General features: G+C 53.2%; 210 protein-coding genes, 3 tRNA genes, 2 rRNA genes, 4 pseudogenes, 3 riboswitches and 1 other annotated feature (2 of these 223 cut by a window edge). Of the genes and pseudogenes, 73 read left to right on the top strand and 146 right to left on the bottom strand.

Annotation, left to right across the window (positions count from 1 at the left end; translation table 11 throughout):
* Both KB235_RS13315 and KB235_RS13320 read right to left on the bottom strand, forming a co-directional pair.
* On the bottom strand, positions 1 to 89 hold the beginning of the coding sequence (locus tag KB235_RS13315) for a PstS family phosphate ABC transporter substrate-binding protein (protein ID WP_246514234.1). 1,009 nt of this gene lie to the left of the window's left edge; 89 of the gene's 1,098 nt are visible here — the first part of the coding sequence; its start codon is at positions 87 to 89; its stop codon lies off the left edge, out of view.
* Positions 90 to 204: 115 nt separating this feature from the next.
* Positions 205 to 1,071, bottom strand: a complete 867-nt coding sequence (locus KB235_RS13320) for a nucleotidyltransferase-like protein (protein ID WP_211779879.1) — start codon at positions 1,069 to 1,071, stop codon at positions 205 to 207.
* Positions 1,072 to 1,241: 170 nt separating this feature from the next.
* On the opposite strand from KB235_RS13320, the gene KB235_RS13325 reads away from it, so the two are divergent.
* Positions 1,242 to 1,601 (top strand): YgzB family protein, encoded by a 360-nt coding sequence (locus KB235_RS13325; protein ID WP_211779880.1) that lies wholly within the window; start codon positions 1,242 to 1,244, stop codon positions 1,599 to 1,601.
* A gap of 29 nt (positions 1,602 to 1,630) precedes the next feature.
* On the opposite strand, the gene perR is transcribed toward KB235_RS13325, so the two are convergent.
* Positions 1,631 to 2,062, bottom strand: coding sequence for a peroxide-responsive transcriptional repressor PerR (gene perR, locus KB235_RS13330; protein ID WP_167331253.1), 432 nt, complete (start codon positions 2,060 to 2,062; stop codon positions 1,631 to 1,633).
* A 192-nt stretch (positions 2,063 to 2,254) separates the two neighbouring features.
* Here perR and KB235_RS13335 point away from each other — a divergent pair, with 192 nt between their 5' ends.
* Positions 2,255 to 3,553, top strand: coding sequence for a glutamate-1-semialdehyde 2,1-aminomutase (locus KB235_RS13335; protein WP_211779881.1), 1,299 nt, complete (start codon positions 2,255 to 2,257; stop codon positions 3,551 to 3,553).
* 32 nt (positions 3,554 to 3,585) lie between these two features.
* Here KB235_RS13335 and KB235_RS13340 read toward each other — a convergent pair whose 3' ends face one another.
* The gene (locus KB235_RS13340; protein WP_211779882.1) at positions 3,586 to 5,223 is read right to left on the bottom strand and encodes an ABC transporter substrate-binding protein; all 1,638 of its coding nucleotides are present in this window, start codon (positions 5,221 to 5,223) and stop codon (positions 3,586 to 3,588) included.
* Positions 5,224 to 5,405: 182 nt separating this feature from the next.
* Here KB235_RS13340 and KB235_RS13345 point away from each other — a divergent pair, with 182 nt between their 5' ends.
* The gene (locus KB235_RS13345; RefSeq protein ID WP_246514236.1) at positions 5,406 to 6,548 is read left to right on the top strand and encodes an MFS transporter; all 1,143 of its coding nucleotides are present in this window, start codon (positions 5,406 to 5,408) and stop codon (positions 6,546 to 6,548) included.
* Between the two features lie 53 nt (positions 6,549 to 6,601).
* Positions 6,602 to 7,018, top strand: a complete 417-nt coding sequence (locus tag KB235_RS13350) for a thiol-disulfide oxidoreductase DCC family protein (protein WP_211779883.1) — start codon at positions 6,602 to 6,604, stop codon at positions 7,016 to 7,018.
* A gap of 15 nt (positions 7,019 to 7,033) precedes the next feature.
* On the opposite strand, the gene KB235_RS13355 is transcribed toward KB235_RS13350, so the two are convergent.
* From KB235_RS13355 to mutY, 5 genes are all read right to left on the bottom strand, one after another.
* A complete protein-coding gene (locus tag KB235_RS13355) occupies positions 7,034 to 8,182 on the bottom strand; it encodes a DUF3238 domain-containing protein (RefSeq protein WP_211779884.1) in 1,149 nt (382 codons plus the stop codon).
* A gap of 90 nt (positions 8,183 to 8,272) precedes the next feature.
* Positions 8,273 to 10,021, bottom strand: a complete 1,749-nt coding sequence (locus tag KB235_RS13360) for an ABC transporter ATP-binding protein (RefSeq protein WP_211779885.1) — start codon at positions 10,019 to 10,021, stop codon at positions 8,273 to 8,275.
* A 36-nt stretch (positions 10,022 to 10,057) separates the two neighbouring features.
* Positions 10,058 to 10,600 (bottom strand): nucleoside tri-diphosphate phosphatase, encoded by a 543-nt coding sequence (ntdP, locus tag KB235_RS13365; protein WP_034805392.1) that lies wholly within the window; start codon positions 10,598 to 10,600, stop codon positions 10,058 to 10,060.
* 89 nt (positions 10,601 to 10,689) lie between these two features.
* A complete protein-coding gene (locus KB235_RS13370) occupies positions 10,690 to 11,115 on the bottom strand; it encodes a hypothetical protein (protein ID WP_034815702.1) in 426 nt (141 codons plus the stop codon).
* Positions 11,084 to 12,136: an A/G-specific adenine glycosylase gene (gene mutY / locus KB235_RS13375; RefSeq protein ID WP_034815704.1), complete on the bottom strand. Its 1,053-nt coding sequence runs from the start codon at positions 12,134 to 12,136 to the stop codon at positions 11,084 to 11,086. The genes KB235_RS13370 and mutY overlap by 32 nt, the downstream gene beginning before the upstream one ends.
* Positions 12,137 to 12,220: 84 nt before the next feature.
* On the opposite strand from mutY, the gene KB235_RS13380 reads away from it, so the two are divergent.
* Positions 12,221 to 13,201, top strand: a complete 981-nt coding sequence (locus KB235_RS13380; RefSeq protein WP_034815708.1) for a metal-dependent hydrolase — start codon at positions 12,221 to 12,223, stop codon at positions 13,199 to 13,201.
* A 29-nt stretch (positions 13,202 to 13,230) separates the two neighbouring features.
* Here the strand turns inward: KB235_RS13380 and KB235_RS13385 are convergent, their stop codons facing one another.
* Positions 13,231 to 13,764 (bottom strand): YceI family protein, encoded by a 534-nt coding sequence (locus KB235_RS13385; RefSeq protein WP_034815710.1) that lies wholly within the window; start codon positions 13,762 to 13,764, stop codon positions 13,231 to 13,233.
* 158 nt (positions 13,765 to 13,922) lie between these two features.
* Here KB235_RS13385 and exaC point away from each other — a divergent pair.
* The 3 genes and pseudogenes from exaC to KB235_RS13400 all read left to right on the top strand — a co-directional run bounded on the left by exaC (position 13,923) and on the right by KB235_RS13400 (position 16,689).
* A pseudogene (exaC, locus tag KB235_RS13390) lies at positions 13,923 to 15,443 on the top strand (acetaldehyde dehydrogenase ExaC).
* 1 nt (position 15,444) lies between these two features.
* On the top strand, positions 15,445 to 15,804 hold the full coding sequence (locus KB235_RS13395) for a DUF779 domain-containing protein (protein WP_211779886.1): 360 nt from the start codon (positions 15,445 to 15,447) through the stop codon (positions 15,802 to 15,804).
* A 153-nt stretch (positions 15,805 to 15,957) separates the two neighbouring features.
* Entirely contained in the window at positions 15,958 to 16,689 is a 732-nt protein-coding gene (locus tag KB235_RS13400; RefSeq protein WP_211779887.1) for a nuclease-related domain-containing protein, read from the top strand.
* 57 nt (positions 16,690 to 16,746) lie between these two features.
* On the opposite strand, the gene KB235_RS13405 is transcribed toward KB235_RS13400, so the two are convergent.
* From KB235_RS13405 to KB235_RS13460, 12 genes are all read right to left on the bottom strand, one after another.
* Positions 16,747 to 17,817: an ABC transporter substrate-binding protein gene (locus KB235_RS13405; protein WP_034805370.1), complete on the bottom strand. Its 1,071-nt coding sequence runs from the start codon at positions 17,815 to 17,817 to the stop codon at positions 16,747 to 16,749.
* Positions 17,814 to 18,608, bottom strand: coding sequence for an ABC transporter permease (locus KB235_RS13410; protein ID WP_034815714.1), 795 nt, complete (start codon positions 18,606 to 18,608; stop codon positions 17,814 to 17,816). Before KB235_RS13410 ends, KB235_RS13405 begins: the two co-directional genes overlap by 4 nt.
* Positions 18,605 to 19,426: an ABC transporter permease gene (locus tag KB235_RS13415; RefSeq protein ID WP_211779888.1), complete on the bottom strand. Its 822-nt coding sequence runs from the start codon at positions 19,424 to 19,426 to the stop codon at positions 18,605 to 18,607. Before KB235_RS13415 ends, KB235_RS13410 begins: the two co-directional genes overlap by 4 nt.
* A complete protein-coding gene (locus KB235_RS13420) occupies positions 19,413 to 20,519 on the bottom strand; it encodes an ABC transporter ATP-binding protein (protein ID WP_034815719.1) in 1,107 nt (368 codons plus the stop codon). Before KB235_RS13420 ends, KB235_RS13415 begins: the two co-directional genes overlap by 14 nt.
* 16 nt (positions 20,520 to 20,535) lie before the next feature.
* On the bottom strand, positions 20,536 to 21,075 hold the full coding sequence (locus KB235_RS13425) for a helix-turn-helix domain-containing protein (protein WP_034805364.1): 540 nt from the start codon (positions 21,073 to 21,075) through the stop codon (positions 20,536 to 20,538).
* A 260-nt stretch (positions 21,076 to 21,335) separates the two neighbouring features.
* On the bottom strand, positions 21,336 to 21,506 hold the full coding sequence (locus KB235_RS13430; RefSeq protein WP_211779889.1) for a YfhJ family protein: 171 nt from the start codon (positions 21,504 to 21,506) through the stop codon (positions 21,336 to 21,338).
* Positions 21,503 to 21,817, bottom strand: a complete 315-nt coding sequence (locus KB235_RS13435) for a YfhH family protein (protein WP_034805360.1) — start codon at positions 21,815 to 21,817, stop codon at positions 21,503 to 21,505. Before KB235_RS13435 ends, KB235_RS13430 begins: the two co-directional genes overlap by 4 nt.
* A gap of 69 nt (positions 21,818 to 21,886) precedes the next feature.
* Positions 21,887 to 23,062 carry an RtcB family protein gene (locus KB235_RS13440; protein WP_034815723.1) on the bottom strand — a complete coding sequence of 392 codons (1,176 nt, stop codon included), beginning with the start codon at positions 23,060 to 23,062 and terminating at the stop codon, positions 21,887 to 21,889.
* A 9-nt stretch (positions 23,063 to 23,071) separates the two neighbouring features.
* Complete coding sequence (locus KB235_RS13445; RefSeq protein ID WP_211779890.1) at positions 23,072 to 25,117, bottom strand: ABC transporter ATP-binding protein; 2,046 nt, start codon at positions 25,115 to 25,117, stop codon at positions 23,072 to 23,074.
* 22 nt (positions 25,118 to 25,139) lie between these two features.
* Positions 25,140 to 26,864 carry an ABC transporter ATP-binding protein gene (locus tag KB235_RS13450; RefSeq protein ID WP_211779891.1) on the bottom strand — a complete coding sequence of 575 codons (1,725 nt, stop codon included), beginning with the start codon at positions 26,862 to 26,864 and terminating at the stop codon, positions 25,140 to 25,142.
* Positions 26,865 to 27,178: 314 nt separating this feature from the next.
* Positions 27,179 to 28,816 (bottom strand): L-lactate permease, encoded by a 1,638-nt coding sequence (locus KB235_RS13455; protein WP_211779892.1) that lies wholly within the window; start codon positions 28,814 to 28,816, stop codon positions 27,179 to 27,181.
* A gap of 49 nt (positions 28,817 to 28,865) precedes the next feature.
* Complete coding sequence (locus KB235_RS13460; protein WP_211779893.1) at positions 28,866 to 29,678, bottom strand: RecX family transcriptional regulator; 813 nt, start codon at positions 29,676 to 29,678, stop codon at positions 28,866 to 28,868.
* Between the two features lie 158 nt (positions 29,679 to 29,836).
* On the opposite strand from KB235_RS13460, the gene KB235_RS13465 reads away from it, so the two are divergent.
* From KB235_RS13465 to KB235_RS13495, 7 genes are all read left to right on the top strand, one after another.
* Complete coding sequence (locus KB235_RS13465; protein WP_034805353.1) at positions 29,837 to 30,745, top strand: TIGR01777 family oxidoreductase; 909 nt, start codon at positions 29,837 to 29,839, stop codon at positions 30,743 to 30,745.
* A 16-nt stretch (positions 30,746 to 30,761) separates the two neighbouring features.
* Positions 30,762 to 31,916 (top strand): amidohydrolase, encoded by a 1,155-nt coding sequence (locus tag KB235_RS13470; protein WP_211779894.1) that lies wholly within the window; start codon positions 30,762 to 30,764, stop codon positions 31,914 to 31,916.
* Between the two features lie 234 nt (positions 31,917 to 32,150).
* Positions 32,151 to 33,041 carry an RNA-guided endonuclease TnpB family protein gene (locus KB235_RS13475; RefSeq protein WP_211779895.1) on the top strand — a complete coding sequence of 297 codons (891 nt, stop codon included), beginning with the start codon at positions 32,151 to 32,153 and terminating at the stop codon, positions 33,039 to 33,041.
* A 358-nt stretch (positions 33,042 to 33,399) separates the two neighbouring features.
* Entirely contained in the window at positions 33,400 to 33,966 is a 567-nt protein-coding gene (locus KB235_RS13480; RefSeq protein ID WP_034815731.1) for a GNAT family N-acetyltransferase, read from the top strand.
* A 168-nt stretch (positions 33,967 to 34,134) separates the two neighbouring features.
* Positions 34,135 to 34,824 carry a response regulator transcription factor gene (locus KB235_RS13485; RefSeq protein WP_211779896.1) on the top strand — a complete coding sequence of 230 codons (690 nt, stop codon included), beginning with the start codon at positions 34,135 to 34,137 and terminating at the stop codon, positions 34,822 to 34,824.
* Positions 34,821 to 36,212 carry a sensor histidine kinase gene (locus KB235_RS13490; protein WP_211779897.1) on the top strand — a complete coding sequence of 464 codons (1,392 nt, stop codon included), beginning with the start codon at positions 34,821 to 34,823 and terminating at the stop codon, positions 36,210 to 36,212. Before KB235_RS13485 ends, KB235_RS13490 begins: the two co-directional genes overlap by 4 nt.
* A 243-nt stretch (positions 36,213 to 36,455) precedes the next feature.
* On the top strand, positions 36,456 to 36,713 hold the full coding sequence (locus KB235_RS13495) for a transposase (RefSeq protein WP_034805347.1): 258 nt from the start codon (positions 36,456 to 36,458) through the stop codon (positions 36,711 to 36,713).
* On the opposite strand, the gene KB235_RS13500 is transcribed toward KB235_RS13495, so the two are convergent.
* The 3 genes from KB235_RS13500 to KB235_RS13510 form a co-directional block, all read right to left on the bottom strand.
* Complete coding sequence (locus KB235_RS13500) at positions 36,710 to 37,282, bottom strand: hypothetical protein (protein ID WP_211779898.1); 573 nt, start codon at positions 37,280 to 37,282, stop codon at positions 36,710 to 36,712. The two genes, KB235_RS13495 and KB235_RS13500, sit on opposite strands and share 4 nt — an antisense overlap.
* 4 nt (positions 37,283 to 37,286) lie before the next feature.
* A complete protein-coding gene (locus KB235_RS13505; RefSeq protein WP_156028785.1) occupies positions 37,287 to 37,457 on the bottom strand; it encodes a hypothetical protein in 171 nt (56 codons plus the stop codon).
* A gap of 243 nt (positions 37,458 to 37,700) precedes the next feature.
* The gene (locus tag KB235_RS13510) at positions 37,701 to 37,988 is read right to left on the bottom strand and encodes a hypothetical protein (protein WP_034805344.1); all 288 of its coding nucleotides are present in this window, start codon (positions 37,986 to 37,988) and stop codon (positions 37,701 to 37,703) included.
* A gap of 122 nt (positions 37,989 to 38,110) precedes the next feature.
* Here KB235_RS13510 and KB235_RS13515 point away from each other — a divergent pair, with 122 nt between their 5' ends.
* Complete coding sequence (locus KB235_RS13515) at positions 38,111 to 38,311, top strand: hypothetical protein (RefSeq protein ID WP_034815739.1); 201 nt, start codon at positions 38,111 to 38,113, stop codon at positions 38,309 to 38,311.
* A 30-nt stretch (positions 38,312 to 38,341) separates the two neighbouring features.
* Here the strand turns inward: KB235_RS13515 and cdd are convergent, their stop codons facing one another.
* Genes cdd through KB235_RS13530 form a run of 3 tightly spaced genes read right to left on the bottom strand, consistent with a single transcriptional unit; the run spans position 38,342 to position 40,421 of the window.
* A complete protein-coding gene (gene cdd, locus KB235_RS13520) occupies positions 38,342 to 38,833 on the bottom strand; it encodes a cytidine deaminase (protein WP_338032648.1) in 492 nt (163 codons plus the stop codon).
* A gap of 7 nt (positions 38,834 to 38,840) precedes the next feature.
* The gene (gene rlmD / locus KB235_RS13525; protein WP_211779900.1) at positions 38,841 to 40,217 is read right to left on the bottom strand and encodes a 23S rRNA (uracil(1939)-C(5))-methyltransferase RlmD; all 1,377 of its coding nucleotides are present in this window, start codon (positions 40,215 to 40,217) and stop codon (positions 38,841 to 38,843) included.
* A gap of 6 nt (positions 40,218 to 40,223) precedes the next feature.
* Positions 40,224 to 40,421, bottom strand: a complete 198-nt coding sequence (locus KB235_RS13530; protein ID WP_024371614.1) for a hypothetical protein — start codon at positions 40,419 to 40,421, stop codon at positions 40,224 to 40,226.
* 85 nt (positions 40,422 to 40,506) lie between these two features.
* Between KB235_RS13530 and yfkAB the strand changes: the two genes are divergently transcribed.
* The 3 genes from yfkAB to KB235_RS13545 are packed head-to-tail and all read left to right on the top strand — an operon-like array spanning position 40,507 to position 43,044.
* Positions 40,507 to 41,613 carry a radical SAM/CxCxxxxC motif protein YfkAB gene (gene yfkAB, locus KB235_RS13535; RefSeq protein ID WP_034805338.1) on the top strand — a complete coding sequence of 369 codons (1,107 nt, stop codon included), beginning with the start codon at positions 40,507 to 40,509 and terminating at the stop codon, positions 41,611 to 41,613.
* A gap of 52 nt (positions 41,614 to 41,665) precedes the next feature.
* The gene (locus KB235_RS13540; protein ID WP_034805335.1) at positions 41,666 to 41,860 is read left to right on the top strand and encodes a hypothetical protein; all 195 of its coding nucleotides are present in this window, start codon (positions 41,666 to 41,668) and stop codon (positions 41,858 to 41,860) included.
* A gap of 41 nt (positions 41,861 to 41,901) precedes the next feature.
* A complete protein-coding gene (locus KB235_RS13545) occupies positions 41,902 to 43,044 on the top strand; it encodes an MFS transporter (protein WP_034815747.1) in 1,143 nt (380 codons plus the stop codon).
* Between the two features lie 38 nt (positions 43,045 to 43,082).
* On the opposite strand, the gene KB235_RS13550 is transcribed toward KB235_RS13545, so the two are convergent.
* Complete coding sequence (locus KB235_RS13550) at positions 43,083 to 43,385, bottom strand: hypothetical protein (protein WP_034805333.1); 303 nt, start codon at positions 43,383 to 43,385, stop codon at positions 43,083 to 43,085.
* 132 nt (positions 43,386 to 43,517) lie between these two features.
* On the bottom strand, positions 43,518 to 44,453 hold the full coding sequence (locus KB235_RS13555) for a DMT family transporter (RefSeq protein ID WP_034805332.1): 936 nt from the start codon (positions 44,451 to 44,453) through the stop codon (positions 43,518 to 43,520).
* Between the two features lie 198 nt (positions 44,454 to 44,651).
* Between KB235_RS13555 and KB235_RS13560 the strand changes: the two genes are divergently transcribed.
* The 5 genes from KB235_RS13560 to KB235_RS13580 all read left to right on the top strand — a co-directional run bounded on the left by KB235_RS13560 (position 44,652) and on the right by KB235_RS13580 (position 50,948).
* Positions 44,652 to 46,559, top strand: a complete 1,908-nt coding sequence (locus KB235_RS13560; RefSeq protein WP_211779901.1) for a heavy metal translocating P-type ATPase — start codon at positions 44,652 to 44,654, stop codon at positions 46,557 to 46,559.
* Positions 46,560 to 46,676: 117 nt separating this feature from the next.
* The gene (locus KB235_RS13565) at positions 46,677 to 47,603 is read left to right on the top strand and encodes a carbohydrate kinase family protein (RefSeq protein ID WP_034805330.1); all 927 of its coding nucleotides are present in this window, start codon (positions 46,677 to 46,679) and stop codon (positions 47,601 to 47,603) included.
* A gap of 66 nt (positions 47,604 to 47,669) precedes the next feature.
* The gene (locus KB235_RS13570) at positions 47,670 to 48,104 is read left to right on the top strand and encodes an NUDIX domain-containing protein (RefSeq protein WP_034815823.1); all 435 of its coding nucleotides are present in this window, start codon (positions 47,670 to 47,672) and stop codon (positions 48,102 to 48,104) included.
* 67 nt (positions 48,105 to 48,171) lie between these two features.
* Positions 48,172 to 49,119 carry a YihY/virulence factor BrkB family protein gene (locus KB235_RS13575; RefSeq protein ID WP_211779902.1) on the top strand — a complete coding sequence of 316 codons (948 nt, stop codon included), beginning with the start codon at positions 48,172 to 48,174 and terminating at the stop codon, positions 49,117 to 49,119.
* Between the two features lie 179 nt (positions 49,120 to 49,298).
* Positions 49,299 to 50,948 carry an IS1182 family transposase gene (locus tag KB235_RS13580; protein ID WP_211779903.1) on the top strand — a complete coding sequence of 550 codons (1,650 nt, stop codon included), beginning with the start codon at positions 49,299 to 49,301 and terminating at the stop codon, positions 50,946 to 50,948.
* A 23-nt stretch (positions 50,949 to 50,971) separates the two neighbouring features.
* On the opposite strand, the gene KB235_RS13585 is transcribed toward KB235_RS13580, so the two are convergent.
* Positions 50,972 to 51,523 carry a beta-class carbonic anhydrase gene (locus tag KB235_RS13585; protein WP_211779904.1) on the bottom strand — a complete coding sequence of 184 codons (552 nt, stop codon included), beginning with the start codon at positions 51,521 to 51,523 and terminating at the stop codon, positions 50,972 to 50,974.
* Positions 51,524 to 51,541: 18 nt separating this feature from the next.
* Positions 51,542 to 52,441 (bottom strand): 1,4-dihydroxy-2-naphthoate polyprenyltransferase, encoded by a 900-nt coding sequence (locus KB235_RS13590; protein ID WP_211779905.1) that lies wholly within the window; start codon positions 52,439 to 52,441, stop codon positions 51,542 to 51,544.
* Between the two features lie 148 nt (positions 52,442 to 52,589).
* Between KB235_RS13590 and KB235_RS13595 the strand changes: the two genes are divergently transcribed.
* Genes KB235_RS13595 through menC form a run of 6 tightly spaced genes read left to right on the top strand, consistent with a single transcriptional unit; the run spans position 52,590 to position 59,688 of the window.
* Positions 52,590 to 53,975 carry an isochorismate synthase gene (locus KB235_RS13595; protein WP_034815762.1) on the top strand — a complete coding sequence of 462 codons (1,386 nt, stop codon included), beginning with the start codon at positions 52,590 to 52,592 and terminating at the stop codon, positions 53,973 to 53,975.
* Positions 53,972 to 55,621, top strand: a complete 1,650-nt coding sequence (menD, locus tag KB235_RS13600; protein ID WP_211779906.1) for a 2-succinyl-5-enolpyruvyl-6-hydroxy-3-cyclohexene-1-carboxylic-acid synthase — start codon at positions 53,972 to 53,974, stop codon at positions 55,619 to 55,621. Before KB235_RS13595 ends, menD begins: the two co-directional genes overlap by 4 nt.
* On the top strand, positions 55,618 to 56,439 hold the full coding sequence (locus KB235_RS13605) for an alpha/beta fold hydrolase (protein ID WP_235193359.1): 822 nt from the start codon (positions 55,618 to 55,620) through the stop codon (positions 56,437 to 56,439). Before menD ends, KB235_RS13605 begins: the two co-directional genes overlap by 4 nt.
* Positions 56,399 to 57,223 (top strand): 1,4-dihydroxy-2-naphthoyl-CoA synthase, encoded by an 825-nt coding sequence (menB, locus tag KB235_RS13610; protein ID WP_034803849.1) that lies wholly within the window; start codon positions 56,399 to 56,401, stop codon positions 57,221 to 57,223. Before KB235_RS13605 ends, menB begins: the two co-directional genes overlap by 41 nt.
* Positions 57,224 to 57,272: 49 nt before the next feature.
* The gene (gene menE / locus KB235_RS13615) at positions 57,273 to 58,637 is read left to right on the top strand and encodes an o-succinylbenzoate--CoA ligase (protein ID WP_211779907.1); all 1,365 of its coding nucleotides are present in this window, start codon (positions 57,273 to 57,275) and stop codon (positions 58,635 to 58,637) included.
* On the top strand, positions 58,621 to 59,688 hold the full coding sequence (menC, locus tag KB235_RS13620; protein ID WP_034815768.1) for an o-succinylbenzoate synthase: 1,068 nt from the start codon (positions 58,621 to 58,623) through the stop codon (positions 59,686 to 59,688). The genes menE and menC overlap by 17 nt, the downstream gene beginning before the upstream one ends.
* Before the next feature lie 282 nt (positions 59,689 to 59,970).
* Here the strand turns inward: menC and map are convergent, their stop codons facing one another.
* The 5 genes from map to KB235_RS13645 form a co-directional block, all read right to left on the bottom strand.
* Entirely contained in the window at positions 59,971 to 60,720 is a 750-nt protein-coding gene (map, locus tag KB235_RS13625) for a type I methionyl aminopeptidase (protein ID WP_211779908.1), read from the bottom strand.
* Between the two features lie 14 nt (positions 60,721 to 60,734).
* Entirely contained in the window at positions 60,735 to 61,916 is a 1,182-nt protein-coding gene (locus KB235_RS13630) for an EAL-associated domain-containing protein (RefSeq protein ID WP_211779909.1), read from the bottom strand.
* 48 nt (positions 61,917 to 61,964) lie between these two features.
* Positions 61,965 to 62,216 carry a hypothetical protein gene (locus tag KB235_RS13635; RefSeq protein WP_034803864.1) on the bottom strand — a complete coding sequence of 84 codons (252 nt, stop codon included), beginning with the start codon at positions 62,214 to 62,216 and terminating at the stop codon, positions 61,965 to 61,967.
* Positions 62,217 to 62,317: 101 nt separating this feature from the next.
* Entirely contained in the window at positions 62,318 to 63,844 is a 1,527-nt protein-coding gene (gene cshA / locus KB235_RS13640; RefSeq protein ID WP_152545845.1) for a degradosome RNA helicase CshA, read from the bottom strand.
* 163 nt (positions 63,845 to 64,007) lie between these two features.
* The gene (locus tag KB235_RS13645) at positions 64,008 to 64,859 is read right to left on the bottom strand and encodes a CvfB family protein (RefSeq protein ID WP_034803867.1); all 852 of its coding nucleotides are present in this window, start codon (positions 64,857 to 64,859) and stop codon (positions 64,008 to 64,010) included.
* A 288-nt stretch (positions 64,860 to 65,147) separates the two neighbouring features.
* Between KB235_RS13645 and KB235_RS13650 the strand changes: the two genes are divergently transcribed.
* The 5 genes from KB235_RS13650 (at position 65,148) to KB235_RS13670 (ending at position 68,683) form a co-directional block, all read left to right on the top strand.
* Positions 65,148 to 65,297: a hypothetical protein gene (locus KB235_RS13650; protein ID WP_167331252.1), complete on the top strand. Its 150-nt coding sequence runs from the start codon at positions 65,148 to 65,150 to the stop codon at positions 65,295 to 65,297.
* Between the two features lie 126 nt (positions 65,298 to 65,423).
* The gene (locus KB235_RS13655; protein ID WP_211779910.1) at positions 65,424 to 65,666 is read left to right on the top strand and encodes a hypothetical protein; all 243 of its coding nucleotides are present in this window, start codon (positions 65,424 to 65,426) and stop codon (positions 65,664 to 65,666) included.
* A gap of 86 nt (positions 65,667 to 65,752) precedes the next feature.
* Complete coding sequence (locus KB235_RS13660; RefSeq protein ID WP_211779911.1) at positions 65,753 to 66,013, top strand: hypothetical protein; 261 nt, start codon at positions 65,753 to 65,755, stop codon at positions 66,011 to 66,013.
* Between the two features lie 82 nt (positions 66,014 to 66,095).
* The gene (locus KB235_RS13665) at positions 66,096 to 66,797 is read left to right on the top strand and encodes a lysophospholipid acyltransferase family protein (RefSeq protein ID WP_211779912.1); all 702 of its coding nucleotides are present in this window, start codon (positions 66,096 to 66,098) and stop codon (positions 66,795 to 66,797) included.
* Positions 66,794 to 68,683 carry an ABC-F family ATP-binding cassette domain-containing protein gene (locus KB235_RS13670; RefSeq protein WP_211779913.1) on the top strand — a complete coding sequence of 630 codons (1,890 nt, stop codon included), beginning with the start codon at positions 66,794 to 66,796 and terminating at the stop codon, positions 68,681 to 68,683. Before KB235_RS13665 ends, KB235_RS13670 begins: the two co-directional genes overlap by 4 nt.
* A gap of 9 nt (positions 68,684 to 68,692) precedes the next feature.
* Here KB235_RS13670 and KB235_RS13675 read toward each other — a convergent pair whose 3' ends face one another.
* From KB235_RS13675 to KB235_RS13700, 6 genes are all read right to left on the bottom strand, one after another.
* Complete coding sequence (locus KB235_RS13675) at positions 68,693 to 69,235, bottom strand: GNAT family N-acetyltransferase (protein WP_034803906.1); 543 nt, start codon at positions 69,233 to 69,235, stop codon at positions 68,693 to 68,695.
* Between the two features lie 8 nt (positions 69,236 to 69,243).
* Positions 69,244 to 69,876, bottom strand: coding sequence for a response regulator (locus tag KB235_RS13680; protein ID WP_024371642.1), 633 nt, complete (start codon positions 69,874 to 69,876; stop codon positions 69,244 to 69,246).
* Positions 69,873 to 70,901 carry a sensor histidine kinase gene (locus tag KB235_RS13685; protein WP_024371643.1) on the bottom strand — a complete coding sequence of 343 codons (1,029 nt, stop codon included), beginning with the start codon at positions 70,899 to 70,901 and terminating at the stop codon, positions 69,873 to 69,875. Before KB235_RS13685 ends, KB235_RS13680 begins: the two co-directional genes overlap by 4 nt.
* Positions 70,898 to 71,590, bottom strand: coding sequence for a cell wall-active antibiotics response protein LiaF (liaF, locus tag KB235_RS13690; RefSeq protein WP_211779914.1), 693 nt, complete (start codon positions 71,588 to 71,590; stop codon positions 70,898 to 70,900). Before liaF ends, KB235_RS13685 begins: the two co-directional genes overlap by 4 nt.
* An 84-nt stretch (positions 71,591 to 71,674) precedes the next feature.
* Positions 71,675 to 72,319: a PspA/IM30 family protein gene (locus KB235_RS13695; protein WP_034803884.1), complete on the bottom strand. Its 645-nt coding sequence runs from the start codon at positions 72,317 to 72,319 to the stop codon at positions 71,675 to 71,677.
* 22 nt (positions 72,320 to 72,341) lie between these two features.
* Positions 72,342 to 72,725, bottom strand: a complete 384-nt coding sequence (locus tag KB235_RS13700) for a lmo0954 family membrane protein (protein ID WP_211779915.1) — start codon at positions 72,723 to 72,725, stop codon at positions 72,342 to 72,344.
* A 244-nt stretch (positions 72,726 to 72,969) separates the two neighbouring features.
* On the opposite strand from KB235_RS13700, the gene rsgA reads away from it, so the two are divergent.
* The gene (gene rsgA, locus KB235_RS13705) at positions 72,970 to 73,944 is read left to right on the top strand and encodes a ribosome small subunit-dependent GTPase A (RefSeq protein ID WP_211779916.1); all 975 of its coding nucleotides are present in this window, start codon (positions 72,970 to 72,972) and stop codon (positions 73,942 to 73,944) included.
* Positions 73,945 to 74,152: 208 nt separating this feature from the next.
* Complete coding sequence (locus KB235_RS13710) at positions 74,153 to 75,379, top strand: NAD(P)-dependent malic enzyme (protein ID WP_211779917.1); 1,227 nt, start codon at positions 74,153 to 74,155, stop codon at positions 75,377 to 75,379.
* Positions 75,380 to 75,418: 39 nt separating this feature from the next.
* On the opposite strand, the gene pflA is transcribed toward KB235_RS13710, so the two are convergent.
* Both pflA and pflB read right to left on the bottom strand, forming a co-directional pair.
* A complete protein-coding gene (pflA, locus tag KB235_RS13715; protein WP_211779918.1) occupies positions 75,419 to 76,135 on the bottom strand; it encodes a pyruvate formate-lyase-activating protein in 717 nt (238 codons plus the stop codon).
* Between the two features lie 56 nt (positions 76,136 to 76,191).
* Positions 76,192 to 78,438, bottom strand: coding sequence for a formate C-acetyltransferase (gene pflB, locus KB235_RS13720; RefSeq protein ID WP_034803894.1), 2,247 nt, complete (start codon positions 78,436 to 78,438; stop codon positions 76,192 to 76,194).
* Positions 78,439 to 78,799: 361 nt separating this feature from the next.
* On the opposite strand from pflB, the gene KB235_RS13725 reads away from it, so the two are divergent.
* The 3 genes from KB235_RS13725 to KB235_RS13735 are packed head-to-tail and all read left to right on the top strand — an operon-like array spanning position 78,800 to position 81,081.
* The gene (locus KB235_RS13725) at positions 78,800 to 79,222 is read left to right on the top strand and encodes a hypothetical protein (RefSeq protein WP_034803896.1); all 423 of its coding nucleotides are present in this window, start codon (positions 78,800 to 78,802) and stop codon (positions 79,220 to 79,222) included.
* A 54-nt stretch (positions 79,223 to 79,276) separates the two neighbouring features.
* Positions 79,277 to 80,443 (top strand): DEAD/DEAH box helicase, encoded by a 1,167-nt coding sequence (locus KB235_RS13730; protein WP_211779919.1) that lies wholly within the window; start codon positions 79,277 to 79,279, stop codon positions 80,441 to 80,443.
* Entirely contained in the window at positions 80,440 to 81,081 is a 642-nt protein-coding gene (locus KB235_RS13735) for a hypothetical protein (RefSeq protein ID WP_034808408.1), read from the top strand. Before KB235_RS13730 ends, KB235_RS13735 begins: the two co-directional genes overlap by 4 nt.
* Here the strand turns inward: KB235_RS13735 and KB235_RS13740 are convergent.
* From KB235_RS13740 to KB235_RS13755, 4 genes and pseudogenes are all read right to left on the bottom strand, one after another.
* A complete protein-coding gene (locus KB235_RS13740) occupies positions 81,073 to 81,657 on the bottom strand; it encodes a hypothetical protein (RefSeq protein WP_211779920.1) in 585 nt (194 codons plus the stop codon). The genes KB235_RS13735 and KB235_RS13740 overlap by 9 nt on opposite strands.
* Positions 81,654 to 82,334 (bottom strand): annotated as a pseudogene (locus tag KB235_RS13745) (ABC transporter ATP-binding protein). The gene KB235_RS13740 and the pseudogene KB235_RS13745 overlap by 4 nt, the downstream one beginning before the upstream one ends.
* Positions 82,312 to 82,704 (bottom strand): GntR family transcriptional regulator, encoded by a 393-nt coding sequence (locus KB235_RS13750; RefSeq protein ID WP_211779921.1) that lies wholly within the window; start codon positions 82,702 to 82,704, stop codon positions 82,312 to 82,314. Before KB235_RS13750 ends, KB235_RS13745 begins: the two are co-directional and overlap by 23 nt.
* Positions 82,705 to 82,838: 134 nt before the next feature.
* Complete coding sequence (locus KB235_RS13755) at positions 82,839 to 83,444, bottom strand: kinase (RefSeq protein WP_034808397.1); 606 nt, start codon at positions 83,442 to 83,444, stop codon at positions 82,839 to 82,841.
* Positions 83,445 to 83,599: 155 nt separating this feature from the next.
* Here KB235_RS13755 and KB235_RS15865 point away from each other — a divergent pair.
* Together KB235_RS15865 and tnpB (KB235_RS13760) are read left to right on the top strand one after the other, a co-directional pair.
* Positions 83,600 to 83,686 (top strand): annotated as a pseudogene (locus KB235_RS15865) (IS200/IS605 family transposase); the annotation flags it as partial.
* A complete protein-coding gene (gene tnpB, locus KB235_RS13760; protein WP_211780980.1) occupies positions 83,673 to 84,764 on the top strand; it encodes an IS200/IS605 family element RNA-guided endonuclease TnpB in 1,092 nt (363 codons plus the stop codon). The pseudogene KB235_RS15865 and the gene tnpB (KB235_RS13760), both read left to right, overlap by 14 nt.
* Positions 84,765 to 84,922: 158 nt before the next feature.
* Here tnpB (KB235_RS13760) and KB235_RS13765 read toward each other — a convergent pair whose 3' ends face one another.
* The 20 genes and pseudogenes from KB235_RS13765 to KB235_RS13855 all read right to left on the bottom strand — a co-directional run bounded on the left by KB235_RS13765 (position 84,923) and on the right by KB235_RS13855 (position 104,527).
* Complete coding sequence (locus KB235_RS13765) at positions 84,923 to 86,572, bottom strand: b(o/a)3-type cytochrome-c oxidase subunit 1 (RefSeq protein WP_211780981.1); 1,650 nt, start codon at positions 86,570 to 86,572, stop codon at positions 84,923 to 84,925.
* 37 nt (positions 86,573 to 86,609) lie between these two features.
* Positions 86,610 to 87,080, bottom strand: a complete 471-nt coding sequence (locus KB235_RS13770) for a cytochrome c oxidase subunit II (RefSeq protein WP_034808393.1) — start codon at positions 87,078 to 87,080, stop codon at positions 86,610 to 86,612.
* 21 nt (positions 87,081 to 87,101) lie between these two features.
* A complete protein-coding gene (locus tag KB235_RS13775; RefSeq protein ID WP_152545902.1) occupies positions 87,102 to 87,221 on the bottom strand; it encodes a cytochrome c oxidase subunit 2A in 120 nt (39 codons plus the stop codon).
* Positions 87,222 to 87,399: 178 nt separating this feature from the next.
* Positions 87,400 to 88,110: a Crp/Fnr family transcriptional regulator gene (locus KB235_RS13780; RefSeq protein ID WP_034815825.1), complete on the bottom strand. Its 711-nt coding sequence runs from the start codon at positions 88,108 to 88,110 to the stop codon at positions 87,400 to 87,402.
* 169 nt (positions 88,111 to 88,279) lie between these two features.
* Positions 88,280 to 89,665, bottom strand: a complete 1,386-nt coding sequence (locus tag KB235_RS13785; RefSeq protein WP_211779922.1) for an aldehyde dehydrogenase — start codon at positions 89,663 to 89,665, stop codon at positions 88,280 to 88,282.
* A gap of 102 nt (positions 89,666 to 89,767) precedes the next feature.
* Positions 89,768 to 90,934: an MFS transporter gene (locus KB235_RS13790; RefSeq protein ID WP_211779923.1), complete on the bottom strand. Its 1,167-nt coding sequence runs from the start codon at positions 90,932 to 90,934 to the stop codon at positions 89,768 to 89,770.
* A 134-nt stretch (positions 90,935 to 91,068) separates the two neighbouring features.
* Positions 91,069 to 91,782, bottom strand: coding sequence for a purine-nucleoside phosphorylase (gene deoD, locus KB235_RS13795; RefSeq protein ID WP_034815803.1), 714 nt, complete (start codon positions 91,780 to 91,782; stop codon positions 91,069 to 91,071).
* Positions 91,783 to 91,797: 15 nt separating this feature from the next.
* Positions 91,798 to 92,505, bottom strand: coding sequence for a response regulator transcription factor (locus KB235_RS13800; protein ID WP_211779924.1), 708 nt, complete (start codon positions 92,503 to 92,505; stop codon positions 91,798 to 91,800).
* Positions 92,502 to 94,259 (bottom strand): sensor histidine kinase, encoded by a 1,758-nt coding sequence (locus tag KB235_RS13805; RefSeq protein ID WP_211779925.1) that lies wholly within the window; start codon positions 94,257 to 94,259, stop codon positions 92,502 to 92,504. The genes KB235_RS13800 and KB235_RS13805 overlap by 4 nt, the downstream gene beginning before the upstream one ends.
* Positions 94,260 to 94,356: 97 nt before the next feature.
* Positions 94,357 to 94,938 carry an ankyrin repeat domain-containing protein gene (locus KB235_RS13810; RefSeq protein ID WP_211779926.1) on the bottom strand — a complete coding sequence of 194 codons (582 nt, stop codon included), beginning with the start codon at positions 94,936 to 94,938 and terminating at the stop codon, positions 94,357 to 94,359.
* Positions 94,901 to 95,326: a M48 family metallopeptidase gene (locus tag KB235_RS13815; protein ID WP_338032662.1), complete on the bottom strand. Its 426-nt coding sequence runs from the start codon at positions 95,324 to 95,326 to the stop codon at positions 94,901 to 94,903. The genes KB235_RS13810 and KB235_RS13815 overlap by 38 nt, the downstream gene beginning before the upstream one ends.
* 126 nt (positions 95,327 to 95,452) lie before the next feature.
* Positions 95,453 to 96,544, bottom strand: a complete 1,092-nt coding sequence (gene tnpB, locus KB235_RS13820) for an IS200/IS605 family element RNA-guided endonuclease TnpB (RefSeq protein ID WP_211780982.1) — start codon at positions 96,542 to 96,544, stop codon at positions 95,453 to 95,455.
* Positions 96,531 to 96,617: pseudogene (locus KB235_RS15870) on the bottom strand (IS200/IS605 family transposase); the annotation flags it as partial. The gene tnpB (KB235_RS13820) and the pseudogene KB235_RS15870, both read right to left, overlap by 14 nt.
* A 134-nt stretch (positions 96,618 to 96,751) precedes the next feature.
* Positions 96,752 to 96,979 (bottom strand): hypothetical protein, encoded by a 228-nt coding sequence (locus tag KB235_RS13825; protein ID WP_211779928.1) that lies wholly within the window; start codon positions 96,977 to 96,979, stop codon positions 96,752 to 96,754.
* A 94-nt stretch (positions 96,980 to 97,073) separates the two neighbouring features.
* Positions 97,074 to 98,174, bottom strand: coding sequence for a PQQ-dependent sugar dehydrogenase (locus KB235_RS13830; protein ID WP_034815811.1), 1,101 nt, complete (start codon positions 98,172 to 98,174; stop codon positions 97,074 to 97,076).
* A gap of 36 nt (positions 98,175 to 98,210) precedes the next feature.
* A complete protein-coding gene (locus KB235_RS13835; RefSeq protein WP_211779929.1) occupies positions 98,211 to 99,671 on the bottom strand; it encodes an MDR family MFS transporter in 1,461 nt (486 codons plus the stop codon).
* 174 nt (positions 99,672 to 99,845) lie between these two features.
* Entirely contained in the window at positions 99,846 to 101,141 is a 1,296-nt protein-coding gene (locus KB235_RS13840; protein WP_051622701.1) for an ABC transporter substrate-binding protein, read from the bottom strand.
* 181 nt (positions 101,142 to 101,322) lie between these two features.
* Positions 101,323 to 102,303, bottom strand: a complete 981-nt coding sequence (gene asnA, locus KB235_RS13845; RefSeq protein WP_034815813.1) for an aspartate--ammonia ligase — start codon at positions 102,301 to 102,303, stop codon at positions 101,323 to 101,325.
* A gap of 67 nt (positions 102,304 to 102,370) precedes the next feature.
* Positions 102,371 to 102,612 (bottom strand) — a binding site (T-box leader).
* Between the two features lie 107 nt (positions 102,613 to 102,719).
* Entirely contained in the window at positions 102,720 to 103,625 is a 906-nt protein-coding gene (locus KB235_RS13850; protein ID WP_235193458.1) for a carbohydrate ABC transporter permease, read from the bottom strand.
* On the bottom strand, positions 103,622 to 104,527 hold the full coding sequence (locus KB235_RS13855; protein WP_211779930.1) for a carbohydrate ABC transporter permease: 906 nt from the start codon (positions 104,525 to 104,527) through the stop codon (positions 103,622 to 103,624). Before KB235_RS13855 ends, KB235_RS13850 begins: the two co-directional genes overlap by 4 nt.
* Before the next feature lie 244 nt (positions 104,528 to 104,771).
* Between KB235_RS13855 and KB235_RS13860 the strand changes: the two genes are divergently transcribed.
* From KB235_RS13860 to KB235_RS13870, 3 genes are all read left to right on the top strand, one after another.
* Positions 104,772 to 106,457, top strand: a complete 1,686-nt coding sequence (locus tag KB235_RS13860) for a formate--tetrahydrofolate ligase (RefSeq protein ID WP_211779931.1) — start codon at positions 104,772 to 104,774, stop codon at positions 106,455 to 106,457.
* Between the two features lie 19 nt (positions 106,458 to 106,476).
* Positions 106,477 to 107,406, top strand: coding sequence for an alpha/beta fold hydrolase (locus KB235_RS13865; RefSeq protein ID WP_246514240.1), 930 nt, complete (start codon positions 106,477 to 106,479; stop codon positions 107,404 to 107,406).
* Between the two features lie 167 nt (positions 107,407 to 107,573).
* Positions 107,574 to 110,135 (top strand): SH3 domain-containing protein, encoded by a 2,562-nt coding sequence (locus KB235_RS13870; RefSeq protein ID WP_211779933.1) that lies wholly within the window; start codon positions 107,574 to 107,576, stop codon positions 110,133 to 110,135.
* A 41-nt stretch (positions 110,136 to 110,176) separates the two neighbouring features.
* Here KB235_RS13870 and KB235_RS13875 read toward each other — a convergent pair whose 3' ends face one another.
* From KB235_RS13875 to KB235_RS13885, 3 genes are read right to left on the bottom strand one after another with little or no spacing between them, the layout of a single operon-like run.
* On the bottom strand, positions 110,177 to 110,590 hold the full coding sequence (locus KB235_RS13875; protein WP_034808598.1) for a hypothetical protein: 414 nt from the start codon (positions 110,588 to 110,590) through the stop codon (positions 110,177 to 110,179).
* The gene (locus KB235_RS13880) at positions 110,587 to 111,141 is read right to left on the bottom strand and encodes a hypothetical protein (RefSeq protein ID WP_034808600.1); all 555 of its coding nucleotides are present in this window, start codon (positions 111,139 to 111,141) and stop codon (positions 110,587 to 110,589) included. Before KB235_RS13880 ends, KB235_RS13875 begins: the two co-directional genes overlap by 4 nt.
* Before the next feature lie 2 nt (positions 111,142 to 111,143).
* Positions 111,144 to 111,503 carry a hypothetical protein gene (locus tag KB235_RS13885; RefSeq protein WP_034815819.1) on the bottom strand — a complete coding sequence of 120 codons (360 nt, stop codon included), beginning with the start codon at positions 111,501 to 111,503 and terminating at the stop codon, positions 111,144 to 111,146.
* Between the two features lie 129 nt (positions 111,504 to 111,632).
* On the opposite strand from KB235_RS13885, the gene KB235_RS13890 reads away from it, so the two are divergent.
* From KB235_RS13890 to KB235_RS13905, 4 genes are all read left to right on the top strand, one after another.
* Positions 111,633 to 111,706, top strand: a tRNA-Gly gene (locus KB235_RS13890).
* An 18-nt stretch (positions 111,707 to 111,724) separates the two neighbouring features.
* Positions 111,725 to 111,798: transfer RNA gene (locus KB235_RS13895), tRNA-Gly, on the top strand.
* A 165-nt stretch (positions 111,799 to 111,963) separates the two neighbouring features.
* The gene (locus KB235_RS13900; protein WP_034808606.1) at positions 111,964 to 112,764 is read left to right on the top strand and encodes an MBL fold metallo-hydrolase; all 801 of its coding nucleotides are present in this window, start codon (positions 111,964 to 111,966) and stop codon (positions 112,762 to 112,764) included.
* Between the two features lie 389 nt (positions 112,765 to 113,153).
* Positions 113,154 to 113,360, top strand: a complete 207-nt coding sequence (locus tag KB235_RS13905) for a DUF3006 domain-containing protein (RefSeq protein ID WP_016508383.1) — start codon at positions 113,154 to 113,156, stop codon at positions 113,358 to 113,360.
* 39 nt (positions 113,361 to 113,399) lie between these two features.
* Here the strand turns inward: KB235_RS13905 and KB235_RS13910 are convergent, their stop codons facing one another.
* Positions 113,400 to 113,918, bottom strand: coding sequence for a TlpA family protein disulfide reductase (locus tag KB235_RS13910; protein ID WP_235193460.1), 519 nt, complete (start codon positions 113,916 to 113,918; stop codon positions 113,400 to 113,402).
* Positions 113,919 to 114,026: 108 nt separating this feature from the next.
* Here KB235_RS13910 and KB235_RS13915 point away from each other — a divergent pair, with 108 nt between their 5' ends.
* Positions 114,027 to 114,884 (top strand): aldose 1-epimerase family protein, encoded by an 858-nt coding sequence (locus KB235_RS13915; protein ID WP_211779934.1) that lies wholly within the window; start codon positions 114,027 to 114,029, stop codon positions 114,882 to 114,884.
* 33 nt (positions 114,885 to 114,917) lie between these two features.
* Here KB235_RS13915 and KB235_RS13920 read toward each other — a convergent pair whose 3' ends face one another.
* The 3 genes from KB235_RS13920 to KB235_RS13930 all read right to left on the bottom strand — a co-directional run bounded on the left by KB235_RS13920 (position 114,918) and on the right by KB235_RS13930 (position 117,174).
* Positions 114,918 to 115,136 (bottom strand): PspC domain-containing protein, encoded by a 219-nt coding sequence (locus KB235_RS13920; protein WP_034806882.1) that lies wholly within the window; start codon positions 115,134 to 115,136, stop codon positions 114,918 to 114,920.
* An 18-nt stretch (positions 115,137 to 115,154) separates the two neighbouring features.
* Positions 115,155 to 115,859, bottom strand: coding sequence for an SDR family oxidoreductase (locus KB235_RS13925; protein WP_034806883.1), 705 nt, complete (start codon positions 115,857 to 115,859; stop codon positions 115,155 to 115,157).
* Between the two features lie 79 nt (positions 115,860 to 115,938).
* Positions 115,939 to 117,174, bottom strand: a complete 1,236-nt coding sequence (locus KB235_RS13930; RefSeq protein ID WP_211779935.1) for an LCP family protein — start codon at positions 117,172 to 117,174, stop codon at positions 115,939 to 115,941.
* Positions 117,175 to 117,368: 194 nt separating this feature from the next.
* On the opposite strand from KB235_RS13930, the gene KB235_RS13935 reads away from it, so the two are divergent.
* The gene (locus KB235_RS13935; protein ID WP_211779936.1) at positions 117,369 to 118,283 is read left to right on the top strand and encodes a hypothetical protein; all 915 of its coding nucleotides are present in this window, start codon (positions 117,369 to 117,371) and stop codon (positions 118,281 to 118,283) included.
* Positions 118,284 to 118,480: 197 nt separating this feature from the next.
* Here KB235_RS13935 and KB235_RS13940 read toward each other — a convergent pair whose 3' ends face one another.
* A complete protein-coding gene (locus KB235_RS13940) occupies positions 118,481 to 118,702 on the bottom strand; it encodes a hypothetical protein (RefSeq protein WP_246514243.1) in 222 nt (73 codons plus the stop codon).
* Positions 118,703 to 119,203: 501 nt separating this feature from the next.
* Here KB235_RS13940 and KB235_RS13945 point away from each other — a divergent pair.
* Complete coding sequence (locus KB235_RS13945; RefSeq protein ID WP_211779937.1) at positions 119,204 to 119,875, top strand: hypothetical protein; 672 nt, start codon at positions 119,204 to 119,206, stop codon at positions 119,873 to 119,875.
* A gap of 60 nt (positions 119,876 to 119,935) precedes the next feature.
* Here KB235_RS13945 and KB235_RS13950 read toward each other — a convergent pair whose 3' ends face one another.
* Positions 119,936 to 120,307: a hypothetical protein gene (locus KB235_RS13950; RefSeq protein ID WP_034806892.1), complete on the bottom strand. Its 372-nt coding sequence runs from the start codon at positions 120,305 to 120,307 to the stop codon at positions 119,936 to 119,938.
* A gap of 103 nt (positions 120,308 to 120,410) precedes the next feature.
* Here KB235_RS13950 and KB235_RS13955 point away from each other — a divergent pair, with 103 nt between their 5' ends.
* Positions 120,411 to 120,824 (top strand): VOC family protein, encoded by a 414-nt coding sequence (locus KB235_RS13955; protein ID WP_034814411.1) that lies wholly within the window; start codon positions 120,411 to 120,413, stop codon positions 120,822 to 120,824.
* A 9-nt stretch (positions 120,825 to 120,833) separates the two neighbouring features.
* On the opposite strand, the gene KB235_RS13960 is transcribed toward KB235_RS13955, so the two are convergent.
* Positions 120,834 to 121,883, bottom strand: a complete 1,050-nt coding sequence (locus tag KB235_RS13960; protein WP_034806896.1) for an NAD(P)/FAD-dependent oxidoreductase — start codon at positions 121,881 to 121,883, stop codon at positions 120,834 to 120,836.
* A 191-nt stretch (positions 121,884 to 122,074) separates the two neighbouring features.
* Here KB235_RS13960 and KB235_RS13965 point away from each other — a divergent pair, with 191 nt between their 5' ends.
* Positions 122,075 to 122,911 carry an ABC transporter ATP-binding protein gene (locus tag KB235_RS13965; RefSeq protein ID WP_034806898.1) on the top strand — a complete coding sequence of 279 codons (837 nt, stop codon included), beginning with the start codon at positions 122,075 to 122,077 and terminating at the stop codon, positions 122,909 to 122,911.
* A 136-nt stretch (positions 122,912 to 123,047) separates the two neighbouring features.
* Complete coding sequence (locus KB235_RS13970; RefSeq protein WP_034806900.1) at positions 123,048 to 123,602, top strand: methyltransferase family protein; 555 nt, start codon at positions 123,048 to 123,050, stop codon at positions 123,600 to 123,602.
* Between the two features lie 40 nt (positions 123,603 to 123,642).
* On the opposite strand, the gene KB235_RS13975 is transcribed toward KB235_RS13970, so the two are convergent.
* Positions 123,643 to 124,452, bottom strand: a complete 810-nt coding sequence (locus KB235_RS13975) for a DUF368 domain-containing protein (RefSeq protein WP_211779938.1) — start codon at positions 124,450 to 124,452, stop codon at positions 123,643 to 123,645.
* Between the two features lie 108 nt (positions 124,453 to 124,560).
* Positions 124,561 to 125,115, bottom strand: coding sequence for a GNAT family N-acetyltransferase (locus tag KB235_RS13980; protein ID WP_034814403.1), 555 nt, complete (start codon positions 125,113 to 125,115; stop codon positions 124,561 to 124,563).
* Between the two features lie 98 nt (positions 125,116 to 125,213).
* Between KB235_RS13980 and KB235_RS13985 the strand changes: the two genes are divergently transcribed.
* Positions 125,214 to 125,963 (top strand): sugar nucleotide-binding protein, encoded by a 750-nt coding sequence (locus KB235_RS13985; protein WP_211779939.1) that lies wholly within the window; start codon positions 125,214 to 125,216, stop codon positions 125,961 to 125,963.
* A 25-nt stretch (positions 125,964 to 125,988) separates the two neighbouring features.
* On the opposite strand, the gene KB235_RS13990 is transcribed toward KB235_RS13985, so the two are convergent.
* A complete protein-coding gene (locus tag KB235_RS13990; RefSeq protein WP_211779940.1) occupies positions 125,989 to 127,233 on the bottom strand; it encodes a cytochrome P450 in 1,245 nt (414 codons plus the stop codon).
* An 83-nt stretch (positions 127,234 to 127,316) separates the two neighbouring features.
* Here KB235_RS13990 and KB235_RS13995 point away from each other — a divergent pair, with 83 nt between their 5' ends.
* Positions 127,317 to 127,676, top strand: coding sequence for a potassium channel family protein (locus KB235_RS13995; RefSeq protein ID WP_211779941.1), 360 nt, complete (start codon positions 127,317 to 127,319; stop codon positions 127,674 to 127,676).
* A gap of 19 nt (positions 127,677 to 127,695) precedes the next feature.
* Here the strand turns inward: KB235_RS13995 and KB235_RS14000 are convergent, their stop codons facing one another.
* Together KB235_RS14000 and yidD are read right to left on the bottom strand one after the other, a co-directional pair.
* Complete coding sequence (locus KB235_RS14000) at positions 127,696 to 129,054, bottom strand: alanine/glycine:cation symporter family protein (RefSeq protein WP_211779942.1); 1,359 nt, start codon at positions 129,052 to 129,054, stop codon at positions 127,696 to 127,698.
* A 130-nt stretch (positions 129,055 to 129,184) separates the two neighbouring features.
* Positions 129,185 to 129,454, bottom strand: coding sequence for a membrane protein insertion efficiency factor YidD (gene yidD / locus KB235_RS14005; protein ID WP_034814433.1), 270 nt, complete (start codon positions 129,452 to 129,454; stop codon positions 129,185 to 129,187).
* Between the two features lie 206 nt (positions 129,455 to 129,660).
* Here yidD and KB235_RS14010 point away from each other — a divergent pair, with 206 nt between their 5' ends.
* Entirely contained in the window at positions 129,661 to 130,443 is a 783-nt protein-coding gene (locus KB235_RS14010) for a pyrroline-5-carboxylate reductase family protein (RefSeq protein WP_211779943.1), read from the top strand.
* A 42-nt stretch (positions 130,444 to 130,485) separates the two neighbouring features.
* Here KB235_RS14010 and KB235_RS14015 read toward each other — a convergent pair whose 3' ends face one another.
* The 6 genes from KB235_RS14015 to KB235_RS14040 form a co-directional block, all read right to left on the bottom strand.
* A complete protein-coding gene (locus KB235_RS14015) occupies positions 130,486 to 131,190 on the bottom strand; it encodes a DUF554 domain-containing protein (protein ID WP_034806915.1) in 705 nt (234 codons plus the stop codon).
* 158 nt (positions 131,191 to 131,348) lie between these two features.
* Positions 131,349 to 131,421 (bottom strand) — tRNA-Val (locus KB235_RS14020).
* A gap of 86 nt (positions 131,422 to 131,507) precedes the next feature.
* Positions 131,508 to 132,065 (bottom strand): GNAT family N-acetyltransferase, encoded by a 558-nt coding sequence (locus KB235_RS14025; RefSeq protein WP_034806917.1) that lies wholly within the window; start codon positions 132,063 to 132,065, stop codon positions 131,508 to 131,510.
* A 67-nt stretch (positions 132,066 to 132,132) separates the two neighbouring features.
* Positions 132,133 to 132,447 carry a DMT family transporter gene (locus tag KB235_RS14030; protein ID WP_024371711.1) on the bottom strand — a complete coding sequence of 105 codons (315 nt, stop codon included), beginning with the start codon at positions 132,445 to 132,447 and terminating at the stop codon, positions 132,133 to 132,135.
* A complete protein-coding gene (locus KB235_RS14035) occupies positions 132,444 to 132,794 on the bottom strand; it encodes a DMT family transporter (RefSeq protein ID WP_081825844.1) in 351 nt (116 codons plus the stop codon). Before KB235_RS14035 ends, KB235_RS14030 begins: the two co-directional genes overlap by 4 nt.
* A complete protein-coding gene (locus KB235_RS14040) occupies positions 132,785 to 133,363 on the bottom strand; it encodes a TetR/AcrR family transcriptional regulator (protein WP_211779944.1) in 579 nt (192 codons plus the stop codon). The genes KB235_RS14035 and KB235_RS14040 overlap by 10 nt, the downstream gene beginning before the upstream one ends.
* A gap of 127 nt (positions 133,364 to 133,490) precedes the next feature.
* Between KB235_RS14040 and KB235_RS14045 the strand changes: the two genes are divergently transcribed.
* Positions 133,491 to 134,261: an alpha/beta hydrolase gene (locus KB235_RS14045; protein WP_051690223.1), complete on the top strand. Its 771-nt coding sequence runs from the start codon at positions 133,491 to 133,493 to the stop codon at positions 134,259 to 134,261.
* Between the two features lie 29 nt (positions 134,262 to 134,290).
* Here KB235_RS14045 and KB235_RS14050 read toward each other — a convergent pair whose 3' ends face one another.
* On the bottom strand, positions 134,291 to 134,596 hold the full coding sequence (locus KB235_RS14050) for a hypothetical protein (RefSeq protein WP_211779945.1): 306 nt from the start codon (positions 134,594 to 134,596) through the stop codon (positions 134,291 to 134,293).
* Between the two features lie 105 nt (positions 134,597 to 134,701).
* Positions 134,702 to 135,940, bottom strand: coding sequence for an aminopeptidase (locus KB235_RS14055; protein WP_211779946.1), 1,239 nt, complete (start codon positions 135,938 to 135,940; stop codon positions 134,702 to 134,704).
* A gap of 114 nt (positions 135,941 to 136,054) precedes the next feature.
* Between KB235_RS14055 and KB235_RS14060 the strand changes: the two genes are divergently transcribed.
* The 3 genes from KB235_RS14060 (at position 136,055) to KB235_RS14070 (ending at position 140,116) form a co-directional block, all read left to right on the top strand.
* Positions 136,055 to 136,462, top strand: a complete 408-nt coding sequence (locus KB235_RS14060; RefSeq protein WP_211779947.1) for a YkvA family protein — start codon at positions 136,055 to 136,057, stop codon at positions 136,460 to 136,462.
* An 86-nt stretch (positions 136,463 to 136,548) separates the two neighbouring features.
* Positions 136,549 to 137,415, top strand: coding sequence for a YitT family protein (locus KB235_RS14065; RefSeq protein ID WP_051690222.1), 867 nt, complete (start codon positions 136,549 to 136,551; stop codon positions 137,413 to 137,415).
* Between the two features lie 97 nt (positions 137,416 to 137,512).
* Positions 137,513 to 140,116 carry a putative bifunctional diguanylate cyclase/phosphodiesterase gene (locus KB235_RS14070; protein ID WP_211779948.1) on the top strand — a complete coding sequence of 868 codons (2,604 nt, stop codon included), beginning with the start codon at positions 137,513 to 137,515 and terminating at the stop codon, positions 140,114 to 140,116.
* A gap of 40 nt (positions 140,117 to 140,156) precedes the next feature.
* On the opposite strand, the gene KB235_RS14075 is transcribed toward KB235_RS14070, so the two are convergent.
* Positions 140,157 to 142,226 (bottom strand): alpha-amylase family protein, encoded by a 2,070-nt coding sequence (locus KB235_RS14075; RefSeq protein ID WP_246514245.1) that lies wholly within the window; start codon positions 142,224 to 142,226, stop codon positions 140,157 to 140,159.
* A gap of 171 nt (positions 142,227 to 142,397) precedes the next feature.
* On the opposite strand from KB235_RS14075, the gene KB235_RS14080 reads away from it, so the two are divergent.
* Positions 142,398 to 143,018: a hypothetical protein gene (locus tag KB235_RS14080; RefSeq protein ID WP_034807553.1), complete on the top strand. Its 621-nt coding sequence runs from the start codon at positions 142,398 to 142,400 to the stop codon at positions 143,016 to 143,018.
* A gap of 14 nt (positions 143,019 to 143,032) precedes the next feature.
* On the opposite strand, the gene KB235_RS14085 is transcribed toward KB235_RS14080, so the two are convergent.
* Both KB235_RS14085 and KB235_RS14090 read right to left on the bottom strand, forming a co-directional pair.
* Positions 143,033 to 145,090, bottom strand: a complete 2,058-nt coding sequence (locus KB235_RS14085) for a heavy metal translocating P-type ATPase (protein WP_211779949.1) — start codon at positions 145,088 to 145,090, stop codon at positions 143,033 to 143,035.
* Between the two features lie 518 nt (positions 145,091 to 145,608).
* Positions 145,609 to 145,977 (bottom strand): ArsR/SmtB family transcription factor, encoded by a 369-nt coding sequence (locus KB235_RS14090; protein ID WP_211779950.1) that lies wholly within the window; start codon positions 145,975 to 145,977, stop codon positions 145,609 to 145,611.
* A gap of 147 nt (positions 145,978 to 146,124) precedes the next feature.
* Between KB235_RS14090 and yhfH the strand changes: the two genes are divergently transcribed.
* Entirely contained in the window at positions 146,125 to 146,283 is a 159-nt protein-coding gene (gene yhfH / locus KB235_RS14095; RefSeq protein ID WP_081825919.1) for a protein YhfH, read from the top strand.
* Positions 146,284 to 146,320: 37 nt separating this feature from the next.
* Here the strand turns inward: yhfH and KB235_RS14100 are convergent, their stop codons facing one another.
* From KB235_RS14100 to KB235_RS14110, 3 genes are all read right to left on the bottom strand, one after another.
* A complete protein-coding gene (locus KB235_RS14100) occupies positions 146,321 to 146,665 on the bottom strand; it encodes a fluoride efflux transporter FluC (RefSeq protein ID WP_338032649.1) in 345 nt (114 codons plus the stop codon).
* Positions 146,662 to 147,069 (bottom strand): fluoride efflux transporter CrcB, encoded by a 408-nt coding sequence (gene crcB, locus KB235_RS14105; protein ID WP_034809934.1) that lies wholly within the window; start codon positions 147,067 to 147,069, stop codon positions 146,662 to 146,664. The genes KB235_RS14100 and crcB overlap by 4 nt, the downstream gene beginning before the upstream one ends.
* An 84-nt stretch (positions 147,070 to 147,153) precedes the next feature.
* Positions 147,154 to 148,356, bottom strand: coding sequence for an ornithine--oxo-acid transaminase (locus KB235_RS14110; RefSeq protein WP_034814389.1), 1,203 nt, complete (start codon positions 148,354 to 148,356; stop codon positions 147,154 to 147,156).
* A gap of 159 nt (positions 148,357 to 148,515) precedes the next feature.
* Here KB235_RS14110 and KB235_RS14115 point away from each other — a divergent pair, with 159 nt between their 5' ends.
* Positions 148,516 to 150,570, top strand: a complete 2,055-nt coding sequence (locus KB235_RS14115) for a putative bifunctional diguanylate cyclase/phosphodiesterase (RefSeq protein WP_246514247.1) — start codon at positions 148,516 to 148,518, stop codon at positions 150,568 to 150,570.
* A 253-nt stretch (positions 150,571 to 150,823) separates the two neighbouring features.
* Here KB235_RS14115 and KB235_RS14120 read toward each other — a convergent pair whose 3' ends face one another.
* A complete protein-coding gene (locus KB235_RS14120; protein WP_034809938.1) occupies positions 150,824 to 152,227 on the bottom strand; it encodes a basic amino acid/polyamine antiporter in 1,404 nt (467 codons plus the stop codon).
* A gap of 227 nt (positions 152,228 to 152,454) precedes the next feature.
* On the opposite strand from KB235_RS14120, the gene KB235_RS14125 reads away from it, so the two are divergent.
* Positions 152,455 to 154,083 carry a peptide ABC transporter substrate-binding protein gene (locus KB235_RS14125; RefSeq protein WP_034814385.1) on the top strand — a complete coding sequence of 543 codons (1,629 nt, stop codon included), beginning with the start codon at positions 152,455 to 152,457 and terminating at the stop codon, positions 154,081 to 154,083.
* Between the two features lie 94 nt (positions 154,084 to 154,177).
* Here KB235_RS14125 and KB235_RS14130 read toward each other — a convergent pair whose 3' ends face one another.
* The 3 genes from KB235_RS14130 to ade form a co-directional block, all read right to left on the bottom strand.
* A complete protein-coding gene (locus KB235_RS14130) occupies positions 154,178 to 155,770 on the bottom strand; it encodes a Na+/H+ antiporter NhaC family protein (RefSeq protein ID WP_034814383.1) in 1,593 nt (530 codons plus the stop codon).
* Positions 155,771 to 155,883: 113 nt separating this feature from the next.
* Positions 155,884 to 156,060: riboswitch (Lysine riboswitch) on the bottom strand.
* A gap of 65 nt (positions 156,061 to 156,125) precedes the next feature.
* Positions 156,126 to 156,404: a hypothetical protein gene (locus KB235_RS14135; protein WP_034809944.1), complete on the bottom strand. Its 279-nt coding sequence runs from the start codon at positions 156,402 to 156,404 to the stop codon at positions 156,126 to 156,128.
* 117 nt (positions 156,405 to 156,521) lie between these two features.
* Positions 156,522 to 158,231, bottom strand: coding sequence for an adenine deaminase (gene ade / locus KB235_RS14140; RefSeq protein ID WP_034814382.1), 1,710 nt, complete (start codon positions 158,229 to 158,231; stop codon positions 156,522 to 156,524).
* Positions 158,232 to 158,351: 120 nt separating this feature from the next.
* Between ade and KB235_RS14145 the strand changes: the two genes are divergently transcribed.
* A complete protein-coding gene (locus KB235_RS14145) occupies positions 158,352 to 158,888 on the top strand; it encodes a gamma carbonic anhydrase family protein (RefSeq protein WP_034814380.1) in 537 nt (178 codons plus the stop codon).
* A 402-nt stretch (positions 158,889 to 159,290) separates the two neighbouring features.
* On the opposite strand, the gene KB235_RS14150 is transcribed toward KB235_RS14145, so the two are convergent.
* Positions 159,291 to 159,842 carry a nitroreductase family protein gene (locus tag KB235_RS14150; RefSeq protein ID WP_246514249.1) on the bottom strand — a complete coding sequence of 184 codons (552 nt, stop codon included), beginning with the start codon at positions 159,840 to 159,842 and terminating at the stop codon, positions 159,291 to 159,293.
* Between the two features lie 182 nt (positions 159,843 to 160,024).
* Between KB235_RS14150 and KB235_RS14155 the strand changes: the two genes are divergently transcribed.
* Positions 160,025 to 160,639 (top strand): hypothetical protein, encoded by a 615-nt coding sequence (locus KB235_RS14155; protein WP_211779952.1) that lies wholly within the window; start codon positions 160,025 to 160,027, stop codon positions 160,637 to 160,639.
* A gap of 67 nt (positions 160,640 to 160,706) precedes the next feature.
* On the opposite strand, the gene lysA is transcribed toward KB235_RS14155, so the two are convergent.
* The 10 genes from lysA to KB235_RS14205 all read right to left on the bottom strand — a co-directional run bounded on the left by lysA (position 160,707) and on the right by KB235_RS14205 (position 170,530).
* Positions 160,707 to 161,999 carry a diaminopimelate decarboxylase gene (gene lysA, locus KB235_RS14160; RefSeq protein ID WP_246514251.1) on the bottom strand — a complete coding sequence of 431 codons (1,293 nt, stop codon included), beginning with the start codon at positions 161,997 to 161,999 and terminating at the stop codon, positions 160,707 to 160,709.
* On the bottom strand, positions 161,969 to 163,057 hold the full coding sequence (gene alr, locus KB235_RS14165) for an alanine racemase (RefSeq protein WP_211779953.1): 1,089 nt from the start codon (positions 163,055 to 163,057) through the stop codon (positions 161,969 to 161,971). The genes lysA and alr overlap by 31 nt, the downstream gene beginning before the upstream one ends.
* A gap of 12 nt (positions 163,058 to 163,069) precedes the next feature.
* The gene (locus KB235_RS14170) at positions 163,070 to 163,996 is read right to left on the bottom strand and encodes a branched-chain amino acid transaminase (RefSeq protein ID WP_034809956.1); all 927 of its coding nucleotides are present in this window, start codon (positions 163,994 to 163,996) and stop codon (positions 163,070 to 163,072) included.
* A 46-nt stretch (positions 163,997 to 164,042) separates the two neighbouring features.
* Complete coding sequence (gene dapD / locus KB235_RS14175) at positions 164,043 to 164,750, bottom strand: 2,3,4,5-tetrahydropyridine-2,6-dicarboxylate N-acetyltransferase (RefSeq protein WP_211779954.1); 708 nt, start codon at positions 164,748 to 164,750, stop codon at positions 164,043 to 164,045.
* A complete protein-coding gene (gene dapB / locus KB235_RS14180) occupies positions 164,728 to 165,477 on the bottom strand; it encodes a 4-hydroxy-tetrahydrodipicolinate reductase (protein ID WP_034809959.1) in 750 nt (249 codons plus the stop codon). The genes dapD and dapB overlap by 23 nt, the downstream gene beginning before the upstream one ends.
* Positions 165,474 to 166,355: a 4-hydroxy-tetrahydrodipicolinate synthase gene (gene dapA / locus KB235_RS14185; RefSeq protein ID WP_211779955.1), complete on the bottom strand. Its 882-nt coding sequence runs from the start codon at positions 166,353 to 166,355 to the stop codon at positions 165,474 to 165,476. The genes dapB and dapA overlap by 4 nt, the downstream gene beginning before the upstream one ends.
* 12 nt (positions 166,356 to 166,367) lie before the next feature.
* The gene (locus KB235_RS14190; RefSeq protein WP_211779956.1) at positions 166,368 to 167,363 is read right to left on the bottom strand and encodes an aspartate-semialdehyde dehydrogenase; all 996 of its coding nucleotides are present in this window, start codon (positions 167,361 to 167,363) and stop codon (positions 166,368 to 166,370) included.
* Positions 167,364 to 167,375: 12 nt separating this feature from the next.
* Entirely contained in the window at positions 167,376 to 168,575 is a 1,200-nt protein-coding gene (locus tag KB235_RS14195) for an aspartate kinase (RefSeq protein WP_034814424.1), read from the bottom strand.
* Positions 168,576 to 168,689: 114 nt separating this feature from the next.
* Positions 168,690 to 168,870: riboswitch (Lysine riboswitch) on the bottom strand.
* 77 nt (positions 168,871 to 168,947) lie between these two features.
* Complete coding sequence (locus KB235_RS14200) at positions 168,948 to 169,376, bottom strand: GNAT family N-acetyltransferase (protein ID WP_211779957.1); 429 nt, start codon at positions 169,374 to 169,376, stop codon at positions 168,948 to 168,950.
* The gene (locus tag KB235_RS14205; protein WP_211779958.1) at positions 169,370 to 170,530 is read right to left on the bottom strand and encodes an alanine--tRNA ligase-related protein; all 1,161 of its coding nucleotides are present in this window, start codon (positions 170,528 to 170,530) and stop codon (positions 169,370 to 169,372) included. The genes KB235_RS14200 and KB235_RS14205 overlap by 7 nt, the downstream gene beginning before the upstream one ends.
* Before the next feature lie 93 nt (positions 170,531 to 170,623).
* Between KB235_RS14205 and KB235_RS14210 the strand changes: the two genes are divergently transcribed.
* Entirely contained in the window at positions 170,624 to 171,352 is a 729-nt protein-coding gene (locus tag KB235_RS14210; RefSeq protein ID WP_211779959.1) for a GntR family transcriptional regulator, read from the top strand.
* A 32-nt stretch (positions 171,353 to 171,384) separates the two neighbouring features.
* Here KB235_RS14210 and KB235_RS14215 read toward each other — a convergent pair whose 3' ends face one another.
* The 4 genes from KB235_RS14215 to KB235_RS14230 form a co-directional block, all read right to left on the bottom strand.
* Entirely contained in the window at positions 171,385 to 172,488 is a 1,104-nt protein-coding gene (locus KB235_RS14215) for an LCP family protein (RefSeq protein WP_034814358.1), read from the bottom strand.
* 143 nt (positions 172,489 to 172,631) lie between these two features.
* Positions 172,632 to 173,396, bottom strand: coding sequence for a glucosamine-6-phosphate deaminase (gene nagB, locus KB235_RS14220; RefSeq protein ID WP_034808995.1), 765 nt, complete (start codon positions 173,394 to 173,396; stop codon positions 172,632 to 172,634).
* Positions 173,393 to 174,541 (bottom strand): N-acetylglucosamine-6-phosphate deacetylase, encoded by a 1,149-nt coding sequence (gene nagA / locus KB235_RS14225; RefSeq protein ID WP_034814356.1) that lies wholly within the window; start codon positions 174,539 to 174,541, stop codon positions 173,393 to 173,395. The genes nagB and nagA overlap by 4 nt, the downstream gene beginning before the upstream one ends.
* Positions 174,542 to 174,956: 415 nt before the next feature.
* A complete protein-coding gene (locus KB235_RS14230; RefSeq protein WP_034809000.1) occupies positions 174,957 to 176,324 on the bottom strand; it encodes an MATE family efflux transporter in 1,368 nt (455 codons plus the stop codon).
* Between the two features lie 38 nt (positions 176,325 to 176,362).
* Here KB235_RS14230 and KB235_RS14235 point away from each other — a divergent pair, with 38 nt between their 5' ends.
* Positions 176,363 to 177,136: a CHAD domain-containing protein gene (locus KB235_RS14235; RefSeq protein WP_034814354.1), complete on the top strand. Its 774-nt coding sequence runs from the start codon at positions 176,363 to 176,365 to the stop codon at positions 177,134 to 177,136.
* Here KB235_RS14235 and glsA read toward each other — a convergent pair.
* Together glsA and KB235_RS14245 are read right to left on the bottom strand one after the other, a co-directional pair.
* On the bottom strand, positions 177,133 to 178,074 hold the full coding sequence (glsA, locus tag KB235_RS14240) for a glutaminase A (RefSeq protein WP_211779960.1): 942 nt from the start codon (positions 178,072 to 178,074) through the stop codon (positions 177,133 to 177,135). The genes KB235_RS14235 and glsA overlap by 4 nt on opposite strands.
* A gap of 59 nt (positions 178,075 to 178,133) precedes the next feature.
* Positions 178,134 to 178,298 carry a hypothetical protein gene (locus KB235_RS14245; protein WP_211779961.1) on the bottom strand — a complete coding sequence of 55 codons (165 nt, stop codon included), beginning with the start codon at positions 178,296 to 178,298 and terminating at the stop codon, positions 178,134 to 178,136.
* Positions 178,299 to 178,365: 67 nt separating this feature from the next.
* Between KB235_RS14245 and hemG the strand changes: the two genes are divergently transcribed.
* The 3 genes from hemG to KB235_RS14260 all read left to right on the top strand — a co-directional run bounded on the left by hemG (position 178,366) and on the right by KB235_RS14260 (position 181,245).
* Positions 178,366 to 179,775 (top strand): protoporphyrinogen oxidase, encoded by a 1,410-nt coding sequence (gene hemG / locus KB235_RS14250; RefSeq protein ID WP_338032650.1) that lies wholly within the window; start codon positions 178,366 to 178,368, stop codon positions 179,773 to 179,775.
* Complete coding sequence (locus KB235_RS14255; protein WP_211779963.1) at positions 179,772 to 180,839, top strand: TIGR04053 family radical SAM/SPASM domain-containing protein; 1,068 nt, start codon at positions 179,772 to 179,774, stop codon at positions 180,837 to 180,839. The genes hemG and KB235_RS14255 overlap by 4 nt, the downstream gene beginning before the upstream one ends.
* 88 nt (positions 180,840 to 180,927) lie before the next feature.
* Positions 180,928 to 181,245: a hypothetical protein gene (locus tag KB235_RS14260; protein ID WP_034809007.1), complete on the top strand. Its 318-nt coding sequence runs from the start codon at positions 180,928 to 180,930 to the stop codon at positions 181,243 to 181,245.
* 35 nt (positions 181,246 to 181,280) lie between these two features.
* Here the strand turns inward: KB235_RS14260 and clpB are convergent, their stop codons facing one another.
* From clpB to KB235_RS14395, 27 genes are all read right to left on the bottom strand, one after another.
* Positions 181,281 to 183,872: an ATP-dependent chaperone ClpB gene (gene clpB, locus KB235_RS14265; protein WP_211779964.1), complete on the bottom strand. Its 2,592-nt coding sequence runs from the start codon at positions 183,870 to 183,872 to the stop codon at positions 181,281 to 181,283.
* An 18-nt stretch (positions 183,873 to 183,890) separates the two neighbouring features.
* Positions 183,891 to 184,757 (bottom strand): DnaJ C-terminal domain-containing protein, encoded by an 867-nt coding sequence (locus tag KB235_RS14270; RefSeq protein ID WP_211779965.1) that lies wholly within the window; start codon positions 184,755 to 184,757, stop codon positions 183,891 to 183,893.
* 138 nt (positions 184,758 to 184,895) lie between these two features.
* A complete protein-coding gene (locus KB235_RS14275; protein WP_211779966.1) occupies positions 184,896 to 186,074 on the bottom strand; it encodes a CamS family sex pheromone protein in 1,179 nt (392 codons plus the stop codon).
* A 139-nt stretch (positions 186,075 to 186,213) separates the two neighbouring features.
* Positions 186,214 to 188,127, bottom strand: coding sequence for an LPXTG cell wall anchor domain-containing protein (locus KB235_RS14280; protein WP_211779967.1), 1,914 nt, complete (start codon positions 188,125 to 188,127; stop codon positions 186,214 to 186,216).
* Positions 188,128 to 188,387: 260 nt separating this feature from the next.
* On the bottom strand, positions 188,388 to 190,382 hold the full coding sequence (ligA, locus tag KB235_RS14285) for an NAD-dependent DNA ligase LigA (RefSeq protein ID WP_211779968.1): 1,995 nt from the start codon (positions 190,380 to 190,382) through the stop codon (positions 188,388 to 188,390).
* A gap of 9 nt (positions 190,383 to 190,391) precedes the next feature.
* Entirely contained in the window at positions 190,392 to 192,608 is a 2,217-nt protein-coding gene (pcrA, locus tag KB235_RS14290) for a DNA helicase PcrA (RefSeq protein ID WP_034814344.1), read from the bottom strand.
* A 39-nt stretch (positions 192,609 to 192,647) separates the two neighbouring features.
* Complete coding sequence (gene pcrB / locus KB235_RS14295) at positions 192,648 to 193,328, bottom strand: heptaprenylglyceryl phosphate synthase (RefSeq protein WP_034809018.1); 681 nt, start codon at positions 193,326 to 193,328, stop codon at positions 192,648 to 192,650.
* Positions 193,329 to 193,420: 92 nt separating this feature from the next.
* The gene (locus tag KB235_RS14300; protein WP_034814342.1) at positions 193,421 to 193,660 is read right to left on the bottom strand and encodes a hypothetical protein; all 240 of its coding nucleotides are present in this window, start codon (positions 193,658 to 193,660) and stop codon (positions 193,421 to 193,423) included.
* Between the two features lie 12 nt (positions 193,661 to 193,672).
* A complete protein-coding gene (locus tag KB235_RS14305; RefSeq protein ID WP_211779969.1) occupies positions 193,673 to 195,055 on the bottom strand; it encodes a TrkH family potassium uptake protein in 1,383 nt (460 codons plus the stop codon).
* Positions 195,056 to 195,090: 35 nt separating this feature from the next.
* Positions 195,091 to 195,399 carry a YerC/YecD family TrpR-related protein gene (locus tag KB235_RS14310; protein WP_024371764.1) on the bottom strand — a complete coding sequence of 103 codons (309 nt, stop codon included), beginning with the start codon at positions 195,397 to 195,399 and terminating at the stop codon, positions 195,091 to 195,093.
* Between the two features lie 68 nt (positions 195,400 to 195,467).
* Positions 195,468 to 197,210: an adenine deaminase C-terminal domain-containing protein gene (locus KB235_RS14315; RefSeq protein ID WP_211779970.1), complete on the bottom strand. Its 1,743-nt coding sequence runs from the start codon at positions 197,208 to 197,210 to the stop codon at positions 195,468 to 195,470.
* A gap of 174 nt (positions 197,211 to 197,384) precedes the next feature.
* Entirely contained in the window at positions 197,385 to 199,661 is a 2,277-nt protein-coding gene (locus KB235_RS14320) for a putative bifunctional diguanylate cyclase/phosphodiesterase (protein WP_246514253.1), read from the bottom strand.
* 99 nt (positions 199,662 to 199,760) lie between these two features.
* Entirely contained in the window at positions 199,761 to 201,014 is a 1,254-nt protein-coding gene (purD, locus tag KB235_RS14325; protein ID WP_034814337.1) for a phosphoribosylamine--glycine ligase, read from the bottom strand.
* Between the two features lie 13 nt (positions 201,015 to 201,027).
* The gene (gene purH, locus KB235_RS14330) at positions 201,028 to 202,548 is read right to left on the bottom strand and encodes a bifunctional phosphoribosylaminoimidazolecarboxamide formyltransferase/IMP cyclohydrolase (protein WP_211779972.1); all 1,521 of its coding nucleotides are present in this window, start codon (positions 202,546 to 202,548) and stop codon (positions 201,028 to 201,030) included.
* Positions 202,545 to 203,123, bottom strand: coding sequence for a phosphoribosylglycinamide formyltransferase (purN, locus tag KB235_RS14335; RefSeq protein WP_211779973.1), 579 nt, complete (start codon positions 203,121 to 203,123; stop codon positions 202,545 to 202,547). The genes purH and purN overlap by 4 nt, the downstream gene beginning before the upstream one ends.
* Positions 203,120 to 204,154 (bottom strand): phosphoribosylformylglycinamidine cyclo-ligase, encoded by a 1,035-nt coding sequence (gene purM, locus KB235_RS14340; protein WP_211779974.1) that lies wholly within the window; start codon positions 204,152 to 204,154, stop codon positions 203,120 to 203,122. Before purM ends, purN begins: the two co-directional genes overlap by 4 nt.
* Before the next feature lie 12 nt (positions 204,155 to 204,166).
* Positions 204,167 to 205,576 (bottom strand): amidophosphoribosyltransferase, encoded by a 1,410-nt coding sequence (purF, locus tag KB235_RS14345; protein WP_034809034.1) that lies wholly within the window; start codon positions 205,574 to 205,576, stop codon positions 204,167 to 204,169.
* Positions 205,552 to 207,771, bottom strand: coding sequence for a phosphoribosylformylglycinamidine synthase subunit PurL (gene purL, locus KB235_RS14350; protein WP_211779975.1), 2,220 nt, complete (start codon positions 207,769 to 207,771; stop codon positions 205,552 to 205,554). Before purL ends, purF begins: the two co-directional genes overlap by 25 nt.
* Positions 207,755 to 208,435, bottom strand: a complete 681-nt coding sequence (gene purQ / locus KB235_RS14355; RefSeq protein WP_034809039.1) for a phosphoribosylformylglycinamidine synthase subunit PurQ — start codon at positions 208,433 to 208,435, stop codon at positions 207,755 to 207,757. The genes purL and purQ overlap by 17 nt, the downstream gene beginning before the upstream one ends.
* A complete protein-coding gene (purS, locus tag KB235_RS14360; protein ID WP_034809041.1) occupies positions 208,432 to 208,674 on the bottom strand; it encodes a phosphoribosylformylglycinamidine synthase subunit PurS in 243 nt (80 codons plus the stop codon). Before purS ends, purQ begins: the two co-directional genes overlap by 4 nt.
* On the bottom strand, positions 208,671 to 209,375 hold the full coding sequence (purC, locus tag KB235_RS14365) for a phosphoribosylaminoimidazolesuccinocarboxamide synthase (protein ID WP_211779976.1): 705 nt from the start codon (positions 209,373 to 209,375) through the stop codon (positions 208,671 to 208,673). The genes purS and purC overlap by 4 nt, the downstream gene beginning before the upstream one ends.
* A gap of 49 nt (positions 209,376 to 209,424) precedes the next feature.
* The gene (purB, locus tag KB235_RS14370; protein WP_034809043.1) at positions 209,425 to 210,717 is read right to left on the bottom strand and encodes an adenylosuccinate lyase; all 1,293 of its coding nucleotides are present in this window, start codon (positions 210,715 to 210,717) and stop codon (positions 209,425 to 209,427) included.
* On the bottom strand, positions 210,714 to 211,808 hold the full coding sequence (gene purK / locus KB235_RS14375) for a 5-(carboxyamino)imidazole ribonucleotide synthase (RefSeq protein WP_211779977.1): 1,095 nt from the start codon (positions 211,806 to 211,808) through the stop codon (positions 210,714 to 210,716). The genes purB and purK overlap by 4 nt, the downstream gene beginning before the upstream one ends.
* Entirely contained in the window at positions 211,808 to 212,272 is a 465-nt protein-coding gene (gene purE / locus KB235_RS14380; protein WP_211780987.1) for a 5-(carboxyamino)imidazole ribonucleotide mutase, read from the bottom strand. Before purE ends, purK begins: the two co-directional genes overlap by 1 nt.
* Before the next feature lie 91 nt (positions 212,273 to 212,363).
* Positions 212,364 to 212,465, bottom strand: a riboswitch (purine riboswitch).
* Between the two features lie 140 nt (positions 212,466 to 212,605).
* Positions 212,606 to 212,797: an NETI motif-containing protein gene (locus KB235_RS14385; RefSeq protein ID WP_034809046.1), complete on the bottom strand. Its 192-nt coding sequence runs from the start codon at positions 212,795 to 212,797 to the stop codon at positions 212,606 to 212,608.
* Between the two features lie 78 nt (positions 212,798 to 212,875).
* Positions 212,876 to 212,991: ribosomal RNA gene (gene rrf, locus KB235_RS14390) — 5S ribosomal RNA — on the bottom strand.
* 53 nt (positions 212,992 to 213,044) lie between these two features.
* A 23S ribosomal RNA gene (locus KB235_RS14395) occupies positions 213,045 to 215,000 on the bottom strand; it runs 958 nt beyond the window's last position.

Consider the following 215,000-nt stretch of genomic DNA (forward strand, 5'->3'; position numbering starts at 1 on the left):
TCATATAGCGCAATGATCACAATCGCCAGTGCGGCGACAAACCAAAGCGTCCATATGATTGGACGCCCTCCCGCAATCGGGTCTCCCATAGTAAATATCGCGACCACGAAAGTTAAAAAAACAGTCGCAACGATGATGGATACACTACTTAATAGAAACTTTATCACTTTCATCAATCATACAATCCCCATTCTCATTCTATTCTTAAGAAATTTCATACGCGATTGCTTCAACCCCGACGCCCTTCGTCGGACGCGCAACTGCCCGGACATAGCCTTTCCGGACAAGGAAACTAATGATGCTCCCTAAATCGACACGTAACTCTTGCAAGTCCGGGTGTTCCATTAGTTCTGAGAACGACCATGGTTCTTCTTGTTGTTGCATGGTTTGAAGCAACAACAGTGTTCCCGGCAACACTTTCGATTGAATCAAGTGCTCCATCCCAATGATAACGAGATGAATGCGCTGTTCGAGCTCTTCGCCCCCGCTCACAAGCTCTTCGTGTAGCTTATACACTTCTAAATCTAATTTCCGGACTTGTTTCCATAAGATGATTTCCGGATGAATGCCGGCCTCTAAAATCGACAACCGCGCCAAGTGCGTCAAGGCATGATGGATTTGCGTGAATGCGTCTTGATATTCTCCTTGTAAAAACAAACTGCGGCCGTCTTCGAACCGTCTGAGCAGTTTCGCGAACGCAAGCGAAAGTTGGAGACGTTGTTCTTCATTTGAGAAGTTGCGCAATCGCTGCCGAAGTTCTAGTAAGAATTCATTTCTCTCAAATAACACCATACCGTCCTCTATCCAATGAATGGCACGTCGATTTTCATTCAAGACAATCCAGCGATCCATCATCGAATCGCTCACAACGTGAAGGACAATTTTTTCTTGCCCGATTTGATAGTGTTTCACCGTCCAAAACGGATCGTCTTTCGCCTCGATAACAATCAACAGCCGATCCGATTGATCAGTCAACGGATCTCTCGGTCGCTTTTTCTTCACCTCGATAATCCCGAGCGTTGTTTTCAAGGCTGCATATTCTGAATAAATCGTTCGTGTGGCGTATTCCATCGTCACCTTGACCCCTTCTTTCTCATTGTGAACACTTCGTCCACACAAGTATCTACTCTGCTACGAAATTGATTCGCCTTGTTTATAAAATTCTCCTGCCATTGAACGCACGAACTTCTCACCGCTCGATAGATAAGATATAGTAAAGGCAGACATGGAGGGATTGTGGAATGAAAAAACGGGGGAATAAAATCAACCGAGCTCGGAACGTCGCGCTATTGCTCATCTTCGGCGGAATCGGTGTCATGTACCTCGGGTTGCTCGCGAAGAACATCACGTGGCTGATGATTATTTTCATGTTACTCGGTTTCTTGATGGTGTTATCGAGTTCTGCCCTTTACTTCATCATCGGAATGGCATCGACGAAAGCAATCATCGTCACGTGCCCGAATTGTGAGAGAGAGACAAAGATGCTCGGCCGCGTCGATTTATGTATGCATTGCGACGAGCCATTGACGATTGATCGCTCATTAGAAGGAAAAGAGTTTGACGAAAAGTATAACAAACGCCAATCCGAGCAACACGATTAAAAAACACATCCGCGTGTCGGATGTGTTTTTTAATGTGTATGCGTTTGTTCAGCCTGGCACGTCGGACATGTCCCGTACACTTCAAGACGGTGACGATCGACTTTGAAGCCGGTCAACTGAGAAGCGACCGCTTCAATCTCATCGAGTACCGGGTAGTTGAAGTCGACGACTTTTCCGCACGTATCACAGATAATGTGATAGTGACGCGAAGTGACGAAATCAAATCGGCTCGAGGCATCTCCATAGTTCATTTCTTGAACGAGTCCAATCTCTTTGAAGACGCGCAAGTTATTATATACCGTGGCGACACTCATGTTCGGAAAACGTCCCGATAGCGCCTTGTAAATATCATCCGCCGTCGGATGACTGTGCTCCGTGACGAGGTACTCCAAAATGGCCTGGCGCTGAGGCGTCATTCTGACTCCATGTTCTCGGAGCGACTGAACAGCATGGTCAAGCATCTCGCTTCCCACGTCAATCCCTCATTTCTTCTATTAGAATTCATGCGAAATGTTAGTTAGAATTAACCTATTTCTTACATAGTAATCTTTATAAATAGTGTACTGATTTCTAAAGCAGTCGTCAAACGTCGAGCTTAAGCGGTTGACGGCTATGATACAATAAGTGCGAATTTGTAAAAGGAGGCAATACATATGTCAACATCATCTACCCGGAAACAGTCAGACGTCTTGTACGAAGAGGCACAGACCCACATCGTCGGTGGCGTCAACAGTCCTTCACGCTCGTTTAAGGCCGTTGGCGGCGGCGCTCCCGTCTATATGGAGCGCGGGGAAGGGGCATATTTTTATGATGTGGATGGCAATCGCTATATCGACTATTTAGCGGCTTACGGTCCAATCATCACCGGTCACGCCCACCCGCACATTCATCGCGCCTTGATGGAGGCGTCGTCAAAAGGACTGCTTTACGGGACACCCCACGCCCTTGAAGTCGATTTTGCGAAGAAATTGAAAGATGCCATCCCATCGATGGATAAAGTCCGGTTCACCAACTCCGGGACGGAAGCCGTCATGACGACGATCCGGGTTTCCCGTGCCTACACCGGACGCGAACTCGTCGTCAAGTTCAGCGGTTGCTACCATGGCCACTCAGACTTGATGCTCATCGCCGCAGGAAGCGGTCCGGCGACACTCGGCTCACCAGATTCTGCCGGTGTCACACGTGCGACCGCCAAAGAAGTCATCACCGTCCCGTTCAATGACGTCGAGGCGTTCCGTAACATGATGAACGAATGGGGCGAACAAGTCGCTTGCGTCCTCGTCGAGCCAATCGTCGGGAACTTCGGCATCGTAGAACCAAAACCAGGTTTCCTCCAAGCCGTCAACGACATCACCCATGAACATGGCGCCCTCGTCATCTATGATGAGGTCATCACGGCGTTCCGCTTCACTTACGGTAGCGCGCAACAAGTGTACGGCATTGAGCCAGACATGACGGCACTCGGAAAAGTGATCGGTGGCGGATTGCCAATTGGTGCTTACGGCGGGAAAGCTGAAATCATGGAGACCGTCGCGCCGCTCGGCCCTGCGTACCAAGCCGGGACGATGGCCGGAAACCCTGCTTCGATGGCGACCGGGATCGCCTGCCTTGAAGTGTTGGAACAGCCGGGCGTCTATGAGAAACTCGACGCCCTCGGCGCCCGGCTCGAGGCCGGAATTCGCGAGGCGGCAAACACACACGGTGTGACGATCACCCTCAACCGCTTGAAAGGGGCGCTCACGGTCTACTTCACAGACGAAATCGTCACCGACTATGACGGTGCCGAAAAGTCGGACGGCGAAGTGTTCGGCCGTTTCTTCAAGCTCATGCTCGAGAATGGCGTCAACCTGGCCCCTTCGAAATACGAGGCCTGGTTCTTGACGACAGAACATACGGAACAAGATATCGACGAGACGATCGCCGCGGTCAACCGCGCGTTCGCCGAACTATAAAGAAACGGAGATGCCGCGGCATCTCCGTTTCTTTATAGCGATGGTCGAATCCAAAGCTGCTCGTAGCGCGGATGACCATAGATGTCGATCGGCACATCGCCGAGAAAACTCGGGAATCGCCGTTCGCGGGCCACATGATAGAGCGGGACGACGTACGCTTGCTCGGTCACGTAACGTTCGACTTCACGATGAAGGTGCGGCCACACGTCCAAATCGACTTGATGATATCGGTCCATCATCGTCCGAAGCGTCGCGTCTTCACCGAGCAACTTCCCGACAAGCGATAACTCGCTCGTCATGAACGCCAGAAACGCCAAGTCGCGGTCTTCATTCATCATCTCGCCACAAAGGATGATGTCGGCGCGCCGGAGCGTCTCTTCCTCTAACAAGACGGACAACGTATACACTTCTGTCTCCACGGTGAAACCCGCAAACGTCAATTGTTGTGCAATCAAGTTGGCGTCTTCCGTCGCCGTCGCGTAAGGCAAATGCAAGAGACGGATCGGACGCACATCGATGCGGTCTTCCGCTTCTCGCTTCACTTCTTGACTCGCTTCTAGGAAAAAGCCATGGGCGACTTGATGCCGCTCTCCGCCTAATGCGACGAGTGCCGTTTTATCGATGGTACGGAGAATCGCTCGCCTAACGTCCGGGGCGTCCTTCAACCAAGAATGCCTCGTGTTGAAGACGGCGTAACGCGCCCCAGCTTCGGCGACCCATTTCACGAGGCGATGGTCGTCACGCATGCTCCATTCGGCGTGGTCCGCCTCCGAGAACGTCACGAACTCGACGACATCCAACGACGGCCGCGGACGCAAGCCCCGTTCGAACGCTTGGAAACGCGTGACGTCTTCGGACACACGTTCGAGTTTGAACGGCCCTGTCCCGACCGTCCCCTCAAACCCTTTATACGAAATCGAGGCGGGCGTCTGCGCTAAGAGCCGCTCGATGTAACCACCGTGCGCAGATGTATAGATGTCGACGATAAAAGGAGCCGGTGAATCGACTCGCTCGATTGGCGCGAACAGCCACCGTTGTTTCCCGTATCGCAACAATCGGTTGAGCAAGTAGACAATCTCATTCGCCGAGAGCGACATCCCGTTATGGAACAGTACCCCTTTTCGGATATATAAGCGAAAACCGAAACGTGTTGCTTCTATATGATGGGCGAGCGATGGTCGGATGACATTCCCGTCCCATTCGAACAACCGGTCGAACAGGTGGCGGGCGAGCGACGCCTCCATCGCGATGTGGATATCGAGCGGGTCGAGCGAGGCGAGCGCTCTCGTTCGCGGGAAGATGAAACGATCCTCTTCCGTCTGTTCGAAGCCGAATCGCCCCCAGATGTGAGCCTGGATTTTCTCTCGCAACAGCGGCGGCCATTCCCATTCTAGCCATTTTGCCGCCTCGGCCATCGTGATGCGGGCGAACGTCGTATCTACCCAAGTCGTCAACACCTGATTAAACGACGGCGCGAACTGAATGACGGACTCGTGCCCCCTGCCCCGGCCCGGGCGATACTCGACCCATCCGGACTGCGCCCATACATTCACGTCTCGCTTGATTTGTTTTTCACTATACCCCGTGGCGTTGACCGCTTCGCGTAACGTCACGTCCTCTCGGTCCCGCTCGATGGCATAGCGATAGATGGAAACAAGCTTCGGATTCATCGGACTCCCCCTTAAAAGTGGACATCCCCACTTTATTTGTCTCTTTTTTCCAAGTGTAGTCCACGTTTAAAGTAGGTGCAAGGAGGTGCTCACATGAAATTTAAAGATTTCCTACGAACGTCCGACTCCGGCTCGTCTGTGGCTTTTTCATTCGTATCGTCGGTTCGGCAATCTTCCCATTCATGGCTTTATACTTTTCAGCAGAACTCGGCAAAATCACCGCCGGGATCATCATGACATCTTTTGTCATCGTCGGGTACGTCACCGGCTTGTTCGGTGGGTACTTCTCGGACCGGTTCAATCGAAAACACGTCTTGCAAATCGGGCAAGTCGTTCAAATTTTATGCTTTATCGGCATGACGGTCGCGATTCACCCTTCGAACAACTGGGCACTCGCCGTCGCCGTCCTTTACTTCGGTCATGCGATTTCAAACGGATTGAACTATCCGGCGCTCGAGGCGATCGTTATCGACTCGATGGAAGAATCAAATCGAAAAGCGATTTACGTGTATGACTACTGGCTTGTCAACTTGGCCATCGCAGGCGGGGTCATGCTCGGCGGGTTGTTCTATCGCGATCATCGCTTCGCCTTATTCGTCGGGATGACGCTCGTCTTACTCATCACGACACTCGTCCTACAGCGGTATCTCGTCGATTCGTATGCCGGTAACCGCGCCACACCGGCGAACCCGATCATCGGGGTCATCACGAACTACCGGATCGCCCTCGCCGACCGGCGTTGGATGCTGTTTGTCCTCGGCAGCATGCTCGTCTTCTCGACCGAGTTCCATATGGCGAACTATATAGGTGTTCACCTAGCCGAGACGTTTCAAGAACGAACGATTGTCGGTGTCCCATTTGACGGGGTGCGGATGATGGCGTTCATGCAACTCGAGAACACGCTCCTCGTCGTCGCAATCACGTTCGCCGTCACCGCCTTCGTCAAACGTTTCCGCGAGAAACACGTGTTCTTTATCGGTCTCGCGTTATACGTCACCGCATTCGCGACCATCACGTCGATGAACTCATTCTTCGTCTTGGCCGTCCTCGCCGTCGTCTTCACGCTCGGCGAGTTGCTCTATTCTCCGATTCGACAAGTGAAGCAAGTCGATTTGCTCGACCCGGAACGGCGCGCTTCGTACTTGGCTTTCGGCGGATTGACGTTCCACGGGGCAAAACTCGTGGCCGCTGCTGGCATCGTCGTCGGTGCGTTCATCGGTCCCGTCTTCATGAGCGGCTACATCTTCGCTTTCGGCGCGCTTGGAGGATATTTGTATTACTTGTCTCTCTACAAGATGGAGGCGACCCGACAACTGGCGGCATGACGTTTAATCTTTCGCTTGAGCGGTAACTACGAAGAGTGAAGGAGGCGATGTTCATGCCAGCGATTGTATTGTTTGATGGAGACTGTAACTTCTGCGACGCAAGCGTCCAATTCATTCTGAACCGTGACTCAAAAGGTCACTTCCACTTTGCATCTCTTCAAGGCGAAGCCGGAAAAGCGTTACGGACCCGGCACCGGATTCCAGAAGCCATCGATAGTATCGTGCTTTTGAAAGATGGTGTCCCTTATCTCAAGTCAGATGCGGCCATCCGGATTGCAGAAGGGTTGGACGGGGGATGGCGTTGGCTCGGGCTCATCCGTATCGTACCGAGACCGATTCGTGATTTCGGGTACGACGTCATTGCCAAAAATCGTTACAAGTGGTTCGGAACGAAAGAGACGTGTAAACTTCCGACACCAGAAGAACGGAGTCGGTTTATCGATCAACAGACAAACCCGCCAACCTTATGAAGGTGGCGGGTGTTCTTATTGCATGCACGTAAGATACGTCCAGTGACAGTACGGTAAAGGTTGAGCCATGAAGCTGACCCCTAAGTCGTCGGCACGGTGAATGGTCATCCATGGCGCATCGCCCATGCGAAGATAAACCTCATGATGCGGAGACTGCGTATGTTCGCCTGACAACTTGAACGTCGGTCGATTTTTTAGATGGGCGACAATCGTATATTTAATATCAGGCGCAATCACGAGTGGGTTGCCGACCGAATGCTGAAGACGATACGTCACTTCACCAGGCTCGATGGAGACATCTTCTAGATAGACTTGATCGACTGAAGCCACGTCTTCTCCCGTCAGTTTATGATGTTTCGTATAGCCTCTTGTCACGTTCGCATCTTTCTTAATCGAGACAAGTGGCACGTCGTTTAACTGTTCGACCATGACTTCGGTCCGCGTTCGATAATCTTCAGCGTAGACGTTATACGAGCGACCATCCCCTTCAAAGTAAGGGTGGGGAGAGAACACGTTCGGGTTCTTTAAAATTGGCGGCTTGATAAAGGGCTGGACACGTAACTGGACGTCGCTCACTTCTGTGATTTCCGGAGTCGACGGACTGACCATAAAGTACATGACGTACAATTCGCTGTCCCGTCTCGTCGAAAGGGTATGTTCTTTCGCGAGCGTCATCGCTTTTCCGACTAAATCAATCAAATGCGCACCAGGTTTGCCGGTATGTTTCATCGGTCGCAATGCCCGTACTTCGTAAAATGTTGGCTCCTGTAACGGTGTGTCATCGATATATCCAGATCCACTCACTTCTGCGACACGGCGACCTTGCCGATAAATCGCATACGACTCCACGTCTGAAATCGGATCCCACTGTAAATATGTGCCCGTGTCGGTTACGACAGCAGCGGTCATATGCCGATTCCAATACACGTCGTCTGTCGGGTTGACAGCGGCCGTATAGACACTCGCCTCTTCCCCTGACGCAAACGTTAACTGATAGGCCACTTGTTCGCCGACTTTTGTTTCAAGGTCCACATAATGGTGCTCGGTTCCCCGGTAGACGTCCGTGCCGTTTCGAACGACATGCACTTCCCCTTCGAGTGACCACGTTAATTCAATCCCTTCATTGAGCGGCCGAACTTGAATCAAACCTTCCCCATTCATCATTGAATCGTCCCCCTTTTTCATGTCGTTATCTCATTCCCGTCTAGCGAATTCTAAAAACAAAAAAAGACTTCGAGTTGAGAACTCGAAGCCTTATTCGACGACAGCTAAGTCTTGAATCATATACAGGTCGTAGTAGGCACCCCGTCGACGCATCAATTCTTCATGCGTTCCGGTCTCCATGATTCGTCCATTGTCGACGACGACGATCTTGTCGGCGTCCGTGATCGTAGACAGGCGGTGCGCGACGATTAACGTCGTCCGTCCTCTCGTCAGGCGCGCGAGCGAGTCTTGAATCATCGCCTCACTCTCGAGGTCGAGTGCACTCGTCGCTTCATCGAGGATGATGATCGGCGGGTGTTTCAAGAAGACGCGGGCGATGGCAAGGCGTTGCTTTTGACCGCCTGACAGTTTCACGCCTTTCTCCCCGACTGGTGTATCATACCCGTTCGGCAAGTTCGAGATGAACTCGTGCGCGTTCGCTGCTTTCGCGGCGGCGATGACGTCCTCGTCTGACGCTTCCGGATTCCCCATCCGGATGTTCATCGCGACCGACTCGCTAAAGAGCACAGAGTCTTGCATGACCATACCGATTTGATCGCGGAGCGCGCGCAGTTTGAAGTCCCGCACGTCGACACCGTCGATTTTGATGCTCCCATCCGTGACGTCATAGAAGCGCGGGATCAAACTGACGAGCGTCGACTTCCCACCGCCGGACATACCGACGAAGGCGACCCGTTCCCCTTCCCGAATCGATAGGCTCACGTCATGAAGGGCACGTGTGCCTTCCTTCTCATAGGCGAACCCGACACGGTCGAGCTCGATTTTACCGGCCGTCTGGACCGGCACGAATGCGCCTCTTTTCTCTTCGATGTCATACGGTTCATCGAGGAACTCGAACACCCGGTCCATCGACGCGACCGACTGCGTGAGCGTCGTCGCCGAGTTGACGAGTCGGCCGAGCGGTGCATACAACCGATCGATATATGCGATGAACGCGACGAGCGTCCCGAGTGAGACTTGATCTTGCAAGACGAGCCATGACGCCGTCGTGAAAATCAAAATCGGGGCGATGTCCGTAATCGTCGAGACGACGACATACGTCTTCGCGTTCCAACCCGTGTGTCGAAGCGCCGCTTTCAAGAAGCCACCGTTCTGTTGTTCGAACGCCTTGTTCTCATACGGTTCGAGGGCGAAGCTGCGGATGACGGCCATGCCGTTCACCCGTTCCGTCAAATGACCTTGCAAATCGGCGAGTGCGGCCGAACGTTCACGTGTCAAACGACGCAGGCGACCGTAAAAATAACGGACAGCAATCGCATAGAACGGGAGCGGCAAAATCGCGATGAGCGTCAGTTGTGGGTCGATCGTATACATGATGGCGATGGCGATTAAAATCGTGACCATATCGAGCCAAATGTTCATGAGGCCGGTGATGACGAAGTCTTTCGTCTGCTCGACGTCGTTGATGATGCGGGAGATGATTTGCCCGGTCTTGTTGTTCGAATAATAACGGAGCGATAACTTCTGCACGTGGTCGAACAAACGGTTCCGGACATCGAATAAGATCCGCGTTGCCGCCCATTGTGCCAAATATTGACGTAAATATTCAATCGGCGGTTTCAAGACGAGAAAGATGAAGAAGACGATGCTGAACAGCCAGACGAGCTCGGTGTAATCGGCCGCCGGGTCTGGGTCTGTCAAATAGTTGTCAATGACATATCGATAAAGTAACGGCAATCCGAGCGGAATCGAAAATTTCAAGATTCCGACGAAGATGGTGAGCGCAATCTGTTTCTTATACGGTTTAACAAATTGCAAATAACGTTTAATACTGCCCATAGTTCCTCCTTCAAGAAAAAAAGCGGAGATGAACAATCATCTCCGGTAACGTGCTTCGTATTCGCGATACCATTCATCGACGAATGTTGGGTTGAACGGCCCTTTCCGTCCTCGAATCCAGTTGATAAGTTCTTGAACGTTCTGTTTCAAGATTCGATCAATCGCTTTCGGATAATTCATCTCGCGACGATGCCGCTCGTATTCATCCTCATCTAAAATCGTGTACGACATATCTGGGAACACCTTGATGTCCAAATCGTAGTCGATGTACTTGATGGCGCGTTCGTTGCCATCAAACGTCGTCGGCGAACCTAGATTACAGTAATAGTAAATCCCATCTTCGCGAATCATACAGATGACATTGAACCAAAACTCAGATGAAAAGTAGCAAATTGCCGGCTCTCGCGTTCTCCATTGCCGGCCGTCTGACTCGCTGACCATGATACGGTCATTGAATCCGATCATATCCGTTTTTGACGACTGAAGGACGAGCGTTTCTTCCCAAACGCGATGCAAAGTTCCGTTGTGCTTGTAGCTCTGTATCTCGATCTTGCTACCTGCTTTGGGAAATAAGCTCATAAGCTCCTCCTTTCCGCTATGATGCTATACAATTCTCATATTTAATTATAGCGACTTTCAGAACCAATGAAAAAGGAAATCTCTTATTTTCAGGAATTTAGTATGTTTTGGAAAGCAGTAGCGCGTGACTTGAACATCGAGCGCAGCACGAAACGTTCGACGAGCACGTTCGGAAGATAACTGTCGAACGTGACTTCATCGATCATGACCGCCCGCCCCTCACGTGTCTCGACGCGATGGACGTGGCAAAATCGTTTGAACGGAAACGGTAGCTTCACGCCTTGATCACAAAAGGCACGGTCTCCAGCCAACGTGATGACGCTATTCCAAGGCAAAGAGACCGGACCGATTCCGATGCGGAGTTGGACGACGTTCCCTTCAACCGAGGCCCCGTCCCCTACGAGCGTCACTTTCGGGAATGACGTCAGTTTTGATAAGAGCGATGCGTCTTGCAGCAACGCCCATAGTTGCTCCGATGACGTCTCAAACGTCGTCGTTACGTCGAACTGTCTCATCGTCTACACCTGCCATCTGTTCTAATTTTTGTTGCGCGACCGACACCGTCAACTTGGCCCGCTCTTCCCCGTCGAGCCAGACCCAATCCCCTTCCGGTAGCGTCTCGACGACGTACAAATCTAAATACCAAACGATGTGCGAGAAAACATGCTTCACTTGTCCCACATAGGTTCCGTTTACCTGTTCCCCTGTTCCACGTTCTGTAAGCGGGTATTGCCACATTCCGGCGAGCAGACCCGCGTCCGGTCGTTTGACATAAGCTGTCTTCCCGTCGCGGCGGCAATAGAGTGCGTCATACATCTCAATTCGGGACGCCCCTTTTTTCGTTTTGACAGGGAGTTCCTCTTGCACGTTATGGGTGTAAGCATAGCAGTGCTCTTGGACGGGGCAAAGCGAACACATCGGGTTTTTCGGCGTGCATACCGTCGCCCCGAGTTCCATAACGCCTTCATTAAAATCAGAGGCATGGCTCGGGTCCATCAAGCGCCGGACGACTCGTTCGAACAGCTTTCGCGTCTTCGGGAGGGCGATGTCGTCATAAATACCGAACTGCCGCGACATGACGCGCATGACGTTGCCATCAACGGCCGGTTCCGGTTGATTGTAGGCGATTGAGAGTACGGCCCCTGTCGTATACGGTCCGACCCCTTTTAGCTTTTCGAACCGCTCTTTCTCTTCCGGGACAATCCCGTCATAAACGGCGACGACTTCGCGGACCGCTTGATGAAGGTTGCGAACACGTGAGTAATACCCGAGCCCTTCCCAATACTTGACAACATCTTCTGGTTCGGCCTCAGCGAGCGACTCCATCGTCGGGAATCGCTCCATGAATCGATTGAAATAGGGGATGACCGTATCGACACGCGTCTGCTGTAGCATGACTTCGCTGACCCAGACACGATATGGATTTTTATTGTGGCGCCAAGGTAAATCGCGTTTTTCTCGATTGAACCACGTCACTAAATTTTCATTGAATTCAGGAATAGTATAATTTGTGAACAATTTATCAAGATCAAGCATTTCGTTTCCCCTCGTTTTAGAAATATTGTATGATATATGAGATCAGTTAACGACGTGTTTATTTGATGGAGGTGCTGAAGCACATTGGATACAGCTACTCACATTGGGATGGGACTTGGTTTAAGTGCCATGGCGACACTCAGCCCGGAAGTGTCAGGCGACGCACAGCTTTTCCTCGCCATGACCGCCACGGCGCTTGTCGGCTCGCACGCTCCGGATTTTGATACGGTCTTCAAATTAAAAGGCAATAGCACGTATTTACGCCAGCATCGCGGTCGTTCACACGGAATCACCGCACTCCTTGCTTGGCCGATCATCGTCAGCGCAGTCATCGGGACCGTGCTTGGCGTCAACCCCGCTTCGCTCTGGGTCATGGCCCAAATCGCCGTGTTGCTCCATGTTACCGTCGATTTGTTTAACGCCTATGGGACGCAGGCGCTACAACCGTTTTCGAAAAAATGGATCGGTTGGGGCGTCATCGGAACGTTCGATCCGTACTTGTTCTCCGCCTATTACGGAGCATATGTATTATGGCTCATCACAGGGGCGACTGTCCCGATTTTTGCATTGCTCATTGCGCTCGTCGTCAGTTATTATGCGATTCAGTTCAAGTTGCGTAACCGCGCGCTCGCCACGGTCGCGCGTCACTTCGCCGGTGCCCATGAGCTCTTCATCTCCCCAGGAATCGGTTGGGATGATTGGCACGTCGCGGTCCGTTTCCGTGATGGTCTCGGTGCCGTCAAAGTGAAAAAAGGGGAAGTCATTGAATGCGGCCGGTTCCGTGACAAACCGATGCCAGGTGAGGACGACCTTCATTTCGTCGAGGCACGAAAAAATGCCGACTTGCAAGCGTTCCTGGCGTTCTCGAAGATTCACACGTACACGGTCACACGCCACAACGGCATGATCGAGTACCGGTTCACGAACTTGCGCTACTTTTCAAAAGACATCTATCCGTTCGTCGCCGTCGTCATCGTCGACGAAGGATCGAACGAAGTGTTGTCTTCGTTCACCGGCTGGGTGTTCAGTGAAGAGAGCTTGCAGAAAAAATTGGCTTATGAATAAGAAAAGTCGCTCCGCGGAGCGACTTTTTATTATGCCTCCGATTCCGTGAACTGGAGCTCGAAATCGAATTTGACTTTCTTATCGACGAGGACGCCGCCCGCTTCGAGCGCTTGGTTCCACGTCAAACCGTAGTCTTCACGGTTGATCGACCCATCACCGGTGAAGGCATGCTTCATGTTGCCCCAAGGATCTTTGGCGCTTCCTTCATACTCGACTTCAAACGTCTCTTCACGCGTCGTCCCGCGAATCGTCAAGTTGCCTGTCAACTCGAATTCGCTGCCGCCTTTTGAGCGGAACGACGTCGACTCGAACACGATGTCCTCGTGTTGCTCCACGTCAAAGAAATCACCGGACCGCAAGTGGTTGTCGCGATCACCATTGTTCGTGTCAATCGATGCCGCTTTAATCGTCACCTTCACACTCGCGTTCGCGAGATCATCCGGTTGCCCGTTCGCCTCGACGTTGAAATCTTTAAATTCGCCTTTCACTTTCGAGATCATCATATGTTTGACGGTAAAGTTGATGGTGCTATGGGCTGGGTCGACTTGATACGTTTTTGCCATAAGTACGTCCACTCCTTCGGATTATGAATTCATTCTAATATGGTTTTTACCACAAATCTTGACTTCAAAACATTTTTTCGCAAATGTGACAAATTATTGTCGAAAAATTTTGACTTTTATCACAACTACCCGTTAGGATGGAAAAGGGAGGAACGACCATGATTTATGAAGTCCCAAACTCGACAGGCACGAAAGTACACTTTAAAGACCGCTATGAGAATTACATCAATGGCAAGTGGACAGCGCCTGCCGGGGGAGAATATTTTGAGAACACCTCTCCGGTCAACGGTAAAGTTTTATGTGAAGTCGCCCGCTCGACAAAGGAAGATGTCGAACTCGCGCTAGACGCGGCTCACGCCGCAAAAGAAGATTGGGGCAAGACGTCGGTGACGGAACGTGCCGTCATCTTGAATAAGATTGCCGATCGTATGGAAGAAAACCTTGAGATGCTCGCTTACGCCGAGACATGGGAGAACGGGAAAGCCGTCCGCGAGACGCTGAATGCCGATCTTCCGCTCGCCATCGATCATTTCTGATACTTTGCCGGGGTCATCCGCTCCCAAGAAGGTGGCATCAGCGAACTCTACAACGACACGGTCGCCTATCACTTCCAAGAGCCGCTCGGTGTCGTCGCGCAAATCATTCCTTGGAACTTCCCAATCTTGATGGCCGTCTGGAAAGCCGCGCCGGCCCTCGCCGCCGGGAACTGTATCGTCTTGAAACCAGCGGAACAGACACCTGCGTCAATCATGGTGCTCATGGAATTGATTGAAGATTTACTTCCGCCGGGCGTCTTAAATATCGTCAACGGGTTCGGGCTAGAGGCCGGGAAACCGCTCGCCTCGAGCGACCGCGTCGATAAAGTCGCATTCACAGGTGAGACGACGACAGGTCGCCTCATCATGCAATACGCGTCACAAAATATCATCCCGGTGACGCTCGAACTCGGCGGCAAATCACCGAACATCTTCTTCGCCGATATTATGGACGCAGATGACGACTTCTTTGATAAAGCGATTGAAGGACTCGTCATGTTCGCGTTGAACCAAGGCGAAGTGTGCACGTGTCCGTCACGCGCGCTCATCCATGAGTCGATTTATGAGCCATTCATGGAACGCGTCCTTGAACGTGTCAAAGACATCAAGCTCGGCAACCCGCTCGACCCTGACGTTATGATGGGTGCCCAAGCCTCAAATGAGCAGCTCGAGAAAATCTTGTCGTACCTCGAGATCGGTAAATCAGAAGGTGCCGAGTGCCTCATCGGCGGCGAGCGCAACGTGATGGATGGTGAGCTCGCGGACGGCTTCTACGTCCAACCGACGATTTTCAAAGGCCATAACAAGATGCGTATTTTCCAAGAAGAAATCTTTGGACCGGTCCTCTCGGTGACGACGTTTAAAGACGACGCCGAAGCAATTGCCATCGCCAATGACACGCTCTACGGCCTTGGTGCCGGTGTATGGACGCGCGACATGAACCGGGCTTACCGTTTCGGGCGTGAGATTCAAGCCGGTCGCGTCTGGATCAACTGTTATCATCAATACCCGGCGCACGCGGCGTTCGGCGGCTATAAGATGTCAGGGATCGGCCGTGAAAACCATAAGATGATGCTCAGCCATTATCAACGGACGAAAAACATGCTCGTCAGTTACAGCGAACAAAAACTCGGGTTTTTCTAAGATGGTGAACCGCGTCGAGGCCACCCCCGCCACGCACGCGCTTCTCGATCGACTGAAACAAAAGCATGGACCACTCCTGTTTCACCAGTCTGGCGGATGTTGTGACGGAAGTTCACCGATGTGCTTTCCCCAAGGTGAATTTCTCGTCGGTGATCACGACGTCTTACTTGGCGAAATCGGGGGGTGTCCGTTCTATATCCACGAGAAGCAATATGATTATTGGAAGCATACGCAACTGATCATCGACGTCGTCGATGGCAGAGGCGGCATGTTCTCCGTCGAAGGCGTCGAAGGGAAGCGGTTTTTAAGCCGTTCGCGTGTCTTCACAGACGAGGAGCGGGCCGAGCTGCAACAGTTGTGAACATCCTTTTACACCAGCCATTTTAACAGATGGCTGGTTTTTTCATTTTTTCTTTTTCACTTTTAAAATTCTGATTTCCACTCCATCTTAAAAACAGCTCTCTCATTTCTCGCCATCTTGTATAGTGAACATAGACAAGAAGGGAGCATGACGATGAGCCAATTATTGAACGACATTCTCGGAAGTATATTCATCTCGTTACTCAGTTTCGCCGCCCCACTTTTTTTGATTTGTGGGACGATCGTGTATTCGAAAGTAAAGCGGTATAAGCAAAGTCAATATTATACACAGACCGGCCATCGCTACATGAAGGTCGTACAAGATATCGGGTTGTATGGCGAATATCGGTGCGTCGCTGAAATCGAGGCACGTCGGCTCGCCCCGCTCATCTTGACGAACCTATACTTACCTCATCCAACAAAGCGAGACCGCACGACAGAAATCGATGTAATGTTCATCGACGAAAGTGGAATCCACGTCATCGAGTCTAAAAATTATAGTGGTTGGATTTTCGGACGGGAGCAGGACAGGCAATGGACACAAACGTTATCCAATCGGAAGAAGTTCAAGTTCTACAATCCAATCAAACAAAACGAGCTCCACGTGCGGGCAGTCGAGCAAGCGCTCCAACTCGACCGGAGCTACTTACATTCTTGGATTGTGTTCAGTGACCGGTCGACGTTGAAACATATTGAATCGTCGACCGTGCCTGTGTTGAATCGTAAAACATGGGCGAAGCAGATAACGACCTCGCTTGAACCTCGCTTGACAGCTGCCGAACGAATCGAGTTTTACGAACGACTCCTGCCTTATATGAACGCCAGTACCGAAGTCCAAGCAGCACATATCGACGCCATCCAACAGCACAAGTCGCCGGTCGGTTAACGTTACCATGATCAAACCTCATGAAAAAGTCCCGCTCACCTTCGAGCGGGACTTCTGTTATTTACTCTGCATTTTGAAGCGCAAATACAACTCGTTGTAATACGCGTTCATGCGCTTGCCTAAATTCTCATACACCTCAAGCTCGTCCGTCACTTCTTTATCGGGATAGAACCGTTCATCCGTGACGACTTCTTCATCGAGGAACTCGAGCGCGGCCTCGTTCGGTGTCGAATAGCCGACATAGTCCGTGTTGCGTGCCGCAATCTCGGCGTCGAGCATGAAATCGATGAACTGATGGGCCCCTTCGACGTTACGGGACGTGCTCGGGATGACCAAATTGTCGAACCAAAGATTCGTCCCTTCTTCCGGGATGACGTACGTCAACTCTTCGTTCTCGTACATGATTTCTGAGGCGTCACCGGACCAGACGACGGCCGCGGCTGCTTCCCGGTTCGCCATGAGCATCTTAATCTCATCGCCGACGATCGCTTTAATGTTCGGCCACAGCGTCTCGAGCTTTTTCTCCGCCTCGAGCAGTTCCGCTTCGTCAGTCGTATTGAGCGAGTAACCGAGCGAGTTCAGACCGAAGCCCATCACTTCCCGTGTTCCGTCCGCGAGCAAGATGTCGTTTTCAAGCGGCATCTCCCATAAATCGTTCCACGACGTGATCTCTCCGTCGACAAGTTCTGGATTATAGACAATCCCGACCGTTCCCCAGAAGTAAGGGACCGAGTATTTATTGCCGGGGTCAAACGACTTATCGAGGAAGCGCGGGTCGATGTTGTCGAAATTCTCAAGCTTGGTATAGTCGATTGGGACGAGTAAATCCTCTTCAATCATTTTGCTGATAGCGTAGTCGGACGGGACAGCGATGTCGTAGGCCGTCCCACCTTGCTGGATTTTCGTGAGCATCGCCTCGTTCGAATCAAACGTCTGATAGATGACCTTCAACCCGGTCTCTTCCTCGAACTCATCAATCAAGTCCTCATCGATATAGTCGCCCCAGTTGTAGACGACGAGCGTATTGTCCCCGCCGAACCCTTGCGCCATATTGATTTGATAAATCCAAAGCAAGATGCCGAAGCTGACGACGAGCGGCGCCGTCAACATGATGACTAACTTTTTCATCGTCTGACCTCCTTCGCCGTGCGTCGCGCGAGTACATAGTACCCGAGGACGAGCATGAGCGTGAACAAGAACAGTAGCGTCGACAAGGCGTTAATCTCAAGCGAGATCCCTTGACGTGCCCGTGAATACACTTCGACCGCGAGCGTCGAGAACCCGTTCCCCGTGACGAAGAACGTGACGGCGAAGTCATCGAGCGAATACGTGAGTGCCGTGAAGAACCCGGCGAAGATGCCCGGTGTGATGTACGGCAAGATGACTTTCGTGAGCACGTCCCATGTGCTCGCCCCTAAATCGCGCGACGCATCGATTAACGTCGGGCTCATCTCTTGTAGCTTCGGCAAGACGAGGATGACGACAATCGGGACCGAAAACGCGATATGGGCCAACAGCACCGAGTAGAACCCGAGCTGAATACCGAGCATCGTGAACAAGATGAGAAACGACGCCCCGATAATGACGTCCGGGCTGACAATCAGCACGTTGTTGAGTGACAAGAGCGACGTCTTCGTGAACTTCTGCTTGGCCGTATAGATGGCGAGCGCACCGATGACTCCGAGCACGGTCGAAATCGTCGCCGAGAGCAGCGCGATGACGATTGTATTTAAGACGATGACGAGGAGACGTGTATCGGTGAAGAGCGCCTCGTACCATTCGAGGGTGAACCCTTCAAAGCTGCTCATCGTCCCACCGCTATTGAACGAGTAAACGACCAAATAGAGAATCGGCGCGTAAAGAATGAAGAACACCGCCATCAAATACAAGTTCGCTAATTTGAATTTTCGTTGTTTCATCGGCGCACCGCCCCTTTCGCACCCCAGTCACGCGTGATGACCATGACGAGCACCATCGCCAAAATCAAGAACACGGCAATCGTCGAGCCCATGCCCCAGTTTTGCGTGACGAGGAATTGTTGTTCAATCGCCGTACCGAGCGTGATGACACGGTTCCCGGCGATGAGACGTGTAATCATGAAGAGTGAGAGTGCCGGGATGAAGACGATTTGAATCCCGGACTTGACGCCGTCGAGCGTGAGCGGGAAGATGACCCGTCGGAACGTCGTCCAATTCGAGGCCCCGAGGTCACGCGACGCATAGACGAGTGACGGCGGCAACTTCTCGATGGCGTTATAAATCGGCAAAATCATGAACGGGATAAAGATATACACCGACACGAACACGAAACTGAAATCCGTGAACAAAATCTGCCGTGACCCGATACCAATCGCATCTAAAAACTGGTTCGTGATACCGTACGTCCCGAAAATCCCGAGAAACGCGTAGGCTTTGAGCAACAAGTTGATCCATGACGGCAAGATGATGAGGAGGAGCCACAACTGTTTGTGCTTCGTCTTCGTCAACAAGTACGCCGTCGGATAGCCGATGAGAAGCGAGAAGAATGTGATTAAGAACGCGTACCAGAACGACGACAGCGTCATCGTCAAATACGTCGACGTGAAGAACGTCCGATAGTTCTCTAAACTCAAGTTCCCTTCAATATCAAAGAAGGAATAGTAGAGAACGAGGAAGAGCGGTGCGATGACGAACAGGGCAATCCACACCCAATACGTCGTCATATAGACCGTCTTCGCCGTTTGACTAGTTCGATTCATGGCCGACCTCCTCATACGATTCGAGGCGGCGGTCGAACTCTTCTTCCGTTTCTCCTAGGCGCATGACATGAATCGCTTCCTCGTCGAACGTGAGCCCAATCTTGGATCCGACGACTGATTTTTTCGTCGAATGGACGAGCCACTCGTTCCCTTCCTCGTCATAACAGCAAATCTCATAATGGACGCCGCGGAACAGCTGGGAATCGACATCGACGACAAGTTTTGCCGACTCGACCGACGTCATCTCCAAATCCTCTGGACGAATGATGACTTCGACGTTCTCATTGCGGTCGAATCCTCGGTCGACACAGTCGAACGTCTTCCCAGCGAACGAGACGATGTTGTCTTCCGGCATGACGCCCGGCACGATATTCGATTCGCCGATAAAGTCGGCGACGAAACGGTTGATCGGTTCGTCGTAAATGTCGGTCGGCGTCCCACTTTGGACGATGCGCCCGTTGTTCATGACGAAGATCTCATCCGACATGGCGAGCGCTTCTTCTTGGTCGTGTGTGACGAAGATGAACGTGATACCGAGGCGCTGTTGCAATTCGCGGAGCTCATACTGCATCTCGGTCCGGAGCTTCAAGTCGAGCGCCGAGAGCGGTTCATCGAGCAAAATGACTTCCGGCTCGTTGACGATGGCGCGCGCGATGGCAACACGTTGGCGCTGCCCGCCCGACATCTCATCGATTTCACGCGATTCGTATCCGACCAAGTTGACGAACTTGAGCGCTTGCTCGACTTTCGTCTTGATGTCGGCCTCTTTCATCTTCTTGATGCGTAGACCGAACGCGACGTTCTCGAACACGTTCAAATGAGGGAAGAGTGCATAGTCTTGGAACACCGTGTTCACTTGACGTTTATTCGCCGGCACGTCATTGATTCGTTTCCCATCAAAGTGAATGTCTCCATTGGAAGCCTCGATAAACCCCGCGATGAGCCGAAGAATCGTCGTCTTCCCGCATCCCGATGGTCCGAGTAGCGTGTAGAACTTCCCTCGCTCAATCTCAAAACTGATGTTCTCTAAGACGACGGTATCGTCGTAGCGTTTCGACACGTTATCAAAACGGATAATTGTCTGTTCGTTCATCTCATTTCCTCCCTGTTCATAAATATGAATGTGTCGCGACAACGAGACATTCGGTCACGTCCTCGTAATCGTTGACGAGTTGGTGCGAGTCCGACGCGACATAGTAAAGTGTTTCACCCGCTTTGGCAAAATACGTATGGTTCCCAAGCTTCAAAGCGACGCGTCCCGATAACACATAAACGAACGTCTCCGAGCGCGAAGGCTCGTAACGCTTGAACTCACCGTGTCGGGCGAACGTCAGTAAAATGGGCTCCATCTCTTTCTCATTCGATTCCGGGATCAGCCACTCGGTCCGGTATTTTCGTTCCTCGTCGGCATAGACGGTCCGGTCGTCCTCAGTGTAAACGACTTTTTGAAAAATCTCTTCATCGAAAAACTCTTTCGGTGAACAACCTAGCACTTCCAATAAGTCAAAGAGTGTCTCAAGCGAGGGCGAACTCAAGTCCCGCTCAATTTGCGAGATGTACCCTTTGCTCAAATCGGTGCGTTCCGCCAACTCTTCTTGCGTCAATCCGTTTTTAACGCGGAGGCGCTTCAATTTTTGACCGACTTCCAAGTCGCGTTCCTCCTTTCGACTTTGCGGTAAGTTTAGTGAAAGATGATTCCAACTAAAGAAAGTTTATAAATACTTAACTATCAAGCAAACAAATAGCGCCTTTTATTATAACCAACTGTAACACGTTTGCAAGTAAAAAATCACGCCAATTTGGCGTGATTTTAGTGAAGATCTCGTTTTGACATCAAGTGTTTGAACTTCTCGTTTTTCGTTTGGAATAGATGTAGTTGCGGGCCATACGCATCAATCTGTTGGACGACTTACTGAAACGATTTCGCCTCCCCCGGATACGGTTCTCCGGCTCGGGCAAGCGTCGTTTCAAAATCCTCCCACAGCACTTCGACCCACGTCAGCGCTTCGAGCTCGCTCAACACATCGTTTTTCGCCTTCAAGATTTCGGCCAACCGTTCATATTGCTCGGACCGGTTCATGCCTTCACCTCCGACAGTTCAGAGAGCGGAATCGCACGCTCCATCATTTCGCCTTCGAACGTCCCCCACCCCATGACGCCGTTGACGAACTTCAAGCGGAACGGACGTTCATTGTAGTTGACGATATACGTCTCTCCCGGTTTGAACGACGACGGGTCAATCAAATAGCTCTCGGCGATGGCGATGCGGCGCAAGACGACTTCAATCTCACTTACCATCCCCATCTGCTCCGCTTTCCGCTTCCGTTCGTGGAGCGCTTGAATCTCTTGCTCCAATTCGTATTTCGATAAGTCACTCAATCGTTTTTCCATTTCGTTCACCTCACTTGTAGCGTATCAGATTTTCGATAGAAAAGAAAAAGGCGAAACTGAACAGATCGTTCAGTTCGCCTTGAAGTTGTAGAGCGGTTTAATGACTTGGTCGATGGTGACGGCCGGTTCGATATAGCGAACGATTTCCTTCATCGATTTATAAACGAACGGTGACTCGTCAATCGTTGACGGCCGGACCGACGTCGACCAGACGCCGGACATCGCTCGTTTGAACTCATTGAAGTCGACACGCTTCCGCGCAGCCGAGCGTGACATGATGCGTCCGGCTCCGTGCGGTCCGGAGAAGTTCCAGTCGGGATTCCCTTTCCCGGTACAGATGAGCGAGCCATCCCGCATGTTCATCGGGATGATGACCCGTTCCCCGTCTTTCGCCGAAATCGCCCCTTTTCGAAGGATCCGATCGTCATGGTCGATATAGTTATGCACCGTGTCGAATTGGTCAAGGACGCTCCAGTTCATCGCCTCGACGATGACATCGGTCATGGCAAGGCGGTTCATCGCGGCATACTGTTGCGCGATCCGCACGTCGTGCATATAATCTTGCATCGCGTCACCTTCGACGTAGGCGAGGTCGCGGAATTGTTTCCGCGTCTCACGCTCTGTCTCGAGATACGTTGAAATTTCATGCTCACGTCCGGTAGCTTTCAACTGTTCAATCGCTTCCATCACATCCGTCGTCTTCATCATGTGTTCGATTGCGCGACTTTGATAATGATCGGCAATTTGTACACCGAGATGGCGTGACCCCGAATGGATGACGAGATATGTCCGCCCGTTGTTCTCATTTACTTCAATAAAGTGATTGCCCGACCCGAGCGTCCCGACCGAGCGTAAGGCACGGTCGAGTTTGAACGGGGCCCGGACGTCTTCTAACGGAAGCTTCGCGGCATAAGCATGGGCTTCTTCCCGAATGTTCATCCCGCTCGGCACCGCTTGACGAATGACGTCATCGAGTTTTTGAAAATCGATTCGTTTCGCCTTGATCTCGGTACAGAGCATGCCGCATCCGAGGTCGACGCCGACCAAATTCGGCACAATCTTATCGTGAATCGTCATCGTCGTGCCGACGACCGAACCTTTACCGGCGTGCATGTCCGGCATGATGCGAATCGTCGCGCCTTCTGTGAACGGTTGATCGACGAGCGTCTGCAGTTGCGCACGCGTCATATCATCCATACGTTCATTGAATACTTTGGCGCGGTTGTGCTTTCCGATAATCTCCATATTGCCTCCTTAACTGATGGCTTGTTGTTTACTTTGTAGCTCATGCATGCGGGCGTAGACACCGCCGTCTGCGATGAGCGATTGATGGTTCCCGCGTTCGATGATGTGACCATGGTCGAGGACGAGGATTTGGTCGGCTTCTCGAATCGTCGACAGGCGGTGGGCGATGACAAACGTCGTCCGCCCTTTCGTCAGCGTCTTAAGCGCCTCTTGGATGAGCGCCTCTGTCTCTGAATCGACACTCGCTGTCGCCTCGTCTAGGACGAGGATGGCCGGGTCGAAGACGAGCGCGCGCGCGAAGCTGATCAGTTGTCGTTCACCGCTCGAAAGCGATGCGCCACGTTCGATGACCGGTTCCTCTAGTCCGTTCGGCAACTGCTTGACGAAGCGGTCGGCTCCGACCGCCGTGAGCGCCCGCCAGACGCGCTCATCGGAAATCGTCTCGTCGCCGAGCGTCACGTTCGTCTTAATCGACCCCGTGAACAGGAACGGGTCCTGGAGGACGATGCCGAGATGGTCACGGACCGCTTGTGTCGGCAGTTTTGTCACGTCCATCCCATCGATGTTGAGCGCCCCATGTGACGGATCATAGAAGCGCATGAGCAGGTTCATGATCGAGCTCTTGCCACTTCCGGTATGCCCGACGAGCGCCACCGTTTCTCCAGGTGCGGCGTGGATGTCGATGTGTTGGAGCACCGGTTTTCCGGCCTCATAACTGAACGAAACGTCATCGAAGACGACTTCGCCTTTAAAGCGTGGGATGCGTTCTGACGACACGTCTTCCCCTTTCTCATCGAGCAACTGGAACATCCGGTCTGCCGAGACGAGCGCCTGCTGGAGTGGCGACAGTTGGTTCATGATTTGCGTCACCGGTTCGAAAATCCGTGAGACGTAATCGATATACGCGTACAGAATCCCGAGCGTGAGCACGCTGCCCGTACCGAGCGTCTGCGCCCCAACGACCCAGATGAGCAAGGCAAGCGCCATATTGCGGAAAAAGTTGACCAAGTTGTGCGACATGAGCGCGTCGAGCTTGAGCAACTTCCGACGCGTCTGGAAATTGTCACTGTTCTTCTCGTTGAACTCGTCATAGACGAGGTCTTCTTTCACATACGATTGAATGATTGGCATCGTTTGAATGCTTTCATTCAATTGGGCGTTCATATCGGCGACGAGTGCCCGCACCCGGAAGTTGTTCCGTGTCGACAGACGTTGGAACAACTTGATCCAGACGATGACGACCGGGATGATGATGAGCGAGACGAGACCGAGTCGGACGTCTAAGAAGAACATGGCGATCAAGACACCAATCATCATGACGACGCTTTGGAATACACGGGCAAGGACGCCTAAATAAAGGTCGCGAATCGTCTCGGTGTCGTTCGTGACCCGGCTGACGATTTTCCCGATTGGTGTCTGGTCAAAGTAACGCACAGGAATCGTCTGTAAGTGCCGCATGACATCGAGCCGCATCGTCTTGACGATTTGGTGGGCCGAACGTTGGAGGAGCATCTGTTGTCCCCAGTTCAACCCTGCCGCAATCAAAAGCAAGATGACATAAAGTCCGGATAAGAAGAGGACGGCCCGGAGATCTGTCTCATAAAATTGGAACACGTCCGTCGATGAGAGCGGCACGATGTTTTCGTAAGTGGCGGCCTCATCGCTTCGCGTGATGGTGAGGACGTCGTTCTCTACTTCGCGGACGCCCCCGCTCATGACGGCATCCGGCACGAGATAGTAGCCATCTGTCGTCTGGACGATCGAGACCGGCCGGACGACCGTCTCCCCATCGAGTCTTGATTCTTTCTCGTAGACGTTCCCGGCAAACGAGACGCTACCCCCTGATTCGACTTGTACCCAATCGCGCTCGATGGCGACGATATGGTCGTCAATGATGATTTTTGCGATATACGGACCGGCAAGTTCTGCGCCGACCGCTAAAAAGAGTAACAACAGACCTAGGAAAATCGAACGCTTCACTTGTTTGGCATAGCCGACGAGTGAGCGAATCGTCTTTTTCCTGCGAACTGGATCTAATTCGTGTTGATCGATCATGAGAGATTCCCCCTTTCCCGGATTACTCCGTCTCCCCTTGTCGAACGTATTGTTCATAATACCAACCGTGTCGTTCCATCAGTTGGTCGTGCGTACCGCGTTCCGTGACGCGGCCGTCTTGTAAGACGAGAATCTGGTCGGCATGGGCCACGGCCGATAGGCGGTGGGCGACGATGAACGTCGTCTGTTCCGACCGGCTCGTCCGGACCGAGTCGATGATTCGTGATTCCGTTTTCGCATCGACTGCAGAGAGCGAGTCGTCGAGTAATAGAATCTCAGGGTCTTTGAGCAAGGCTCGGGCAATCGAGAGACGTTGTTTCTGTCCACCCGACAGCATGACCCCTTGCTCACCGACGACCGTATCGAGTCCGTTCTCTAAATGATTGATATCGGTATCGAACGCCGCAAGGCGAATGGCCGTTTGAAGGTCGTCCTCGGTCGCATCGGCCGCCCCGAACAAGATGTTGTCGCGGACCGTCTTCGAGAACAGCAAGTGTTCTTGCGACACGTAGCCGCTCCAGCCTCGGACTTGTTCGAGCTTGATGTCTGAGATGGGGATGCCGTTGACGAGCAGTGCGTCATCAATCGGGTATTCCCGGAGCAGTTGACGCAAGAGCGTCGTCTTCCCTGCCCCCGTCGGTCCGACAATCCCAATCGTCTCTCCGCGTGACACGTGGAGCACGATGTCTTCAAGCGACGCACGGTTTGACCCCGGGTACGTGAACGTGAGCGATTTGAACGTGATCTTCTCAGGAACGGCGACATCCGTCGTCCCCGTCGACTCGACGTCTGGCCGTTCGTTCATCGTCGCTTCAATCCGCTCTAAGCTCGCCGTTCCGCGTTGAACGACGTTAATCAATTCTCCGAACGCATACATCGGCCAGATGAGCATCCCGAGATAAATGTTGAACGAGACGAGTTGACCGAGCGTGATGTCGTTCGTGAAGACGAGATACGTCCCGAACGACAGGCCAATCAAGTAGCTCAGTCCGACGAGTAGTTTGATGACCGGCTCGAACAAGACGTCGATTTTGGCGACGTGCATATTTTTCGCCATGACGTCGTCGGTGATCGTGTCGAACTTCTTCGTATCCGCCTCTTCTTGGACGAATGAGCGGACGACACGAAGCCCTGAAATCGATTCGACGACTTGGTCGTTCATGACCCCGAACGAATCTTGCGCCGCCGTGAAGCGTGCATGGATTTGGCGCCCGAGCTTGTTCATCGACCAGGCGAGAATCGGCATCGGCAACAGTGCCGCGAGCGTCAGTTTCCAATCGATGAACACGCCCATGATGGTGAGCGCGATGAGCGTCATGTTGAACGAATCGACGAGCGTCATGACGCCGAACCCGGCCGTTCGTTCGACCGCTTTCAAATCGTTCGTCGCGAGCGCCATCAAGTCACCCGTGCGATGCTGCTGATAAAATCGCGGCGTCTGCCGAAGCAAATGCCCGAAGAAGCGGCCCCGCAATTTTTTCTCTAGCAGGAAGGCCGTCCCGAACAAGCGGGCGATCCACAAGTACGACATGACGTACGACAAGACCATGATCCCGAGGAGCGACCCGACGATGAGGATGAGCCGCTCTGTCGTCAAACTCCCTTCCCGAATCGCATCGATCGCCTGACCGATAATCCACGGTGGCAACATGTCGACGACCCCGGTGATAATCAACAAGATAATGGCGAAAATATACGTCCGCTTTTGTCTTTTAATAAACCAATCCAATTGTTTAATCAGTTTCATGACTGATTCCCCCTTTCGTCCTTTCCGCGCACGCAAAAAAGCGCACGTCACCTGATTGTGCAACCAATCGGATGAAGTACGCTTCTGAGTCTTCAGTCTTTTGCATGGTCAGGGAAAGGACACTACCCCTATCCAGCTGCCAAATTATGCAGTCAAATACGAGTAGCCATATGATGTTGTGTGTGTGCGTTGTAGTGTTGGGATGTACTTCATCATGCTGGCTCCTCTCTGTTCCTAGTTTGAAAATCTACTAAAACCTTAGCAGACTGTTCAGAAAATTGTCAATATTATTGCCGTAAATAATTTGTAACTTTTTACAAGAAGAATGCAGCGAGCATCAAACCGACAAGACCGGTCGCTGTCACGTAATAAATCATTGGCATGAGCGTATAGCGGATAATCGTTCCTTCTTTTCCGAGGAGCCCTGCCACCGAGGCGACTGCGACGACGTTCAAGACGCAAATCATGTTACCGGCGTTCGCCCCCGCCATCTGCATCGACAAGGCAAGTGTCTCGTTGACTCCAACCGACTCGGCGACATTCGTCGTTAAACTCGAGAACATCATGTTCGAGAACGTAGCCGACCCGGATACGAACGACCCGAGTGCCCCAATCCACGGCGCGACGAGCGGCCAGACGCCACCGAACGTGTCGGCCGCAGCCGTTGCGAGTTCGACCGGCATTGAAGCGAGACCTGCCCCACCGTTTTCCGAATGAATGAAAATCCGAACCATCGGTACTGAAGCAGCAAGCGTGATCGCCGTCCCGACGACACCGAGCGTCGTCGCTTTAAACACCGAGGTCACTTGCGACCAACTCATGTTATGGAGGAAGAACGTCGCAATCATCGTCAAGATGAACATGAAGCCTGGTGAATAGAACGGTTCCCACGATGTCGAGATGCCTTCGATACTCAAAATGTTCGGCAAATCGATGCGGACGCTACGCGTCAGTTCGTTCAAGAACGGCACGGTCCGCGTCAACACGAGGAAAATCGTTAAAATCAAGTAAGGCGCCCACGCTTTCCATTGCGGAAGCTCGCGTTTGCCTTTGCCGACGGACGGCTTCTCGAGCGGTTGATCGATTTCATCGGCATAACCGTCGAACGTCCATAACCGTTTCGGCATGAGGATGCCTTTGCGTGCCATCGTGACGAGAATGATGAGACCCGTCAGTGCACCAAGCATACCCCCGAACTCGAATCCGAGGATGAGTGTCCAGATGTAGGCCGGGATGCTATAGACGAGCGCCGCGACGATCGCGATCGGGAATACTTCGAGCGCCGGCTTAATCGATTTTTCTTTACTGAAGAATCGCGTCAGCATCAAGATTAAAATGAATGGGATAAAAAGACCAACGAACATATCGATGAGCACCGTCTGCAAGACGACGGTTGTCAAAAACTCAATCGTCTCGGGTTGGTTGACGTCAAGTGACAGCCCGTTCCCAATCCCGATTAAGGCCGGTGTCCCGACCGCACCGAACGTGACGGCCGAAACGTCAGCCGACAAGGCAATGACGACGGCCGCAATCGGCGAAAAACCTAACGCGATCAGAAGCGGAGCCGCAACCGTGGCCGGTGTACCGAAACCAGATGCGCCTTCGATGAATGAGACGAACAACCAACCGACGATGAGCACTTGAATCCGGGGATCGGGCGTAATGTTGATGAAGCCGGAACGGATCGCGTTCATACCGCCGCCCTCTTTCATCGTATTCATCATTCCAATCGCACCGTAGACAATCCAGACTGTCGTAACGGCGATGACAAGTCCTTGTAGCGTCGCCGCCATGATCCGCGTCGCGTCGAGCTGCCAAACGAAGAACGCAAGTCCAGCCGTCAAGACGAGAGATAGTGGCATCGCAACCGACGCCGGTAAACGCATAATGACCAATAAGATGAGCACTGCCACAATCGGCATCAGTGCTGTAATCCATTCAAAAATCGTCAATGTAGACCCACCTTTTCAGATTTTTCCCCTACCGTAAACGCATCTCCCATTATGACTCTTGTTCAGCGAGCCTCTCTAACGCCCTCTCGATCACCTCATACGGAAAACCTTTGCGACGAAGCTGCATCTTCATCCGTTGTTTCCGCTCATATGGGGCGTACCCGCTAAACTTTCGATTCAGTTTCTCAGCCTGTGTCAGACAAGCTGAAAGTTCAACGTCCTCATCCTCGTTCTCCCAAAACGTGAGAATCGCCTCTGAAATGATATCAAACGAAAATCCCCTTTGCATCAGGGTTTGTTGAATTCTTTGTTGCACTTCTGTGGCGGAACGGCGATTTGTTTCCATTTGTTTCCGATTTACGAACTTTCCGGCCTTTTCAAGCTGGTCTTCGTGCGAGATGGCGGCGATGACGTCTTCGATAAGATCCGGAGCGATTTGAAGCTGAGCGAGTTCTCGTTTGATTTTGACGGGTCCGCTCGGGCTCGTATTGAACTTTGTCTGGGTGTAAGCTTTGGCGAACTCGGCATCGTTCAAGTAACGCTGTTCGATCAAACGGTCCGTAACGCGTTTAATGACCGGTTCGCTTACTTCTTTCTTCATCAAATAGTCATGCACCTCTGAAACGGCACGCATTCGGTACGACAAATAGTTGACGGCCGCTTTGTAAGCCTTTTGCTCCTCTTCGGCTTCGAGTACGTCACGGACGAAGTCATCTTCAAGCTCCATCCCTCTCGTCAATCCATATTTAATGAACACATCGACATCGATCGCAAAGGCAAACTCTTCTTTGCCGTCTTTCTCGACGAAGACGTTCAACCGGTCTTTGTTTTTCTGTTGCGTCGTAAACTTGGCGATTTTCACAAAAACCCTCCTTTTCCTAGTTCTAACATATCACGTTCCCCGCTTAAGGAGGATTTTTGATAAGTTAGAAGAAAGGGTATTCACAATACGAACGACCCACTTTCTTTATGGAACTCATACCCGTTTTGAAATCGCTTCAATATACTGGAGGGAGACTCATGAAAATTGCAATTACCGGTGGGACCGGATTGATCGGTCGTCCGCTCGTCCGCGCCCTTGCTGAGGCCGGCCATCAAGTCGTCGTCCTAACACGCAATCCGCGGCCGCGGCAAGGAGGCATCTCCTTCGTGGAATGGATGACACCGGACAGCCAGCCGGAAACAGCGCTCCAAGACGTCGACGCCTTCATCCATTTGGCCGGCGCCTCGATCAACGACGGGCGTTGGACCCATAAACAAAAACAAGCCATCCTACAAAGTCGACTCGACGGAACGAAAGAGCTTGTGCGCATCATTAAAAATATGAAGCAAAAACCGAGTGTCGTCATCAGCGGCTCGGCCATCGGAATATATGGTGAAGACCGCTCGATCACGTACTCCGAGTCCACACCGCTCCCGGAACGGACAAACTTCTTAGGGAACGTATGCGTGCTTTGGGAAAAAGAAGCCGCCCCAATCGAAGAGATGGGAATCCGGCTCGCATTTATGCGGACAGGTGTCGTCCTATCAAATGACGGCGGCGCGTTCCCGCTCATGAAGTTACCGTACACGTTTGGCGTCGGCGGAAAAATCGGTTCCGGAAAACAGTGGGTCCCGTGGGTTCACCTCGACGACCTCGTTCGTCTATTTGTCCATGTCATCGAGACCCCGGCCATCGCCGGTCCCGTCAACGGAACAGCCCCGACGCCAGTCACGATGGATGAGTTCGGACGAACCATCGCCCGCGTCATGCATCGTCCGCACTGGATTCCCGCACCGGCACCGCTCATGAAACTCGCGCTCGGTGAGAAAAGCGTCATCGTCTTAGAAGGCGCGAAAGTCGTCCCGACGAAAGCGCTCAACCATGGGTTCAAGTTCCGTTATGAGACATTGGAGCCCGCACTGAAACAACTGCTACATTTAACTTGAGGAGGATATACAATACGTGAGTAACTTATTGATTCGTAACGCCCATATTTACCCGATCACCGCTCCCCACTTCTACGGGGACTTGCGCGTCAAAGACGGCAAGATTGTCGAAATGGCCGATCTTCTCGACCCGCTCGAAGATGAGACGGTCATCGAGGCCGAGGGAAACTTCTTATTCCCCGGTTTTATCGATGCCCATACGCACCTCGGACTCTATGACGAAGGAACCGGCTCGGTCGGGAACGATGCGAACGAGACGGTCGAAGCGATGACGCCGCATGCCCGGGCCATCGACGGTGTCTATCCGCTCGACGAAGGGTTTGAAGAAGCACTTCGGGCCGGTGTCACGGCCGTCCAAGTCATGCCCGGTAGCATGAACGTCATCGGCGGCGTGACAAGCGTCATCAAAACACACGGTCGCTTCATCGAAGATATGATTCTCAGGCGGTATGCCGGGCTCAAGATGGCGCTCGGCGAAAACCCGAAGCGCATCCACAGCATGGGCAAGACAGGTGATTTGACGAGGATGGGGATTATGGGGCTTCTGCGCGAGGCGTTCCGGACCGTCGACTCGACGAAGACGATTGGCACGTTCGGCAGCCAGATGATCCAGCTCGCCCTTGACCGAAAGATGCCGGTTCGAGTCCACGCCCATCGCGCCGATGATATTTTATCGGTCGTCCGTTTCGCCGAAGAGTTCGACCTCGACTACCGCATCGAACATTGCACGGAAGGTCATCTCGTCGCCGAAAAGTTGCGTGAGCTTGGGGTGAAGCACGTCACCGTGGGGCCGACGTTCACGCGCAAATCAAAAATCGAGCTTCAAAACAAGACGTGGGAGACGTACCGGATCCTACACGAGCACGGCATGGTCGTCTCGATCACGACCGACCACCCGTATACACCGGTCCAATACTTGAACCTTTGTGCCGGACTCGCCGCACGTGAAGGGCTGCCGGTCGATGTCGCGCTACGCGCCATCACGATTCACCCGGCCGAATCGCTCGGTGTCGACGACCGAATCGGCTCGCTCGAAGTCGGGAAAGATGCCGACCTTGTGCTCTGGAGCCACTTCCCGCTCGACTACATGTCGAAGCCGATTATGACGATTGTGAACGGTCAAATTGTGTATGCGACAGAACGCGCGAAAACGCATCATGAGATGGACTAATTTTCATCTTTAAGCAGCAAGGATACCCCTACTTCAATCATGTCCCGGGCACAGCCCGACGATTAGTGGGGGAGGAATTTCCATCATTTTCGGTATGGGACACAATAATGCTAAACATGTGCATGATAACCGCTTATAAACTCCTACCTTGCCTCCTCCCTTCTATTAGTTAAGTCAATTCATTTTCCGCTAAAAAAACGGGTATCGTTTATGTAGCGAAAGGTGGTGAATACCATGTCTACAATCACAGCAAAAATACAAATCTACAGCCCAGCCTCTCAAGCCGCTACTCTGAGGGCGACGATGGACGCGTACCGATCGGCCTGTGACTGGCTGTCGGGACACGTCTTCGAGACGAGGGACCTGAACCCGGTGAGCCTCAACGACTCGCACTATGCCGAGATCAGGAGACGCTTCGGCCTGAAGAGCCAGATGGCCCAGTCGGTCATGAAGACGGTGGTCGCCCGGTACAAGTCGGCGAGGTCGAACGGGCACGCATGGTCCCGTATCGAGTTCAAGCGTCCCGAGTACGACCTCGTCTGGAACCGGGACTACTCGCTCACCCGGGACTGGTTCAGCGTGAACACGCTGGACGGCCGGATCAAGCTGGACTATGCGCGCAAGGGCATGAGGCGGTACTTCAACGGGACGTGGCGGTTCGGCACGGCCAAACTGGTGCACAAACACGAGAAATGGTTCCTGCACATCCCCGTGACGAAGGCGTTCCCTGAACTCGCCGACGCCCGTGTCACCAACGTCGTCGGCGTGGACCTCGGCATCAACTTCCTGGCGGTCACGTACGATAGCCAGGGCGAGACCGCCTTCTACGACGGAAGAACGGTGAAGCACAAGCGAGGCACGTCCAAAGCCACCCGCAAACAGCTGCAACGACGGCAGACCCCATCGGCCCGCAAGCGGCTGAGACAGCTCGGCTCGAGAGAAAACCGTTATGCGACCGATATGAACCATCAAGTCACGAAGGCACTCGTCGACCGGCATCCGAGGGGCACGCTGTTCGTGTTGGAGGACCTGACCGGCATCCGTGCCGCCACAGAGAAGGTACGCGCGAGAAACCTGCATCGGAAAGGCATCGACCACATCGGTGCAGGTGCCACGGGAGCATGACTCCCGTGGCAGGGGCGAGGTCAACCGTCCCGATGTTCCGCCATACGAAGGTAGGAGGCGCACGAGCGCCGTCCGCACTACCGGGCAGGAACGAGCGTAACCGCACCCTACGAGGGTAGGGGCGCCGTCGAGTCCTCGATGGACGCAAGCCCGCACTTCAGACGGACCGTCAGTTCGTTAAGTGGTGGGTTGTTGACAAGCGTTTTTACGCATAATTTACTTGCTTTTTTAAAAAATCTATATAAAATTATCTTGTAACTTCAAAAAAGCAACCAAGGCGGTTCGAACAGCGAAGCCAGAAGTATGCTTTCGTTACGACTATTCTTCAGCGGTCTGAAATAGGAGGAGGAATGTAAAGGTGCTCAAATTTCGTGAGCTCACCGACTGCGCGGAGTTGTTCGAACTGATGCAACACCCAGATGTCTTTCCGTATGTCCGTCAAAAGACGGTCCACTTTGACGAGTTTTTATTTAGCACGAAGCAAGTAATCGAGCTAGAAGAGCAAGGGAACATCATCTCACGCACCATCACGAACGAGTTCGGGACCCCGATTGGGACAATCAGCTTGTTCGATGTGGAATCCGGCTACGGGTTCCTCGGTACGTGGCTTGGCAAACCGTATCACGGGAAAGGTTACAATCAAGTCGCGAAAGAAGCGTTCTTCTCAGAATTGTTCTTCGAGCTTGATATTGAAAGTGTGTTTTTAAAAATCCGAAAATCGAATGAACGCTCGATCGCCGCGGCCGAAAAGTTGCCGTACGCGTTTTGCGCCAATGAGATTCGTTCGGAGCTGCTTGCTGAAATCAATCAAGGGGACGTCGAGTACGTACTATATGAAGTGTCAAAGTCGAGCTTCCAGCTTTACTTGCACTCGCTCCATGCCCCAGAATTCGAGATTGCCTACGAGGCGCAACTCGAAGCTTAAGCCAATTCTGACAAAGAATTGGCTTTTTTGTGGCGTTTTTGTGTGGATTGCATGAGGACAACTTTACGGCGATGAATATTTCTGTTCTAATTCGAAGAGATAGGTATGATAGAAGTATGAGGGATTTCTCACACGCCCCGTTAACTGTTTTGTAAAGGAGAATGGACCATGTCAGAACCAACGTTTCGAATTTTAGTGACTGATGATGAAGAACAAATGCGGGATTTGCTCGTCTCGAACTTAGAGAAGGAAGGATACAAGACCGTCACGGCGACGAACGGGCTCGAAGCGATCGAGCTGTTGAAAGCACAGTCGTTCCACCTCGTCTTACTCGATGTGATGATGCCTGAACTTGACGGGCTAACGGCGTGCATGCGTATCCGTGAGTTCTCGAACGTGCCGATCATCATGCTCACGGCCCGTTCCGAGGAACTCGACCGCATTCACGGATTGAAGATTGGGGCAGACGACTACATCACAAAGCCGTTCAGCCCACGGGAACTGCTCGCCCGGATTGAAGCGACGCTTCGCCGGACACACAACTTCTCAAAAGAACAAGAAGCGACGTTCGATGTCGGCGTGTTATCGATTGATATCGAAGGACGTGCGGTCAGCGTGAAAGGAAAGACCGTCAACTTGACCCGTAAAGAGTTCGACCTCCTCTACTTGTTCATCACGAACGAAGAGAAAGTCTTCTCTCGCGAACAGCTGCTCGACCAAATTTGGGGAACCGAGTATCACGGGAACCTTCGCACGGTCGACACACACATTAAAACGCTCCGCCTGAAGCTCGGCGAAGCCGGCGGCTACATTCAAACGGTCTGGGGGATCGGCTATAAGTTCGAGGCGAACGTATGAAGCAATACACGATCCGGAAGCGGATTTGGATCACCATTTGGACGGCCAGCCTCTTCTCCGCGTTCGTGTTCATCATCATGACGTTTTACTTGTACGACAAGTTCTACATCCAGACGCAAGAAGAACTACTCATCAACCGCGGAGAGAAGCTCGTCACCATCTACAAGGCAGACGGGTTCTCTGACGCGTTCTCTGACAGCATGACCTACACGAACGAATTGACGGAGACGAAAGTGTTCTTATCTTCCGTCAAAGAGGACGGGCTCGGCTCAGGCAAGACGTTTTTGCGCGAACAAGACCTAGCCCGACTCCAGGACGGCTACGCCATCTCGGTCACACGCAAGCATCCGACCGAGGACGTCGATATCCTCATGTCGGCCTTCCCGCTCATTCGTAACGGAGAGCTCGACAACGCGCTCATCCTTTATATGGAGCTGAGTAAAATCAGTGAGCCGTTCCAACCGATTCGGCTCATGATTACGTTTTTACTCCTCCTCATGGTCGTCAATCTGCTCATCTTCGGGACGCAAATCATCGACACCATCATTCAACCACTCATCCAGATGAAACGCGCCTCACAAGTATATGCCAAAGGCGACTTTTCGCACCGCATCCCCATCTACTATGATGACGAGATCGGTGAACTGGCCGAGACGCTCAACCGGATGGCCGAATCGCTCGGGCTCGTCGAAGAGCAGCGAAAAGAGTTTTTGGCGAACGTCAGCCATGAGCTCCGGACCCCGCTGTCTTACATCCGCGGTTACACGGAGATGCTTCAAGACCCATCGCTCGATGAGAAGACGAAAGCACAATATTACGACATCATCGAGAACGAGACGGAACGCTTGCAACGGCTCGTCAACGATTTACTCGACCTCGCCCAACTTGAACGCGACTCGTACCCGATGACGAAAGAGCCGGTCGTCTACTCGCAAGTGCTTGAAGACGTATTGTATCGCTTCGAACCGATTGCACAGGCGAAAGGCGTCGCCATCGAGACGGATCTCGACTTTGACCTCATCATCCTCGGAGACCACGATCGCCTCGAACAAGTCGTCGGGAACTTGCTCGATAATGCGCTACGGTATACGGAGGCCGGCAAAGCCATCCATGTGAAGACGTTTTCTGAGGAAGGATATGCCATCACCGAGATTCGTGATGAAGGCCGCGGCATCCCGCGGGAAGATCTCGACAAGTTGACGGAACGATTCTATCGCGTCAACAAGTCCCGGACCCGCGAAGACGGTGGCACCGGTCTCGGACTCGCCATCGCCAAACACATCATGGAACGTCACGGAGGCTCGATCCATTTCGCTTCCGAAGTCGGTCAAGGCACGACGGTCACACTTGGCCTGCCACTGCTACCGGATGACGAATTCGACATATAAAAAGGCAGCTGCGGCTGACTATCGGACTGTAGACAAAACATTGTCTGCAGTTTTTTTATTTGTCCGACCGGGCACAGCTCGCTTTTCTGGGGGCAAGCAGGGAGCCGCATCGCTTAATGCTGCTGGGTCTCCCTTTGCTTGCTATTCCCCTAGAAGTCTCGCCGTGCCCTTGGTCGGTCCACGCATCCATCCCTCTTTTCGTACCCTCGTCCCTTTTTTATAATGAGAGGTAGAGAACCCGTCATGGGGGCGAATCGGACGATCAGGAAATCAACAGAATCGGAAACCAATCGAACACGATTGGAGATGGTCACGCCAGACGAGCGCGTGTTCGCGGACGCAAAAGAGAAGCATGACATGCGTTGGACCCGTTACCGGGGACTTGAAAAAGTTTCAATGCAGACGATGCTTACCTTTGCTGCCCTCAATCTCAAGAAGATGGCGGGCAGAGCGCCCTCATTTGTGTGGCCGTCAACAGTGGTTGAGGTCTTTTTACTTTAATTACCGAAAGCTGTTGCACATGATCCGACCACTGATGATACCCCGAAAAGGTCTAATAAAGCCTCTCTCGTATCTGGACCAGCATCTTTGGCAGCTAGTCGGACGGCTTGATTGAGTGATGCTGTCTTACTTAGCTTATCCTCTCGCGACATTTGGTAATACGGTTTGACGGCTTTTACGAACTTAGTTGCTCCTCCGACCGATTTAAGTGCAGATTTGATTTTAAGGATTTTAGCGGGTGTGAAGTTAAGCACGAGTGCAGTGCCCACTGCTCCTACACAACCAGCAATCGACGAGACACTTGCTGCCCGGAACACAACTGATTCTCCATTCTCATTTAATTCAAGATGGAAGCTGACTTCGCTCTCGAGATGAGCCTTAATAGCATCTTCACCCTGCAAGATTATCTCATCAGGCATGTTCTCGATTGCAGTCAATAATTCAATTAATTCCAAATCCTCCTCACTTAATTCTTCCTCAGCACTAGCTACACCCATTGGGATGAAAGCTACTGAAAACAGGAGTACTATCGACATTACAAGAGATAAAAGTTTTGACTTTTTGGGCATGATCTCAGTCCTCCTTAGTAGTTTTGACTGCAAACTTAAGTCCAACAACAGCTATAAATACTGCAATGGTGACTATAGTCTTTGTTGTATTGGTCATTCCATCGACAAAGAAATACATAAATGTTACTGCGGCGAGCAACAAAATGTAAATCCACTCTTTAGCTGAATTCTTCATATGTCCAACCTCCTAACAGTTGCCAAATTAACATACTCAATCATGGAACGAAACCCCTGGAAAAATCGTTAAAGGGAAAAGACATGCGTCTTAAATTGGAACTAGGGAAATATATATTTTACGGCGGTTATGAAAAAAGTAGACTTATGAAAGGTAGAGAACCAGTCAACGAAAAAGTCACGTTTCAGTTCGCCTGAAACGTGACTTTGTCTTCAATCTGAAAGGCAGCCGCGGCTGCCTTTTTTATATGTCTTGGCCTTTGAACGTTTCTTCCGATTCGTTCATGAGCCGCTCACGCTCGGCGTGGGTCTGCGGGAAGCCGTTCGCTTGCCATTCGGCCCGGTGGTTCGAGTCGAGCTGGGTGAGTCCCGCCTCGGCCTCGTCCTTATCCGAATCGACACTCTCCATCCGGTCCATCTTGCTCCACGTGTCATCCTCGCGGTCTTGCGTCAGCAGTGCCGCCACTTTCGGCGCCACGAGCGCGGCCCCGGCGACGCCGAGGACGATACCCATTAACACTTTTTTATCCATGCTACCCCTCCTTAGTCACTATGTACGGATAATTCCACCATTGTTTTAAATCGAAACCATTTCGTGAAGCGTTTACACGAAATCGGAAAGTGGAATAACAGAGAGACAAGGAGGCGAAACGAATGAAAAAAGAAAACCAGCCATCTAAGCGTCGCTTCGACAATCCGGACGCCGTCGATACAGACAAGGACAGCATCTTCGACGAGGAAGGGATGGAGACGGTCGACCCGATTCCAGTCGAAGAATTGAATCAAGAAGTGAAAGACGAGAAGCGTAAGCGCCACTCAAAAGACGACTCGGTTAGCGAGAAAAAATATAACTAACGTAAAAGGATGCGGCTCGGCCGCATCCTTTTACGTTAAATCTTTCGGCGAGAAGCCGTATGGAAGCATCTCTTCTTTCGTCATCACTTTCGTGTCTCCCGCCATATTCGCCAAAATCAACGTGAAGTCGTCACTCGCGAACTCGGCGATGACTTGACGGCAAGCACCGCACGGCGAGATCGGCCCGTCTGTGTCACCGACGACGACGACCGTCTCAATCGTCTTGCTGCCTTCTGACACGGCCTTAAAGATGGCCGTCCGTTCAGCACACATCGACAAACCGTATGAGGCGTTCTCGACGTTACAACCGGAAATCTCTTTCCCCGTCTCATCGATGACGACGGCGCCGACATTGAATTTTGAATAAGGCGTATATGCGCGCGTACGGGCCGCGATCGCCTTTTGGACAAGTTCGTTCACTCGGTCTTGTGGAATCATTGGATGTTCCTCCGCTTCGTTTTCTAAAGGAAGTCTGACATCTGAACTATACAATGAAAACGCTTTCTCATCAAGCGTTTTCATCGACTTGTCAATATTTCTTCTTTTTCTTTTTCTCGAAGACGACGACCGACTCGACGTGCGCCGTCTGCGGGAACATATCGTACGGCTGAACGTAATTCACTTTGTATCCGGCTTTCATGAGTTGGTCCGCGTCACGGGCGAGCGTCTGTGGGTTACATGACACATAGACGAGTCGTTGTGCTTTCGAAGAGATGATCGCGTTCAACAATTGATGGTCGACTCCGGTGCGCGGTGGGTCGACGACGATGACGTCAGGGATCCATCCGTCCTTCACCCAACGCGGAATCCAGTGCTCGGCCCGACCTTCGACATACGTCGCATGGTTGAACCCGTTCTCGCGCATATGGGCATTGGCGTCTTCGACGGCCTCCGGTACGACTTCCATCCCGCGAATCTCTTTGGCGTGCGGCGCGAGCCACAGCCCAATCGACCCGACGCCGGCATACGCGTCGATGACACGTTCTTCGCCCGTCAAAGCGGCCGCCTCGACGACTTCACGATACATGACCTCGGTCTGGGCCGGGTTCAGTTGGAAGAACGCGCGTGGCGACAAGTGGTAATGGACGTCGTCGAGCTGTTCGTCCATCTTCTCTTGGCCGGCGATGTGAATCGTACGATAGCCGAAGATGACGCCCGAACGGTTCGAGTTGATGTTCAAATGGAACGAGACGACGTTCGGCAACCCCATGATGCGATCGCTAAGTTCGTCTAGGTCCGGTACATCTTCGTGCCCGACGACGAGGACGACTTGGACGTCGTTCGTCTTATAGCCCGAGCGGACGACGACAGTCCGGGCAAAGCCAGTATCACGACGCGCGTCGTACACCGGGATGTCGAGCTCGTTCAAGATCCGGACGATGGCGTTGTTAATATTCGTCGTGTCGCGCTGTTGAACCATACAATGTTCAATCGGGACGAGCGTATTCGAGTTCGGTTTATACAGCCCCGACACGATTTCACCACGACGGACACTGAGCGGGAACTGAGATTTGTTTCGGTAATACCAAGGATCTTTCATCCCTTTTGTCGGGCGGATGTCCGATTTGTCGACGTTCAGTTTCGTCTTTTGACGGAACGCGTTGCGAACGATTTCTTCCTTATACTCCATTTGAAGGCGTAGGCTCATATGTTGAATCTGACAGCCCCCACACTCGTCATAGATTGGGCACGGCGGTTTGACACGGTCTTTTGACGCATTGTCGCGCTTGACGACACGGGCCTCGGCATAGTTTCGTTCGACGCGTGTAATCTCGACTTTCGCCTCTTCACCCGGCAACAAGTTCGGAATAAAGACGACCATCCGATTGATGGTCGCAATCCCCTCCCCGTTAATTCCGAGACGTTCGGCGGTGACGCTCTTGTAATCTCCTACGATCAGTTTCAATGTGTTTCATCCTTTCGATCCTTGTTCTAAATCTTTGGCGTAACGTACGACTTTCGCACGTAAGGAATCAATGTCAGCTAACAGGCGATGCAAATCCTCTGGCGTCGTGTGCTCGTCCAACGTATTGACTGACAGACAGAGCAATTCCGTTCTCGATTTCAACACATTCATTTTTCCTGCCGTATCGGTTCGTGATTTACCCATCTCATGATCGCTCCTTTGGTTCGTGACAAAGAGTTGTTATTATAGCATACTATTTCGTGTGACTAGATGAAAAGGTGGAATCAACATGCAAAACATCTCGACAACGTTTGATCCGTGGGAAGCGTATCTCGATCAAACCGAGTTCGGTCGTCTCGTCCTTTCGAACGTGGAAGTGACGACGACCAAACTATGCAACATGCGCTGCGAACACTGTGCCGTCGGCTATATGCTCGACCAGACCGAAACTCCTGAAGTGCCCCTCGAACTGCTCATCTCGCGTCTCGACGAGATTGAACATTTGCGTGCGTTCTCGATTACGGGCGGCGAGCCGATGCTATCAATGAAATCGGTCCGCAACTACGTCGTGCCGCTGCTCAAATATGCCAAGGAACGCGGGGCTAGGACGCAAATCAATTCGAACTTGACGTTGCCGTTGTCTCGCTATCATCTTATTACCCCGTACCTCGACGTTTTGCACATTTCGCATAACTGGGGGACGGATGCCGACTTTTTAGAAGGCGGATTCGCGATGATGGATCGGAAGCCGAGCAAGGCCGCGCGGTTGAAGATGCTCCAGACGATGAAAGACAACGCCCGTGCCCTCACATCAGAAGGCATTATCGTATCGGCCGAGACGATGCTCAACAAACGGACGATTCCTCATCTGAAGGCAATCCATGAGGAAATCGTCTCGCTCGGCTGTCAGCGCATGGAGGTACACCCGATGTACCCCGCCGACTTTGCGAGCGCGCTCGAATCGGCCTCACTCCCGGACATTCGCCAAGCCATCCACGACCTGCTCGACGTGCGGGATGAAAACGTTTGGATGCTGTTCGGTACGTTGCCTTTCTATGCGTGTTCCGACTTACCGGAAGACCGCGCCTTGTTGAAGCGGCTGCATGAAGCGAAAAACGTCACAGTCCGAAACGACCCAGACGGCCGTTCTCGTTTGAACACGAACATCTTTGACGGTGAGATTATCGTCACTGATTTCGGCGATGAACTCGGGTCGCTCGGGACGTTGTATGACACATCATTCCAAGAGGCGTATGAGACGTGGACGAACAGTGCCTTGAACGCGACGTTGTCTTGTCATTGTCCGGCCGTGAAATGTCTCGGTCCGAACGCGCTCGTCAAGCAAGCGTACTATCCAGAAATTGACTTCCAAAAACGTGTCGCCGACCCGTTTTAATTCCTTCGCATCGGGAAATATTTAGTATCTAAACTGAATCGAGGTGTATGAGATGACTGCCATCTATGTATTCATGATCACCGTCATGGCCATCATCATTTTCGGTGGTGTGCTTAGCATCTTATTGACAGCCGCATTCGTTTCAGACAAAGTAGACCGTGATGAAGTTTTCAGTCAAGGCAGTTGGGACGATGAGCTCTTACATTTGAACCATCTCACTCAACCGATTGACGAAACAAAAAGCTGAGAACCTTCTCAGCTTTTTACTATGTAATGACGAGGTGAACTATGCAACGGTTTCGTTTTTCGATTTTATTGCTTATCGTATTTATTTCCGGGTTGATTCAAGGGGCGCTCATCCCGCTGTTATCGACGCTCATCGAGCGCGACGGGACCCCTGCATGGTTGAATGGCCTGAACGCCACGATGCTCTATCTCGGTGTCATCGTCTCGGCGCCATTGCTCGAACGGTTCGTCCGCAAGTACGGATTTCGACCGACCATCGTCTTAGGCATCGTCTTGACGGCGCTCGCGACGTTCTTCTTACCACTTTGGCCAACGCTCCTTGCCTGGGCCGTCATGCGTTTCGTCATCGGTTTTGGTGACTCCGCACTCCATTACGGCTCGCAAGTATGGGTAACGTCCGTGAGCGAAAAACGAAGCCTCGGTCGAGCGATGGCGTACTACGGCATGTCGTTCAGTCTCGGCTTTGCCGTCGGTCCACTCATCGCACCGCTCGTCGACCTGCATTTCTGGTTGCCGTTCCTCGTCTTGATTTTCTTCTGTCTCGCCTCACTCGTCCTCATCTTTAAAGTCGAGAACGAATTTCCTGAAGCGGAGAAAGTGAAAACAGACTCGACCGGGCGGATTCGGCTTGTGTTGATTGGTGCCGGCTATACGCTGCTCCCTGCCTTTACATACGGGTTTCTCGAGGCGAGCTTGAATGCGAACTTGCCAATCTTCACGGTCCGAAACGACATCGGGCTCGCTCAGACGAGTACGCTGATCACGACGTTCATCGTCGCTTCCATCCTCGTCCAACTCCCGCTCGGTCGTCTTGCCGATCACTTCGGGAAGAAACGCATCTTACAAATCGTGTTGACGCTCGGTACGGTATTGTTTGCGCTCGCGAACTTAGCCGTCGACCATTATGTGTGGCTACTCGTCTTGTTCGCCTTGGCCGGGGCCGGTCTCGGATCGACTTATTCCCTCGGCCTCGCCCATATGACCGAAGTGTTGCCACGCTCGCTGTTACCGACCGGCAACATGCTCTATAGCATCGCGTTCAGCGTCGGTTCGATTAGTGGTCCGATGATTGGTGCGTTTTGGATCAGTTTGCCAAAAGACGTATATTTTCTCATGTATACACTCATCCTCGGGATTCTCGCCGTCAGCCTGTTCACGGCCAAAGCCAAACCGATTGATATGTAAAAAGGGATGGAGCTCGCCGGAGCCCCATCCCTTTTCGTTTATTCTCTCGCCGGACCGACGCGGACGTCATTTCGCTCGAACGCCTGAATGAACACTTCATCGAGCGCGTACGGTTCTGTCTCAAGTGTGGCCAACACGTCCGACTTGAGCGTCACCTCGATGACCCGGTCGTTAATTTGCCATTTCGTCTGAATGTCGTCGCCTTGTCGCACGGCACGCGCATCCACTTGGTCATGGTGCTCTTTTAACCCCCGACTCACGCACTTCATCACGTACTTGACGTACTCATCACGCGGTTGCCGCGAGACGAGTATATTGCGGACAATCTGGTTTCTCGTCACGTTCTTTCCTCCTTCCTTTATGACACGTTGTACGCAAGTCTTTACGACGAAGACCGACTGTGAACTGAAATAATTCAGAATTTTTAATATATTTTCCCATGAGAACACAATTCCGTCAACCGCGCCTCAATCTCATTTGCGCACAGACTGTTTACGACCTTGGAAGTAAGTCGATAAATAAATCCCCGCGACGACGAACAACAGCCCGACGAGTGCATTCCACGGAATCGTCTCTCCGAGTAAAACACCCGATAAGATGACCCCAAATAAGGGAACAAAGAACATATAGAGTGACACGCGGCTGACCGGATTATATTTCATCAGCGTGTTCCATAAGGTGAACCCGACCGCAGATAACAGTGCCAAGTATAAGAGGAATAACAGCGTTTTCCCGGTGTATGGCAAGAACACACCAACTGGGTCCAGTACCAGGCCAACGGTGAGCAGGCCGAGCGATCCGAACACCATCGCCCAAGCCGTCATCGGCGCGACGTCGTGGCTACGGGAGTAATCTTTTGCGATCAAGTTGCCGAACGCCCCCGAGACCATCGCCAAAATGAGCAACACTTCCCCGACCCCAAACCCGATCTCCGAACTCGCGGACGGCCAGTTGGCGATGACGATGCCGGAAAAGCCGAGTGTGAGGGCGATTCCTTTCAACCGATTCAACCGGTCGTCCTCATACCGAAAATGCGCAAGCGCCATTTGGAAGAAGGACGTCGAACCCGCGATAATCGAACCTTGCACGCCCGTCGACAGCGACAGTCCGACGTAGAAAAATAAATATTGTAAAAATGTCAGAAACGCACCGAGGTGCGCATACGCCTTCACGCGTTCGACCGTCAAATGAATCGGTCGCTTGAAGACGGTACGGCTAATCAATAAAAGTAAGACACCCGCAAGCAAAAACCGTTCTCCAGCAAAAATGAGTTGCTGACCATATTCGTCCGGACTGATTTCAAGCGCTTCATAGCTTAGTTTGATAAACGGGAACGCACTCCCCCATAAGAACGTGTTCAATAAAGCGAACAACGTGACGGTCCAAGGCCGTTGAAACAAGTTGGGCATGTCACCAAATCTCCTTAATCTTTTAGTTTGTGAGTTGTTCTCTTCCATGATAAAATAACCTTACATGATAATCATTATAAATAAGGGTAATCGATTAAAATCAATAAAAACCCTCATTTTAAGGGTTTGGATAATGATAATCATCCTCATTCATTATCATTTAAGTGATATACATTATCAATTAGAAAGAGGTGCTTCATGAACACATCAACCGCTACACACGAAAAAAGCCACGTCTTCAAACGGGCAAGTTGGTTCGAGCATATCGAGCTCATCATGGCGCTCTTCAGCGGTGTATTGATTGTACTCGCTTATCTCGCTGAAAAACAAGTTGGAACGCCGTGGATTTATGTCACTTTGTATTTGTCTGCCTTCTTGATTGGGGGGTACGCCAAGGCGAAAGAAGGATTGACCGACACGTGGGAGACGCGGTCGCTGAACGTCGAGCTGTTGATGATCATCGCGGCGATCGGCGCCGCCTCGATTGGCTATTGGATGGAAGGTGCCATCCTCATTTTCATTTTCGCCTTATCGGGTGCCCTCGAGACGTATACGATGAACAAGAACGAGCGTGCCCTCGAGTCGCTCATGGAACTGCAACCTGAACAAGCGACCCGATTTAACGACGAGGGCGGGTTAGACGTCGTGCATATCGACGAACTGTCGGTCGGGGACCGGATTTACGTCCGCCCTGGGGAACGAATCCCGGTCGACGGACGCATCTTGAGCGGTAGCGCATCGATCGAGGAAGCTGCGATCACAGGTGAATCGATTCCAGTCGAGCGCAACGTCGGTGACGACGTGTTCGGTTCGAGTGTGAACTTGAACGGCGTTTTGACGCTCGAAGTCACAAAACTCGCCACGGAGACGTTGTTCCAAAAGATCATTCAAATGGTCCAACAAGCGCAGGAAGAGAAGTCCCCGTCCGCTCAATTCATCGACCGCTACGAAGGACGTTACGTCCAAGTCGTCTTATTATCGGTTGCGGCCATCATCTTGCTCGGTCCCGTCTTCACGCCTTGGTCGCTCGAGACGAGCATATATCGTGGCATGATTTTGCTCGTCGTCGCCTCCCCTTGTGCGCTCGTCGCAGCGATCACGCCAGCCGCTTTGGCCGCCATCGCCTCGTCCGCCAAACACGGCATCTTGTTTAAAGGCGGCGTCCATATCGAGAACATGGGGCGGCTCAAAGCGATCGCGTTCGACAAAACAGGAACACTTACGATCGGAAAACCCGAAGTCCAGCACGTTCTGCTTCACCCGGACGTCACACAACATGACGTCTTCCGGATCGTCAGTTTGATTGAAGAGCATTCGATGCACCCGCTCGCCGAAGCGCTCGTTGCCTACACGGGAAAACATACCGGCACGATGGAACAGTTCAAAGACGTCACCGGTTCAGGCATCGAGGCGATGATTGACGGCGTCACGTACCGGGTCGGCAAACAAAAATTCGCGGACGCGAGCGGCGACTTTTTCCTTGATCAAGTCGAACGATTGAAAGAAGCCGGCCATACGCTCGTCTTCATCAGTGACGAAACCCGAACCCTCGGGGCTTTCGCCTTGCGTGACACGCTACGTCCAGAAGCGAAGCAAGCGATCGAGCGCTTGAACCGTCTCGGTATCGCCACGATCATGATCACCGGCGACAATGAGGCGACCGGGCGGGCCATCGCGACAGAAGCTGGTTTGACCCGTTATATCGCCGAGTGCCTGCCGGATGAGAAGGTCGAACAAATCAAGTTGTTGAAGGCGGAGTATGGGTCGATCGGCATGATCGGTGACGGCATTAACGACGCCCCCGCTCTCGCCACAGCCGACGTCGGCATCGCGATGGGCGAAGGGACAGACGCCGCTCTTGAGACGGCTGATGTCGTCCTCATGAAAAACGACCTCGTCCGCCTCAGTTCAGCCATCGAGCAGTCGCGCAAACTGAATCGAATCGTCCTTCAAAACGTGATCTTCGCTCTCGGCGTCATCCTCGTCTTGATTGCGACGAACATCTTTGAACTGCTCGTCATGCCGTTCGCCGTCGTCGGACACGAAGGGTCGACCATCCTCGTCATATTGAACGGTCTCCGTCTGCTCAGCTCATCGTGGGACTGACAAATTTCGACACGTCACGAAACCGTCATTGAAAGCAAATGCCGATTTCGCTATAATGGAAACAATGTGTCTAACAGACCGAAACAATAGGTAGATTGACTAAAGGTGGTACAAGGTATGAATACGATTGCAGTAATCGGCAAAGTGTTTGTCGACATAAAAGGAACGTCGTTCGCCCCGCTCCATAAAGATGCGAAAAACGTCGGAGATATCGCCTTTTCAAACGGTGGCACCGGACGCAACGTCGCTCAGAACTTAGGTGTGCTCGGTAACGATGTTCGGTTCGTCTCGACCGTGACGAACGATCAAATCGGAATCGGTGTCCTCGAAGAACTCCGCAGTTTGAACGTCAATGTCGAACACGTCGACTTGCTCGAAGACAACGGTATGGGTATGTGGCTCGCGGTCATGGACAATAACGGTGACCTCCAGACGTCAATCTCTAAACAACCTGATGAGGCGATGTTGGAACAATGCATCCTCCGTCGCATCGATACCGTGTTCGCCGAGAGCGCGGCTGTCGCCATCGACCTCGACTTATCGGTCAACGTCTTGAACGAGACGATTGAATTGTGCCGCGAGATGAAGCTCCCGCTATACGGTGTATGCGGCCATCTCTCGGTCATCGAACGCAACCGTCACTTGCTCCAAGGGTTCACGGGCTTCATCTGTAGCCGCGAAGAAGCCGAGATTCTCTCGGATATGTCCATCGTCACGGTTGACGATGCCCTTCGCGTCGCCGAGGTGCTCGCCATGAAAGGCGCGCCGCTCACGATTGTCACGATGAGCGAGCTCGGCGCCGTCTACGTCGACCTTCGTACGAACGAACAAGGTCACGTGCCGACGACGAAAGTGAAAGTTGCCGACTCCACAGGCGCCGGGGATTCCTTCTTCTCTGCCGTTATTTCCGAGCTCATGAAAGAGCATTCGATTGAAGATGCACTTCGTCTCGGCATGCGTGTCGCCGGGAAAGTCATCGGCTCTCATGACAACGGACTGACGCCTGAGATGTATGCTTCACTTGAACAACCAACACGTGACTGAGCTAACGCATCGACCGCCGTGTCGATGCGTTTTGTTCTCGGTTTTAAGAAAGGAATGATTGAATTCATGAGAACGAAACAACGGAGCGCCATCATTCTCGTCAATGAACAAGATGAGATTGCCCTCATTCGTCGCGAAAAAGCTGACGTCCTTTATTATGTCTTCCCGGGCGGAGGTGTCGAATTTGGCCATACGACCGAAGAAACGGCGATACGCGAAGCGCACGAGGAACTCGGCGTACACGTCGAACTTGAAGGCGTCGCCGCCCATGTCGCATTCAACGGTGAATTGAACCCCTACTACTGGGCCCGCGTCACCGGTGGCGAATTCGGGACCGGGACGGGCGAAGAGTTTCAAGCCGAACAGACGGAAGGATCCTACACACCGATGTGGATCAAACGGAGTGCACTCAGCCACCTTCCCGTCCGTCCGCCCTCGCTCGCAGAATTGCTTAGTCAGTCTTCAGAGCGCTTTTACGACAAAACATTGGCCGAAGATTGAATTTATAGTGTAACCTCCTCACAAATCGGGAAGATAGTTTCTAACGATAACGTTCAGGAGGCATGTTATGGACACGAAAGAAGTGAAAGAAAAAAAGAATTGGCTCGCGTTCGGAAAAGAATTATTGCGCCGATTTAAAGATCATAACGTCCAAGACTTTGGTGCGACGCTCGCTTTTTTTTGGTTTTTATCTATTTTCCCAGGAATCATCTTCATTCTGGCGCTGCTGTCGTTCTTTGACATCACACAGGCGTCATTCCAAGAGCAGTTGAACAACTTGGCCCCAGGCGCGGCCGCGACCGTATTCCTATCGGGCATCTTTGAAGCGCTCGGGGAACCGCGTGGCGGACTGCTCTCCATCGGTGCGATTTTAGCGATTTGGTCGGCCTCGAAAGGGGTCGAGCGGCTCATCAACATGGCGATTCACGCCTACGGGGAAGACAACGAACGAAATTTCTTTGTCAGTAAAGGCATCGCCCTCGGATTGACGTTCTTACTCGGTGTTGGCGTATTGCTCCTCATCGTCTCGAACGTGTTCGGGTCGCAGATCATCTCGTTCCTTATGGAATTCCTTCCGATTTCCGGGGCCGAGGTCATCTTAATCAATATTTTTCGTTACGCGCTGACGACGGTCATCTTGATTTTGACGCTGTCGATTTTCTATAAAATCGCACCCCAGCAACACGTCTTTTGGAAGAGCACGATTCCAGGCGCCATTTTCGGGGTCATCACGTGGCAACTCGTCTCGCTCGGGTTTAGTCTATACGTGTCGAACTTCGGAAACTACGATTCGACGTACGGTTCGCTCGGCGGAATTATCGTGACACTATTATGGCTTCAATTGACCGGTATGATCATCTTGATCGGCTCCGAGATCAACGCCACGTGGATGCGATTCTTCAAGTCCCCAAGCGAACAAGAATATGAACGTGATTTCAAGAAGAACAAGAAAGCGAAGAAAAAAGGCGAAACAGAAGACGATTATAAAGATATCCCAATCAATACGTACGGATAAGAAAGAGGCTGGGACATAACTCAGTAGATTTATAACAAAGAGGCCCCCGGGAGCGACTTGTTCGCTCACGGGGGCCTCTTGTCATTTTTATGGGTTCGTGCACACATTTTGGACTAAACAGATAGGGGCGACCTCTGATAAAGTTAAAGTGACCAAACCATAACTTTGGAGGTGCCCCCATGTACAAAGAGTATACCATGAACCAATTGGTTTTGCCCCTAGATTTAGAAGTCCGTCTCCAGGAAAACGATATCGCCTTCGCCGTCCACGACCTCGTCGAACAGATCCCCGACGAGGCCTTCGAGCCGTTCTGGCGAACGACGGGCTGCCCGGCCTATCATCCGCGCATGATGATGAAGATCGTCCTTTGCGCCTACACGCAGTCCGCTTTCTCGGGCCGAAAGATCGAAGGGCTACTCAAGGACAGCCTTCGGATGATGTGGCTCGCCCAGGGCCACGAGCCGAGTTATCGGACGATCAACCGTTTCCGCGTCCACCCGGCCGTCGCCCCGATCCTGAAGGCCGCGTTCGTCGCCTTCAGATGCCATCTCGTCGAGACCGGCGAGATCGACGAGGAGGCGATCTTCATCGACGGCACGAAGATCGAGGCGAACGCCAACCGTTATACGTTCGTCTGGCGGAGGGCGGTCGAGCGATACAGCGCCGCGCTCGTCGAGAAGTCGAACCAACTGTACGACGAACTGATGTCCGACCAGGTCATCCCCGAAATCGAACGGGAGAGCCCGGACGCGCTCTCGGTCCAAGAACTCGAACAGGTCGCCGCACGACTCGAAGAAAAGATCGAGGCCATCGACGAGGAGATCGCCTCGACGACCGACGTCGCCGAACGGAAACGATTGCGTGCGGAACGGAAGGTGCCCCGTCGTCTCCACAAACAGGCCGCCGATTTCGCCGCCCGGAAACGCCGATACGAGGAGCACATGGCCATCTTCGGCACACGGAACAGTTACTCGAAGACCGACAGGGACGCGACGTTCATGCGGATGAAAGAAGATCACATGAAGAACGGCCAACTGAAGCCCGGCTACAACGTCCAGATCGCAACCGAAGGTCAGTACACGCTCGCCTATGACGTCTATCCGAACCCGACCGACATGAAGACGTTGATCCCGTTCCTCGACGAGGTCGAAACGTTCCTCGACCTGCCCGCCCATATCGTCGCCGACGCGGGATACGGGAGCCAGCCGAACTACACAGACATCCTCGAGCGCCGGGGGCGCCTGCCCTTGATCCCGCACACGATGTACCGGAAGGAACAGAAGAAGAAATGGCGCGAGGACCCGTTCAACACCGCGAACTGGGCGTACGATGGCGAGACCGACACGTTCACGTGCCCGGACGGGAGACGGCTCCCGTTCAGCCATGAGTCCCAAAGGACCGACCGGGACGGCTTCCCCCGCGACTTCCGTGTGTACGAGTGCGAGAGCTGCGACGGCTGCCCGTTCCGAGAGTTGTGCACGAAGGCCGAACCGGGGAGACACCGCCAGGTCAGCGTGAACGGGGCCTGGGAAGAACAAAAGCATATGATGAGAACGCTGCTTTCGGATGAGAAAACCGGTGCCCTCTACGCCCGACGCAAGACGGACGTGGAACCAGTTTTTGGATATCTGAAGGCCAATTTGGGTTTCACCCGCTTCTCCGTCAGGGGAAAACAGCGCGTGAAACGCGAGCTCGGCTTCGCCCTCATGGCGGCGAACCTACGGAAGTTCATCGCCAAAGGCATCGGGGGAAGTGCAAAGAAGGGGTCCGGCCACCGAAAATCGGTGACCGGACCCCTCTTTTTCTTAAAAAGCTCTAAAGCCGGCTAGTTATGTCCCAGCCTCTTTCTTATTCACACCTCGACGACGTCGAGTCGCCCCGTTCCCGGGTCGATGACAAATCCATGGACGTTCGTTTCCGGTGGCAAGAGCGGATGATTCTTAATCAAGCTGACCGAGTTCATGACGTTCGCCTCGACCGAATCGAATCCGTGCAACCACTTCTCCAAATCCATCCCGGACGCTTTGAGTGTTTGAAGCGTCTGAGGGTCAATCCCCCGCCGCTCCATCTCAGCAATGACCGCATTCGGGTCGATCGCGGCCATCCCACAATCATAGTGCCCGATCACGATAACCTCTTCGGCACCGAGCGCGTACAAGGCGACGAGAATCGAGCGCATGACCGAACCGAACGGATGCGACAAGACGGCCCCTGCGTTCTTGATAATCTTCGCATCCCCGTTCTTTAGTCCGAGCGCCTGTGGCAACAATGCCGTCAGCCGAGTGTCCATACACGTCAAAATAACGATTTTTTTATCCGGAAATTTATCGGATACGAACGGCTCATACTTCTTTTCTGTCACGAACTGTTTATTGAACGCTAACATGTCTTTTACGACTGTCATCTTCCCCACTCCTTTTCGTTATGCGATGATTCTAGCGACCAATAACCCGATGACCATCCACGCCCCAAACAGCGTGTTCACTTTCGCGGTCATCGCCATCGCCGGCATGAGCTCGATCGGTTCACGTTCCACCCAGAAACGTTTCACCGCCCGAATCATGAGCGGAACGGTGAGTAACGATAAGAGCACCCACGGCGTAACGCCGTACACGACGACACCGACCATGATGCCGACGAGTGCCGTCATGAAGAATCCAGCCAACACGAGCACCGCCCGACGGTGGCCGACGAGACACGCGATCGTCTTGCGCCCATTTTCTTTATCATTGTCCAAATCTCGGATGTTGTTGGCGAGTAAAATCGCCCCGATCAACAGCGCCATCGGGAACGAGACGATGAGTAGCTCGGTCGTCACCGCCCCGACTTGGATATACCCGGAAATCCCGATGATGACGTATCCCATGAACAGGCCGGCGACAAGCTCGCCGAACGGTGTATACGCAATCGGGAACGGACCGCCCGTGTACAAATAGCCGACGACCATCGACAAGGCGCCAATCCATAGTAAGTGCCAGCTCGTGGACGCGGCGATATACAGACCGAGTGTGGCCGCGACTCCGTACATCCCGAGTGCAATCCAAAGCACTTGATTCGGCGCGAAGCCGTCACGGACGATTGAGCCGCCGATGCCAATCGACCCTTCATGGTCCAGACCACGTTTATAGTCATAGTATTCGTTAAATAAGTTCGTTGCGATTTGAATCAAGACCGACGCGATGAGCATTGCTAAAAACAATCCCCATTTTAACTCGACTTGACCGACGACGATAAACGTCCCGAGCAACACCGGAATAAAGCTTGCCGTCAACGTATGCGGCCGAATCATGCGCCAGTATGCGCCTTTTTCTCTCTGTTTCATCTCTTCCCCTCCCTTCGTTAGTTTACGTCTACGTAAAAAAATCTGTCAATGCCCGCCGTTTCCTCGAGCATTTGACAGGCGGGTCAGCAGCCAAGTCATGATACACTAAAAGATGAGAATTCTATCGGATTGAGGAGGCTTTTCGTTCATGCCAGATACTCAAACACATATTAAACAACGAATCGAACAGGCCCATAAACGTGCCCGCGCTTGGCAACGTCCTGTCCTTGCGTCTTACACGTGGGAAATCCCTTCGTTCGATGCGTTTCATATCATTCAAAACACGGAAACGTCCCATTATTATTTCACTTCCGCTGACCGTTCCCTCGAGATGCTCGGCTGTGCCGACGCCCTCGTTCTAACAGCGTCAGGTGCGGAGCGCTTTCAGCGACTACAGTACGACTGGAGCTTGCATCGCCGAGACGTCGACGCGATTTTATACGCGTTCTCGGGCTTTTCATTCGATACGTTCGTTCGGCCTCAAAAGAACATGTGGGAAGCGTTTGGGGAAGCTTCTCTCGTCGTGCCGAAATTTTTATATCGCCGGCTCGGCGATACGCACACGCTGACCGTGTCGACGCTCGTATCGGCAAAACAATCGGTCGAACAGTACTTGATTCAATTGGCAGACCAGTTGGCCCAGTTTAGCTCGCTCCAGACGCCAGACAGCCCGTCCCCTACGTATACGCAAGTGAAGAATGGGGTCGATCATTTTAAGTCGAGCTTCCAACAAGCCAAACAAGCGATCAAGGAAGAAAAAGTTGAAAAGATTGTCATCGCCCGAGAAGAGATTTACCAGACGTCCGATGAAGCGTTTCCGTTTGCCGAGACGTTACGTCATCTCGAAGCGCAACAGCTCGGAAGCTACATCTTCTTATATCAACCGAAACGAGAAATGGGCTTCTTCGGCGCTACGCCAGAGCGATTAGTGAAAAAAGAGGGACCGTATATCGAGACGGCCGCCATCGCCGGGACGACGAAACGTCCACTCTCAGAAGACGAAGCCGAGGCGGCGAAAGCGCACTTGCTTCACGATCAGAAAAACCTTGAAGAGCATGATATCGTCGTCAAATCGATTAAACACGCACTCGCACCTTATTCGGCGACCATTAAAGCGCCTGAGTCACCTCGCATATTACAGACCCGCTCCGTCTACCACCTGCATACGCCGATTCAAGCGACACTCGATACGAACGCCTCGCTCTTATCGATTATCGAGTCGCTCCATCCGACGCCTGCCCTTGGCGGATACCCGAAACGGACATCCGTCAGGCTGCTTCGTGACATCGAGCGATTCGACCGCGGTTGGTACGGATCCCCGTTCGGATGGCTCAGTACCGAGGGCGAAGGCGAGTTTGTCGTTTCTATTCGTTCGGCGCTCGTCCATCACCAATTTGTCGCGATGTATGCAGGCTGTGGAATCGTCCAAGAGTCTGAGCTCGAATCAGAATTAGCAGAGACCGAGATGAAACTGAGCCCAATCAAAGAAGCGCTCGGATTAAATCGCGTCACACCAGGAGGCAGTCCATCATGAACGACACGTTAACGGGATGGGTCGCCCATATGGTGAACCGGCTCGTCGAACAAGGCGTCACGGACGTCGTCATCAGTCCCGGCTCTCGTTCGACGCCGCTCGCCATGGCCGCCTATCTCCATCCAGAAATCCGGCATCACATCGTCGTGGACGAACGTTCGGCCGCCTACTTCGCGCTCGGTTTGACCCGCTCGGGTGAAACGATTCGACCGGTCGCACTCGTCTGCACGAGCGGAACGGCCGCGACGAACTATTTCTCCGCCGTCGCCGAGGCGATGATTGCGCAATTGCCGCTCGTCGTCTTGACGACCGATCGACCGCACGAGTTGCGAAACGTCGGTGCACCGCAAGCCATCGATCAAGTTCGTCTCTACGGGGAACACGTCAAAGCGAGTGTCGACTTGCCGGTACCAGACGATGCCGCGCTTTCCTACATGGGTCAGACGATGAGCCGGCTCGTCCGGCTCGCCACCGCGGCGCCGCTCGGACCGGTTCACGTGAACGTCCCGTTCCGTGAACCGCTCGTACCGGACATCGACCAGTTGAAGGCGCGCTTTTGTTCGACACGTTCACCGAGCGAGCCGACTTACGTCCGTCCGACACCCCAAGATATATCACGGTTCATTGAATACGCCCACGTCGAACGGCTCGCCTTCGTCGTCGGACCTGGTACACCTGACGGCTGGTTAGCAGCCATTCACGAGACGGCATCCGTCCATCGTATTCCGATTTTCGCAGATCCGCTCAGTGGAATGCGACGCTTCGAGAACGTATGTGTCAACTATGATACGTGGCTCGCGAGCGAGCATCGGGATAAATGGCTTCCCGATACGACCATCCGTTTCGGGGCCGCCCCGGTATCGAAGCGATTGAATCAATGGCTCGGAAGCACGACACAAGTCGTCATCGAACAACTCGGCTCGTTCCGCGACCCTTCTAGTATGGCGACCGTCGTCTACGGGGATGCTCGGGACTATTTGCGGGAAATCGACAGCACGTATGACGAGGTGTACCATGCGCGCCTCGAGTCGTTCGAACGGGTGACAGAGGCCGCGAAAGGTGGGCTGACAGGAGAGAGCGCATTGACACGCCACCTGCTCCAAACATCAATCGAGCGCTTATTCGTCAGCAACAGCATGCCGATTCGTGATGTCGACACGACGCTAAGCGCCGGTCGACGCATCAACGTCCTCGCCAATCGCGGTGCGAATGGGATTGACGGGATTTTATCGAGTGCACTCGGCGCTTGCTATGACACGGAACACGCCGCCCTGCTCGTCGGCGACTTGGCGTTTTATCACGACAGTAACGCGTTACAGTTGTTGAAGACGCACCCGGGGACGTTCTCGGTCGTCGTTGTCAACAACAATGGCGGCGGCATCTTCTCGTTCTTGCCACAAGCATCCATCGAGCCGCAACTATTCGAAGACTTGTTCGGCACCCCGCTCGAGTTGAATATCCATGGATTCGCCGACACGTACGGACTGAGCTATCGTCTCGTCGAAGAGCCAGAAGCCGTGCAAGAAGCCATCGAAGCGGGGGTCCAATTGATCGAGTTCCCGTCTGACCGGGCCGCGAACGTCACCGCCCATCGCGAATGGACAGCTTTACTCTGCGACCGGTTGACGTTGGAGAACGGGACGTGATTCGTCGAATCCGAGATGTCGATTATGAACTGTTCGACCACGGGAGCGGACGGCCCGTGCTCCTCTTGCATGGGTTTACCGGGCGAGGGGATTGGTTCGACCGCTTCCCCGACCTGTCTGTACGCCTCGTCTCCCCGTCGCTCCTCGGACACGGCGGGACGAGCCATCGCGATGTCAATCGGATGCGGATGAGTCAGCAAGTCCGGGACTTGTCTAACCTGCTCGACCTCGACGATCGACCGTGGACGGTCATCGGCTACTCACTCGGTGGTCGAATCGGTATGACGTTAGCCGCATGTGACGACCGGGTCGAGCATTTCATCGGGATTAGCACGACCCCGGGACTCGAATCCGCAATCGAACGGCGTGAGCGTAGAGCACAAGACGCAGAGCTCGCCGCTTTCCTCGAGCAACGTGGCATCGAGGCGTTCGTCGACCGGTGGGAACGGCTCCCGCTTTGGCATCAGACCGACGAGATGCGCGCGACGCTTCGTCTGGAGCGGCTCGCCCAACGTCCCGAGGCGCTAGCGGATAGCCTCCGTGCCATCGGGAGCGGCAGCATGCCATCTATCTGGCCGATGCTCGACCGTTTGCCGCGTACCGATTTGATTGTCGGAGGACGCGACGTCAAATTCAAAGATATCGCGAGACGGATGCAAGCACGACAACCACATATTCAACTATACGAAATTCCTGACGCCGGCCATGCTCCACATATCGAGAATGCCCAACAATTTGGTACAATGATAGAGAAATTGATTTTAGGGGGAAATGAGAATGGAATCAGTAGCAAACTGGACATCGGTCCGAACGTATGAAGATATTAAATACGAGAAATGGAACGGGATCGCCAAAATCACGATCAACCGCCCGGAAGTGCGGAACGCTTTCCGTCCACTAACGGTAAACGAATTGATTGACGCGTTCGCCCGCGCCCGTGACGACAAGGAAGTCGGCGTCATCATCTTGACAGGCGAAGGCGAAAAAGCATTCTGTTCAGGCGGCGACCAAAAGGTTCGTGGCCACGGTGGATACGTCGGTGACGATGAAATCCCACGTTTGAACGTCCTCGACCTTCAACGCTTGATTCGCGTCATCCCGAAACCGGTCATCGCGATGGTCGCCGGTTTCGCCATCGGCGGCGGACACGTCTTGCACGTCGTCTGTGACTTGACGATTGCCGCGGATAACGCACGTTTCGGTCAAACCGGACCAAAAGTCGGTTCGTTCGACGCTGGATACGGCTCAGGCTATTTGGCGCGCATCATCGGCCATAAGAAAGCCCGTGAGATTTGGTACTTGTGCCGTCAGTACGACGCACAAGAAGCACTCGACATGGGACTCGTCAACACGGTCGTCCCACTCGAGCAACTTGAAGCCGAAACGATTCAATGGTGCCAAGAGATTTTGCAACACTCACCGACTGCACTCCGTTTCTTGAAAGCCGCGATGAACGCGGACACGGACGGCCTCGCAGGTCTTCAACAGCTCGCAGGGGATGCGACGCTCCTTTATTACACGACAGACGAAGCAAAAGAAGGACGCGACGCGTTCAAAGAAAAACGCGACCCGGACTTCGGTCAGTTCCCGCGTTTCCCTTAATCTGTACGAGAGTAGCGACTTCGCTACTCTTTTTTTGGAGGTATGCCTGATGAATGCACTGAACCATCCGACTGATCACATCGCCCTCGTCACGGCCGGACGCCGTTTGACATGGGGCACGTTGTGGAACGAGAGCGCACGCCTCGCGCACTATGTGAAACGGAACGCACCCGATGCCCGTCATATCGGACTGTATGCTGCCAATAGCGCCGAGTACGTCATCGCTGTCCATGCCGTTCTCTTACTCGGGAAAGTGCTCGTCCCACTGAACACACGGTTGACGAAAAGTGAGATCAAGATGCAACTCGAGACGGCGGATGTCGATCTTTTGCTCGTCGACGAAACGTGCGACGTCCCGGTTCCCCAGCTGACGCTCACGATGCGCGACGACGAACCGATCTCTGACTTCCACGCGTGGAAACAAGACGAGGTCATGTCGCTCATGTTCACGTCCGGGACGACCGGACGCGCGAAAGCGGTCAAGCAGACGTACGGCAACCATGTCGCAAGCGCCGTGGCCGCTCGAGAGCACCTCGGCTATGGCACACGCGACCGCATGCTCATCGTCACCCCGCTGTTTCATATGAGCGGGCTCGCCCAAGTGTATCGGGCCGCCTGTTTCGGTTCGACATTATACGTGGAACCGAAGTTCGACGCCGCCCGTACGCTCGACTTGATTACACGCGAACACATCACCCACGTTTCACTCGTCGCCGTCATGCTCGACCGGTTGCTCGCAATCGGACTACAGCGCCAAGCCCTGCGCGTCGTACTCGTCGGGGGTGGCCCAGTACCGAAGCCGCTCCTCGAGGAAGCCGAGCGCCGTCACATCCCGGTCGCCCAAACGTACGGCATGACCGAGACGTGCTCCCAAGTGGCGACGTTACTCCCGTCGGAAGCACTCGACCATCTCGGTTCTAGCGGTCGAGCCATCTTGCCGACACGAGTCCGCATTAATCCAGATGGCGAGATTGAAGTGAGCGGTCCGACCGTGACACCCGGCTACTACAAGCAACCAGAAGCCGACGCGTGGACGACAGACGGGTTTTGGCGGACCGGAGACTTGGGTACAATCCAAGACGGCTATTTGTACGTCCACGACCGAAGAAGCGACTTAATCATCTCAGGGGGCGAGAACGTCTACCCGGCCGAGATCGAGAGCGTGCTCCGGCGTTGCCCTGGCATTGAAGACGCCGGGGTCACCGGACGCCTTGATGCGACATGGGGAACCGTCCCTGTCGCGTATATCGTCGGGTCGTATGACCCGCTCGAACTGGAACGCTTGCTGACGGAACACTTAGCCAGCTATAAACATCCGAAAGCGTTCTATTCCGTCCGTGAACTCCCACGCAACGCAAACGGGAAATTGATGCGCCATCGCCTAAAGGAGACCGCTTATGATTCGACACGCTGAATTATATATCGTCCCATTGACGTTCAAACATCCGATCGTGACCGCCCACTCCGTCCTCTCGACCCGACGGACGATCATTCTCCGGCTCGAGACGACGGACGGCCTCATCGGATACGGGGAAGGGGTTGCTTTTGAGACGCCCTGGTATACGGCAGAGACGGTTCGCTCGACAATCGATGTCTCGACGCTCATCACCAACCTGTTAGCGGGGCAGTCCGTGTCACCCCACTCGTTTCCGGCGCTCGTCCGATCCATCATTGGCCATCCGATGGCCAAGGCGATGTGGGAGAGTGCCTGTTGGGAGATTGAAGCAGCCCGGCAACAGAAGACACTCAAACAACTGCTCGATGCGGGTGACACGGTCGACTGCGGACGAACGATTGGGATCGGTCTTCTGGCCCAGACGCTGAAATCGATTGAAGGGGCACTCGAGTCGGGTTTCGACCGCATCAAGCTGAAGGCAGCACCGGAAGAGTTGTTGTACTCGTTGAACGAGATTCGTGCCGTCTTCCCCGATGCCCCCCTCATGATCGATTTGAACGGGAGCGGGGTCGAACAGCCGCTCTCGTGGTTCGAACAGTTGGATGCGCATCGCCTCTTGATGATTGAACAGCCGTACCCGAGCACATATTGGGCTGCGTCTACCGATTTACAAGTCCGGCTCGAGACACCGATTTGTCTCGACGAGTCCATCACATGCCGGCAAGACGTCGAGACGATGACCAGACTCGGTGCCGGCCGCATCGTCAACATTAAACCGGCCCGCGTCGGCGGCTTGACCGAGGCGCTCGCCATCCGTGAAACGAACGTACCGTATTGGGTCGGCGGCATGTATGAGTCCGCAATCGGTCGTTACCATACGCTCTTGTTCGCTTCCTTGAGCGGTGCCGCTTACCCAGCCGACATGGCGGGAACGAGCGCCTATTTCGAGACCGATTTGCTCGACACACCGCTCGAGGTTAACGGCGGACAGCTCATCATCCCGGACGACCCGCGACCTGATTGGGCAAAGATCCGGCGCTTAGCCGAAGAGACGATTCAGCTGAAATAAAAAGGCAGATGACGGGCGTCATCTGCCTCAGGCTGTTGACGAACCCATTCGCAAAAAGCGGCTCGGTTCGTCTTTTTTGTGTTCAAGGAGATCGAGTCCCCCAGAAAAACACAAACGGCCACCCGACGGCGACCGTTGGTGTTGCTCGTCCGACGGAGACCCAGCAGCGACGCGAGTCGCGATGCGGCTCCGGGATTGCCTGCGGAAAGCGTGGGCGCCGGAAGGACGAGCGATTCAATTGATGTTAGTCAACAAGCTGAGGCAGTCAACGGAACGAACCCGTCAACGGAACGAACCCGTCAACACTTCAAAGCCGTCCTCGGTGACGACGACCGTATGTTCAAATTGCGATACGAGACTATTGTTTGGCGTGAAGAGCGACCAACCGTCCTCTTCCGACTGATAGACGACTTCGTCTTTCGTCGAGATGAACGTCTCGATAGCAATGACTTGGCCGACTTTCAAGATGTCGTTCTCTTCCCGGTTGTAGTAGTTCGAAATCGACTCCGGCTCCCCATGGAGTGTACGCCCCAACCCGTGTCCGGCCAAGTTGCGGATTACCGTGAAGCCGTTCTTTCTTGCATCGGCGTAAATCGCCTTTCCGATTTGGTTCACTTTCGTCCCGGCTTTCACTTTGCTGAGCCCAGCTTCAAGCGATGTGAGCGACACTTCGACGAGCCGTTCGTGCTGTGATGATTTTGGCGTACCGGCGATGACCGTCCGCCCGGTGTCCGCGTAATAACCGTCCTTCACAGCCGAAACATCGATGTTGACGAGGTCCCCGTCTTGAATGACAAGTTCGCCTGGGATGCCATGTGCGGCAATCTCGTTGACCGAGATGCACGTATAGCCCGGAAACTCGTACATCGTGATCGGCGCCGATGCCGCTCCTTCTGCTTCGAGAATTCGTTGTCCGATCTCATCCAGCTGTTTCGTCGTCATTCCCGGTGTGACGGCTTTCGCCATCTCATCCCGGGCCAAGGCGACGATGCGTCCAATTTCACGTAACGCGTCGTAATCATAATCAAGCATCATATATCCCTCTTTCAGTCTAATAATCGATTTTGGTATAAGTATTCCTCCGACAAGTCGGCGAATAAGAACATGCCATCTGGCAACGGATAGCTAAACGTCCGCGTCACTTCATTCGAGCTGAAGTCTCGATAGTCATCGGATAAATAACCGCGCCCGCGAACACGCATCGCCGCCATCGTCTGAATGAAATACGGACGAAAGCTCCAGTTGTAACCCCGATACGTATTGTCGACTCTCCATTCGGCATCCGCCTGATAAACGTTCGCACTCGTCTGGAAACCGGTACGGTCGGTCAAATAATACCGCACGAACTTCCCTTCGAGCTTCGTCGCGATATGAAGTAGCCACTCATCCTTCTTGTCACGGGACCACTTTCCGGCCGCGAGCTCTTGGATTTGACGGTGTAACTCAAATTCGAGTTCATAGAGGCGCTGCAACCGTTCTTGGTCGTGAAGAAAGAATGACGGTACTTCTTGCGCGAGGACGTTCATCCCTTTCATCTCCAGAACAGGCGACGTCGCTCGCTGGCCAAGCAGTCCGCCCATGTAAAAACGCCCACCGTGTTGCCACGCGTAACGCAACTGCCCGACGTGATCGATTGATTTATAGAGGAGCGGAGCCCCGAGCTTTGAAGCGATATACTCCATCGTTTGCAACATGTGCGGGTACGTCACCGGCAACGTCTTCTTCTCGACCATCGTCGCTAAGTCCACGAGTAATAGCTCCGGCGCGATGGCCATGATGTCCTCGATGCTCGTCGACTCAGCGAAATCGAGCGCGATTTTCACCCCGTATGAACGATAATACTGGACGACGCGCGACAGTCTCGATACGTCGACGAGATCGGTCCCTTGAATCGTCACGTAAATGCGATGGAGCGGGAAGTTCAGTTCGTGAAGCGGCGCAAGGAACGCTTCGCCCCCTGCTTCAAGAATCCATTCGGCCCGGCATCGAAACGTGACGAACTGTTTCGCATCTCGCAGCGACTCCGCAGCCAAACGTTCCATCCGTTTTGCGATGTCGAGCTGATACTCGACCGGCACGTCGTCATCATAAAAGAACGATGTGAGCGAGTCACCCCTGAACTGGCCATGCACCATATAGCCTTCGACTTGAAACGTAGCCGCCCCAAGAATCGGCTCATACGTCACCTCGACTTCGTCTGGATTCATCATCACATCCACTGCATCCACTCGTCATCACCTCATTCATTTAATCAAAAATAAGAAAGCGAGCCGGTTTCAGCTCGCTCGTGTATGCACATACATATAGGCACCGAAACAAGCAATGAAATACACGATACTCATTACCCCATAGCCGATTCCCATTTTCCCACCGACACCGATGGCCATGACGAGCCAAATCATCGCGCCAAATAGTAACGTCGCTACGGGGATATAGCGAAAATTCGGCCGGTCCGTCTTTGATACGATTGGCTTTAACGCCAATACACATACCAACAGTATGACGAAACCGAAACTAAGTTCTACCATCCGTTGACACCTCATCCTTCCATCTCTACTCGTTTAGTGTAGCATGACCGCAATAAAAAAACCGCAAATCCACTTAAGGAAATGCGGTTTTGATTTATCGATTAGTCACGTGGACGGCGTGGGCCACGGTCGTCTGAACGACGGCGATCGTCCGAACGACGACGGTCGTCTCCACCACTACGTTTGCCACGGTATCCACCGCCGCCACCGCTACGGCCGCCACGGTCTCCGCCGCCACGACGTTCGCCGCCGCCACTACGGTTTCCACGGTATCCACCGCGGTCGTTGCGTCCACCTTGACGCTTCACGCGAATTGGGTCTGCGTATGAGATTTCAACTGGTGTTGAATCCGGCTCTTTCGTCAATCCACGAAGGGCTGCCGCAAGAATTTCAACTGCTTCATACTCTTCAAGAAGCTCTGTCGCAAGTTGCGTGTAAGCTTTGAAATCGCCCGCTTGAACGCGTTCGATCAACTCTTCAGCTGCTTGCTTTTGGTTGCCTTCAAGTACTTCCGCGATTGTCGGTACGTGACGACGGTTCATCTTCTTGTTCGTCACACGCTCGATTGCTTTCACTTGGCCGAACTCACGTGGCGTGATGAACGTAAGAGCAGTACCTGTTTTACCAGCACGGCCTGTACGTCCGATCCGGTGCACGTAGCTTTCCGGGTCTTGTGGCACATCGAAGTTGTACACGTGTGTGACACCTGAGATGTCGAGACCACGTGCTGCAACGTCTGTTGCGACTAAGATGTCAATCGTGCCGTTTTTGAAACGACGAATGACTTGGTCGCGTTTTGATTGCGTCAAGTCACCGTGAAGACCATCAGCCGTGTAACCACGCTTGATAAGGGCTTCTGTCACTTCGTCAACGCGTTTCTTCGTACGAGCGAAGATGATGCTGAGTTCTGGTGAGTCGATGTCAATCAAACGGCAAAGCGTATCGAATTTCTGGCCTTCGCGCAATTCGAGGAATTGTTGGTTGATGTTCTCAACTGTCATTTCCTTCGCTTTTACTTTGATGATTGTCGGCGACTTCATGAAGCGTTCAGCAATCTTCTTGATCTGTGGTGGCATCGTCGCTGAGAAGAGAAGCGTCTGACGCTCAGCTGGAAGACCAGCCAAAATCGTCTCGATATCTTCTACGAAGCCCATGTTGAGCATTTCATCCGCCTCGTCCAAGATGACCGTTTGGATCTCGTCGAGTTTGATCGTCTTGCGTTTCATGTGGTCCATGAGACGTCCTGGTGTCGCAACGACGATTTGTGGGTTCTTTTTCAAGCCGCGGATTTGACGGTCGATTTGTTGACCACCGTAAACAGGGAGTGCGTATACACGTTTCGCTTCCCCGATTTTGTTTAATTCTTCTGCAACTTGAATCGCAAGTTCACGTGTCGGTGCAAGAACGAGTGCTTGGACTTGACGCGCCTTTGAATCGATTCGCTCAATTGTCGGAATACCGAAAGCTGCTGTTTTCCCTGTACCTGTTTGTGCTTGTCCTAATACGTCCACTCCAGTGAGTGCGACAGGAATTGTTTCAGCTTGGATCGGTGTCGCTTCTTCGAAGCCCATTTTGAGTACACCTTTTACTAATGCTTCACTTAACTGTAAATCTTGAAATTTTGTCAAATTATATTCTCCTTTGTTCATACAAAAAACGTCTGAGAGTTCGTTCAACAGACGTTCTTTCAATGTTTCCTCTTAGTCAACTTTACTAACTATAACGTATTCGTTTCTAAAATGAAAGAAATACATTCTAAAACTTTTCACGACCGCGTCAACATGAGTAATCTTATTTCAATTTGTAGCCGTTGTCGAGCTTTTCAACTCGCTTTTCTTTTAACAGTTTGCCGAGCGCGCGTTTGAACGCTGCTTTGCTCATCCCGAACTCACGGTCGATGATGTCAGGTGCCGTCTTATCGCCATAAGGCATTTGGCCACCTCGTTCTTCAATATAAGAGAGAACGTTTCCTGCATCCCCTTCAATCGCTTCATACGCACGCGGCTTCATCGAGACGAGCACCGTACCGTCTTGTTTCACTTTCGTCACGCGGACCGTCAACTGCTCACCGAGGCGTGGCCAACGTGTCATTTCTGCTTCATGTAAGAAACCGAGCGACTCGTTCTCGACCCAAACGTTGACCCCGACGTCTCGCTTGTTCAACACGATTGCCGATACGTCCTGATTGCCCCACTCTTCTTTTGCGGGACGGGCCAATAAATTCAAGTAAGCGTAAGGAGCCGGGTCGCCCAAGAGGCGCCCTTTTTGGTCGTACTTGAGACGGACACATAGCTTGTCGCCTTCTTTTGGCCAGTACGACCGATTTTCCGGAAGGTCGTCTTGTGAGACGAGCACGTCTTTTTGAATCCCGATATTGACGAACACACCCGTATTGTAACGGACGCCCGTCACTTCGAACCATTCATACTCGTCAAACGTCACGTTCGGGATCGTCATCGTTGAAGCGAGACGCCCTTCTGAATCGTGATAGAGGAAGACACGTACGGTCTGTCCGACCGTGACTTCTTCTGTTTGCTCTTTTCGATGAAGTAGTACCTCTTCGCGACCGTTTCCGATGAACACACCGAAATCAGCGGAACGTTCTGCGACCAAGTCCACGACTTCTCCTGCGCGTAATGCCATAACATCCACATCCTTTTTTCTTCTATTACTGTCAGTATACCTACCTACACACGTTCCTAATCATATCACGTTCGTTTTTCTTACCTCAACCGAATGTGACCAAATTGTGAACACAAACCCTCATATGAAAAGAAAAAAAGACCGGCTTATGCCGATAATGTTCAAATGATTGTGACAATTTTGTGAACGGCATATTTCCATCTAGTATCCACATTTTGAAAACGTTATTATTAAGAGGAGTGTTGTTTAACAATTAGGTTTCAGCCATGGCCGAACGGGGGATATAAAATGTTTGATGTTCAATCTCGCTCATTTGCGAAACGCTTTATGAAGGGGCTATTGATTACGTTCTTCGCCCTTCTCGCTTCACTTAGCTTCATTTTCTCAAACGGTGTCGACACGAACGTGTCTTCATCGGTCACAATGGTTCAAGAGTGAAACGCCTCTCTATTCGGGAAGGCGTTTTTTTCTTTTGTTCGACAGAAAAAGGAATTTATCTGGCGATTGTCGAACGAATTTAACGTTCGGCACTTTTTGAATCTTGTCGGAAAGGAAGAGTCACTCATGCTATTTTACTTTCTCGCCACGATTGTTTCGGTCGTCGGTTTATCCGTCTCGTTCCAAACCGGTTTTTTCAAGGACCCGATCGGCACGTTCTTATTCGCAGCGCTGCTCGCGATGGGGTTATCCTCGTTCAAGCAGTTGATTGCGCAAACGAACAACCTGCTCAAAGAACGGCGTGACCAAAAGCGAATCAATCGAATCGTCGCCCGGATGCACTCTAGCTCGCGCAAACGCTCTACATAACACTCGTCTTCGACGGTCAGTTTTGTTATTCTAATGAAGATAGTAGATCGCATAACGGATTTGAACCGTAGGAGGCACACACACGTATGAATGAAATCCCCTTATCGAACGAATGGATCTTACGCTATTCACCGGTCATGGAGCTATGGCTGAAAGAAGACGGAATCTTGCTCGTCGACGATGACAACCGGATTCGGCTCACGCTTGAAATCGGGAACGATCAAGCGATGCAAATCAAAAGCATCGAGCAAGACGGTGCTTACTTCGTCGTCGACCCGGTGAATAAACGAATTACGTTCGAACTCGAGGAAGAAGAAGAGGAAAGCGATTCTCGCTTCTGGGAATAAGGTTTCATGCCGTAGAGTCGGATTCTCCATTCGAGAAGAAGACTCTTTCTTATTGCGCGCTACGTGGAAAGGAGACAACTGTATGATTCGCACCGCTATTTGGTTTTTCTCATTTTTTGCCGTACTTCCAGTGACATTGCCGTTTTTAAAGAAGGCAAGCACGCTCGAGGTACCGGCCCGCTATCGCTACGTGCAAGACATCGCTTATAAATGGGCCACCTTTTTATTAAAGGTTGCCGGGGCGAACGTTCGTGTGAAGGGACTCGAAAACATCCCGAACGAACCGGTCGTCTACGTCGCGAACCACCAAGGAAACTTCGACGTCCCGATTATGATCACGGCGACGAAACACCCGAAAGCGTTCATTTCAAAAATCGAAGTTCAAAAATTCCCAATTATCCCGCGTTGGATGGAGCTGATGGGTTGTATCTTTATCGACCGGAGTGACCGCCGGCAATCCATCAAGGCGATTCGCTCTGGCGTCGAGACGATTAAGTCCGGACAGTCCATCATCATCTTCCCAGAAGGCACACGCTCGAAAGGCGGACCGATGAAAGAATTCAAAGCCGGCAGTCTGACACTTGCCACTTCGAGCGGTGCCAAAATCGTCCCGGTCGCGATTCAAGGTAGCCACCATCTACTCGAGACGAAAAACCGTATCACGCCCGGCACGGTTGACGTGACGTTCCTTCCGGCCATCGATCCGGCCGATATCCCGAATAAGGAAGTCGCCGCCACGGTCGAAGCCGCGATTCGTCAAATCGTAGAAGGAGATGTGTCATGAGTTTACTCACCATCGAAGGGATCCATAAAGAGTTTGCCGATAAAGTCCTATTCGACGACGTAACGATGACGATTCACCCAGGGAATCGGATTGGCATCATCGGCGTCAACGGCTCTGGAAAATCCACCTTTATGAAAATCATTGCCGGGGTGGAGACGGCCGACCGCGGCACGATGCAACACCCGAACGACTACCGAATCCGTTATTTGACACAGACGGTCGAATTCGCACCTGACCAAACCATTTTAGATGCGCTGTTCACGAGCGAGACTCCGTCCGTCCTGGCGTTAAAAGCATATGAACAGGCGCGGCAACAACTCGAAGCCGATCCGGCGAGCGAGCAGCGGCTCGAGCGGTTCATGAAAGCCCAACAAGCTGTCGATGCCGCTGACGCGTGGGAAACCGAGGCGAAATTAAAATCGATTTTAAACCGGCTCGGACTTCCGGACGTGACGGCTGACGTCAGTTCTCTGTCGGGTGGTCAACAAAAGCGGGTCGCCCTCGCTGCGGCGCTGCTCGACGAAGCGGACTTGCTCTTACTCGACGAGCCGACGAACGAACTCGACGCCGATACGATCGCTTGGCTCGAGACGGTGCTCGCGGACTATCGTGGTGCCATCCTACTCATCACGCACGACCGCTACTTCTTAAATCGTGTCACGAACCACATTTTGGAGATTGCGGACGGGACGAGCTATTTCTATGACGGGAACTATGAGCTGTTTCTCGAGAAACGGGCCGAACGAAAAGCGCGGACGCAATCGATGGAACAAAAACGTCAGAACATCCTGCGACGTGAACTCGCTTGGCTCCGACGTGGCGCCAAAGCACGGACGACGAAACAAAAGGCCCGGATTCAACGCGTCGAAGACTTGAAGCATCAGGAGTCGCTCGCCGAAGACGAGGTACTCGAGGTATCCGTCGGATCGCGCCGTCTCGGGAAAAAGGTGATTGAAGTCGAACACCTGTCGTTCCAATATGACGACACGCCCATCATCCGTGAGTTCAACTGGTTGTTCGGTCGCCGTGAACGGTACGGCATCGTCGGCCCGAACGGAAGTGGTAAGACGACGCTCATGAACCTCCTCGCCAAGCGGCTCGAGCCGACGTCCGGCACGGTCGTGCATGGCGAGACGGTCCATCTCGGCTATTACGGGCAACAAGTCGAATTCGAGGACTTGTCACGCCGTGTCATCGATGAAATCGAACGCATCGCGCAAGTGATTCACACCCCGGACGGTGAATCGATTACGGCGAGCCAAATGCTCGAGCGGTTCTTATTCACGCCGGATGCGCAATATAAACCGATCGCGAAGCTGTCCGGTGGCGAGAAACGACGTCTCGTCCTTCTCCGCATTTTGATGGACGAGCCGAACGTCTTGTTCTTGGACGAACCGACGAACGACCTCGATACCGAGACGTTATCCGTTCTCGAGGACTATTTGGAATCTTTCCCCGGAACCGTCATCGCCGTCAGCCACGACCGCTATTTCTTAGATCGAATCGCCGGCCAACTGATCGCGTTCGAAGACGGCTCAATCAACGTCTATCATGCCGAATATAGCGACTATTTAGCCTCGCTCGTCGAGACGAAGGTGCAGGCGAAAAAGGAACCGAAAGAGAAGAAAGAACGCGTCAAGACGGACGTCGTCAAATTCACGTTCAAAGAACAGAAGGAATGGGAAACGATTGAGGACGACATCGCCTCACTCGAGTCTGCCATCGAGACAGCTGAGGCACGCTTGGCCGATGCCGGGAGCGACATCGGAAAAGTGAATGAGATTTATGCCGAAATCTCGACGTTGAAAGAAGCGCTCGATTCGAAGATGGAACGATGGGAATACCTATCAGAAATTGACGAACAAATAGAGGCCCAGAAACGCTAAAAGGCAGGATCATTCGTGATCCTGCCTTTCGTGTATGTAGCTATACATATAAACGTCATGTGCCCTGCCATCTTGGCGCATGTAGTGTCGGAGCGTGCCTTCGCGTATGAACCCGTTCCGCTCAAGCATGTGTTGTGAGGCGACGTTCTCTGTATAGACGACTGCCCCGATTCGATCAAACGCTGCCACGCGGCTTGAATAGTCGAGCGTCGTTTGCAACGCCTCGGACGCATAGCCGTTACGCCAATAGTCCGGGTGAATCTCATATCCGACCTCGGCGCGGCGGTGGCGTGGAACGAGATTATGAAAGCCGATGGTCCCAATCAACGTCAAGTCGTCTTTGCGAACGATTCCCCAACGGATGACCGTCCCCGCCCGCATCCCCTCGACCATGTTCGTCACCATTTGAACCGTCTCATCCACTGTGGCGTGCGGCTCCATGCCGTAATGCTTCAATACGGTCGCGTTCGAAAAGATTGGGAACAGCCGACCTGCATCGACCACCTCGAGCGGCCGCAACGTCAGCCGTTCCGTTTCTAACGTCGGAATCACGACACCGCTCATTTGCTCACCAAGTTGTGCTGGAACGCATAGACGACGGCTTGGGTCCGGTCATATACGTCGAGCTTCGTCAAAATGTTCGACACGTGTGTCTTCACCGTCTTGAGCGAAATGTACAATTCATCGGCGATGACTTGATTTGCTTTCCCTTCAGCCATCAGTTGTAAAATCTCACGTTCCCGTGCCGTCAGACTCTCATGAAGCGTCGTTTCTGGATGACGGAGACGCTCGAGCATCTTACCGGTCACTTGCGCGGCCATGACGGGATTCCCCGCCGCTGTCTGGCGAATCGCGTCGGCAATCTCGTTGGCGTTCGCCGTCTTCAAGACGTAACTCATCGCCCCCGCCTCGATGACCGGGTACACTTTTTCATCGTCTAAGAAACTCGTGACGACTAAAATCTTCGCTTCTTTCCAACTCGCTTTGATGCGTTTCGTCGACTCGACCCCGTCGACCGGCTCCATGACGAGGTCCATCAAGACGACATCCGGTTTCTCCGCGATCGCGAGCTCCGCGCCCGTCGCCCCGTCGGAGGCCTCGCCGACGACTTCGATGTCCGGTTGCGTCGACAAGAAAGCCGACACCCCGGCCCGGACCATCTCGTGGTCATCAATTAATACGACTCGAATCATTCCAATCCCTCCACTTGTTGTTTCACGCGCACTTCAATTTGAGTACCGGCACCAGGCACACTGACGAGACGTAACGTCCCACCGACCTCGGCCGTTCTCTCTCTTATCGATTGTAAGCCATATGAGGCGACTTGTGTATCATCGACATTAAACCCGATGCCGTCATCATTGATTTTCAAGATGACCGTCTGTTGGACGGTCCGCATCTCAATCTCGAGCCGCTTCGCCTTGGCGTGACGGAGGGTGTTGCTAATCGCTTCTTGGACGATGCGAAACAGTTCGTTCTCCGTGTGACGGGACAAATGAACTTCTTCGAGCCGCCAGACGAGTTCCGTCGATTGTTTACGAGACAACTCTTCTAACAACCGTTCAATCCCGGTCTTCAGCGTCATCCCTTCGAGCTCGACCGGACGCAGTTGCAAAAGAAGCGAACGCATCTCGGCTTGGGCGGTTTGGGCCATGACCTCGACTTGTGCAATCTGTTTGGCGGCGACGTCCGGTTTGACGTCAATCGTCTGCTTCGCTGCAGTCGTCATCATCGAGATGGCGTACAACTGTTGACTGACCGAATCGTGCAACTCGCGGGCGACACGGCGACGCTCTTCGACGACCGCTTCACTCCGCGCCTCCTCGACGCTGACAGGACGATCCCCGACGCGTTTGGCGACTTCGACCATTTCGGTCCGTTGTTTGCTGATGCGGACGATTCGTTCTAACGTGTCACGATATGGGGACAGCGGACGAAACGTAATTTCTTTTTGGTTCTCTAGTTTCCATAAAGCGTTCGCGACTTCCCGAAAATCGCGGCGTAAGTAAAAGTAGGACCCGACCCCGAACACACTGCCAATCAAAACGGCGATGACGAGGATGGACACACCGAAAGGCAACCCTTCTTCACGCGTGAACAAATCTCGGAGTGAAGTCGAGTCACCTATTAAAAAGGCTAATGTGACGAACAGCGCCGTCAACAAGCTACTAAATAGTTGATGCCAGACGACCGTCCTTGGGTAAGAATCTTTTTTCATACCGTCATCACCTCGACACTTCCGCTCATGAGCACGATATGAATCCGGACTTTGCGCGTCGCCGTCGGATAGTCGTCCGACGCCGTATAGAAACGGCGATTGAACACCGGCGAATAGTTCGATTCATCGACTTGAATCTTACCAAATCCAATCGAGGCATCAATCGAATAATCGTACCCTGCCGGAATCAAGATCCGGACGTCACCAGCGAGTCCGTTCAACAGTAAGAACGTCTCTCCTTCCGGGATGATGGCGCGAGACAAGTCCATTTCGACGTCACGCAGCAAGAAGAACTCGTTCGTGTCTTTCAACACGTAATGTCCCGACTCTTTTGTGCCGAACGAAAACGCCTGTTCTTGCCGGAGGTGTGTGCGGAATCGATTCGATTCGATTGGACGATTTTTATAAAGACGATATCCGAACATGAGTAAGAGTCCTGACAAGACAAATCCGAAAGCGGCCGATGAGAAGATGAGTCCGACGAGCATGATGCCACCGATGCCATAAAAGACATAGCTGACCGGCTGGTTGCCTTTCCGGCTAAAGCGACGTCCGATGTAAAGCAAAAGTAACGGTAAAATCATGCTGAACAAGACGCTATTGCCGCCTGTGACGATGTCGATGAATAGACCGATGGCAAATAAGATAATCATAAATCCGATAATTTGGCGTGTGTTCCAACGTTCCACCCGGCTTCCTCCTCTCCCGATATGTAATATGAAGCAAAGAAGCGATGGCCCGAATCCATCTCGGACCATCGCTGAACCGTCGCGTCAGTCTTGTTTGAAACGACGCTCAAGTTCTTTCAGTTTTGCTTCAAAGTCATCTTCGTCTGCCGAATCGATTGATTCTTCTGGAGTTGACTCTTTCTTCTCTTCCTCTTCTGTGAACGGATGCGATTTCGACGTGTCTGCCCCGAAAATTTGGTCGAGTGCCCCTTTCAACAAGTCCATGTTTTGACGCATCGCGAACTCGTAACGTTTGTTTTGCATCTCATCGAGTTTCAAACGCATCTCGAGGGCACGACGCTCGAGGGCATCGAGTTCACGCGTTCCTTCATCGATCAACCCTTCGAAGTAGCGGTATTGTTCCCCGTAATGCTTCGACTCGAGGGCGGCCCGTTCGGCAAGCTTCTCTTCACCCGCTTTTTTCGCCAATTCCGTCTGCTCGTATCGCTTATCGGCCATCTGTTTGGCGTCATCACGTTTTGTCGCCAATTCATCAAGCAACGTTTTTTGACGCTCGACGAGGCGTTCGACCGACAACGCTTCTTTTTCAGCGCCACGGATGTGACGGTTCAACTCGGCTTCACCGCTCGAGCGCGGCGCCTCTTTATCTTGATACTTCTTCATTTCTTTCGATAACTCTTTCGTCAACTCATTAGCTAAATCACGAAACTGGTCAAATGGTGTCTTCATCATCGTATCCTCCTTGTGAATCTTAGCGACGGTTTACAAACTTCTGCCAGACTTGGTCAAACGATTGAAAGCTACTTCCGCTCGCACGCGACCCGTCCGCGTTAAAAATCTCGACATCCCGCTTTTGGTTGGCATACATCATATACCCTTTAAACAGGACCCATGCTACCAAAATTCCGATTAACGCCCAAATATTCGACAATACCGCGAGTATCCCGACTACGGCGAGTGCGCCGTAACCGATTTTCGCGCCGACATGTGTCACAGCCATGAATCTGACTCCAGCCCACAGTGCTAAGAGCGCCCCCAAACCAAATAAGATCATATTTGGTAAAAAGCCGATTAGAACGAGAACTAAAGAGATCGCGGCCACGATGAACAGCACTTGCTTCACCTGGCGATTCATCTGTCATCCCTCCTCGTTAAGTACACTCTTATCATAATACGTTATTTTTCGGGATGCGACGAGCGGAAGGCCTGTTTTCCCTCGGTCTGAAGACTGAGATGTTAGCGTTCTCAATCGATGTGGTATACTACTGCTATCGAACAACGAAAGGATGATGTTTTATGAGCACCGTAATCCATGCAGTACCGACCTTGTCAGCCAATCGGAGGGCGACTGTCCTCCACTACTAAAGGGAGGATTCTATTTGAATCAAACAACAAGCACAACGGGACGTGTCACGGCACAGTTCCAACATATGTACACCGTCACGACAGAGAACGAAACCTACACGTGTAGCGTCTCCGGAAAATTTCGGCATGAGGCCGAGAGCGAGCGCCACTATCCCGTCATCGGCGACTATGTCGAGTTCACCGTTCGCGAGCATGGTCAAGGCTTGATTCGACGTCTCCTTGAACGACGCACTGTCCTTTCACGGGCAGCGGCCGGCAACGAGACGCGCGAACAGCTAATCTGCGCGAACGTCGATTTCATTTTAATCACGATGGCGTGCGGCCACGATTTCAACCTGCGCCGCCTCGAGCGTTATTCGCTCGCCGCATGGGAGACCGGCGCCACACCGCTCATCGTCTTGACGAAATCGGACCAAGTCGACAGCGCAGATGCCCTCGTCGACGAGCTCACGTTGACGGTTCCTGGGGTCGACGTCTTTCCTGTCAGTGCAGTCACTGGGGACGGCGTGGAAGCGTTGCGAGCCGCACTGCCGGGCGGAAGCACCATCGTCCTCGTCGGCTCGTCCGGTGTCGGGAAATCGACGCTGACGAACGCGCTCGCCGGGACGACCGTCGCCGAGACACAGGCCGTCCGCGAGAGCGATGAACGCGGCAAGCATACGACGACGCATCGCGAACTGTTCCAGATTGACGATTTGTTCGTCATCGACACGCCCGGGATGCGCGAGTTCGGACTTTGGGACGGGGCCGACCACCTTGACGATACGTTCCGCGATATCGAGACGCTCGCCGAGGCGTGTCGGTTCCGCGACTGTTCGCACGGCAACGAACCGGGCTGCGCCGTCCGAGCCGCCATCACATCCGGAACGCTCGATGCGAAACGGTATCAAAGCTTCGTCAAACTCGAGCGCGAACTCCGCTACGCCGAGAAACGACAAGCGGAAGCAGCTCGCATCGCCGAGAAGAAGAAACGAAAGACGAAAGCATAACGAATCGGGAGACACGGAAATAGCCGTGTCTCCTTCTTTTTACGGCTTCGATTAGTACCATATCCTAACACGAGTCCGATATTTATGAACATACGTTCAGAAATTGTTCCATTGAATGTGCACAAACCCCTCGAAAGAAAGCGGTTACTTCGTTACAATATACACGAATCGCCATAGACAAAATCGTTTTAGCCATAGGGAGAGAGACATGAAAACATTGAATGAACGCGCACTCGAGATGCATGCTTTCCATCACGGAAAATTGGAAACGACACCGAAAGTCGACGTCGACACGAAAGAGGCGCTCAGCCTTGCCTATTCACCGGGTGTAGCCGAGCCGTGCCGACGCATCGCTGACGATAAAGAATTATCTTATGACTATACACTCCGGGCCAATACGGTCGCCGTCGTCTCAGATGGCAGCGCCGTCCTCGGTCTCGGGAATATCGGACCTGAGGCCGCCCTCCCGGTCATGGAAGGGAAGGCCGTCTTGTTCAAAAGCTTCGCCGGGGTCGATGCATTCCCCATCTGCCTAGACACGCATGACGTCGACGAGATCGTTCGGACGGTCGAACTGCTCGCACCGACGTTCGGCGCGGTCAACTTAGAAGACATCAAAGCACCCGAGTGTTTTGAAATCGAGGCTCGGTTGAAACAATCGCTTCCGATTCCCGTCTTCCATGACGACCAACACGGCACGGCCATCGTCGTCTTGGCCGGTCTCGTCAACGCGCTACGCCTTGTTGATAAGACGATGCCGGAACTCCGCGTCGTCATGAACGGGGCCGGTGCAGCCGGCATCGCCATCGCCAAATTATTGAAGCGTTTCGGTGTCGAGGACCTCGTCATCTGCGACACGAAAGGCGCGATTTACGAAGGACGCGTCGAAGGGATGAACCCGTTCAAAGACCAAATCGCCAACGCGACGAACCGGAAGCAACACGAAGGATCGCTCGCCGACGTGCTCGAAGGGGCCGACGTCTTTATCGGCGTCTCGGCGGCCGGGGCTGTCACGGAAGACATGGTCCGTTCGATGGCCGTCGACCCAATCATCTTCGCCCTAGCGAACCCGATTCCAGAGATTATGCCGGAACTCGCGACAAACGCAGGCGCCCGCGTCGTGGCGACCGGCCGTTCGGACTTCGCCAACCAAGTGAACAACGTCCTCGCCTTCCCAGGCATTTTCCGCGGCGCGCTTGACGTTCGCGCGACCGAAATCAATGAGGAAATGAAGGAAGCCGCCGTCCATGCGATTGCCGACCTAGTGACCGAGGAAGATTTGACGAACGGGGTCGTCATCCCGAGTCCGTTCGATGAACGCGTCGCACCGGCCGTAGCCGTCGCGGTCGCTACCGCGGCCGTCGAGACCGGCGTCGCCAAACGCCCGCTCGATGAGACCGCCATCCGTCTACACGTGAATCAAAAGCATCTATAAGAAAACTGCGCAGACCATGATGACGGTCTGCGCAGTTTTTTAAACGGTTCCTTGTAAGATCCCTTCCGCCCATTCGACTTGTTCCGTCGTCGGGGGTTTAATCCCTTTGAGCGGATAGTCGAGACCGAGCGCCTCCCATTTGTAGACGCCCATCTCATGGTACGGTAAGATTTCGACTTTCTCGACGTGATCGAGTTTTTGAATGAACGCTGCCGTGCGGCGGAGCGCATCTTCATCGAGTGTCCATTCCGGGACGAGGACATGGCGAATCCACATGTTCGTTCCGCGCTCGGATAAGTGCTCTGCGAGCGCGAGCGTGTTGACGTTGCTCCGTCCTGTCAGTTTCTTACACATGTCATCGTCGATATGTTTAATATCAAGCAAGACGAGATCGGTATGGTCCAAAATCGCGTCCAAGTTAGGGGGACGGAGTGCACCTGACGTGTCGAGTGTCGTATGGAGCCCGTGTTTCTTCGCCTCACGCAACAGCGCCTCTAAAAACTCTGGCTGCGCAAGCGGGTCGCCCCCAGAAATCGTGATGCCGCCTTTTGACGCTTCCATGAACGGACGATAGCTGAGCGCTTCTTGAATGACGTCCTCGGCCGAACGGTGATTGTTCTTTTTAAAATCCCACGTGTCAGCGTTATGGCAATAGAGGCAACGCAACGCACAACCTTGTAAAAAGACGATAAAACGAATTCCCGGGCCGTCAACGGTTCCAAACGATTCGACCGAGTGTACATATCCCATTGTCATCGAAATGACCTCCTAACGAATGAGCGGCCCTCGAGTGAAGGCCGCCAAGCCTTTGTTTACAGTGAACCGTGGAACGTCCGGTTGATGACGTCGATCTGTTGCTCGCGTGTCAACTTGATGAAGTTGACCGCGTAACCTGAGACACGGATCGTGAGCTGTGGATATTCTTCCGGATGCTCCATCGCATCGAGCAACGTCTCACGGTTGAAGACGTTGACGTTCAAGTGATGGCCTTTATGTGCCCCGCCCATATAACCGTCAAGGAGTGCCGCCAAGTTGAGTTCACGTGCCACTTCTTCTTTACCGAGCGCTTTCGGGACGATCGAGAACGTGTAGGAGATACCGTCTTGCGCGTGTTCGAACGGGAGTTTCGCGACTGATGAGAGCGACGCGGCTGCCCCTTTCGTATCCCGGCCGTGCATCGGGTTCGCACCTGGTGCGAACGGTTCGCCGGCGCGACGTCCGTCTGGTGTGTTCCCTGTCTTCTTGCCGTAGACGACGTTTGATGTGATCGTCAAGACCGACTGCGTATGGAGCGCATCACGGTACGTTTTATGCTTGCGTACTTTTTCCATGAACGATTCAACGAGTTCGACGGCGATCGCATCGACACGGTCGTCGTTGTTGCCGAATTTAGGGAAGTCGCCTTCTGTCTCGAAGTCGACGGCGATGCCTTGTTCGTTTCGGACCGGTTTCACGGTCGCATATTTGATGGCTGACAGGCTGTCGGCTGTGACCGAGAGGCCGGCGATGCCGCATGCCATCGTCCGTAAAATCTCAGGGTCGTGGAGCGCCATCTCGATACGTTCGTACGCGTATTTGTCGTGCATGAAATGGATGACGTTGAGCGTGTTGACATATAGTTCAGCGAGCCAATCGAGCGTCCGGTCGAAGTCAGCGTACACTTTTTCGTACGTGAGGACGTCTTCCGTGTTCATCTCCCAAGCCGGTGCGATCTGGTCGCCGCTCTTCTCATCGCGTCCCCCGTTCATGCTATAGAGGAGTGCTTTCGCCATGTTGGCGCGAGCGCCGAAGAACTGCATCTGTTTCCCGATTTTCATCGGCGACACACAGCAGGCGATGCCATAATCGTCACCGAACGTCGGAAGCATGAGATCATCGTTTTCATATTGGATGGCCGACGTCTCAATCGACATCTTCGCGCAGTATTGCTTGAACCCTTCTGGCAATCTCGTTGACCAGAGCACCGTCAAGTTCGGCTCAGGAGCCGGGCCGAGGTTTGAGAGCGAATGGAGGAAGCGGAACGAGCTCTTCGTCACGTTCGAGCGACCGTCTTCACTCATGCCACCGATTGACTCGGTCACCCATGTCGGGTCACCGGAGAACAGTTCGTTATAGTCTGGTGTCCGTAAAAACTTGACGATTCGAAGCTTCATAATGAAGTGATCAACGATTTCTTGGACATCCGACTCCGTCAAACGACCAGCTTCGATGTCACGCTCTGCATAGACGTCGAGGAACGTCGAAACGCGTCCGAGTGACATGGCGGCCCCGTTTTGTTCTTTGACGGCTGCGAGATAAGCAAGGTACACCCATTGATACGCCTCTTGTGTATTTTCCGCCGGACGGCCGAGGTCAAACCCGTACGCCGTACCGAGCTGTTTCAATTCTTGGAGCGCCCGGAGCTGTTCCGACATTTCTTCGCGTGTCCGAATATCGGCTTCAGACAAGAAGCCACCACGCTTCGCCAAATCTTTCTTCCGTTCAGCCATCAAGAAGTCGACACCATAAAGAGCGACGCGACGATAGTCTCCGATAATGCGTCCGCGTCCATACGCGTCAGGAAGACCGGTGATGATCCCCGATTTTCGAGCTGCACGCATTTCAGGCGTATACGCATCGAAAACGCCTTGGTTGTGCGTTTTCCGAATGTCCGAATAAATTTTGGTGATCTGCGGATCCGGCTCGAATCCGTACGATTCGAGTGCCGCATCGACCATCCGAATCCCGCCGTTCGGGTGGATTGAGCGTTTGAACGGCTCATCCGTCTGAACGCCGACGACTTTCTCTAACGCTTTGTCTAAGTATCCTGGTCCGTGCGAGATGATGGTCGATGGCGTATGTTGATCAACATCCCAAACCCCGCCACGTTCTCGCTCTTGTTTCGTCAATTCCATCACATGTGCCCAAAGACGATCCGTCGCCTCTGTCGGGCCCGCCAAGAAACGGTCGTCTCCCGTATACTCGTGCCGGTTCAATCGAATAAACTCCCCGACGTTCACTTCCGTCGTCCATTGACCAGGAACAAATCCTGACCACGCTGATTTGATTTCGGTTGCCATGGTTGGTCACTCCTCATAGGTTGAGATAACTGCCTGCTTTCTATAATATGAGTGTACGTGAAAAAGTGAACAAGATGTATTACGAACTTGTGAATGTTGTAACAATCTAATGAACGTTGATACGCCTCGCTGTTTGTAAGCGCTTCACCATCTGTTATACTAGGCCATCACTCAAATTTGAAACAGATGATGCCTATGGTTGCAAGTCTTCGGCGTCATCTGTACTCCTCTTTGCTTTCTGTGACGAAGTATACAGATTTAGGTGTGATGTCCCTCACACTTCAGGGATAGAACTTGAATTTTTGACGCATTTCAGACACAATGAAGGCAGAACATTGTAGAAGAGGAAGGGGTTCTTCCCATGACGTATGAACCATTGACACCTGAGCACGACTTGAAAGTCGGTGATCGAATTTCACTTAAAGTCGATTCAGCCGGAGAATCGCGTGACGGATTCATTACAGAATTTGAAGATGCAGGATTTTGGATTCGCTTCGATGATGACATCGAAAACGAAGATTTCATCGATTATCGAGACAGCTTACTCGTCGCGCTCGTCTCACGACCGATTGATGTCGTCGCGACGCATCCCGAGTTAAAACCGTATGAGCAGTTGGTGACGGAGTTACAGTACCGCGTCTACCAAGGGTTCACGCTCGAAGGCATCGAACGGACAGCCGACGGAATCGATGTGCACATTTCGCTCATCGAAGACGGCCAAACGTATACCCAGACACTGCGCTCGTCATTTGACGGCGACACCGAACATGTTCGTTATATTTGAGACAGGGAGCGCTTATGCTTCCTTTGTTTTTGCCCAACGATAAGGAGAACTGATATGAACTTTACAAAACCATTTATTAATGAAGCCTGGGAGCGCCTCGGCTTCACTGAACCAATGCCGGTCCAAGCAGAAGCGTTCCCGCTCTTGCTTGACGGCAAAGACGTGACCATCGAGGCGCCGACCGGCACCGGGAAGACGCTCGCCTATTTGTTACCGGCAATCGAGAAAATCGACCCGACGAACGAACGCATCCAAGTCGTCATCGTCGCCCCGACACGAGAACTCGTCATGCAGATTCAAAACGTCGCCCAACGCTTCACAGAGAAAGGTGATGTCCGCATCGCCTCGTTCATCGGTGGTGTTGAACTGAAACGCCAAATCGATCGTCTGAAGAAAAAGCCGCATTTGATCGTCGGGACACCGGGACGTCTCGTCGAATTGATTGAAAAGAAGAAATTAAAATTGCATGAGACGCATACGGTCATTCTCGATGAAGCGGATCAAATCATCGACAGCGGGTTGACCGAGACCGCGGAGCGGATTATCAAGCATACGGCAGCAAATCGCCAAATCGCGCTCGTGTCAGCGACGTTGACGGATTCGTTAAACGCCTGGGCCGCACCGTTCTTGAATGAACCGGCTCACATTAAAATCGAGCGGGCCGTGAATAACCAAGTGACGTTCGGCTACATGTTGACGACACGCCGCTACAAGCCGGAGCTACTCCGCCGTCTGTCTCACGTCGACGGTGTCAAAGCGCTCGCCTTCATCAACAACCGCTCGTTCTTGCCGCCTTTAAAAGGAGAGCTCGAGAAGATGAACGTGAACTATCGCATGCTCGACAGCTTAAAAGGCAAACGGGAACGCGTCGAGACGCTCCGTGAATTCCGCAAAGGCGAGTACCCACTCCTCATCACGACGGGCCTTGCCGCTCGCGGCCTCGACATCGAAGAAGTGACGCACGTCGTCCATTTCGACTTGCCCGAATCGATTGACGACTTCATTCACCGCTCGGGCCGGACGGCTCGTGGAAACGCGGCCGGGACTGTGCTCTCCCTCGTGACCGATGAGGACTTGAAGCACTTGAAGGCGTTCGCCCGTCAACTCGGCGTCGAATTGAAGGAGCTCGAGATTTACCGCGGTGACGTCATCGAGAAACGCATCGAAGACAAACCGAAAGTCATCAAGCGCCCTGCGAACAAGCGAGGACCACGTCGATGAAAAAAGACCGGAAAGTGATTCCATTCCCATTGCTTGTGGAAGAGTCCGAATTGCTGGCCGAGCTGAAGAAATTATATGAGCAAGCGGCACTCGCACGGAGCACGCAATGGACAAACTATATTCAAGAAATCGCCTCGGAAGGCACATGGCATTTGAAAGACGCCGAACTGTTCCGCGACCTATTCATCGATTGGGCCGTCTTCTTTGAGACGGACGAGGATGGGATGACGCCGCACGGTCGCTATTTAGCGGACCATAAGGCGGACATGTCCCCGGCCCTGTATCACGCGCTCCGCGGACTCGCCGTCCCGCGCTGTTCAGTCTTTGAAGTGACCGAGGACGGTCTTCGCGACTGGGAGACGAAGGAGACGTATCGCGTCAACCTCCCTGAAAAACGTGAAGTCGGTGACATCATGCTCGGGAAACTGCTCGACATTCGCGGCAGCTGGCGTTTCGGATCGGCGTTTCTCGCCCTCCCGGCGAAGATGGCCGGCAACGTATCGGATTTATACATCGACTTCACGGACGAGGTCGGCCCAGGTGCGTTCCTCGACCAGTTCCCCGAATTTTGTGCGGAGCTGATCGATTTGTTGCTCGATTTAGAAGAAGGGGTCATCATCCCGAAACCATCAAAATAACCGAGAGGCGGCCGCCTCTCGGTTATTTGTTATTCTACGTAGAATTGTGTGCTCGGAAGCAACGCTTTCGCTTCGTCGTTCGCAGCCGTCATACGCCACGATTTGATCGAACGCGCCGCGCACCGGAATCATCTGTGAACTGAACCAACTCGTGAACGCAACGTATTGAAGCTTCAGCGCAATCCATTGAATCGAGAACAATCCGAGCACCATCAAGATCATTGTCGCCAGCTTCGCAGCGAAGACGAACATCCGCTGTTGTGGTAGCATCAGCAACCGAATCATGAACGTACCACGGCCTTGGAAGTCACGATACCAAATCCAAAAGCTATACAAGAGCATCGCCGCGACGGCAAATCCAATCGACAAGATGAACGGAGTGCCCCCGATGTAGTTCCCGAACGTCAACACGTAATCCGGCGTCCCGGTACGGCGAATCTCTTCATACAGCGCTGTCTCGCTCCATAAGAAATAGCCGAGCCATGCGAACTGTGTGACGACGAGCAGTGAAATCAAGATGAGGTATGGTTTCGTCACCCGTTCGACTTCCCATCCGATTAGTTTCAATAGGTTCATGCCCCGTACTCCTCTCTCATGACATCGACGATCGATTTCCCATGTATGAAGCGGACGTCCTCGACATCGAACTCGCGGACGATTCGTCCCCGGTTCAACATAACGGCCTTGTCGACCAAATATTCGATATCGTCAATCTCGTGCGTCGTAATCAGCACGCCGCGGTCTTCCATCACATCACTCGAGAATAACGCGACGATTTGTTCTTTCGAGAACACGTCGATGCCCTAGAACGGTTCATCGAGCAATAAGTAGTCCGGATCTTGCGCGATGCCGAGCGCCAAATTCACTTTCGCGAGCGTCCCTTTCGACAGCTCGTTCAACTTGTCTTCCGGGAACAGCTTGAACTCGTCGACGAGACGGGCGAACAGTTTCGAATCGAACTTCGGATAAAAGTCGCGCATGAACGCCTCACACTGTTCAATCGTGAAGTGAGTCGGGAACGTCGAATGGTCCGGAACGAACGCGACGCGATTCAAATCGAGCGGCTTCCCATCGATTAACACTGTACCGCGGTCGAACGGAGTGAGCCCCATGATGCCTTTTAAAATCGTCGATTTCCCAGTCCCGTTCAATCCGATGAGGCACGTGATTTCCCCTTTTTGTGCCGTGAACGACACGTCTTCGAGCACTTGCTTTTTACGGTATCGCTTCTTAACTCCCAGTACTTCGATCATCGAGATTCCCCTCCCCATATTGCCGTTTGATTTTATCAACAAGCTCATCCATCGTGACGTCGAGCTCTTGAATCGATTCGACGAAGACGGCGACCGCCTCGTCGACGAGCTCCGTGCGGATTCGTTTCAGAACATGTTCATCGGTCGTGACGCGGCTCGGCCGGTTCCGTTCGGTCGTAATCAATTGTTGTTCCTCCATCTCTTTGAACGCCTTTTGGACGGTGTTCGGATTGATTTTCAGTTCGGTCGCGAGTTCGCGACGCGACGGCATTTCTTCGCCCGCCTGTAATTCTCCGAGCGCCATCTCCTTTTTGAAGTAATCGACGACTTGGATATAGACGGGGGCTCTCGTGTTGAATTGAATGATCATAGGCCACCTCTCTAAGTGTATGATGCGACTAATACACTATCTGACTGTATTATTACCGTAATACACTTGACTGTCAACAACTTATTTGTAAAAACCATCCAAAACAAAAACGCATCCACTTGAATATGGATGCGTCAACCCGCTTGAACGATGTGGTCGGCCTTGCCTTTCGGGTTGACCGTCTCAAGATAATGCGCTTCTCCTGGCCAGTAACGTCGCGTATACTTGTCGAGCCGCTCTGCCAAGTCACCGATGTATGTATCGCGATGCAATACCCGCTCATAGCGGACCTCTTGAGGGCAATCGAGGTAGACGACGTAATCAAAATAATTCCGCCATTCGTCACGCAGCAAAAAGATGCCTTCGATGAGGACAAGTCCGTTCGGTGTAATTTCTACCGTTCGGTCGATGACCTCATCTCGGTCGCGCTCATAATAAGGCAATGTCAACTTCGCTTGCCCTTCCTGTAGCGGCTTGAACAACGTCTCCACGAGCAAGTCGACGTCCCATTGGCGCGCATAATATTCCATCGCCTCCGATTCACCAGTCCCATAACGCTTGAACCGTTCGACGATAAAGTCATCGATATGAAAGACCATCACATCGTTCGCAAGGTCGCGCAACTGCTCGACCATCGTCGTCTTCCCAGATCCGCTCAGCCCATCGATGGCGACGATGAACGGCCGGTCCGACGCATGTTTGACGTATTCACGACGAAGCATCTCCTTCAGCGTCTCCATCCTTTCATCTCCTTTAACTAAATCAGGCGAGAATTCTCCCTCCTCTAAGCGTCCGGGGCGAAGCCCAGCGTAGGTGGGAGATGAATCGCCCGTGCTAGCAAGATTATATGTGCTTGGTATAATGGATGTAACCAACCAAAAGGACTGAACTATCAATGAAAATGGATACGAACAAACATTCAGTCTTTCTTCTGAACTACCATCTCGACAAGGAGAGGCGTGATCACTTTGCTGAAGGCGTATAAGTTTCGATTGTATCCAACGACACCACAACAAGAATCCTTCATGAAGACGTTCGGTTGCGTCCGTTTCGTCTACAATAAGATGCTCGAGGAACGGATCCGGCTGTATGAAGAGTCGAGGCTGAACCCTGACACGAAGCAGAAGCTCCCGACCCCGGCGAAGTACAAGCCCGAATTCCCTTTCTTGCAAGAAGTCGATAGCCTGTCACTGGCGAACGCCCAGATGGACTTGAACAAGGCATACGCCAACTTCTTCCGTGACAAAACTGTGGGGTTCCCGAAATTCAAGTCGAAGCACGGCGACCGTGCCTCCTACACGACCAACAATCAGAACGGGAGCGTCCGGATCGAGGGCGGGAAGGTGAGACTCCCTAAGATCGGCTTCGTGAAGTTCAAACAACATCGTCCTTTCGAGGGGATCATCAAGTCCGCGACAATCTCGATGACGAAGACGGGCAAGTTCTTCGTCTCCATCCTTGTCAATCAGGATGACGAGCAATGGATCCCGGTTAAGAACAAGATCGGCATCGACCTCGGGCTGGAACACTTCGCCATCATGACAGACGATGACATGGTCTCCGAGAAGATCGACAACCCTCGTTTTCTCCGTAAATCTGAAAAGAAGGTCAAGAAGGCGCAGCGCGCTCTGTCTCGTAAGAAAATAGGAAGCAAGAACCGGGAGAAAGCCAAACTGATTCTCGCCAAGAAACATGAGAAAATCGCAAATCAACGTAAAGACTTCCTTCATAAGCTGTCGAAGCGAATCGTTGACGAGAACCAAGTCATCGTCGTGGAGACATTGAAATCGAAGAACATGATGAAGAACCACAGGGTCGCCAAATCGATCGCAGATGTCAGTTGGTACGAGTTCGTCCGACAACTCGAATACAAATCAAACTTCTACGGACGGACGCTCATCAAGGCCGACCAATGGTACGCATCGACACAAATCTGTTCTTCCTGCGGCGAAAAAGGCGAGAAGAAAACAGTGGATGTCCGCGAATGGACGTGTACCTGTGGCGCTCACCATGATCGAGACATCAATGCGAGCATCAATCTTCTGATGTTGGCAAACTAAAACGAATTCTTTCAGGGTGGGAACCACCCGACGAGCTTGGTCAATAATCGTAGCTAGTAAAAGTACGATCTTCCCAAGAAGCTCCCACTTCAATTTGCGAAGCAAATAAGTGGTGAGTAGTTCACCGAAAAAAGTCAGCCGCTTGGGCTGACTTCAGTTTACCAGAGCACCCACCCGCGCGCTCCCGGAGGTGCACTTTCAATCAAGTGCCAAATCGGGATCGTGTACGCGAACGCGATTAAAACGAACGTGACGGTGATCCACAGTTTCCAGTTCTCGAAGAAGCGAGGTGTCTCCATCGCGGCTTCTTCGGTCTCCGCGAGCGGGAATTCTTCCTCTCCTTTCGGGGCGAGGAACGACAAGTTGAACATCGAGTAGACGAAGATGAGAACAGAAATTAAGAGGATTGTCCCACCAATCGCCATGGCGATATGGTACGGGATCCATTCCCGCGTGAGCGCGTCCGAAAAGTAAGTCGCCGGACCGGTCCGTCGCGGGTTGCCTTGGAGTCCCGAGATGTGCATCGCGTATGACATGATCGACATCCCGAACGCCCACGTAGCCGTTTGCAGCAGCCCGAGGCGATTCATCGCCTTCGTGAGTGTGCGGCCGCGAAGGACTGGGACGAGCCAATACGCCGTCCCGAAGAACGTCAAGGCGACAGCCGTTCCGACTGTGATATGGAAGTGACCGGTGACCCAAAGCGTGTTGTGCACCATCGCGTTCAATTGATGCGACGCGTTGATGATCCCGCCTGCACCGGCCGGAATGAAGAACAACATCCCGACGAACGGCGCGAGGAAGCGGACGTCACTGTACGGCATCTTCTTCACCCAACCGAACAGTCCGCGGGCACCGAGGGCGCGCCCTCGAAGTTCAAACGTCGCAAACAGCGAGAACGCCGTCATAAACGACGGGATGACAACGAGGAACGTCAAGATGACTTGGACGAACTTCCAGAACGGATCGATGCCAGGTTCTGTCAACTGATGGTGAAAACCGACCGGGAACGAGAACAACAAGAATAACAGGAACGCCATCCGAGCGAGAGCATCCGAGAAGATTTTTCCCCCGATGACTTTTGGCACGACCGTATACCAGACGATATAAGCCGGCATGAGCCAGAAATAGACGAGCGGGTGACCGAAGTACCAGAACAGCGTCCGCGACAACTCGATTCCGACCGTGTCTTTCCATCCGAGCGAAAGCGGCAGCAGCTGGAACAAAATCGTCCCGGCGACACCGAGCGTGGCGATGACCCAGAGGAGCATCGTCATGATACTCATGAACGCCGGAAGTGGCGGGTGAATCCCCGGGTTCCCCCGCTTGTAGTCCGCGTACATCCGGAACATCGCGAACGCCGAGAGCCACGTCCCGACGACGAACAAGACGAGACCGATATAAAACACCGGATCGGCCATGAGCGGCGCGTAGAACGTATAGAGCACCGTCGCCTTATTCGCGAGCACCATAATCGTGACGAGCACCGCACCGGCGATAATCATCCAAAAACCGAGCCAGGCGAGGCGTGTCGGGAATGCTTCGAATCGCCCGAACGACTTGGCGAGGAGCGCGTAAAGAAGGCCGATGATGAACATCGTTGTGAAGACGAGGCCGAGCATGATGCCATGTGCGGTCAACAGTTGATAATAGCCGAAGACTTCCGGAATGACACCGGTCCGAATCAATGTCTGCATGAGTCCCGCCAAGCCACCGATCAAGACGGCAAGGACCGAGATGACGACGTGGGCATAGGCGAGGCGCGCTTCTTTGACACCGATACTCGGTACAGGCACGCCCCGCTCCATTTCCCATTGTTTCAATTTTGAAGCGACATCGTTCACGTTAATCCACCACCTTTATTTTTGTCGCCATCATGTGATGGCCTGTCCCGCAATACTCGTTACAGAGGATTAAAAATTCTCCGGCTTCTTTAAACGTATACGTGAGCGAGTTGATATGACCCGGTACGACCATCATGTTGACCGGTGTCCCGACGAGCTGAAAGCCGTGGACGACGTCAGGTGACGTGACGAGGAACGTCACTTTCGCCCCTTTCGGAATCTCGACGTTGCCCGGTGTGAAGGTGAACGCTTGGGCGACCATGACGAGCTCGTATTCGTTGTCCCCGATTTTGTGTAACCCCGGGTTATCGAACGGCGCCGTCTGATGGACGGTGGCCGGGTCGATCAAGTCGGCGTCAGAAGCCGGCTGGTTGCCGGATGCAAACGCGGATATGCCAAGGACGGTCAAAAAGACGCCCAATAAAATGATGCCGAAACCTAACCAATATTTTTCAAGTTTATGAATGTGCAACGTACGTCACTCCTTTCTGCGTTATCGTGTGAGGAATAAATAAAAGACCGACGACCACATGACGATGATGACGCCAGCGACGATCATGACCGATGTGAACGTGCCTCTCAAGTCTGGTTCTTTCCCACCGTTCTTATCCAAGTGAAGGACCCCTTTCCGTTATGATTTCCACTTTCATTGTATGAAATCGAGTTACCGTTAATATGTGACTTTTATCACTCGAAAAGTGACAATCACATCATTTTTGCGTAGTTTTCACACACAAAATTCACAAATACAAAAATAAAAACCGTCTCACGAGGAGACGGCTGTTGAATCGTTATAACCGGCAAATCCCAGCCGGACACCCTTCGCAATGACAGAGTTCTTTTAAGAAATCGAAATCATGGATTGCAATTGCGTTGGACGACGTCGTCAAGATCCCGTCCTTACGCCACTGGCTCATGAGACGATTGACCGTCTCACGCGGTGCACCGATCAGTTGACCGAGCTCCCCGTCCGACGGATGTCTCGGGATGACGACGGTCCCGTCTTCTTCCACCCCATGCATCGCCGCCATGCGGAGCAACGTCGAGGCGAGCGCTCCGGGTTTCCCGTAAAGAAGCAAGTCGCGCACTTTCATCTCGGAGTGCTTGCGCATCATCGACGTCCAGCGAATGATTTCCCCTGCGAACCGGATATCCTGTTGCATGAGCGTCTCGAGCTCTTGCTTCGAGATGGTACCGATGACACTCTCTTCTGTCGTTTCGATACTGTATGAGCTCGGGTACGATTCCACGATGTCGAACTCACCGAAAAAGTCACCTGATCCAAATAAAAACATGACGAGCGGATTCCCTTTTTTCGTGATTTTTGTAAACTTGACCGCTCCACTTTTTATATAAAAGAATTTGTCACACTTCTCGCCTTCCCAACAGACGATACTCGCCTTCGGATAGGTATGCGTCGCCATCATCTCGAGCAACAACTGTTTCGTCTCGCTCGAGAAGATGAAACTATTCGGTTGCGTCGTTCCACATTTCGTAGACATCATGCCCTGCTCCCTTCATCATTCGTTATGAATGTCTCGTACGTTCATGGTATGGGTTTATTATACAGGAGAACGGGCGGTTTCATCACAAAAGTATGTGACATTTCAAACAATCTTCGTTTTTGTGCACAAAAAAGACTGTAGCTATAAAGGCCACAGTCCAACAAATTCAACGGTAGACGAGACGAATCAATTTCTCGGCCGACTTAAAGTTCGGATAACGAAGCGGTAAATCGAACTTCGTCGTGTTTCGTAAAATCGACTTCGCATGACTGAACGTCTCGAAGCTGTAACGTCCGTGATATGAGCCGATGCCGCTGTCCCCGACTCCGCCAAACGGTAAGTTCGGGTTCGTCAAATGCATGAGGACGTCGTTGACACACCCTCCGCCGAAGGCCAGGTGTTTGAACGTCTTCTGTTCGACCGCTTTCGATTCGGTGAACAAATAGAGGGCGAGTGGGTGCGGACGCGCGTCCACGAATTCAATCGCCTCATCCAAATCACGATACGTCAAGACCGGCAAGATTGGACCGAAAATCTCGTCTTTCATGACGTTCGCATCCGGCTCGATGTCCGTCATGACGGTCGGGGCAATCTTCAACAAGTCCCGATCGGTCTCCCCGCCAAAGTAAATGTCGCCTTCCTCTAGATAACGGCTAATCCGGTCGAAGTGGCTCGTATTGACGATGCGCGTGAATCGTTTCGTCCCGACGCCGTTGCCGAACATCGCGAACGCCTCGCGCTTAATCGCCTCTAAAAATTCGTCTCGCCGCGATTCGTGGACGAGGACGTAGTCCGGTGCGACACATGTCTGACCGGCGTTCATCCATTTGCCCCAGGCGATTCGTTTCGCCGCGATATCAATGACCGCATCCTCATGCACGATGGCGGGCGATTTGCCACCGAGTTCAAGCGTGACTGGCGTCAAATGTTTCGCCGCCGCATCCATGACGACTTTCCCGACCGCAGTCGAACCGGTGAAGAAGATGTGGTCCCACTTCTCGGCGAGGAGCGCCGAAGCGACGTCTTTATCCCCTTCGACACTGACGACATAACGGTCAGTGAACGCACGTTCGAGCACGGTCGTGATCATGCGCGCCACGTTCGGCGTGAGTTCGGACGGTTTGACGACGGCCGTATTCCCGGCTGCGATGGCTCCAATGAGTGGGGCGATCGCGAGTTGGAACGGATAATTCCAAGGGGCGATGATGAGGACCGTCCCGTACGGTTCATACATAATCTCACTTTTCGTCCCGAGATGGATTGCCGCTCCGCTCACGCGTTTCGGACGCATCCAGCGCTTCAATTCACGTGTCGTTCGATTGATTTCATCATAGATGAAGCCGATCTCGGTCGTGAACGCATCGAGTTCAGACTTGTTCAAATCTGTCTGGAGCGCCTCGATGATTTCTGGTTCGTGATGTTTGATGGCTTCTTTCAAAAACGTCAACATACTGAGTCGAAACGCGAGCGACTTGGTCGCTTGTGTCTTATAGAAACGGCGTTGCTTCTGAATCAGTTTCTCGACTGACAATTGTTCGATCGGTGCGAGCATGAAGGTTCCTCCCTTGATGGATAGCGCTACAACCATCTTATCATTTCAACCTCGGCCTCGACCATTTTGAACCTTCTCGCTCGTAACGAAGAGATGACGCGCTCACTCCGACTTCGTCGTCCAGACGCGTCGCCGCACTTGTTCGAATAAACCGAAGACGGCGGCCGCCCCGAGCAAGACGACACCCGTGACCGTGAACTTATGTTGTAACGCAATCGTGAGCCAGCCGAGCACGGCGGAGCCGACGACCGTACCGAGTGAGAAGAAGGCGTAAAAGTAACCGTACGACTTGCCTCGATTCGTCCGTGTCGTCGCTCGAATCAATAACGTATTGATGGCCGGGAATAAGATGGCAAAACCAAGGCCGTAGAAGGCGAGCACCGCATAGAGCGCCATCACACTCGTGGCGTTCCCGATGAGCACTTGACTGACACCAAGAATGCCGATGCCGAGCGCGGCGAGTCTCGTCGGTTCGAGACGGTCGAACAGCCGGTTCGTCGGCAAGACGAAGACGAGGACCGCCACGACACCGAACGTACTGAGTAGCGTCCCACTCAACCGGGAGTCGTACCCGAGCGCTTCGACGTAAAGCGGCAACAGATAGGCGAGCGCCCCTTGCGAAAACATGAGCAAGAACGCACCGACGTATGCCTTGAAGACGTCCCGCTGTAGCCCTTGGGACGCCATCGTTGGTTCAGCATCCACCAGACGTTCCGTCAAACGGGACGACCGCATGACGAACAACGTCAAGAGGGTGACGCCAATCCCATAGAGCGCTACGAACGAAAACACGACCGGGACCGACGTCCGGCTCGCCAGGATCCCGCTAAACGCCGGACCGAGGATTGCGGCGAGTCCGACGAAACTCCCGGTGAGGGCGACCTTCTTTCCTTGTCGGTTCGCAGCAGTCAGGTTGGCCGACAAGGTGAATGCCGCCGGCACGATGAGGCCGGCCACGAATCCGTGGATGACACGGACGACAAGCAACGTCGTCGGGTGATCGACAAGCTGGTACGCGAATAAGCTCGCACTCGACAAGAGGAGACCGGCGAGCAAGATGCGATACGGACCGACCTTATCCGTCCATACGCCAGACAAGACATTGCCGAACGTGTTCGCTAACGAGTAGATGGCAATCGCGACGCCGGCGATGAACGGCGTCGCCCCGACTGAGACAGCGAACGTGCTCATGACGGGGAGCTGGGCGAATAAATCAAAGAAGGCAAAAAAGACGATACTGTAGATGACAAACGCTGACGTCTTGTTCAATCGTTTCAACTCCTCGGCCTAGTCAAATCAGACTAAGTTTTCAGCTCCAGTCTAGCTTGCCATCTATATTTTGTATAGACGACTGAGCACACCGACACAAAAATGCCCTACAAACGAATTTGTAGGGCACCCGATTAATTTGTCACTTCGACGGCCGTGTCGAGGGCGACACGAATCATTTCGTCAAACGTCGATTGACGCTCTTCTGACGTCGTCTCTTCGCCAGTCAACAAGTGGTCTGAGATCGTGAGAATCGTCAACGCGTTGACTTTATGTTTGGCTGCGAGCGTATAGAGGCCTGCCGCTTCCATCTCAATCGCGAGGCAACCGAAGTCGGCCCACTTTTTGAAGTGGTGGAAGTCATCTTGATAGAATTGATCGGCTGTGAAGATTTGACCGACTTTGACTGGGATTCCGGCTTTCTCCGCGTTTACATATGCACGATGTAGGAGGTCGAACGTCGCAGTCGGTGCATAATCCATGCCGTTGAAGCGGACACGGTTTTGTGCCATCTCACTTGACGCACTCATGGCGATGACGACGTCGCGGACTTTGACGTCTTCTTGAATCCCGCCAGCCGTCCCGACACGAATCAAGTTTTTCGCACCATATGACATGATCAACTCGTTCACGTAAATCGACATCGATGGAACGCCCATCCCCGTTCCTTGTACCGAGATGCGTTTGCCTTTATACGTCCCTGTGAAGCCGTACATGCCACGGACTTCGTTGTACAATTCGACGTCCTCAAGAAACGTCTCGGCGATATATTTCGCACGAAGCGGATCTCCTGGAAGTAGTACCGTTTCTGCAATTTGTCCTTCTTTTGCTCCAATGTGTACACTCATGATTCATGTCCTCCTTTAAAGTTGTCGTTGATAATGTTCCCGATATTCATTCGGTGTAACACCAACTTGTTTCTTGAAGACTTTCCGGAAATACTTATCGTCCGAAAAACCTACCGCTTGGGCGACCTCGTAAATACGTTGTCTACTCGTCTCAAGGAGACGTTTGGCCTCGAGCATGCGAATCGAAAGCAAGTACTCGGATAAGTTGACGCCATAGTGTTGCTTGAACCGCCGCGATATGTATTCACGGCTCAAAAAAAAGCGCTCACTCATCCCTTGCAGACTCAGTTCTTCCGCATAATGCCGTTCGATGAACGCCCCGATTTGGACGATCGGGTCTTCTGACGATGGACGGATGTCGACAAGCGCCCGTTCGAGCGTGTCGTTCAAGACGTCCGGGTCAATCGGTTTGAGTAAATAGTCGAAACTGCCGAGTTGAATCGCGCGCCGCATATACGAATACTCGTCATACCCGGTCAAGACGATCAACTTTGCCGATTCGGCTTCTTGATGGAGCCACTCCATCAACTCGATTCCGTTACATCCCGGCATTTGAATGTCCGATAAGACGAGGGCGGGACGTTCTGTAGCGATCAACGCCTTCGCTTCGTTCCCGTTGCTCGCCTCAATCACGGTCGTGACACCGAGACGCTCCCATTCCCCGAGTAATTTGACAGCCTCCCGTACCGGTGACTCATCATCGACAATCAACACTTTCGTCATGACGCATCCGCCTCCTTCACCGCTGGAAAACGCATGACGATGCGAAAACCGCCTGTCTCTGGTGTAGCCAACATAAATTCAGCCTCCCGTTTATAGTTTAACATGAGACGATCGCGAATGTTCTTTAAACCGGTACCTTCCGCGCCGTAGCGCAATTCGGTCGTCTGTTCCATACGTTCTTGTAACGCTTCAAGTTGATTATTCGGGATTTTTTGTCCGCTGTTCTCACAATGGACGACGAGCTCAGGCCCAATCTGTCGGATGCGCAGTGAAAACCGGTTTGCCGTCGAGGACCCGTCACGTTCGAATCCGTGTTTGAAAAAGTTTTCGGCAAGCGGTTGTAAAATCATCTTCGGCACGACGAGCGTCTGCAGCTCCTCGGGGACGTCAATCTCGATACAGAACTGATCAGGGAAACGGACGTGTTGAAGCCGGACGTACGACTGTAAATGGTCGACTTCACGCCTTAACGTGACCATCGATTCGTCCGGATGCATCGTATACCGCATCATCGACGACAGTTGCGTGATAAGACGATACACTGTCTTGCCATCCCCCTTCAAAGCGATCGTGCCAATCGATTGGAGCGCGTTGAACAAAAAGTGCGGGTTCGTCTGCGCTTGAAGTGCCCGAAGCTCATTCGTCCGATTCTCGAGCGCGAGCCGATATTCTCGTTGAATCAAATCATCGATTCGCTCAATCATCAACTTGAATTGTCGCCCTAATACCCCGAACTCGTCATTTCCGAGGGAATCGAACGAGACGGTCATGTCCCCTTGCTCGATTCGTCGTATGTTCGACGTCAATGTCCGAATCGGTGTCGTCAACCGCATCGATGCATACGTCGCACCGATGAGGGCTAGAACGAGCGAGGCAATTCCGACGATGAAGATGATGAATGACGTTCGTGAAGCCGGCTCGGTGAGGAGACGGTCGGGAATGGACTTGCCAACATAAAACGCCTGATTTTCGAACTCAAACGATTTGATGATGCGATGATGTTTGCCGTCGCGTGATACGGACATCGGGGCAAGTGTCTCTGGAATCGGCTCGGTGCCAAGATGAGCGAACACTTGATCACCTGCCCCGACGAACCAAAGGCTCTCATCCGGGCTGTTTTGTAAAGAAGCGAGCTGACCGACGAAGACGTCTTCCGAGATATCAATTGATAAGACGGCGAGCGGTGTATCGGTCTCGATTTTATCGAGTCGAAAATGGAGTGTGACGACTTCTTGCTCCGAGAGGATCGGGCCAAAGTCATGGTACGGGACGAGCGGATGCGACGCTTCGAGCAAGACACGACTCTCTTTGTTTTCAAGCAGTTGTTGTTGAATCGGGCTCGGTTGTTTCTTCGAACGCGGTGACACCTTCATCTTATACGCTGCGAACGAGTCCATATCCTCGAGTATAAGCAGTTGGATTTGTGCGACGTCTTCCCGTGACAAGTACATCCCGAGTAGCGCCCGCCTTACTTCGAGTTCGGTCTGTTCGAGGGAGAGACCCGGACCATACTCTAAAATATCGAGCACGTCCCGATTCGCATAGAGGCTCGTCGGGAGACGGCTCAAATCGGATACGTAGCGTTCAAACTGCAACGTGCCACGTTCGAGCGACCATTCGGTCAACTGCAGGCCGCGTTCACGCTCACGGTCCTTCACGTACCAATAGGAAATAATCGTCGCCAAAATGACCGGAACGAGAATCGTCAGCGCGATCATTCCCGTCAGTTTCGTTCGAATGCTGTTCACCGTCATCCCTCCTCCTCCGATTATATCACGGCCGATGCAAACGCTTGCAAAGAAGCAAAAAAAAGATTCGTTCCGTAGACTTTCTACAGAACGAACCTCTACATCACTCGTACGAGCGCAATAATTCCACTAAATCGAAAGGATGTCCTTCCGCAACTGCCAAATCACGTGGCGTCATGCCGTCCATGTTCTCAATCGACGCATCGGCCCCGTTCTCAAGCAATAGCTCGACCGTCGCGTAGTCGACTTCTTCGTTATAGAACAAGTTATGGAGCGGCGTGTCGCCATATCCGTCTTGCGCGTTGACATCGGCACCGCCTAAAATCTCGGCTTCAATCTCGTCATAGCTCGCATTGTCATAGGCAAGCTGTGAAAGTGGATCTTCCATCGTCATATCGGTGAATCCTTCACTAAATGGTGTCGAGGCAAGACTCGCGAACCCGTCACTCATGACGAGCCACGCGATGATGGCCCCGTTCAACACGACCGTCATGGCGATCGTCCCAATGATTGACGCTTTGACATATCCGGCCGTCTTGAATACCGGTACATTCACTTCGCCAGCTGCCGTGGCAATGGCGGCGATTCGTTTCGGTAGCGTCGGATGTGTCGAAATGAGTTCACTGTATTTGGCGATAAAGCCGTTCTCACGGCTCGCCTCTTGTAAATAGTCGAACTCGTTCACTTCCTTGGCGAGCGTGCCACCAACTGCAAGGACGGTAAGCGCCTGCTTCGTCTTGAATATAATGGGCCGCCATCCGGTCGCACGTATATTCGCAAGCCCGCGAGTAGGCCGACCCGAGGAACGGGACGATATTCCCGAGCAAGACGAGCCATTGTTTTTGCACATGGTTACGGCGAATATGCGCTAGTTCATGCGCAATAATGAACTCGACTTCTTTCACTTGACCGTTCCGTGACAACTCAACGATGTCTGAGTATAAAATAATCATATTCTTTTGGAAGAACCGTGTCGCGAACGCGTTCAAGATGCCCCCGGCTTGCAAGATATAGACGTCCGGTAACATCCGGATGCCCATCCCTTGTCCGACGCGTTGATATATCTCATACAGATCCGTGAACTACTCACCACTTATTTGCTTCGCAAATTGAAGTGGGAGCTTCTTGGGAAGATCGTACTTTTACTAGCTACGATTATTGACCAAGCTCGTCGGGCAAGTCCCTGCCCTGAAGGTATTTCAGTCTGCCAACATCAACAGGTTGATGCTCGCATTGATGTCGCGGTCATGATGAGCGCCACACGTACACGTCCATTCACGGACATCCACTGTTTTCTTCTCGCCTTTTGATCCACAGGAAGAGCAGATTTGCGTCGATGCAAACCATTGATCTGCCTTGATGAGCGTCCGTCCGTAGAACTTACACTTGTATTCTAGCTGTCGAACAAACTCGTACCAACTGACATCTGCGATCGATTTGGCGATCCTGTGGTTCTTCATCATATTTTGCGACTTCAGCGTCTCCACGACGATGACTTGATTCTCGTCAACGATTTGTTTCGACAGTTTATGAAGGAAGTCTTTGCGTTGGTTTGCGATTTTCTCGTGTTTCTTGGCGAGGATCAGCTTGGCCTTCTCTCTGTTCTTGCTTCCGATCTTCTTTCGTGACAGAGCGCGCTGCGCCTTCTTGACCTTCTCTTCTGACTTGCGAAGGAAACGAGGATTGTCAATCTTCTCAGAAACCATCTCGTCATTTGTCATGATGGCGAAGTGCTCAAGACCAAGATCGATCCCAATCTTGTTCTTGGCAGGAACCCATTTTTCCTCGCCTTGATTGACAAGGATGGAGACGAAGAACTTGCCCGTCTTCGTCATCGAGACCGTCGCAGACTTGATGATCCCCTCGAAAGGACGATGTTGTTTGAACCGCACGAACCCCACCTTAGGGAGTCTCACCTTCCCGTCCTCGATCCGGACGCTCCCGTTCTGATTGTTGGTCGTGTAGGAGGCGCGGTCGCCGTGCTTCGATTTGAACTTCGGGAACCCGACAGACTTGTCGCGGAAGAAGTTGGCATACGCCTTGTTCAAGTCCATCTGGGCGTTCGCCAGGGATAGACTGTCGACCTCTTTCAAGAAAGGGAACTCGGGCTTGTACTTCGCCGGGGTCGGGAGCTTCTGCTTCGCGTCAGGGTTCAGCCTCGACTCTTCATATAACCGGATCCGTTCCTCGAGCATCTTGTTGTAGACGAAACGGACGCAACCGAACGTCTTCATGAAGTGTTCTTGTTGTGGTGTCGTTGGATACAATCGAAACTTATACGCCTTCAGCAAAGTGATCACGCCTCTCCTTGTCGAGATGGTAGTTCAGAAGAAAGACTGAATGTTTGTTCGTATCCATTTTCATTGATAGTTCAGTCCTTTTGGTTGGTTACATCCATTATACCAAGCACATATAATCTTGCTAGCACGGGCGATTCATCTCCCACCTACGCTGGGCTTCGCCCCGGACGCTTAGAGGAGGGAGAATTCTCGCCTGATTTAGTTAAATTGATGTTCCGTCACTTTGACCCCGTTCGTTCGAATATAGCCGATTTGAATCCAGTGGGCGAACATCGATAATGACACGATGAAGCCGATGATGACTAAAAAGATGCCGAGTGAGGCAATCGTTAAGACGATGGCTAAAAGAATTGTCATAACGCTCGCCGCGACGAGCAAGCCGAAATACAAGTTTTCATGCTTATGAATAAGTTTTGTTTGATTCACGTAATATTCCCCTTCATTTTCCAATTAACAACCTGATTATAGCGACTTACTTTCAAAAAGCAACAAAAAATAGAAACTGACAAAGTGTCAGTTTCTATCGAATCGTCACGCGATACAATTGATCGTCGTCGGCACCCGGATTGCCGCGTCCGTCCGTATTGTTCGTGATGTAATACAGCACGTCCCCTTCGAGCCAGACGTCACGTATCCTGCCTTTATCCTCGATGATCGAGAGCACGTCACGCGTCTCGCGATCGAGGGCGACGAGACGATTCCCGCGCAACGTTGCCATATAGACGTATTCCTCATCCGCGACGATTCCGGACGGGGCCCACGAGGTCGAACCGACTTCGAACCATGGCGTCTCGAGCCCGTCCGCGGTCTCATCCGCCTCAATCAACGGCCATCCATAATTTTTTCCTTGCTCGATGCGATTGACTTCATCGTGACCGGATGCCCCGTGCTCACTCGCATAGAGGACATCGTCAACACTCGCCAACCCTTGCGGATTACGGTGACCTGAAGAATAGATCCAGTCAGTCGGTTCCCCTTCACCGGACAGCGGAATTCGAAGAATCTTCCCAGCGAGCGACGTCTCATCTTGGGCGAGATCAGGGACAAGCGCATCGCCGTTCGTCACCCAAAGCGCCTCACCGTCCAAAAGCAATCGGCCGCCGTTATGGAACTGCGCACCCGGGATGTCTTCGAGGATGACGTCCGTCTCGACGAAGCGATCCTCTTCCCATGTCAGTTCGACGACACGATTTTGGACGTTGCCTGGTGTGCCGTACGTGTGGTAAGCGTACAGTTGGCGCGAGGTGTCGAAGTCCGAAGCGAGGGCGAGGCCAAGTAGCCCTCCTTCGCCAATCTCGAGCACCGCTTCAGTCAACTCGACGGTTTGCCGGTCCACGTTCCCTTCCTCATCGATGACGGCGATCGTACCACCGCGTTCTGAGACGAGCCAGCCGTCTTCGATCCTTGCAATGGACCACGGCGCTTCGAGTTGGCTTGCGACAGCTTCACTCGTTCCGACCGACAAGCCTTCACCCTCGTCAGTCGTTTGTTCGTTTTCAGTCTCGTCCGTTTGTTCAGGCGCCTGTTCAATCGGTGTTTCGTCTTGCGCTCCATCCTCTGCCGGTTCGGTTGCACATCCGGCGACGAAGATGAGGCCTAACATGAGAATCCATCGTTTCACGATAATCGCCTCCCTTGTCTCCATCATAACGCGATTTTAGTTGTCGCGTGAAGGCTCGGGTGGGTGCACCGGCAAACGAAGCGCGATGAGAAGCGCGATGAACGCGGCAAGCGCGGCCCCGGCAAAGACGGTGTTCAAGCCATCTGCAATCAACTGCTCACCTTGCAGACGGACACCCGTCTCAAGCGCCGTGCTCGCGGCCCGGTTAAAGAACGATTCGAGCGAGACGCCACGTAGCGCCTCTTCCGTCCGAAACCCGCTCAAGACGATGAAGTTAAAGACGGCCCCGAACACGGCGACGCCAAGCGTTTGACCGACCGTGCTCAAAAATGAGTTCGCGGCGGTCGCCGTTCCACGCTCCCGATATGAGACGACCGTCTGCAAGACGACGATAAACATCGGTTGCGATAATCCGAAACCGACGCCAATTAAGGCGACGGCGAGATAGACGAACACGTCGGGACTCGCTTGCGTGAGGCTCGTCAGAAGAATCGTACCGAAAAGCAACAGGCTCATCCCCGATACGGCGCGGCGTCTCGGGGAAGCCGCACCGAGCGTCCGGCCGCCGATAATCGAGGTGACCGTCCACGACACGGAGAGCGGCATGAGCATGAACCCTGCCTCTGTCGCCGTCTTCCCGAGGACCGCCTGTGCCCAAATTGGAATATATGCCGACATCGACACGAGCACCCACGCCGCAAAGAAGACGGCCCCGTTAATCGACGCGATTACCGGATGCTTTAACAGCGCGAACGGGAATAGCGGTGTTTTGGCACGACGTTCGGACACGTAAAAGCTGGCGAGCAACAACAGACTCGCCACCCCACTGATGACGACCGGAGACGTCCAAACGTTCGTCTCGCTGAACGTGATGAGGGCATACAGGAATGCTGACGTCCCTCCCGCAAACAACAGGGCACCTTTGACATCAATCCGCTCCGTCGTCTCGCTCACATTTTCTTTATAGAAGGCGACAATCATCAAGAACGAGAAGAGCGCAAACGGAACGTTCAGTAAAAAGACGTAACGCCAAGACAATGTCTCGACCAAAAAACCACCAATTACAGGACCCAACACACCGGAGACCCCCCAGACGGCACTCAAGATTCCTTGAATCTTCCCGCGCTCCTCGTATTTATACAAGTCCCCGATAATCGTCATCGAGATCGGCAGCACCGCACCGGCGCCAAGCCCTTGTAGCGCCCTGAAAATGATCAGTTGTTCCATCGACCCGGCAAGCCCACAGAGAAGCGAGGCGACCGTGAACAACCCGATTCCGAATAAGAGTACGCGTTTACGTCCGAACAAGTCAGCCACTTTCCCGTAAATCGGGGTCGAGACCGCCGTGAACAACAAATACGAGGCGAACACCCAACTGACGAGCGCGGCGCCGTTCAACTCGCTCGCGATGACCGGTGTCGCGACGGACACGACCGTCCCTTCAATCGCGGCTAAAAAGGTCGCAAGCAGTAAGGCGACCGTGACATTCTTTCTCATCCCATTCATCTCCCCAACAAAATAGTGGCGTCGGTCAGTCCCGAACGCCACCTCAACTGTCTATTATTTTGTCTGAGCGACGCTTGTTTGACAAGAGAGAATACTTAAGCAAGAGAATGATTTCAGTTTATCCAAACAAAACAGGCGCGAAGGGGTCATTTCGCGCCCGTGTCTTCATTTCGTCTTATCGAGCCAGACTTTCGTGAAGTCTTGCAACATCTCGTCTCCGGTCTTTTGACCGCCGACGTACGCCTGCATCAACGCACCGTACTCATTGACGGCACCGTCTGGATATTTGAACCAGTTCCACGAGATGGTCTTGCCTTCGTTCGAGTAGGCGAGAATATCATCGGCGAGCGGGCCGAGGTCGTTCGCTTCAATTGACTTAAACGCCGGGATGAATTTGAACTTGTTGACCATATAGTCTTGTCCCGTCTCAGATGTCGCCATCCACTCGAGGAAATCCTTCGCTTCTTCTTTATATTGTGAGTTCTTGTTGACGACCCAGTTGTTCGGGACGCCGACCGGCAGACGGTCCATCTTCTCTTTGTCATCATTGATTGGAATCGGCACGAAGCCCATCTCGATGTCCGGATTCACGTCGAGAATCATCTGTTGGGCCCAGTTCCCTTGCTGGAGCATCGCCGTCTCGCCTTGAGCGAACTGCGTGACTTGCGTGTTGTAATCTGTCGTGAGCGGGTTCTTGTTCCCGTATTTGATTGTGAGGTCGAACAGTTTCAAGAACTGTTGGAACTGCTCGTTGTCTTCGAATTTCGCTTTATTGTCGTTCAACGCCTGAATAAAGGCATCTGGGTCGTCTTGCTGCGCCACCGGGATATTCAATAGATGGATACCGAGAATCCAAAACTCAGCGTACCCGACCGAAAATGGCGTGATGCCCGCTTGATCGAGTTTTTCCGCCGCCTCCGTCAACTCGGACAACGTCTTCGGCAATTCGTTGATTCCGGCCTTTTTGAACAGCTCTTTGTTATAGATGAAGCCATATCCTTCTAGGTTCATCGGCATGCCATACAACTTGCCGTCCATCGTCATCGGCTCTTTGGCGACGTCGCTCAAGTCGCCGACCCACTTCTCATCCGAGAGGTCTTCGAGTTTGTCTTGCCACGTCTTCGCTTCTGTGAAACCGCCGTTGTTGAAAATGTCCGGCTCATTGCCCGAAGCAAATTGTGATTTCAACGCCGCACCGTAATCGGCACCGCCTCCGACCGTTTGCACCGTCACTTTGACGCCTGTTTCTTCTTCGTATTCTTTCGCCATCGCCTCGAGGTCTTTCGCGATTTCAGCTTTGAATTGGAACACGTTCAACGTCACTTCTTTTTTCTCGCCTTCGTTCGCGTTCGCATCGTTCGACCCTTCGTTCTCAGTGAGCGAACCGCCTCCACACGCTGCAAGCGTCATCACCATGCCCGCCGTCATGACGGCCGTGGACAGTCTCCATGTTCGTTTCATCCTGATTCCTCCTTTGACAGTTGATGGGTTCACGCAATCCCATCGGTACATCCTTAATGTAAATGAAAACGCTTCCATTATGTAGGTGTAAAAATTGACGTGTAGGGTGGAAAATGTTGCACAGAAAACCAGGACTTCCATAAATGAAAGTCCTGGTGACGAGTTTCTTCTATATTATTAATTACAGCAAGCTGATGCCGGCTTCCTCACATGCGGCCACGACTTCACTCGGCCAAACCGATGATTGGACTTCACCGATGTGACGGGCCCGGAGGAGATACATCGCGACACGCGACTGTCCGATTCCGCCGCCGATTGTAAGTGGCAGACGTCCTTCAAGAACAGCCTGGTGGAATGGGTACTTCCGCTTCTCTTCAGCGCCTGCGATTTCAAGTTGCTTCGCAAGGGCCGCTTCATCGACACGAATACCCATCGACGACAATTCAAACGCAGACTCGAGTTCAGGGTGCCAGACGAGGATGTCGCCGTTGAGCGACCAGTCGTCATAGTCTGCCGCTCGACCGTCATGCTTCTCACCTGAAAGGAGGGCGCCTCCGATTTGTGAGATGAACACTGCACCGTATTCTTTACAAATCGCGCTTTCCCGATCTTTTGATGAGAGCGTCGGATAGGCGTCTTCGAGTTCTTGGCTCGTGATGAAATGGATCGCCTCAGGAAGAATCGCTTTGATGTCATACTTCGCCTCGACCGTCTTTTCCGTCTCTAGAAGAGCCGCATAAATCGATTCGACCGTCGCCTTCAAGTAATCCGTCGTCCGCTCTTCACGGGTGATGACGCGTTCCCAGTCCCACTGATCAACATATAGCGAGTGCGTCGCATCGAGTTCCTCGTCGCGACGAATCGCACGCATCTGTGTGTAGAGCCCTTCCCCGGCAGCGAACCCGTAACGCCCGAGCGCCTCGCGTTTCCATTTTGCGAGTGACTGGACGATCTCGAGCTCATGTCCCGGGTACTGTGTGTCGAATTGGATGATGCGTTCCACACCGTTCAAATGATCGTTCACACCGCTCGCCGACGTGACGAACAACGGGGCTTGGACTTGCGTGAGACCGAGCGCCGTGCTGAACTTCTCTTCGAACGTTGCCTTTACCGTCGTGATCGCCTGTTGCTTTTCCTTCATCATGCTTGTTGCTGTTGTCATTTTGTCTTCCTCCAATTGTGGGATATTTAGGACGGAGCAATAGAAAAAAGCCCTCCAATCCCATGGACTATGGGACGGAAGGCTTCAAGCTCCGCGGTGCCACCCAAATTAGTAGACGAATCTACTCACTTTTTCGAGACGAACATCTCGTAGTTCCGATAACGGGGAACGGTCCGGCTACGTCTACTTGCAAAGCGTTCGGGTAGCGACTCCAGGAGGTTCTTCGACAGAGATTTCAGACCGGGCTCTCACCGCCCCCGGCTCGCTTTGCTTACGTCTTCTGTGTACTCGTCCTTTCAATGTCGTTCACAATTGAATTGACCCTATTATTATCAATATTCAGACGAATGTCAACAGTCTTTTTCAAAAAAAATTCTCCCCCGTGTAGCGGACGGGGGGAAATCCCTTGGGAAGGGTTATTTGATCGAGCCGCTCGTAATCCCTTTGATAATATGCTTTTGCATACCGAAGAAAAAGACGAGAAGCGGAACGATCCCAAGGACTAATCCAGCGAGTGCCAAATCCCATTGTTTCGTATATTGTCCGAAGAAATAGAACGTCGCGAGCGGAATCGTGCGCAGCTCGATGTCTCGGAGGACAAGTGAAGGTAAGAGAAAATCGTTCCAAATCCATAGGCTATTCAAGATGACGATCGTCACCGTGATCGGTTTTAATAGCGGGAAGACGATGCGCCAAAACACACCCCACGTCGAGCAGCCGTCGATAATCGCGGCTTCTTCAATTTCCTCGGGAATCGATTTCATAAAGCCGTGATATAAGAATACCGAAATGCCGGAACCAAAGCCGAGATACATAATCATCAAGCCCCAATGGCTGTTCAACAACCCGAGAATGCTCGACACCTTGACGAGCGGAATCATGATTGACTGGAACGGGATGACCATCGCTGCGACGAACAAGAAGAAGATGACCGTCGAAATCCAATGTTTCGTCCGCACGAGCTTCCACGCCGCCATCGACGTGAAGATGACGATGAAGAGATTCGCCCCCGCCGTGATGAAGAGCGAGTTAAAGAAGACGCGCCCATAGTTCATGGCTTCCCACGCTTCTGTATAGTTCGATCCGAGCCAAACGTTCGGCAATGCCGACGTATTTGTATAAATCTCCGCAATCGATTTGAATGAATTGACGATCACATAATAGAACGGCACGAGATAAAGCAGACCGAGTAAGATGGCAACCAGTTCAACTAGACCGAGACTCGCCGTATAGCCTCCGGTACGGAGCGGTTTTTGGGGCAACAGCCGCCTCGGGGTTTGATCAAGTTTTGACTCCATCTGTTCAATTTTTTCCGTCGTCATGCTTCCACCTCCCGCTTCTTCGTCAAGTAGACTTGGGTGACCGTAATCGCTGCGACGACAAGGAAGAAGATGACCGCCTTGGCCGACCCGAGTCCGTAATTATTGTTCACGAACGATTCCGTGTAAATGTTCAAAGCGAGCATCTCGGTCGATTTGAACGGTCCGCCGTTCGTGAGCGACAAGTTCGTATCGAACACTTTGAACGACCAGGAAATCGTCAAGAACAAACAAATCGTGATGGACGGCATAATCATCGGCAGGGTGATATGACGTAACATCTTCAACCGATTGGCCCCATCGATTTTGGCTGCTTCGAGAAGGTCCGTCGGCACGTTTTGGAGTGCCGCGATGTAGATGACCATGACATAGCCGCCGCCTTGCCAAATCGCGACGATGACGATTCCCCAAAACGCCGTCTGGGCATCCCCCAACCACGGCAGTTCGAACAAGCGCCACCCGGTGAGTGAGCCAATCGACTCAAACCCTTTAACGTAGATGAACTGCCAGATGAACCCGAGGATGAGTCCGCCAATCAAGTTCGGCATGAAAAAGACCGTCCGCAGCAGATTGCGCGTCTTTATGTTCAACGTCAGCAACAATGCGAGCGAAAACCCGACGACGTTCGTCAATAAAACGGCGACGAGTGTATATTTCGTTGTGATCCAAAACGACGCCCGAAACTGTTCATCTTCAAACAATAGACGCTCATAGTTGTCGAGTCCGATGAAGTTCAACTGTCCGGTCACCCCGTTCCAATCCGTGAAACTGTAATAGATTCCGTTAAAGAACGGGATGAGAACGATGGCCACGAACGCCAAAAATGCTGGGCCGACGAAGCCGATAAAACTGACCAACTTCTTCCAATTTCGTCTTCGCTTCGTTCGTTTCGTTTTATCTGTCATGTTGATCGCCTCCACTATCAATTTACATGGATACCAACGTTATGAAAACGGATACATTTGACGGAATGGGTGGAATATATTGAACTTACCGGATGAATTTCAAGCAGCGATACTGTATGATATACACAATGACAATACGAACGAGACCGTTCAAATAAGCGAAACAGATTCATTTACGGATCGATTCACGAATGAAACGATTACTTTATTAACAAAACGTTCGAAAGTGGAGGGAATTTTGTATATGACGACCATCAAGCCATTGACCGACCTGACGATTGCCCAACAAGCCGAGATGCTCCCAATCAAACAGATTGCAGAAAAGCTGGGATTGAAAGAAGACGACCTCGATTTGTATGGCAAATACAAAGCAAAATTATCGTTCGATTTGCTCGACGACGTGAAGACGCGGACGGATGGGAAACTCGTTCTCGTCACGGCGATTAACCCAACACCAGCCGGCGAAGGGAAATCGACCGTCACCGTCGGACTCGGACAAGCGCTCAATCGTCTTGATAAGCAAGCAATCGTCTGTCTCAGGGAGCCCTCGCTCGGCCCGACGATGGGCTTAAAGGGCGGTGCGGCCGGCGGTGGCTTCAGCCAAGTATTGCCGATGGAAGATATCAACCTTCACTTCACTGGTGACATGCACGCCATCACGGCGGCACATAATACGATTAGCGCGATGCTCGATAATCACTTACATCAAGGGAACGACCTCGGGATCGACGTCCGAAATATCGTCTGGAAACGCGTCCTCGATTTGAATGACCGAGCACTTCGTAACGTGACAATCGGACTCGGTGGTTCCGCTCACGGCGTCCCGCGGGAAGACGGGTTCGATATCACTGTCGCCTCAGAAATCATGGCAATCCTTTGCCTTGCCGACTCGCTCAGCGACTTAGAAGCTCGCATCAAGCGCATCGTCGTCGCCTACGACCGTGACAACGAACCGGTCACGGCCGAACAACTCGGCGCTGCCGGTGCGGCGACGCTGCTTTTAAAAGAGGCGTTTAAACCGAACTTGGTCCAGACGCTCGAACAGACGCCGGCCCTCGTGCACGGTGGACCGTTCGCGAACATCGCCCACGGATGTAACTCCCTCATCGCCACGAAGACCGCATTAAAGCTTGGGGAGTACGTCGTCACGGAGGCGGGATTCGGGGCTGACCTCGGTGCCGAAAAGTTTTGCCACATCAAATCACGCATCGGCGAATTGAGCCCGGATGCCGTCGTCCTCGTGGCGACCGTCCGCGCACTCAAGATGCATGGCGGGGTCGCGAAAGACGCGCTTCACGTCGAACATGTCGAAGCTGTCAAACGTGGGCTGCAGCTACTCGCGAAACATGTCGAGACGATGGCGAAACTCGGCCTCCCGGTCGTCGTCGCCCTTAACCGCTTCAACTCCGATACGGAAGAAGAGCTCGCAGCGGTCCTCGACTGGTGCCGCTCGCAACAAATCCGCGTCGCGCTCAGTGAAGTGTGGGCACACGGTGGACAAGGCGGTGAAGCACTCGCCGAGGCCGTCATTGCAGCGGTCGAGTCGAACGAGGCGGCCCTGACTCCGCTCTATGAGCTGACCGCATCAATCGAAGACAAAATCACGACCATCGCTCGGGAAGTGTACGGTGCATCGGACGTGACGTTCACGGCGAAGGCCCGTAAACAGATGGCCCACATCCAAGCGAACGGATGGGCCGATTTACCAATCTGTATGGCGAAGACGCCGTTCTCGCTCTCGGACGACCCGACAAAAGTCGGCTATCAAGCAGGCTTCACTGTCACCGTCCGTGAATTGAAACCGTCCGTCGGCGCCGGCTTCCTCGTCGCGTTGACAGGTAACGTCTTGACGATGCCAGGGCTCCCAAAACAACCGGCCGCACTCAACATGGGAATCGATGCGACCGGTAACGCGATCGGACTATTTTGAATACTTCGGAGGGATGAGCTTGAACGTTACAGTGCATACGTATGCAGACGGATATCGGACGAACATCTTTACTGTGAGAGCGACGAACGCCGTCGCCGACTGCTTTTTGTTCCACGGCATGTTAGAACATCATGAACGCTATCACGAATTCGCTAGCCACTTGGCGGAAAATGGTTTTAATGTATATGTTTGTGATTTACGTGGTGCAGGTGCGCTCGCGAAAGAACAAGGGAGCTACGCGCATTTGCTTCCAAATGAAGGGTTTCAGCAGATGGTCACGGATGCGATGCACGTCATCGAACAGTACGGGAACGGCCTGCCGATTTTCGTGCTCGGACATAGCTTCGGGTCCCTCTTGTCGCGGCGGCTCGGCCAGGTGATGGGCCATCGACTCGCAGGCGTGGTCGCCATCTCCCCTCCGCCTGGGTCCGGGGTCATCGGTCGAATCGGCCGGTTCGCCATCGATGCGGCCATCCGTCGAAAAGGGAGCGATTATCCGTCGCGCCTGTTCGAGCGTCTACTGTTCGGTCGCTATAATCTGAAGTTCTTACCCGCAAAAACGGAAAGCGATTGGATCTCAAGTGACCCGGAAGAAGTGACGTCGTACCGGAACGACCCGCACTGCGGCGGACTGCCGACACTCGGGTACTTATATGAGGTGGCAAGCGCCTCGCTCGACGTCACCTCGCTCCCACGAATCCACGAACATCCGAAGACGCTACCGCTCCTGTTCGTCGTTGGGGCGGACGATCCGGTCGTCCATGACGGGGAAGGCTTGAAAGGAATGGTAAGGAACTATCAGATAGCCGACATCGAAGTGACCGTCCTATCTTATGACGGGGCGCGCCACGAAGTGTTACGAGAGACGAACCGGACCGAGGTATGGAACGATATCACGGCTTGGCTACTACAGACGACTTCTATCCCACTTGAAAAAACCTCCATTTAATAGGAGGTTTTTTCTTTTTGTAAAATTCATACATACGTATTCTAAATCATTTACCTTTTTTGAAATTTTTCATCTTCTTTCCATTTTTTCTGTACGCTATACTTAGACCGCACACTAAAAAACTACCAGTTATGTATAGATTCACATGGATTGAAAGGGGTAACACATTGAAACCAACGATGACAAGACTCAGCGTGGCCGTCCTCGTCTCGAGCACTGTGCTCAGCACGATCGGCCCGATGCAGTCATACGCAGCAACATACGAAGGCACGGTAAACACCTCTATTTTGAATGTACGGTCTTCGACGTCGACCACTTCAACAATCGTCGGCAAGTTGACGCAAGGAACGACGGTCCATGTCTATTCGACGAGCAACAATTGGGCCGAAATCGATTTCCAAGGCCAAAAACGGTACGTGTCGTCTTCTTACTTGACGCTCAAGCCGACCGTTGCGAAAACGAGTACGACCCAAACGTATACAGCCAACGAGAACGTCAACATGCGCTCGGCAATGACGACGACCGCTCCAATCGTCACGACGATTCCAAAAGGCGCGACCGTCACCTACGTGTCGACACATGGCGCGACGGGCTCATGGTTCAAAGTGACATACGGCGGGAAAACAGGTTACGTGGCACAACGTTACTTCACACTCTCAGGAGGTGGAACGGTGACTCCTCAAGCAAACGCCACGCATACGACTGTCAACAACACGTCGATGCATAGTTCGATGATATCAACGGCACCTGTTCTGGTCACGATTCCAAAAGGCGCAAGCGTGACACACGTCTCGACGCACGGGGCGACCGGATCTTGGGCGAAAGTGACGTACGCAGGGAAAACCGGCTATGTGGCCATGCGCAACCTGCAAGCCATCGTCACGTCAGCACCAACGACGCTCTACGTTAAGACGGCGACGAGCGTGTTCAGCTCGACATCGACGACAGGGCAATCTCTCGGTACGTTAGCAGTCGGATCGAGTGTACGACTTGTCTCGACACACGGAGCGACCGGGTCTTGGGCAAAAGTGACGGCCGGGGCATTGACAGGCTATGTCCCGATGCGTAACTTGTCTGAAACGGTAGTCGCCGCACCGGTGACACCTTACTACGCGCAACGGGCCGCGACGATGTATTCGTCTATGTCAACATCACGGACCGTTGTTCAATCGATTCCAGTAGGCGCGAAAGTCGATCACCTTTCTACTCATGGGGCGACAGGGTCATGGTATATGATTCGTTACGCCAATAAAACAGGATACGTGGCGGCTCGTGATTTTTCACTAACTGCCCCGTCCACTTCAACCGAACAATACGGACCAGAGCGTGAAGTCCAAGTCGTCTCAAACAATACACCTTTAAACGTACGTCCGACCCCATCGACTAACAACACAGCCATCGGAACGCTCGCACACGGAACGATCGTCAACGTGAAGCCTGTCTTGAATACAGAATGGGGAATCTTGACGAGCGGTAGTTTTGTCGGAGGCTACATTCATTTAAGCTATACAGCACCCGTCTCGACGACACCGCCAACTACCGGCATTCAACGGGTCGTATCTCATACGCCTTATCCAATCTCTGTGCGTGCCATGGCGGAACGTCAAGTCGCTCAGTTTGGTCAAACAGATGCGCACCGTAGCGCCCCAGCTTATTTACCGCGTGCCTGGGTAAGTGTGAGCGGAAATACCGGTACCATCGTAAATAATCAACTTCGCGTCATCTCTGGAGTGGGGACGGCACTTAAAATGTCGGCCTCTTCTACTGCAGTCACAATCGCGACGATACCTAACGGGACGAACATCGAGTATGTGGATCGGCAAGTTGTCGGCACAGCTGTTTGGTATCGCGTCAAATATGGCTCTATGACTGGTTTTGTTACACCAAGTTCGGTCGTTGGTGCAGCTAACATCCTTAGTCAACCGAGTTTGACATCACACGCATACGGTCAAATTAATCCTGGCGAGACTGTTACCATCACTGGTCAGACAGGCACTTACTATACGGTTTCCTACCGCCGCCCTGCAGGACATAATATCCGAATATTTGATAATGTGTGGCGTCGAGCCTCTGTGACAGATCTCGAACCGTTTGTAAACCCGAATAACTTCGACCAAAATTCCCAAGCGTTCTATCAGTTCCTTGATTTATCAAAGAGCGCCGGGACGACTGCAGCGACATTAAATAGAGTGCTCACAAATAGCGGCACACTAACGAACCAAGGGCAAGCATTCATTAACGCTGCAAATCAATATAGCATTAACGAAATTTATTTACTGGCACACGCCGTCCATGAGACAGGTCACGGAAAATCCTTACTCGCTCAAGGGGTGCCGGTCGATAAAGATGGGAACGCCTTAATCAACTCAAGCGGGACTCGAATCCACCCAGATCGCGAAGTCGCTGCAACCGTCTACAATATGTACGGAATCCAAGCCGTAGATAGCAGTCCGCTCGCCACAGGAGCTAAATTCGCCTTCGATCAGAAATGGTTCACTCCTGAAGCCGCCATCGTCGGTGGAGCTTATTGGATTGGCGCGAGTTATATCAATCACCCGACGCATAAACAAAATACGCTTTATAAAATGCGCTTCAATCCTGCCAACCCGGGCGTGCACCAATATGCGACCGATATCGGTTGGGCGACAAAACAGACGACGCGCATTTATCAGACGTACCAAACACTTGACTCTTATACACTTCACTTCGACGTACCAAAGTTCCAATAACAAACAAGAGACACGAGCCAAACTTGGCATCGTGTCTCTTTTCATGTCCATTCAATCGAATCGATGATCGCTTCAATCTCTAATTTTTCATCCGTCCGTTTATCGGCGACGTACGTCAAGAACAAGAGACGTTTTCCGTCGGTGAGCGACCAGACGTCGAGATGCATCCCGTCCTCAATCCCACTCGCATAAGCGGTCGTCATGCCTGCCGACTGATCGGTCACACTCGGCGCGACTTTCACATCAATCGGAAATTCTCCTAAGAACGTGTTCAGCTCTTGGAGCGCCGCATCCTCCGGGCGCTGTTCAGCCTCCGCCTCATAGATGGACATCTGTAACGTCCCTTGCGCGTCAGGCTCAACCGAGTAAAAACTGACGTGATCTTCTTCTTCGTTATATTCAAAGTGTTCTGGATACGCCAAACGAATCCAGCCATCGATTTCATATTCTTTCATGCAGTCTTCTCCTTCGTCTTTTTAAATGCTAAGCCGGTCACCATCTTGGCTTGGAGCGCATATTTTAATCGCTCCGTCACGTACAGGCGTTGGCTGTTTACGTCTTGGGCAATCATATGCCCAAATAAATTCATGCGAACGGTTTGATGCGAGAGAAAATAAAGGCGTTCGGAACTAAGGGGACGGTATTCTCCAGAGTCCTCCAAATGCTCGATTTCAAAACGTCTCAACACGTTGAGGGCACAATATTCGTCGGATCGCCCCGTCGTCGTATGCAACTCGACACGGACGAGCTGGACGTCATATGGACATAGGTTCATAAAGATTGGCGCGATTCGTTCATGAATCAAGAGTACGCCCATATCGCTCTCAATCAAATCAGGCAGCGTCCCTTTGTCTTGCGAGATGCTCAAGACGACGTATGGACGTTCTGTCGGTGCGAGCAATTCCCCTTTAAAGAAGCGGAATCGTTGTATGCCGGTCAATACACGGGCCCGCCAAGCATTTCCGCGCGCCTCCGCTTCAATCCGATACAGCCTCTCTCCACTCACGACTACTCCCCCTTCAATTGTTTGAGCGCCTCGACGAATCGGTCCCACTCCTGATTGTCACAGACGACCTTACTTTCAATTCCCCATTCTTCCTCAATCTTCAAACGTACCTCGTTCGACTCGACGTGACGTTGAAGCGAGGCAGCGCCAAACCGAATCGAGGTCGGTTCAATCGTGAGTTGCTCGAACGGCCGGCTGACCCACTTGACACGCTCCGTCCGTAAAATGACCGACCAGTCCCGGTCGTGCCGAAACGAAAACGTCCAATCTCGGAGGTTGATCGTCCGCTCGGTTTCTTTCGCTTGTTTCATCATCCGAAACCCTTCGCTCATCAACTGCAAATACGACTTCCGTTCGCTCATGACCGCTCACTCCCCTCTTCTATTATCTTAGCAAGATAACGTACCGCGCCACAACCAATGTTTTTTCAAAAAAAGGTTTGCAAACTCAAATTCCTATGCTATTATATTTATCGTAACGTTAAACGTTTCGCGGGTGTAGTTTAATGGTAAAACCTCAGCCTTCCAAGCTGATGACGAGAGTTCGATTCTCTTCACCCGCTCCATTTTAATTAAATCAATTTGCGGGTGTAGTTTAATGGTAAAACCTCAGCCTTCCAAGCTGATGACGAGAGTTCGATTCTCTTCACCCGCTCCAACTATCGACATATACGCGAGAATCGACTCGCACACATAACCCGCATGGTGCACATCATGCAACGAGCAGGAAGTCTTCGGACTTCCTGCTTTTTGTTTACCACGATAACGCATACGTCGCTTGAATTCGGGAAAAGGTAGATAGATTCAAGAGGAGGGATGCGCCGTGATTCAAGTTCGCTTACAATCGTTCACCGTATATGAAAGTGCGCTCATGCGTACGACATCGACATTGATTCATACGGAGGAAAGCCTCATTTTAGTTGACCCGAACTGGCTACCGGAAGAAGTCGCCATGATTCGCCGAGACATCGAGCTGACTCGCGACGGGAAAAAGCTATACGTCATCTATACGCACCATCATTACGACCATTTGATTGGTGCCTATGCATTTCCGGATGCAACCGTCATCGCCTCACGGGCGTTCGTCGAGACGAACTCGGACGAACAGCTTCAAGAAATCCAATCGTTTTATGAACAAAACTATATCGACCGACCGATTCAAAAGCCAAACGTCGACCTCATCATCGCCGAAGACGGTACGCTCGAGCTCGGTGCGACGCCAATCACGTTCTATTTGACGCCAGGTCACGACTCGACGCATCTGTCGCTCGTCGTCGAACCGCTGAAACTTCTCATCTGTGGAGACTACGGATCGAATATCGAGCCGCCGTTTATCGAACACGACGCCGAAGCGTACGTCAATTCGTTGCAGACGTTACAGACCGCCGTGTACGAGCATGAAATCCGCTGGCTCGTCCCGGGCCATGGCGACGTCTGCGACGACCGAAGCAAGATGATTGAACGACTGAGCGCTGCCGAGGAATATATTTTAGCGTTGCCCGAAGAGCGCGTATGGTCCCCACTTTGGCCAAGACACGCCTTCTTCGATCGTGTCCACGAACGGAACCGTAAACATGTCGAACAAAAGATGCAAGAACGCGAAGCCCGCCGACAAGATTATTAACAAAAAAATCGCAACGTCTCCCCAAGACGTTGCGATCCCCCCTATGTAGAACTATTTCTTTGTGACGCGTTCTGAACGGACCGTGAACATACGGTCAATCCCAAAAACCGTCGCGCCTGCGAGTGCAAGCATCCCTATCATGGCTGTTGAAAACATTGACCATACCCCCATTGTTCACAAATTCGTCATAATCACCCCGTGGTTTTATTATAGAAGAAACTTTTCTAAAAAGAAAGCGTTTTCTTCAAACTTTCTTCACATTTCCCTGAATTCGTCCATTCTACGCTTTTGTGCAGACCGATGCAAATATGTGTAGGTTTTGTGGAATGTGGGAATACACTCTATAAGAATAAAAGAGACAGAAAGCTGTTCGTTGAGGAGGAAGAGGCATGATCAAGTATGGCACGTTGGTGCGAGTCGAAGGGAAATATGCCGTGTTACGTTGGAATAACGGCTCGAGCTTTATCCCTAGACGATTCTTGCCATCAGAAGCACGAGTTGGCGATACCATCATCCGAGACAATCACCACTATTATCTCGAAGAAGACATGACACCGAATTTTGACGCATTGATTAAACAACATTATAAAAAGTAACAAAAGCAGACCGGCCCGTCCCAGTCTGCTTTTGTCTGTTCAGTTCGTCTGGTCGTGCAACCAATCGAAGTCGACGGGACCGACTTGTTTCGCCGTCACGACACCGTCCGGGCCAATCACATACGTCGTCGGGAGCGCGACGACGCGATACGTCTTCTCGACAGTACCCGCTTCATCCAACAGGACCGGGAAACTGACGGGCACTTCTTTTAGAAACGCTTCAACGTCGGCTTGGCCGCGTCGTTCGTTTTTTGTGACGTTGATTCCGAGGACCGGGATCCCGGTCTCTTCACCGAACGTAATGAGTTCCGGCAGTTCCTCACGACACGGCGGGCACCACGTCGCCCAAAAGTTTAAGACGACCTGCTCGCCGACATAGTCAGAGAGCGAGACGGTTGCCCCGTCGACCGTGCCGAGCGTAAAGTCAGGCGCGCGTTGGCCAATCTCGAGCCCCCCTAGAACAGACGTGTCACCGTTGATGCTCATCGGTTCGGGCTGTTGACTCGCCTGATATTCGCCATACCCTTTATACGCCAGGCCGCCTATTAGCGCCAGCATAATCAGTCCTATGAATAGTTTATGAATTCTCATCATTTACCCCTTGTCGTCTTTGCGATGCATTCTCTACACTTAACTTATCATATCCATACAAAAGGAGCACACCACATGATATCTCTCCAAAATAAAAACGTACGCGTCACGCTGAAAGCACACGGCGCCGAGATGACGAGCTGGCAAGTAGACGGGACCGAACTTCTCTGGCAAGGCGACCCGACCTACTGGGGACGCCAAGCCCCAATCCTCTTCCCGTTCGTCGGCCGCTTGCTTGACGACTGCTACCGCTACGACGGATCGACTTACACGATGAGTCAACACGGGTTCGCGCGCGATGCACACTTCGATTTGATTGATTCATCTGATACGCACGCCCTCTTTGAACTACGAGACTCTGCCGAGACGCGGAACCATTATCCGTTCACCTTCACGCTTCAAATCGCATACCGTTTGATTGGTCAAGAGCTCTCCATCACCTATCGCGTTCATAACCCCGGCGACGCCATTCTCCCGTTTAGCATCGGCGGTCATCCCGCGTTCAACATCCCGTTCGCGGGTGGAACGTTCGAAGATTATACGATCGATTTCGGGACGTCGCGGACGCTCGACCGTCTCCTGCTCGAAGGGCCGTATTTGACCGGGGCATATCAACCGCTCGGGGATCGGCGCTACATTCCCCTCAACCACCAATTGTTCGACCAGGACGCCTTGATTTTCGAGAATGTCGATTATGCGGCACTACGTCACGAGCCTTCAGGCAGCGCCATCGTCATGGAATGCCCGGCGTTCACCCATTTCGGCATTTGGTCGCCACCGAAGTCAGATGCGCCATTCGTCTGCCTTGAGCCTTGGTTCGGGCACGCTGACTATACCGGTCACCGGAAAGACATCCGTCAGAAAGAGGACATGCAGCTCTTGCCTCCACGTGAGACGTTCGAGGGCACTTACACGCTCTATCTCGAGACATGAAAACAGGCTGACCGCGACGGGTCAGCCTGTTGGTTAATAACGGCTCTCTTGCTCCGCCTCATACTCTGAAGGCGGTTTTTTCATGACGATGGCCAAGACGATATAGATGAGGATCCCCGGTCCGCCGAACAGCGCCAGCGCAACGAAGATGATACGCATGAGTGTCACATCGACACCGAGATATTTCCCTAAGCCGGAACAGACCCCGGCAATCATTTGATCAGACGGGTCTTTATATAGTTTACGTTCCATCAAATCACATTCCTCCCTTTATCGTTGTGGCCGACGAAGCGTCGTCCGTCCTGCCGTCGCAGCCTCGCCGCGACTATCAAAGTCAAGCGCCTCATTGATTGGGGTACTGCCGGACATGATTTCAATTCGGCGGCCATACAAACCGCGATTGTCGAGCGAGGCAGCAATCACTGTGGCGACATCCGTCTCAGAAATCGTCGCACCGTTCGGGTCGTTCAAGTCTTCAGACGCTTCAATCGAGCCTTTACCGGCTCCATCGACAATGGTCACTGGGCAAATGATCGTATAGTTTAAACCGCTATGTTCGATATACTCATCGGCTGCGTTGTTGGCTGACAAAAAGTTAAACAATTCTTTCGGGGCGGCGTCCGGTTGATCGGCACCGTATGCGCTGAGCAAGACGACGTGACGGACACGCTCTTTCTTCGCTGCGTCGATCGCTTTCATGGCGACGCTTCGATCGAGCAGTTCGATTTCCTTACTCGACCCGTCGGCACCAGCCGTCGCGGCGATGATGACCGCGTCTTGTCCGGACGTCGCTTCGTGAATCTTCTTGTCGAGTTCTTTCTCGACATCGACAGTCAGCACGCGCGCACCCATCTTCTCGTACTCTGCTTGCAGTTCAGGATAACGAATTAAAGCGGTCACTTGGTGAGTTTTCGCCAAACTTTTCAAGACGCGTTTTCCGATCTTGCCGGTTGCTCCAATGACTAAGACTTTCATTCAAATTTCCCTCCTCAAAAGAGTAGTTCATTTGATTAAAATTCCTCTTTCGCCATGGAATCAAACCCGTTTCGCAAAATTATCTGACAGTTCCCCATAACGTTAAGTCGAGCGCGTCCCGAATCGCTTGTACACTGGCCTCGTTCGGCTGATAGTAGTAGACGTTATTGATATAGGCATCCTGCCCTTCGACTTGCATCTTGTTGACGTCCGGACGAAGGAGCATCGTCAAGCCGACGGATGCCATCTGGAGCGGGTTCATCTCGAGCCCCATCTCGTCTTTCATAAAGCGGTACGTCGCAGGAATCTTCGTCCATCCCGATGGACTCGCCAGCTTGTCGGCCACGGCCGTCATCACTTCCGTTTGGCGACTCGACCTCGCCCCGTCCGTATCGGATTTCCGGTGGCGTGCATAGGCGAGAGCCATGTCGCCATCCATCGAGTAGGAGACGCCTTCCGTGTACTCATACGTTTGGTTAAACCCTTTCTCGCTGAACGAATGGGTCGCCGTCACATTGACGCCACCGACCGTGTCAATCAACTCCATGAACGTCTCGAACGTGATGACGATTTGCCCGTCGACGGACGCCTCGGTCAACCCTTCGACCGCTCCGAGCGTACACGTCGCGCCACCATAGGCGAAGGCATGGGTAATCTTATCCCCTTCACGGTCCGGTTCACACGGGATTACCGTATACGTATCGCGTGGAATCGAGACGTTTTGCACCGTCCGCGAACGGGGGACGAATTCAATCAGTTGAAGCGAATCCGTCCGAGAACCCGAGAGCGATTCACCGACCCGGGCGTCGCTCCCCATGACGAGGAACGTGAACGGATTCGTCGCCATATAGCCGACAATTACCGTAACGAGCAATAAGAGAAGAGCCGCCTTCCCTTTCCAACCGCGGCGCTTCCGCTTTTCTTTCGGTGGCTGTTCCCGCGGCGGCGGTGTGTCCCGTCTCGGTTCACGGCGTTTCGCTTCAGCCGAGTGCGCTTTTTGGTCCCGGGCTCCCCGTTTGCGTTTCGAGCCTTTCCCGAGAGGCAACCGCCATTTCGGTTTCGGCGTCCGCACCGTCTTCTTTCGATCACGCCCTTGTTGATTTTTGCCTTGCTGGCTCTGATTCGGCGAGTGTCGTTCGTCTTGTGTCAAGAACGGATGCTCTGACTCCTCGGTTCGGTTTTCCGACTCTACGGGCGAATCTTCGCCTTGGTCATGACTGTCATTATCTTTATGTTGTCGCTCAGCTTCAGCCTGTTCAAGCTCAAGCTCTCGCTTCCGTCGTTCGACGCGAGACAAACGTTGCTCTTCATTCATAGTGGATACCTCTACCTTTAGATTTTCTTCTATTATTGCGGACAAATCCGCTTCTGACAACGGGTGTCGGAAAAATCCGTCTTAAGCATGAGGCCGGAGGATTGTTTCAAATGAAAACCGGGAAAGGAATATTAATTGGTGTCTGCCCATTTCAGGCAGACGGTTCGACGTCCTCTTGAAAGGAGGGAGAGCAAATGCGCATCGGGAAGCTTCGAATGTTGTTAGAGCAGTACGGTGAGGCCACGTTGCGAGACATCATCGTTGAGATGTATCGCCATACCCCAAAGCACGTGATTGAAGAGAAAGATGTTGACTTCATGCTCAGTCAATTCACACGCTATAAAGAGCAAAAGTCATCTGAGGAGCGTCATTCGCTCTCACAAACCATTATTCTCGCCGAACGTTTTGTCGAGCTCGCTTACGATCATTTATATGTGCTGCCGAATCAAGTCATGACCGAGCGTGATCAAAAGAACTGGTACATTCACGCGAAGAAAATCATTCGGGATTTGACATACTATGCCGAAGAAGACGCCGATGCCCGGACGATGTACGAAGAAATGTTCTTCCTCCTCTCGTCTTCCGCGGGTGAAGAGCCACTGTTCACGACGAGCGACCCGTTCCGTCTCCTGAAACTCTCCCAAACCGACATGTTGACCCAACTCATTTACTACTACCGCCTTGATGCACCGAATGCCGAAGTGTGGATTGATCGATCGCTTTACACCGCACTCCACGTTGCGAAAGACGTCGATTCGTCCCGCGTCGATTTGCTGTCGACGCTACTCGCCCATCCGTTCACCTCTACAGAATGGTCGACGTTCCACCACCGCGTCGTCACCCTTTGCGACCGTATGTTGGCGAAAGCGGCTGACGACGAACACGCACTTGAAGACTATCAAGCCCTGAAAATGCTCGAGCTCGAGCTGCTCGTCGAGCGCGGTCACTTGTCGGAAGCAGAGCAAAAACTATTCGCCGAATATATCCCCTTCTTTTCACATCGTTCCGAACCGTTCAAAGTGTATATCGACTTGCTTGAAAGTCGCGGTCATCTCGATGAGACGAAGCGATTGCGGCGACTCGCCAAAGAGAAACGAATCCCGTTTTAGGGGTTCTTTTTTCATGCAACAAAAAAGGGGGCCGTCGACGTGAATCGACGGACCCGAATAACATGATATGAACGAGGGGTGTTCATCTGAAAAGGAGGAACGAAGTTGGTGCAGAACCTCTTTCCTACGTCTTTAGTATAAAAGAAAAATGGAAACGCTTACGCTCCACATATTGCATTTTTGTGAACGTTTTCACGTTATTCGATCGCGTTGATGATCCCGAGCCCGATGACGGACAGTAAGATGATCAAGATGAAGAGAAACACCATCTCATTCGGCGAGCGAAACCCCTCGTATAGTTCGACGTCGTTCTCGATAATGACGTTCTCATGAACGACGACCGGTTCTGTTTCCGCAGATGACGCGAGTGGCGCGAACACCAAGCTAACTATGACGAAATAAGCAAATACGTATCTCATTGCACACCTCTTCACGGATTCATATCCATAGTATAGCACGCCTCATAGCGAGAACGATGTAGATGGTTCTAAAGACAAATCTCACAGTTTCTTATGTTACCCATCATTTTACAATCGTGACGCTTGAAACAAAAAGTCAATTCATCCCCCATTCGGTCCTTTTGACTCATATCGATGTAGTGAAAATGAATCACCTACGTGTCTTCCCACGTTCAATTATTCATTATTTTTACATTATTACTTTTATATGATAGCGCTTACAATTTAAGTGTACTATACATCGAACAAGAAAGTAGGAGAGCACTTGAATTCGGAAATCATGTATTGTGAGTGGCCTAACTTATCGGCAAGGACTCGGTTTAGCGTCAAGGCGATGTACGCTCCCGGTCACGGTCCCGACTTTTTCAGCACCCCACCCCAGCATCACGTCTACGTCGCGTTAGACGGGAAACGCCGATTGCGGCACTAGCGACCGAGCGCCTCGATGACGGCACAGACCGTGTGATCCGCATCCGCCACGAAGCGTATCGAAATCGGTCCGTCTTTCAAGGGTTGTTGAGTCGCCTCCTTAATCAACTGAGTAAAGAAACCACGCACGAGACGATGGTCTTATTGCAAGTCGTCCAAGACGAAGATCAAGATAAGCTAAACTTGTTCACTTCACATGGATTCGAGGCTTATCATACATCATTTAACTACGTTCTCCCGCTCATCCCATATGAAAAAGCCTCGTTCAGCGATTGGAAATTGTCAGTCGTTGACCCGAGTAACTATGCGACGTGGTTACGTCATCGAAACGAGCACGCGCTCGTCCTGTCAGATGTCTTTCCGTTGACAGAAGAGCGGTTGCGACGTTTTCTCGCACGAAACCACTATTGCTACACGCTACATCGAGCGGGCAAAGCCGTCGGAATCTTCCGAGCCCATTACAACCAAGACTATGTCAAGATTCATGAGATTCATCTCTTTGGGTCGGACGAGGTCGCACAAGATGCCATTCCGTTCCTGCAACGGGTATTTTGTCACCAGTTAAAACCTTCGATGCGTCTCCGTTTGACCGTCACATCGCTTCAACCCGAGTTACACTATGCTATCCTCAAACAGGAGATGGCGTCCAGGCAGTCGGCCTTTTATACGATGACGAACATCCTCCCTGCGCGCGCGACTCGATAAAATAAAAAAATGCCGGCCTCCGTTCTTTTCAATCGAAAAGAAACTGTTGACGGGCATTTTTCATTCCGCGGCAGTCGTCGATTCCATGGCCAACGGCGGCATCTCTTCAAACAAAGCGGTCCTCTGGCCGACGTCACGAGGGTCGAGCGCCTCGATGCGGTCGAATTGAATCTCCCGCTCGGCGACACTGAACCAATACGTGATGTGCGGCTCATCCGTGAAACGGAGGGCGTAGTTCGATCCGTTCAAATGAAAATCCACTTCCGTCGAAAGAATTTCGGCCGGGCCAATCTTTTTATGAGTCGTCAGTCGTTCGAGCACGACCTGTTCTTCATTAATGCGGTAATCGACGAATGTTGCAAGTGAGAGTCCAAACATAAATGATACTAGCGCGAATGCACTAATCAAGCCAAGGGTGATTTTCCCGTTCATTTCGCCGTCCCTCCCTCTTTTAGTATATCGGATTATCCGAAAACGTTGTGAAGTGACAATTTGTTCAACTTTCGGCACACTAGACGGAGAAGGAGGAATAACTATGCAAATTGACCACACCGGGATTGCCGTCCGTGATTTAGACGAGGCGATCACGTTTTACACGACCGTCCTCCAAGGCGAGCTCGTTGACCGCTATACGAATACGGCCGTCGGCGTCGAGACGGAGATTGCCGTGATTCACGTCGGGGAAGATGTGATCGAGTTATTGTTGCCAACGAGTCCGACGAGTCCGATTGCCCGCTTTATGAAGGCACGGGGGAAAGGCGTTCACCATATCGCTTATCGAGTCGACGACTTGGAGCAATCGATCGACGCGCTCAAACGAGACGGCATCACGTTTCTAGAGGACACGTTACGGACGACAGCAAAAGGTCGGCGCCTCATTTATATGGACCCGCGCCATTCAGGCGGTATCATCGTCGAACTATGCGACTATCCAAAAATCAAGCAGTGAGGGATTCCCTCACTGCTTGATGATTGTTTGTTCGATGATGGCCCGATTCTTCGCCTTTAAACGCTCGTTATGGGAAGACACCATCGCCGCTTTCGTCGCTTCGGGATCAATGAACGTCTTCGCGCTGTTAACGGCGTTCGCCGCGTCTTGGAATGCTCCGGCGATCAAATGAACCTTTCCGTCATGCGTCAAAATATCTCCTGCCGCATACAGCCCTGGTACAGACGATTCGCTCCGCGCGTTGCCTGACACGTAGAAGCCATCCTTCATGTCGACATGAAGCTCGCTGTCCCCTAACAACGTCGCATCCTGTTCATAGCCGTGGTTGATCACGACTTCGTCCACTTCCACGTGTTCTTTATCCCCAGTGACGCAGTTCAGGAGCTCCACCGCATGAATCATCTGCCCGTCCCGTGAGATCAAGTCGTTGATGCGAGTCGACAGACGACAGTCGACGCGCCCGCAGCGCAACTTCTCCACTTGCGACTCATGTCCCTTCAACGCCTCTTTCCGATACGTCAAAATGACGCGTTCAGCGATCGGCTCCAGCTCATTCGCCCAATCGATGGCGCTGTTCCCACCCCCAGAGATGAGAACGGTCTTTCCTTTGAAACGCATGAGCGATTTCACTGTGTAATGAAGGTTTGACACTTCGAAGCGCTCGGCCCCACTGATTTCAATCTTTTGTGGCTGGAGGATCCCGCTTCCGGTTGCGACGATGACCGTCTTCGAGACGTGACGGCCATGCGTGCCGTCTAGAATGAAGTGACCGTCATGGTCTTTCGTCATCGCCTCTACTTTTTCTCCTAAGACGACGGTCGGATCGAACGTGAGCCCTTGCTCGACGAGCTGGTCAATCAACTTCGCCCCAGTCGTCGGTGTCACACCCCCAACATCCCAAATCATCTTTTCCGGATAGACATGAATCTTGCCCCCGAGGTGTGGTTGAAATTCAATCAGCTTCGTCTTCATCCCACGAAGGCCACTGTAAAACGCGGCGTATAGTCCCGCTGGCCCACCACCGATAATCGTCACATCGAATACGTCTTGTCCCTTCATCCCACTCAACCATCCTTCCACCTGTCCACGCTGTCATTGATTATCATTCTCATTCACTATACCGCGTATCGTACGGAAGCACAATCCGTTTTCTCTCTAAATGAAGATTGACATAAACTGAAGCGCTTGCTATAGTGAGTACGACATTGAGAATTATTATCACATTTGACGCCCCCGAGAGGAGAATTTGCATGTCACGCATACATACAACAGACATCGAGGTCGGTTACGGCGACAAGACAATCGTCAAACAGCTCAGTTTAACGATTCCAGACCGTCAAATCACGACGATTATCGGACCGAACGGTTGCGGTAAGTCGACGTTGTTGAAGGCGATGACGCGAATCCTCTCTCCTTCGAACGGGTCGGTCCATTTAGACGGCGCCGATATCGCCAAGTGCAAGACGAAAGAGATCGCCAAAAAGATGGCAATCTTGCCGCAGACCCCCGAAGGTGCAAGCGGGTTGACGGTCGGTGAACTCGTCGCGTATGGCCGCTTCCCGTACCAGTCCGGATTCGGCCGATTGACGAAACGCGACCACGAAGTCATCGATTGGGCGCTCGACGTCACCGGTACGCTCGACTATAAAGACCGGAGCGTCGACGCCTTATCTGGCGGCCAACGCCAGCGGGTATGGATTGCGATGGCGCTCGCGCAGGAGACGGATTTGATTTTCTTGGACGAACCGACGACGTATCTCGACTTGGCCCATCAACTTGAAGTGCTCGAACTGCTCGAGACGTTGAACCGCGAGCAAGGCCGTACGATTGTCATGGTCCTCCACGATTTGAATCAAGCCGCTCGGTTCGCTGACCATATCGTGGCGATGAAAGATGGCGAAGTGCTCGCGACGGGTTCTGCCGAGGAAGTCATCTGTCCGCTCGTCTTGCGCCAAGTGTTCCACATCGATGCCATCATCGGTCGCGACCCACGTACGGAGAAGCCGATGTGCCTGACGTACCATTTAATCAAAGAAGAAGCTCCTGTCGAGACTGCGGCACCACGTCCCGACTTGCTTCACGCTTGATTCCCTGCCTGTCCTCAGGCAGGGTCTTTTTGATCGGGTAGCGAACAAGTCGAAGAGAGCATACCCAACCCGCCCTTACGGTTTTTGGACAAACAGCCACGGGTATGAGTGAGAAGAGAGTGAAGGAGGAGTTGCTATGGATTGGCTCGACGGAATATTCGTCGTCACCTCGATAGCCTGGCTTTATGAGCTATGGCGTTACCGCAATCGTGACGACACGAAGGATGGACGGAGCGAACATATGAGTTTTTACGTCGTCTCGGCCGTCATGGTGATCGTGTTCGCAAGTTCGCTCGGTTACTCGATCTTGACGGATGCCCGTCAAAGCGTCCCTTTGCGCTTAATCGGACTTGCATGTTACATAGCTGGTGTCGGCCTCCGGTATTGGGGGATCACCCATTTACGACATCAGTTCACGCGCCATGTCGTCGTCCGGCCCACGGATGAGATTGTCAGCACAGGCCCGTACCGGTTTTTGCGGCATCCGCTCTATACAGGACTATTGTTCATCACGTTCGGGTTCGCGCTTACCTTCAGTTTCGTCTGGTTCGCAGTACTCGGAACGATTGCGATGGGAGCAGCGCTATTATGGCGCATTCATATCGAAGAGAAGATGTTGACCGCACATTTCGGCGATGCTTACGCCGTATGGTCGAAGTCCCGGAAACGTCTGCTTCCGTTCATCTATTAAAAAGACGCGGCCTCGCCATAGCGAGAGCCGCGTCTTCTGTTCATACTGAAAATTTCCCGAGCAATCGGACAACCATGAAACCGGCCAAAAACGAGACGATGCTTAATCCCCACATGACAGTCGTCTCCGGAAGACCTGGGAAGACGACGGCGAGCGATCCGATGACGAGCCCGAGAATAACGGAGAACGTCATACCCGGGTAGTTCGCGAGCAGATGACGGATGACTTTACTGCTGACGAGGAAGCCGACGGCGACACCGAGCCCGACAATTCCGATGACGATCACGTTCAAGTTCGACAAGGCGCTGATGACCGTCGGATAGACCCCAATCAACAACAAGACGAACGAACCACTAATACCAGGCAAGAGCATCGCCATACTGCCAAGCCAGCCCGAGAAGAAGAGGAGCAGCGCCGTCCCCATCGTTACGTCAGTGATGACCGCCGTATCCGCCGGTTTGATGACAGCCATACTCGCGACGAGAATCGTTCCGACAATCATCGCGACGATATGCACCGGTCGCATCTTCGCCCGTGACTTGAATTCAAACAACAAGAGCGGGATAATCCCTAAAATCAACCCGATGAAGAAGAACTGGGTCGGGGCATGATAGTTCAACAATAAAAACTCGATGACACGGCTCAACCCTAAAATCGCGCCACCCATCCCAATGGCGAGCGGAATTAAGAAACCGATATGTTTTTTCCAGTGCCGGCTAAACACCCCGCTAATCGCCTCAATCAACCGGTCGTAAATTCCTAAAATGACCGCAATCGTCCCGCCGCTGACGCCAGGAATCAAATCACTCGTCCCCATCGCCATGCCGCGTAATATATTTCTCCATTCCATAAAGTATAGGCTCCTTTATCCGCAAGTTCGTTTCAAGCATTTAGTATAGCGGACGGCGTCGACAAATGCATCGGTTTCAAGACTGAAAAAACGGACTTTCGTCCGTCTTCATAAATCGAGCACCATATAATCGAACCGTCCGCCTGAAATCTCAATCTCTTTTTGTTTATAAAAACCGAGTCGTTCATAAAGGCGCGCTGCCGCAGGATTGGTCTGGTCGACGTTCAACGTGACGACCGGGATGTGTTTTGAACGGGCGTGCTGAGTGACGGAGTTGATCAGCTTTGTCCCGATTCCACGTCCCCCGAACTGTGAATCGACCGCGACCGAGTCGATGTAAAACACGTCGCCTTCTGTCTCGACGTCGAGTTCCCCTGTTTCGCCAGCTTCCATCAGCCACTGTCGAATCGGTTCGTCTAATTTCCGTGCATCCATTCCTGCATACGCGATGATAATGCCCGCGATGGTCCCTTCACTCTCCGCGACCCAAATATTTTCATAGCTCAGACGGTTCGCGGGTCGGCCAATCCACATCGCGAGCCGCTCGAGTACTTGTTCTTTCTGCTTCGTTCCGGTCAACGAATAGGCGATGTCATGGATGGCCGCATAGACGAGCGGGGCCACGTTCGTCGCATCTGCCGGTTTAGCTTGTCGAATGTTCATATTATCTCCTCCACATACCACTTTATCATACAGTGAAAAAGAGTGGGTTTGTCAACGAGCGAACTGTGGGATGATACAAACAGAAGGGAGGAAGATCTATGAAAGCAATCATCACAGGAATGAACGGGACGGTCGCACCTGTCGTCGCCACGACACTCGAACGACACGGGATTGAACCGATTGCGTGGGACCGTTCAAAAGTCTCCATCGAAAAAGAATCAGATATGCGCGCCTTTATCGAATCGGTCCGGCCTGACTATTTTCTTCACATCGGGATGGGACCCGTCGAATCAGCGGCGAATCTCGCCCGACTGTGCGGGGAATACGATATCCCATTTTTGTTCACGAGCACCGTCTCCGTCTTCTCGGACAACGTGACAGGACCCATCACACCTGACACCCGGCCCGACGCCGAAGATGAATACGGATCGTATAAACGGGCGTGCGAGCAAGCGATCGCCCGAGCCAACCCTGGTGCTCAAATCGTTCGGCTCGGATGGCAAATCGGGGACCGCCCCGGCTCGAACAACATGATGGATTTTTTCGAGAAGGAAATGGAACAAAAAGGCGTCATCGTCGCCAGTACGCACTGGTATCCGTCTTGCTCGTTTTTACAAGATACGGCCGACGCGCTGTTCGACATCATGACGAAACGAGGTCCCGGCATGTATCAATTGAACGGGAACACGAGCCACTCGCTCTATGATATCGCCTCCGCTCTCGCTGAACGACATGACAGGCCATGGCGCATCGAACGCGCGGATGAACCGAAGCGTGATAATCGCATGGTCGACACCAATTGCCGCATCGCACCAATTACAAATCGCTTGGCGCTTCACACAAAATGAACCACCCATCCCGGGTGGTTCATTTTCATGCGCGTCGTTCGATGTCGGTCAAGACGAGCCTGCTCTTCGGAAGACTCGGCAAGTCGACAAGACTGTAACTGAAGTCTTGCGGCGGGACGTCATAGCGATAGCGGTTCAAGAATACGTCAATCGTCTCTTTCATAATGGCGATGGTGACGTGCTCTCCGGCACAGCGATGTCCGAAATCGACGTCTCCCCCACCTTGTGGGATGAACGTGAACGGACTCTCTGTCCAATCGGCGAACCGTTCTGGATTGAATTGGCCCGGTTCGTCCCAATGCGTCGGATCATGATTCGTCCCGTACAAGTCGAGTAAGACGAGCGTCCCTGCTTCGAATCTGTACCCTTCCCACTCGAAATCATGCTTGACCCGGGCTGCCGTCACCGGGAAGAACGGATAAAAGCGGCGAACTTCCTGAACGAACGCCGTCGCGTCGACTGTCCCGTTTGCCAGTTTCGTTCGCGCTTCATCAAATTGATGCAAGGCGAGCACCGTGAAGAGGACATAGATCGACACTGCGACGGTCGGTCGCAAAATATTGATCACTTCGACAGCCACGACGTCTGCCGGTAACAGTTCACCGGATTCGTCACGATGCCAAGCGAACTCATACAAAGCTGTCTTCTCGTTCGGCAACAAGCGCTTCGTCCTTACCTCCTCGACCATCGAGCTGATCCATGCCTCAGCCGAAGCTCGTGCTTTACGGCCAAGGATGTGCTTCGGTCCGAGTGCTGTGCCCGATTCGAACAAGAGACGCATCTCGTCGGTACGCTTGTCGACCTCTGACTCGGCGAGTGGTACACCGGCCCATTCGCAGACGGCGCGCATGAGCACGCGTTGCGCCGTCCCATAAAGGACAGTCTCCCCATCGGCTTGATCGAGTTCCTTTTCCCATTCACGCCCGACGAGTCGCGTCAGGCGATCAATGTTTTCTGGAAACATGAGCGACATGAACATCCGTTTCCGATACGTATGGGCAGAACCGTCTAATGTCTGTACGCCGCTCTCACCGAACAGCGTCTTCAAGAGCCGTTTCGGGGCCGCATCTTGCCGGACGAAACGGTCGGCATCGTAAAATAGAGCCGCTCCTTCCTCTCCGCCGAGACAAATCGCACGTTCCCCTAACAGCCTCGTCTCAAAGATATTCGATTGAAAGCTCGTCCGTCGATTCGGGACAAACTGATATCCCTCCCTTAAAAAATCGAGGCTGTGATCGAGACCTTGTTCTTTCGGTATCGGTTTTGTCATTTCCTTCACCCTTTCTTCGCTAGACTATAGAGGATGTTCCCTCCTCTGTCACGAACAAACCTAATACAGAAAGGAGTGGGGATATGCTTTCGTTTTTCTTGACGTTTCGCCGCATGTTCCGAGGAATTTGGCGCGGGCTGAAAGAGCCTGAATTCCAGGTGTTGTTCAGTCTCGCCTTCCTCACCATTTTGTCCGGCACGTTATTTTACGCCCGCTACGAAGAGTTACGATGGCTTGATTCGCTCTACTTCAGCATCATCACGCTGACGACGATTGGCTATGGTGATTTCGTCCCGTCGACAGACCTCGGGAAAGCGTTCACGATTGGTTACGTCATTACGGGTACCGGCATCATGGTCGGGTTCGTCACCCAAGTGTTCAACCATTTACAACAAGCCCGACTCGAAGAAGTGAAAAAGAAAAGAACGCCACCTCCGGAATAAGCGAGGTGGCGTTTTGGCGTCATGACGCCTTTCGATTACGGTTCTCGAGCGCGAGTTGCTGGTTGAAACGCTTCGTCTCAGCGATGACGACCCCTGACAAGAACAAGAGGCCAATCAAGTTCGGAATGGCCATCAAGCCGTTGAACACGTCCGAGAGCGCCCATACCAAGTTTAAGTTCGTCGTCATCGCGCCAAGTCCTGCGACGAGGACAAAGGCGATGCGATACGGAATAATCGACTTTTGTCCAAACAAGTAGTGAATCGAGCGTTCCCCATAATACGACCACCCGAGTACGGTCGAATACGCGAACATAACGAGCCCAATCGTGACGACGTAACGGCCGAACGGCCCGAGGAACTGTTCAAACGTGGCCGCCGTCAAATCGACGCCTTCAAGCCCTGAACCGATCTGTCCGCCCATGACGAGGGTGATCCCCGTGATTGAACAGACGATGAGCGTGTCGAGGAAGACTTGCGTCATCGAGACGAGCGCTTGTCTGCCCGGCATATCTGTTTTCGCAGCGGCTGCCGCGATCGGAGCCGAACCGAGACCGGCTTCGTTCGAGAACACGCCGCGGGCGACACCGTAACGGATTGCCGCACCGATGGCCCCACCACCGATTGCTTCGGCACTGAACGTGCTGCTGAAGATGAGCGCAATCGCATCCGGGATGAGCGTGTAGTTCATGACCATGATGATGAGCCCACTACCGAGATAGAAGATGATCATGATCGGAACGAAATAACTGACGACGCGTCCAATCGATTTGACGCCGCCAAGGATGACGGCACCCATGAACACCATCACCAAAATACCGGACACGTAGAGCGGAACGTCAAACGTCGACTTGAGCGCGAGCGCAACCGAGTTCGTCTGGACCCCGTTCCCAATCCCAAACGCGGCAAGCGAGGCGAACGCCGCGAACAACACGGCGAGCCAGCGCTGCTTTAAACCGCGCTCCAAATAATACATCGGCCCACCAGCCATCTGTCCCCGCTCATCCGTCACTCGATATTTGACGGCGAGTACGGCTTCGGCATACTTTGTTGCCATCCCAAAGAACCCGGACAGCCACATCCAGACAATCGCGCCCGGTCCCCCGAGCACGACAGCCGTGGCGACACCGACGATATTCCCCGTACCGACGGTCGCCGCGAGGGCAGTCATGAGTGCTTGGAAGTGACTAATGTCCCCTCGTGACGTCTTGTCTTGGTTTTTCGAGAAGGCGAGCTTTAATGCGTAAGGCAGTTTTGTGATTTGAAGGCCACCTAACCGTACTGTCAAATAAACGCCTGTCCCCACAAGCAAAATCAACAGCGGTGGTCCCCACACCAAGTCTGAAATCGTACCGATCAGTTCACTGAACGATTGACTCATGCTGAAATCCCCTTTCCCCTTATGTAATTGTACTTTTCTATTTTTTCAGAATACTTGGAACATTGTCAAAAATATTGTACTAAAACAAAAGTCCGTTCGTGAATCTGTACCTAAAACAGCGAGACGTCGATTAGACATCTCGCTGTGACGGTGGCTTCTCTCGTTGTAATGGCGCGCTCCAGTCAAACTCGTCCGGCACATAGTCGAGTCCGCCTGAATGGAACGGTTGGCAACGCAACAAACGTCGCGCGGTCAAATAGCCGCCCTTGACCGCCCCGTGCTTTTCAATCGCTTCAATCCCATAATGAGAGCATGTCGGATAAAATCGGCACGTCGGTGGTTTCAATGGAGAGATGACACGTTGATACCCTTTTATGCCACGCACAAGAATTCGTTTCATAAAAATCGCCTCGTTCGAATAGATTACTGCCATCATATCTCGTCGAATGAATTCTGTCACTTTCACTGTCCGATGTTGGATGTGAAGAAGCGGTTACATTATTTCCTTTCTTTTACAATTCGAGCATAGAAGGGGATATTCGGCTTAACATTTGTTATGATAAGCACCATGCACAAGACCGAATCTAACAGAAGAGGTGACGAAATATGAAATTATTAATGGTAGGAGCCGGTTCGATGAGCGAGGCGCTCGTCCGCGGTTGGATTGACGCCGGTCTTTCGCCGGAGACGATCACGATGACGAATCGAAGTGACCGGGCTCGATTGGACCAACTGCACAACGAACTCGGCGTCCGAATCGTGGACGAAGAAGACGTGAACGCATACGATATCGTCGTACTCGCGATGCAACCAGATGGCGTGCTTCCATATGTACGTTCGAAGACGTGGACGAAGCCGCTCCTCATCTCTGTCGCGGCTCATATCGAGCCGGCAGAACTCGAGGCCGCTTCAGGACTTCCAGCTGTCTGTGCGATGCCGAACACCCCAGTCGCCTTCCGTGACGGGATGACGGGCCTTTGGTTCGGACCAGAGACAGACGAGTCTGTTCGCGCGACAGCTACCGCACTATTTGAACGCGTCGGCCGAACCGCCGTGACGGACGCGAAAACGATGTCCGCCTTCATGGCTGCCGCCGGCTGCAGCCCAGCGTTCTTCTATGAAATCGTCGGATCGATGACACCGGTCTTGACCGATGCCGGATTTGACGAGGCGACAGCCCGACAAATCGTCGCCCAAGCGATGAAAGGATCGGCCGAACTCCTGTTGCACGAGACGCGTCCGACTGACGCCTTAATCTCGGACGTGGCCGCGCCAGGAGGCCCGACCGACCGCGGTGTCGGCGTCTTGCGCGATCGTGACTTATCCGACGTCATGTACGCTGCGCTCCGCGAAAGCGCGAAAGAAGACGTCGAACAACACCAATCATGACAAAAGGTCCGAAACGGTTGTATCACCGTTTCGGACCTTTTCTTATGAGAGCATATGTAAGATGGAAACGATGAGTGCCACGACCAATATACCCGGTAGGAGGTTGGCGACCCGGATGCGCGTGATACCCGCCAAGTTCAAGCCGATGGCCACAATCATGACTCCTCCAGTGGCCGTCATCTCAAGAATAAAGCTATCCATGAGCGATTCGGGCACAACTTTCATAATTTGAATCGCCAACAAGGCGATCGCACCTTGATACAGCAAGACCGGGACGGCCGAAAACATGACCCCGATCCCGAGCGAGGAAGCGAGGACGAGCGCGGTAAACCCGTCAATCAACCCTTTCGTATACAACACGTCGTGGTCGCCACGTAAGCCGCTGTCGAGCGCCCCGATGACAGCCATCGCCCCAATGACAAAAATGAGCGTCGCCGTGATAAAACCTTCGGCAATGCTCGACTTACTCTTTCCACCGATGCGCCGTTCCAATTGGTAGCCGACCTCATTCAATTTCTCGTCGAGTTTCCACCATTCCCCTAGCGCCGCCCCGGCGACAAGACTACCGATCACAATCAAGAAATTCTCGCTTTTTAGACCCATCTGCACACCGAGCACGACGACCGCAAGCCCGATTGCCGCCGTGACCGTCTCTTTCATCCGCTCGGGGATTCGATGGAACAAAAGGCCGAGCAACGTCCCGACGACGATGAGCGCCGCGTTGACGATGGTCCCTAACAACACCATCTCGTATCCCCCGTTTCTATATGTATTGAAAGCAATATACCAATCCGTTCCATTGGATGTCAATTGAAAAAAGAACAAAAAAAGAGCCACTTCTCGCAAGAAGTGGCTTCGCGGAAACCCATGTTCCGGTGGGTTTCGCATCGGGTTTGGCACCCAAGTGATTCTGACTGGGCTCGAACCAGCGACCTCTACCCTGTCAAGGTAGCGCTCTCCCAGCTGAGCTACAGAATCAGGTCGTGTCCTCTCTTAAGGACACTATTAATATATCAAGAAACTAATGCCTTGGCAACCGTTTTTTAAAAGTTTTTTTTATTTTTTTAACGCGACATTTCCTGACGTTGAATGTGACGGCAAAGCCGTTCTAAATCACCAGCATATACCGATACGAGCATTCCCTCGTATTCCGTATCTCGATCCCAATGAAGTCCGTTCGCTTTCGCTACACGTTGTGATGGCACATTGTCCGGATGGATGAGCGAGATAATGTCTTTCTCCCCTTCCTCGAACGCATATTGCATGAGCCGAGCCGCCGCCTCGCGACCGTAACCCATATGCCAATGCTTCGGTGCGAGCCAATAGCCGACCTCAAGTTCGATTTTGCCGTCAAGCTCGTGTAACAACGTCCCGGCATGGCCAATCGGTTCGTCGCTCTCGAACGTCATCAATTTGAGTAACCCGGTCTGTCGTCCTGTCTTGTAGCGCGAAAGCTGTCGCTCGAACCATTCAATCGTCTGCTCATCCGTGAACGGTTTTCCGTCCGGGCTGATGAACCGCATCACCCGCGGGTCTTGTAGCAGCGATTTGACGAAATAAAAATCGGCAATCGTATATGGTTCAAGCCGTAAGCGCTCAGAGTGTAACTCGACATGCTTCATCGTTCCCGCCCCTTTCATTCACAGTCTTTACTCATTAATTCCCGTTATGAGGCAGGTTGAATCCTAGTTAAGCGATGACTTTCAATCCGACGACACTCCCGATGATGAGCGTCAAAAAGAAGATACGCCAGCGGTCGGTCGATTCATTCAAGTAAAGCATGCCGAGAATGACGCCTCCGGCCGCCCCAATCCCGACCCAAATCGAGTAGGCAAGTCCAAGCGGCAACGTCTCGAGCGAGCGGGATAACAAATAAAAACTGAGCGCGAACGTCACGATCGACAAGATTGACCATTTCAAAATTTGATAGCCTTTTGACTTCCCCATGAAAAAGACGGCAATCATCTCGGCCAGTCCCGCCCCAATTAAAAATGCCCAACTCATGCTGTCTCTCCTCCTGTCACTTGTTTCAACCCGATCACACCGATTAACAGTGTGCCGATAAAGACGAGCTTCATGCCGGTGAGCACCTCGTCAAACAAAATATTCCCGACGATGACCGTCCCGACAGCGCCGATCCCGGTAAAGACGGCATAGCCCGTCCCGGCCGGCAAGACGCGGAACGACAACGCCAATAAACCGAAGCTGACGATTAGCAAGACGATTGTAACCAAGGTCGGGCCGAGCACAGTGAACCCGTTCGATAGTTTCATCGTAGTCGCCCACACGATTTCGAGCAGACCGGCGAGGACGAGCCACATCCATGCAAGTTGATCACGTTTCATGTCCATCCAATTCCTTTCTTAAAGATTTTGAAGGCAGCGCGTTGACGCTCGGAACGGTTCGTCTCGAACGTAAAGAGCGAGATGAGCGCGCCATCCAAAAAGCAATAGTAAGCGTCATACACATCGTCAAGCGACTGCTCGGGCAACGCACCCTGCTCCATCGCCAGACGGAACTGTTCTTTCTCAAACGCCTGCAGTTCAGTCTCCACGTCTCCGAGCGTTGACTCGATAAACGGTCTCAGTTCTGGTGGTGGGACGAGTAGCATCCGCTTCGTCAACATCCATGTCTCTTCTTCCCCAAAGAAACGGATCAGCGCTTGCACAATCGTCTCGATCCGTTCGAGCGGCGGGGCGTCGTAAGATTCGTCCCGTGCTGCTTTCCAAACGTCATCGTACCGTGCTGCCATCGCTTCGACGACTTGCTTGAACAATTGCTCTTTTCCGTCAATATGGGCATAGAGTGACGCTTTTTTAATTCCCACGTCCTCGGCGAGTGCGGCGAGCGAGAGCCCCTCGTATCCCTCTAACGCAAAACGGCGCGTCGCCGCTTGCTCAATTCGTTGTTTCGTATTCATGTCTATTCGGCCTCCTAACTGCTCCCTCCACTCTACCTAACGAACGGTAGGTAGTCAAGTGCGAGGATTGAACTTCCGTCTAAACAACGTCACAATCAATTTAGATAAGTGGAAAGGAAGCGTGTATATGATTGAACAGTTCAGCTTTAACTTGCCGAGCGACCGAACCGGTCAAAAACGACTTGTATCCGTCTTTCGTCCTGATTTCGTGTCGAACGACGTCCTGTTGCCCGTCCTCTATATGCATGACGGACAAAACGTCTTCCACCATGATACGAGAGCGAGCTGGGGCATCGATCGATTCATCGAGACGTCCCGATTGCCGCTCATGGTCGTCGCCATCGCCAGCCCGCCGGATTGGCTCGACCGTTATGACGACTACTCTTTTTTTGAAGACGAGATGCTGGTTCGGCGCATCGGACCGGAGCTCGCGAAGACGAGGCCGACGCTCGGCGGAAAGGGGCGACGCTATACCGACTGGCTCATGAACGAGTTGAAACCATGGATTGATGCGCGCTATGCGACAGACGTGGACGATGTCGGCGTGATGGGCAGCTCGATGGGCGGCGTCATTTCACTCTATATGATGGCGACGTATCCTTCGATTCGCCGTGTCGGTTCGTTATCGACGGCGGCCTGGTCGAACCTGGACCCGCTCATCCGTGAACTGAAACAAGCGAATCTGTCGGCACGGCTTTACATGGATCTCGGGACGGACGAGACGAGCGGCCCGTTCACGCCCGAAGACTATTTGTATACGAACGCTAAATTGGTCGAAACGATCGCGAGAACCGGGATCATGTTCCGTTATGAAGTCGAACCAGAGGGCATCCATCACGAGTCGGCGTGGCGCCGGCGCTTACCGAACGCGCTCGCCTATTTGTACGACCATGACTAAAAAGGGAGGCAGCTTCTGCTGTCTCCCTTTTATCCACCCCCGTGATGTTCAGCCAAATAGAACGGCCCGACTTTCCGGACGAAATAGCTCTCGAGCCGACCTTGTGTCGCGCGCTCGACTGGCGGATTTGTCAGTGTATAAATTTTCCCGTTCCGCTCTTCGAAATCTTTTTGCTCTAGTTCGTTACGGGCATCATACTCTGTAATCGGCGATGTGAGTGCCGCAATGGGATGACCCATCAGACAGACATACGTCCGGAGGGCCGCTTGCGGCGTCGCGTGCAATGCAAGCAAGACGAGACAAGTCACGCCGATCGAGAGCAATCCTTTTTTCACGCTCATTTCCCCTTTACACATTCGTTCCTGAATCATTCGAGCCCCTATGCCTTTTCCCTTCACACCAAAAGAGACGAACCCGCATCGGATTCGTCTCTCCCTTTCTTAGATGACCCAGTTGCCGGCACGCATGATGGCTTCACGTGAGCCGTCTTCGCGCTCCCCGTCGATATCCATCTCGGCCGACCCGATCATGAAGTCGACGTGTGTCATCGAATCGTTCGCCCCGTTCTCGGCGAGTTCTTCCGCTGACATCGACGGTCCGCCTTCAAGGCACGTCGAGTAGGCACGTCCGAGCGCCAAGTGGCATGAGGCGTTCTCATCGAACAACGTGTTGTAGAAGAGGAGGCCTGAGTTCGAGATTGGCGAATCGTCTGGAACGAGCGCGACTTCACCGATTCGGCGCGCCCCTTCGTCGAGGTTGAGTAACTCATCGAGTGCAGCCTGTCCCTGTTTCGCTTCCGCTCTCACGACTTTCCCACCTTCGAACCAAAGCGTGAACTCGTCAATCAAGTTTCCGCTATAGCTGAGCGGTTTCGTGCTCGACACGTGTCCTTCGACCGCGTCTTTATCGGCAAGCGTGAACACTTCTTCGGTCGGCATGTTGGCGATGAAGTCGACGCCGTCCGTATTCGGTCCGCCGCCGCCAAGGAAGACGTGCTTCTTCGGAAGGCCGATCGTCAATTCCGTACCCGGCGCCTTATAATGCAGTTTCGCGTATTTCTTTTCCGTCAATAGCTTCGCACGGGTCCGGAGCGCTTGATCGTGTTCGTCCCACGCAGCGACGACGTCTGTTTCGTCCATGCGTGTCGCCGCGAAGATGGCACGCCAAAGTGCTGCGACCGCATCCTCACGGTCTGGGAACACTTTTTTCGCCCACGCGTCAGAAGCGCCGGCAATAATCGACCAGCTGACGTTATCGCTCATGACGTACTTCCGCCACTTCGCGAGTGCGACGCCGGCGGCACGGTTCGAATCCGCGATTCGAGACGAGTCGACACCGTTTAACGCATCGGGATCATCACTGACAATCGACAAGAACGCTGTCTTCTCTTCTGCAAGTTGCTCAAAACGAGCTTTCAACCATTCTGGGAATTCTTTAAATGAGTCTTGTGGCGCGTTGAAGTAACGAATCTTCGTCGACTCCTCGTCGCTCCAGTTAACGAAAACTTGTTTGGCTCCAGCAGCGTATGCTGCTTTGACGACTTGACGGACGAGTGGTGCTTGGCTGATATCGGCACGGATTTCAAGCTGTTGGCCCGGTTGGATATTGACACCTTTTTTTACGGCGAGTTCCGCATAACGGGCAAACTCCGCTTCGGTCGGGATTGTATAAGTAGACATATGTACAGTTCCTCCTTTTTTCGTTCTCTCTTATTTTCTTAAATTTTCGGAAAAGTTGCAACCAAATCGCAAAAACGGGCATATTAGTAGATGTAGAAAGAAGGAGGAATTCATATGCCAGATTGGAAAACAACGTATGCACACTTTCTAGACACAGCGAAGACGGCGTACACAGCCAACGAACAGCGCGGAGATTTGCTCGTCCAAGGTGAACTCGCCCTCGCCAAAGTGACCGTCGACGTCGCTTCCTATGACATTTCGAACATCGAGCGTGAAGAAGAACTGACGCTATATTTCCAGATGAAACAGTTGCTCAATATATTGCGGGCAATCTATAACGATCAGTTCGATATGCAACCGGAAAAAGAAGACGCACTCGTCGCGGCCGTTCTCTATTTCGTCTCGCCGTTCGACGCCATCCCGGACGACGCACCGCTCGGTTTGTTCGACGATGCCCAAGTGATTGACTTCGTCCATGAACAACTCGCTAGCGATATCGACCGCTTTCATCACGAGATGTAAATCAGACTCTTGAAATTCAGCGTCGGTCGAAGTACGCTTGCTTGAGAACTTTATCAAAGGGGGCGTATGGCGCCTAGCCAACTTCTATGTATGCAAAATCAAGAAAACGAATCGCCGTCGAAACGGTCCTGTTCATTATCGCCGGGACGATTCTACAATCCATCTTCGTCGGTTTGCTCCTGAAGCCAAACGAAATCGGCTCGGGGGGAATCGTCGGAATCACACTCATTGTCAACGAACTATTCGGCACGCCGATCGGGCTAACACAACTGTTGTTGAATATCCCGCTCTTCATCGTCGGAATCAAGTTTCTAGGAAAGCGATTTATTTTCATGACGGGAATCGTCGTCGTGTTGTCCTCGATTTTAATTGATGCGCTGCCGGTGCTCATTCCGCCGACCCCGCTCGATGACCCACTCGTCGCTTCCGTCTTTAGTGGTATCGTTTCTGGCCTTGGGTTGGCGCTACTCTTATTCGCAGGCGCCTCGACAGGTGGACTCGACATTCTCGGAAAAGTCATCTATACGACGAATCGGAATCTCTCGCTCCCTAAAATCTTTTTGACGCAAGACATCATCGTGTACGTGCTCGTCTTCATTACGTTCGACATCAAGGCCGTCATGTATGCGCTCGTGCTCAGTTTCGTACGGTCGCGGACGCTATTGACGATTCACCGTTTCTTCTCGGCCCAAAAACAGTGCTTTATCATCTGTAAGAAGTCTGATGAAATCAACTTGGTGATCAAGCAGAACTTGAAGCGCGGTGTCACGATTATGGATGCGATTGGTGGATATTCGAACGACTCGAAGAAGATGCTTTACGTCGTCGTCCAGAACAACGAGATTCCAAAATTGCGCCAAATCGTGTCGGATATCGACTCGGAAGCGTTTATCACGGTGTCAGAAATCGATTCGGTCGTCGGTAACTTCAAAGAACATTCCTATACCCTTTAATCGACAACGCTTCGTTGTCGATTTTTTAGTGTAACAAACGTTGATTCGGTCCGATAATACGAGTGAGCCTAATAGAATATAGAAGGAGGTGCATGAGTTGTCTAGCCACTCCTTGCGCCAATCAGTTCCCGCCCTGCTCGTCGGGACGTTTTTTCTTGGACTGTTATTGATTGTTTTCAGTCCTTACGCGCTGCGCGAGACGAGCCTGTTCGCGTACTTGATCGTCGTCACGTGTATCGCGACTTTGTTTAGCGGTTACGCTGCCGTGACCCATCGTGGCATGCGACGTTATATCCACACCTTGATTACGGCCGGAAACGTCTGCTTCATCACGTACGTGACCACCTTGCGTTATGAGGTACCTGTTTCGAGCGACTTGATGTTGTTTAGTCAAAACTTTTTTTATTTGATTATGGCACTCATCGTCATCACGCAGTCGATTGAGATTCGTACGTTGAAACTCCGCACGTTCGATGTATTCGCCTTGTTCAGTTTTCTGTTCGTCGGCGCACTCCATCTCTACTTTTATGTTTCACAGGGAGACGTGTATCGCGACTATTTGAACGGATTTGAAGAACAGATGGTGCTCGTCAGCCTTTATATGGTGCTCGCCTTCCTGTATTTGAATCGCATCGTCACATCGGGCCAATCGTTTCGAATCCTGCTTCTCATCGGAATCCTCGGCTTCACGGTCGCCTCGATCGTCAATCAAGTCGTCGCCTTTGGTGGGATTGGACATGACCTCGTCCATGTCCTGCAAGTGAGCAGCATCTTCCTCATCTCGCTCAGCTTTTTGTTTGATGAGACAGACGAGGATGTCCTCATTCATGACTCGGTGTTCGATTACATCATCTACAGCACGGTCGTGATGTTGTTCATGCTCGCATCCGATCGTCTGCTCGGTACGTCCGTCCTCGATTCGATGATTGCGAACGCCGTATTGCTGCTTCTCATCCGGCAGTTCGTCGTCGCGAAACAAAACGCGTTGATTAGCCATCGCCTACATACCGTCAACACCGACCTCGAGACCGCCGTGACGACGAAAGCGCATCAACTCGAAATCCGCGAACAACAGTATCGCTCGCTGTTCGCCTATCACGCCGAACCGATTTTCTTATTCGACTTAGACGGAGAGGTGCTGTCGGTCAACGAAGCCGGTAGTTCCGTTCTCGGTCACACTGCCGAAACGCTAATCGGGACGAATATTCTCGACGTGATTGAGCCGAAGGACCGTGGCGCTTACGCGACCGCCCTTCACGACTTGACGTCCGGGCGTCCGGAGACGCTCGAGGTCAACATCGTGACCGATGATGGCACGAAGCGGGTCTGGCAACTGATGAACATCCCGATGATTATCAACGGTGACGTCGAAGGAATCTATGCCATCGTCAAAGACATCACACAAATGATCGTCCAGCAGGAACAAATCTTATATCAAGCGAACCACGACAGCTTGACCGGATTGCACAACCGCTACGCCCTCCAAGAGCAGATTGAACAGCTCATCGAGGATGGGCGACCGTTCACATTGATGTTCTCTGACTTGGACGGTTTTAAAGAAATCAACGACCAATTCGGACATCACATGGGCGACCAGTTGTTACAACATATCGGCAAACGGCTCCGTCTCGCCTTGTTGCCGAACGAATATGCCGGCCGTCTCGGTGGAGATGAATTCATCGTCGTTGCCGAACACGATGATAATGAGATGTTGATCGAACGGCTTCGTCGGCTCGTCTACAGCCCCCCTTACTATTTGGGCGGGACGCTCGTCGAGATTCACGCCTCCATCGGGATCGTCCGTTACCCTGAACACGGGGCGACGCTGAAACACTTGCTGTCGAATGCCGATTTGGCGATGTACAAAGCAAAAGAGAAGGGACGGGATGAGACCGTCTTGTTTGCGCCAGAGCTACGCGAAGACAAAGAAGAACGCAAGCTGTTGATGGAAGGGCTCGACACCGCGCTCGAAAAAGGCGAAATCTCGCTTTATCTTCAGCCACAGGTCGATGCTTCATCGAAGCGAATCATCGGTGCCGAGGCGCTCATGCGCTGGCAACGTGACGGCGTCTTCATCCCGCCGAGCGAGTTCATCCCGATCGCGGAAGAGACGGGACACATCCAAGACCTCGGTCGATGGATGATTCACGAGACGTTCCAACTCATGTACGCGTTCGAACAAGGCGACATCGATTTGCCGAAGCTCTCGGTCAACTTGTCCGTGCGCCAACTATTCGATGAGCATTTGATTGACTATTTGACGACGCTCTTCAACCGTTTCCCGATTGAGCCGGGCCGCTTAAATTTCGAATTGACGGAGACAGTCGCGGCGCATCACTCCGAACGCGTCTTGAATCGTATCCTCGAATTGAAGGCGCTCGGGATCAAACTGTCCATCGACGACTTCGGTACCGGGTATAGCTCACTCGCCTACCTCGTCCGCTATCCGATTGACGAACTCAAGATTCCACGTGAGTTCACGATGCAACTCGAAGAGAATCGAGAGTATCAGACCGTCACCGCGACGATCGTCGCGATGGCGAGACAACTCGGGATGGCTCTCGTCGCCGAAGGGGTCGAAACCGAATATCAAGAGACGTTTTTGCGTCGCATCGGCTGCGACTCGATGCAAGGTTACCGCTACGCGAAACCGATGCCACTTGACGAGTTCGTCATCTTTTACATGAAACAACGACAATAACAAACGCCTCGGACCTGTTCTCGGTCCGAGGCGTTTTACGTTACTTCATCTCATACACTTTCACTTCACCCGGTTTCAAATCGACCCACAGGTCCCAGTTGTCATCGAAACTGTGCTCGGCATACGGCCATGAGTTCGGCGAATATACCATCTCAGCGAAGCGGCTCGCGTTCCAGTTCCGGCGACGCACACCGTCAAGGGCGACCTTGCCCTGTAACGGTTGATGCATACTTGTATTGGCGACGACGAGGAGCGTCTCGTTCGTGTCTGGACGCAACCAAGCCAGACCGATAAACGGCGCATCCATCTGCCCCATCGTCAGCGGCTCAAAGTGGCTCGGGTTGACGAGGACATCGAGCCAACGCCGACGGATGCCAGCCACTTGATGCATCAGTTCAATCATCTCGTCCCGTTCCGGATGATCCCAATGGAACTGATAGGCGTCAAAAAAGGCGAGCTTCCCGAAGTACGGGTCGGTCGGGAAGAGTTGATACGCTTCTTCCGGTCGACAGTCGAGGCCGGTGTTCATCGGTTGCGTCTCATACAGTTCGAGCCCCGAGTTCGTCATCGGTACCCCGTTCGGCATGAACCCGTTCAACACGGTGAGCAATCGGCTCGCTTGACGGCCGCCGTCACGGGTCGCGATGCGGCGTGTGTCCGCGGTCTCACCGGCGGCGAACACCGGGAGCGGCAAGAAACGCGAGTCATAAAAGAATTGGTGCGTGTCGTGCGTATCAAAGCGCGGCTCTTTATAGAACCCGTATCCGATAATCATGTTATAACCGGCGTCACGCGCCGCCCAAGCCCCCACTTCAATCAACTCTTCGGCGATGAAGCTGAAGTTCGAATCGAGCGCACGTGGCTCTGTCAAGATTCGTTGCGCCAAATCGACCGGTAACGCGTGCCCCATGTCGATGCGCGCACCGTCGATTCCATACTCCCGCTGATAATGCGGGATGATATCCGTCAGCATCGCCCAAAGTGGCTCATTGATTTGCTCGCCCCGGAACTGGTTCGACTTGATCGAATCAAACAAGATGTACGGCGCCAAGTTCGCGTCGTTCACGTACGGACCGGCAGCTGTCGGATGGTCGAGGAACAAGCGGAAGTACGTGACGTCAGACCATGGCGGCTGCGGGTCGTTGATGCAGTCCGAGAACGCCGGGGCGGTCGTCAATCCGAATTCCCGTTCGATGACGGCGAGCAAATTCTCTTCCGGATGATCGAGTAAATAGCGTTTCACCTGCTCCCACTTCGCCGCATCGACCAAGTTTGGCGCCATCGAGAAGCGACGCAAATGTTGCCATACATCTTGCGAGCCGTAAATCATCGGCAAGAACGCGTATTCCGGCTTCACGTTCTCACCGATTCCCGGTACGTGCGGCGGATGATAATGGTCGAGCTCGGCGACCGGAATCCAATAGAACCATTCCGGGTTCTTTAGAATCAATCGGTTATCGCGCGCGCACGTGCGGGGAATGACATCGATGACGACACGGATGCCGACCATGTGACACGCTTCGACGAACGCCGCAAACTCTTCTTCGACGGTCAAGCCGTCCCCGGTGAGCGTCTCTTTCAATTCCTCGTCAATCGCAAAAAAGTCTTGGACGGCGTACGGTGAACCGAACTCGCCCTTTTTATTCTTGTGGCTGTGTTGCGAGATTGGCAACAAGAACAACGTGTCAATGCCCATATAGAGGAGATGCGGCAACAAGGCGAGCGTCTTCACGAACGTCCCCGTATCCTTCATTCCTTGTGAATTGTTCATCTCGACATAGCCCGACCCGTCATGGTCCCAAGACGTCGACGTCCGCACTTGCATCGAGTAGACCGAAGCCCGCTTGATCCAGTCGCCGCCTGTCTCTAGATAAGCGTCCGCCTCGGCGACAGATTCGGTATAGTCACGGCCGTCGACTGCATGCGGAAGAATGCCTTTCTCGATTGTCTCGATTAAGAAATCGTATGGGTTGACCCGTTCGACACCATCACGGACCGGCTCCGACAAAAAGCGCATTCGATTCCACAAAGACGGGATTTCATAGTGTAAATCGGTCCGTTTGTCTTTTAACACTTGGTGTAACTTTTTTAACGACGAGTTCTCTGGCATAGTTATTCTCCTTATGATTGAAATCGTACCCTATCCCAATTGTAAACGATAACAAGGTACAACATCCTATGTATTTAAACGTTTACCCGTTTTTTTCTTTTCCAAAAAAAATAATTTATGCCGAACGCTTAAAATTGTTGTACGATTGTCATCAGAAGGGAGGGAAGCACCATGTCTCAGCGGAAATGGTTGGCGTTATTCGGTGCATTGGCAATCTTGCTTGTCCTCGTCATCGCCAGCTTCATCGTCCAGTTGCGCAATACGAACGAGCGAATCGAGGCCATCCACGGGCCTCGACTCGATTCCTATCAAGCCATCGAAGAAATCATGTATTACAACATCGAACGGGCCAACGCGATTCGTGGGCTTCTCGCCTATGACGACCGACGCTTCCTCGAAGCGTACTACAGCATGTCCCAACGCGCGAAAGAGTTGAAGGCCTCCATCGCAGGCGACCCAGAAACACCGAGTTCCCTTCTCGATTTATTGTATCGGGACGGCATTTGGGAACAAGAGGCGGACCGTGTGCTCGTCATCTATGAGACCGGCGACCTTGCGGAAGCGACCGCCGTCGCCGAGACGATGACCGATCAACGCCAGACGATTTTAGAGGACTTGCGTTCGTTGAAGAAGATGCAGTATAACGACATTCGTAAGCAGTTGACAGCGACTCAGCGTGAAATCGACATCGCGACTCAAGCACTCATCTCGGTTGCCATCCTGCTCATCGCCATCCTCGTCATTCTCATCTTTTTGATGGCCAAGACGAAAAAGCGGATCGATCGAGACTGATCGGTCCGCTCGCCTCAACCTCGGTTGGGGTCTTTTTTTGTACTTCGAATCAAACGTGTCGCATTCGCAATCGCAATCAAAGCGACTCCTACGTCCGCGAAGACCGCTTCCCACATGGAGGCGATTCCCCAAACGCCTAGGATAAGAAAGAGTGCTTTCATGAAGAAAGCGAAGACGATATTTTGCCAAACGATTTGTTTCGTACGTCTCCCTAGCTCGATTGCCGTGAGGAGGTCGTGCGGTTCGTCATTCATCAACACGACGTCGGCAGCCCCGACCGCTGCGTCGCTCCCAATTCCTCCCATGACGAGACCAACGTCCGCTCGAGCCAGTGCCGCGGCATCGTTCATGCCGTCCCCGACAAACGCAACCTTCCCGTCTTTTACGAGTCGTTCGACCGCTTCAACTTTTTCATGGGGCAAGAGCTCGCTCGTCACTTCATCGAGGCCAAGTTCCGCACCGACCGCCTCGGCGACGACGGCCCGGTCACCGGTCAACATGACCGTCCGGTATCCGCCACGTTTCAAGGCAAGAATCGTCTCGCGTGCATCTCGTTTGAGTGCATCCATCAGTTCAATCCGTCCTAACCATTCGTCATTTTTGACGATGTGCACGTGCGTTCCGACCCGAGCCCCCTGGACACGATGGCCTAACTTCTCCATGTAGCGGGCACTGCCGACGTAGATGCGGTCTTCCCCGTCCACCGCCATCAGGCCATAACCCGGCTCTTCATGGACATCGGCAAAAGAAGTCCCTTCCCCAGCAAGTTCGACGATGGCCGTTGCGAGCGGGTGTGTCGAAGCACGCTCGACACGCGCGGCAATCTGAACGAGTTCGTCCGTCGACAGCTGTCCGTTCGTCTCGATGGACGTGACGTTAAACTGCCCCGTCGTGAGCGTTCCCGTCTTATCGAATACAATCGTATCCACTTCAGCGAGCGCGTCTAAGTACTGGCCCCCTTTTACCAAGATGCCTCGTCTCGACCCAGCCCCGATGCCGCCGAAATATCCGAGCGGAATCGAGATGACGAGCGCACACGGGCAACTGATGACAAGGAAAATCAACGCGCGATATACCCATTCCTCTAATGTTCCGCCAAAGAGCGGCGGGACGAACGCGACGATGGCGGCCAGACCGACGACGACGGGTGTATAGATTTTTGCGAGACGGGTGATCATTTGTTCGGTCTTCGCCTTCTTCGCGCTCGCCTCTTCGACGAGAGCGATCATCTTTTGAAGGGTTGATTCCGTCGACCGACGTTCGACGATGACTTCCAACCGTCCATCCAAATTCAACATGCCGGCGAGAACGGGCTCACCCGCCTCCACCGATTTCGGAAGCGACTCACCGGTGAGAGAGGCCGTGTTGAGCGAACTTGCGCCCGTGGCGACGCGCCCGTCCATCGGGACGAGCTCGCCCGGTAAGACGACGAGCCTCGATCCAATCGCCACTTCTTCTGGCCGGCGTATAGCTTCTTGATCGGCTTCAAGCACCCGCGCCATCGTCGGTTTCATCGTCAACAACGACTGGATGGAACGACGGGAAGCTCGGACGGCCCGACCTTGAACGTATTCTCCGAGCTGATAGAACAGCATGACGGCTACCGCTTCCGGATACTCGTTGATCGCAAAGGCGCCGAACGTCGCAATCGTCATTAAAAACTTCTCGTCGAACCACTCTCGATGCCAGGTGTTTCGAATCGCAGCGTACACAACGTCATATCCGACGATCACATACGCTATGGCATAAAAGAAGAGTGAGTCAGACCAGATCCCGACACCAAACAAGGCGAGCGCCGTCCCAAAGCGCCACAAAAGATGATTGACGTGATCGTCCGTTGCTTCCTTTCGAGCAAAGTGGGCCCCTGGTTCAATCTGTGCCATCTCTTGTTCAATCGATTGCAGTTCCGCGTCATGGTCATTCGGTTCATTCCATTCGATTATCATGCGACTCGCCGCAAAATCGATTTGACACGATGCCACACTCGATCGGCCTTCGACACGTCGTTCGATTTTAGCCGCGCAGTTTGTACACGTTACACCTTCGATCGGCAAGATATCTCGATTCGCCATCTCGCATTCCTCCTGTTACATTCAAACATTCATTTGAATATGGCATAACGCTGTTACTCGACGCCCGCAACCAAAAAAAACTTCCGCCATGGAGCGGAAGTTCCAGATTGTAGAAAAAGTCACGTTTCAGGCGAATTGAAACGTGACTTTTTCGTTTTCGGGCCTTGAGGCGTTCTGCCCGAGACCCTGTTCAGGCGTGCTGGGCTTTCTTCCATGCCAAGCCTGCCATCTTCTTGAGATTGAGGGCGGCAAAGGGTAGCATCGCCTCCATGACGGGTTCTCTACCTCTCATTATAAAAAAGGGCGAGGATACGAAATGAGGGATGGATGCGTGGACCGACCAAGGGCACGGCGAGACTTCTAGGGGAATAGCAAGCAAAGGGAGACCCAGCAGCGTTAAGCGATGCGGCTCCCTGCTTGCCCCCAGAAAAGCGAGCTGTGCCCGGTCGGACAAATAAAAAAACTGCAGACAATGTTTTGTCTACAGCCTGAAACTTCCGCAATGGAGCGGAAGTTCGTTAAGGTTCAGTCGGATGCCGTTCAGCGCTGTGCGCCATCGCAATCTCGACAAGTGAGCGGACATGGTCGTCATCGAGCGAATAATAGACGACTTTTCCGTCTTTCCGATACTTGACGAGCCCTTGGTCGAGGAGCGTCCGCAAGTGATGGGACGCCGTCGCGTTCGAATGCCCGATCACGGCCGCCACGTCACACACGCATAACTCCTGTTCGAGCGTCAACACATACAACACCTTCATTCGTGTCGAATCGGCAAACGCCTTAAATAATCGACTAACGCGTGTCGCATCAAATTGGTCAAGTTGCGTTTGCAGTTCGGCTACTTGTTCCTGTTGAATCGCAATCGTCTCGCATTGGGGTGCCTTCATCGATGTCACCTCGTTTCTCGTTACCTATAGTTTAGCAAATCGAGTTCACAAAATCTGTTATATATTATTATTGACTTAATAACACCTGTTATAATACAATCAAAACAACCAAATACGAATCCACGACCTTGAAGGAGGCATTTCATCATGAACGAATGGGCAAGCCGTCTCGAATCATCGGTTGAATTTTATCGGAAGTTACCGGACAAGACATGTCAAGAGTGTGGGCAACATATGGACGAACAGTGTGAGTCTTATGAGAGCACATGCTCCTCATGTGCTGAAAAGCTTCAACTCGCAGAATAAACAATCCCCTCGGAATCGGTTCCGAGGGGATTGTGCGTTACCCGAGATGATAGCCGGCGTAAGCGGCAAGAATCCCGAGGATGTATGTGGCGAATAAATACAGGCCGAACTGAACCCAGTCTTTCGTCACGAAGCGCATCACTTCGAGCTTGAACGTCGAGAACGTCGTGAACGAACCGAGAAAGCCGACCCCGACTCCAAGCAGCACTGTCTCGTTCATCGACGCGTTGAACAGATAACCAAGAAAGAACGAACCGGCCACGTTAACGAACAACGTCGCCCAAGGGAAAACCGAGGCCGTCCATCGCTTCACAAGTTGACCGATGCCAAACCGGGCCATCGCCCCAAAGAACGCACCGACCATGACAGCCATAATCGTCATGACGCTCCCCCCTTACGATGTTCAAACCGACGAAAACGTCGGTTGCCCAACCTATAGCCTAACCATGAGCTCAACAAGCCGAGGACGACACTGAGCGTGACGTAAACCATCGCACCGACGAGGTTTCTCGCCTCAATCATGACGATCGTCTCGACACTGAACGTCGAAAACGTTGTAAACGACCCGATGAATCCCGTCCCGAGCGCCGTCACGACCATCGGTGACAAGCGTCCTGTCCGAAACAAGAAGTGCGTGAGCCAACCGAGCACAAAACTTCCAATCAAATTGACCGCGAGCGTCTCAAACGGAAACGACCCGCCATAAACGTTATGCACGCCAACGCCAATCTCATAGCGAAGCAACGCCCCGAGCGCACCGGCCAGTCCAACGTATACATACAGCATCGCTGTTCCTCCCTAATGAAAACACCTGCCGTTATTTGCGGCAGGTGTCTGATTGCTTCTTAAATTATAACAAAATGGGCCTTCTTATGAAATAGCCGCTGGAGCGAATACGGCCGAAATGGCCTCGAACGCTTCGTCGAGCTCTTCCTTCGTGATCACGAGCGGAGGCGCGAGGCGAATGACCGTCTCGTGTGTCTCTTTACATAACAGCCCACGCTCTTTCAGTGCCTCACAGTACGGACGGGCCGCCTCGGTCAATTCGATCCCGATAAACAGTCCGCGTCCGCGCACTTCTTTAATCAACGGGTTGTCGATTGACTTCAAGCGGTCCATGAAGTACGTGCCGAGTTCGAGCGAACGCTCTGGAAGTTTCTCTTCTTCGAGCACTTCAAGCGAGGCAATCGAGACGGCCGCTGCGAGTGGGTTTCCACCGAACGTCGAACCGTGTGACCCTGGGCTGAACACGCTGAGCACATCTTCATTGGCCGCGACACACGAAACCGGGAATACGCCGCCTCCTAACGCTTTTCCAAGGATGAACATATCTGGCTCGACACCTTCCCACTCGATGGCGAACCATTTTCCAGAACGACCGAGGCCAGATTGAATCTCATCGGCGACGAACAAGACGTTCTGCTCACGGCACAGCTCGCTCGCACGCTTCAAATAGCCTTCCGGCGGGATGATGATACCGGCTTCTCCTTGAATCGGTTCGACGATGAACGCCGCTGTGTTTTCCGTCAACGCCGCTTCAAACGCTTCGATGTCACCGTATGGGACGACTTTGAATCCTGGCAAGAGCGGGCCGAACCCACGCTGATATTCGGCCTCTGTCGACATCGATACAGCCGCCATCGTCCGTCCGTGGAAGTTTCCGGAGCAGACGATAATCTCTGCCTGTCCTGGAATCTGTTTCACTTCATACGCCCAGCGCCGCGCCGCTTTGACGGCTGTCTCGACCGCCTCAGCGCCCGTGTTCATCGGTAACACCATCTGTTTATTTGTAAGCGTTACCACTTTTTCGTAAAAACGGCCGAGTTGGTCATTGTAAAACGCCCGTGACGTCAACGTGATTTTGTCTGCTTGATCTTTAAGTGCTTGAATGATTTTCGGATGACAATGCCCCTGGTTGACAGCCGAATAAGCGCTCAACATATCCATGTAACGGTTCCCCTCTGGATCCGTCACCCAAATCCCTTTCGCCTCCGAGATGACGATTGGGAGCGGATGATAGTTGTGCGCCCCGAACTTCTCTGTCAATTCAATCACATCTTGTGTCTTTGACATTTGATTTCCCCCTTGTTCTAAAAAGTCGTTCTTACTCTTTCAGTATATGATGACCGTCTTTCTTTTGACAACGGCGAACTTGCCCATTCCTCGGGTTGGGAAAATAAGGTACACTGAACGTAGACTATGATTCATTTGATGAGGATGGGAGGAATTCGTGTGACTTCTTTACGTGACTTGCCGATTGATGCGTTCATCGATGCGCTGTCAATCCCGTGCTGTTATATCGATCTCGGCGGCGACGTCCTACTTTGGAACGAACATGCGACAGCGCTGTTCGGATGGGAACGGGACGAGGTGCTCCACCAAGCGTTGCCTGTCGTCGAACAGTTAGACAGTGCGCTCGAAACGTGGGCACCCCTGCTCCTCCAATATCCGTTCTCGACGACGGCGATGACGCCGTTTCAACATAAAGACGGGTCACTCGTCTATGCGACCGTTTATTTGCAATCATTCGCCATCGCCGGCTATACCGGCTACTTCCTTGCCTTTTTACCGAAAAGGTTCGGTCCGCTCATCAGTACCGAACAGTTCAACTTGTTGCATCACTTCCAAGCGATGATTGAACAGACGACATATTACTTATCCGCCGATGCCGACGGGAGAATCACGGCTGTCAATCCGATGCTCTGTGAATTGATCGGTGAATCGGAGCATCGCTTCATCGGCCTAGACTGGTTCGATCTCGTGCATCCAATGCATGAGAAAGCGCCCATCGCCGATACGGTGCGCGCAGCCCTTTCCTCTGACCGGATTTGGCACGGGGAGATGCCGATTCAATCGAAACGGCATACGACGAACGTCTGTTGGCTCAATTTGACCGTCGTCCCGATTTTAAGTGAACAGGGCGAGGTGCTCCAATATACGGCGTTCGGCTTCGACGTCTCCGACAAGAAACGGCTCGAACGTGAAGTCGAGTATTTGGCGTATCATAACGACTTGACCGGCCTACTGAACAAGAAAGGCTGGTTGCGCGAATATCGCGACATTCTTCAGCTCGCTGATCAATCCGAAGGAATCGTTCATATCGCCCTGTTCGATATTGATCGCTTTAAAATCATCAATGAATCGTTCGGCTCTCGCGTCGGTAACGAACTGTTGCTTCAAATCAAAGAGCGTGCCTCTCGTCACCTCCCGGACACGAGCGTCATGTTCCATCCGTCTGGCGGCTTGTTCGGCGTCTTGTTCTTGGAGCAATCGAAAGAGGATGTATTCCGGTTGTTGCGTCAGTTGCAATATGAGCTACAACGCCCGTTCCGCATCTATCATCATTCGATCATGCTGTCGATTTCAATCGGTTGTGTGTTCTACCCGTCCGCGACGAACTCACTCGAAGAGTTGTACGCCCGGGCGGAAAGCGCCTTGTTCAAAGGCAAGCGAATCGGGGTCGGAACGATCCAATTCGTCACGAAAGACATGGACGACGCGTTCTCACGTCAAATCCATATTGAAAAAGCACTCTATCAAGCGCTTGAAGAAAAACATTTCTATCTAGAGTATCAACCGAAGTATGAGTTGAAGACGGATCGACTCATCGGATTCGAGGCGTTGCTGCGCTGGCATCACGACGAGCTCGGCCAAATCCCGCCGTCCGAGTTCATCCCGCTCGCCGAAGAGATGGCGCTCATCGTTCCGATTAACAACTGGGTCATCTTAGAAGCGGCGAAACAGTTGAAGGTGTGGCAACCGCTCGTCGACCATTCGTTGTCGATGGCCGTCAACATCTCGCCGAACCAATTCCGAAGCGAGAGCTTCATCAATACACTTCGAAACATTAAACAACAGCTGCATTTGAATCCGACGGACATGATTCTCGAAATCACGGAAAGTCTTGTCATGCAGCAGACCGAGGAGATCATCGCCCGGATGAATCAAATCAAACGTCTCGACTACCGCTTGTCAATCGATGACTTCGGTACCGGCTTCTCTTCGCTCCAATACTTGAAGTCGTTCCCAGTCGACGAGCTGAAAATCGACAAAGTCTTTTTAGACGATTGGCTCGCTTCAAAATCACACTTACTCGATGTCATCGTCCACCTCGGTAAGAGCTTGAACCTTCATGTCGTTGCAGAAGGCGTCGAGGATGAAGAGATGCTCGACCATTTGCGAACGACCGACTGCGACTCGTTCCAGGGGTTCTTATACGCCAAACCGATGCCGCCTGAGCGCATCATCGAGCTATTGACTAATCAGAAGCACAATAAAAATCACTGACCGGCTAGGAAGGCTCTGAAAAAAATCAAATGATTTTGAACAGCGGATCCCTTCAACCGCCCTGTTCGGCACGCCACAATCCTTCTGGCGGGCCTTCGGACGGCGCTGCAGACGGCCCTATGACCTGTTGATTCCAGCCGATAAGGAAAAAGGCGATTGTCCCGACACAAGTCGGTTCAATCGCCTTTTTCCTTTTTCACGTCCGGATAGAGCGGGGGTATTTTATATCCTCGCGCCGGTCAGTGCTTTTTCTTTATAGCGCAATCGTCGCCGTCAACAGCCCATACACGCCATATGTGGCGGCGAGGAGAATCAGGACGGCAATCGCATATTGCATCCGGCTGAGAAACGGACGTCCCTGCTCCCGTTCCGCCACCATGAACACGAAAATCCCTGGTGCGTATAAAATCATCGCGATGAGGACATACTCGATGCCAGACGCATAGAGCAACCAAGCGGCGTACAGCGAGGCGATGCCTGACACGACGAGCATGCGCCGCGCGTGCATACGCCGTGCTTCTTTCCATCCAAATAGCGCCGAGAACAAGTAAGGGACGAGCGCCGCGATTCCGGCGATGCTCGACAGTACCAAATACGTCTGTTCGGAGAAAAGCGCGATGACCGTCACGATTTGAGTGAACAGTTGCGTGATGAACAGCGCGTTCACAGGCGTCTCATTTCGATTCAATCGATTGAACACGCGCGGGAACACCCCGTCCCGGCTCGCCACATAAGAGATTTCGGTCGCTAAAATCGTCCAACCGAGTAGGGCACCCCCAAGTGAAACGAGTAGGCCGATGTTGATGAACGTCGCGCCAATCGGACCGACGACCGCCTCGAGCACGTACGCCATCGACGGTTCCGGGAGCGCCGCTAGCTGTTCTTGCGTCATCACCCCGAATGAGAAAATCGAAATCATCATATAGATGAGAAGCGTCCCGACGAGTCCGATGACCGTCGCCCGTCCGACATCGCGCTTATGGCGCGCACGAGACGAGAGGACGACCGCCCCTTCAATCCCGACGAACGCCCAAAGTGTGACGAGCATCGTTGATTTGACTTGAGGAAACACGTGCGACCAGCTGAAGCCATCGCTTCCCCAAAAATCGATTTGGAACGTCTCAATCCGAAACGCGAACAAAATCAAGATGATGAAGAGGAAGAGCGGCACGAGCTTGGCGATCGTCGTGACGATATTCAGGAGCGCGGCCTCGCGCATCCCCCTCCGAATCAACCAAAACAATCCCCAGATGAGGAGTGCGCTCATCAGCAACCGAAACGTTCGATGCTCAGCCGAAAAGATGGGGAAGAAGTAGCTGAGCGTGCTGAAGATGAGGGTGATGTTCGCGACCGTGCCGATCCAGGCCGACATCCAGTAGCCCCAACCGCTGTTAAATCCGATGAAGCGACCGAAGCCCTCCTTCGCATACGCATAAATCCCACCGTCGAGTTCCGGACGCAGATTCGCTAAAAATTGAAAGACGAACGCCAGCATGATCATGCCGAGCCCGGTAATCGACCACCCAATCAAGACGGATCCGACCCCTGCCCCTTGCGCCATCGCACCTGGTAAATTAAACGCCCCGCCGCCAATCATCGTACCAACGACCATTGCTGCGAGACCAAAAAAGCCGATTCCGGCTGTCTGTGACTTCATTCAAAAACGACCTCCACTTGCTTTGACGTCTGACGAATAACTATACATGCATAGCGTATAATCATCCGACGATTTTTCCATTCTACTGAATAAAAGGGTCGTTTGATAGGTATTTCACTAATGTTTATATTTTCGAATAATTAAGAAAAATAAATTGCGTATTCATAATAATTGTAGTTTAATAAACACTATATTCGAAACAATCAGAATTTTCGGGAGGAATCACAATGCGCAACAAGAAATGGTTAGCTTTATCGGGAGTCGCATTACTCGCCACAGCAGCTTGCGGAGGCGGCGAAGAATCATCAAGCTCTTCTGAAGGTTCTTCATCAGGCGACGCGAAAAAAGAAATCACACTCGTTTCGGCGACGGACTTGCCACAGCTTGACCCGACGCTGACGACGGATTCAACGTCAATCATCGTTACGAACAACGTCTTCGAGGGACTGTATCGACTCGATGAGAACAACCAACCGACACCAGGGATCGCAGAAGATGTCGACGTGTCAGAGGACGGCCTTACATACACATTCAAATTACGTGACGCCAACTGGTCTGACGGCTCACCAATTACGGCCGACGATTTCGTCTACTCATGGAAACGCGCCTTGAACCCTGAGACGGGTGCCGAGTACGCCTACATCTTGCAAGACTTGAAAAACGCCAACAGCATCCTCGCAGGAGAAGCCGACGTCGACGACCTCGGCGTCAAAGCACTCGACGAGAAGACGCTCGAAGTCACACTCGAAGCACCGGCTCCATACTTCCTCGGGTTGACTGGCTTCCCGACGTATATGCCACAAAAACAAGAATTCGTCGAAGAACAAGGCGAAGCGTTCGCGACTTCTGTCGACAAGACACTCTATAACGGTCCTTACGTGCTCGAGAGCTGGCAAGATAATACGGGCTGGGTATATAAGAAAAACCCGGACTATTGGGATGCAGACAACGTGAAGATGGAGACGATCAACGTCAAAGTCGTGAAAGATGTCTCGACAGGCGTCAACTTGTTCGAATCAGAGGAGGCGGACTATACGCTCCTCTCATCTGAATTCGTACCGCAATTCCAAGACAGCGACGAGTTCAAGACGCGTGCTGACGCACGCATCAACTTCTTGCGCTTCAACCAAAAGAACGAGGCGCTCCAAAACGTCAACATCCGCGAGGCGCTCGCAAAAGGGTTCGACAAACAAGGCGTCACCGACGTCATCTTGACGGACGGTTCACAGCCAGCGAACTTCATCGTCGCGAAAGACTTCACGTACACGTCTGACGGTGCCGACTTCCGCGAGAAGTATCCGGACCTCCTCAGCTACAACGTCGACGAGGCGAAAGCAGCATGGGAGAAAGGCTTGGCTGAACTCGGTGTCGAGACAATCGAACTTGAGTTCCTCTCACGTGACGAAGAAGCGTTCAAGAAAGTGAACGAGTTCATCAAAGGTGAGCTCGAGAAGAACTTGCCAGGACTTACACTCAACATTAAGCAACAACCGTTCAAAAACTTCCTCGAACTTGAAGGCGCGGGCGACTATGACGTTTCTGCTGCCGGCTGGGGCCCTGACTATCAAGATCCGATGACGTATCTCGACATGTGGGTCACCGACGGTCCGTTCAACCGGATGGCCTACTCGAACGAAGAGTACGACAAGCTCGTTCAAGAAGCGAAGAAAGAAGCCGATGAGATGAAGCGTTGGGAGACGATGCAAGAAGCGGAACGCGTCTTGCTTGAAGAAGACTTCGCCATCGCACCGATTTACCAAAAAGGTGAGGCGTACCTCGAGCGTACGAACATCGAGAACATGTACCGTCACCCGTTCGGAGCTGATGCTAGCTTCAAATGGTTGGACGTCAACTAATCGACAACCCTTTCCGCGCACGCGGAAAGGGTTTTTTGAATGCGGAGAAAAAAAAGCAGGCATGCCCCGAGATGGGACATGCCTGCTTTGACGATTACGCTTCGCGCTCGGCCCGGATTTCTGCCGGGACACGTCCGCGTTTCGAGATGATTTGAGCGACGACGAGCATGACGACGAACGCCGCGAATGCTACGAAGAAACCGATCCACATCGATGTCGTGATCCCGAGTACCAAGTACCCGATCGCAGAGACACCAGCCGCAATCGATGCGTACGGGAGCTGCGTCAACACGTGATCGATATGGTGCGAACCGGCACCCGTCGAACTGAGAATCGTTGTGTCCGAGATCGGTGAACAGTGGTCACCGAACACGGCACCTGCCAAGACGGCTGCGAGCGTCGGGAGCAAGAGCTCCGGTTCGACCGCCATGATCAAGTCCGCCCCGATCGGGAGCATGAGACCGAACGTCCCCCAGCTCGTCCCGGTCGAGAACGCCATGAGTCCGGCGATCGCGAACAAGATGAGCGGCAAGTACGAGGCTGCGATGCGATCCGTGACGAAGCTCGCCAAGTAGTCCCCTGTTCTCATGTCACCGATGACCGCGATGATTGTCCAAGCGAACAAGAGGATGAGGACTGCCGGCCACATCGCCCGAATTCCGGCCCATGTCGCGCGTCCATAGTCACCAGCCGGAATCTTACGGCCGATTAAAAGCAAGAACGTGACAATCAAACTGATGACGGCTCCGGCCACGAGTGAACGCGTGACGTCAGTCGACTCGAACGCACCGAGGAGCGAGAACGCTTGACCGTCTGCCGCGAGCGCCTGACCGCCCGTATAGAGCATGGCCGACACGGTCGCGACGATCAACACGAGGATCGGTACGATCAAGTCACGAACTTTCCCGTTGTCGTGTTCTTTAATGTCTTCACTCATGCCCATCGGAGCACCTTTTGATACGTCATATAGCTCGCCTTGAAGCGCGCGGAGCTCATGCGTACGCATCGGCCCGATCGCGAGACCTGTGAAGGCGACATAGCCTGTCAAGAGCAATGCGAAGATGGCATAGAAGTTCATCGGAATCATTTGAATGAATGCCGAGAGCGACGAATAGCTGTCAATCGAGTATTTCGCCAAGATACCGGCGATGAGTGCGATGATGTATGCCCCCCAACTTGAGAGCGGGCTGATGACACAGACCGGTGCGGCCGTCGAGTCGATCGTATACGCGAGTTTCGCACGTGAGACTTTTTTCCGGTCCGTTAGCGGACGACTGATGTTACCGACAGCCAAACTGTTAAAGTAATCATCAATAAAAATCAAAATCCCGAGTCCGAACGAGACGAGGCGTGCGCCGCGTGCCGTCTTGACGTTTGCAGCCGCCCACTCACCGAACGCCCGGGCTCCGCCTGACGTTTGAATGATTGACGACAAAATACCGAGTAAGAGCAAGAACGCGATCAAGAGCACGTTCCACTCATTCAACTCGCCGTCCGACCAGAACAAGGCGAGAACGTTTGACCATAAGTATGAGATCGAGTCGAGCGGATTGAAGTTATGCAAGAGCAATACCCCTGCGATAATCCCGACGCCAAGCGACGGAATGACTTTCCGCGTTGTGATGGCCATAATAATGGCCAGTAATGCCGGTACGAGTGATAGTACCGAAGTTGAATAATCTACCATGCTGATTTCCTCCTCTTTTGTTTGAGATGAGGCCCCCCTATGCTTAAAAAAACGCAAAGCGAGGGCATCGGCAACAAAGCCGACACCCTCGCTGGATGTTCCGTCTTTCTTAGCCGACTTGGAGCGCTCCATACGTAAATATGTATGGCAGTCTGACGCGTATTCCCCGTCAGCCCAGCACAACCCCATAGACCATGGGTGTTGCACTTCGGCGATTCTGCCTTTTTGTAGCCTTCATCGTTGTCATCCTCCGACTACATACTCATCAGCATCGCACCTCTACCTCATCGATAGCACGAATATTCATTTAAAAGTTACGTTTAAATTATCATAGGTCCATGACACATTTCAACACTTATTTTTCGTCACGGATGATTTGTTTCAATACAGCGAGTGCTTCTTGGTCATTTGCCTCGACCGCTTTAAAGAAATCGCTAAAGAAATGATACAACACGAACCGCTCGGCATGTGACGACGTTTGCTCTTTAATCGTCAAGAGGATAAGACGGCGTAATCGACGTTTCGTCCGCGTCTCGTCCGGCAATTCTTCATATCGGTCTTTGAAGGCACGATATACAGAATTGATCAAATCCTCATGTTCATCATACGACCGGTTATAAGCAACTTGTTCCATCTGTGATATCCCCCCTTTCAATTTGAACCGATGAAACTTGTTGTAACTATACCAACTTACCGGAAACCGTTCAATCGTTCCGAGCCGTTCTTAACAAAAATCATACGTTAGACCGACTCATGACTCGATGAATGAGAACGTCGTCACATCGAATAGTCCCATGTCCGTCAATTTCAGGTCTGGGATGACCGGAAGCGCGAGGAACGACATCGTCAAATACGGATTGAAATGACGATGCGCCCCGACGACGTCGAGCGCGTCGTTCAACTGTTCGAGCACGTCCGCCACTTCAGCGTAAGGACGCTTCGTCATGAGTCCGCCAATCTCGAGTGGCAAGACCGCAAGCACTTCCCCTTCTGATACTGCGACGACGCCACCACCGACCTTCTCGAGCGTCTCGGCCGCGAGCAACATGTCGTTCGGGCTGACGCCGGCGATGACGAGGTTATGGCTATCGTGGGCCACCGTCGCGGCGAGCGCGCCTCGCTTCAAGCCGAAGCCTGTGACCGGCGCGAGTGCCATATGCCCCGTGCCGTGATGTCGCTCGATGACGGCGAGCGTGGCGATGTCTTGGTCGAGGTCTGCCCCGGATTCGTCTGGACTGAAGACGAGGCGCTCCCGTTTCGTCAACAGACTGTTCGGCAACACTTGAATCACGTCGACCGCCTCTTCTTTGACAGGTAACCGGAACGATTCACTCGTCAACGCCGGAAGTCTCAACTCCCCTTTCATCGGTTTCGGCACTTCAATCCCGTTCGCTTCGAACGTCGCTTGGCCTTCACGGGCAACGACTTCGCCGTTCACATAGACGGTTTCGATTTTTACCGATTGGACGTCTGACAAGATGACAAAGTTCGCCTTCTTCCCAGGCGCGATGGCCCCGATGTCGTTCAACCCGTAAGCCTCGGCCGCATGTAGACTCGCAACGGCATACGCCGTCTCCGGTTTGACGCCTTGTTTGATCGCCATGCGAATGTTGTAGTCGATCCCACCTTCGGCGACGAGGTCGTCCAAATGCTTGTCGTCGGTACAGAACAAGAAGCGATGGGCGTTACTTTCCGTGATGGCCCGGCTCACCTTCTCGACGTTCCGGGCGACCGAACCTTCCCGAATTTGAACGTAAAATCCGCGGCGAACCCGCTCGAGCGCCTCTTCGGCCGTCGTACACTCGTGGTCCGTCATAATCCCGGCCGTCCGGTAGACGTTCAGTTGGTCAGGACCGAGACCGGATGCGTGACCGTCGACGACTTTCCCGACCGCCTCCGTCTGCGCGATTTTCTGGAGCATGTCTACGCTCCCGGCCTCGACCGATGGATAATCCATCACTTCGCCGAGGCCGTGCACGCCCGGATCGCCTAAAAACGGGGCCAAGTCCTCCGCATAAAGTTTTGCGCCCGCATGTTCGAACGGCGTCGCCGGCACACAGCTCGGGAGCATCATCCGGACGTCGAGTGGGAGTCCTTTCGCGTCAGCCAACATATATTCAATCCCGAGCGCCCCGTTCACGTTCGCAATCTCATGTGGGTCCGCGATGACCGTTGCGACGCCGAGCGGCAGGACGGCTTTCGCGAACTCGTGTGGCGGCACCATCGATGACTCGATGTGGACGTGTGAATCGATAAACGTCGGTGCGAGCGTCCATGACGGGTCATGGTATTCCGTCTCTCCTTCGTAGCCTTCCCCGATGGCCACGATGTATCCCGCGTCGATTGCGACATCGGTGCGAATCGTCTCACGGCTATACACGTCGATGACCGCCACATCTTTAAAGACGACCGCTGCTTTCTTTTTCTTCGCGGCGATGTCAATCAAATGTTGTTTTTCCATCTGTGTGTCTCCTTTTTTCAACGTATTTTATCTATCTTAACAAGAAAAATCTTTTCGGCGCAATTTCTTTTTCAAGTTGTGCGACAATAAGAGCATATCTGTTTGAAAGGGGTTACACATATGCAGTACAAATTAGGTGATTTACTTCCAAACGTCGACGCGACGGTCTTCGTCGCTCCCGGTGCCCATGTCATCGGCGACGTCACGATCGGGGCCCATTCTGGGGTTTGGTTCAATACGGTCATCCGCGGGGACGAAGGTCCGATTCAAATCGGTTCGTACGTCAACATCCAGGACGGTTCGATGGTCCATCAATACGAAGGCTCACCGACAATCATTCACGACCGTGTCTCCATCGGACACATGGCGATGATTCACGGTTGTGAGATTGAAGAAGGTTGTCTCATCGGGATGCACGCGACCGTCCTCGATGGGGCCAAGGTCGGGAAAGGTTCATTCGTCGCAGCCGGTGCGCTCGTCACGCCGAACATGCAAATCCCAGAAGGGGTCATGGTCATGGGGGTACCTGCAAAAGTCGTCCGACCGCTGAACGATGAAGATCGCTTTATCATGGAGCGGACGGTCAACAAGTACGCCAAACGAGCAGAGCAGTATTTGACGACGTGCGAACCGATCGAACGTAAAGAAAGTTTGTGAAAGCGTTTACAAGATTCATAAATTGTTAACGATTCCCCTGAATTTTCTTCATGATTCCTTTGTATACTGAGGATGTAGTCAAGCCGACGTGTCGAAAGGAGCCAATTGTATGCATCTCAACCACGCTCAACTCATGTTAGACTTGTACGCTTCGTCCATTAACCCAAGCTATTGCCTTCATGTTGAGGATTCGTTCGATGATACGTTGCAAGGCGCACATCGAGAGGTTTGGGAACGGATCCAATCGGATAATAGTATAGAGGAAGAAATCAAAACCGGGGGAACGTGATCATAATGATTCCAGCAAACGTCATTCAAGACTGGCTCGCAAATAAATTAAAAAAATAACTTGCATAGACGAAAAGCTCGAGCGTAGACACTGGTCTCCGCTCGAGCTTTTCTTTATTCAAAAATCGTGAGGCAACTGTCAACCGACTGACGATGTTTCTTTGGTGGGACGTCCTCGAATCGCCCGAGTTGGAGCAACCCGACGAACGTCTCTCCTTCCGCCCCGATCATGTCTTGCAGGCGCGCATCCTCAAAGATACCGCCCGTCCGCCAGACGAGGCCGATGTCTCGCTCGCTACAGAGCAGATGGAAGTTCTGGATAAACGTCGCCGTCGCGAGCAACGCATCCTTCTTGTCTTTCTCCGTCTCGAACGGCTTCGTCGTCACGTAGATGCAGGCAGCGGCATTCCGAATCCGCCCGGCAATCTTTTCCCGCTTCGACTCCGGTCCGTCCTGAAACGCTGGCTCGAGCGCGGACAGTAACACGTTTTTCCCGTCTCCGTTGAACAAATAGACGTTCCACGGTTCGACTTTATTATGAAACGGCGCTTGATGGGCCGATGTCAAAAGTTCATACAACTCGGCCGTGTCGAGTTCACCTTCCGTAAACATCCGAATCGTCCGCCGCGATTCAATCAACTGTTGTCCCGCTGTCTTTTCAATCATGTCAATACCCCCTCTACTATCTGTTTCATCATAATTGAAAATCGTTCTCATGTGTAGCGATTTGACCGAAGATAAAGGGAACCTGATGGCTATTTAGCGAGTATATAGTAGTGAATCGCTCTCATGCTCCATTCGTCGAAACAACCGCCATGAACGAACAAACAGATAAGGAGAGGATCGTCATGACCGCACGGTTCAAATCATTGCTATTATGTACGCTCTCACTCGCCATCTTCACAGCAGCATGTCAGTCCGCGGCCTCTCAGCCTGAAACGATTGAAATGAAAAGTGAAGAAGAACAGCGCCAAATCGTAGACAATTTCACGTTCGACGACTATAAGAAACTGTTTGATGACGCGATCATCGAAGCAAACCAGTTCGACGTCGAGGAGCCGTTACGGAAGTGGGTCATTCGGACGTTGGCAGAAGAGAAGCTGTACTATGAAACCGACTTAACAGACGCGCAAGTCATCGCACTCTCGACTGAAGCGATGGAACAAGATGTCTCATGGAAGACGGTCGCAAGAGAGACGTACAACATTCACGTAACCGAAGACGAGATTGACCGTTTCATTCAACAAGGACCGGACCAAAGTGATTTGCCGATTCATCTCGCCTACGCGAGCGCCCTCGGTTTATCCCTTCAAGAGTTGAATCATCAGTTTGACCGAGACCTTTATGAAAAGAACACGATTTGGTTACGTCTCATCCCGGTCTTAGAAAAGAAATACGGTACGACGGACAACAACAAACTTGTGGAACGATATGAAGCAGAAGTGAACGCACAACTCGATTAACCTGACAAATGGTCGTTGACACGAAAAGGGATTCAGTCGCATGACTGAATCCCTTTTCTGGCTATCCTTACGATGATTGTCCGACGACTTCACACACGACCAGATCTTCGAGCGTCTGTCTGCGGACGACGAGACGATGTGTCCCATTTTTCACGAAGACGACGGCCGGGCGAAGCATTTGGTTATAGTTGCTCGCCATCGAGAAGTTATAGGCGCCCGTCGCTTTGACGAGGAGCAAATCCCCTGCCTCGACCGGCGGGATGAGTGAACGGTTCGAGATGATATCCCCCGACTCGCAACATGCGCCGACGATCTTCGCTTCGAGCGTCTTTTCTTCATTCATCCGTGTCGCCGCAATGACGTCATATTCGGCGTCATAAAGAGCGGGACGGATGTTATCCGTCATCCCGCCATCGACCGAGACGTACGTGCGGACACCGCTCACTTCTTTCACCGTCCCGACTTCATACAGCGTCGCCCCGGCGTTGGCGACGAGCCAGCGGCCCGGCTCGATCCCGATTTTCGGGAGCGGCAATCCGAAGCGGTTCACTTCCGCGATGAGCGTATCCATCACTTGCGTCATCGTGTCGGCAAAGTCGAGCGGATCGTCCGACTCGAGATAAGCGACACCAAAGCCGCCCCCGATATTCAACACGTCGGCTGTGAAGCCCGTCTGTTGACGAATCGTCTCGATGAAGTTGACCATCGTCTTCACCGTGTTGATGAACAGCGTCGGCTCTTGAATCTGTGACCCGACGTGGCAATGGATGCCTTGCAGACGAAGACGATCCGCTTGAAGTGTCGCTCGGACGGCTTCTAAGTACGTGTCGTCATGTGTCGGGAAGCCGAATTTCGTGTCGACTCCACCCGTCTGAATCGCCTCGTGGGCGCCTCCGACGACTTGTGGGACGATGCGGAGCAAGACGTCGACGTCAACACCGTGTTGCGCGGCAAGGCCCGAGAGCAACCCGATTTCCCGCATGTTATCGATTGTGAAATGGGTGATGCCGTGCTCAAGCGCGAACGTGATATCCTGTACCGTCTTGTTCGACCCGTGGACGTGAATCCGGTCGGCCGGGACACCCGCATGAAGGGCGACGAACATCTCGCCGCGCGAGACGACGTCGATGCTTAGACCAGCCGCAATCACTTTCTCGTACACGGCCGCGATTGACATCGCTTTTGACGCATAGAGCGCATACGTGTTCGGATATTTGTCTAAAAATGCGCTCCGGACGAGGCCGAGGCGGCTCTCGAGTTCCGGTTCGCTCATGATATAGAGCGGCGTCCCATATGTCGCTTGAAGTTCACGAACGGACACGCCCTCGATCATACAAACTGATTGGTTGGTGGTGTACATACATTTCCTCCTTCATAGCGATGCGGGACACGCCATGAGCGTGCGCATAATTGTTCCGAGTTATTCGCATAACCCGTCCGCGTGATGTCGTCGATTTTCGTCGTGTTCCCGTACAATTCGACACGGTCCCCGATTTGAACCGACGCATCAACGCGTAAAAAGCTGTGACTCATAAAGATGTTGCTCACGAACGGGAACGCCTTCTCCTGAATGTGGACCGGTAAATGGCGCCGGGCCCGCATGAGCCCGTCCCCATAACCGACCGGAAGCACGGCGATGCGTTCTCTCGTTTCGGCCGTATAGCCCGTCCCGTATCCGACGTGCGCCCCCGCTTCGATGTCATGGATGGCGATGACTTCCGTCTCCCAACGAAATGCCGGGATGAGCCAATCGACCGGTTCCACGGAAGAGTAGCCATACAAGAAGATGCCGACGCGGACGTGTGTGCAGTGACCGAGGCGCGGGTCGGCTTGGAGCGTGGCCGCGCTATTGGCCGCGTGCACCACTTCAAACGTTTGCCGTTCCATCAGTCGCGTCGACCAGTCGGCGAACCGTTCCACGTGGACGCTATGCTCAATTTCTGCATTGTCCGCATCGGCGAGCGGAAAGTGTGTGCATAATCCGACGAGGTCAAGCCCTTCGTCTTGGCAAAACGCAAGAATGGCGAGCGCTTCGTCATACGTCTTCGCACCGAAGCGATTCATGCCGACATCTAGTTTCAAGTGAAGCCGGACGCCGTCCAATTGACTGCGCTGTGCGACGAGCCAGTCGTAGGAACCGATGGCGACGTCAAGCTGTTGCTCGTGCACACTCGTCCATTCATAGACAGGATTCATGACGAGCACGCGGGCATTCGGTGCGCTTGACCGGACTTCCGTCGCCTCATCGAGCGTCGTCACCATAAAGTGACGTACCCCTTCTTCGTACAGCGTCGTCACAACTGGCTTCATCCCTAAATTATAGGCGTTGTTTTTCACGACGGCGAACACCGGTCGGCCGAGCGCCTCAATCCGACGTTTGTTTTCGCGAATCGCATTCAAGTCAATTGTGACTCCCATGCAAAAACTCCTTTACTCTTTCACTGCTGCTTTGACGAACGTGACCCAGTCACGACGGTGCTCGATTTGCCCCGTCACCGCTTCACGATAACGGGTGAGCATGTTCGTTGCGACCGTCTGCACGCCGCCTCCGATTGAAATGTTGTCGACTTCGATAACACTCGTCACTTCAGCCGCTGTACCTGTCAAGAAAATCTCATCCGCGACATAGAGCTCGTCCCGTCCGATATGACGTTCGATGACTTCGAACCCTTCTTCACGGGCAAGGTCGATCACCGTTTGACGCGTGATGCCGTCAAGCACCGAACAGTCGAGTGACGGTGTGAAAATCTTTTTCCCTTTGACGAGGAAGATGTTGGCGACGCTCGCCTCGCTGACGTTCCCGTTCATGTCGAGAGCGATCGCTTCATCGTAACCGTCTCGTACCGCCTCCCCTTTAAGGAGTTGCGAGTTCATATAGTTGGCCGCCGCTTTTGCCTGCATCGGCATCATCGTCGAAGATACGCGACGATACGAAGCGACTTTCGCCCGGATGCCGACCGTCTTGCTGAAATACTCGCCGAGCGGCCAGCACGAGATCGCGACATGTACTTTCGTTTCCTGTGTCGGCATGAGTGCCTGCCAAGGTGTGCCGAGGAAAACGAATGGGCGGATGTAACAGGCTTCGAATCCATTGCGCTCAATCAATTCGATTGTCGCTTGCTCGAGCTCATCGACCGTATAAGGTAAGTCGACATGATAGTACGCACATGAACGCACGAGTCGCTCTAAATGTTCGCGGAGTCGGAAGATGGCCGGGCCTTCCTCTGTGTGATACGCCCGAATCCCTTCAAAAAAGCCGCTGCCATAGTGAATCGCGTGCGTCATGATGCTCGTGTTCGCATCCGTCGGCTCGATCCAAGCTCCGTCTTGCCACATCCATTGTCCATACTGTTCCATCGTTCAACTCTCCCATTCATTTTTGATATTTTCTGTCTATTATACGTTACAGGGAGCGTAAGTCATCAACAAGTTGTGTTTTTTCTGCTGTTTTTTCATCTTTTTGCTTAATGATGCGGGCAGGCGTACCGGCGACGACGACGCCTCGCGGTACGTCTTGTGTGACGACACTACCGGCTGCGACGACCGCGTTCTCTCCGACACGGACGCCCTCCAAGATGACCGCGTTCGCACCAATCATGACACCGTCTTCGATGATGACCGGATCTTTTGAAGGTGGCTCAAGGACACCTGCGACAACTGCGCCGGCTCCAAGGTGGACGTTTTTCCCGAGTGTGCCGCGGGCGCCGATGACCGCGTTCATGTCGACCATCGAACCGTCTCCGATGACCGCTCCGATATTGACGACCGCACCCATCATCACGACGGCATTGTTCCCGATTTGAACGTGATCGCGGATGAATGAGCCTGGCTCGATGCGCGCATTGAGTTGAGTTGTGTCAAGCATTGGAACGGCACTATTGCGGCGATCAAACTCGAGGTGGGAATCCGTGATGACCGACGCGTTCGTTTCAAGGAACGCAGCCGCACGTTCTGCTGTCGTCAAGAACAGCTTCGACTCATCCGATCCGAACGCTTTCGCGTCCTCGATTGTGAGACCGGCCAATTGGCCGTTGACGTATAATTTGACTGGCGTTTCTTTCTTGGCATCTTTAATGTATTGCGCGATTTCATAAGCGTTTGTGAGTAACATGAGTAGCCTCCTCGTATAGGTTCGTTAAATTATAAAGTCCGGCCGGGCGGTCGAGAATCGTCGCCGCCGCAGCGAGTGCCCCGTTCGCGAAGACGCGTTTCGACAGGGCCGTGTGTTTCAATTCAAGCATTTCATCGTCCCCGGCAAAGAGGACGGTGTGTTCACCGAAAATCGTACCGCCACGCACCGAGTGCATGCCGAGTTCGTTTGCTTCCCGCGCTTCGCGGCGTGGCGTCCGGTCATATACCGGTGTGACGTCACGTTTCGCTTCGATGGCACGGGCGAGCAACTCCGCCGTCCCGCTTGGTGCGTCGACTTTCTTCCGGTGGTGCGCCTCAATCACTTCGATGTCATAACCGAGCGTGAGCGGGACGAGCTGGTCTAATAACTGTTTTAACAGCGCGATTCCATAAGACGTGTTATACGACTGGAAGATTGGAATCTCGCGTGACGCTTCCTCGATTTTCGCGAGTTCGGCTTCCGAGAAGCCGGTCGTCGCGATAACGAGCGGGACTTTATTCGCTTTTCCGTAAGCGAGCACGTCATCTAACAGCGCCGGGTTCGAGAAGTCGATGACGACGTCGATGTCCGCCTCGACGTCTCGCAGTGACGTCGGATGTTCGCCGCCCGCCGGTGAAACGATGGCGGCGACGTTCAAGTTTTGTGTATGGGCGACTTCTTCGACGATCTGACCCATCGCCCCGTATCCATGAATGAGTAAGTTCACTGTCTCACCTCGTTGAACTGCTCCATTGCCGATAACAACCGTGCCTCGGCCGTCGCGCTCATCGGGACGAGCGGGAGACGTGGTTCACCGAAGCCGAAGCCGCGCGCATTGAGTGCGGCTTTGACCGGAATCGGGTTCACTTCCGCGAACAGTTCATCGATGACTGGAAGCAAACGAATTTGCCACTTGCGTGCCGTTTCCAAGTCTCCGGCAAGGAGCGCCTCGGCGAGTGCGACGGTCGCACCTGGATAGACGTTTGAGAGGACCGAGACGACGCCTTGTGCGCCCCATGCCATGTACGGCAAGATTTGATCGTCATTGCCGCAATAGACCGGGAAGCCTTCCGGTAAGTGGGCCATCATTTGGGCCATGACCGAGATATCCCCGCTCGCTTCTTTGAGCGCAGCGATGCGCGGATGGTCAGCGAGTTCCCCGACCGTCGCCGGTTCGAGGGCGACACCGGTGCGTGACGGCACGTTGTAGAGCATGAGCGGAATCGGTGACGCATCCGCAATCGCTGTGAAGTGCGCGATGAGTCCGGCTTGCGTCGACTTGTTGTAGTACGGTGTGACGACCATCGCCATCTCAGCGCCGAGTTCAGCGGCACGCTTCGTCTTTTCGATGCTGAGCGCCGTGTTGTTCGACCCGGTGCCGGCGATGATGACGGCACGTCCTTTTGCGACGGCGATCGCTTTCGTAAGGAGCGTCTCGAACTCTGCGTCCGTGATCGTCATTCCTTCACCTGTCGTGCCTCCGATGACAAGCCCGCTCACCCCTTCTTGGATTTGTTCTTCAATCAACGCTTCCCATGCGGGAAGGTTTAGCGACCCGTCTTGTTGAAACGGTGTGGCGAGTGCAGTTGCGACTCCTGTGAACATATGATCTCCTCCTTATTTTGTGGCGGTCTGGCCAATCATGCATTGGGCGATTTGTACAGCGTTCGCCGCGGCACCTTTTCGAACGTTATCGGCGACGCACCAGAGATGGAACGTGTTCGGTTGCGACTCGTCGACGCGGACGCGTCCGACGTAGACGTCGTCCGTCCCGTTCGCATCGAGCGGTGTCGGATAGACAAGCTCACTCGGGTTGTCCATAAGGACGATGCCCGGTGCGTCACTGAGCACCGCTTTCACTTCAGCGAGCGTCGCCGTACGGTCGAGCGTCACCGTGATCGAGACGGCGTGGCTATTACGGACCGGGACACGGACACACGTAGCCGTGACACCGAGGTTCGGTGCGTTCAAGATTTTGCGCGTCTCGTCAATCATCTTCTGTTCTTCTTTCGTATAACCGTTGTCTAAAAAGACGTCGATATGCGGCAACACGTTGTCGTAAATCGGATACGGGTAGTTTTGTGGTTCTTCCCCGCGGCTTCCGCGCTCTAAATCTTCAATTCCTTTTTGGCCCGACCCTGAGACCGCTTGATACGATGTATAGGCGACGCGCGTCAAGCCGTATACTTCAGCGAGCGGGGCAAGCGCGACGACCGATTGAATCGTCGAACAGTTCGGGTTGGCGATGAGCGTTTTCTCCGGGCTCAGCTCGACACGGTTCACTTCCGGGACGATAAGCGGAATGTCCGCCTGCATCCGGAACGCGCTCGAGTTGTCGATGACGATGACCCCTTGTTTGCTCAGCCGAGGCGCATACTGTTCACTCAAGCTCCCACCGGCCGAGAAGAGCGCGATGTCGATCGGGTCCGCGTAAATCGCGTCCGAGAGTTCTCGGATGACGACGTCCTGGCCGTTCACGGTCACTGTTTTTCCAGCCGAGCGGGCCGATGCGTAAAGCAACAGCTCGCTAATCGGGAATTCATATTCTGTCAATACGTCAATCATCTTTTGGCCGACGGCACCGGTCGCGCCGACGACGGCTACGTTATACATGTCGCGTCCTCCTTATAATTTGAAGCGTGTCGCGATGGCCGCGACAGCTGCTTCGACGTCTTGTTCGTTAATCGTGTATGAGATGCTGATCTCGGAAGTCGTGACCTGGTAGAACGGGATGCCGCTCTCACGGAACGTCGCGAACAATTCAGAGGCGACACCCGTCGCGTCGCGCATCCCAATCCCGACGACCGAGATTTTCGCATGCTCGGTATGGCGGTCAATCTTGATTTGCGGGAACGATTCCGTCAACTCGGCGAGCGCTTCTTCAAGGAACGCCTCTTCATCGAGCGGGCACGTGAACGAGAGGAATACTTCCCCGTCGAACGCCGTCTGACTGATCATATCGATATTGACATGGCGCTGTGACAATTTCTCGAAAATATCGGCAACCCCTGCCACCGAATGCGGGATGTGTTTAATCGAGACGCTGAGCACGTTTTTCACGACGCTCACGCTCGTCACCGCTTTTTGTTCCATTGCTTGGGTCATATCCATAATCCACGTTCCTCCTTCGCTCGCAAGCGTCTTTCCTACAAAAATGTTCACATCGTATTTTTTCGCGAGCTCGACGCTGCGCATTTCCATCACTTTCGAGCCGAGCGCGCTCATCTCCATCATCTCGTCGTATGAGACGGTATCCAACCGGCGCGCTTCTTTATGGATGCGCGGGTCGGCCGTGTAGACGCCGGCGACGTCTGTGTAAATCTCACAGCGTTTACTGAGGACGGCCGCTAAAGCGACGGCCGTCGTGTCCGAGCCGCCACGACCAAGCGTCGTGACGTCACCGAATTCGTTGACACCTTGGAAACCGGCGACGATGACGACGTCGTACGTCCGGAGCTTCTCTTCGAGCACTTCTTTTCGAATTGCCTTAATCTTACTTTTTGTATGGATACCCATCGTATCGATTCCGGCCTGCTGTCCGGTGAGTGAGATGGCCGCGACGCCTCGCGAGTTCAACGCGATGCTCAGCAGGCTGATCGTCTGCTCTTCTCCGACGGCGAGCAAGCGATCGAGTTCTCGAATCGTCGGCCGTTCCGTGATTTGCTTCGCGAGTGACAAGAGCGAATCCGTCGTCTTACCCATCGCCGATACGACGACGACGAGCTTCTCACCGGCCTCGGCTCGGGTTTGCAAGTATTCAGAAATTGCCTGAATCTGTTCGATTGTGGCAACGGAGCTGCCTCCAAATTTTAATACGGTTGTCATCAAGTTCCCCACTTTCATGATGTCCACCAACAGAAAAAGCGGCAGACCGGTAGGAAGCACTCTCCCTACGGCCTGCCGCTTGTACGCGCAGTTGAAAAACGATTAAAGAATCGTTCCGTAGATAGCGCTCCATGGCATTTCATCCATGGCAGTGTAGGCGTTATTCACGACTACCCCAGCCTTCGTTCGTACGCATGCGAACGTCGACTTCGGCGAAATTCCCCTTTCGGCCCGATCCGGAATGCGTCCGTCTCGATCAAGCTTACTCATGTCATTCGCAACCTCTATCTGTCAGTTGTTAGTTTTAGTTATAACAAATGAAAAACGACTTGCCAACCTTTTTTTAGAAAAAAGGAAAATTTCTAAAAAGCATTACCACGTCTTTTTCATCATCCGGTGCGGGATATTCGCATCTAAAAACTCGTCGCCATACGCCTCATACCCGAGCCGCTCGTAGAACGGGAGCGCCGTCAGTTGAGCCCCGAGCTTCAGCGTATGGATGCCTTGGCTGTTCGCGACGCGCTCAATCTCGAACATGACTTCCTGGGCATACCCGTTCCCGCGCGCCGTCTTCAATGTCGCGACGCGTTCGACTTTCCCGACGCCGTCTTCAACCAGCCGCAGCCGGGCCGTCGTTACCGGAACGTCTTCGACCGTTCCGACGACGTGGACACAGACCGGGTCGAGTTCATCATATTCGAGTGCCGGGTCGATGCCTTGCTCTTCGATGAAGACGACTTCTCGGACGTGTCGCGCTTGTTCAATCAACGTGTCTGTCTGACCGTGCTTCACTATTAACATGAGACGACCCCTTCCTGTAAACGTTTGACGACTTCTGCCGTCGCCTTCTCTAAGTCGAGCACCGACTCGAATCGTGCCTGCGCTTGTTTATGGCTGCCACCGCCTCGGCCAATCCCGAGGTCGTCGAGCGCCCGTTTCAAAAACTTTCCGATGGCGATATCGTGCGTCCCGTCATGCATGAGAATCAACTTTTGGGCCGTATGATTGGCCCCGACGGCAATCCGTCCGGTCGCGGCGATCCGTTCGATAATCATCGTTGTGAGCGTCTCGCCTTCGGTCTTGCCGATATGTGTGATCACGTAATTGTCTTCTTGTAAGAAGGCGGCCACTTTCGCCTTGGCGACCCGGGCCTCAAGCGCCTTCACTTCTTTCTCACGCTCAATCCGAGCGTTCCGTTCTTCAAGGACGCGGGCCGCGACGGTCTCGTTCGTCGTCGACAACGTCTGATGGACCGTCCGAAGTGCTGTGCGTGCCGATTGAGTTTCCCGGATTGCCCGCCGACCGGCAACGTATGTCAAACGGATGTTCCCTCGGACTTTTTTCAAAGCCGTCACGTGTACGAAACCGAGTTGTCCGGTCGATGCGACATGAGTCCCGCCGCATGCGTTATAGTCAAGACCCTCGACTTCAACGATGCGAATCATCCCGGTCCGGTCCGTCGGCTTTCGCAACTTCGTCTGATCCACTTTACTAACATCAAGCTGACGGATGTGAATCGGACGGTTTTCGTAAATGACCGTCGCCACGTCTTGCTCGAGTTGCTCGATTTGCGACCAGTCGAACGCATGCGTCCCAATCTCAATCGAGGCGTCATCGGTTCCGATACCGAAACTGAGCGTCTCGATGCCGTATCGGTCTTCAAGGATGGCCGTCAACACGTGTTGCGCCGTATGTTGGATGGAGTGGTCGCGACGTGTCGCGACGTCGACTTGTGCAGTCACTGCTGTACCGACTTCAAGCGGACGCTCAAGCAAGTGCCAGACGATATCGTCGACTTGTTGAACATCTCGTACTGTCTCGTCCGCGATCGTCCCGGTGTCAGCCGGTTGTCCGCCACCTTCCGCATAAAAGTGCGTCTCTTGAAGCGCGATCCAGTGCCCGCGCTCATCTTGTCGTTGTGCCGTTACCATCGTTTTAAATTCCCATCCGGTCATAAGTAGAACCTCTTTTCTCTATAATGTGTTCAGACAACTAGTTTGATTTGGTCTATAATAAGTCATAATCCTTATGAGTCAGGAGCGATTGAGATGTTACAGATTGATAAAAAATCCCCGCTTCCTATTTATTATCAAATCGAATCTTATTTAAAGCAACAAATAGATGACGGGTTTCTGCAACCCGGTGATCTCATCCCGTCCGAACGCGAGTTTTCTGAGACGTACGATGTCAGCCGGATGACCGTCCGCCAAGCGATCAAAAACTTGGTCAATGACGGCTATCTCCATCGCCAAAAAGGGCGCGGCACGTTCGTCGCGACGAACAAAATCTCGATGACACTCTCCGGTTTGACGAGTTTCACCGAAGAAATCAAACACCGCGGTATGCGGCCGTATTCACGCCTGCTCTCGTTCCAAACGATTCCGGCCCCGTATAAAGTATCACGTCGCTTGAGCGTCGCGCTCGACACCCCGGTGTACGAGATGAAACGCCTTCGCTTGGCCGACGAGCAAGTGCTCGCCCTCGAGACGGCCTACATCCCTGTCTCCTTATTACCCGAGTTGACGAAAGAGGACGCCACCGGGTCAATCTATGAATATGCCGAGCAAGCAGGGCTCCATTTGAAAAATGCGACGCAGACGCTTGAAGCCCGAAGTGCCGGTGAGGAAGAAGCCGAACTCTTGACGATTGAGCCGGGGGCACCGGTGCTCTTAATCGATCAACGGACGTACCTCGATAGCGGAGACATGTTCGAATATAGCCGCTCGTTGTTCCGTGGCGACGCCTACTCGTTCACGGTCGCGATGGAGCGGTCATAATAAAAACGATTTGCCGAGGTGGCAAATCGTTTTTATTGTGCTTCATATGTGATTCCAGATGGGTCGTACATATACGACTCGAGCTCTGAGTCGGTCATCGCCTGCACTTCGTTTCCGGCATCCGCTTGTTGGACACGGTAACGGACCTCATCGAGCAATGGCTCGTTCAAGAAGTAGTAGAAATGTCCGTCACTGGCGCGGGCACCTTCACCCGTCAACTGGTATTGCACCGTGTTGTTGAGCGCACCGACGTCTTCAATCAAGCGCATGTAGTCGTTCGGTCCGAGCGTCGTCTGCATATTGTCACCGACGGCCTTCAACACTTTATCGTAGTTGTTGAGGAGCGACGTCCCGAGCGACTGTTCGAGCACGGCGTTGATGACTTCCATCTGACGTTGACCGCGGCCGATGTCACCGCGTGGGTCGTCATAGCGGTTGCGGACGTAAGCGAGCGCTTCTTCACCGGTCAATTGCTGGAGGCCGGCCTCGACTTCGACGACCTCACGCGAAGCGTCGTAGCTGTTTTGTTTCGACGAGAACGGGACGTCAATCTCGACACCGCCGACGGCATCGATAAAGTCGACGAACCCTTGGAAGTTGAGTGAGACGACGTGGTCAATCTCAATCCCGACGAGGTTTTCGACCGTCTTCGTTGACATCCGCATACCGTTGTTCGGGTTCGACTCGTCCATCGAACCGAAGTAATAGGCGTGCGTGATTTTGTCTTGGTCAAGACCTGTCTTCCCGTACGGAATGTTGTAGCCGGTATAGTCGATGTTGACGTATGAGTCACGCGGGATGCTAAGCATCGTCGTCTGTTTTTCTTTCTTGTTCAAGATGACGACGATCATGACGTCAGAACGTCCGTATTCACCACGTGCTTTCTTCTGGGGCGATAAATCCGTCCCGAGCACGAGGAAGCTTTCAGTATCTTCTTTATCAAACCGGGTCGGTTCTACCATCGGGTCGTCGTCAAGTGTCACTTGTGTCCCCGACAACATGTTGTGTGCTTTATAAAAGGCTGTCCCATACATGCTCGAGCCGGCGATGATGACGATGAGTAATACTGCACTGAACAGTTTATAAAACGCAGACGGTCCTGTGCGACGTCTACGAGCCTGGGTTCTAGAATTCATATGTTTCTCCTTCACGGTCGAATGATACGAGCTTCACTTATTATAGAGGAAACGATACCGTTTGTCGAAAACGTTTTGATGACAAATTCATTTCCATACAATTTCCCACAAATGAAAAACCTGCGGACTGATGTCCGCAGGAGTCAAGCTCGGATAGAGAAGAAACGGGCCGCGGCCTCATTGCCTCGGGCTTGGAGCGCCTCCGCGCATCGCGACGCCGCTTCCTTGTCGAGGACGACCGTGACGCTCGGGTGGGCCTGTAGAATCGTCGCCGGCCACTCGATCGTCGGGACGCTCTCAATCATGTGATGGACCGCTTCCGCTTTTCGTGTCCCGGTCGCGACGAGGACGATTTCACGTGCGTTCATGATCGTGTCGAGGCCCATCGTAATGGCTTGGGTCGGCACTTCGTCAATCGAGTCGAAGAAACGTCGGTTCGCCTCGCGTGTCGACTCTGTCAATTCTGTCACGTGCGTCTTCGCGTCGAGCGCAGTCCCCGGCTCATTAAAGGCGATATGTCCGTTCTCGCCGATTCCGAGCAACTGCAGGTCGACACCGATCGAACGGACGAGCGCCTCGTAACGTGCCGTCTCTTGTTCCGGGTCGGGCGCGTCCCCGCGTGGCACATGGCTCTCCTTGAACGGCACGTCATCGAACAGCTTCTCTTCCATGAAGTGATGATAGCTTTGAGGGTGGTCCGGCGCGAGCCCGATATATTCATCCAAATTGACGCTCGTCACATGGCTGCAATCCAATCGGTCTTGTTTGAACATTTTATACATGCCGACCGGCGTACTCCCGGTCGCAAGCCCGAGGACGAATTCACGTTTCCCGGCCAGGCGTTCTTTAATGAGCGTGTATGCAATCTGTTCGGCGTCTTGTGGTGTATTGGCGACTAAGATGTTCATGCGTGCTCCTCCTTCTGAAAGACGATTCGCCCACGGTGAATCGTCTGTTTGACTGATAACGTCTCGTCCCAGATGACGAGGTCGGCGTCAAAGCCGCTGGCGATGTTCCCTTTATGTGTCAACCCGAACTCGCGCGCTTGGTTGAGCGAAGTCATCTTCACGGCTTCTTCGGTCGTACAGCCGGTGAACGCGAGGATGTTCCGAAATGCCGCGTCCATCGTCAACACGCTTCCCGCCAAGTTGCCCGCTTCTAGACGGGCAGCACCCGCCTCCACGATGACAGGCTGTCCGCCGAGCTCATACCGTCCATCGGGCAATCCTTTGGCCCGCATCGCATCCGTGATGACGACGAGCCCGTCTGCCCCTTTCATCCGATAGGCGAAGTCGACCATTTCCGGGCGGCTGTGAATCCCGTCCGGAATGATCTCTGCCATCACGTCCAGTTCGAGCAGGCAATAGCCGACCGTTCCGGGCTCCCGGTGATGCAGTCCGCGCATCTGATTGTATAGATGCGTCCCGTGTTTGACGCCCGCTCGCTTATTCTCGACGTATGTCGCGTTCGTGTGACCAGCCGACCCGATGGCCCCCGTCTCACGCATCACTCCCTCGAGTTCCCGTGCGCCCGGTCGCTCCGGTGCGTACGTCACGAGCCGGATATGTCCGGCTGCCTCCTGTTGCCATGAACGGAACAACTCCGCATCCGGGTCGACAATGTATTCGGCCGGTTGCGCCCCCGCGTTCTCGACGTTCACGAACGGCCCTTCTAAATGGATCCCGATGAGCGACGTATCATTCGTCTCGATGACACGGCGCGTCGCCTCGAGCGCACGCGAGATGTTCGACGGTGACTGGGTGATCGTCGTCGCAAAAAATGATGTCACGCCTTCAGCAAACATCGATTCGGCCCATTGGCGCAACGTCGTCTCGTCAGCGTCCATCGTGTCGACGTCATACCCGCCGTGGACGTGCACATCAATCATCCCAGGGGTGACGAGCGCACCGGAGACATCGTGTACCGTTTCCTCTTGTTCGACATAGTCTGACATCGAGCCGACTTGTTCGATCGTCGCCCCGTTGATTCGAATAAACCCTCGTTCAAACGTCTCGTCGCCCGAGACGATGTGTGCATTGATAATCACCATCATCAATCTCCACCTTTCTACCACTGTTCTTCCCCATTATCATAACAAATAACTAGTATAGTTGTATATACCAATTTAACCACATTGAATTTCTTTTCACGAAAGAAGACCCAATCTGTTGACGAACCAAATCATGACATGTGATTTGGTTCATCTTCTTTTGGATTCAATGGTCCCGTGGCGCACTGCCCGACATAAAATTGAAGAAATGTAAAGACGAGAGACCTCACAAGTTCGGCCTCTCGCGGCGCTCATCCGGCGGCGCCGGAGACTCCTAAGGGGATAGCGAGCGCAGCAGCGTTACGCGATGCGGCTCCCTGCTCGCCCCTAGGAAAGCGAAGGCGCCAAGAGGATGAGTGAAATCATTCTGTTAGTCAACAAACCGAGACCCAGTCAGTCGACTGGGTCTCCCATATACTTACGATTTGATTTCAACCGGTTCCGGTTTATAACGCCGGACGATATACACGAGACGAACAAATAAGAGCACGGCCCCAGCGGCAAGTCCGGCGATGAGCCCAATCCAATACCCGTCCGGACCGACACCGAGCGGTTCGGCGAGCGTATACCCGAGCGGCAACCCGATCACCCAGTAGGCGATGAGTGACAAGACGAGCGTCACGTTCACGTCTTTGAAACCACGCAAAATCCCTTGAATCGGCGCGGCGACCGCGTCCGACAGTTGGAAGAACACCGCGAAGATCATGAAGTGGGCGGCGAGTTCGACGACAGCCGCGTCGTTCGTGTAAATCGCGGCGACCCGTTCGTTTTGCCAGAACAAGAACGCCCCCGAGAAAATCGACACGGCCAAACAGAGCGAAAGGCCGATCTTAGCGTATCGGACCGCATCTTTTAAGCGGCGGGCCCCGAGCTCATAGCCGACGACGATCGTGAGTGCACTCGATGCGGAGAGCGGCAACATGTAGACGAACGATGCGAAGTTGATCGCCGCCTGGTGCGCGGCGACGATATTGTCGCCGTACGAACTCAACAGAAGCGTGACCGCCGCGAAGATGCTCACCTCGGCAAAGATGGCGAGCCCGATTGGCGTCCCGAGTTGCAACAGTTCTTTTTGGCGTGGCCAAAGCAGTCGTTCAAACGAGCGCAAGAAACGATACTCGAGGAACGGTTTGCCGCTTCGGACGAAAGCGAGCGCCATGAAAAATAGAAGCCAATACGTGATCGCCGAGGCGATGCCTGCCCCGATGCCACCGTAAGCCGGGACGCCGAGTTTTCCAAAGATGAAGATGTAGTTTAAACCGACGTTAATGGGTAACCCTAATAGTATAAGCAGCATCGAGACGCGCGTTTTGCCGAGTGAATCCATAAGCGTGCGTAACACGTTGAACAAGAACATCGGCAACACCCCGAACCCGAGGGCGAGCAAATACCCTTTGGCGATGCGCTTCCCTTCTTCACTCAGACCCATCCCGTCGACGGCAGTCGGCACGAGGATGAATCCGAGGATGAGCGTCGCGATGCTCAGGCCGACCGCTAAGTAGACGCCTTGGAACAACGTCCGTTGAATCTGCTGGATATTTCTCGCCCCGAGCGCTTGCGCGACAATCGGCGCGACAGCGAGCAAAATCCCGCTCAGTCCCGTATAGACCGGCATCCATAGACTCGACCCGACGCCGACACCGGCCAAGTCGACCGCTCCGGCCCGGCCGGACATGACCGTGTCAAAAAAGCTGATTAAGTAAAAAGAGACTTGTGTCACCAAAATCGGATAGAAGATGGTGAAGAACAGTTTGATTTTTTCTTGAAGCGTATGTGTTTGGTACATGGACAACCCTCATCTCATTTCAGAAAGGAAACAGTAGAATGAATCAACGGAATGCGGAAAAACTAAAATATGAGTTGCTCGAGACGTGGAATACGTTCAACCATTATATGACCGAAGCGCTCACGTTTCAAAACAGTGAAGACATCCATCAGGCGCGCGTTCACCTCCGGAAGCTGTTAACGTTCATGCAACTGTACGAGACGAAACCGTCCACGTATCGTCAGCTGAAACAACTCATGGAGGCACTCGGAACGGTTCGGGACGGCGACGTACTCGTCGAGGCGCTCGAGACCGATTCGGAACTCGATATCGCTTTTCTCAACGAGATGGAGCGACAGCGTGCCGTCAATCGAACCGTACTCGCCACCCGCGTGAGCGAGAAGATGACGCCGTCACTCGACCAACAAGTGCGTCGTTTCCTCGGTGGCCAGCTGTTCCGCGCCTTCAAAAAACAAGACGCGGCGTCTTTCCTCGAGAAAGCGAAAGATGAACGAAAACGTCGCATCGCCACCCATAAAGAAGCGTCACAGATGGCCGACCGGCTCGAGACGCTTCATAAAGTCCGGCTCGCCGTGAAACGCGAGCGCTATTTGCATGAATATTTGTTGAACTATGAGGACGAGGCGTCGAAAGACCAAGTCCATAAATTAAAACGGCTCCAGACCGAGCTCGGGAACATGAACGACCACCATCAGTTATTGTTGCGCTGGTCCGCGTTCACCCCGCCCGAAGAGCTGAGTGCCGCATATGAATCGAAACTGCGCCAACTCGAGGCAGAACTCGACGAATCGGTCAACGCTGTCAAGCTTTAACGTGACGTATAGCGTTCGACGAGCAGTTCAAGCAACTTCATCCCGGCAATCGAGTTCCCTTTTGAGTCGAGGGCGGGACCGAAAATTCCGAATCCGACATCGCTCAGCCCGAGCTCATGCTTGCCGGTCGCGAGAATCGCACCCGACACGCCACTCTTACCAGGAAGTCCGACGCGGACGGCGAACTCGCCCGAAGCATCGTACATGCCGCACGTCGTCATGATCGCTTTGACGATTCGGACGACACGGCGCGGAATCAACTCTTCGCCTGTCACCGGGTCCTCGCCGTTACCGGATAGAATTCGGCCGATGCGAGCCAAGTCAAAACAATCGATTTCGATGGCACATTGCTTCGTGTATACATCGATAATCTCATCGACGTCTCCTTCGACGATGCCGTGATGACGCATGAAATAAAGCAAGGCCCGGTTCAAGTCGGTCGTCTCGTATTCCGAGCGGGCGACTTTTTCGTTGTAGCGCACCTCTTCGACAGGCACGTTTAATAACGTCGCCAAAAATTGGCGGAACTGATAAATCTTCAATTCGGCTGTATCGCCTAAAATCATGCTCGTGACAGCGAGCGCACCGGCATTGATCATCGGGTTGAGCGGTTTCGATGGCACCGTCTCTTCAAGCTTTGCGATCGAGTTGAACGCGTCCCCGGTCGGTTCCATTCCGACTTTTGAGAACACATAATCTTCCCCGAACTCCATCAACACATAGCAAAGCGTGAGCGCCTTCGAGACACTTTGAATCGTGAACTTATGATGGACGTCACCCGCATGGATGTAAGAACCGTCAGGCAAACATATTGCCACGCCGAGTAAGTCGTCTTTCACATAAGCCAGCTCGGGAATATAATCCGCTACTTTCCCTTGAGCCGTGTACGGACGACACTCGTCGACCAAATGCGCCAACTGCTGTTCTAATACGTTCATCATCATCACCTCATATCCGATAGTTTACAACCGAGACATCTTACCACATCTTCTCGCGGTTATCCATCCGGCGGCCCGTCATCTTGATACCATTTGTCATCGGCCCATAGAATTGGCGGACTCTCTTCATCCCCGTCGAGCTTGTCACCGTGCCGATTCATCACGAGGATGAACGTGATGACGCCTACGATGACGATTGACGCCATCAGCCAGAATGAGAGCATGGCAGTTCCTCCTTTTCAATCGTGACAGTTTTGTCTAACAACGGCGTGATACTTATCCTATGTCTCGGTGACAATTCTCGGTACCGTTAAAGATGAGACTATACGGAAATGGGTGAACGAATTGAAACACATCGCAATCATTGGCGGCGGTATTACCGGGCTTGCTGCCGCCTATTATGCTAAACAGCAAGGCGCTCGCGTCACACTGTATGAAGCGAACGATCGACTTGGAGGGAAAATCAAAACGATTCATCGGGACGGATTCGTCCTCGAGTGCGGACCCGACGGCTATATGGCCCGGAAACCGACGCTGACCGACTTGATTCAAGAGCTCGGCTTAGACGGGCAGCTCGTTCGTTCGAAGACTGGGACGTCGTACATCTATGTCCGTCAAAAACTGCGTCAAATGCCGGACGGTTCCGTCATGGGCATCCCGACAAAGTTTTGGCCGATGGTCAAGACCGACTTATTCACGTGGCGCGGCAAGTTCCGGGCCGGGCTCGACCTCGTGCTTCCGCGCGTCTATCACGGCACAGACATCTCGCTCGACACGTTCTTCCGTACCCGGCTCGGTCCTGAAGTCGTCGAGTCGATGATCGAGCCGCTCTTGTCGGGCATTTATAACGGGACGCTCCAAGACATGAGCATCGAGTCTACTTTTCCTCAGTTTATCACGATTGAACGGAAAAAACGCAGCCTGATCCTCGGCATGAAAGCATTGACACCGCCCGTTCAAGCCGGGGCCACACCTCGTGAGGCAGGGAAGTTCTTGTCGCTCCGTAACGGGCTCGGCACATTGACTGAAGCGCTCCGACCGGCCATCGATCAGCTTTATTTGAACACACGCGTCGCCGCGATTCGCCCGCATGAAGTCGAGCTCTCGGACGGGACGGTCGAGACGTTTGACGGTATCATTCTCGCGACTTCTCCAGAGGCGCTCGGCCCGATGCTCGGATTGGCTGAAGCAGCACAGTTATCCGACTTGAAACGAACGTCTTCCTTGACCGTGCTCGCCGCCTTCAAAGAGACCGATGTCGCAGCGCTCGACGGGACCGGGTATGTCATCGCCAAACGGGAAGGCAACGCACTGACCGCATGCAGCTGGATGCATAAGAAGTGGCCGCACATGGCACCTGCGGGTATGGCGCTCCTACGCGTCTATATCGGATCCGAGCACGTGCCTCCCCTGTTGAAGGAAGACGACGAGACGATTGCCGCGTTTGCCTTAGACGAGCTACGAACGATTCAACACGTCGGGAAGCCGCTCTTCACGAAAGTCGAACGGCACCTCGATACGATGCCCCAATATGAAGTCGGCCATAAAGCGTACGTCCGTTCCTTCAATCGTGCCCTCGCCGCACTGGACGGGGTCGAGGCGTGCGGCGCGATTCTTGACGGGGTCGGATTGCCGGACTGTGTCGATTCGGCCAAACAGGCCGTCGAACGTCTGAACGTAACGCCAGAGGTGCTCGTATGAGCGGAATCGATTACAACGTCAATCCGTTCATCGTCATTTGGGAAGTGACGCGCGCCTGTGCGTTGTCGTGCGTCCATTGTCGGGCCGAGGCCCAATATCATCGCTATCCCGATGAACTCGATACAGATCAGGCGAAAACGCTCATCCGGGACATTCACGCCATGGATAACCCAATCCTCGTCTTCACCGGCGGCGACCCGCTCATGCGTGACGACTTATTCGAACTGACCTGGTACGCAGCCTCGCTCGGCATGCGCGTCTCGATGACGCCTTCGGCTACCCCACGCGTGACCCGCGATGCGGTCAAGCGAGCTAAGGCGGCCGGACTTTCACGCTGGGCGTTCTCCCTTGATGGGCCAGACGCCAAATCGCACGATTACTTCCGGGGCACTCGCGGCAGTTTCGAGCGGACGCTTCGCGGCATTTCGTACTTCCATCAGGAAGGCATGTCGTTCCAAATCAATACGACCGTCACCGAATATAACGTGGACCAACTCCCCGCGATCGCCAAACTCGTCGAAGAGCTTGGCGTCTCTGTATGGACCCTCTTCTTTCTCGTCCCGACTGGACGGGGCTCGCTCTTACAACCGATCACACCAGAGCAACATGAACAGGTTCTTCGTTGGGCGTTCGCTCTCCAAGCCGAAGTCCCATTCATCATCTCAACGACCGAGGCCCAATTTTATCGTCGCATCGCCCGTCAGGAGAACGCGCGACGGAAACAACTCGGGCTCCCGCCGATTGGTCATCCGCACGACGATTTGGCGAAAGCGCCTCGCGGGACGAACGACGGGAACGGGTTTGTCTTCATCTCGCATACCGGTGACGTCCAACCGTCTGGATTTCTCCCGATCACTTGCGGCAACGTCAAACAGTCATCGCTCGCCGACCTTTATCGACATCATCCGGTATTCACCTCACTCCGGGACCCCGATACGCACGGAGGCAAGTGCGGGTATTGCGAATATCGTTACATCTGCGGCGGTTCGCGGGCCCGTGCGTTCGCCGTGACGGGCGACTATAAAGCCGAAGAACCGTACTGCGTCTATCAACCGTCTACGTAAAAAGAATCATTTTACATTTTTTTGTTTTATCGTATGATAAATGTAAATATATTGAATTTGCATTTACCTCGATAAAGGTGGAAATCACATGTTCGTGTATGTCCCGATTGACGGCTTGTTTTACATCGGCCTCGCACTCATCGCCTTGATTAGCTATCCGGTCGGCCATTTGATCATGCGATTTGGAAAGACCGTGAACGGCGGATTTTACTCGCTCGTCGCGGTCAGTCTCGGTTTGTTCTTTTGGCTTGTGATTTGGTTTGACGAGGCCGCGCGACAGCGTGATATGGGGACAATCCCGGTCGTCTTCAATTTTGCGTTCGCCGTCCTGTTGTATGTAACGTTTCTCGCACTCAGTTATTTCGTCCTACGCGCCGTCCATCGACGCACACGAGTCAATCACTAAAAAAGGAGCGCCGGCATCTGCTGGCGCTCTTTTCCTTAATAGGTCACGGTTGTCGGACGGAGTGTCAACTCTCCGTTCTCGACATCAATCATCACGGTCTGGCCATCCTCGACGTCACCGGCGAGGATGCTGCGGGCAAGCTTTGTCTCAATCGTCCGCTGCACATAGCGGTTAATTGGACGGGCCCCGAACTGCGGTTCATACGCCTCATCCGCGATGAACGCTTTCGCCGCGTCGGTGATTTCGATGTGAATCGAGCGGGCCGTCAAACGGCTTCCCATCCGGGCGACCGCCTTCTCGACGATTTGGCCGATTTGGTCGCGTGTGAGCGGATGGAACAGAATCGTCTCATCGACACGGTTCAAGAACTCCGGTCGGAAGTGACGACGGAGTCGCTCGATGACTTGACGTTCCTCCGCCTCATCGATGACGCCGTCTTTCGCCGCCTCGAGCAAGATGTCGGCCCCAATATTCGACGTCATGATGACAATCGTGTTCTTGAAATCGACGACTCGTCCGTGCGAGTCGGTCAAGCGACCGTCATCGAGCAACTGGAGCAAGATGTTGAACACGTCGGCGTGCGCTTTCTCGACTTCGTCAAGTAGTAACACCGAGTACGGATTGCGGCGTACTGCTTCTGTCAACTGACCGCCTTCCTCGTAGCCGATATAGCCCGGAGGCGCGCCGACGAGACGGGATACGGCGTGCTTCTCCATATATTCGCTCATGTCGAGTCGGACGATATGATCTTCGGAATCGAACATCGCCTCGGCGAGCGCTTTCCCGAGTTCGGTCTTCCCGACCCCGGTCGGCCCAAGGAAGAGGAACGACCCAATCGGACGGTTCGGGTCTTTGATGCCGGCCCGGGCCCGGATGACGGCGTCGCTGACGAGGCGAATCGCGTCGTCTTGGCCGAAGACGCGTTGATGGAGCACCGTCTCGAGGTTGAGTAACTTGTCGCGTTCTCCCTCGGTCAGTTTCGTCACTGGGATGCCCGTCCATTTCGAGACGACTTCCGCAATCTCTTCTTCCGTCACTTCTTCCCGGACGAGTTCACGCGTCACCGATCCTGCAAGACGTTCGGCTTCTTCGAGTTCACGCTCGAGTTCCGGGATGCGTCCGTATTTGAGTTCCGACGCTCGGTTCAAGTCGTAGCGACTTTCGGCCTCTTGCAGTTCGAGCTTCACTTTCTCGAGGTCGCCACGGATGTGTTGCACGCGGTGGGTCGATTCTTTCTCGTTCTCCCAACGTAGACGGAGCGCGTCCGCTTGTTCGCGTGACGAGGCGAGTTCTTGTTGAAGCGCTTCGAGCCGTTTCTTCGACGCGTCATCGCTCTCTTTTTTAAGCGCCGCTTCTTCAATCTCGAGCTGCATGACGCGACGGACGAGTTCATCGAGTTCGGCCGGCATCGATTCCATCTCGGTCCGAATCATCGCGCTCGACTCATCGACGAGGTCAATCGCTTTGTCTGGCATGAAACGGTCGGTAATGTAGCGATTCGACAAGACGGCCGCCGCGACGAGCGCGTTGTCATGAATGCGGACACCGTGGTGAATCTCGAACCGTTCTTTCAAGCCGCGTAAGATCGAGACCGTGTCTTCGACATCCGGTTCGTCGACGAGCACTTGTTGGAAGCGTCGCTCGAGTGCTGGATCTTTCTCGATATATTGACGATACTCATCGAGCGTCGTCGCCCCGATACAATGGAGTTCACCACGAGCGAGCATCGGCTTGAGCATATTCCCGGCGTCCATCGCTCCTTCGGATTTACCGGCTCCGACGATCGTGTGCAATTCGTCGATGAAAAGGATGATTTTCCCTTCCGCTTCTTTCACTTCGTTCAAGACGGCTTGCAAACGTTCTTCGAACTCCCCGCGATATTTGGCGCCAGCGACGAGCGAACTCATGTCGAGACTGAAAATCGTCTTGTCTTTCAAGCTTTCCGGGACGTCACCACGGACAATCCGTTGGGCTAGCCCTTCGACGATCGCCGTCTTCCCGACTCCCGGTTCTCCAATTAAGACGGGATTGTTCTTCGTCTTCCGGCTCAAGATACGGATGACGCGGCGAATCTCACTGTCTCGCCCGATGACGGGGTCGATTTTCCCAGTCTTCACTTCTTGAATCAAATCGCGTCCGTATTTCGTCAACACGTCATACGTCGCTTCCGGAGACTTCGAGGTGATACGTCGATTGCCACGAATCGCAGTGAGCGCCTCGCGTAACTTCTCCTCGGTCACGCCTTTACGTTCGAGCATGCTTTGCGCTTGGCTTTTATTCAACAGGATACCGAGCAACACGTGTTCGACGGAGACGTATTCGTCATTCATACTGGTCGCCTCACGCTCGGCCGTCGTCAAGACGTTCAAGAGAGAAGCTGAAATCATCGGTGTCGTCGGCGTTTGCAACTTCGGTGCATTTTTGAGCGCCATCGCCACTTCCGCTTCGATGTCCGCGACGTTCAACTCCATCTTTTGTAGCAAAAGTGGAATGATGCCGTCCGCCTGCGAAATCATCGATGCGAGGACGTGCCATTCGTTCATCTCACTATGATGATACTGTTTCGCGAGTGCTTGCGAACTGACGATGCTTTCATGCGCTTTATCGGTAAATCGATTGAAATCCATCCCGTTTCCTCCTTATGTTCAGCGTTCAAGTTGTTCATAAACAGATCGGTGGGCGGCGTCGAGTGGCAAGTCGACCTCGAGCTGGACGAACAAGTCAGACCGGACTTTCGAGGTCGTCATAAAGCCACGTCCTGGAATCCGCATCCGTTGCCCTGGACGCGAACCCGGTTTCACTTTCAATTTCACGCGGCCCCCGTCGAGCGTCGCGACGATGACTTCCGTCCCATCCAGAAACGCGAGCGGGCGCAGTCGTTTGACGGTGATCACGTTCGCCCCTTCCCGGTGATACGTCTCGTCGTCTGTAAAATGAAGTTCGACATAGACGTCGCCACGGTCCCCGGATTGTCCGACTTTACTGCCCTTCCCTTTTAGGCGCAGCTTTTGTCCTTCATAGGCGCCTTGGGGAATTTTCACGTTCACAGTCCCAGACTGGAGACGCAAACTCACTTTCGCCTCTTTGGTCAATTGACTGAGCGGTACGTTGACGCGTACCGTCTCATCCAAGTCTTCCTCGACGGCTTGATTGAAGAAACTGCCGAACATGTCCTCGAACCCGAACGTCCGGGACGTCGTCCGTGAGCCGCCCCCGAATTGACGGAACAAATCCTCAAACTGGGCCGAGCCCTCCCCATATCCGTCTCCGCTATACGTCCCGCCACCGAATGTCGGTCCTTCCGCACTTCCGTAGCGGTCATAATTTGCTTTTTTCTCTGGGTCGCTCAATACGTCAAACGCTTCTTGAATCGCCTTGAACTTGTCTTGTGCGCCCGGGTCTTTATTCACGTCCGGATGGTATTGTTTGGCCAACTTTCGATATGCTCGTTTAATGTCCTGCTCGGATGCCTGCCTCGACACGCCGAGGACGTCATAATAGTTTTTTGCCATTTCGTTTCACCTCACCTATCCCTTTCCCGATTCTGTTAAGTCTATTCTATCTAATTGGTCAAACAAGGTCAAAGATTACCCTCACTAATGTGTACGAAAAAAAGAAGGACTCCGTTTCAAAACGAAGCCCATTCTTAATTAGAAGTATACTTTCGGATTGGCCATGCCTTCTTCGAAGACGATCGTCACTTCCGGGTTGCCCCCGAGTGAGGTCACGTTAATTCGAATCGGGACACTGCGGTTGTATTCCCAACGGTTCTCGAGCAAGCCGACGATATGTTGTGTGAAGCCAACCAGTTCGGCGCGGCTATAGAACTGAATCGGGATATCGATCTCTAGCCGTGACAAATCACCGTTCTGATAGAACCCTTTGCCGATCATGCCGCTAAAGTCAGGAAAGACGTCCGCGATTCGGTCACTGAACAACGTGAACTTTTGAGAGTCGTCGCGCACTTCGTTCGTCGCCTCACGTGACGGGAAGTAGTAATAACGCTCATCGATTGCTTTCCAATCACCTGAGGCGATTTGATCCGACTTGCCGACGAAAGCCGACTTGATGTAGTTTCCGGGTGTCGGCGAGCCTTGCGAAGCCTTCATATATAACGCCACGTTAATATCGAGATCTTTGAAATCTTCCCGTTCCCGCAGTTGCGTCACGAGTTCATTCGCCATCCGCTCGCCTTCCGCGATGACTTTACTCTCGTCCAACCGTTCGGTATACGTCGGCCCGAAGTTAGGCGCTTGGAAGACATACTCCCGGTTCAAGATGAGCGCGAACGAGACACCTCCGAGCGCATAGCCGTTATCGGACTGCTGCATATAGTTCTGTTCGACGAGCGAGGCGAGATAGAGCGGCGATTCTTTGTTCGCGTCGACAAAATCAGCCTCCGAGACTTCCGCCGTCCCGTTCTGGTAGGCAGGGTTGAGTGGGACGAAGGCGCCATCTTCCTGCTCTTTGCTCTTACGACCGAGAAGCTGTAACACATCGGTGTTCGTCAAGAGCTGACCTTCTTGATACGCGAACTGGTCCGGATTGAACGCTCCAGTCGAATGACGCATCAAGCCAAGTTCGACTTCTTCAAGCTCGAGCGAGGAACTAACTTGACGCTGTGCGAGTCCACGGGCGGCGGCCGGTTTGAACGGAATCACCATCTGATAATACGAATCACGCGCCTCGATGGCAGGCGTGACCCCTTCTGACACCGTCTCATTTCCTGTCGGCGTCGCTTCTTCTTCCCCCAGCGGGATCTTCATTGAACATCCACTGAGTAGCAAACTGGCGGCCACTGCGGGAATGACGAGTTGTTTCCATTTCATCTATCGTTAACTCCTTTTACAAGTCGATTCCTCATACACTTTTTCTATTATAGCAAAATCGACCGCTGAAAAAAGTGTCGAAGCGGAATCAGTCCACTAGACAAAAAATCCTCCGGCGTTTGAGCCGGAGGAAGACGCGTTATGCTTTATTCGACGGGCGCCGTCGATGTGTCAACACGAACAGCCCGAGGATGAGGAACACGAGACCGAGCGCCGTCACCCATGTACTCGTCGAACCTGTCATCGGAAGCGTGCCCTGTGTCGGTGTTGTCGGTGTTGTCGGATCTTTGACGTACGCGCTGTCATCTTCCCGTTCAGGAATGGCTTGTTTGACATGCACCGTCGCCTCGGCCGAGCGAGAGACGCGATTGCCGCTCACTTCGAATGTGAAGGTTACCCGATTCGTCAACGTCTCGCCAGCTCGTACGTCATAAGATGGCAATAAGACTTTCTCCATCTCCAAGACGATTTCTTCACCGGGTATGAGGCCGTTCTCGACTTCCGCCAGGGCACGCATGCCGTCGCGTAACGTCTCGGTCGTCTCACGCTGTTCTGCAACGGTCAACGCCCCGCTCGTCCATTCTTCCATCACGTCGACGAAATGGAGTGTGACGTTCGACGTGTTTGTGATTGTATACGTGTAAATGATCGTGTCACCCGGGTGCACCGTTTTAGGAGTCGCCTCTTTTGTCACAGTGAAGTCGATCCGGTTCAACAAGACGATTTGTTGGCTCTCGGCATCAATCACGCGACCGTATTCGTCAGTCGCGGCCACTCGGAAGATATTCCCGATTTCAGGATAGGTCGCCGCGTCGTAATCGTCCGGCACGTCAAGGTTGACTGTCGTTTCAACCCGTTCGCCCGGAGCGAGCCCGTCCTCTCCAATCAACCCGTCGAGTCTCGTCTGCAACGTCTCATTGAATGCGCGGACGGCTTCGGTGCTGATGCCACCGTCAAAGAATTCATCTTCAATCGAAGTGATCGTGAGCGAGGTCTCCCCAGTGTTCTCGATGACGAACGTGTACGGGATCATCCCGCCGACGACGGCTTGATCGATATTCGCTTCTTTTCCGACCTCAAGTCCAGTCATTTGGTTTGGCACGACGGTCACCGTCACGTCTGCACAGTCGTTCGGGATGTCTTGGCTTTCGACACCGATACAAAACGTGTTCGTCACATCCGTCTCCATCTCAACGTCTGGGGCGAACGTGTCAAACTGAATCGTCGTCGTCCCGACCGGTATGACCGGGAACGTCCAATAGAAGGCGGGCGGGCCGCTGACGACGGTCGGGACGGGCATCTCCACACCTTCCGGACCAATCACTTCAACCGAATCCGTGACGACCGTCAACGCTTCCGGTACCGTGTCCGACACCGAGAAGTTTTCAATCGGTGCCCCTGTCACGTTGATGACGAGTCGATACGTCAACAAGTCGCCTGCGAGCACTTCCGTGATTTCGCCGACCGCCCCGAGTGCGAGCTTATCGATCGTGACAGAAGGGGTGACAGAGGTCGCCGCTATTTCTTCTGTCATCACCTCGACGTCCACGACCGGTTCTTCGACACCTGCTTCTTCCACGCTCGATTCCTCTGCGACGGTTGCTTCTACAACCGATTCTTCAGGAAGCGCTTCTTCCACGACTTCTTCAACAATCAATTCCGCCGACTCTGTTTCTTCGACAGGTGGCGTTTCCGTTAACACTTCTTCCACGACCGGTTCAATCGCCGCTCCCTCTGTAATCGTGAAGGCCGTGAACGAGTACGGCACGCGACCTTCATCGTACAGCGTGACCGTGTCAATCAAGGACCCGTCGACGCTCGGCGCATCAATCATGAAGCGCCATGTGTCCATAGTTTCCCGAACCCCGTAATACGTCACGTCTTCATAGACGAGACTCGATTCGAATAAGCTGTCTGCTTCCTCGGTCGTCAAGTCGACCTGTACATAAACCGTACTCGAAGTCTCGGCGTAAAGAACGTTCGGTGTAAGTAAGCTAATCAATAAGGCAATCAAAGCGATCCATGCAGTCCATTGACGGGTGGCGTGCGTCATGATGTGTCCCTCCTCTAAGCTGAATGCCAGTCGACATGTCTGTCCGATGACCGCCTCGGCACGGAGGGAGAAAAGAGGATGTGTGTGCGCGAGTCGTGCTGTCAAAGGGTCCTCTAATTCAGGAAGATTTTGCAAATTGTAAGGATACTATTCATTACCCTTCCGGCGTTTTCGTAAATCCGTCGAAACCTTGATTTTTTCGAACGTTAGGTCAATGAAAAAAAGTCACCATCTGAAAATCGTTCAGATGGTGACTCGTTTCAATTCTGTTCGGATAAGAACGAAAGGAGCGCCGCTTCGTCCCACACTTCGATGCCGAGTGACTCCGCTTTCGTCAATTTCGAACCGGCCTTCTCACCGGCGACGAGCAAATCCGTGTTCTTGCTGACGCTTCCGGTGACGCTCGCGCCGAGCAGTTCAAGCTTCTTCCCGGCTTCGCCACGCGTCATCTCATGCAGTTTGCCGGTCAAGACGACCGTCTTCCCTGCAAGCGGCGCGTCCGTGTCGACGGGGCGCTTCGTCCCTTTGAACGTCAAATTGACACCTGCTTCAGCGAGTTCCTGCACGAGATCTTGGGCTTCCGGCTTCTCGAAATAGAAGGTGATCGATTCGGCCATCTTCGTACCGATGCCGTCAATCGCCGTCAACGCTTCTACAGAAGCCGTCATGATTTGATCCATCGTCTCGAATCGTTCGGCGATGAGCGTCGCCGCCTTTTGGCCGACGAGACGGATACCGAGCGCGAACAATACCCGTTCGAGCGAGTTCTGTTTCGATTGCTCGATCGCCGCGAGCAAGTTCGTCACCGACGTCTCACCCATCCGGTCGAGCGCAAGGAGCGCCTCGCGGTCAAGACGATACAAGTCGGCGACATTATGGACGAGATCGGCCTCATGCAGTTGGGTGATGACTTTCTCACCGAGTCCATCGATATTCATCGCCGGACGTGAGACGAAATGAATCAACCCTTCTAATAGCTGAGCCGGACACTCCGGATTGAGACAACGATGATCGGCCTCGCCTTCTAATCGGACGAGCTCCGAGTCACACGCCGGACAATGTGTCGGGAAGACGATTTCCTGTTCGTTCCCGGTCCGTTCACTAACGAGCGCGGAGACGACGGCCGGGATGACGTCCCCGGCTTTCTTGATGACGACACGATCGCCGATGTGGAGGTCCTTCTCTTTGATAAAGTCTTCATTGTGAAGCGTCGCGTACGTCACGGTCGAACCGGCCACGGAGACCGGTGCGAACCGCGCCCGTGGCGTGACTTTCCCGGTCCGGCCGACGCTGAAGTCGACGTCTTCAATCGTCGTCACGACTTCCTCGGCCGGGAACTTATAGGCAACCGCCCAGCGAGGGCTCTTCGCTGTGAAGCCGAGCTGCTCTTGTTCTTCATACGCCGCGACTTTGATGACGATGCCGTCAATCTCGTACGGCAATTCGGACCGCTTCGTGACATACGTCTCAATATAATCCCATAACTCATCAGCCGTATGGCACGTCGTATACGCTTGGCTGACGGCGATTCCGAGACGTTCTAAATACGCGAGTGCTTCGTCGTGAGAGGCGACGAGATCGTCCGGCGAGACGAGCCCATAGGCGAAGAACGCCAAGTTCCGTGACGCTGCGATTTTCGAATCGAGCTGTCGAAGCGAACCGGCCGCCGCGTTGCGTGGGTTGGCGAATAACGGTTCTCCGAGACGTTCCCGTTCATTGTTCAAATGTTCGAACGAGCGCTTCGGCATATACGCCTCACCGCGCACCTCGAACGTGACGTCCTCGTTCAGCCGAAGCGGAATCGAACGAATCGTCTTCAAGTTTTGCGTGATGTCCTCCCCGGTCGTGCCGTCACCGCGCGTCGCGCCGCGGACGAGCCGTCCGTCCTCATATTTAAGTGACACGGCAAGCCCATCAAACTTCAGTTCGGCGACAAACAGCGGACTATACCCAAGGTCTTTCTCGATGCGTTCGACCCATTCGACGAGCTCTTCTTTCGAGAAGACGTTCCCGAGCGATAGCATCGGTGTGTCGTGCGTCACTTTGACGAACGCGTCAAGCGGGGCGCCGCCGACCCGTTGCGTCGGTGAGTCGGGACTCCGGAGTTCCGGATAATCCGTCTCAATTTCGATGAGCTCGTTCATGAGACGGTCGTATTCCGCATCCGGGACACTCGGTCGATCGAGCACATAATATTCATAGCCGTACTGATTTAACTTCTGTCGTAACGCTTCAACACGTTCTGCCATCTCCATATAATCACCTCACGCTTTTTCGATTGGGGCAAACTTGGCGAGTAGGCGTTTGATGCCGACGGCCGGGAAGGCGATATCGAGTTCGAGCTGATCGCCTTCGCCACGCGTCTGAACGACCGTGCCTTGTCCCCACTTCTTATGATTCGCTTTATCTCCGACGTTCCAACCGATTGACTCGGCGCCAGACGACTGGGCGAGCTTCGGTTTCGGTTTTGAGCTGAAGCCGTTCACGGGAAGTTTCCCTGGCGACTCGACCGGATTCCATGGCATCGGCTTCTTCGCTTTACCTGAACGTTCTAATAACGTCTCCGGCAACTCATGTAAGAAGCGCGACTCCGGGTTGTTTTGAAAGCGGCCATACAACATGCGGGACTGGGCTCGCGTCAAATAGAGACGCTTCTCGGCCCGCGTGATGCCGACGTAGGCGAGACGGCGCTCTTCTTCCATCTCCTCGGGATCGTTCAACGCACGGCTATGCGGGAACAACCCTTCTTCCATTCCGATTAAGAAGACGACCGGAAACTCGAGTCCTTTCGCCGAGTGGAGCGTCATGAGGGTGACTTGATGCAACTCGTCGACTTCTTCGAGTGAATCGAGGTCGGAGACGAGCGTCAAATCGGTGAGGAAGGCGACGAGCGTCTGTTCATCACTTTCCTTTTCGAAGTTTTGGGCGACGGAGAGAAATTCCTGCAAGTTCTCGAGCCGGCTCTCCGCTTCGAGCGTCTTCTCGATTTTGAGCATCTCTTCGTAGCCTGACTTCTTCAACACTTCTTCAATCAACTCGGAGATCGACAAGTAGTCGGCCATTTGACGAAGGTCGACCATGAGTTTGCGGAATTCGGCGAGTTTCGTCGCTGTGCGCGGGGCGATGCCCGACAGTTCGATGTCCCGAATCGCTTCCATGAGGGATACGCCTTGCATCGCGGCGAAGTCGCCGAGCTTGTCGACCGTCGCGGCGCCGATGCCCCGCTTCGGTTCGTTGACGACACGGACGAACGAGATGTCCTCATCCGGGTTGGCGATTAAGCGCAAATACGCCAAGATGTCTTTGATTTCTTTTCGTTCATAGAACTTCGTCCCACCGACCATCTTGTACGGGATGTTCGACTTGAGAAGCATCTCCTCGAGACCACGTGACTGGGCGTTCGTCCGGTAAAGGACGGCCATCTCGCCGTAATCGATTCCTTCTTGGCGAAGCTCTTTCATCTGATTGATGATGAAGAACGCTTCATCACGGTCGTCTGAAGCGACATGAAGGAGGAGTTTCTCCCCTTCCGCGTTTTCCGTCCACAATTTTTTATCTTTACGGCTCGAGTTGTTTTGGATGACCCCATTCGCCGCCTCTAGAATGCGTTTCGTCGAGCGATAGTTCTGTTCGAGCAAGATGACGTGCGCGCTCGGATAGTCCTTCTCAAACGTCAAGATGTTGGCGATGTCGGCGCCGCGCCAGCGATAAATCGACTGGTCTGAGTCCCCGACGACACACAAGTTCTCATGCGCCTCGGCGAGCAGTTTAACGAGCGTATATTGGGCCCGGTTCGTATCTTGATATTCGTCGACATGGATGTATCGAAATTTCTTCTGATAGAACGCGAGCACGTCCGGCGCTTCTTGGAACAACTGGATCGCCTTCATAATCAAGTCGTCAAAGTCGAGCACGTTGTTTTGCTTCAACTTCTTCTCATAGGCCGTATAAACGTCCGAGATGACTTTTTCGTACGGGTTGTTGCCGACGAGTGCGGCCGCCTCTTGTGGCGTGCGGAGCTCGTTCTTATGGTTCGAGATCATACCGAGGAGCGTCCGTGGCTCGTATTTTTTTGGGTCAAGGTTCAACTCTTTGAGCACTTGCTTGATCGCCGTCAATTGATCGGACGAGTCAAGAATCGAGAAGTTCCGGTCATAACGGATGCGATCGATGTCCCGGCGTAAAATTCGGACGCACATCGAGTGGAACGTCGAAATCCAAATATCGTCCGCGACACCGCCGACGAGACGGGCGATTCGGTCTTTCATCTCACGGGCCGCTTTGTTCGTAAACGTGATGGCGAGAATGTTCCACGGCGCAATCTGTTTCGACGCCATCAAATAGGCGACGCGATGCGTCAAGACGCGTGTTTTCCCAGACCCCGCCCCGGCCATGATGAGCAGCGGGCCGTCCGTATATTTGACTGCCTCTGCTTGTGGAGGGTTCATGCCTTTGACCAATTCTTCACTCAAGTTATACATAATCGTTTCCTTTCTTCATTCCAAACGTTTGTTCTTATTTTATCGGAGTGCTGCTACGGTCGCAAGCGCTCCGTCGAGATTCTCATAAATGACATTACCGACGACAATCGTATCTACGTAAGAGGCCATCAAGCGCGCCGTCTCGGCCCCGTCGATGCCACCCCCGTAAAACAAGTGCGTGTCCGGCAAAGCGAGACGAACTTCTTTGACGACGTCCGGCGAGCCGAACGTGCCGCTATATTCGAGATAGAGGGACGGCAGTCGGAACACGTATCGACCGGTCTCGGCGTAGGCGACGACTTGCTCGAGCGACAGGCTCGTCTTGGCTTCCGTCACGACGGCGACTTTCGCCTCGGGGTTTAAGACGATATACCCTTGACCGGTCACGCACGTCGCATCGAACCAATGTCCGTATGATTCAAACGCCCGCGCCTGGTGTCCGATCACCCAATCGACACTCCCGGCGTTCAACACGGTCGGGATGAAGTAGTGCTGAAAGCCGCGCACCGTCTGGTCGGGATGGCTCATTTCGAGCGCGAGTGGGACGCCGCACCCGGCTAACCGTTCATAGAGCCGGTACGTGTTCTCTGCGTCCACCCCGTCCGTCCCGCCGATGAGGAAGGCATCGGTCCCTGAGTGGATGAGCGCCTCGAGCGACGCGTCGTCGATGGATTTGTTCGGGTCTAACTTAAAGACATGACGCCACTTCGTAAATTCCATTCGGCTCCCTCCATTCGATACCTTCTCTAGTGTAGCGATTTTTAGACTCGGTTGCATCTGTTGACGAAAAAAAGACTTGCCGCAGCAAGTCTTCAGACGTGTCGTGATTCGGCGGTGCGGCGTTCGCGTGCGGTCATCCATCTTGCGACGACGAGCGCAAACACCCCATACACCGGGACGAACCAGAGCGGATTCCCTAAAAAGAATCCGAGGACTGGAATGTCGAGCAAAGGTGAATCAGGGGAACAGAGCGCCGTCCCGTTCACGATGGCGATAAACGGCAAGACCGGGACGACGAACACGTAACCGAAGTTGATCCAAAATGCCTTCATGACCTTGTCTCCTTAACCTAAGATAATCGATTCTTTCGGATAATTGTACATCCGTTTCGGCTGACGGCGTTGCAAAATCAAGATGAAGGCGATGACCCCAATCCGGCCGATGAACATGAGAATCGTGAGCACCCATTTCCCGACGTTACTGAACTCCGAGGACAGCCCGACCGAAAGTCCGGTCGTCCCGAACGCCGAGCACGCCTCGAACAAGATCCGGGTGAGCGAGGCGTCCTCAAAGAACGCGAGCACCATGACACCCGTCAGCAAGACGGCGAGCGAGACGGTGATGATGACGAACGCTTTCCAAATATCTTCGAGCACTATTTCGCGTCCGAAAATTTTAATCGACGAGTCCCCACGGATGAACGCGATGACCCCGAGCACGGCGACGGCGAACGTCGTCGTCCGAATCCCCCCACCGACCGAAGACGGCGAGGCCCCGATGAACATGAGAATCGATAAGAGCAACATACTGCCTTCCGAGAACAAGTTGACGTCGACCGTCGATAGTCCCCCGTTTCGCGTCGTCACGGACTGGAATAACGAGTCCGACAGCGCGAGCCAGAGCGGCAACTCTTTGAAGGCGTTGTTGTACTCGAACAAGAACAATCCGACCGTCCCGATTGCAATCAAGATGAAGAACGTCGAGACCGTCAACTTCGTGAACAGTGAGAAACGGCGCGGGAAGTTCTCACGCTTGCGCATGATGCGGCTCGTCAAATACGTCCGAATCTCGACGAGCACCGGGAACCCGATGGCACCGCCGGTCATGAGCGCGATTTGTATGAAGATGACGAACGGGTCTTCCCGGAACGGGGCAAGCGAGCTACCGGTAATATCGAATCCGGCGTTCGTCGTCGCACTTACGGCCCCGAACAAGCCTTGAAGGAATGCCTCGCCGGCCGTGTCAAAGTAGTTTAAGTAGTGAACACCGAGTAGCACCGCACCGATTGCCTCGATCGCGATTACCGTGATGACGATTTCGGTGATGTACTTGATGATACCAGACATCGACGTCTGGTTTTGGTCACGCAAAATGAGTTGGCGCTCACGGAAACCGATACGCTTCCCGAGCAAAATCCACATGATGACATGAAGACTAATCAATCCGACCCCGCTCACTTGAACGATGAAGAGGATGATGAATAGTCCGAACGTCGAGAACGTGTCCGCGACGACAATCGGCGTGAGTCCGGTGACACTGACACAACTGACCGCGAAAAAGACGAGGTCGGTGAACGTGATCGTGACACCAGGCTTGTGCGCGATTGGCAGAGCGAGCAGGATGATCGACAAAATCGCGGCCGCGCTGTAAATCAAGACGAGCGTCTGGACCGGTGTCAGTTTTCGAAAGAACAGCTGTAAATTAAGTTTCATAAATTTGTCTTGCATCATGCCCCTCCTCTCCATCAAAAACAAGATGACTCTTACGAGTCACCTTTGTCTGATTGGTTTAGGCGTTCAAGGGCAAGGTCATAGCCACCAGACCCGTAGTTCAAGCAACGCTTGACACGAGAAATCGTAGCCGTCGAAGCACCTGTCGCTTCTTCGATTTTATGATATGTGCTACCTTCACGAATTTGGCGAGCCACTTCTAACCGTTGGGCCAGCGCCTGGACTTCGTTGACGGTCGCTAAATCTTCAAACAATTGATAACAGTCTTCGAGCGTGTCGAGCTTCAAGATCGCCTCAAACAGCTGATCAAGTTCACGCCCTCTTAATTTATCGAGTTGCATCCGCAAGCATCCTCTCTCCATCGTACTTCTTTATCATTTTAAAGCACGACTGCCTCGGACTCAACTGTTCATCGCAAAATCGCTGGAAATAGTATTTGTTTTTTCATGACTTCGTAAATGCCGAGCGGCGTCGCCCGCACATACGGCAAATGTGTCGAGGCGAGGAACAAGAGCGTGTAAATCGGGTCTTCGAAATGATACCCACGTGTCACGAGCTCCTCCCGAAGCTGTTTCTCCTGCTCAATCAACCGCTCAATCGGCTCCGTCGAGGTCATGCCGCAGAGCGGGAGCGGGATTTCTGCGATGATTTCCCCACGGTCGACGAGGACGATGCCGCCGCCGAGTTCTTTCATCCGCGCGAACGCCGTCAACATGTCTTGTTTGCATTTCCCAAGAATCAAGTAATCGCCACTGATCGAGTACGAGCTGACGAGACCGCCGAAATCGTTGGCGAATCCTTTCAGTACCGTGTTGAGCCGCCACTTGCCTTCTTTGTCGAGCAACATGAGAAACGACTCGTCCCCTTCGCGCGGCAGTTCGTCTTGCCCGGTATCGTGCGTGATCTTAAACAGTTTCATGATGACCGAGTTGACCATATCGAGGCCGACGGGCATGCTGAACGACAAATCTTGCAGGGTAAGCTCAATCTCGACGTCTGTCGCCGGCATGAGCGCAAGCACCGCCTCGACGAGCTCGTCCGGGAACAGGGAGACGCCGTCCCGCACAATCCATTGTCCTTTTGCGATGACGCTCGTCGGACGCGGTTCGTCCACGGCGTCGAGAATATTTAAATGGGCAACCCGCCCCGGGGCGATCGATCCGAGGACGTGATCGAGGTCGAAGTGACGGGCCACGTTCAACGAGACGATGCGATACGCCTCGATCGGGTCGAGTCCCGCCTCCATCATGATCTTCACGAGTTGGTCCTGCATGCCCGCCTCATAAAAGCCCGGTGTCGAACCGTCCGTCGTCACCATCAAATGGTCGAACGCCGTCAACCCAGCCTTGAGTAAACCGTCCATCATCTCCGGGAGGTCCGGACGAATCGACGAGTGTCGTAACGTCGTCGTATAACCGTGCTCGAGCCGACAGAGCGCTTCTTCGGCCGTCATCGCCTCATGGTCGCTGTGGACACCCATCAGCGCCATTTTCGTGAGCGTCTTCGCCGATGCACCAGGGAAATGTCCTTCGACCGGTAGCCCGCAAGACTCTGCGTCAAGCATCCACTGTAACATCTCGTCGTCACCCTTCAGTGTGCGCGGCCATGCCGTCAACTCGCCGGCCATGATGACATCCGGATGGTTGAACCAGTCATGGATACGTTCCGTGTCGACGAGGACACTATCCCGGTCAAGCTCCGTTTGCGTGTCGAGACGGGCCCACCAATACGTGCTCGTCGGCAACTGTTGCATCGCATCCAATTGTGCAAACGCTTGCTCCTTGTTTTGTAAAAAAAGAAGCATGTTGTCATTCACGAGCGTGGTCGTCCCCCGCTCGCCTGCATACTTCGACAGCGTCGCCGGGTTATACAGTTGGAATGGGTGAGCGTGTGGCTCCATGTAGCCTGGGACGATAAACTTCCCGGAAACATCGACTGTCTCGACCGCTGCTTTCGGCAAGTCCGGCCCGACATAAACGATTCGGTCGTTTTCAATCCAGATGTTGGCTTCCTTCCATTGTTTCACATACACGTTCAAATATGTCGCATTCGTCAAGACGAGCGAAGGCGGTCGCACTTGGTCCACGACTTCGAGCTGTGAGCGAATCATCGTTTTTGACCACGGTGCCCGCGCCGATCGTTTGGTTGGCATCGAACCCAGTCCTCCCTTAATCGCTTGCTTTTATTATCAGACGATAATTTTGTAAGCGTTTTCTTTAACCTGATTCAAGTTTACCTTTTCTCATAATCCGTCGCAAGTTATGTTCACCATTGTAACGAAATTCACATAAAGTTTACACAAATAAAGACGCCTCCGAGGAGGCGCCTATAGCATGACCACTTTCTTCAAATAGTTCTCCAATTGCGAGAGCGGTACCGGTTTGCTGTAATGATACCCTTGAATCAACGAACTGCTATGCTCGAGCACGAACGCGAGCTGTTCCGGGCGCTCGACGCCTTCTGTGACGATATCGAGACCGAGCGTATGGAAAGTCTGATACAACCCTTCTAACAGCGCCCGGTCGAACGTGTTTTCCGGAATCCCTTTGACGAAGTTTTGATCGATTTTAATCAAGTCGAGTTGAAGCGACTGTAGAAACGAGAGCGAGGACGTCCCAACACCGAAGTCGTCGAGGGAAATTTTTACCCCGATCGCCTTCAACGAGCTGATAAACTGTTGCAGCTCATACAGATTGCCGCCGACCTCACTTTCCGTGATTTCCACGTGCAGATTACTCGGATTGAACGTTTGATCGTGTAAAATGCGCTCGAGCTCTCCTAAAAACGAGCCATCCGCGATTTGACGTTTCGAGACGTTAATCGATAAGAACAGTTCGTGACGTGTCACGTGCTCACGCATCTCCCGGACAGCCTGACGGAGCACCCAACGTCCGATATCCGAGATGAGGCCGAGCTGTTCGGCGATTGGTATGAACAATCCGGGTGAGACTTGCCCTTTCACCGGATGATTCCAGCGGATGAGCGCCTCGACGCCGCGCACGGCGAACGGATGAGGCGAGACGATCGGTTGATAATACAGTTCGAACTCGTCTTCTTCGAGCGCACGGCGCAAATCACGTTCCATCTCGAGCGTCTGCAAGTAGTGGCTACCGTCTTCAATCTCTTGGAACGAGAGCACCCGATTTTTCCCGGACAGCTTCGCCTCGTGCAAGACGACGTCGAGACGTCCCATCAAAATCTCATACGTGTGATGCGGATGATGGGAGGCGAAGACGTCGAGTCCGATCGTCGTCGTCAGCCCGGTCACCCCGTTCACGTCGGCCCAGTCCGCCAAATCTTTCATGAGCCGTCTCGCGACCGGACGTAACTCCTCGAGTGTCCAGTTCGGATGAAGGAACATGAATTCATCTGCCCCGATTCGGGCAACGAACCCTTCTTCTTTATAGAAGTTCAACCGCGAGGCGACATAAATCAAAGCCGCATCCCCGGTCCGGTGCCCGAACTGGTCATTGATGCGTCGAAAATCATCGAGATCGAGCCCAATCACACCGATGTGACGGTACGTCTTTCGCACGGCGGCGAAATAATCCTCGACCGCGAGTCGGTTCGGCAGTTGCGTGAGCGCATCGCGATACGCCTTATCGAGCACTTCCGCTCGCGTATCTTCGAGCGCGGCGAGCACTTCGTTCATACTCGCGGCCATCTGTTCAATCTCGTCCCGGCTCCCCGCATCGATACTGAGACGCAGGCGACTGTCGCGTTCGACCGTGATTTGTTTCAACTCGCCCCCAATTTCCATCAAACGGCGAATGACGACACGGTGGAACGTCCATAACAACGACAAGAACAGGCCGGTTCCGAGGAAGACGAGCGCGACCATCCCGAGCCGAAGCATCGACACCGTGTTCGCGTAGTGTGTCGGTTCGACGACGAACGTGATGCCGTAGTCGGTCTTGTCATACACCGTATCGAGCGGGATGACAACATGTGTCAGCCCGTCCCGCGACGTGATCATCGTATCGGTCGCTTCGGTCAGACCTACGGCGAGCGGTAACTTCGTCTGGGCACTCAAATCGGCGACGAAATGACTGCTGACGAACTCGAGCATGACGAGCGTCCCTTCGACCGGACCGCTACGGTCACTTTGGAGAATCGGATGGGTCGCATAAAACACGGGCCCGTATTCGCTCTCATAAATCGTACTGCGCGTGTTGGCGTCAGCTCGAACACGTGAAGCGATATCGGTCAAAAACGCCTGTTGCTCCGGCTCAGTCAGCGACAAGCCCTGCTTTTGGAACGTGGCGTAATGCACATCCCCGTCCCGATTTAAAAACAGCATCGCATTGACGTTCAAATTGTCGAGCGACGCCTCGCTGATGTTGCTGTCGACGAACGCCTCGTTCTTTCCTTGGACGAACGCATACGCGTCGTTCCATGCCGCCCAATCGACGAGCGTCCGCTCGAGGCTACTCTTTCGATTCGCGAGTGTCTCGGTCACGCTCGCGATCTGACTGTCGACCGCGAGCCGGTCCCGCTCCATGCTCTGTTCGATGAAATAAGGCCGGACTACAAAGAAGATGACGCCGACAAAAATGAGGATATTCAACGCCACCGCAATCATCAGTTTTGTCCGAATGCGCATGCCGACCACCTTCTTCCTTCAATCTACATCATTATTGTAGAACACGAAGTTGGCATTTCCTTCTTTTCGCATGAAAAAAAGGATGGGTTGACCCATCCTTTAAAAAATCTGTATAAGTGCTCGGTGCGCGATGTCCGATCGGTAAAACGTCTCCGGCAGTTCGAGCGTCTCAAGCGCGGCATATGCCGTTCGTCTTGCCTCTTGTAACGTCGGTTTCGTCGAGGTGAGGACGAACAACCGCCCGCCGTTTCCAACAATCTCGCCATCTTGTTTCGTCGTACCGGCATGGAAGACGAGGACGTCTCCAGATAACCGCTCAAACCCGGATAACACTTGACCCGACACCGCTGTCGACGGATAGCCTTCCGCCGCCACGACGACACCAATCGTGTAAGCATCAAGCCACTCGATGGCGTACGTTTTCTTGGCGACGACGGCCTCGATGACGTCTAGGAGCGGTGAAACGAGGTTCGGGATGATGACTTCCGTCTCCGGGTCCCCGAAACGCGCGTTGAACTCAATCACTTTCGGCCCGTCAGCCGTCAAGATGAGCCCAGCGTACAGGAAGCCTTCGAACGGCGTCCCGCGTTCAACCATCGTCTTCGCGAGCGGATGGAGTACACGTTCGACCGCCTCATCATAAACGCTTCCGGCAAGGTGAGGCATCGGGCTATACGCACCCATCCCGCCCGTGTTCGGTCCTTCATCGTTGTCATAGGCACGTTTATGGTCTTGCGACGTGATCATCGGGATGACGTGGTCACCAGAGACGAACGCCATGAGCGAGAACTCTTCACCTTCCAAAAACTCTTCGATGACGACACGCGACTGTGCACCGAACTTGTCGGTCGTGAAGATGTCCGTAATGGCTTCTCTTGCTTCTTCAAGCGAGAAGGCGACCGTCACGCCTTTCCCGGCGGCGAGCCCGTCCGCCTTGACGACAAGCGGGGCGCCCATCGTCTCGATGTAACGGAGAGCCGAGGCTGCGTCCGTGAACGTCTCGTAGGCCGCTGTCGGAATGTCCGCCTGGCGCATCACTTCCTTCGCGAACGCCTTGCTCCCTTCAAGCAGGGCGGCGGCTTTCGTCGGGCCAAAAATCGGCAAGCCCTCTTTTTGGAACACGTCGACGACGCCTGCCATGAGCGCCGACTCCGGCCCGACAATCGTCCAACCGATTTGTTCTGCCTTGGCGAACGAGACGAGCGCCGTGACGTCCGTCTCTTCGATTGGCACGCACGTCATGCCGCCCATGTTGAGATTGCCCGGGGCGACGAAGACGTCATGCCCGTCCTGCTTCAATTTCCAGGCGAGGGCGTGTTCCCGCCCGCCGCGTCCAATGACGAGTACGTTCATCATATCGCTCCTCTCAGTGTTTGAAGTGTCGGACTGATGTGAACACCATCGTGATGCCATGACGGTTCGCCGCCTTGATCGACTCTTCATCTCGAATCGAACCGCCTGGCTGGATGATGGCCGTAATGCCGGCCGCTGCCGCTGCTTCGACCGTGTCGCCCATCGGGAAGAACGCATCGCTACCGAGTGCCGCACCGATGGCTCGTTCACCGGCTTGTTCGAAGGCGATTTTCGCCGCCCCGACCCGGTTCATCTGTCCAGCACCAATCCCGATTGTCGTCTCGTCTTTGGCGACGACGATCGCGTTTGATTTCACGTGTTTAACGACGCGCCAAGCGAGCTTTAAGTCTTCCCACTCAGAAGCCGTCGGGCGTCGGTCCGTCACGATTTGGCACGAGGCGTCGTCGAGCGTCATGTCATCCCCGTCTTGGACGAGCAAGCCACCGGCGACCGCGGTCAACCGTGTCCCCGTCATCTGCCCCATGTCGAGCGTCAACAGACGGAGATTCTTCTTCTCTTTCAATCGGTCAAGTGCTGCCTCGCTAAAGGATGGCGCGATGACGATCTCGAGGAAGATGTCCCGAAGAGCTTCTGCCGTCTCAAGGTCGACTTCCCGGTTCAACGCGACGATTCCCCCGAAGATTGAGACCGGGTCGGCCGCATGGGCACGTGTGAACGCTTGGTGAATCGTCTCGCCGACCGCGACACCGCACGGGTTCATATGTTTGACGACGACTGCTGCCGGCTCTGTCAACTCGGTGAGCGCCTCGAGTGCCGCGTTCGTGTCTTGGATGTTGTTGTATGAGAGTTCTTTTCCGTGGAGCTGTACTGCGTTCGCGAGCGTCATCCCGTCATAGAGCGGTGTCTTGTAAAATGCCGCCTGTTGATGTGGGTTCTCCCCGTAACGGAGGTCTTGCACTTTCTCATACGTGACCGTCAACTGTTCTGGGAACGTCTCGCCGATTTGTCGTCCTAAATAGTCGGCGATTAACGCGTCGTACGCCGCTGTATGGCGGAACGCTTTCGCCGCAAGGCGTTGGCGCGTCTCAAACGACGTCCCGCCGTTCGTGACTTCCTCGGCTACGACCGTGTAGTCGGACGGATCAACGACGACCGTCACGCTCGCATGGTTTTTCGCCGCAGAACGGAGCATGCTCGGTCCGCCGATATCGATATTTTCAATCGCTTCTTCATACGTCGCGTTTTCTTTTGCAATCGTCTGTTTGAACGGATACAAGTTGACGACAACATAATCGATTGGCTCGATGTCGTGGTCTCTCATCTGTTCGACGTGCGAGTCCAAATCACGACGTCCGAGCAAACCGCCATGGACGAGTGGATGGAGCGTCTTCACGCGACCGTCGAGCATCTCGGGGAACGAGGTCACGTCCGAGATGTTTTTCACCGGTAACCCTGCCGCGACGAGTGCTGCTTCCGTCCCGCCGGTTGAAATCAGTTCGATGCCCACCTGATGGAACGCACGCGCAAGCTCGACGATGCCTGTTTTATCTGACACACTTAATAATGCTCTCACTTGAAAACCTCCTGTTGATTGAACACTTCATGTAATACGTACGGATAGAGCGCATGCTCTGCCGCTTGAATCCGCCGGGTCGCTTCCTGACGATCACAGCCCGTGATGTCCACTTCACGTTGCGCGATGATCGGCCCTGTGTCCATCCCCGCATCGACGTAATGGATCGTGACGCCGCTGACGTCGACGCTTGCATCAAGCGCTTGCCCGATCGCGTCTTTTCCCGGGAATGCCGGGAGGAGCGACGGATGGATATTGATAATGTGACTCGGATACGCCTCGAGCAAGACGTCTCCAATCAAACGCATATAACCGGCCAAGACGATGTAGTCGACACGGAGCGCCTGGAGCAACACAAGAATCTCTTCTTCGAAATCTCGCTTCGACACATACGCTTTCGGTGTGAACGAAAAGCTCGGGATGTGATATGCATCGGCTCGCTCGAGCACTTTCGCTCCCGGCTTATCTGTTACGAGTAAAACACACTCGCCTGACAAATCACCCTGCTCAATTGACTGCCAAATCGTCTCCGCATTGCTTCCGGAACCAGAAGCGAAGATGGCGAACCGCTTCACTGATCGACACCCGTAATGCGGACGCCCGGTTTTGCATCCACTTTTCCGATGCGGTGCGCCGTCTCGCCAGCCCGTTCGAGAGCGGCTTCAACGACATCCACATCTTCGGGGCGGACCGTGATCATGAAGCCGATGCCCATATTGAAGACGTTAAACATCTCTTGCTTAGAGACGTGTCCGACTTGTTCGAGCCAGTCAAACACCGGCAGGCTCGGCCAGCTTGAGGCGTTAAATGTGACGCCGAGTCCTTCCGGAAGCATCCGAGGTACGTTCTCATAGAAGCCACCACCCGTAATATGGGCCATGCCTTGAACGCGCCCTGTCGCGATGGCCGCTTTTGCCGCCTCTGCATAAATTCGCGTCGGCAATAACAGGGCGTTGCCGAGCGTCGTATCAAGCATCGCGATTTCGTCCGTGTAGGCGAGTCCTTGCGACTCCACGATATGACGGACGAGCGAGAATCCGTTCGAATGAACGCCTGACGAAGCGAGTCCAAGAATGATATCCCCTGCTTCAATCGTCTGTCCGTCGATGAGCGCTTCCTTCTCGACGACTCCGACGGCGAACCCGGCGATGTCATATTCGCCGTCCGGATACATCCCTGGCATCTCAGCCGTCTCCCCGCCGACGAGGGCACAGCCAGCTTGGACGCAGCCTTCGGCTACTCCGGCGACGATCCGCTCGAGTTTCGCCGGTTCGGCTTTCCCGGTCGCGATGTAGTCTAAGAAATAGAGGGGTTCGGCCCCGTGGACGAGGCAGTCGTTGACGCACATCGCCACACAGTCAATCCCAATCGTGTCATGTTGATCGAGCGCGAACGCGAGTTTAAGCTTCGTCCCGACCCCGTCCGTCCCGCTCACGAGAATCGGATGCTTCATCTGCATCGAGCCGAGGTCAATCATAGCGCCGAAACTGCCAAGTCCCGTCATGACCTCCGGACGCATCGTCCGTGCGACGTGACGCTTCATGCGTGATACGGCCTCATAGCCTGCCTCTAAATTCACACCCGCTTGTTCATATCTTAAACTCATCGTCAGTCCCCCTCAAGCTTTTGTCTCTGTCACAAGTTCCGCCAGTTCCGTCGGATAAAGTCCGGTGAAGCAAGCGGCACACTGCCCACGCAAGTTTCCTTCAAACGGTCGGTCAATCGCGTCGACCGTTCCTTCCAATGAAAGAAATGCTAGTGAGTCGGCCCCAATCTCTTCTTTAATTTCTGTAATGGATTTAGTGGCCGCAATCAACTCTTCCTTTGATGATGTATCGATCCCGTAATAACACGGATGTTTTATCGGTGGTGACGTGATGCGGACGTGCACTTCGGTCGCCCCGGCTTCACGAAGCATCTTCACGATGCGCCGGCTCGTCGTGCCCCGGACAATCGAGTCGTCGACCATGATGACGCGCTTGCCGTTCACGACGCCGCGAAGCGCTGACAGTTTCATCTTGACGCCTCGCTCCCGTAGCTCTTGCGACGGTTGGATGAACGTCCGCCCGACGTAGCGGTTTTTGATGAGCCCCATCTCATACGGGATGCCGCTCGCCTCGGCGTAACCGATCGCTGCCGAGATGCTCGAATCGGGCACCCCGGTCACGACGTCTGCCTCGACCGGCGCCTCGTCGAACATCTTTTTCCCCATCGCTTTACGGGCCGTATGGACGTTTACCCCGTCGATGATCGAGTCTGGCCGTGAGAAGTAGATATACTCCATCGAACACATCGCCCGGACCGCGGCTTCACTGTATCGTTCGGACGTGATGCCGTCCGCTGTGATCATGAGGAGCTCGCCCGGTTCGACGTCACGGACGTATGTGGCGCCGACGACGTCGAACGCACACGTCTCAGAAGCGAACACGTACGCCCCGTCCTCGGTCTGACCGAGCGAGAGCGGACGGAGTCCATGGACATCGACCGCGACGTAAAGTACGTCTTCCGTCAAAAAGAGAAACGCGAACGCCCCGACGAGACGGGCCAAGCTGTCCGAAATCCGTTCTTTCAGCGAGTTGCCACGACTCCGCTTAATCAAGTGGGCGACGACTTCTGTGTCTGACGTCGTCTGGAAGATCGCGCCTTCCGCCTCGAGCAGATGTTTCAGTTCGGTCGCATTGACGAGGTTCCCGTTATGCGCCATCGCCAAGTCGCCGGTGAGCGATTTGAAGTGGAGCGGTTGAACGTTTTCGAGCGTGTTCCCCCCCGCCGTCGAATAGCGGACGTGCCCGATGGCGTGATGCCCGGTCAAGGCGTCGAGCGACGGTTCGTCAAACACTTCGGCGACGAGTCCGAGCCCACGCTTCGCGTTCAACCGTTTCCCGTCCGCCGTAACGATGCCCGTCCCTTCTTGGCCCCGGTGTTGCAGACTATGCAGGCCGTAGTAGGCGAGATGAGACGCGTCGATGTGTCCGTAGACGCCGAACACACCGCATTCCTCATTCATGCCTCGGATGTCATATAACATGGAATAGCTCCTTCCCATACACGTTCCAGCTCGGTGACGTCCATCTCGATGAGGCGGTCACTCGCCCGGATAATCAGTTGTGTTGCCTCGGTCACGTGTCCGATACGCGCGGCGTTCGTCAACGTCTCGAAGCGGTCCGCTTGATCGGCCGCGACTGTGACGAGGAAGCGTGACTGTGACTCACTAAAGAGTGTCGTCACGAGATCCGTCTCGACGCTCACGTCTAAGCCGAACCCAGTCCCGAATACGAGTTCAGGAAGCGCTGCGGCGAGTCCGCCCTCTGACACGTCGTGGGCCGCTGTGACGAGCCCTTGACGAATCGCGGAAAGGAGCGCTTGTTGATTCGTGCGTTCCGTCGCTAAGTCGAGTGTCGGCGCGTGTCCGCTCACTTTGCCGTCTTGTAGCATTTGCAGCGCACTGCCACCGAACTCAGGTTTCGTCTCACCGAGCAAGAAGACGACGTCGCCTGCCGTCTTGGCGAACGAAGTCGTGATATGTTCACGCTTTTCAATCAAACCGACCATGCCGACGACCGGTGTCGGATAGATGGCTGTTCCGTTCGACTCATTGTAAAGCGAGACGTTTCCTCCGATGACCGGTGTATCAAGCGTTCGACACGCCTCGGCCATGCCTTCAACCGCTTGATCGAGTTGCCAGAACCCTTCTGGTTTGTCTGGGCTACCGAAGTTCAAGCAATCCGTGAGCGCGAGCGGTTCAGCCCCGCTCGCGACGATGTTGCGCGCTGCTTCGGCGACCGCGATCGCGCCGCCGACACGTGGATCGAGGTACACGTATTTGGCGTTACAATCCGTTGTCATCGCCAGCGATTTGTCTGTGTCGCGAATACGGATGACGGCCGCGTCACTGCCTGGCGCAACGACGGTCGATGTTTGGACCATATGGTCGTACTGCTCATACACCCAACGTTTCGAGGCGATGGTCGGCATGGCAAGGACGTCTTTCCACGTCGCGAGCACATCCGTGACGACCGGTTGGACCGGTGCCATCGCTTGGAACGTTTCGTAATACGCCGGCACTTTTGACGGCTTATGATAGACCGGTGCGTCTTCGGCGAGCGCGTCGACCGGTACTTCGGCCGCAATCTCGCCGTGATGCACAAGGCGGAGCACTTTGTCTTCGATGACTTCGCCGACTTTGATCGCATGAAGTCCCCACTTCGTGACAATCGCTTCAATCTCGTCTTCATGTCCTGCCTTGACGACGAGGAGCATCCGTTCTTGCGATTCCGACAACATCATCTCGTAAGGCGTCATCCCTGACTCCCGTTGCGGGACGAGGTCGAGGTTCATCTCGATGCCCATCCCCGCTTTTGACGCCATCTCGGCCGAAGACGAGGTGAGACCGGCCGCGCCCATATCCTGAATGCCGACGAGAGCCGGGTGCTTGATGACTTCCAAACACGCTTCGATTAACAACTTCTCCATAAACGGGTCTCCGACTTGGACGGCAGGACGTTTCTCGTCCGCATCCTCACCGAGTTCTTCTGAGGCGAACGTCGCCCCGTGAATCCCGTCACGTCCGGTCGTCGCACCGACGTACATGACCGAGTTGCCGACGCCTTCCGCAATCCCTTTTTGAATGTCTTCGTGGCGGATGAGCCCGACGCACATCGCATTGACGAGCGGGTTACCAGCATAGGCCGGGTCAAACGCGACTTCCCCACCGACCGTCGGGATGCCGACACAGTTGCCATACCCCGCAATCCCTGAGACAACGTGGCCGAATAAATGTTTCACACGTGATTCGTTCAAATCTCCGAAGCGGAGCGAGTTGAGGAGCGCCACAGGACGCGCGCCCATTGAGAAGATGTCGCGGATGATGCCGCCGACGCCGGTCGCCGCTCCTTGGTACGGCTCGATCGCGGACGGATGGTTATGGCTCTCGATCTTAAAAGCGACCGCTTGCCCGTCACCGATGTCGACGATTCCAGCTCCTTCTCCCGGTCCTTGAAGGACGTGCTTCCCAGTTGTCGGGAACTTACGGAGCACAGGCTTCGAGTTTTTGTACGAACAGTGTTCTGACCACATGACCGAGAATAAGCCGATTTCCGTGTAGTTCGGGTCACGTCCGAGTAGCGAGACGACGAGCGCGTACTCTTCGTCTGAAAGTCCCATCGTCGCGTATAAGCGTGCTTCACGGATATCTTGTGCTGTCGGTTCAGTTGTAACTAGCATGTCGAGTCCCCCATTTCACCATTGAAGTGAATAATCGTTTTCCGTCTTCACTGCCAAGTAATCGCTCGACCGCCCGTTCCGGGTGCGGCATCATGCCGAGCACGTTGCCTTGTGCGTTCGTGATGCCGGCGATGTCCGCTGCCGACCCGTTCGGATTATCCGTATACGTGAAGACGATTTGCCCGTTCGCGCGAAGCGTATCGAGCGTCTCGTCGTCACAGTAGTAGTTGCCTTCCCCATGTGCGATTGGGATCCGAATCGTCTCACCGAGTGCGTAGTCGCTCGTGAACATCGTCTCGTTGTTTTCGACTTTCAGCTCGACCGTCTTACACATGAACTTCAAGTCACGGTTTCGCATCAACACACCTGGCAACAATCCTGTCTCGACAAGCACTTGGAATCCATTGCAGACACCGAATACTGGACGTCCTTCTTCAGCGAAACGTTTCACTTCACTCATGATCGGTGAAAACTGTGCAATGGCCCCGCACCGTAAGTAATCCCCATATGAAAATCCTCCAGGGAGAAGCACACCGTCGTAACCTTCTAGTGACGTCTCGGTATGGAACACGTATTCCGCTTCTTCGCCAATCACGTCTTTGACCGCGTGATATAGATCGAGGTCACAGTTCGATCCTGGGAAGACGATGACCGCAAATTTCATGCGAGTACCCCCATCTCGATTTCGTAGTTCTCGATGACCGTATTGACGAGCAGCTTCTCACACATGTCTCGGACCATCGCTTCGGTCGTCTCATCTGCCACTTGGAGCTCGATCACTTTACCGATGCGCACCGATTCAACGCCGGTGAATCCGAGGTGATCGAGTCCGCCTTTGACGGCGACACCTTGTGGGTCGAGCACACTTTCACGTAATGTCACGTACACGTTTACTTTTTTCATTGGTCCATTCCCCCTATGCGTGTTAACAGCTGGCCGTACGTCTCGGTCAGTGATCCGAGGTCTCTACGGAATACGTCTTTGTCGAGCTTCTGCTTCGTCTCTTGATCCCAAAGTCGGCACGTGTCCGGCGAAATCTCATCGGCGAGGATGATCGTCCCGTCGACTTTACCGAACTCGAGTTTAAAATCGATTAAGTCGATGCCGTGTTCTGCGAAGAAATCAAGCAACACATCGTTCACCCAAAGCCCGAGTTGTCGCAATGTTTCGACTTCTTTATGTGTGGCGACCTGCAGTAAACGGATATGATCTTCTGTCAGAAGCGGATCTCCGAGTGCGTCATCTTTATAATAGAATTCAACAATTGGTGCGAGGAGCGGTGTCCCTTCTTCCCAACCGAGTCGTTTGGCCAGGCTCCCGGCGGCGACGTTGCGAACGACGACTTCGAGCGGGATGATGTCGACACGTCGGACGAGTTGTTCGCGGTCCGATACTTTTTGAATAAAGTGCGTCGGAATCTTATTATCGTGCATCAGCTCGAACAAACGGGTCGTGATGGCGTTGTTCAATACGCCTTTGCCGTCAATCGACTGTTTCTTTTCCCCATTGAATGCCGTTGCGTCGTCTTTATAATAAACGCGGAGCACACTCGGCTCTTCTGTCTCGTATAACGCTTTCGCCTTACCTTCGTAGATTGCTTCCATCTGTATCCGTTCCCCCTTAAAGTGAGAGGGGCATGGCGCCCCTCAACGATTACAAACCACAGCGTTCAAAAATCACATCGACACGGCGCACGTGATGGCTCGGGTCAAATAGGTCGTCGAGCTCGTCACTCGTGAAGAGTGCGCCCATCTCGGCGTCTTGTTCAATCAAAGTGCGGAACATTGTCTCTTCTTCCCACGCCTGCATCGCCTTCGGTTGCACGGCATCATACGCGGCTTCACGTGACCAGCCTTTCTCAATCAAGGCGAGCAAGATCCGTTGCGAGAAGATGATGCCGAACGTCCGGTCCATGTTGCGGCGCATATTGTCCGGGAACACCGTCAAGTTCTTCACGATGTTGCCGAAACGGTTGAGCATATAGTTCAACAAGCTCGTCGCGTCCGGTAAGATGATGCGTTCTGCCGATGAGTGCGAGATGTCGCGTTCATGCCAAAGCGGGACGTTCTCGTACGCCGTCACCATATGGCCGCGGATGACGCGGGCAAGGCCTGTCATGTTTTCCGAGCCGATCGGATTACGTTTATGCGGCATCGCCGATGACCCTTTTTGTCCTTTTGCGAAGAATTCTTCGACTTCACGTGTCTCTGTCTTTTGAAGGCCGCGAATCTCGGTCGCCATCTTCTCAATCGACGTGGCGATCAACGCGAGCGTACCCATATATTCAGCATGGCGGTCACGTTGTAACGTCTGTGTCGAGATTGGAGCGGCCTGGATGCCCAACTTGTCACAGACATACGATTCGATGAACGGGTCGATGTTGGCGAACGTGCCGACAGCGCCGCTCATCTTGCCGAACTCAATCGTCTCGCGTGCTGCCATGAAGCGTTTCTTGTTGCGCTTCATTTCCTCGTACCAGAGGGCGAGCTTCAAACCGAACGTCGTCGGCTCCGCATGAACGCCATGGGTACGACCCATCATGATGTCGTATTTATGCGCTTTCGCCTTTTCAGCAAGAATGTCGATGAACCGATCCAAGTCTGCTTCTAAAATATCGTTCGCTTGCTTAATCAAGTAAGAGAGCGCTGTATCGACGACATCCGTCGACGTCAATCCGTAATGGACCCACTTCTTTTCTTCACCGAGTGTTTCAGAGACGGCACGGGTGAAGGCAATCACGTCATGACGCGTCTCTTGTTCAATCTCAAGGATTCGTTCGACATCGAATGAGGCTTGATCCCAAAGTACCTTGACGTCCTCTTTTGGAATGACACCTAACTCGCTCCACGCCTCGCAAGCGTAAAGCTCGACTTTGAGCCAAGCGTCAAACTTGTTCTCATCGGTCCAAATGGCCGCCATCTCAGGGCGGGTATAACGTGAAATCATAAAACAGTCTCCTTCCAAATTGCCAGTTGTTCGATGGTATGAAGCGCCTCGTCGACAGAAGGGGCAAGTACGTTCAAGTGGCCCATCTTCCGTCCGGGTTTCGCTTCGTCTTTCCCATACAGATGTAGTTTAACATTCGATGGTAAACGCTGCGGGTTCAGTTTTTGCATATGTTCCCCTAGCAGGTTGACCATGACAACCGGTGTGTGTAACGTCGTATGACCGAGGGACATGCCCGTCACGGCACGAATATGTTGCTCGAATTGTGACGTTTCGCATGCATCGATCGTGTAATGGCCTGAGTTGTGAGGTCGTGGTGCGAGTTCATTCACGTAAAGGGAACCGTCTGGCATAACGAACAGTTCGACTGCGAGCGTTCCAATCAACCCAATCTGATCCGCAAGCTGTAGCGCCAGATGACGTGCGTCTTCTATGATGTCTTCGGAAAGACGGGCCGGGACAATCGATAGATGTAAGATGTTGTTTTGATGAACGTTCTCGCTAATCGGGAACGTCGTCGTCTCGTGAACGCCTCGTGTCACGATGACCGATATCTCTTTTTCAAAAGAAAGCCACGCTTCGGCGACGTATTCATCCTCACGGAACTGATCGGTGAACGAATGGACATCCTGCATCGTCCGGACGACCGTCTGTCCTTTGCCATCGTATCCAAATCGACACGTCTTGATGACAAATGGCAACCCAAGTAACTCTTGGGCTCGTAAGACGTCTCGTACAGAACGTACCGGCACATACGGGGCGACCCGTAACCCAGCCGACTCAATCATCTGTTTTTCGAGCAATCGGTGCTGCGTTGCTTTCAACACGTCCATGCCTTGCGGGCACTTATCGCGAATCGCTTCAATCATTGCGGTCTCGATGTTCTCGAACTCATATGTGATGACGTCGGTACGCGCTGCGAGTTCTTTTGCTGCCTCGACGTCGTCAAAGTTTGCGACGATACTCGGTGCCACTTGAGCCGCCGGTCCGCGTTCAGCTGGGTCAAGGCTGAGCGTCTCGTACCCCATCGCACTTGCACTGAGTGACATCATTCGTCCAAGTTGGCCTCCGCCTAATATCCCGATTCTCATTAGACGAGTTCCTCCGTTCCATGCATCGCCATCTCTTTTTTCTCTTGGCGATATTGCGTAAGGCGATCGGCGATGTCCATTGAATGAATGCTAAGGATATGTGCGGCGAGAAGTCCGGCATTCGTGGCGCCTGCTTGTCCAATCGCGACCGTCGCGACCGGTACACCGGCCGGCATTTGGACGATGGATAGAAGTGAATCGAGTCCGTTCAACGCTTTCGATTGAACGGGTACACCGATGACTGGCAACGTCGTCTTCGCGGCCACCATCCCCGGAAGGTGGGCAGCTCCGCCTGCACCGGCGATGATGATTTGAATCCCGCGGTCTCGTGCCTTTTCAGCATATTCGAACATAAGATCAGGTGTGCGATGCGCCGACACGACTTGTTTCTCATATGCGATGTGGAGCGTATCAAGCACAGCACATGTATGTTGCATCGTCTCCCAGTCAGATGAACTGCCCATGATTACACCAACTGTCTTCACTTCAGCGTCCCCCTTAAAATAAAGAAATCCCTAAACCGATTCGTCAGTTTAGGGTATAGACCACGACAAAAAAATGTCGACTATACCCCATAGTCTGACCAGAATCGGTGATCAGGTAGAAACTTGCAAGCCATTTCCTTGCGATTATATGGAGCGATATTTGATTTTCTTAACTCACACGCCTATCGTACCTTGTTCTTTGAAAACATGTCAACAAAGTGCGAACATTTTAATTGTCTGAATATTTATCGTTCGCTTTTAACTCATTCTCAGTACGTAAAAAAACCGCCCTCATAAAAGGACGGTTTGGCATCATGGTTTGAGAGCAACGCACTCAAATAAAATCGATTGATGGGAATGTACAGGTTCGTCTTTGGTTCCCGTTTTTTCAAAGACAGGCTTTTCAATCCTACGTACCGGGCGATACCCCATTTGAGCGATGCGATCTAAACACTCACCGACCGTCTCGTTTGGCTCGACGTATACTTTGATTTTTTTGGCCATCTGTTCTTCCTCTCTTTCATTTGAATGACGATATAAAAAAGCGGCGGCCCTTGAGCGAATGCTCCAGAACCACCGTTTGCCTGGCGACGTCCTATCCTCACAGGGGGAGACCCCCAACTACTTTCGGCGCTGAAGCGCTTAACTTCCGTGTTCGGCATGGGAACGGGTGTGGCCGCTTCGCTATCGCCACCAGACAATTTCAGGCTTGTTCCCTGAAAACTGAAGTTCATCAATACAAACCATAGACTAGATCAAGGCCTCGACCGATTAGTATCATTCAGCTCCACGTGTCACCACGCTTCCACCCATGACCTATCTACCTCATCGTCTCTGAGGGGTCTTTCTTGATTGCTCAAAGGGAAATCTCATCTCGGAGGGGGCTTCATGCTTAGATGCTTTCAGCACTTATCCCGTCCGCACGTAGCTACCCAGCGATGCTCCTGGCGGAACAACTGGTACACCAGCGGTGCGTCCATCCCGGTCCTCTCGTACTAAGGACAGCTCTCCTCAAATTTCCTGCGCCCACGACGGATAGGGACCGAACTGTCTCACGACGTTCTGAACCCAGCTCGCGTACCGCTTTAATGGGCGAACAGCCCAACCCTTGGGACCTACTCCAGCCCCAGGATGCGATGAGCCGACATCGAGGTGCCAAACCTCCCCGTCGATGTGGACTCTTGGGGGAGATCAGCCTGTTATCCCCAGGGTAGCTTTTATCCGTTGAGCGATGGCCCTTCCATGCGGAACCACCGGATCACTAAGCCCGACTTTCGTCCCTGCTCGACTTGTAGGTCTCGCAGTCAAGCTCCCTTCTGCCTTTGCACTCTTCGAATGATTTCCAACCATTCTGAGGGAACCTTTGGGCGCCTCCGTTACTGTTTAGGAGGCGACCGCCCCAGTCAAACTACCCACCTGACACGGTCCTCCAGCCGGATCACGGCTGCGAGTTAGAGACTCTATACGCAAAGGGTGGTATCCCAAGGGTGTCTCCACCGAAGCTGGCGCTCCGGCTTCACAAACTCCCACCTATCCTGTACATCGCGTACAAAGCCTCAATATCAGGCTGTAGTAAAGCTCCATGGGGTCTTTCCGTCCTGTCGCGGGTAACCTGCATCTTCACAGGTACTATGATTTCACCGGGTCTCTCGTTGAGACAGTGCCCAAATCGTTACGCCTTTCGTGCGGGTCGGAACTTACCCGACAAGGAATTTCGCTACCTTAGGACCGTTATAGTTACGGCCGCCGTTTACTGGGGCTTCGGTTCAGTGCTTCTCTTGCGATGACACATCCCCTTAACCTTCCAGCACCGGGCAGGCGTCAGCCCCTATACTTCATCTTGCGATTTAGCAGAGACCTGTGTTTTTGCTAAACAGTCGTTTGGGCCTATTCACTGCGGCTTATGTTGCCATAAGCGTCCCTTCTCCCGAAGTTACGGGACCATTTTGCCGAGTTCCTTAACGAGAGTTATCCCGCGCGTCTTAGAATTCTCATCTCGCCTACCTGTGTCGGTTTACGGTACTGGCGCCGACCTCCTCACTAGAGGCTTTTCTTGGCAGCGTGAAATCCGGTACTTCGCCCTACGGGCTCCACGTCACAGCTCGACCTTGTGTGCCGGGCGGATTTGCCAACCCGACGGCCTCGCTGCTTGTCCGTGCACTTCCAGTCGCACGGTTACCTTATCCTTCTGCGTCCCCCCATCGTTCGAACGGTGGTACGGCGGTACAGGAATATCAACCTGTTGTCCATCGCCTACGCCTTTCGGCCTCGGCTTAGGTCCAGACTAACCCTGAGCGGACGAGCCTTCCTCAGGAAACCTTGGGCTTTCGACGGAGGGGATTCTCACCCCTCTTTTCGCTACTCACACCGGCATTCTCACTTCCAAGCGCTCCACGGCTCCTCACGATACCGCTTCACTGCTGCTTGGAACGCTCTCCTACCATCCCTTACGGGATCCATAGCTTCGGTGGTATGTTTAGCCCCGTTACATTTTCGGCGCGGCGTCACTCGACTAGTGAGCTATTACGCACTCTTTGAATGGTGGCTGCTTCTAAGCCAACATCCTAGTTGTCTGTGCAACGCCACATCCTTTTCCACTTAACATACACTTGGGGACCTTAGCTGATGGTCTGGGCTGTTTCCCTCTCGACTACGGATCTTATCACTCGCAGTCTGACTCCCGAGTACAAGTCACTGGCATTCGGAG

This window comes from Exiguobacterium alkaliphilum, from assembly GCF_018138125.1.
GTDB classification, from domain to species: domain Bacteria; phylum Bacillota; class Bacilli; order Exiguobacteriales; family Exiguobacteriaceae; genus Exiguobacterium; species Exiguobacterium alkaliphilum.

Bases quoted from the DNA above. Each gene is read 5' to 3' on its own strand.
- KB235_RS13320 (WP_211779879.1), bottom strand. From the start codon at position 1,071: ATGGAATACGCCACACGAACGATTTATTCAGAATATGCAGCCTTGAAA.
- KB235_RS13325 (WP_211779880.1), top strand. From the start codon at position 1,242: ATGAAAAAACGGGGGAATAAAATCAACCGAGCTCGGAACGTCGCGCTA.
- perR (WP_167331253.1), bottom strand. From the start codon at position 2,062: ATGCTTGACCATGCTGTTCAGTCGCTCCGAGAACATGGAGTCAGAATG.
- KB235_RS13335 (WP_211779881.1), top strand. From the start codon at position 2,255: ATGTCAACATCATCTACCCGGAAACAGTCAGACGTCTTGTACGAAGAG.
- KB235_RS13340 (WP_211779882.1), bottom strand. From the start codon at position 5,223: ATGAATCCGAAGCTTGTTTCCATCTATCGCTATGCCATCGAGCGGGAC.
- KB235_RS13345 (WP_246514236.1), top strand. From the start codon at position 5,406: ATGGCTTTATACTTTTCAGCAGAACTCGGCAAAATCACCGCCGGGATC.
- KB235_RS13350 (WP_211779883.1), top strand. From the start codon at position 6,602: ATGCCAGCGATTGTATTGTTTGATGGAGACTGTAACTTCTGCGACGCA.
- KB235_RS13355 (WP_211779884.1), bottom strand. From the start codon at position 8,182: ATGATGAATGGGGAAGGTTTGATTCAAGTTCGGCCGCTCAATGAAGGG.
- KB235_RS13360 (WP_211779885.1), bottom strand. From the start codon at position 10,021: ATGGGCAGTATTAAACGTTATTTGCAATTTGTTAAACCGTATAAGAAA.
- ntdP (WP_034805392.1), bottom strand. From the start codon at position 10,600: ATGAGCTTATTTCCCAAAGCAGGTAGCAAGATCGAGATACAGAGCTAC.
- KB235_RS13370 (WP_034815702.1), bottom strand. From the start codon at position 11,115: ATGAGACAGTTCGACGTAACGACGACGTTTGAGACGTCATCGGAGCAA.
- mutY (WP_034815704.1), bottom strand. From the start codon at position 12,136: ATGCTTGATCTTGATAAATTGTTCACAAATTATACTATTCCTGAATTC.
- KB235_RS13385 (WP_034815710.1), bottom strand. From the start codon at position 13,764: ATGGCAAAAACGTATCAAGTCGACCCAGCCCATAGCACCATCAACTTT.
- KB235_RS13395 (WP_211779886.1), top strand. From the start codon at position 15,445: ATGGTGAACCGCGTCGAGGCCACCCCCGCCACGCACGCGCTTCTCGAT.
- KB235_RS13400 (WP_211779887.1), top strand. From the start codon at position 15,958: ATGAGCCAATTATTGAACGACATTCTCGGAAGTATATTCATCTCGTTA.
- KB235_RS13405 (WP_034805370.1), bottom strand. From the start codon at position 17,817: ATGAAAAAGTTAGTCATCATGTTGACGGCGCCGCTCGTCGTCAGCTTC.
- KB235_RS13410 (WP_034815714.1), bottom strand. From the start codon at position 18,608: ATGAAACAACGAAAATTCAAATTAGCGAACTTGTATTTGATGGCGGTG.
- KB235_RS13415 (WP_211779888.1), bottom strand. From the start codon at position 19,426: ATGAATCGAACTAGTCAAACGGCGAAGACGGTCTATATGACGACGTAT.
- KB235_RS13420 (WP_034815719.1), bottom strand. From the start codon at position 20,519: ATGAACGAACAGACAATTATCCGTTTTGATAACGTGTCGAAACGCTAC.
- KB235_RS13430 (WP_211779889.1), bottom strand. From the start codon at position 21,506: ATGAACCGGTCCGAGCAATATGAACGGTTGGCCGAAATCTTGAAGGCG.
- KB235_RS13435 (WP_034805360.1), bottom strand. From the start codon at position 21,817: ATGGAAAAACGATTGAGTGACTTATCGAAATACGAATTGGAGCAAGAG.
- KB235_RS13440 (WP_034815723.1), bottom strand. From the start codon at position 23,062: ATGGAGATTATCGGAAAGCACAACCGCGCCAAAGTATTCAATGAACGT.
- KB235_RS13445 (WP_211779890.1), bottom strand. From the start codon at position 25,117: ATGATCGATCAACACGAATTAGATCCAGTTCGCAGGAAAAAGACGATT.
- KB235_RS13450 (WP_211779891.1), bottom strand. From the start codon at position 26,864: ATGAAACTGATTAAACAATTGGATTGGTTTATTAAAAGACAAAAGCGG.
- KB235_RS13465 (WP_034805353.1), top strand. From the start codon at position 29,837: ATGAAAATTGCAATTACCGGTGGGACCGGATTGATCGGTCGTCCGCTC.
- KB235_RS13475 (WP_211779895.1), top strand. From the start codon at position 32,151: ATGTCTACAATCACAGCAAAAATACAAATCTACAGCCCAGCCTCTCAA.
- KB235_RS13485 (WP_211779896.1), top strand. From the start codon at position 34,135: ATGTCAGAACCAACGTTTCGAATTTTAGTGACTGATGATGAAGAACAA.
- KB235_RS13490 (WP_211779897.1), top strand. From the start codon at position 34,821: ATGAAGCAATACACGATCCGGAAGCGGATTTGGATCACCATTTGGACG.
- KB235_RS13495 (WP_034805347.1), top strand. From the start codon at position 36,456: ATGGGGGCGAATCGGACGATCAGGAAATCAACAGAATCGGAAACCAAT.
- KB235_RS13500 (WP_211779898.1), bottom strand. From the start codon at position 37,282: ATGCCCAAAAAGTCAAAACTTTTATCTCTTGTAATGTCGATAGTACTC.
- KB235_RS13505 (WP_156028785.1), bottom strand. From the start codon at position 37,457: ATGAAGAATTCAGCTAAAGAGTGGATTTACATTTTGTTGCTCGCCGCA.
- KB235_RS13510 (WP_034805344.1), bottom strand. From the start codon at position 37,988: ATGGATAAAAAAGTGTTAATGGGTATCGTCCTCGGCGTCGCCGGGGCC.
- KB235_RS13515 (WP_034815739.1), top strand. From the start codon at position 38,111: ATGAAAAAAGAAAACCAGCCATCTAAGCGTCGCTTCGACAATCCGGAC.
- cdd (WP_338032648.1), bottom strand. From the start codon at position 38,833: ATGAAAACGCTTGATGAGAAAGCGTTTTCATTGTATAGTTCAGATGTC.
- KB235_RS13530 (WP_024371614.1), bottom strand. From the start codon at position 40,421: ATGGGTAAATCACGAACCGATACGGCAGGAAAAATGAATGTGTTGAAA.
- yfkAB (WP_034805338.1), top strand. From the start codon at position 40,507: ATGCAAAACATCTCGACAACGTTTGATCCGTGGGAAGCGTATCTCGAT.
- KB235_RS13540 (WP_034805335.1), top strand. From the start codon at position 41,666: ATGACTGCCATCTATGTATTCATGATCACCGTCATGGCCATCATCATT.
- KB235_RS13545 (WP_034815747.1), top strand. From the start codon at position 41,902: ATGCAACGGTTTCGTTTTTCGATTTTATTGCTTATCGTATTTATTTCC.
- KB235_RS13555 (WP_034805332.1), bottom strand. From the start codon at position 44,453: ATGCCCAACTTGTTTCAACGGCCTTGGACCGTCACGTTGTTCGCTTTA.
- KB235_RS13560 (WP_211779901.1), top strand. From the start codon at position 44,652: ATGAACACATCAACCGCTACACACGAAAAAAGCCACGTCTTCAAACGG.
- KB235_RS13565 (WP_034805330.1), top strand. From the start codon at position 46,677: ATGAATACGATTGCAGTAATCGGCAAAGTGTTTGTCGACATAAAAGGA.
- KB235_RS13570 (WP_034815823.1), top strand. From the start codon at position 47,670: ATGAGAACGAAACAACGGAGCGCCATCATTCTCGTCAATGAACAAGAT.
- KB235_RS13575 (WP_211779902.1), top strand. From the start codon at position 48,172: ATGGACACGAAAGAAGTGAAAGAAAAAAAGAATTGGCTCGCGTTCGGA.
- KB235_RS13580 (WP_211779903.1), top strand. From the start codon at position 49,299: ATGTACAAAGAGTATACCATGAACCAATTGGTTTTGCCCCTAGATTTA.
- KB235_RS13585 (WP_211779904.1), bottom strand. From the start codon at position 51,523: ATGACAGTCGTAAAAGACATGTTAGCGTTCAATAAACAGTTCGTGACA.
- KB235_RS13590 (WP_211779905.1), bottom strand. From the start codon at position 52,441: ATGAAACAGAGAGAAAAAGGCGCATACTGGCGCATGATTCGGCCGCAT.
- KB235_RS13595 (WP_034815762.1), top strand. From the start codon at position 52,590: ATGCCAGATACTCAAACACATATTAAACAACGAATCGAACAGGCCCAT.
- menD (WP_211779906.1), top strand. From the start codon at position 53,972: ATGAACGACACGTTAACGGGATGGGTCGCCCATATGGTGAACCGGCTC.
- menB (WP_034803849.1), top strand. From the start codon at position 56,399: ATGGAATCAGTAGCAAACTGGACATCGGTCCGAACGTATGAAGATATT.
- menE (WP_211779907.1), top strand. From the start codon at position 57,273: ATGAATGCACTGAACCATCCGACTGATCACATCGCCCTCGTCACGGCC.
- menC (WP_034815768.1), top strand. From the start codon at position 58,621: ATGATTCGACACGCTGAATTATATATCGTCCCATTGACGTTCAAACAT.
- map (WP_211779908.1), bottom strand. From the start codon at position 60,720: ATGCTTGATTATGATTACGACGCGTTACGTGAAATTGGACGCATCGTC.
- KB235_RS13635 (WP_034803864.1), bottom strand. From the start codon at position 62,216: ATGGTAGAACTTAGTTTCGGTTTCGTCATACTGTTGGTATGTGTATTG.
- KB235_RS13645 (WP_034803867.1), bottom strand. From the start codon at position 64,859: ATGGCATTACGCGCAGGAGAAGTCGTGGACTTGGTCGCAGAACGTTCC.
- KB235_RS13650 (WP_167331252.1), top strand. From the start codon at position 65,148: ATGTTTGATGTTCAATCTCGCTCATTTGCGAAACGCTTTATGAAGGGG.
- KB235_RS13655 (WP_211779910.1), top strand. From the start codon at position 65,424: ATGCTATTTTACTTTCTCGCCACGATTGTTTCGGTCGTCGGTTTATCC.
- KB235_RS13660 (WP_211779911.1), top strand. From the start codon at position 65,753: ATGAATGAAATCCCCTTATCGAACGAATGGATCTTACGCTATTCACCG.
- KB235_RS13665 (WP_211779912.1), top strand. From the start codon at position 66,096: ATGATTCGCACCGCTATTTGGTTTTTCTCATTTTTTGCCGTACTTCCA.
- KB235_RS13670 (WP_211779913.1), top strand. From the start codon at position 66,794: ATGAGTTTACTCACCATCGAAGGGATCCATAAAGAGTTTGCCGATAAA.
- KB235_RS13680 (WP_024371642.1), bottom strand. From the start codon at position 69,876: ATGATTCGAGTCGTATTAATTGATGACCACGAGATGGTCCGGGCCGGG.
- KB235_RS13685 (WP_024371643.1), bottom strand. From the start codon at position 70,901: ATGAAAAAAGATTCTTACCCAAGGACGGTCGTCTGGCATCAACTATTT.
- KB235_RS13695 (WP_034803884.1), bottom strand. From the start codon at position 72,319: ATGAAGACACCATTTGACCAGTTTCGTGATTTAGCTAATGAGTTGACG.
- KB235_RS13700 (WP_211779915.1), bottom strand. From the start codon at position 72,725: ATGAATCGCCAGGTGAAGCAAGTGCTGTTCATCGTGGCCGCGATCTCT.
- KB235_RS13710 (WP_211779917.1), top strand. From the start codon at position 74,153: ATGAAAACATTGAATGAACGCGCACTCGAGATGCATGCTTTCCATCAC.
- pflA (WP_211779918.1), bottom strand. From the start codon at position 76,135: ATGACAATGGGATATGTACACTCGGTCGAATCGTTTGGAACCGTTGAC.
- pflB (WP_034803894.1), bottom strand. From the start codon at position 78,438: ATGGCAACCGAAATCAAATCAGCGTGGTCAGGATTTGTTCCTGGTCAA.
- KB235_RS13725 (WP_034803896.1), top strand. From the start codon at position 78,800: ATGACGTATGAACCATTGACACCTGAGCACGACTTGAAAGTCGGTGAT.
- KB235_RS13730 (WP_211779919.1), top strand. From the start codon at position 79,277: ATGAACTTTACAAAACCATTTATTAATGAAGCCTGGGAGCGCCTCGGC.
- KB235_RS13735 (WP_034808408.1), top strand. From the start codon at position 80,440: ATGAAAAAAGACCGGAAAGTGATTCCATTCCCATTGCTTGTGGAAGAG.
- KB235_RS13740 (WP_211779920.1), bottom strand. From the start codon at position 81,657: ATGAACCTATTGAAACTAATCGGATGGGAAGTCGAACGGGTGACGAAA.
- KB235_RS13750 (WP_211779921.1), bottom strand. From the start codon at position 82,704: ATGATCATTCAATTCAACACGAGAGCCCCCGTCTATATCCAAGTCGTC.
- KB235_RS13755 (WP_034808397.1), bottom strand. From the start codon at position 83,444: ATGGAGACGCTGAAGGAGATGCTTCGTCGTGAATACGTCAAACATGCG.
- KB235_RS13765 (WP_211780981.1), bottom strand. From the start codon at position 86,572: ATGGAGCGGGGCGTGCCTGTACCGAGTATCGGTGTCAAAGAAGCGCGC.
- KB235_RS13780 (WP_034815825.1), bottom strand. From the start codon at position 88,110: ATGTCTACGAAATGTGGAACGACGCAACCGAATAGTTTCATCTTCTCG.
- KB235_RS13785 (WP_211779922.1), bottom strand. From the start codon at position 89,665: ATGCTCGCACCGATCGAACAATTGTCAGTCGAGAAACTGATTCAGAAG.
- deoD (WP_034815803.1), bottom strand. From the start codon at position 91,782: ATGAGTGTACACATTGGAGCAAAAGAAGGACAAATTGCAGAAACGGTA.
- KB235_RS13800 (WP_211779924.1), bottom strand. From the start codon at position 92,505: ATGACGAAAGTGTTGATTGTCGATGATGAGTCACCGGTACGGGAGGCT.
- KB235_RS13805 (WP_211779925.1), bottom strand. From the start codon at position 94,259: ATGACGGTGAACAGCATTCGAACGAAACTGACGGGAATGATCGCGCTG.
- KB235_RS13835 (WP_211779929.1), bottom strand. From the start codon at position 99,671: ATGAGAAAGAATGTCACGGTCGCCTTACTGCTTGCGACCTTTTTAGCC.
- KB235_RS13840 (WP_051622701.1), bottom strand. From the start codon at position 101,141: ATGAAACGAACATGGAGACTGTCCACGGCCGTCATGACGGCGGGCATG.
- asnA (WP_034815813.1), bottom strand. From the start codon at position 102,303: ATGACAACAGCAACAAGCATGATGAAGGAAAAGCAACAGGCGATCACG.
- KB235_RS13850 (WP_235193458.1), bottom strand. From the start codon at position 103,625: ATGACGACGGAAAAAATTGAACAGATGGAGTCAAAACTTGATCAAACC.
- KB235_RS13855 (WP_211779930.1), bottom strand. From the start codon at position 104,527: ATGACAGATAAAACGAAACGAACGAAGCGAAGACGAAATTGGAAGAAG.
- KB235_RS13860 (WP_211779931.1), top strand. From the start codon at position 104,772: ATGACGACCATCAAGCCATTGACCGACCTGACGATTGCCCAACAAGCC.
- KB235_RS13875 (WP_034808598.1), bottom strand. From the start codon at position 110,590: ATGAAAGAATATGAAATCGATGGCTGGATTCGTTTGGCGTATCCAGAA.
- KB235_RS13885 (WP_034815819.1), bottom strand. From the start codon at position 111,503: ATGAGCGAACGGAAGTCGTATTTGCAGTTGATGAGCGAAGGGTTTCGG.
- KB235_RS13905 (WP_016508383.1), top strand. From the start codon at position 113,154: ATGATCAAGTATGGCACGTTGGTGCGAGTCGAAGGGAAATATGCCGTG.
- KB235_RS13910 (WP_235193460.1), bottom strand. From the start codon at position 113,918: ATGCTGGCGCTAATAGGCGGCCTGGCGTATAAAGGGTATGGCGAATAT.
- KB235_RS13915 (WP_211779934.1), top strand. From the start codon at position 114,027: ATGATATCTCTCCAAAATAAAAACGTACGCGTCACGCTGAAAGCACAC.
- KB235_RS13920 (WP_034806882.1), bottom strand. From the start codon at position 115,136: ATGGAACGTAAACTATATAAAGACCCGTCTGATCAAATGATTGCCGGG.
- KB235_RS13925 (WP_034806883.1), bottom strand. From the start codon at position 115,859: ATGAAAGTCTTAGTCATTGGAGCAACCGGCAAGATCGGAAAACGCGTC.
- KB235_RS13930 (WP_211779935.1), bottom strand. From the start codon at position 117,174: ATGAATGAAGAGCAACGTTTGTCTCGCGTCGAACGACGGAAGCGAGAG.
- KB235_RS13935 (WP_211779936.1), top strand. From the start codon at position 117,369: ATGCGCATCGGGAAGCTTCGAATGTTGTTAGAGCAGTACGGTGAGGCC.
- KB235_RS13940 (WP_246514243.1), bottom strand. From the start codon at position 118,702: ATGAGATACGTATTTGCTTATTTCGTCATAGTTAGCTTGGTGTTCGCG.
- KB235_RS13950 (WP_034806892.1), bottom strand. From the start codon at position 120,307: ATGAACGGGAAAATCACCCTTGGCTTGATTAGTGCATTCGCGCTAGTA.
- KB235_RS13955 (WP_034814411.1), top strand. From the start codon at position 120,411: ATGCAAATTGACCACACCGGGATTGCCGTCCGTGATTTAGACGAGGCG.
- KB235_RS13960 (WP_034806896.1), bottom strand. From the start codon at position 121,883: ATGAAGGGACAAGACGTATTCGATGTGACGATTATCGGTGGTGGGCCA.
- KB235_RS13965 (WP_034806898.1), top strand. From the start codon at position 122,075: ATGTCACGCATACATACAACAGACATCGAGGTCGGTTACGGCGACAAG.
- KB235_RS13970 (WP_034806900.1), top strand. From the start codon at position 123,048: ATGGATTGGCTCGACGGAATATTCGTCGTCACCTCGATAGCCTGGCTT.
- KB235_RS13975 (WP_211779938.1), bottom strand. From the start codon at position 124,452: ATGGAATGGAGAAATATATTACGCGGCATGGCGATGGGGACGAGTGAT.
- KB235_RS13980 (WP_034814403.1), bottom strand. From the start codon at position 125,115: ATGAACATTCGACAAGCTAAACCGGCAGATGCGACGAACGTGGCCCCG.
- KB235_RS13985 (WP_211779939.1), top strand. From the start codon at position 125,214: ATGAAAGCAATCATCACAGGAATGAACGGGACGGTCGCACCTGTCGTC.
- KB235_RS13990 (WP_211779940.1), bottom strand. From the start codon at position 127,233: ATGACAAAACCGATACCGAAAGAACAAGGTCTCGATCACAGCCTCGAT.
- KB235_RS13995 (WP_211779941.1), top strand. From the start codon at position 127,317: ATGCTTTCGTTTTTCTTGACGTTTCGCCGCATGTTCCGAGGAATTTGG.
- KB235_RS14000 (WP_211779942.1), bottom strand. From the start codon at position 129,054: ATGAGTCAATCGTTCAGTGAACTGATCGGTACGATTTCAGACTTGGTG.
- yidD (WP_034814433.1), bottom strand. From the start codon at position 129,454: ATGAAACGAATTCTTGTGCGTGGCATAAAAGGGTATCAACGTGTCATC.
- KB235_RS14010 (WP_211779943.1), top strand. From the start codon at position 129,661: ATGAAATTATTAATGGTAGGAGCCGGTTCGATGAGCGAGGCGCTCGTC.
- KB235_RS14015 (WP_034806915.1), bottom strand. From the start codon at position 131,190: ATGGTGTTGTTAGGGACCATCGTCAACGCGGCGCTCATCGTCGTCGGG.
- KB235_RS14025 (WP_034806917.1), bottom strand. From the start codon at position 132,065: ATGAAGCATGTCGAGTTACACTCTGAGCGCTTACGGCTTGAACCATAT.
- KB235_RS14030 (WP_024371711.1), bottom strand. From the start codon at position 132,447: ATGAGTTGGGCATTTTTAATTGGGGCGGGACTGGCCGAGATGATTGCC.
- KB235_RS14035 (WP_081825844.1), bottom strand. From the start codon at position 132,794: ATGGACATGAAACGTGATCAACTTGCATGGATGTGGCTCGTCCTCGCC.
- KB235_RS14040 (WP_211779944.1), bottom strand. From the start codon at position 133,363: ATGAATACGAAACAACGAATTGAGCAAGCGGCGACGCGCCGTTTTGCG.
- KB235_RS14045 (WP_051690223.1), top strand. From the start codon at position 133,491: ATGATTGAACAGTTCAGCTTTAACTTGCCGAGCGACCGAACCGGTCAA.
- KB235_RS14055 (WP_211779946.1), bottom strand. From the start codon at position 135,940: ATGTCTACTTATACAATCCCGACCGAAGCGGAGTTTGCCCGTTATGCG.
- KB235_RS14060 (WP_211779947.1), top strand. From the start codon at position 136,055: ATGCCAGATTGGAAAACAACGTATGCACACTTTCTAGACACAGCGAAG.
- KB235_RS14065 (WP_051690222.1), top strand. From the start codon at position 136,549: ATGTATGCAAAATCAAGAAAACGAATCGCCGTCGAAACGGTCCTGTTC.
- KB235_RS14075 (WP_246514245.1), bottom strand. From the start codon at position 142,226: ATGCCAGAGAACTCGTCGTTAAAAAAGTTACACCAAGTGTTAAAAGAC.
- KB235_RS14080 (WP_034807553.1), top strand. From the start codon at position 142,398: ATGTCTCAGCGGAAATGGTTGGCGTTATTCGGTGCATTGGCAATCTTG.
- KB235_RS14085 (WP_211779949.1), bottom strand. From the start codon at position 145,090: ATGGCGAATCGAGATATCTTGCCGATCGAAGGTGTAACGTGTACAAAC.
- KB235_RS14090 (WP_211779950.1), bottom strand. From the start codon at position 145,977: ATGAAGGCACCCCAATGCGAGACGATTGCGATTCAACAGGAACAAGTA.
- yhfH (WP_081825919.1), top strand. From the start codon at position 146,125: ATGAACGAATGGGCAAGCCGTCTCGAATCATCGGTTGAATTTTATCGG.
- KB235_RS14100 (WP_338032649.1), bottom strand. From the start codon at position 146,665: ATGACGATTATGGCTGTCATGGTCGGTGCGTTCTTTGGGGCGATGGCC.
- crcB (WP_034809934.1), bottom strand. From the start codon at position 147,069: ATGCTGTATGTATACGTTGGACTGGCCGGTGCGCTCGGGGCGTTGCTT.
- KB235_RS14110 (WP_034814389.1), bottom strand. From the start codon at position 148,356: ATGTCAAAGACACAAGATGTGATTGAATTGACAGAGAAGTTCGGGGCG.
- KB235_RS14120 (WP_034809938.1), bottom strand. From the start codon at position 152,227: ATGAAGTCACAGACAGCCGGAATCGGCTTTTTTGGTCTCGCAGCAATG.
- KB235_RS14125 (WP_034814385.1), top strand. From the start codon at position 152,455: ATGCGCAACAAGAAATGGTTAGCTTTATCGGGAGTCGCATTACTCGCC.
- KB235_RS14130 (WP_034814383.1), bottom strand. From the start codon at position 155,770: ATGGTAGATTATTCAACTTCGGTACTATCACTCGTACCGGCATTACTG.
- KB235_RS14135 (WP_034809944.1), bottom strand. From the start codon at position 156,404: ATGGAACAAGTTGCTTATAACCGGTCGTATGATGAACATGAGGATTTG.
- ade (WP_034814382.1), bottom strand. From the start codon at position 158,231: ATGGAAAAACAACATTTGATTGACATCGCCGCGAAGAAAAAGAAAGCA.
- KB235_RS14145 (WP_034814380.1), top strand. From the start codon at position 158,352: ATGCAGTACAAATTAGGTGATTTACTTCCAAACGTCGACGCGACGGTC.
- KB235_RS14150 (WP_246514249.1), bottom strand. From the start codon at position 159,842: ATGATTGAAAAGACAGCGGGACAACAGTTGATTGAATCGCGGCGGACG.
- KB235_RS14155 (WP_211779952.1), top strand. From the start codon at position 160,025: ATGACCGCACGGTTCAAATCATTGCTATTATGTACGCTCTCACTCGCC.
- lysA (WP_246514251.1), bottom strand. From the start codon at position 161,999: ATGTACACCACCAACCAATCAGTTTGTATGATCGAGGGCGTGTCCGTT.
- alr (WP_211779953.1), bottom strand. From the start codon at position 163,057: ATGGGAGTCACAATTGACTTGAATGCGATTCGCGAAAACAAACGTCGG.
- KB235_RS14170 (WP_034809956.1), bottom strand. From the start codon at position 163,996: ATGGAACAGTATGGACAATGGATGTGGCAAGACGGAGCTTGGATCGAG.
- dapD (WP_211779954.1), bottom strand. From the start codon at position 164,750: ATGTTACTCACAAACGCTTATGAAATCGCGCAATACATTAAAGATGCC.
- dapA (WP_211779955.1), bottom strand. From the start codon at position 166,355: ATGTTCACAGGAGTCGCAACTGCACTCGCCACACCGTTTCAACAAGAC.
- KB235_RS14190 (WP_211779956.1), bottom strand. From the start codon at position 167,363: ATGTATAACGTAGCCGTCGTCGGCGCGACCGGTGCCGTCGGCCAAAAG.
- KB235_RS14195 (WP_034814424.1), bottom strand. From the start codon at position 168,575: ATGACAACCGTATTAAAATTTGGAGGCAGCTCCGTTGCCACAATCGAA.
- KB235_RS14200 (WP_211779957.1), bottom strand. From the start codon at position 169,376: ATGTTAATAGTGAAGCACGGTCAGACAGACACGTTGATTGAACAAGCG.
- KB235_RS14205 (WP_211779958.1), bottom strand. From the start codon at position 170,530: ATGACCGGATGGGAATTTAAAACGATGGTAACGGCACAACGACAAGAT.
- KB235_RS14210 (WP_211779959.1), top strand. From the start codon at position 170,624: ATGTTACAGATTGATAAAAAATCCCCGCTTCCTATTTATTATCAAATC.
- KB235_RS14215 (WP_034814358.1), bottom strand. From the start codon at position 172,488: ATGAATTCTAGAACCCAGGCTCGTAGACGTCGCACAGGACCGTCTGCG.
- nagB (WP_034808995.1), bottom strand. From the start codon at position 173,396: ATGAACATCTTAGTCGCCAATACACCACAAGACGCCGAACAGATTGCA.
- nagA (WP_034814356.1), bottom strand. From the start codon at position 174,541: ATGATGGTGATTATCAATGCACACATCGTCTCGGGCGACGAGACGTTT.
- KB235_RS14230 (WP_034809000.1), bottom strand. From the start codon at position 176,324: ATGTACCAAACACATACGCTTCAAGAAAAAATCAAACTGTTCTTCACC.
- KB235_RS14235 (WP_034814354.1), top strand. From the start codon at position 176,363: ATGAATCAACGGAATGCGGAAAAACTAAAATATGAGTTGCTCGAGACG.
- glsA (WP_211779960.1), bottom strand. From the start codon at position 178,074: ATGAACGTATTAGAACAGCAGTTGGCGCATTTGGTCGACGAGTGTCGT.
- KB235_RS14245 (WP_211779961.1), bottom strand. From the start codon at position 178,298: ATGCTCTCATTCTGGCTGATGGCGTCAATCGTCATCGTAGGCGTCATC.
- KB235_RS14255 (WP_211779963.1), top strand. From the start codon at position 179,772: ATGAGCGGAATCGATTACAACGTCAATCCGTTCATCGTCATTTGGGAA.
- KB235_RS14260 (WP_034809007.1), top strand. From the start codon at position 180,928: ATGTTCGTGTATGTCCCGATTGACGGCTTGTTTTACATCGGCCTCGCA.
- clpB (WP_211779964.1), bottom strand. From the start codon at position 183,872: ATGGATTTCAATCGATTTACCGATAAAGCGCATGAAAGCATCGTCAGT.
- KB235_RS14270 (WP_211779965.1), bottom strand. From the start codon at position 184,757: ATGGCAAAAAACTATTATGACGTCCTCGGCGTGTCGAGGCAGGCATCC.
- KB235_RS14275 (WP_211779966.1), bottom strand. From the start codon at position 186,074: ATGAAATGGAAACAACTCGTCATTCCCGCAGTGGCCGCCAGTTTGCTA.
- KB235_RS14280 (WP_211779967.1), bottom strand. From the start codon at position 188,127: ATGACGCACGCCACCCGTCAATGGACTGCATGGATCGCTTTGATTGCC.
- ligA (WP_211779968.1), bottom strand. From the start codon at position 190,382: ATGGAGATGGCAGAACGTGTTGAAGCGTTACGACAGAAGTTAAATCAG.
- pcrA (WP_034814344.1), bottom strand. From the start codon at position 192,608: ATGTATAACTTGAGTGAAGAATTGGTCAAAGGCATGAACCCTCCACAA.
- pcrB (WP_034809018.1), bottom strand. From the start codon at position 193,328: ATGGAATTTACGAAGTGGCGTCATGTCTTTAAGTTAGACCCGAACAAA.
- KB235_RS14300 (WP_034814342.1), bottom strand. From the start codon at position 193,660: ATGAAGGCATTTTGGATCAACTTCGGTTACGTGTTCGTCGTCCCGGTC.
- KB235_RS14305 (WP_211779969.1), bottom strand. From the start codon at position 195,055: ATGCAAGACAAATTTATGAAACTTAATTTACAGCTGTTCTTTCGAAAA.
- KB235_RS14310 (WP_024371764.1), bottom strand. From the start codon at position 195,399: ATGCAACTCGATAAATTAAGAGGGCGTGAACTTGATCAGCTGTTTGAG.
- KB235_RS14315 (WP_211779970.1), bottom strand. From the start codon at position 197,210: ATGCCAACCAAACGATCGGCGCGGGCACCGTGGTCAAAAACGATGATT.
- KB235_RS14320 (WP_246514253.1), bottom strand. From the start codon at position 199,661: ATGCGCATTCGGACAAAACTGATGATTGCGGTGGCGTTGAATATCCTC.
- purD (WP_034814337.1), bottom strand. From the start codon at position 201,014: ATGAACGTACTCGTCATTGGACGCGGCGGGCGGGAACACGCCCTCGCC.
- purM (WP_211779974.1), bottom strand. From the start codon at position 204,154: ATGAGTTTAAGATATGAACAAGCGGGTGTGAATTTAGAGGCAGGCTAT.
- purF (WP_034809034.1), bottom strand. From the start codon at position 205,576: ATGTTATATGACATCCGAGGCATGAATGAGGAATGCGGTGTGTTCGGC.
- purL (WP_211779975.1), bottom strand. From the start codon at position 207,771: ATGCTAGTTACAACTGAACCGACAGCACAAGATATCCGTGAAGCACGC.
- purQ (WP_034809039.1), bottom strand. From the start codon at position 208,435: ATGAAATTTGCGGTCATCGTCTTCCCAGGATCGAACTGTGACCTCGAT.
- purS (WP_034809041.1), bottom strand. From the start codon at position 208,674: ATGAAAAAAGTAAACGTGTACGTGACATTACGTGAAAGTGTGCTCGAC.
- purC (WP_211779976.1), bottom strand. From the start codon at position 209,375: ATGGAAGCAATCTACGAAGGTAAGGCGAAAGCGTTATACGAGACAGAA.
- purB (WP_034809043.1), bottom strand. From the start codon at position 210,717: ATGATTTCACGTTATACCCGCCCTGAGATGGCGGCCATTTGGACCGAT.
- purK (WP_211779977.1), bottom strand. From the start codon at position 211,808: ATGAGAATCGGGATATTAGGCGGAGGCCAACTTGGACGAATGATGTCA.
- purE (WP_211780987.1), bottom strand. From the start codon at position 212,272: ATGGGCAGTTCATCTGACTGGGAGACGATGCAACATACATGTGCTGTG.
- KB235_RS14385 (WP_034809046.1), bottom strand. From the start codon at position 212,797: ATGGCCAAAAAAATCAAAGTATACGTCGAGCCAAACGAGACGGTCGGT.